At 68.6% G+C, this 190,294-nt stretch carries 176 protein-coding genes and 1 pseudogene; 80 read left to right on the top strand and 97 right to left on the bottom strand.

What is annotated here, in order from left to right; genetic code table 11:
- Positions 1 to 100: 100 nt before the first annotated feature.
- Both AC3ERS_RS29160 and aceA read right to left on the bottom strand, forming a co-directional pair.
- On the bottom strand, positions 101 to 973 hold the full coding sequence (locus AC3ERS_RS29160) for a 3-hydroxybutyryl-CoA dehydrogenase (RefSeq protein WP_431971312.1): 873 nt from the start codon (positions 971 to 973) through the stop codon (positions 101 to 103).
- A gap of 170 nt (positions 974 to 1,143) precedes the next feature.
- Positions 1,144 to 2,433 carry an isocitrate lyase gene (gene aceA, locus AC3ERS_RS29155; protein WP_431971311.1) on the bottom strand — a complete coding sequence of 430 codons (1,290 nt, stop codon included), beginning with the start codon at positions 2,431 to 2,433 and terminating at the stop codon, positions 1,144 to 1,146.
- A 486-nt stretch (positions 2,434 to 2,919) separates the two neighbouring features.
- Between aceA and AC3ERS_RS29150 the strand changes: the two genes are divergently transcribed.
- Together AC3ERS_RS29150 and AC3ERS_RS29145 are read left to right on the top strand one after the other, a co-directional pair.
- The gene (locus tag AC3ERS_RS29150) at positions 2,920 to 4,053 is read left to right on the top strand and encodes an alpha/beta hydrolase (RefSeq protein ID WP_431971310.1); all 1,134 of its coding nucleotides are present in this window, start codon (positions 2,920 to 2,922) and stop codon (positions 4,051 to 4,053) included.
- A gap of 202 nt (positions 4,054 to 4,255) precedes the next feature.
- Complete coding sequence (locus AC3ERS_RS29145; protein WP_431971309.1) at positions 4,256 to 4,465, top strand: hypothetical protein; 210 nt, start codon at positions 4,256 to 4,258, stop codon at positions 4,463 to 4,465.
- Between the two features lie 184 nt (positions 4,466 to 4,649).
- Here the strand turns inward: AC3ERS_RS29145 and AC3ERS_RS29140 are convergent, their stop codons facing one another.
- From AC3ERS_RS29140 to AC3ERS_RS29090, 11 genes are all read right to left on the bottom strand, one after another.
- On the bottom strand, positions 4,650 to 6,092 hold the full coding sequence (locus AC3ERS_RS29140; RefSeq protein WP_431971308.1) for an AAA family ATPase: 1,443 nt from the start codon (positions 6,090 to 6,092) through the stop codon (positions 4,650 to 4,652).
- 509 nt (positions 6,093 to 6,601) lie between these two features.
- A complete protein-coding gene (locus AC3ERS_RS29135) occupies positions 6,602 to 6,967 on the bottom strand; it encodes a hypothetical protein (protein ID WP_431971307.1) in 366 nt (121 codons plus the stop codon).
- Positions 6,968 to 7,426: 459 nt separating this feature from the next.
- Entirely contained in the window at positions 7,427 to 7,915 is a 489-nt protein-coding gene (locus AC3ERS_RS29130; RefSeq protein ID WP_431971306.1) for a hypothetical protein, read from the bottom strand.
- Positions 7,916 to 7,920: 5 nt separating this feature from the next.
- Positions 7,921 to 12,498 (bottom strand): DUF6531 domain-containing protein, encoded by a 4,578-nt coding sequence (locus AC3ERS_RS29125; RefSeq protein WP_431971305.1) that lies wholly within the window; start codon positions 12,496 to 12,498, stop codon positions 7,921 to 7,923.
- Positions 12,495 to 12,821 (bottom strand): type VII secretion target, encoded by a 327-nt coding sequence (locus AC3ERS_RS29120; protein WP_431971304.1) that lies wholly within the window; start codon positions 12,819 to 12,821, stop codon positions 12,495 to 12,497. Before AC3ERS_RS29120 ends, AC3ERS_RS29125 begins: the two co-directional genes overlap by 4 nt.
- 241 nt (positions 12,822 to 13,062) lie before the next feature.
- Positions 13,063 to 13,266, bottom strand: a complete 204-nt coding sequence (locus tag AC3ERS_RS29115; RefSeq protein WP_431971303.1) for a hypothetical protein — start codon at positions 13,264 to 13,266, stop codon at positions 13,063 to 13,065.
- Positions 13,267 to 13,373: 107 nt separating this feature from the next.
- A complete protein-coding gene (gene puuE / locus AC3ERS_RS29110) occupies positions 13,374 to 14,273 on the bottom strand; it encodes an allantoinase PuuE (RefSeq protein ID WP_431971302.1) in 900 nt (299 codons plus the stop codon).
- Positions 14,274 to 14,286: 13 nt separating this feature from the next.
- Positions 14,287 to 15,258 (bottom strand): allantoicase, encoded by a 972-nt coding sequence (gene alc, locus AC3ERS_RS29105; protein ID WP_431971301.1) that lies wholly within the window; start codon positions 15,256 to 15,258, stop codon positions 14,287 to 14,289.
- On the bottom strand, positions 15,255 to 16,508 hold the full coding sequence (locus AC3ERS_RS29100) for a DUF6986 family protein (protein WP_431971300.1): 1,254 nt from the start codon (positions 16,506 to 16,508) through the stop codon (positions 15,255 to 15,257). The genes alc and AC3ERS_RS29100 overlap by 4 nt, the downstream gene beginning before the upstream one ends.
- On the bottom strand, positions 16,505 to 19,321 hold the full coding sequence (locus AC3ERS_RS29095; protein WP_431971299.1) for a molybdopterin-dependent oxidoreductase: 2,817 nt from the start codon (positions 19,319 to 19,321) through the stop codon (positions 16,505 to 16,507). The genes AC3ERS_RS29100 and AC3ERS_RS29095 overlap by 4 nt, the downstream gene beginning before the upstream one ends.
- Positions 19,318 to 20,175 (bottom strand): FAD binding domain-containing protein, encoded by an 858-nt coding sequence (locus tag AC3ERS_RS29090; protein ID WP_431971298.1) that lies wholly within the window; start codon positions 20,173 to 20,175, stop codon positions 19,318 to 19,320. The genes AC3ERS_RS29095 and AC3ERS_RS29090 overlap by 4 nt, the downstream gene beginning before the upstream one ends.
- A 271-nt stretch (positions 20,176 to 20,446) precedes the next feature.
- Between AC3ERS_RS29090 and AC3ERS_RS29085 the strand changes: the two genes are divergently transcribed.
- Both AC3ERS_RS29085 and AC3ERS_RS29080 read left to right on the top strand, forming a co-directional pair.
- On the top strand, positions 20,447 to 23,083 hold the full coding sequence (locus AC3ERS_RS29085; RefSeq protein WP_431971297.1) for a tetratricopeptide repeat protein: 2,637 nt from the start codon (positions 20,447 to 20,449) through the stop codon (positions 23,081 to 23,083).
- Positions 23,084 to 23,412: 329 nt separating this feature from the next.
- On the top strand, positions 23,413 to 23,790 hold the full coding sequence (locus AC3ERS_RS29080) for a hypothetical protein (RefSeq protein ID WP_431971296.1): 378 nt from the start codon (positions 23,413 to 23,415) through the stop codon (positions 23,788 to 23,790).
- 27 nt (positions 23,791 to 23,817) lie between these two features.
- Here the strand turns inward: AC3ERS_RS29080 and AC3ERS_RS29075 are convergent, their stop codons facing one another.
- The 4 genes from AC3ERS_RS29075 to uraD all read right to left on the bottom strand — a co-directional run bounded on the left by AC3ERS_RS29075 (position 23,818) and on the right by uraD (position 26,978).
- Complete coding sequence (locus AC3ERS_RS29075) at positions 23,818 to 25,188, bottom strand: 8-oxoguanine deaminase (protein ID WP_431971295.1); 1,371 nt, start codon at positions 25,186 to 25,188, stop codon at positions 23,818 to 23,820.
- Positions 25,176 to 26,081, bottom strand: a complete 906-nt coding sequence (gene pucL, locus AC3ERS_RS29070) for a factor-independent urate hydroxylase (RefSeq protein ID WP_431971294.1) — start codon at positions 26,079 to 26,081, stop codon at positions 25,176 to 25,178. Before pucL ends, AC3ERS_RS29075 begins: the two co-directional genes overlap by 13 nt.
- A gap of 2 nt (positions 26,082 to 26,083) precedes the next feature.
- Positions 26,084 to 26,401 (bottom strand): hydroxyisourate hydrolase, encoded by a 318-nt coding sequence (gene uraH / locus AC3ERS_RS29065; protein ID WP_431971293.1) that lies wholly within the window; start codon positions 26,399 to 26,401, stop codon positions 26,084 to 26,086.
- Between the two features lie 73 nt (positions 26,402 to 26,474).
- Positions 26,475 to 26,978, bottom strand: coding sequence for a 2-oxo-4-hydroxy-4-carboxy-5-ureidoimidazoline decarboxylase (uraD, locus tag AC3ERS_RS29060; RefSeq protein ID WP_431971292.1), 504 nt, complete (start codon positions 26,976 to 26,978; stop codon positions 26,475 to 26,477).
- A 204-nt stretch (positions 26,979 to 27,182) separates the two neighbouring features.
- Between uraD and AC3ERS_RS29055 the strand changes: the two genes are divergently transcribed.
- Positions 27,183 to 27,794 carry a nucleotidyltransferase family protein gene (locus AC3ERS_RS29055; RefSeq protein ID WP_431971291.1) on the top strand — a complete coding sequence of 204 codons (612 nt, stop codon included), beginning with the start codon at positions 27,183 to 27,185 and terminating at the stop codon, positions 27,792 to 27,794.
- A gap of 15 nt (positions 27,795 to 27,809) precedes the next feature.
- Positions 27,810 to 28,850: an XdhC family protein gene (locus tag AC3ERS_RS29050; RefSeq protein WP_431971290.1), complete on the top strand. Its 1,041-nt coding sequence runs from the start codon at positions 27,810 to 27,812 to the stop codon at positions 28,848 to 28,850.
- Between the two features lie 13 nt (positions 28,851 to 28,863).
- Here the strand turns inward: AC3ERS_RS29050 and AC3ERS_RS29045 are convergent, their stop codons facing one another.
- The 4 genes from AC3ERS_RS29045 to AC3ERS_RS29030 form a co-directional block, all read right to left on the bottom strand.
- Positions 28,864 to 29,958 carry an ABC transporter substrate-binding protein gene (locus AC3ERS_RS29045; protein WP_431971289.1) on the bottom strand — a complete coding sequence of 365 codons (1,095 nt, stop codon included), beginning with the start codon at positions 29,956 to 29,958 and terminating at the stop codon, positions 28,864 to 28,866.
- Positions 29,959 to 30,026: 68 nt separating this feature from the next.
- Positions 30,027 to 30,824 (bottom strand): ABC transporter permease, encoded by a 798-nt coding sequence (locus AC3ERS_RS29040; protein WP_431971288.1) that lies wholly within the window; start codon positions 30,822 to 30,824, stop codon positions 30,027 to 30,029.
- Complete coding sequence (locus AC3ERS_RS29035; protein WP_431971287.1) at positions 30,821 to 31,567, bottom strand: ABC transporter permease; 747 nt, start codon at positions 31,565 to 31,567, stop codon at positions 30,821 to 30,823. Before AC3ERS_RS29035 ends, AC3ERS_RS29040 begins: the two co-directional genes overlap by 4 nt.
- Complete coding sequence (locus tag AC3ERS_RS29030) at positions 31,564 to 32,409, bottom strand: ABC transporter ATP-binding protein (RefSeq protein WP_431971286.1); 846 nt, start codon at positions 32,407 to 32,409, stop codon at positions 31,564 to 31,566. Before AC3ERS_RS29030 ends, AC3ERS_RS29035 begins: the two co-directional genes overlap by 4 nt.
- Positions 32,410 to 32,598: 189 nt before the next feature.
- Here AC3ERS_RS29030 and pnuC point away from each other — a divergent pair, with 189 nt between their 5' ends.
- Positions 32,599 to 33,339 (top strand): nicotinamide riboside transporter PnuC, encoded by a 741-nt coding sequence (gene pnuC, locus AC3ERS_RS29025; RefSeq protein WP_431971285.1) that lies wholly within the window; start codon positions 32,599 to 32,601, stop codon positions 33,337 to 33,339.
- A 39-nt stretch (positions 33,340 to 33,378) separates the two neighbouring features.
- On the opposite strand, the gene AC3ERS_RS29020 is transcribed toward pnuC, so the two are convergent.
- From AC3ERS_RS29020 to AC3ERS_RS28995, 6 genes are all read right to left on the bottom strand, one after another.
- Positions 33,379 to 34,170 (bottom strand): DeoR/GlpR family DNA-binding transcription regulator, encoded by a 792-nt coding sequence (locus AC3ERS_RS29020; RefSeq protein ID WP_431971284.1) that lies wholly within the window; start codon positions 34,168 to 34,170, stop codon positions 33,379 to 33,381.
- A 284-nt stretch (positions 34,171 to 34,454) separates the two neighbouring features.
- Complete coding sequence (locus AC3ERS_RS29015; RefSeq protein WP_431971283.1) at positions 34,455 to 35,108, bottom strand: TetR/AcrR family transcriptional regulator; 654 nt, start codon at positions 35,106 to 35,108, stop codon at positions 34,455 to 34,457.
- Positions 35,109 to 35,353: 245 nt separating this feature from the next.
- The gene (locus AC3ERS_RS29010) at positions 35,354 to 36,292 is read right to left on the bottom strand and encodes an extracellular catalytic domain type 1 short-chain-length polyhydroxyalkanoate depolymerase (RefSeq protein WP_431971282.1); all 939 of its coding nucleotides are present in this window, start codon (positions 36,290 to 36,292) and stop codon (positions 35,354 to 35,356) included.
- A 35-nt stretch (positions 36,293 to 36,327) separates the two neighbouring features.
- Positions 36,328 to 37,227 carry a carbohydrate ABC transporter permease gene (locus AC3ERS_RS29005; RefSeq protein ID WP_431971281.1) on the bottom strand — a complete coding sequence of 300 codons (900 nt, stop codon included), beginning with the start codon at positions 37,225 to 37,227 and terminating at the stop codon, positions 36,328 to 36,330.
- Positions 37,224 to 38,090, bottom strand: a complete 867-nt coding sequence (locus tag AC3ERS_RS29000; protein ID WP_431971280.1) for a carbohydrate ABC transporter permease — start codon at positions 38,088 to 38,090, stop codon at positions 37,224 to 37,226. The genes AC3ERS_RS29005 and AC3ERS_RS29000 overlap by 4 nt, the downstream gene beginning before the upstream one ends.
- 16 nt (positions 38,091 to 38,106) lie before the next feature.
- Positions 38,107 to 39,351: an extracellular solute-binding protein gene (locus tag AC3ERS_RS28995; RefSeq protein WP_431971279.1), complete on the bottom strand. Its 1,245-nt coding sequence runs from the start codon at positions 39,349 to 39,351 to the stop codon at positions 38,107 to 38,109.
- A gap of 126 nt (positions 39,352 to 39,477) precedes the next feature.
- On the opposite strand from AC3ERS_RS28995, the gene AC3ERS_RS28990 reads away from it, so the two are divergent.
- The 5 genes from AC3ERS_RS28990 (at position 39,478) to AC3ERS_RS28970 (ending at position 44,513) form a co-directional block, all read left to right on the top strand.
- The gene (locus tag AC3ERS_RS28990) at positions 39,478 to 40,422 is read left to right on the top strand and encodes an SIS domain-containing protein (RefSeq protein WP_431971278.1); all 945 of its coding nucleotides are present in this window, start codon (positions 39,478 to 39,480) and stop codon (positions 40,420 to 40,422) included.
- 85 nt (positions 40,423 to 40,507) lie between these two features.
- Positions 40,508 to 41,485, top strand: a complete 978-nt coding sequence (locus tag AC3ERS_RS28985) for an ROK family protein (RefSeq protein WP_431971277.1) — start codon at positions 40,508 to 40,510, stop codon at positions 41,483 to 41,485.
- A gap of 73 nt (positions 41,486 to 41,558) precedes the next feature.
- Positions 41,559 to 42,722 carry an N-acetylglucosamine-6-phosphate deacetylase gene (locus AC3ERS_RS28980; protein ID WP_431971276.1) on the top strand — a complete coding sequence of 388 codons (1,164 nt, stop codon included), beginning with the start codon at positions 41,559 to 41,561 and terminating at the stop codon, positions 42,720 to 42,722.
- Positions 42,719 to 43,672: a 1-phosphofructokinase gene (locus AC3ERS_RS28975; RefSeq protein WP_431971275.1), complete on the top strand. Its 954-nt coding sequence runs from the start codon at positions 42,719 to 42,721 to the stop codon at positions 43,670 to 43,672. Before AC3ERS_RS28980 ends, AC3ERS_RS28975 begins: the two co-directional genes overlap by 4 nt.
- 16 nt (positions 43,673 to 43,688) lie before the next feature.
- Positions 43,689 to 44,513, top strand: coding sequence for a class II fructose-bisphosphate aldolase (locus AC3ERS_RS28970; protein WP_431971274.1), 825 nt, complete (start codon positions 43,689 to 43,691; stop codon positions 44,511 to 44,513).
- 14 nt (positions 44,514 to 44,527) lie between these two features.
- Here AC3ERS_RS28970 and AC3ERS_RS28965 read toward each other — a convergent pair whose 3' ends face one another.
- Together AC3ERS_RS28965 and AC3ERS_RS28960 are read right to left on the bottom strand one after the other, a co-directional pair.
- Positions 44,528 to 44,962 (bottom strand): DUF4254 domain-containing protein, encoded by a 435-nt coding sequence (locus tag AC3ERS_RS28965; protein ID WP_488186869.1) that lies wholly within the window; start codon positions 44,960 to 44,962, stop codon positions 44,528 to 44,530.
- A 139-nt stretch (positions 44,963 to 45,101) separates the two neighbouring features.
- Positions 45,102 to 45,392, bottom strand: coding sequence for a hypothetical protein (locus tag AC3ERS_RS28960; RefSeq protein WP_431971272.1), 291 nt, complete (start codon positions 45,390 to 45,392; stop codon positions 45,102 to 45,104).
- Positions 45,393 to 45,582: 190 nt separating this feature from the next.
- Here AC3ERS_RS28960 and AC3ERS_RS28955 point away from each other — a divergent pair, with 190 nt between their 5' ends.
- Both AC3ERS_RS28955 and AC3ERS_RS28950 read left to right on the top strand, forming a co-directional pair.
- Positions 45,583 to 46,443, top strand: coding sequence for a helix-turn-helix domain-containing protein (locus AC3ERS_RS28955; protein ID WP_431971271.1), 861 nt, complete (start codon positions 45,583 to 45,585; stop codon positions 46,441 to 46,443).
- 163 nt (positions 46,444 to 46,606) lie between these two features.
- A complete protein-coding gene (locus tag AC3ERS_RS28950) occupies positions 46,607 to 46,831 on the top strand; it encodes a DUF397 domain-containing protein (protein ID WP_431971270.1) in 225 nt (74 codons plus the stop codon).
- A gap of 241 nt (positions 46,832 to 47,072) precedes the next feature.
- On the opposite strand, the gene AC3ERS_RS28945 is transcribed toward AC3ERS_RS28950, so the two are convergent.
- The 5 genes from AC3ERS_RS28945 to AC3ERS_RS28925 form a co-directional block, all read right to left on the bottom strand.
- On the bottom strand, positions 47,073 to 47,402 hold the full coding sequence (locus tag AC3ERS_RS28945; protein ID WP_431971269.1) for a DUF3349 domain-containing protein: 330 nt from the start codon (positions 47,400 to 47,402) through the stop codon (positions 47,073 to 47,075).
- An 11-nt stretch (positions 47,403 to 47,413) separates the two neighbouring features.
- Positions 47,414 to 47,698, bottom strand: a complete 285-nt coding sequence (locus AC3ERS_RS28940) for a hypothetical protein (protein WP_431971268.1) — start codon at positions 47,696 to 47,698, stop codon at positions 47,414 to 47,416.
- 10 nt (positions 47,699 to 47,708) lie between these two features.
- Positions 47,709 to 49,058, bottom strand: coding sequence for an inorganic phosphate transporter (locus AC3ERS_RS28935; RefSeq protein WP_431971267.1), 1,350 nt, complete (start codon positions 49,056 to 49,058; stop codon positions 47,709 to 47,711).
- 106 nt (positions 49,059 to 49,164) lie between these two features.
- Positions 49,165 to 50,400, bottom strand: coding sequence for a lipase family protein (locus tag AC3ERS_RS28930; protein WP_431971266.1), 1,236 nt, complete (start codon positions 50,398 to 50,400; stop codon positions 49,165 to 49,167).
- A 260-nt stretch (positions 50,401 to 50,660) separates the two neighbouring features.
- Positions 50,661 to 52,235: an ATP-dependent DNA ligase gene (locus AC3ERS_RS28925; protein ID WP_431971265.1), complete on the bottom strand. Its 1,575-nt coding sequence runs from the start codon at positions 52,233 to 52,235 to the stop codon at positions 50,661 to 50,663.
- 92 nt (positions 52,236 to 52,327) lie between these two features.
- Here AC3ERS_RS28925 and ramB point away from each other — a divergent pair, with 92 nt between their 5' ends.
- Positions 52,328 to 53,734, top strand: a complete 1,407-nt coding sequence (ramB, locus tag AC3ERS_RS28920) for an acetate metabolism transcriptional regulator RamB (protein ID WP_431971264.1) — start codon at positions 52,328 to 52,330, stop codon at positions 53,732 to 53,734.
- A gap of 180 nt (positions 53,735 to 53,914) precedes the next feature.
- Complete coding sequence (locus AC3ERS_RS28915) at positions 53,915 to 54,544, top strand: DUF8020 domain-containing protein (protein ID WP_431971263.1); 630 nt, start codon at positions 53,915 to 53,917, stop codon at positions 54,542 to 54,544.
- Between the two features lie 1,406 nt (positions 54,545 to 55,950).
- On the opposite strand, the gene AC3ERS_RS28910 is transcribed toward AC3ERS_RS28915, so the two are convergent.
- The gene (locus AC3ERS_RS28910; RefSeq protein ID WP_431971262.1) at positions 55,951 to 57,777 is read right to left on the bottom strand and encodes an acyl-CoA dehydrogenase; all 1,827 of its coding nucleotides are present in this window, start codon (positions 57,775 to 57,777) and stop codon (positions 55,951 to 55,953) included.
- A gap of 484 nt (positions 57,778 to 58,261) precedes the next feature.
- On the opposite strand from AC3ERS_RS28910, the gene urtA reads away from it, so the two are divergent.
- The 5 genes from urtA to urtE all read left to right on the top strand — a co-directional run bounded on the left by urtA (position 58,262) and on the right by urtE (position 63,184).
- Positions 58,262 to 59,533, top strand: coding sequence for an urea ABC transporter substrate-binding protein (gene urtA, locus AC3ERS_RS28905; protein ID WP_431971261.1), 1,272 nt, complete (start codon positions 58,262 to 58,264; stop codon positions 59,531 to 59,533).
- 76 nt (positions 59,534 to 59,609) lie between these two features.
- Positions 59,610 to 60,494, top strand: a complete 885-nt coding sequence (gene urtB, locus AC3ERS_RS28900) for an urea ABC transporter permease subunit UrtB (RefSeq protein WP_431971260.1) — start codon at positions 59,610 to 59,612, stop codon at positions 60,492 to 60,494.
- Complete coding sequence (urtC, locus tag AC3ERS_RS28895) at positions 60,491 to 61,663, top strand: urea ABC transporter permease subunit UrtC (protein WP_431971259.1); 1,173 nt, start codon at positions 60,491 to 60,493, stop codon at positions 61,661 to 61,663. The genes urtB and urtC overlap by 4 nt, the downstream gene beginning before the upstream one ends.
- Positions 61,660 to 62,499 (top strand): urea ABC transporter ATP-binding protein UrtD, encoded by an 840-nt coding sequence (urtD, locus tag AC3ERS_RS28890; protein WP_431971258.1) that lies wholly within the window; start codon positions 61,660 to 61,662, stop codon positions 62,497 to 62,499. The genes urtC and urtD overlap by 4 nt, the downstream gene beginning before the upstream one ends.
- Positions 62,492 to 63,184: an urea ABC transporter ATP-binding subunit UrtE gene (gene urtE / locus AC3ERS_RS28885; protein WP_431971257.1), complete on the top strand. Its 693-nt coding sequence runs from the start codon at positions 62,492 to 62,494 to the stop codon at positions 63,182 to 63,184. Before urtD ends, urtE begins: the two co-directional genes overlap by 8 nt.
- Positions 63,185 to 63,191: 7 nt before the next feature.
- On the opposite strand, the gene AC3ERS_RS28880 is transcribed toward urtE, so the two are convergent.
- Positions 63,192 to 64,145 carry a nuclease-related domain-containing protein gene (locus tag AC3ERS_RS28880; protein ID WP_431971256.1) on the bottom strand — a complete coding sequence of 318 codons (954 nt, stop codon included), beginning with the start codon at positions 64,143 to 64,145 and terminating at the stop codon, positions 63,192 to 63,194.
- 140 nt (positions 64,146 to 64,285) lie between these two features.
- Between AC3ERS_RS28880 and AC3ERS_RS28875 the strand changes: the two genes are divergently transcribed.
- Both AC3ERS_RS28875 and AC3ERS_RS28870 read left to right on the top strand, forming a co-directional pair.
- On the top strand, positions 64,286 to 64,831 hold the full coding sequence (locus AC3ERS_RS28875; protein ID WP_431971255.1) for a carboxymuconolactone decarboxylase family protein: 546 nt from the start codon (positions 64,286 to 64,288) through the stop codon (positions 64,829 to 64,831).
- 320 nt (positions 64,832 to 65,151) lie between these two features.
- Positions 65,152 to 65,529 carry a VOC family protein gene (locus AC3ERS_RS28870; RefSeq protein ID WP_431971254.1) on the top strand — a complete coding sequence of 126 codons (378 nt, stop codon included), beginning with the start codon at positions 65,152 to 65,154 and terminating at the stop codon, positions 65,527 to 65,529.
- A 61-nt stretch (positions 65,530 to 65,590) separates the two neighbouring features.
- Here the strand turns inward: AC3ERS_RS28870 and AC3ERS_RS28865 are convergent, their stop codons facing one another.
- Positions 65,591 to 66,442, bottom strand: a complete 852-nt coding sequence (locus AC3ERS_RS28865) for an SDR family oxidoreductase (protein WP_431971253.1) — start codon at positions 66,440 to 66,442, stop codon at positions 65,591 to 65,593.
- Positions 66,443 to 66,541: 99 nt separating this feature from the next.
- Here AC3ERS_RS28865 and AC3ERS_RS28860 point away from each other — a divergent pair, with 99 nt between their 5' ends.
- Together AC3ERS_RS28860 and AC3ERS_RS28855 are read left to right on the top strand one after the other, a co-directional pair.
- A complete protein-coding gene (locus tag AC3ERS_RS28860; protein ID WP_431971252.1) occupies positions 66,542 to 66,940 on the top strand; it encodes a winged helix-turn-helix transcriptional regulator in 399 nt (132 codons plus the stop codon).
- Positions 66,941 to 66,987: 47 nt separating this feature from the next.
- Positions 66,988 to 67,404 carry a PPOX class F420-dependent oxidoreductase gene (locus AC3ERS_RS28855; RefSeq protein ID WP_431971251.1) on the top strand — a complete coding sequence of 139 codons (417 nt, stop codon included), beginning with the start codon at positions 66,988 to 66,990 and terminating at the stop codon, positions 67,402 to 67,404.
- A gap of 75 nt (positions 67,405 to 67,479) precedes the next feature.
- Here the strand turns inward: AC3ERS_RS28855 and AC3ERS_RS28850 are convergent, their stop codons facing one another.
- Both AC3ERS_RS28850 and lpdA read right to left on the bottom strand, forming a co-directional pair.
- The gene (locus AC3ERS_RS28850; RefSeq protein ID WP_431971250.1) at positions 67,480 to 68,178 is read right to left on the bottom strand and encodes a polysaccharide deacetylase family protein; all 699 of its coding nucleotides are present in this window, start codon (positions 68,176 to 68,178) and stop codon (positions 67,480 to 67,482) included.
- A 236-nt stretch (positions 68,179 to 68,414) separates the two neighbouring features.
- Positions 68,415 to 69,815 carry a dihydrolipoyl dehydrogenase gene (lpdA, locus tag AC3ERS_RS28845; protein ID WP_431957818.1) on the bottom strand — a complete coding sequence of 467 codons (1,401 nt, stop codon included), beginning with the start codon at positions 69,813 to 69,815 and terminating at the stop codon, positions 68,415 to 68,417.
- Positions 69,816 to 69,969: 154 nt separating this feature from the next.
- On the opposite strand from lpdA, the gene AC3ERS_RS28840 reads away from it, so the two are divergent.
- Together AC3ERS_RS28840 and AC3ERS_RS28835 are read left to right on the top strand one after the other, a co-directional pair.
- Positions 69,970 to 71,019, top strand: coding sequence for an AraC family transcriptional regulator (locus tag AC3ERS_RS28840; protein WP_431971249.1), 1,050 nt, complete (start codon positions 69,970 to 69,972; stop codon positions 71,017 to 71,019).
- Positions 71,020 to 71,308: 289 nt separating this feature from the next.
- A complete protein-coding gene (locus AC3ERS_RS28835; RefSeq protein WP_431971248.1) occupies positions 71,309 to 72,343 on the top strand; it encodes an NADP-dependent oxidoreductase in 1,035 nt (344 codons plus the stop codon).
- Positions 72,344 to 72,399: 56 nt separating this feature from the next.
- On the opposite strand, the gene AC3ERS_RS28830 is transcribed toward AC3ERS_RS28835, so the two are convergent.
- Entirely contained in the window at positions 72,400 to 73,374 is a 975-nt protein-coding gene (locus AC3ERS_RS28830) for a dipeptidase (RefSeq protein WP_431971247.1), read from the bottom strand.
- 208 nt (positions 73,375 to 73,582) lie between these two features.
- Between AC3ERS_RS28830 and AC3ERS_RS28825 the strand changes: the two genes are divergently transcribed.
- Positions 73,583 to 74,128 carry an AMIN-like domain-containing (lipo)protein gene (locus tag AC3ERS_RS28825; protein WP_431971246.1) on the top strand — a complete coding sequence of 182 codons (546 nt, stop codon included), beginning with the start codon at positions 73,583 to 73,585 and terminating at the stop codon, positions 74,126 to 74,128.
- Between the two features lie 118 nt (positions 74,129 to 74,246).
- Positions 74,247 to 76,316, top strand: a complete 2,070-nt coding sequence (locus tag AC3ERS_RS28820) for a prolyl oligopeptidase family serine peptidase (RefSeq protein ID WP_431971245.1) — start codon at positions 74,247 to 74,249, stop codon at positions 76,314 to 76,316.
- A gap of 123 nt (positions 76,317 to 76,439) precedes the next feature.
- Here AC3ERS_RS28820 and AC3ERS_RS28815 read toward each other — a convergent pair whose 3' ends face one another.
- The 7 genes from AC3ERS_RS28815 to AC3ERS_RS28785 form a co-directional block, all read right to left on the bottom strand.
- Positions 76,440 to 77,300: an alpha/beta hydrolase family protein gene (locus AC3ERS_RS28815; RefSeq protein ID WP_431971244.1), complete on the bottom strand. Its 861-nt coding sequence runs from the start codon at positions 77,298 to 77,300 to the stop codon at positions 76,440 to 76,442.
- A gap of 61 nt (positions 77,301 to 77,361) precedes the next feature.
- Positions 77,362 to 77,967 carry a TetR/AcrR family transcriptional regulator gene (locus tag AC3ERS_RS28810; protein ID WP_431971321.1) on the bottom strand — a complete coding sequence of 202 codons (606 nt, stop codon included), beginning with the start codon at positions 77,965 to 77,967 and terminating at the stop codon, positions 77,362 to 77,364.
- A gap of 279 nt (positions 77,968 to 78,246) precedes the next feature.
- Positions 78,247 to 79,041: an HAD-IIA family hydrolase gene (locus AC3ERS_RS28805; RefSeq protein ID WP_431971243.1), complete on the bottom strand. Its 795-nt coding sequence runs from the start codon at positions 79,039 to 79,041 to the stop codon at positions 78,247 to 78,249.
- 187 nt (positions 79,042 to 79,228) lie between these two features.
- Entirely contained in the window at positions 79,229 to 79,381 is a 153-nt protein-coding gene (locus tag AC3ERS_RS28800; protein ID WP_431971242.1) for a hypothetical protein, read from the bottom strand.
- Positions 79,382 to 79,385: 4 nt separating this feature from the next.
- Positions 79,386 to 80,393, bottom strand: coding sequence for a putative FMN-dependent luciferase-like monooxygenase (locus AC3ERS_RS28795; protein ID WP_431971241.1), 1,008 nt, complete (start codon positions 80,391 to 80,393; stop codon positions 79,386 to 79,388).
- The gene (locus AC3ERS_RS28790) at positions 80,390 to 80,554 is read right to left on the bottom strand and encodes a hypothetical protein (protein ID WP_431971240.1); all 165 of its coding nucleotides are present in this window, start codon (positions 80,552 to 80,554) and stop codon (positions 80,390 to 80,392) included. The genes AC3ERS_RS28795 and AC3ERS_RS28790 overlap by 4 nt, the downstream gene beginning before the upstream one ends.
- Positions 80,555 to 80,570: 16 nt before the next feature.
- Complete coding sequence (locus tag AC3ERS_RS28785) at positions 80,571 to 81,029, bottom strand: MarR family winged helix-turn-helix transcriptional regulator (protein ID WP_431971239.1); 459 nt, start codon at positions 81,027 to 81,029, stop codon at positions 80,571 to 80,573.
- Between the two features lie 104 nt (positions 81,030 to 81,133).
- On the opposite strand from AC3ERS_RS28785, the gene AC3ERS_RS28780 reads away from it, so the two are divergent.
- The 3 genes from AC3ERS_RS28780 to AC3ERS_RS28770 all read left to right on the top strand — a co-directional run bounded on the left by AC3ERS_RS28780 (position 81,134) and on the right by AC3ERS_RS28770 (position 83,733).
- Positions 81,134 to 82,111, top strand: coding sequence for an SMP-30/gluconolactonase/LRE family protein (locus AC3ERS_RS28780; protein ID WP_431971238.1), 978 nt, complete (start codon positions 81,134 to 81,136; stop codon positions 82,109 to 82,111).
- An 18-nt stretch (positions 82,112 to 82,129) separates the two neighbouring features.
- Complete coding sequence (locus tag AC3ERS_RS28775; RefSeq protein ID WP_431971237.1) at positions 82,130 to 82,819, top strand: ZIP family metal transporter; 690 nt, start codon at positions 82,130 to 82,132, stop codon at positions 82,817 to 82,819.
- Positions 82,820 to 83,007: 188 nt separating this feature from the next.
- Positions 83,008 to 83,733, top strand: a complete 726-nt coding sequence (locus AC3ERS_RS28770; RefSeq protein ID WP_431971236.1) for a DUF6585 family protein — start codon at positions 83,008 to 83,010, stop codon at positions 83,731 to 83,733.
- Positions 83,734 to 83,845: 112 nt separating this feature from the next.
- Here the strand turns inward: AC3ERS_RS28770 and groL are convergent, their stop codons facing one another.
- Together groL and AC3ERS_RS28760 are read right to left on the bottom strand one after the other, a co-directional pair.
- Positions 83,846 to 85,471 (bottom strand): chaperonin GroEL, encoded by a 1,626-nt coding sequence (groL, locus tag AC3ERS_RS28765; RefSeq protein WP_431971235.1) that lies wholly within the window; start codon positions 85,469 to 85,471, stop codon positions 83,846 to 83,848.
- Between the two features lie 259 nt (positions 85,472 to 85,730).
- The gene (locus tag AC3ERS_RS28760; RefSeq protein WP_431971234.1) at positions 85,731 to 86,033 is read right to left on the bottom strand and encodes a hypothetical protein; all 303 of its coding nucleotides are present in this window, start codon (positions 86,031 to 86,033) and stop codon (positions 85,731 to 85,733) included.
- Between the two features lie 155 nt (positions 86,034 to 86,188).
- Between AC3ERS_RS28760 and AC3ERS_RS28755 the strand changes: the two genes are divergently transcribed.
- Positions 86,189 to 86,863 (top strand): suppressor of fused domain protein, encoded by a 675-nt coding sequence (locus AC3ERS_RS28755; RefSeq protein WP_431971233.1) that lies wholly within the window; start codon positions 86,189 to 86,191, stop codon positions 86,861 to 86,863.
- 46 nt (positions 86,864 to 86,909) lie between these two features.
- Complete coding sequence (locus AC3ERS_RS28750) at positions 86,910 to 88,967, top strand: NAD(+) synthase (RefSeq protein ID WP_431971232.1); 2,058 nt, start codon at positions 86,910 to 86,912, stop codon at positions 88,965 to 88,967.
- Positions 88,968 to 89,154: 187 nt separating this feature from the next.
- Here the strand turns inward: AC3ERS_RS28750 and AC3ERS_RS28745 are convergent, their stop codons facing one another.
- The 6 genes from AC3ERS_RS28745 to AC3ERS_RS28720 form a co-directional block, all read right to left on the bottom strand.
- Positions 89,155 to 89,892 (bottom strand): Clp protease N-terminal domain-containing protein, encoded by a 738-nt coding sequence (locus tag AC3ERS_RS28745; protein WP_431971231.1) that lies wholly within the window; start codon positions 89,890 to 89,892, stop codon positions 89,155 to 89,157.
- 72 nt (positions 89,893 to 89,964) lie between these two features.
- The gene (locus AC3ERS_RS28740) at positions 89,965 to 91,053 is read right to left on the bottom strand and encodes an NAD(P)/FAD-dependent oxidoreductase (protein ID WP_431971230.1); all 1,089 of its coding nucleotides are present in this window, start codon (positions 91,051 to 91,053) and stop codon (positions 89,965 to 89,967) included.
- 96 nt (positions 91,054 to 91,149) lie between these two features.
- The gene (locus tag AC3ERS_RS28735; protein WP_431971229.1) at positions 91,150 to 92,043 is read right to left on the bottom strand and encodes an RNA polymerase sigma-70 factor; all 894 of its coding nucleotides are present in this window, start codon (positions 92,041 to 92,043) and stop codon (positions 91,150 to 91,152) included.
- Between the two features lie 34 nt (positions 92,044 to 92,077).
- On the bottom strand, positions 92,078 to 92,980 hold the full coding sequence (locus AC3ERS_RS28730) for a CDP-alcohol phosphatidyltransferase family protein (protein ID WP_431971320.1): 903 nt from the start codon (positions 92,978 to 92,980) through the stop codon (positions 92,078 to 92,080).
- Positions 92,980 to 93,693, bottom strand: coding sequence for a phosphatidylserine decarboxylase (locus tag AC3ERS_RS28725; protein ID WP_431971228.1), 714 nt, complete (start codon positions 93,691 to 93,693; stop codon positions 92,980 to 92,982). Before AC3ERS_RS28725 ends, AC3ERS_RS28730 begins: the two co-directional genes overlap by 1 nt.
- 100 nt (positions 93,694 to 93,793) lie before the next feature.
- Positions 93,794 to 94,066: a GlsB/YeaQ/YmgE family stress response membrane protein gene (locus AC3ERS_RS28720; protein WP_431971227.1), complete on the bottom strand. Its 273-nt coding sequence runs from the start codon at positions 94,064 to 94,066 to the stop codon at positions 93,794 to 93,796.
- Positions 94,067 to 94,288: 222 nt separating this feature from the next.
- Between AC3ERS_RS28720 and AC3ERS_RS28715 the strand changes: the two genes are divergently transcribed.
- Positions 94,289 to 95,317, top strand: a complete 1,029-nt coding sequence (locus AC3ERS_RS28715) for a beta-ketoacyl-ACP synthase III (protein ID WP_431971226.1) — start codon at positions 94,289 to 94,291, stop codon at positions 95,315 to 95,317.
- Between the two features lie 97 nt (positions 95,318 to 95,414).
- Here AC3ERS_RS28715 and AC3ERS_RS28710 read toward each other — a convergent pair whose 3' ends face one another.
- A complete protein-coding gene (locus AC3ERS_RS28710; protein ID WP_431971225.1) occupies positions 95,415 to 95,870 on the bottom strand; it encodes an SRPBCC family protein in 456 nt (151 codons plus the stop codon).
- 507 nt (positions 95,871 to 96,377) lie between these two features.
- On the opposite strand from AC3ERS_RS28710, the gene AC3ERS_RS28705 reads away from it, so the two are divergent.
- The 12 genes from AC3ERS_RS28705 (at position 96,378) to mnhG (ending at position 110,279) form a co-directional block, all read left to right on the top strand.
- Entirely contained in the window at positions 96,378 to 98,045 is a 1,668-nt protein-coding gene (locus AC3ERS_RS28705) for an NAD(P)/FAD-dependent oxidoreductase (protein WP_431971224.1), read from the top strand.
- Between the two features lie 16 nt (positions 98,046 to 98,061).
- The gene (locus AC3ERS_RS28700) at positions 98,062 to 99,558 is read left to right on the top strand and encodes an ATP-binding protein (protein WP_431971223.1); all 1,497 of its coding nucleotides are present in this window, start codon (positions 98,062 to 98,064) and stop codon (positions 99,556 to 99,558) included.
- Positions 99,555 to 99,908, top strand: coding sequence for a UBP-type zinc finger domain-containing protein (locus AC3ERS_RS28695; protein WP_431971222.1), 354 nt, complete (start codon positions 99,555 to 99,557; stop codon positions 99,906 to 99,908). The genes AC3ERS_RS28700 and AC3ERS_RS28695 overlap by 4 nt, the downstream gene beginning before the upstream one ends.
- Positions 99,909 to 99,974: 66 nt before the next feature.
- Complete coding sequence (locus tag AC3ERS_RS28690; RefSeq protein ID WP_431971221.1) at positions 99,975 to 100,406, top strand: hypothetical protein; 432 nt, start codon at positions 99,975 to 99,977, stop codon at positions 100,404 to 100,406.
- Positions 100,407 to 100,532: 126 nt separating this feature from the next.
- Positions 100,533 to 102,779, top strand: coding sequence for an AAA family ATPase (locus AC3ERS_RS28685; protein WP_431971220.1), 2,247 nt, complete (start codon positions 100,533 to 100,535; stop codon positions 102,777 to 102,779).
- A gap of 74 nt (positions 102,780 to 102,853) precedes the next feature.
- Positions 102,854 to 104,167, top strand: a complete 1,314-nt coding sequence (locus AC3ERS_RS28680; RefSeq protein ID WP_431971219.1) for a hypothetical protein — start codon at positions 102,854 to 102,856, stop codon at positions 104,165 to 104,167.
- Positions 104,168 to 104,277: 110 nt separating this feature from the next.
- Positions 104,278 to 107,106, top strand: a complete 2,829-nt coding sequence (locus tag AC3ERS_RS28675) for a Na+/H+ antiporter subunit A (RefSeq protein ID WP_431971218.1) — start codon at positions 104,278 to 104,280, stop codon at positions 107,104 to 107,106.
- Positions 107,103 to 107,483, top strand: a complete 381-nt coding sequence (locus AC3ERS_RS28670) for a Na(+)/H(+) antiporter subunit C (RefSeq protein WP_431971217.1) — start codon at positions 107,103 to 107,105, stop codon at positions 107,481 to 107,483. Before AC3ERS_RS28675 ends, AC3ERS_RS28670 begins: the two co-directional genes overlap by 4 nt.
- On the top strand, positions 107,480 to 109,081 hold the full coding sequence (locus tag AC3ERS_RS28665) for a Na+/H+ antiporter subunit D (RefSeq protein ID WP_431971216.1): 1,602 nt from the start codon (positions 107,480 to 107,482) through the stop codon (positions 109,079 to 109,081). Before AC3ERS_RS28670 ends, AC3ERS_RS28665 begins: the two co-directional genes overlap by 4 nt.
- Positions 109,082 to 109,112: 31 nt before the next feature.
- Positions 109,113 to 109,685 (top strand): Na+/H+ antiporter subunit E, encoded by a 573-nt coding sequence (locus AC3ERS_RS28660; protein WP_431971215.1) that lies wholly within the window; start codon positions 109,113 to 109,115, stop codon positions 109,683 to 109,685.
- A gap of 4 nt (positions 109,686 to 109,689) precedes the next feature.
- Positions 109,690 to 109,950 (top strand): monovalent cation/H+ antiporter complex subunit F, encoded by a 261-nt coding sequence (locus AC3ERS_RS28655; RefSeq protein ID WP_431971214.1) that lies wholly within the window; start codon positions 109,690 to 109,692, stop codon positions 109,948 to 109,950.
- A complete protein-coding gene (mnhG, locus tag AC3ERS_RS28650) occupies positions 109,947 to 110,279 on the top strand; it encodes a monovalent cation/H(+) antiporter subunit G (protein WP_431971213.1) in 333 nt (110 codons plus the stop codon). Before AC3ERS_RS28655 ends, mnhG begins: the two co-directional genes overlap by 4 nt.
- Positions 110,280 to 110,418: 139 nt before the next feature.
- On the opposite strand, the gene AC3ERS_RS28645 is transcribed toward mnhG, so the two are convergent.
- The 7 genes from AC3ERS_RS28645 to napA form a co-directional block, all read right to left on the bottom strand.
- A complete protein-coding gene (locus AC3ERS_RS28645) occupies positions 110,419 to 110,652 on the bottom strand; it encodes an RpnC/YadD family protein (RefSeq protein WP_431971212.1) in 234 nt (77 codons plus the stop codon).
- A gap of 133 nt (positions 110,653 to 110,785) precedes the next feature.
- The gene (locus tag AC3ERS_RS28640) at positions 110,786 to 111,775 is read right to left on the bottom strand and encodes an Rpn family recombination-promoting nuclease/putative transposase (RefSeq protein ID WP_431971211.1); all 990 of its coding nucleotides are present in this window, start codon (positions 111,773 to 111,775) and stop codon (positions 110,786 to 110,788) included.
- Between the two features lie 124 nt (positions 111,776 to 111,899).
- Positions 111,900 to 113,267, bottom strand: coding sequence for a phosphatase PAP2 family protein (locus tag AC3ERS_RS28635; RefSeq protein WP_431971210.1), 1,368 nt, complete (start codon positions 113,265 to 113,267; stop codon positions 111,900 to 111,902).
- A gap of 70 nt (positions 113,268 to 113,337) precedes the next feature.
- Complete coding sequence (locus tag AC3ERS_RS28630) at positions 113,338 to 114,480, bottom strand: glutamate--cysteine ligase (RefSeq protein ID WP_431971209.1); 1,143 nt, start codon at positions 114,478 to 114,480, stop codon at positions 113,338 to 113,340.
- Between the two features lie 13 nt (positions 114,481 to 114,493).
- Positions 114,494 to 115,183 (bottom strand): superoxide dismutase[Cu-Zn], encoded by a 690-nt coding sequence (gene sodC / locus AC3ERS_RS28625; protein WP_431971208.1) that lies wholly within the window; start codon positions 115,181 to 115,183, stop codon positions 114,494 to 114,496.
- A 126-nt stretch (positions 115,184 to 115,309) separates the two neighbouring features.
- Positions 115,310 to 115,891, bottom strand: coding sequence for a LytR C-terminal domain-containing protein (locus AC3ERS_RS28620; RefSeq protein WP_431971207.1), 582 nt, complete (start codon positions 115,889 to 115,891; stop codon positions 115,310 to 115,312).
- 58 nt (positions 115,892 to 115,949) lie between these two features.
- Positions 115,950 to 116,294 carry a nucleoid-associated protein NapA gene (gene napA, locus AC3ERS_RS28615; protein WP_431971206.1) on the bottom strand — a complete coding sequence of 115 codons (345 nt, stop codon included), beginning with the start codon at positions 116,292 to 116,294 and terminating at the stop codon, positions 115,950 to 115,952.
- Between the two features lie 358 nt (positions 116,295 to 116,652).
- On the opposite strand from napA, the gene AC3ERS_RS28610 reads away from it, so the two are divergent.
- The 3 genes from AC3ERS_RS28610 to AC3ERS_RS28600 are packed head-to-tail and all read left to right on the top strand — an operon-like array spanning position 116,653 to position 119,069.
- Entirely contained in the window at positions 116,653 to 117,243 is a 591-nt protein-coding gene (locus AC3ERS_RS28610; protein ID WP_431971205.1) for a peptide deformylase, read from the top strand.
- On the top strand, positions 117,233 to 118,210 hold the full coding sequence (locus tag AC3ERS_RS28605) for an N-acetylglutamate synthase, CG3035 family (protein WP_431971204.1): 978 nt from the start codon (positions 117,233 to 117,235) through the stop codon (positions 118,208 to 118,210). The genes AC3ERS_RS28610 and AC3ERS_RS28605 overlap by 11 nt, the downstream gene beginning before the upstream one ends.
- A gap of 28 nt (positions 118,211 to 118,238) precedes the next feature.
- Entirely contained in the window at positions 118,239 to 119,069 is an 831-nt protein-coding gene (locus AC3ERS_RS28600; protein ID WP_431971203.1) for an exodeoxyribonuclease III, read from the top strand.
- Positions 119,070 to 119,134: 65 nt separating this feature from the next.
- Here the strand turns inward: AC3ERS_RS28600 and AC3ERS_RS28595 are convergent, their stop codons facing one another.
- The 3 genes from AC3ERS_RS28595 to AC3ERS_RS28585 all read right to left on the bottom strand — a co-directional run bounded on the left by AC3ERS_RS28595 (position 119,135) and on the right by AC3ERS_RS28585 (position 122,502).
- Positions 119,135 to 119,500, bottom strand: a complete 366-nt coding sequence (locus AC3ERS_RS28595) for a hypothetical protein (RefSeq protein WP_431971202.1) — start codon at positions 119,498 to 119,500, stop codon at positions 119,135 to 119,137.
- A gap of 49 nt (positions 119,501 to 119,549) precedes the next feature.
- Positions 119,550 to 120,512, bottom strand: coding sequence for an oxygenase MpaB family protein (locus tag AC3ERS_RS28590; protein WP_431971201.1), 963 nt, complete (start codon positions 120,510 to 120,512; stop codon positions 119,550 to 119,552).
- A gap of 67 nt (positions 120,513 to 120,579) precedes the next feature.
- The gene (locus AC3ERS_RS28585) at positions 120,580 to 122,502 is read right to left on the bottom strand and encodes an acyl-CoA dehydrogenase family protein (protein WP_431971200.1); all 1,923 of its coding nucleotides are present in this window, start codon (positions 122,500 to 122,502) and stop codon (positions 120,580 to 120,582) included.
- Between the two features lie 150 nt (positions 122,503 to 122,652).
- Between AC3ERS_RS28585 and AC3ERS_RS28580 the strand changes: the two genes are divergently transcribed.
- The 4 genes from AC3ERS_RS28580 to AC3ERS_RS28565 all read left to right on the top strand — a co-directional run bounded on the left by AC3ERS_RS28580 (position 122,653) and on the right by AC3ERS_RS28565 (position 128,626).
- Positions 122,653 to 123,279: a TetR/AcrR family transcriptional regulator gene (locus tag AC3ERS_RS28580; RefSeq protein WP_431971199.1), complete on the top strand. Its 627-nt coding sequence runs from the start codon at positions 122,653 to 122,655 to the stop codon at positions 123,277 to 123,279.
- Positions 123,280 to 123,544: 265 nt separating this feature from the next.
- The gene (locus AC3ERS_RS28575; protein WP_431971198.1) at positions 123,545 to 124,741 is read left to right on the top strand and encodes a homogentisate 1,2-dioxygenase; all 1,197 of its coding nucleotides are present in this window, start codon (positions 123,545 to 123,547) and stop codon (positions 124,739 to 124,741) included.
- Between the two features lie 14 nt (positions 124,742 to 124,755).
- Entirely contained in the window at positions 124,756 to 125,955 is a 1,200-nt protein-coding gene (gene fahA, locus AC3ERS_RS28570) for a fumarylacetoacetase (RefSeq protein ID WP_431971197.1), read from the top strand.
- A gap of 382 nt (positions 125,956 to 126,337) precedes the next feature.
- Positions 126,338 to 128,626, top strand: a complete 2,289-nt coding sequence (locus tag AC3ERS_RS28565) for an MMPL family transporter (protein ID WP_431971196.1) — start codon at positions 126,338 to 126,340, stop codon at positions 128,624 to 128,626.
- Between the two features lie 12 nt (positions 128,627 to 128,638).
- Here the strand turns inward: AC3ERS_RS28565 and AC3ERS_RS28560 are convergent, their stop codons facing one another.
- Positions 128,639 to 129,322, bottom strand: a complete 684-nt coding sequence (locus tag AC3ERS_RS28560; RefSeq protein ID WP_431971195.1) for a TetR/AcrR family transcriptional regulator — start codon at positions 129,320 to 129,322, stop codon at positions 128,639 to 128,641.
- Between the two features lie 92 nt (positions 129,323 to 129,414).
- Here AC3ERS_RS28560 and AC3ERS_RS28555 point away from each other — a divergent pair, with 92 nt between their 5' ends.
- The 3 genes from AC3ERS_RS28555 (at position 129,415) to thiC (ending at position 133,261) form a co-directional block, all read left to right on the top strand.
- Complete coding sequence (locus AC3ERS_RS28555; RefSeq protein WP_431971194.1) at positions 129,415 to 130,809, top strand: lipase family protein; 1,395 nt, start codon at positions 129,415 to 129,417, stop codon at positions 130,807 to 130,809.
- A 94-nt stretch (positions 130,810 to 130,903) separates the two neighbouring features.
- Positions 130,904 to 131,377, top strand: coding sequence for a VOC family protein (locus AC3ERS_RS28550; protein ID WP_431971193.1), 474 nt, complete (start codon positions 130,904 to 130,906; stop codon positions 131,375 to 131,377).
- Positions 131,378 to 131,617: 240 nt separating this feature from the next.
- A complete protein-coding gene (gene thiC / locus AC3ERS_RS28545) occupies positions 131,618 to 133,261 on the top strand; it encodes a phosphomethylpyrimidine synthase ThiC (RefSeq protein ID WP_431971192.1) in 1,644 nt (547 codons plus the stop codon).
- A gap of 166 nt (positions 133,262 to 133,427) precedes the next feature.
- Here thiC and AC3ERS_RS28540 read toward each other — a convergent pair whose 3' ends face one another.
- Positions 133,428 to 133,982, bottom strand: a complete 555-nt coding sequence (locus AC3ERS_RS28540) for a TetR family transcriptional regulator (protein ID WP_431971190.1) — start codon at positions 133,980 to 133,982, stop codon at positions 133,428 to 133,430.
- 39 nt (positions 133,983 to 134,021) lie between these two features.
- On the opposite strand from AC3ERS_RS28540, the gene AC3ERS_RS28535 reads away from it, so the two are divergent.
- Both AC3ERS_RS28535 and AC3ERS_RS28530 read left to right on the top strand, forming a co-directional pair.
- Complete coding sequence (locus AC3ERS_RS28535) at positions 134,022 to 135,266, top strand: KasA/KasB family beta-ketoacyl-ACP synthase (RefSeq protein WP_431971189.1); 1,245 nt, start codon at positions 134,022 to 134,024, stop codon at positions 135,264 to 135,266.
- A 296-nt stretch (positions 135,267 to 135,562) separates the two neighbouring features.
- Complete coding sequence (locus AC3ERS_RS28530) at positions 135,563 to 136,357, top strand: thioesterase family protein (RefSeq protein ID WP_431971188.1); 795 nt, start codon at positions 135,563 to 135,565, stop codon at positions 136,355 to 136,357.
- A 1-nt stretch (position 136,358) separates the two neighbouring features.
- Here AC3ERS_RS28530 and AC3ERS_RS28525 read toward each other — a convergent pair whose 3' ends face one another.
- Positions 136,359 to 136,766: a VOC family protein gene (locus AC3ERS_RS28525; RefSeq protein WP_431971187.1), complete on the bottom strand. Its 408-nt coding sequence runs from the start codon at positions 136,764 to 136,766 to the stop codon at positions 136,359 to 136,361.
- A gap of 215 nt (positions 136,767 to 136,981) precedes the next feature.
- Positions 136,982 to 137,629 (bottom strand): TetR/AcrR family transcriptional regulator, encoded by a 648-nt coding sequence (locus AC3ERS_RS28520; protein ID WP_431971186.1) that lies wholly within the window; start codon positions 137,627 to 137,629, stop codon positions 136,982 to 136,984.
- A 90-nt stretch (positions 137,630 to 137,719) separates the two neighbouring features.
- Between AC3ERS_RS28520 and AC3ERS_RS28515 the strand changes: the two genes are divergently transcribed.
- Positions 137,720 to 138,805, top strand: coding sequence for an epoxide hydrolase family protein (locus tag AC3ERS_RS28515; protein ID WP_431971185.1), 1,086 nt, complete (start codon positions 137,720 to 137,722; stop codon positions 138,803 to 138,805).
- A gap of 161 nt (positions 138,806 to 138,966) precedes the next feature.
- A complete protein-coding gene (locus tag AC3ERS_RS28510) occupies positions 138,967 to 139,590 on the top strand; it encodes an NAD(P)-dependent oxidoreductase (protein ID WP_431971184.1) in 624 nt (207 codons plus the stop codon).
- Between the two features lie 208 nt (positions 139,591 to 139,798).
- Here the strand turns inward: AC3ERS_RS28510 and AC3ERS_RS28505 are convergent, their stop codons facing one another.
- The gene (locus AC3ERS_RS28505) at positions 139,799 to 140,947 is read right to left on the bottom strand and encodes a GTP-binding protein (protein WP_431971183.1); all 1,149 of its coding nucleotides are present in this window, start codon (positions 140,945 to 140,947) and stop codon (positions 139,799 to 139,801) included.
- Positions 140,948 to 141,023: 76 nt separating this feature from the next.
- Between AC3ERS_RS28505 and thiD the strand changes: the two genes are divergently transcribed.
- On the top strand, positions 141,024 to 141,869 hold the full coding sequence (gene thiD, locus AC3ERS_RS28500; protein WP_431971182.1) for a bifunctional hydroxymethylpyrimidine kinase/phosphomethylpyrimidine kinase: 846 nt from the start codon (positions 141,024 to 141,026) through the stop codon (positions 141,867 to 141,869).
- Positions 141,870 to 142,041: 172 nt separating this feature from the next.
- Here the strand turns inward: thiD and AC3ERS_RS28495 are convergent, their stop codons facing one another.
- Both AC3ERS_RS28495 and AC3ERS_RS28490 read right to left on the bottom strand, forming a co-directional pair.
- Positions 142,042 to 142,770: a TetR/AcrR family transcriptional regulator gene (locus tag AC3ERS_RS28495; protein ID WP_431971319.1), complete on the bottom strand. Its 729-nt coding sequence runs from the start codon at positions 142,768 to 142,770 to the stop codon at positions 142,042 to 142,044.
- 24 nt (positions 142,771 to 142,794) lie between these two features.
- On the bottom strand, positions 142,795 to 143,130 hold the full coding sequence (locus AC3ERS_RS28490) for a DUF4873 domain-containing protein (protein ID WP_431971181.1): 336 nt from the start codon (positions 143,128 to 143,130) through the stop codon (positions 142,795 to 142,797).
- A 194-nt stretch (positions 143,131 to 143,324) separates the two neighbouring features.
- Here AC3ERS_RS28490 and AC3ERS_RS28485 point away from each other — a divergent pair, with 194 nt between their 5' ends.
- The 8 genes from AC3ERS_RS28485 to AC3ERS_RS28450 all read left to right on the top strand — a co-directional run bounded on the left by AC3ERS_RS28485 (position 143,325) and on the right by AC3ERS_RS28450 (position 153,032).
- Complete coding sequence (locus tag AC3ERS_RS28485; protein ID WP_431971180.1) at positions 143,325 to 144,290, top strand: diiron oxygenase; 966 nt, start codon at positions 143,325 to 143,327, stop codon at positions 144,288 to 144,290.
- Positions 144,287 to 145,276, top strand: a complete 990-nt coding sequence (locus AC3ERS_RS28480) for an AurF N-oxygenase family protein (RefSeq protein ID WP_431971179.1) — start codon at positions 144,287 to 144,289, stop codon at positions 145,274 to 145,276. Before AC3ERS_RS28485 ends, AC3ERS_RS28480 begins: the two co-directional genes overlap by 4 nt.
- Before the next feature lie 18 nt (positions 145,277 to 145,294).
- Complete coding sequence (locus AC3ERS_RS28475) at positions 145,295 to 146,860, top strand: flavin-containing monooxygenase (protein WP_431971178.1); 1,566 nt, start codon at positions 145,295 to 145,297, stop codon at positions 146,858 to 146,860.
- 13 nt (positions 146,861 to 146,873) lie between these two features.
- Positions 146,874 to 147,722, top strand: coding sequence for an SDR family NAD(P)-dependent oxidoreductase (locus AC3ERS_RS28470; RefSeq protein WP_431971177.1), 849 nt, complete (start codon positions 146,874 to 146,876; stop codon positions 147,720 to 147,722).
- Between the two features lie 9 nt (positions 147,723 to 147,731).
- On the top strand, positions 147,732 to 148,775 hold the full coding sequence (locus AC3ERS_RS28465; protein WP_431971176.1) for a 2Fe-2S iron-sulfur cluster-binding protein: 1,044 nt from the start codon (positions 147,732 to 147,734) through the stop codon (positions 148,773 to 148,775).
- 114 nt (positions 148,776 to 148,889) lie between these two features.
- Positions 148,890 to 149,519, top strand: coding sequence for an SAM-dependent methyltransferase (locus AC3ERS_RS28460; protein WP_431971175.1), 630 nt, complete (start codon positions 148,890 to 148,892; stop codon positions 149,517 to 149,519).
- A 175-nt stretch (positions 149,520 to 149,694) separates the two neighbouring features.
- A complete protein-coding gene (locus AC3ERS_RS28455) occupies positions 149,695 to 150,954 on the top strand; it encodes a glycosyltransferase (RefSeq protein WP_431971174.1) in 1,260 nt (419 codons plus the stop codon).
- Positions 150,954 to 153,032: a glycosyltransferase family 39 protein gene (locus tag AC3ERS_RS28450; protein ID WP_431971173.1), complete on the top strand. Its 2,079-nt coding sequence runs from the start codon at positions 150,954 to 150,956 to the stop codon at positions 153,030 to 153,032. Before AC3ERS_RS28455 ends, AC3ERS_RS28450 begins: the two co-directional genes overlap by 1 nt.
- Before the next feature lie 155 nt (positions 153,033 to 153,187).
- Here AC3ERS_RS28450 and AC3ERS_RS28445 read toward each other — a convergent pair whose 3' ends face one another.
- From AC3ERS_RS28445 to AC3ERS_RS28410, 8 genes are all read right to left on the bottom strand, one after another.
- Entirely contained in the window at positions 153,188 to 153,970 is a 783-nt protein-coding gene (locus AC3ERS_RS28445; RefSeq protein WP_431971172.1) for an SDR family oxidoreductase, read from the bottom strand.
- Positions 153,971 to 154,211: 241 nt separating this feature from the next.
- The gene (locus tag AC3ERS_RS28440) at positions 154,212 to 154,826 is read right to left on the bottom strand and encodes a TetR/AcrR family transcriptional regulator (RefSeq protein WP_431971171.1); all 615 of its coding nucleotides are present in this window, start codon (positions 154,824 to 154,826) and stop codon (positions 154,212 to 154,214) included.
- Between the two features lie 4 nt (positions 154,827 to 154,830).
- A complete protein-coding gene (locus AC3ERS_RS28435; protein WP_431971170.1) occupies positions 154,831 to 155,613 on the bottom strand; it encodes an enoyl-CoA hydratase family protein in 783 nt (260 codons plus the stop codon).
- Positions 155,614 to 155,711: 98 nt separating this feature from the next.
- The gene (locus AC3ERS_RS28430; RefSeq protein ID WP_431971169.1) at positions 155,712 to 156,872 is read right to left on the bottom strand and encodes an acyl-CoA dehydrogenase family protein; all 1,161 of its coding nucleotides are present in this window, start codon (positions 156,870 to 156,872) and stop codon (positions 155,712 to 155,714) included.
- Between the two features lie 4 nt (positions 156,873 to 156,876).
- Entirely contained in the window at positions 156,877 to 158,961 is a 2,085-nt protein-coding gene (locus tag AC3ERS_RS28425; RefSeq protein WP_431971168.1) for an ATP-binding protein, read from the bottom strand.
- A 7-nt stretch (positions 158,962 to 158,968) separates the two neighbouring features.
- The gene (locus AC3ERS_RS28420) at positions 158,969 to 160,567 is read right to left on the bottom strand and encodes an acyl-CoA carboxylase subunit beta (RefSeq protein WP_431971167.1); all 1,599 of its coding nucleotides are present in this window, start codon (positions 160,565 to 160,567) and stop codon (positions 158,969 to 158,971) included.
- Positions 160,564 to 161,727: an acyl-CoA dehydrogenase family protein gene (locus AC3ERS_RS28415; RefSeq protein ID WP_431971166.1), complete on the bottom strand. Its 1,164-nt coding sequence runs from the start codon at positions 161,725 to 161,727 to the stop codon at positions 160,564 to 160,566. The genes AC3ERS_RS28420 and AC3ERS_RS28415 overlap by 4 nt, the downstream gene beginning before the upstream one ends.
- A complete protein-coding gene (locus tag AC3ERS_RS28410; protein ID WP_431971165.1) occupies positions 161,724 to 163,439 on the bottom strand; it encodes an acyclic terpene utilization AtuA family protein in 1,716 nt (571 codons plus the stop codon). The genes AC3ERS_RS28415 and AC3ERS_RS28410 overlap by 4 nt, the downstream gene beginning before the upstream one ends.
- A 343-nt stretch (positions 163,440 to 163,782) precedes the next feature.
- Here AC3ERS_RS28410 and AC3ERS_RS28405 point away from each other — a divergent pair, with 343 nt between their 5' ends.
- Entirely contained in the window at positions 163,783 to 163,941 is a 159-nt protein-coding gene (locus tag AC3ERS_RS28405; protein WP_431971164.1) for a hypothetical protein, read from the top strand.
- Between the two features lie 136 nt (positions 163,942 to 164,077).
- Here AC3ERS_RS28405 and AC3ERS_RS28400 read toward each other — a convergent pair whose 3' ends face one another.
- The 6 genes from AC3ERS_RS28400 to thiO all read right to left on the bottom strand — a co-directional run bounded on the left by AC3ERS_RS28400 (position 164,078) and on the right by thiO (position 169,273).
- Positions 164,078 to 164,923, bottom strand: coding sequence for an adenylate/guanylate cyclase domain-containing protein (locus AC3ERS_RS28400; protein ID WP_431971317.1), 846 nt, complete (start codon positions 164,921 to 164,923; stop codon positions 164,078 to 164,080).
- A 307-nt stretch (positions 164,924 to 165,230) separates the two neighbouring features.
- Positions 165,231 to 166,031 (bottom strand): ABC transporter permease, encoded by an 801-nt coding sequence (locus AC3ERS_RS28395; RefSeq protein ID WP_431971163.1) that lies wholly within the window; start codon positions 166,029 to 166,031, stop codon positions 165,231 to 165,233.
- On the bottom strand, positions 166,031 to 167,047 hold the full coding sequence (locus tag AC3ERS_RS28390) for an ABC transporter ATP-binding protein (RefSeq protein ID WP_431971162.1): 1,017 nt from the start codon (positions 167,045 to 167,047) through the stop codon (positions 166,031 to 166,033). The genes AC3ERS_RS28395 and AC3ERS_RS28390 overlap by 1 nt, the downstream gene beginning before the upstream one ends.
- 118 nt (positions 167,048 to 167,165) lie before the next feature.
- Complete coding sequence (gene thiG, locus AC3ERS_RS28385; protein WP_431971161.1) at positions 167,166 to 167,927, bottom strand: thiazole synthase; 762 nt, start codon at positions 167,925 to 167,927, stop codon at positions 167,166 to 167,168.
- A gap of 33 nt (positions 167,928 to 167,960) precedes the next feature.
- A complete protein-coding gene (gene thiS, locus AC3ERS_RS28380; RefSeq protein ID WP_431971160.1) occupies positions 167,961 to 168,179 on the bottom strand; it encodes a sulfur carrier protein ThiS in 219 nt (72 codons plus the stop codon).
- A complete protein-coding gene (gene thiO / locus AC3ERS_RS28375) occupies positions 168,176 to 169,273 on the bottom strand; it encodes a glycine oxidase ThiO (RefSeq protein WP_431971159.1) in 1,098 nt (365 codons plus the stop codon). Before thiO ends, thiS begins: the two co-directional genes overlap by 4 nt.
- Before the next feature lie 121 nt (positions 169,274 to 169,394).
- Here thiO and thiE point away from each other — a divergent pair, with 121 nt between their 5' ends.
- Positions 169,395 to 170,099, top strand: a complete 705-nt coding sequence (gene thiE, locus AC3ERS_RS28370; protein WP_431971158.1) for a thiamine phosphate synthase — start codon at positions 169,395 to 169,397, stop codon at positions 170,097 to 170,099.
- Here the strand turns inward: thiE and AC3ERS_RS28365 are convergent, their stop codons facing one another.
- Positions 170,100 to 170,783: an NUDIX hydrolase gene (locus AC3ERS_RS28365; RefSeq protein WP_431971157.1), complete on the bottom strand. Its 684-nt coding sequence runs from the start codon at positions 170,781 to 170,783 to the stop codon at positions 170,100 to 170,102. It lies immediately after the preceding gene.
- 142 nt (positions 170,784 to 170,925) lie between these two features.
- Here AC3ERS_RS28365 and AC3ERS_RS28360 point away from each other — a divergent pair, with 142 nt between their 5' ends.
- From AC3ERS_RS28360 to AC3ERS_RS28350, 3 genes are read left to right on the top strand one after another with little or no spacing between them, the layout of a single operon-like run.
- Positions 170,926 to 172,302 carry a hypothetical protein gene (locus tag AC3ERS_RS28360; RefSeq protein ID WP_431971156.1) on the top strand — a complete coding sequence of 459 codons (1,377 nt, stop codon included), beginning with the start codon at positions 170,926 to 170,928 and terminating at the stop codon, positions 172,300 to 172,302.
- A 26-nt stretch (positions 172,303 to 172,328) separates the two neighbouring features.
- Positions 172,329 to 173,309: a glutamate ABC transporter substrate-binding protein gene (locus AC3ERS_RS28355; RefSeq protein ID WP_431971316.1), complete on the top strand. Its 981-nt coding sequence runs from the start codon at positions 172,329 to 172,331 to the stop codon at positions 173,307 to 173,309.
- A gap of 6 nt (positions 173,310 to 173,315) precedes the next feature.
- The gene (locus tag AC3ERS_RS28350) at positions 173,316 to 175,883 is read left to right on the top strand and encodes a serine/threonine-protein kinase PknG (protein WP_431971155.1); all 2,568 of its coding nucleotides are present in this window, start codon (positions 173,316 to 173,318) and stop codon (positions 175,881 to 175,883) included.
- Positions 175,884 to 176,122: 239 nt separating this feature from the next.
- On the opposite strand, the gene AC3ERS_RS28345 is transcribed toward AC3ERS_RS28350, so the two are convergent.
- Both AC3ERS_RS28345 and pta read right to left on the bottom strand, forming a co-directional pair.
- Positions 176,123 to 177,331 carry an acetate/propionate family kinase gene (locus AC3ERS_RS28345; RefSeq protein ID WP_431971315.1) on the bottom strand — a complete coding sequence of 403 codons (1,209 nt, stop codon included), beginning with the start codon at positions 177,329 to 177,331 and terminating at the stop codon, positions 176,123 to 176,125.
- Between the two features lie 126 nt (positions 177,332 to 177,457).
- Positions 177,458 to 179,530, bottom strand: a complete 2,073-nt coding sequence (gene pta, locus AC3ERS_RS28340) for a phosphate acetyltransferase (protein WP_431971154.1) — start codon at positions 179,528 to 179,530, stop codon at positions 177,458 to 177,460.
- A 99-nt stretch (positions 179,531 to 179,629) separates the two neighbouring features.
- Here pta and AC3ERS_RS28335 point away from each other — a divergent pair, with 99 nt between their 5' ends.
- Complete coding sequence (locus AC3ERS_RS28335; RefSeq protein WP_431971153.1) at positions 179,630 to 180,136, top strand: nitroreductase/quinone reductase family protein; 507 nt, start codon at positions 179,630 to 179,632, stop codon at positions 180,134 to 180,136.
- 57 nt (positions 180,137 to 180,193) lie between these two features.
- On the opposite strand, the gene AC3ERS_RS28330 is transcribed toward AC3ERS_RS28335, so the two are convergent.
- Positions 180,194 to 180,451: a hypothetical protein gene (locus tag AC3ERS_RS28330; protein WP_431971152.1), complete on the bottom strand. Its 258-nt coding sequence runs from the start codon at positions 180,449 to 180,451 to the stop codon at positions 180,194 to 180,196.
- Positions 180,424 to 181,539, bottom strand: a complete 1,116-nt coding sequence (locus AC3ERS_RS28325) for a hypothetical protein (protein ID WP_431971151.1) — start codon at positions 181,537 to 181,539, stop codon at positions 180,424 to 180,426. Before AC3ERS_RS28325 ends, AC3ERS_RS28330 begins: the two co-directional genes overlap by 28 nt.
- Before the next feature lie 685 nt (positions 181,540 to 182,224).
- On the opposite strand from AC3ERS_RS28325, the gene AC3ERS_RS28320 reads away from it, so the two are divergent.
- The 3 genes from AC3ERS_RS28320 (at position 182,225) to AC3ERS_RS28310 (ending at position 183,844) form a co-directional block, all read left to right on the top strand.
- Positions 182,225 to 182,674, top strand: coding sequence for an RpiB/LacA/LacB family sugar-phosphate isomerase (locus tag AC3ERS_RS28320; RefSeq protein ID WP_431971150.1), 450 nt, complete (start codon positions 182,225 to 182,227; stop codon positions 182,672 to 182,674).
- An 88-nt stretch (positions 182,675 to 182,762) separates the two neighbouring features.
- Positions 182,763 to 183,392 (top strand): type 1 glutamine amidotransferase family protein, encoded by a 630-nt coding sequence (locus tag AC3ERS_RS28315; protein WP_431971314.1) that lies wholly within the window; start codon positions 182,763 to 182,765, stop codon positions 183,390 to 183,392.
- Complete coding sequence (locus AC3ERS_RS28310) at positions 183,389 to 183,844, top strand: MarR family winged helix-turn-helix transcriptional regulator (protein ID WP_431971149.1); 456 nt, start codon at positions 183,389 to 183,391, stop codon at positions 183,842 to 183,844. Before AC3ERS_RS28315 ends, AC3ERS_RS28310 begins: the two co-directional genes overlap by 4 nt.
- 149 nt (positions 183,845 to 183,993) lie before the next feature.
- Here AC3ERS_RS28310 and AC3ERS_RS28305 read toward each other — a convergent pair whose 3' ends face one another.
- Positions 183,994 to 184,749, bottom strand: coding sequence for an HAD-IIA family hydrolase (locus AC3ERS_RS28305; protein WP_431971313.1), 756 nt, complete (start codon positions 184,747 to 184,749; stop codon positions 183,994 to 183,996).
- 294 nt (positions 184,750 to 185,043) lie between these two features.
- Here AC3ERS_RS28305 and fgd point away from each other — a divergent pair, with 294 nt between their 5' ends.
- Positions 185,044 to 186,054: a glucose-6-phosphate dehydrogenase (coenzyme-F420) gene (gene fgd / locus AC3ERS_RS28300; protein ID WP_431971148.1), complete on the top strand. Its 1,011-nt coding sequence runs from the start codon at positions 185,044 to 185,046 to the stop codon at positions 186,052 to 186,054.
- 161 nt (positions 186,055 to 186,215) lie between these two features.
- Here fgd and AC3ERS_RS28295 read toward each other — a convergent pair whose 3' ends face one another.
- The 4 genes and pseudogenes from AC3ERS_RS28295 to AC3ERS_RS28280 form a co-directional block, all read right to left on the bottom strand.
- Complete coding sequence (locus AC3ERS_RS28295) at positions 186,216 to 186,854, bottom strand: class I SAM-dependent methyltransferase (protein ID WP_431971147.1); 639 nt, start codon at positions 186,852 to 186,854, stop codon at positions 186,216 to 186,218.
- Between the two features lie 73 nt (positions 186,855 to 186,927).
- Positions 186,928 to 188,220: a glycosyltransferase 87 family protein gene (locus AC3ERS_RS28290; protein WP_431971146.1), complete on the bottom strand. Its 1,293-nt coding sequence runs from the start codon at positions 188,218 to 188,220 to the stop codon at positions 186,928 to 186,930.
- A 280-nt stretch (positions 188,221 to 188,500) separates the two neighbouring features.
- Entirely contained in the window at positions 188,501 to 189,370 is an 870-nt protein-coding gene (locus AC3ERS_RS28285; RefSeq protein WP_431971145.1) for an amidohydrolase family protein, read from the bottom strand.
- Between the two features lie 509 nt (positions 189,371 to 189,879).
- A pseudogene (locus AC3ERS_RS28280) lies at positions 189,880 to 190,294 on the bottom strand (pyridine nucleotide-disulfide oxidoreductase); the annotation flags it as partial.

Raw genomic sequence — 190,294 nt, 5'->3', positions numbered from 1 at the left:
GGGGCCGCGAACACGCGCGCGCCAGCGCGCCAACAGACACAGCTCGCGTACCCGCTCTGGATCATCGCACTTGCGAACTCAGCGCCAGCGCGCCAAAAACTCAGCGGTTGTTGTACTGGTAAAAGCCCGCGCCGGTCTTCTTGCCGAGCAGCCCCGCCTCGACCATCCGCATCAGCAGCGGCGGCGCGGAGTACAGCGGCTCCTTGAACTCGGCGTACATCGAGTCGGCGATGGACTTGACGGTGTCGAGGCCGACCAGGTCGGTCAGCGCGAGCGGGCCCATCGGGTGGGCGCAGCCGAGCACCATGGCCTTGTCGACGTCGTCCTTGGTCGCGAAACCGGATTCGACCATGCGGATGGCGGACAGCAGGTACGGCACCAGCAGCGCGTTGACGACGAAGCCGGAGCGGTCGGCCGAGCGGACGACCTGCTTGCCGAGCACGTCACCGGCGAAAGCCTCGGCGCGCTCGGAGACCGACGCGCTGGTCTTCAGCGTGGTGACCAGCTCCACGAGCGGCAGCACCGGCACCGGGTTGAAGAAGTGCATGCCGAGGACGCGCTCGGGGTTGGCGGTCGCGACGGCGATCTTCATGATCGGGATGGAGGAGGTGTTGGAGGCGAGCACCGCGCTCGGGTCGGTGACGACCTTGTCGAGCTCGGCGAAGATCGAGGTCTTGACCTCTTCGCTCTCCAGCACGGCCTCGACGACCAGCTGACGGTCGGCGAAGTCGCCGAGGTCGGAGGTGAAGCGCAGGCGCCATGCGGCCTGCTCACGCTCACGCTCGGTGATCTTGCCGCTGCTCACCCCACGGTCCAGCGAGCGCAGGATGCGAGCGCGACCGGCAGCCGCTAGTTCCCGAGTCTGTTCGTAGACGAGCACGTCGACGTGCGCCCTGGCGCACACCTCCGCGATTCCGGCACCCATCTGTCCGGCGCCGATGACGCCGACACGCTGAATCTTCTCGCTGCTCACGTCCCGCTCCTGCTGGTCTGGTGTGGCTGGGATGGCTTGGGTCTGGGATGGCTTGGGTTTTGGTCCAAGGTATAGGGATGCCCTCCCCGCCGGGGCTGTTCGGCGGGGAGGGCGGTACACCCCTACTGGAGTAGAGGGTTGTCGGCCTGCATCACTGCGGGCTGGTCAACTCAGTGGAACTGACCCTCTTCGGTGGAGCCCTTGAGCGCCGCGGTGGAGGTGTTCGGGTCCACGGTGGTGGCGATGGTGTCGAAGTAGCCGGCACCGACCTCACGCTGGTGCTTGATGGCGGTGAAGCCACGCTCGGCGGCAGCCTTGAACTCGCGCTCCTGCAGGTCGACGAAGGCGGTCATGCCCTCGCGAGCGTAGCCGTGGGCCAGGTCGAACATGCCGTAGTTCAGCGAGTGGAAGCCGGCCAGGGTGATGAACTGGAACTTGAAGCCCATCGCGCCGAGCTCCTTCTGGAACTTCGCGATGGTCGCGTCGTCCAGGTGCGCCTTCCAGTTGAAGGACGGCGAGCAGTTGTAGGCCAGCAGCTGGTCCGGGAACTCGCCACGGACGGCCTCGGCGAACTTGCGCGCGACCTCGAGGTCCGGCACACCGGTCTCCATCCAGATGAGGTCGGAGTACGGGGCGTAGGCCTTGGCACGCGCGATGCAGGGCTCGATGCCGTTCTTCACACCGAAGAAGCCCTCGGCGGTACGGGTGCCGTCCAGGAACTCACGGTCGCGCTCGTCCACATCGGAGGTGATGAGGGTGGCGGCCTCGGCGTCGGTGCGGGCGATGACCACGGTCGGCACGCCGGCGACGTCGGCAGCCAGGCGCGCGGAGGTCAGGGTGCGGATGTGCTGCTGGGTGGGGATCAGCACCTTGCCGCCCAGGTGGCCACACTTCTTCTCGGAGGCCAGCTGGTCCTCCCAGTGCGAACCGGCGACACCGGCCGCGATCATGGCCTTCTGCAGCTCGTAGACGTTGAGCGCGCCACCGAAGCCGGCCTCGCCGTCGGCGACGATCGGAGCCAGCCAGTTGGCGACGGAGGTGTCACCCTCGACCTTGGCGATCTCGTCGGCGCGCAGCAGCGCGTTGTTGATGCGGCGCACGACCTGCGGCACCGAGTTGGCCGGGTACAGCGACTGGTCCGGGTAGGTGTGGCCGGACAGGTTCGCGTCACCGGCGACCTGCCAACCCGACAGGTAGATGGCCTTCAGGCCGGCGCGGACCTGCTGGACCGCCTGGTTGCCGGTGAGGGCACCGAGGGAGTTGATGTAGTCCTCGTTGTTCACGAGATCCCACAGGATCTCCGAGCCGCGGCGAGCGAGCGTGTGCTCCTCGACGACGGAACCCTGGAGCTTCACCACCTGGTCCGCGGTGTAGTTACGGGTGATGCCCTTCCAGCGCGGGTTGGTGTCCCAATCCTGCTGGATTTCCGCAGCGGTCTTCGGGGTGCCGGTGGTCGACATCTCTGACTCCACTTCTTCTTTGGTCGGTCGGTGCCGCTCGCCGAGATTCCACTCGGACTGCTGGAGCGACGATTTGCAGGCTTGCTAGGCCCATGGGGTGTACTTCCACACGATGGCACACCACGAAATAGCCGTCTACCTGTTGCTAATGTGAATCTCAGCTAGGTTTCGCCCGGTGAGTGCTAACTTTGCAAAGTTTGCGGGCGAATTGCAAGTAATGAACCTACCCGCAGGTAGCTCTGACGTGGGGTTTTAGCGTAACGCTCGTACTGTTTGTGATCTCCAGCCACCCCCGCGGCAACACGCCGGAGCATTCCGGTCTGTGAGTGGATTCACAGGGTGGGGCGGCCGCCCTCGGTGTGGGCCCGGACACTCTTCGCCGCGAATCGCGCGAGCGGATACGGCAGACTTGAACCGAGAATCAATCTCGATCAAGCGTCCAACTCCAGTCGGAGCATCCACGCGACGCCATCGAACAGGAGCCCCATGCGGAAACTGTGCCTCGCCGCGGCCGTCACGGCCTGCGCGACCGCCCTGCTGTATCCCTCCACCGCGAGCGCTGAGCCCGCCGCGGGCACGGTCGAGTCGGTCGCCCCGCTCGCCGCGGTCGCGACGCCGCCCGACGCGGCGGACGCGGCCCGCCTGCTCTATCGCTCCACGACCGCCGGCGACGCGCCGACCACCGCGAGCGCGGCCGTCTACTTCCCGGCCGGAACGCCACCCGAGGGCGGCTGGCCGGTGATCGCATGGGCGCACGGCACGGTCGGCCTCGGCGACGACTGCGCCTACAGCATCGCCGGCCCCGGCGCCCGCGAACGCGACTGGGCCTACCTGGGCACCTGGCTGAAGCAGGGCTACGCCGTGGTCGCCGCCGACTACGCCGGGCTCGGCACCCCGGGTGAGCACCCCTACCTCAACGGCACCGTCGAGGCGCACAACGTGGTGGACGCGGTGAAGGCCGCGACGCGGCAGTACCCGTCGCTGGCGAAGAAGTGGGTCGTGGTCGGCCAGTCGCAGGGCGGCGGCGCGGCAGTCTTCACCGCGCGCTACGCCACCGAGTTCGGCGGACCCGAACTCGACTACCGCGGCGCCGTCGGCACCGGCGTCCCCGCCTACATCGAGGACATCCTGCTGCCGCTCGGCCCCGGCATGCCGCCGATAGAGCTGGGCCCGCACACCACCGCCTACGTCCTGTACATCCTCAACGGACTGCGCACCACATACCCCGAACTCGACATCGACTCCTACCTGACCGACGCGGGCCGAGACTGGCTCACCCGCGCCCGCACCGCCTGCATCAACCCGTTCGGCGAAGAGCTCGCCGCCGCCGAAGTGGTCCTCGGCGACCTGTTCGCCCGCCCGCTCGCCCAGATCCCCGACCTCCGCGGCGTCCTGACCAGGACCATGGGCCTGCCCCAATCCGGCTACGACCGCCCGCTCTTCCTCGGCCAGGGCCTGCGCGACACCGACGTCATCACCCCCGCCACCCTCGCCTTCGCCGCCACCCTGCAAGCAGGCGGGCAGCCGGTCACCCTGCGCACCTACCAGCAGGATCACAGTGGAGCGGTGAACGCCTCCCTCCCCGACTCCGTCCCCTTCGTGCGAAACCTGTTCTTCTGAACGGGGTCTCGCACTTTGCAATACCCGCCTCGGCGTCGACATGCTGCCGTTGACCGAGGATCTGCGGGCCATCCTGGCCGGTCCCAGCGGCATGGAGGAACTTCGATGCGTCGTGACGTACATTCTTATTGTCGGCGACACCCAGGAAACCGATCTGGATCCACTCATCGATCGACTCGGTCCCCGAGCCAAGGAGGCCAGCATGACCACCGCCGAACGGCTCCGCGCCGAAGGCGAGGCCAGAGGCGAAGCCAAAGGCCGCGCGAACGCGCTGGTCGAGCTGCTGACGATCAAATTCGGAACAATCCCGGCCGGGATCACGGATGCGATCCACACCGCAGACCCGGCCGAAGTGCGCACCTGGACCACCCGCGTCCTCACCGCAACCACACTCGACGACATCTTCGCCTGACCGGCGCCGACCTGTTTCGCGCGCCGATCGGCCGTCAGCACTTCTTCCGCAGCGCCGACCGCAATTCGAGGAAGTACACTTCCACTAAGTACACGCCCGTCACAGGTGATCGGCTGATTCCCGCTCGAGACCGAGCCCCTGGCATCGTGACGCGCAGGATCGAAGTCGACGGGCAGGCGGAAGGCTAAGCGGCGTAAAGCATGTCCGAGTCGACCAGGACCACATCCTCCGCCGCAGCTGTGTCGATCAGCGCGGGCATGAAACCCACACCGCTGTAGCAAGCCAATCGCGTTCGGCTCGTGTCGAACTTGTCCGAGAGCAGGTCCCGGATCCGCCGCAACCGATCCAGATGACCGAGGCCCATCCTGTCGTTCCATTTGGCCTCGCCGATGGACAGCAGCGCTTCGCGACCGTCGGAAAGTTCACCGAAGACCGCGATATCGACTTCGTGCGTGGTCTTTTGCGCGGGTTCGTTGACCATCCCGCTCGCCACCCGGGTGACGTGCCCGCCGAAGAAGTCATCGGGCGCGTAGCCCGCAACCCAGGCGCGGCAGATCTCCTCGAAATGCGGCCCCAGCACGTTACTTTCGAAGCGGTGGCGCCGACGCTCCCACAGTCGCTCCGACCGGCGTCCATGTTCCCACTCCGTCCAGTCAGGGCGCTGGATCGCGTGGTAGAAGGCCACCAGCGGTTCATTGATCTGATAGAGCATGCGGTTCCCACGGAACGCGTCGCGCTCTCGGCGCAACAAGCCGCAGTCTTCGAGCACCGTCAGTGGATGAGTGATGTCGCTGGCTTTGCGTCCCACATACGACGCGATCCCACCGCTGGTCGCGTTGCCCTGCGCGACAGCTGCCAACACCGAGTGGTACAGGCCGGGATCGCGCAATCCGGGTTCCTCGCTGAGCAGATACCGTGCTTCGCGAAAGAGCGGGCTCGAAGGGTTGAGAACTGTTCGCAGCACCCAGTCGTCGAAGTCGTCTAGATTCACGGGTGCGTCCCCTTCGACGAACTCTCGCCGATAAGCCGGAGTTCCGCCGACGATCGCGTGCACCTGGATCGCCAACCGTGGATCACTGATACCCCAGAAGTCGGCGGCGAGCCGATAGTCCAGGGTAGGGACGATCAACTCGAGTCCCGCTCGGCCCCGCAGCGGCGCGCCACCCGCCAGCAGCGAACCCATGAACGACATCGCCGAACCACACAACAGCAGGCGGGCACGCGACCGCAATCGCTCCGGCCTGCGCGGCGCCAACGCCGATTGAATGATCGACGGCAACTCGGGACTGGCCTTCACAAGGTAGGGAAACTCGTCGATGACAACCGGAACCTCGCGGCCTTCCGTCACCGTCAAGAGCGCATCGACAGCCTGGCGCCAGTCATCGAACCGAATGGGCAGACCCGAACCACTGAACTCCGCGACCGCCGCCGCGAAGTACCGCAGTGACTCAGCCTCGGTGGCCTGGTCCGCCGCGAAGTAGAACCCTCCCGTTGCCTCGCAGACCGCCTCCAGCAGGAAGGTCTTCCCCTGCCTGCGCCGCCCCGACACCACTCCCAGCGTGGCATGCGGCTGCCCGCTCGTGACGAACCGCGCCAAGGCCCGCCACTCGCGCTCGCGGTCGAACATGTCGGCTGGCTTCTCGATGCCCAGAACCTCCGCCCCAATTTGAGGAAGTATATTTCCACTAAGTATACATCCTCAAAATCTCCGCAGGTCAGCCGGTGCCCTTGCGCATCGGATGCGGCGCGGTGGTCCAACTCGGGGTCGAGGCCAGGAAGGTGCGCTCGAATCGAGGGTGCGATGCAATCCTTCGCGCACCGGCGGCATAGATCGTGGCGGTACCGCGGCCCGGGTCACAGATGCGGACCGAATACCTCGAGCGACTGCACGTTGCTCATATTCACGTCGCGGTACTGGCGAGCGGCGCTTCGGCGGCGTAGTTGCTCGCAGCGGCGACGTCGAAAATGCCAGTCGGACGGATATTTCCGAAGCTTCGGCTGCTCTGCGCACGATGACGAGACGAGACAGCTGGCGCGCACATCGCATCCGGGACGCCGGAGGCATGGCGAGGCGGGCATCGCGTCTCGCGGCCATATCAGTCACGCCGCACCAATCGGCAGACACCCCAACGCCTCTCACGCCAGCCCGGACTCATCGGACGGCGGTAGATGATCAAACATTCTCATCCAGAGAAGTATTCGGGATTCACTCTCGTCAGCTAGGAACATCTTAGATCCGCCACGCTCGGGATAAACCGTGACCTTGTTAAGAAACTCTTCTGGATATTTCGCCAGCAACTCCACGAGCTGCTCGGTTCGATGCCGCAGGTCGGATCCACTCTCGGTTCGCCGCAGTCGTCTGATATATGTGCAGCATGTCGACTGTTCGAACGGGCCGGTAACAATGGCAAGTCGATCATCCATCGCAGCAAGTATCTCGGTGTCGCAGATCCCCGCGAGGACAGCCATCGCCAGCAGCCGCCTCAGCACACTCTCATCCATAGACCACCAGTAGCGATGATGGAGACCTCAGCGATTGGAGGAATGGGGAACTACCCTCTGGGGCAGAATGCCCTTGTCCCATTCCTTATCGAGTAAATCGAAAGCACTGAACGGATGCTTGCGTTCAATCGTAGCCTGCAGCTCGGTACCGCTCAACGGATCAACAATACTGTTGGTGTCCGATAGAGGCGCTACTTCGGACCAGTGGCATCGACGGCAGCTTCGACACCATATAAGCGAGACTCCGAGCCGTCGGGCGTTGGTGAATTCATAATAGTACCAACGTACGGTGTTATTCTTACAGTTTGGACACCGCCCCGGGTCGGTCCTGTAAACCAGGGGTCCATCGGGAGCAATGCCGACCAATTCGTCCTGCGTATACCTAGTCCATGCCACCAACGTCATGGCCTCATACAGCTAGCATCCTCGGCCCAGCATAGGCGCGAACGAGGACGAGTCCTACCAAAGGGTGATGGACCATACGCAATCAGCAATCAGGATGTCGTCGATATCCTCTGCAGTAACGATTACCTGAGCGCGAGACGAGGGGATCGAATAGTACTTGAAGTCATGGAATTCGGTATCCATCTTTCGAATCGAACTCCCTCGAAGAGCTATCGACTCCTTGAGGTCGCTCAAGGAGATTACGAGCGGAGCCTCGCCTACCAAAGCTGCTATCGAACTCGGTACGTGCGCATTCCAGCGAAGTCTGTGGACCGCAATTATCGCACTGAAACAGGTCCATCCTAGGAGCGGGTCGGATTGGAATCCAAATTCGATCAGTCCGTAGTCGCGACGGAAATTCTTCCTTCGCTTATCCATATCGTCCACATAGCTCGGGTCACCAAACGCGCCATCAATATCTGCAACGGTTGCGCCGTTTCGGAGCCCGAGCAGGGATCCCGTGCACGCAACATCGGCCAGGTACTCAGCGAACCGCGTCGTCATGATAGCTATCCTATCCGCTCCAGCGCCTTGACAAGAAAATGCAATTCAACCGCCCGATTGCTATTGTTTCCCCAATTATGGGAATTCATCTCGGTCATTGCTGCACGAGATTTAGAGATCAGATCCGCTCGGAGATCCGCATTTGAATTGATCTCATCTAACACGCGACGCATTTGAGTATCCGTTGGAAGGCCATGTGACATCCTGATTCCTTCCACACCTACTGTCCCGTCATGGTGGGCAAAGACTCGAACCTCGTTTCGCCCGATGTGTACGTGAGCGCCCTTCGTTGCCCAGTCCGAATCCATCGGAGAGACCCGGACCGGACAATTCGGCACCAGACCCAGCGGGTCAGACCACACCAAGGGGTTGTGTGGATAAGTTTCAGGATTGGGCGCTGGAACCAGCCCGAGCGGGTCGCCGGTGAGATAGCGACCGATCACCGGGTCGTATGCTCGGAAAAAATTGTAATGGAGGCCGGTTTCGGGATCATGGTACTGGCCGGGAAGCCGCAGCGGAGTAGAGGCGATGCCTTGCCAGGTGGTCGCGCCCCAGAGTTCGGTGGTCGCGGAGCCAACGGTCTGCCCGGTAGCCGGGTCTACGAGTTCGGTAGGGGTGCCGACGAGGTCCGTGATAATGGCGAAGAATTCGCGGTCGATAGTGGTTTGGGTGATCGGCCTGTGAGTTTTCGGCTGGTGATTCCAGCGCAGCACGCCCTGTGGGTGCATCTGTTCGATCAGGTGGGTCCGGTCCCATGTGTAGTCGGTGCGCTCGAGGACCGCGCCGTCGTTCATGAGGTGTTGTTTGGAGGTGCGACGGCCGAAGGCGTCGTAGGTGTAGTGCCACCACTGCCGGTCCGGCGTATACACATCGGTCAGCTGGTCGAAAGCGTTGTAGCGGTAGTGCCAGATGTCGGGTTTGCGGGATAGGCGGGTGGTTTCCTTGCGGATGAGGCGGCCGGCTTCGTCGTAGTGGTAGCGGGTGTGGCCGTCGCGGATGAGCAGGTTGTTGCGGTACTCGCGGCGGTTGTCGGTGGGGAAGTCGGTTCTGGTCGCGACAGCGGTGGCGCCGGTCGAATCCGGTGTGGTCGAGATGTTCTCGGGCAGTTGGCTGCTGGTGATGTTGCTGAGGGCGTCGTAGGCGTATCGCTCGGTGGTTCGCCCGTTGGCGGTGACCGTCGTGACGCGGCCGATCGCGTCGAGGGCGTAGTCACGAACGACGCGTACGGTGTCCGGGCGGGTGGTGGTGTGCGTGGCGATGTATCCGTCTGGGCGCCAGGTGTAGTCGTCGCGGCGGAGGAGGCTCGGAGCGTGCGGGATCGAGGGATCGTGGGCGGGCGCGGGGTCCGCGTGCACTTGCTGCTGGGTGACGAAGCCGTGCGATGAGAGTGTCTGGTCGACGGTGATCGCACCGAGACGCCAGCCGGTGCTGCGGCCAGCCGCGTCGTGGGCGAAGGCGATGGAGTGGCCGTCGGTGGTAAGCCCGGTGATGCGGCTGGTGTGGTCGTGCTCCCAGGTGGTTGTCGAGCCGGACGGGTTCGTTCGACCGATGCGACGGCCGTGGTCGTCGTACTGGAAGTGCATCGCCGGGCGGTCGTCGACACGTTGGGAAGCGAGGCGGCCTTCGGCGGTGTAGGTGGATTCGACGGTGTGCGTGCGGTCGTTGCCGACGCCGGATACCGCGGTGAGAGGCCGTCCCACCACATCGTGGGAGTACCGAACCCATTCGCCGGTCTCGGCGTGCACTTCGATCAGCCGCCCGAGGATGTCGTAGCGGTTGCGCCTGGTTACGCCGGTGGCAGCGGTAATCGCCGAGACTCGCCCGGCGGCGTCGAAGTCGTATCGGGTCTGCGCGCCGGTGTAGTCGACTTCGCTGACGATCCGCCCGGCCGGGTCGTAGGTGTAGCGCCACGTGTGGCCGAGTGGGTTCACCACTGCGACCATTCGACGTTCGGTGTCCCACGTGTACCGGGTGACAGTCTGATCAGGCTCCGTGCGCGAGGTCAGTAGGTCGAACGCGCCGTAGGTGAAGCGCGTCTGCCCGCCTGCACGATCGATGTGGGTGCGGAGATTGCCTTCCCCGTCCCATTCCCACGTGGCCGTGTGGCCGTCGGAGTCCGTGCGGCACACGAGCTTTCCCTCGGGCGACCATTGATAGCGGGTGATCGCGTTCAGGGGGTCGATGACGGTGACGGGCCGGCCGAAATGGTCGCGAGTGATCCGCGAGATTCCGCCGTGCGGGTCCACGACGGTGATCGGCAGCCCGGCCGCATTCACTTCGATTGCCGTTCGCGCGTCAGTGGATTCGGTGATCGACGCGACGGCACCGGATCGGTGATGGGTATGCACGGTGCGCACACCCGCGCTGTCGACGATCGCGGCGAGGTTTCCTTGTTCGTCGTATTCGAAGCGCCTGACGGACCCATCGGCGCCGGTGATCGCGACAGGCCGGTTGCGGACCTGGTACTCGACGGTGATCGTCGCCTCGTCCGGGCGAGTGACCGCAGCGAGGTCGCCGTCACCGGTGTACTCGTAACGAGTGATCGCGCCGTCGGCGGCGATCACTCGGACGGGCTTCCGGTCGTCGTTGTAGTCGGTGTGGGTGCGGGCTCCTGCCGGATCGATCGTGTCCCGCAACCGCAGGTCGTCGTCGAATTCGAAGATGGTGACCGCGCCGAGGGAATTCGTGAACGTTGTGCGGCTGCCAGACCCGTCGGGAAGTGTGTCGTAGCCGAACTCGGCCGACATGATGCCGTTGGTACCGTGCTGGCGGATGACGCGTCCGGCACCGTCGTAGACGTTGTGCATCTGGTTGTCGTTGGAGTCCGTCCACGACAGCATCCGATGCTGATCGTCATAGGTGTAGCGGGTAGTAGCGCCGACACCGTTGGTGATCGACACCAACTCGCCCGCTTCGTACGCGAATTCGCGAACACGAGTGGTGATCTCGGTGCCGTAGGCATCGCGACCGAGCACCGAAAGCGCCGTGACTCGCCCGTCGGCGGTGTCCACTCGCACGCGGTAGCCGCCGGAATGGGTGACTTCGGTCGGCGTGCCGTCGATGTCGTAGTGGAAGCGGACCTCGTTGTGGTGGCGGTCGGTGATCGCGGTGATCGGGTAGTCGCCGAGCAGAGTGGGCAGTGCGCTGTGGGTGGGATCGGGCGTGAAGTGCCAGGTGATTTCGCGATCGGGGTCGAAGACCCGGTATCCACCCGATTCGGTGCGGGTCATCGTCCAGCGCGGTGAACGGCCCGAGGGAAGCACGGCGATGTCGGGCGCGGTGTGCGGGTAGGCGAGGAGCATTCCGTCTTCGCCGACGAAGGTCACGCCCTGCTGATCGACCACCACGCGCATGTCCAGGGTCGCCGACCACGATGGGCCGAACCAGCGTCCGAACCGGTAGCTCGACCGATGCCTGCGGCGCAGTTCGAGGTTCAGTACTCCGGGCAACTCCACATCGGTTTCCGGCAGCAGGAATTCACCGGTCGCGGCGTCAACCGGGTCACCGCAGCTGTTGACATCCTCCGGCTTCTGCGTGTCCTTCGGATTGTTGGTCCGTGCTTCGTCCCCCACGCCCTCGTTCGACTTCTTCGGGCTGCTGGGATTGTCGGTCTTGCTCGGCGAATTCGTGCCCGCCGGATTCGTACTGTCGGGCGAATTATTCGGCGAATCAGGCTGTTTCGACGGGGTGTCGGAGGGCTTCGTCTCCGCGCTAGCGGGCTTGGTGTCGGTGTTGGCGGGTTTCGTATCCGTCGATGCCGGTGTCGTGTCGGTGTCGTTGGTCGTCTTCTTCGACGGACGAGCGCCCGTCGGGGTACCGCCGCGCTTCCCCGTGAGTTTCCTGATGATGGAGGCGAACGCGTCTTTCAGCTTGCGTAGCAACGGGGTCAGCTTCGACATGGTGCTGGCGAGCTTGCGGAACAGCTTGGAAATCGTGGTCAACGTCTTGGCGACGTAGACAGTTGCCTGCATTGCCACCACCGGGGTGCCGACGCCGAGCGTGAAGATCGCCTCCGCGGCCCACACGGCCAGCCTTCCGACCGCCTGAGCGACGATGTCGCGCACCATCATGCGCACCGCGGCCACCACACCGCCCGCCATCTGAATGGCCTGCGACGCCGCCTCGGCCGCCTTCGTCGCGGCGGCCAGCGCGTCGGCGGTCTCGGCTGCCCGCGCTCGATAAGCGGTCGCTGTCGCGCCCTGCCACTCGGAGATGTCCTTCTCGACCGCCTGCTTGTGCGCCTCGGCCGCCTCGTTGATCTTCTCCGAAACATTGCTCCAGGTCTTGGCATACGCCTCGATCTGATCCGGATCACCGGCGACCCAGTTCAATGCCTCCTGCAACGGCTCGACATGCTCGATCAGCCACCCGACACCGAAACCAGCCAGCGTGCCCAGCGGATCGACCACCACGGCGGCGACCTCGAGTCCGACGCCGACGACGCCCAGACCCGCCTCTACCCACGAGCCGGACGAAATCGCCTCGTAGGTATCCGAAACCGTCTCGAAAAGCGTGACGCCCGAATACCACTCGGTGGAGTCCTCGGCCTGCGCGATCAGCGGATTCGACTGGCCGTCACTCACTTGGTGGACCCGTTCGGCTCGACCGCCTTCAGGTTGCTCGCATTCGAACTGTCGGTGCTCTCGTAGCCGTCGGCCACCGTCCGCAGCTTCCCCGCGTCCTCACCGACGGCCGTCACGGCGGCCTCCAGCGCCGCGATCCCGTCGGACTCGACCGAATCCACGAACAACGGCGGCAGAAACGCACAGATCTTGCCGAACGCCTCGGTGGGAGCCGACACCGCCTTCGCCGCCTCCAACGCCTGCCCCAGAGGCTCGGCCAGCTTCGCCACATTCGACGCGTGCGTACGGACCCGCTCCGGATCGACGTTCAGGTTTTCGGCCATGAAGCACCACCTCCCCCACCCGGGTCCTCCCCCGGGTCGAAACCTTCTGTGGCACCGCACGAATGCCCACGATGATCATAGCTAGACGTCATCGTCGGCCACGGCGACCAGCAATCGCTGTGCGAGAGTGCCTGTCAGCACTACGAACCGCACCGATGCCGGGCACACAAAAGGAAGCTCCGGACGAAACTCTCGTCGCCCGGAGCCAACTTCGTTGATCACCTGCGCATCCGAGCGCTGACTACCTCGCCACCGCCGACCAGCCGTAGTACGTCACGGATGCACCCGGAGCCACCGTCGCGGTGGGTTCACCTGTGCAGTCGTTGGTCGCGAACACCAGGAATTCGCGCTTGCTGCGGTTCTGGAAGTGGATGTCACGCGGGAAGCCGCTGGCCCAGCACGAGTCCAGGTTGCTCAGCTCCAGCTGGTTGTCGATGATCACCACTTCTCGACCGTCCCCGCCCCCGAACGATCCGGTGGGGATGGCCGAGGCGGTGGAAGCCGCGAGGGACGCCGCTGTGCAGCACCACCCACTCCTCCGTGGCCCGGGGATCAGCTCGCTTCCCGTGGGTGCACAGTCCGCCAATGGTCGGCGATATCGATGCGGCGGGTGATCCACACGCGGTCGTTGGACTGCACGTGGTCGAGGAAGCGCTCGAGGGCGGCGGTGCGGGCGGGGCGGCCGACGAGGCGGCAGTGCAGGCCGATGGAGAGCATCTTCGGACTGCCTTCCGCCCCTTCGCGATACAGCACATCGAAGGCGTCGCGCAGGTGGGCGAAGAACTGCTCGCCGCTGGGGAAGCCTGCCGGGGAGGCGAAGCGCATGTCGTTGGTGTCGAGGGTGTAGGGCACCACCAGGTGATCGCGGCCGCGAACGGTTACCCAGTAGGGCAGGTCGTCGGCGTAGGAATCGGAGTCGTAGACGAAACCGCCGTGCTCGACGACCAATTCGCGAGTGTTCGGTGAATCGCGGCCGGTGTACCAGCCGCGCGGCGCGGCCCCGGTCAGCTCGGTGTGCACGCGCACCGCCTCGGCGAGGTGGGCGCGCTCGGTCTCGATATCGGTGAGCTGGTAGGACTTCCAGCGCAGGCCGTGGCAGGCGATCTCGTGGCCGAGTTCGGTGAATGCCGCCACCGCCTCCGGGTTGCGTTGCATCGCACTGGCCACCGCGAACACCGTCAGCGGAAGTCCGCGGCGCTCGAACACCCGGAGCACCCGCCACAGTCCGGCGCGGGAACCGTACTCGTAGAGCGACTCCATGCTCATGTGGCGATTCGGAAACGCCTCGGCCGGAGTGATTTCCGAGAGGAAGGTCTCCGAATGCGGGTCGCCGTCGAGCACGTTGTTCTCCCCGCCCTCCTCGTAGTTGAGCACGAACTGCACCGCGATACGCGCCGCATCCGGCCAGCGCGGGTCCGGCGGGTTCGGCCCGTATCCGACAAAGTCCCTCATGCACCCAGCTCCCTCATGCACCCAGCTCTCCGTACAACCGCAGCCGCGCGAGACCACCGTCGGGATAGATGTCGAGGCGTACCTCCTCGACCGAGGCCGCCATCGGCGTGATCGGGAATCGGTGCCTGGTGTCGGGCAGCAGTTCGGTGCGGGGCAGCAATTCCACCTCGGTGCCGTCGTTGGTGCGACCGGTGAGCCGCGCCGCGCCGGGGCTGTTGCCGAGAAAGTACGACGTGTCGATCTCGGCGAGCCGGATCAGACCCGGCCCCGCCAGACGGACACGCACCCAGTCGTTTCCGTCGTCGCGGCGACGCGCGGTTTCCCATCCGTCGCCCATGCACCGCGCCGAGCCCGGGTAGAGCAGCTGGTTCGGTGAACTGTAGAAGCGATTGGAGCAGTCCAGCACCAGCGCGCCGTTCTCCAGCGCCGCCAGGTCCAGCGGGCCGAGGCCGACCAGCGCCGGATCGGGCCGGCCTTCGCCGTGCACGCGCAGCCGCGCCACACCGCCGTCCGGATGCATGGTGAGTCGCACGTGGGTCCACCGCTTGTCGCTGTCCACGGGGAACGGATTGCGGGTGTCTCCGGCGACCGGTGCGTGGTCGATCAGAGTCACCCAATCATTCCGGCCCACAAGGGTTTCGGCGGGCGGATAGCCTCCGACCTCGAGCGCCGACAGCGAGACCGCTGGCGGATAGTTGCCCCGAAACCACGCGGTGTCCACCACGACGCCGCGGATCACCCCCGGCACACCGAGCCGCACGATGGCCGAGTCGTCGCCGGGCACGCCACGGTGCCTTCGGGTCTCCCACCCGTCGTAGATCTGGCCTTTGTGCCCGAAGGTGGACGGCCGATACTCGGGGGCGCCGGGATTGATCAAGTTCTCCTTCTCCGCGAAGAACTCGTCGTTGGCCCAGATCACCGCGCCGCCGAGCGGGCGGACCGCCAGATCGGGCAAGAGCGTGAAGTGCCCGTCGGCCTCGTTCATCGCTTCTCCCGCACGCCTGGATCACCGATCCACTCGCGGGCCGCCAGCGCCCGTAGTACCTCGTCGGTCAATTCCGGTGCTGCCGTGGTCAATTCCTCGCCGGACCGTGCGCCACAACGCAGCCCGCGCAGCACGGTGGCGGCCAGCGCCTCGGCGGTGGCGGGTTCGTCCACCACTCCCGAGGCCGCGTCGTGCCGCGCCAGGTAGGCCCGCAGCCGTGGCACCGCGACGTCGATCGCGCCGCGGAAGAACGCGTAGGTCGCCATCCACCGGGTGATCAGGTGTCCCGGGTGCATGTCCCAGCCCTGGTAATAGCCGCGGCGCAGTGCCCGGGTGACGAGCCGATGATGTTCGCGCAGTGCGGCTTCCGGTTCGGCGTCCGGCACGATCTGCGTGGAACCGTCGCACACCCAGACGCCGGTCTGCGCCGCGGCCGCCTGCATGACGGCCTTGGCGTGGTCGGCGGCGGGATGATCCAGCGCCTGGTCGGTGGCGGCCACCCCGCACGCCGCCGTGTAGTCGTAGGTGCCGAAATGCAATCCGGCGCAGCGTTTTCCGGACAGCTTGATCATCTTGGCGACCGGCACGCTGCCGTCGGACCCGACGATCGCCTGCGGGCTTTCGATCTGCAACTCGAAGCGCAACGTCGCGTCGGCGAGCCCCGTGCCACGCTCCAATCCCTCGCAGAGCGCGACGAGCGCCGAAACCTGCTCGGCGGCACGGATCTTCGGCACGGTGAAGACGAACCCTTCGGGCACTCCCCCCGCGGCGTCCAGCACGAGCTCGAGAGTGCGCAGGGCCCTGCGGCGTTCGATCCCCGCCAGTCCTTTGATCCGGATGCCGAATCCCGCTGGACCGTCGCCACCCGCGGCCCAGCCCGCCAGGATCTCGCCCGCCGCGGTGGCGGCGGCGTCCTCCTCCTCGTCCGAACGGAAACCGTAGCCGTCCTCGAAATCGATCCGCAGATCCTGGACCGGTTCGCGCAGCAGCCGCTCCCGTACCGCGGGCAGGGTCGCCGCGGTGTCGAGCTCGGCGAGCGGTTCGCGGTGGGCGTCCAGCAGCTCGACGGCCGCGGCGCCCCACTCCGCCGGTGTGTCCGCGCCCGCCCGGTCGGCGGGCACGTAGACGGTGTGGATCGGTTGCACCCTGCTCCCCGGCCCCGGGTAGCGCGCCCGCAGGTCGGCGTCGACGGCGTCGAGCATGGCCTCGATCCTGGCCCGGACGTTCTCCGGCAGGCGTGTCACGGTCACCGTTCCTCTCCCTCCTGCATGGCGCGCCAAACCCGGTCGGCCGTCATCGGCAGTCGATGCATGCGCACCCCCACGGCGTCGCGGATGGCGTTGGCCATGGCCGGGGCGACCGGGTTGTACGGCGACTCGCTCATCGATTTCGCGCCGAGCGGCCCGAGTTCGTCGGCGGTGTCGGCGAAGTAGACCTCGGTCGAGGGTAGATCGGCGAGCTGCGGAATGTGGTAATGCCGCAACGTCCGGGTGGTCACCACGCCGTGTTCGGAGCGCATGTCCTCGTAGAGCGCGGTACCGATGGCCTGGGCCACCCCACCCTCGACCTGGCCGCGGCACTGCACCGGGTTGAGCACGACGCCCGCGTCGGCGGCCTGGATCGATTGCAGGACGCGGACCCGGCCGGTAGCCCGCTCGACGGCGACCCGGAAGGCCTGCACGTTGAAGCTGACCGAGCGGGGAATGCCGGTGTGCTCGCCATGCGCCGCCAGCTCGCCCGCCGCCGCGAGCTTCATCATGGGGATCAGTCGATCACCGCACCGCACGCCGTCCGGACCGAGGTCGCAGTCGCCCACCGGTGTGTCCGCGAGTTCGGCGGCCCGCGCCAGTAGCAGATCCTTCAGCGCGAGCGCGGCGGCATAGGCGGCCTTGCCCGCGACCACGATGCCGGTCGACCCGAACGCGCCGGTGTCGTGGTCGACGCAGTCGGTGTCCGACTGCCGGATCGCGATGCGCGCCGCATCGGTGTGCAATGCGGCGGCGGCCAGCTGCGCGATTACGGTCGTCGTTCCGTTGCCGAATTCAGTTGTGCCTACCCTGATTTCGTAACAGCCGTCGGAGCGGAGCAGCGCGACGGCCGAGGAGCGGTGGCCGCGCGGCGGAATGGTCGCGATCATCGCCAACGCCATCCCCTCGCCCACCGACCACTCCGGGCCGGGCGCCGCTATCCCGTTGCCACGCACCAGAGCTCGTTGCGCGAGGTCGAGGCACTGATCGAGTCCGTAACTGCCGAACACCAGATCCCCCGGGTCCGGTGCGGCGCCGACGAACGCGTCACCGGGCACGACCACATTGCGCCTGCGGAAATCGAACGGGTCGATGCCGAGCTCTCGGGCCAGTTCGTCGAACGCCGATTCGACGGCGTAGATGATCTGACCGAGCCCGTAACCGCGGAACGCGCCGGAAGGGATGTTGTTGGTGTAGACCGCCGTGGCGTCCACGCGTTTGTTCGCGCACCGGTACACCTCGATCGATTCGCTCACCCCGTGATACATCACGCCCGGGCTGTGATTCCCGTAGGCGCCCGCGTCGGAGAGCACGTCGACGGCCAGGGCGGTGAGCACGCCGTCCGCGTCCGCGCCCGCGGTGACGGCGACCCGCATCGGGTGCCTGGTGGTGGCGCTGGTGAACTCGGCGGAGCGGGTGTACTCGTACTGCACCGGACGTCCCGTGCGCAGCACAGCGAGCGCGATGAGGTCCTCCACCAGCATTTCCTGTTTGGCGCCGAACCCGCCGCCGACTCGGGCGGCGAAGACCCGCACCCGATCGCGTTCCAGCCCGAACACGTGGCACAGCTCGTCGCGGACCAGGAACGGCACTTGCGTGCTGCACCGGACGACGAGCCTGCCTTCGGCGTCCAGCCACCCGATGCCGCCGTGCGTTTCGAGGTGCACGTGTTGCGCGCGGGGGGAATGCCACGTGCCGCGAACCACGCGCGCGGCGGCGGCCAGTCCCGCCTCGATATCCCCTACGCCGCCGTGCAATTCGGCGACCACATTGCGCGCGGGATCGGCGATGCGCGCCGAATCGGGTTTGTCGGCATGCAGTTTCGGCGCGTCCTCGGCCAGTGCGTCCTCCGGATCGAACACGGGGGGCAGCAGCTTGTACGTGACCCGCAGGGCGCGGCAGCCCGCCGAAGCAGTCTCCATACTGTCCGCGACCACGGCGGCCACGCGCTGTCCGACGAAACGCACGGTGCGGTCGAGGACGAACGTGTCGTCCGGGTCGTCGGCGCGCGACTCGTGCCTGGCCGTGGAGAACGGCACCGAGGGCGAGTCGGCGTAGGTCAGCACCGCCCGCACACCCGGAAGCGCCTCGGCGGCAGCGGTATCGATGGAACGGATACGCGCATGCGGGTGCGGGCTCGGGAGAACCGCGATGTGCAGTGGCGCGGTTGGGGGCGCGGTGGGGTCGTCGACGGCGGACAGCACGTCGAGAGTGAACGGCTCACGGCCGGTGACGATCCTGGGTCCTGCGGGCGCACGCACGCGGCCGCCGGATGGAAGCCGCTCGGGCACTACAGTTCCCGCTTGCGTGCCTTCGCCAACACGCGGCTTTTCGGGCGGACCCATCGACGCGGCTGGGCTTATGTCCGTTCGTTCCCCGTCACCTGTCAGCGCATCGCGAATCGCCCGATACCCGGTGCAGCGGCACAGGTTCCCCTTCAACAGTTCCGGAAGGTCGGCCGGGTCCGGCCCCGCTTCGGTTCCGCACTCCAAGCCCGCGCCCGTGACCACCATTCCCGCCGTGCAGAACCCGCACTGGAACGCCGCCTCGTCGAGGATTCGCCGCTGCACTGGATGCATCCGCTCCGTATCACCGAGCCCGGCCGCCGTGGTGATGGACCGGTCCGCGACGCGGTAGGCGGGGACGAGGCAGGAGTGCACCGTCACGCCGTCCAGCCACACCGAGCACGCGCCGCAGTCACCCGCGTCGCACCCCGTCTTCACGGCGAACCATCCGAGCTCGCGCAGCAGGGTGCGCAGACACTGACCGGGGCTCGGTTCGGCGTCGACGATGCGGCCGTCCAGCGCGAATTTCATGGCCGCCCACCGGGTTCGGCGCGGAGCTCGGCGGCCACCTCGGCGGCCAGCAGTCCCGTGACGTGCCTGCGCCAATCCGGCGCACCGTGCGGATCGTCGAACCACAGCGCCGGATCCACCTCGTCCAGCGCTTCGGCCACCGCCCGGTCGTCCGGCACGACCTGGAAGTCGAGCACGACCGGACGGGTGGTCGCCGCGGTGAGCGTCAGCACGCACCGGTCGCCGGGCTCGCGTCGACCCATCACCAGCGCGCCGGAGCGTCCGAGCGGCGCGAGCGCGATCTTCCGAAACGCGGTGCGCGCGAGCAGTGTCCGCTCCGGGACGGCGATCGAACGCAGCACCTCGCCCCGGCGCAGCACCGTCAGGCCGGGACCGATCACGAACTCCCGCAGCGGAATCAGGCGATCGCCACCCCCGGCCGCCCACACCAGTGCGACGCCGTCGAGCGCGACGAGCGCGGCGAGCACCGCACCGGCGGGCAGCGCGAGACACACGTTCCCGCCGACCGTCGCGCTGTGCCAGATCTTGTGCGAGGCCACCAGCGCGCGGCAGGCCTGCGCGAACAGCGCGGTCCCCGGCCATTGCGGCCACCGCGCGTCGCCACCGAGCTCGCGCCCGGGCGCGGCATCGGCGAACTGCGCCAGAGTGCAGGTCGCCGCGATCTCCAGCCCCTCGGTGGTGGTCGTGCACGCGGGCCAGCCCAGCTCGGTGATATCGACGAGCCGCACCAGCTGCGGCTGCGGCTCCGAGAACAGGAAGGTGCCCCCGGCCAGCACCCCCGTCGCCCCGCCGAGGGCGGCCAGGTCGGCCCGCCCCCTCGCCACCGTCACCTCCCGGATCGTGTCCAGGTCCACGTCGCTCACCTCGCTTCACAGCGCCCTGCCGCCACAGTAGGGGCCGCTGGTTGCCGCGGTGTTGCGCGACACCCGCCCCTGATTGCGCGTCGGTTACCTCGATCGTCCTCCGCGGCCCCATCGAAGGCACGCGCGGCGGACAAATCGGCCACCGAGCGGCGGCACCTTCTTGACCTGGTCAAAATGCCGCTGCTACCAAGGAGTTGTCCGGAGCGGCGGTGCGACGAAGCCCCCGTCCGGAGGAACATCCACGGCAGCGGGGAGGTGCTCGGTGGACCGAGCCGTCCGACCGGAACAGCGTCCTGGGGACAAGTACGGCATCGCCGAGCGTCGCAGGATCCGTGCCTTTCTGACCGGTCTCGGACTGACCGAACATCAACTGCTGGAGCCGCTGGCCGGTGAGCTGCGCCAGCGTGGATGCAGGCCGCGCCAGGCTTGGCGGCTGGCGAACGAACTGACCCAGAGTTCGGTCGCCGAGCGGTACAACCAGATCACCGACAACCCGCGGGCCACCATGCGGGCCAGCCGGATCTCGGAGTACGAGGCATGGCCGACGGCGGGATCCTCGGCCAGGCCGACCATCCGCGTGCTGAAGATCCTGTCGACCATCTACGGGACCAGCTGGGAGCAGCTGGTCGATCTCGCCGACCTGGAACTCATGCCCGCCGCCGAGCGCCTCGAATTCCAGGAGGCGATCGCCCGGCGCTCCGACGACCGGAGCCGGACCCCGGTGAGCGCAGGTCTGCCACCCGAAGTGCCGCATTTCACCGGCCGCGTCCTACCGAAGAAGGAACTGCACGAACGTGTGCACCGGCACCTGAACGGCGACGGACCCGCTGTCCACGTCATCGACGGACTGACCGGAATCGGCAAGTCGGCGCTCGCGAGATACGCGGTGGCCGCCTTCGCCAAGCACTATCCGGACGGCACGATCTGGGCCGACCTACACGGGCACACCGTCGGGCGGGACCCGCGCCCGCCCACCGACGTGCTGGAACAGCTGTTGCTCCAGATCGAGGTGCCGCGCGAGCGCATCGTCGACGATCTGACCGGCCGCGCCGCGCAGTGGCGCACCGCCATGCGCCAGCGCCGCATGCTCATCGTCTTCGACAACGTGCTCGACACCGCGCACGTCCGATGGCTGCTGCCGCAGGCCCCCGGCTGTCTGGTCCTGATCACCAGCCGTGGCAAGCTCACCGGTCTGGCCGAGGCCGCGCCGCTGCACTTGGACGTGATGGATTGGCGCGAAGCCGAGGAATTGCTGGTGAAGCTGGGCAATCTGCCGTCCGGGTACGACCGCGGCGCGGTGCGCCAGATCCTGGAGACCTCGGGACGGCTGCCGCTGGCGATCCGGCTGATCGGCGGCCAGATCGCCCACCACGGCGTCGATCTGCTCGCCGAGAGCGCCGCCGAGTTCGCCACCAGGGCTGAGGAGCTCAGGGGCGCACCGGGCGCGGACGCCTTCGGCGAATCGGTGGCCGCCTACATCCTCGATCGGTTCGCTGCCGAGGACGAGTCCCTTCGCGCCGCCTTCGAGACCTCGTACCAGCGATTGCAGACTCCGGCGCAGCGTCGCGCGGTGCGGATGCTCGGCTGGTTCCCCGGCCCCGAGATCACCGCCGAGTCGCTGGCCACGATGGCGAAGACAACACTCGGCGAAGCCAAGACGCTGATCCGTCAGATGTTCGAAGCGGGCTTTCTCGACCCAGCCGAGGGCGGTCCCGGCGGCTCGCGATACCGGATGCACGATGTGACCCGGCTGCTCGCCCGGTTGTACGCCGAGCGCGACGCCGCGCCGGGTGAGCACGCGAGGACCCTCGAACGCCTCATCGCGGCGGGGCTCGCGGTCGCCCGCCGGGCCGGACCACACCGCCCGCACGTCTCGACCAGAAGCGTCAGGCATCCCGCAGTCGAGGCGAACGGCAGCGAGGCAGAGCAGGCGGTGGCTTGGCTGCGCAGGGAACGGGAGATGCTGCTCGGGTGCATCGCCGCGACCGGTTCCACTGTCGCCGCAGCCGAACTCGCGATCCTCCTCGGAGCCGATGTGTTCGGTGAGGGACGCTGGTCGGACGCGCACTGGCTCTATCTCCGCGCGCTGGAGACGGCCACCGTCCTTCCGGATCCGGCCATCGAATGCGACGCGCTGAACGGCCTCGGCCACGTGGCGCGAATGGCATGCGCGTATCGCACCGCGCACGAGCACTTCGAGCGAGCCTTGGTGATCGCGCGCGACCTCGGCGACCCGGAGCGCCTGGCAACGACGATCTGGGGCTACGCCGAGGTGATCCGCCGCACGGGGGACTTCGAGAAGGCCATGCAGCACTACACCGATGCCGCCGCCCTCGCGCTGCGCACCGCCAACGACAAGCTGCGCGGCGATGCTCTGCGGGGCCAGGGCCACATCGCGCGGATGACCGGCGATCACGCCGCGGCGCAGCGGCACTATCAGGAGGCATTGCGTATCGCGCGCCGGATCGGTGACCCCACCGGCGAATGCTGGTCGCTGTGGGGCATCGGCAATATCACGCGGAAGTCCGGCGACTTCGATGCCGCGCGTCGCCGTTTCGTCGATGCGTACCGCATCGCCGCAGACATCGACGATTTCCTCTGCCAGGTCGACACGCTGCGCGGGCTCGGCCACGTCGAGCGCCGCTTCGGCGAATATGCTGCCGCGCAAGACTATTACGCGAAGTCGCGCGACCTCGCGCAACGAATCAGAGACCCGCACGGCGAGGCTGACGCCTTGCAAAGCCTCGGAAACGTCTTCGCCGATATGGGCCGCGATGCCGACGCGCGCGAGAATCTCTGTGCCGCTCTGGCGCTGTACGAACATCTGGGCGTACAGCTGACCGATCGAACACGCGCCGATATCGGGAGATTCGACTGCGGTTCGCAGCTCACCGAATAGGACGGACGCAAAGACCGCACGCGTCGTTCTCGAGACCGGCGCCGCATCCCTGCGCCCAATCGTGCGACAAGCAGCAGCGCGGCATCGATACCGAGGAGACCCACGCATTAGACCGGCGCCGAACGGCGGTCTCACACGCTGGACGGCAGACTCGCGCCGCCGATTGTGATGTTTTCCCCGTATCCCTGCCGTTTCAGCAGGTAACGCGCCCGCGGACGGCGAAGAAATCGGCTCGGGCCGTGGGATCGCGAACGGTGGACCGCGGCTGTCACCCTGATATCACCTCCCGAATGCGGCGAGCGCCGTCCCGGACGAAAGGGGTTCGTGCCATGGCGATTACGGCCTCGGAATGGCTGATGACCAGCGATGTGGCGCAGGAGGTCGCGTTCCGCGTCGACCTGCCGGAGACCGGGCGTGGGCGATGGGTTCTCTCCTACCTGCCGACCCACCGCAGGCTCACCCGCGCGCAAGCGCTCACCGGTCTGGCCCTCGCGGAACAGGTCCTGCTGGACCAGGATTCGGACACGCCGCCGTTCGACACCGAGATCGCCACGCTGCATGCCGCCGAGCTCGGCCTGACCCTGTACGAGGTGATGTGCCTGCTGGCGCTGCGCGCCGGACCGCAAATCGTCGATCGCCCCGGATCGACGGCCGACCAGGAGACCGCGAACACTGTCGCAGAGGGGACGACAGTGTTCGCGGCCTGACCGCGAAACCCGGTGTCCCCCAGCGATTCACCGCGCCCCGGCCACCAGCACCGCTTGCGCTCGCGCCACGTCGCGGCCGACCGATTCCTCGTCCACCGTGCGCACCTCCCCGTCGCGGACCACCTCGCGGCCGTTCACGAGCAAGGCGGCCAGTGGGGGCGGGGAGCCGAGGATCAGGGCGGTGACGGGGTCGTCTATGCCCGCGTGCGCCGGGGTGTCGAGCCGCCACAGTGCCAGGTCGGCGAGCTTTCCCGGTTCGATGGAGCCGATCTCGGCGGCGCGGCCGAGTACCCTGGCGCCGCCCATGGTGGCCAGCTCGAGTGCGGTGCGCACGGTCATCGCGCGCGGGCCACGGGCGGCGCGGGCGTAGAGCAGGGCGTTGCGGGGTTCCTCGATCATCGAGCCTGCCTCGTTGCTCGCGGCGCCGTCGACGCCGAGCCCGACCGTCGCGCCCGCGACGAGCAGGTCGGGGATCCGGGCGATACCGGCGCCGAGGCGTCCGTTGGAGGTCGGGCAGTGCGCGATGCCGGCGCCCGCCTCCGCGATGGTGGCGATCGCGGCGTCGTCGAGGTGGACGGCGTGGGCGTACCAGACGTCAGGGCCGATCCAGCCCAGCCGCTCCAGATACCGCGCGGGCGTGCAGCCGTAGGTGGCGAGGCAGTAGTCCTGCTCGTCGAGGGTTTCGGCGAGATGGGTGTGCAGCCGCACGCCCTCGGCCCTGGCCAGGGCGGCGGACTCGCGCAACAGGTCCGCCGTCACCGAGAACGGGGAGCAGGGCGCCAGCGCGATGCGGACCATGGCGTCGAAGGACGGGTCGTGCCAGCGGGCGATCGCGTCGGCGCTCGCGGCGAGGACGGCGTCCAGCGACTCCACCACGGAGTCGGGCGGCAGACCGCCCGCGCTCACGCCGAGGTCCATCGCGCCGCGGCAGGGATGGAAGCGCAAGCCGACCGTCGCGGCCGCGGCGATCTCCGCGGCGAGCAGATCGCCGCCGCCGCGCGGGAACACGTAGTGGTGGTCGGCGGTCGTGCTGCAACCCGTGCGCGCGAGGGCGGCGAGCGCGCCGGTGGCGGCGATCCGCACCGACTCCTCGTCGATGCCCGCCCAGATCGGGTACAGCGTGGTCAGCCAGTCGAACAGGCTCGCGTCGGCGGCGAGACCCCTGGTGATCCACTGATAGAGGTGGTGGTGGGTGTTGACCAGCCCCGGGGTGAGCAGGCAGCCGCGCCCGTCGATGCGCGGCACGTCCAGGTCGGGCGCCTCACCCGGCCCCACCGCGCCGATTCGATTACCGTGCAGCACGACGTGGCCGCGGGGATACTCGGTGCCCGCCGCGTCGACGGTGACCACCGCGCAGCCGTCGATCACCAGCGTCGGTGCCTGGCTCACTGCTCCCACGCCTGCCCCGCGTCCGGCGCGTCCGCGCGCGCCACCGTGGCCTCGATGAGGCCGTACGGCCGGTCGGCCGCGTAGTACACCTCGCCGCGGTTCTCGATGCCGAATCTGCCGAGGTCGTAGTCGAAGTGGTGCTTGTTGGGCGCGGCCAGTCGGATCTCGGCGAGCACCGGGAACGACTCGAGCGCGGCCTTGCCCATCTCGAACAGCGTCTGCTGCAAGGCTTTCGAATGCTGGGTCGCGAAGACCGCCACCAGCCGGGCGCGGATGCCCGCGTAGATCGCGTCCCAGTCGACCCCTTCGGTGTCGGCGAAGCGCCACCGTGCGACCAGCGAGGTGGCCAGCATCCGGTCGCGGGTCGGCTCGAGCACGGTGAACTCGTCGGTGAGAAAGTCGGCGAACTCCGAACCGGTCGACTTCAGGATCACCAGGTCGCGCACGCCGCCGAGCACCCAGGCGCGCTGGGCGTCTCCCTTGCCCGCGACCGTCACCCGCGCCGTGCGCACCTCGGGCCCCTGCCGCGTCCAGGTGAAGTCGTGCTCCGCGCCGTTCACCGAAACCCGTTGCCAGGCATACTCCTCCACCTCGACGCCCGCGCTGGTGACCGGCTCGATGTCGTCGACGAAATGCCGAGCCAGCGCCAGCGCGTAGTCCTCCACGGGCTGCAAGCCGGGCTTCTTCGCGTAGGCGTACGCGGTCTGCTTCTGGCTGTCGGTGGGCAGCACCTTGGACTGGTCGCCCGCGGTGTAGGCGTCGGCGAAATCCCCGCGCAGCACCGTGGAGACGTTCACGTCGCGGATCTCGTGGCGCGGGCCGTCGCGGTAGATCCGGACGATCCGGTTCTCCGCCTTGCCGTATCGGTTGTCGGACAGCACGATCGGGCCGGACAGGGTCATGCTCAGCTCCCTCGGTAGGTGGAGAAGGCGTACGGCGACAGCAGCAGCGGGACGTGGTAGTGGCGCTCGCGGCCGACCACGAACGCGATGGAGACCTCCGGATAGAACGTCTCGATGTGCTGCCGCCCGAAGTAGGTGCTCGTGTCGAAGACGATCCGGTAGACGCCGGGCGTGAGGTCGGCTCCCAGGCCGTCGATCCGGCCGTCGGCATCGGTCGCGCCCGCACCGACGACCGCGTCACCCGCGAACAGGGTGACCGCCATTTCCGCGGCGGGCGCGCCGCGCACGGCGTCGAGGACGTGTGTGCTGAGTGTGCTCATGCCTCCGCCTCGCTGACGCTCGGCTCCGGCATGCGCACCGCGCGCAGGCACACGATTCGCTCACTGCGTTCGCTCATGCCGACTCTCCGAGCAACCGCCGCAAGCGGATTCGATTGATCTTCGCCAATTCGGTTCGCATCACAGCCCTTTCGGTCGACGGATCGTTGTGCAGCCGGGTGTTGAGCAGGTCGAGTAGTTCCGCGCCGGATCTGCCGGTCGCGCAGACCAGATAGCGGTGGCCGAACCGCTGCTCGTAGGCGCGGTTGCCCTCGGCGAGCGCGGCGCGCACCGCGTCGGTCGACGCTGCCACCCCGGACTGTTCCCGGGCCGAGGCCGCGCTGTCGGTCCGGTCGCCGATGCGCGGATGCCCGGCCAGTGCGCGGTCGATCTCGTCCTCGGGGAGTGCGGCGAGCACGGTGTCGGCGGTCTCGTACAGATCGTCGGCGCTGCGGTACGGCCGTCCGGCGAGCACCCCGCGCGCCAAGGCGGGCGACGCGCAACAGGCGAGCAACACGGCGGTGGCCGCCGCGTCCGACAATGCGTTGAATCCGGTGATGCCGGCCGCCTCGTCCGTCATCGAACCAGCATCGAATACGGCGCGGCTGCGCGCCACCAGAAGGGCGGAGATCACCCTCGGCGTGTCGGACGACGCGCCCGCCGCCGGACAACCACCGTCCGCACCCAACGTGGGAAGCGCACCCCTCGCGGTTCATCGCAAACCACGCTTATCCGGCACTTTCAGGTAACCCCCCGGCAACGCGAGCGGTCTAGCGTGGGACACGTGGCTGCATCGCATCGCGCCGGGAACGCTCCGGCCGCCCGCACGGGTTGTGCGGGCATAGTGCTCGCCGCCGGCGCGGGCACCCGCTACGGCCGCCCCAAGGCGCTCGCCGAGGGCGGCGCTTGGCTGCGCGCCGCGGTGGACGCCCTGCGTGGCGGCGGCTGCGCGCCGGTCATCGTGGTGCTCGGCGCCACCGGACCGGCGCCGGAGACGGTCGGGCTGCCCGCGGGCGCGGTGCCCGTCTGGGCGGCCGACTGGGCGACCGGCATCGGCGCCTCGCTCCGGGCCGGGCTGCGCGCGGCCGCGCGGACCCCGGCGCGGGCCGTCGCGATCATGCCGGTGGACACCCCCGACGTCGGCGCCGCGGTCGTCGCACGGGTACTCGCCGCGGAGCAGAAGGCGCCGAGCGGGCTGGCCCGCGCTGTGTTCCATAACACACCCGGCCACCCCGTTGTGATCGACCACAAGCACTGGACCTCGGTGAGCGCCGAGGCGACAGGAGATTCGGGAGCGCGTACCTATTTGTCCAGTAGGGACGATATGGTGTGCGTCACGTGCGACGATTTGGCTACGGGAAGGGATCATGACTTCCCGGCCTCGACCGCACGCTGATCGGAGCGGAAACTGATGCGCGACATCGTCGACGACCTCATGCGGATATGGCACTCGGGCCGGATGGGTGGCCTGGCCACCGTCGTGCGGACGGTGGGTTCGGGGCGGCTGCCGGTGGGCACCGCGATGCTGGTCGACACCAACGGCGCCGTCTACGGCGCCGGGATGGGCGGCTCGGTGGAGACCGCGATGCACGAGGCGGCGGTGACCGCGGCGCGCACCGGGCGGCGGGCCATGCACCGCCTACCCGTGCCGCCCGGTGAGCCAGGAATGGACGCGGGCGGCATGATCGACGTCTTCGCCGAACCCTTCTCCCGCCATGATTTCCCCGAATTCCCCACTGTCGCATCCGAAATCGCCGCGCATCGGCGGGTTACCGTGTTCACCGTGGTATGGAACTCGGACCCCGATGTGATCGGCCAGCACCTGATCACCGGTCAGCCGCACAACACCGAACTGGTCGCGCTGCCCGAATCGGATGTATTCATCTCGTCCTTCGCCCCGCCGCCGCGACTGATCATCTTCGGCGCCAACTCCTACGCCGCGGCGCTGACCGTGCAGGCCGGGCTGCTCGGCTACCGCGTCACCATCTGCGATTCGCGCCAGGAGTTCGCCACGCCCGAGGCCTTCCCCGGCGCCGAAGTGGTGGTGGACTGGCCGCACCGCTACCTGAACACCCTCTCCGCCGCGGGCGAAATCGATTCCACCACAGGCATTGTGGTACTCGCGCACGACCCGAAGTTCGAAATCCCTTTGCTCACGGTCGCTTTGCGCTTACCGGAGCTCGGCTACCTCGGCGCGACCGGTTCGTACTCGGCGCACACACGGCGCCTGGACGACCTGCGGGCGGGCGGTTTCGACGAAGCGACGCTCTCGCGCATGCACTCACCCGCGGGCTTGGACGTCGGCGCGCACACGGCGGCCGAAACCGCCGTGGCCATCGCCGCCGAACTGCTGGCCGCCCGGTCGGGGCGGTCAGGGCGTCAGCAGTCCGAGAGCGCCGAGGTGATCCACGCGGAACAGGCGTTCAGCGCGCGGGCCACCGTCGGGTTGTGATCGCGGCGAGCGCTCAGCCCTTCAGGCCGGGGTTCTCCGCGTAGACCTCTTTCAGCACCGAGAGGTCGAACAATTGGTCGGCCTTGATGTCGATCTGCGCGGTGCGCAGCGCGGCGATGTTCTGTTCGATCAGCGCGTCGGTCATCGTGAGCAGACCGTTGACCTTGGTGTCAGCGGAGACGACGAGGTCGTTCTGCGCGATGGCTTCCTTGGTCTGTTCGGCCAGATCCAGCTTCTGGTCTTTGCCGTAGATCTCGACGGCGAGCCGCGCCGATTCGGCGGGTGCGGCGACCGCGTCCTTCCAGCCCCTGATCTCCGCCGCGAGGAACGCCTTGAGCTTCTCGCGTTCGTTGTCGATGGTGGACTGCGTCACCGTCAGCGTTTCCGCGACCAGCGGTAGATCGAAGTCCGCGAACAAGAAGTGCGTGTTCTGGAAACCCTTGGCGGCCAGCGTGATCGGTTCGTTCGTCACGTAGCTGACCCAGCCGTCCACCTCGCCGTTGGCCAGCGGCGTCGGGTCGAATTGCGCGGGCACGATGGTCACGTCGCTCGGCTTCATGCCGTTGGCGGTCAGCAGCGCGTTGAAGATCAGCTGATTGGTGTCCTGCACCCCGATCTTTCGGCCCTTCATGTCCTGCGGCGAGTTGATGGGCTTGGCCGCGGAGCTGACGATCGCGAACGGGTTCTTCTGGTAGGTGGTCGCGACGATCTTGGCGGGCAGTCCCTCGAGGATCGCGGGGGCGGTGGTCTGCGGCGCGGAGAGCCCGAGCCACACCTTTCCGGTGTCGAGTCCGGCCTCCACCGAGGTGCTCGCCGCGCCGCCCGCCACCAGATTCACCGAGCCGAACCCGGCCTCCCGGAAATAGCCGCGGGAATCGGCGAAATACTCGCCCGCGAATTCGATGTTCTTGATCCAGGACAGCTGGATCGCGACGGTGCCGTAGCGGGAGCCGTCCGGGGTCGAACCGCCCGAGGAGCTGCCCGCATCGTCGCCGCAGGCGGCCAATGCGCCGGCGCCGCCGAGCGCGGCGCCCGTGAGCGCCGAATAACGGAGAAAGGACCGACGGTTCAGGTTCGCCCCGAACGAAGAGCGTTGCGCGGGTGTCATGGGCCGAATTTAGGTGTAATCGGTTTCGATTTCTTTACTTTCAGGTTCCCAATACCGAATCGCGACGATCACTCGCGGCCCGCGTCGGGACCGAACCGGGCGAGCACCAGGTTCTCGACGACGCCGACGATCGCGTACAGCAGCACCGACACCAGCGTGACGATCACGATGGACGCCCACAGCTCGTTGTAGCGGAACGTCGGGATCGCGCGAATCAGGCTGGCGCCCAGCCCCGTTCCACTGCCGAGCCATTCGCCGATCAGCGCGCCGATGAGCGCGCCGGGCACCGAGATCCGCGCCGCCGCGAACACCGCGGGCAGCGCCGCGGGCACGGCGACCATCCGCAGCGCCGTCCAGCGCGAACCGCCGTACGCCGCAATCAATTCCATGGCCTGCCGCGGTGCGCTGCGCAGTCCGGTCATGATCATCACCAGGGCCGGGAACAGCACCACGATCGCGGCCATCACGGCCACCCCGCCCAGCCCGCGGCCGAACACCAGCACGATGATCGGCGTGAGCGCCACCAGCGGCACCGAACGCAGCAGCATGGCGACCGGCATGAAGGTGTGCTCCACGGTGCGAAACGACACGAACAGGGCGGCCAGCGCCATGGCCGCCGCCATGCCTACCCCGAAGCCGAGCGTCGCGTCGCGCAGCGTGACCTGAAGATTGTCGAGGATGGCCGCGCGCGCTCGCGGCGCTCCGGGCGAGGTGACCAGATAGCGCCACACGTCGCCGGGACTCTTGCCCACCCGGGGACCCACCTGCGGGAAGGCCCACAGGAAGACCCACCAGATCACCAACATGAGCAGCAGCGAGGTGATCAGCGGAAACAGGAAAGCGCCGACGCGGCGCAGCACGATCATCGCGACGCCTCCGCGGTCCACGGCGTGACCAATCTGGCCACCAGCGCCACGATCGCGTAGCCGAGGCCGGCGAGCGCCGCCGCGGCGATCGCCATGCCCCAGGTGCGCGGCACGTTGTACGCGGTCTGCGCGGCGGTCAGCGCGACGCCGATCCCGCTGTCCACACCGCCCAGATACTCCCCGATGATCGCGCCGAGCACGGCCGAGGGCGCGGCGATCTTCAACGCCGCGAACGTATTCGGCAGCGCGGCGATCAACCGGACCTGGTACAGCTGTTGCCAGCGACCGCCGCCGTAGGCGCGCACCAGATCGAGGCTCGCCGGATCGGCCGAGCGCAGACCCGCGACGGTGCCGACCATGGTGGTGAAGAAGCAGTACATCGCGGCGAGGAACACCGTCGGCGTACGTCCGCCGAAGACCACCAGGATGATCGGGCCCAGCGCGAGCAACGGGGTGCAGTACGACAGGATCGCCAGCTGGGTGGCCAGCGATTCGATGGGCGGAATCAGCATCACCAGCACGGCGAGGCCGATGGCGAGGGCGTTGCCCCAGAGGAAACCCTTCAGCGCGCCGATCGCGGTGATCTCGAAGTTCGGGCCGTAGAGCTGCCAGCCGTCGGTGTACATGGTGTGCAGCACCCGCCACGGGCTCGGGATGGTGCCGCCCGCGAGATCGAGCGCCGCCGCGAGCCACCACACTCCGAGCAGTCCGAGGACGCCGAGCAGTCCGCCGAGCCGCTTCACGGCGCATCACCCTCGTCCGGCGCGCGATCGCCGCCGCGTTCGAAGGCGACACCGCCCGTGCCGGTCTTGCCGAACAGCAACTCGGAGAGATAGTCGTGCAGCTTGTGGAACTCGGGGGTGCGCATCATCTCCGGCAGCCGTGGCCGCGGCAGATCGATCTCGACGAGCTCGAGCACCCGGCCCGGTCGCGGGCTCATCACCGCGACGACGTCGGAGAGGAAGACCGCCTCGGCGATGCCGTGGGTGACCATCAGCGTGGTCGCGGGCTTCTCGGTCCAGATGCGCAGCAGTTCCAGGTTCAGCTTCTGCCTCGTCATGTCGTCCAGCGCGCCGAACGGCTCGTCGAGCAGCAGCACGGTCGGCTGCACCACCAGCGCACGTGCGATGGAGACGCGCTGGCGCATGCCACCGGAGAGCTGCGCCGGTTTGGCCTTCTCGAACCCCTGCAACCCGACCAGCTCGATCAGGTCGGCGATCTGGCCCGGCTCCGGTTTCACCCCGGCCACCTGCAACGGCAGCTTGATATTCGACTCCACCGAGCGCCATGGCAGCAGCGCCGAATCCTGGAACGCGATGCCGAACTGGTGGCTGCCGCGCAATTGCGCGGGCGTCTTACCGTCGATCAGCGCGGTGCCCGAGGTCGGTTGCTCCAGCCCGGCCAGTATCCGCAGCACGGTGGACTTGCCGCAGCCGGACGGACCGAGCAGCGAGAGGAACGCGCCCTGTTCGGTATGCAGATCCACCGAATCCAGCGCGTGCACCGTGCGGCGCCCGGCGCGGAAGGCCTTGGTCAGCCCGCTGATCTGGATACCGGTTCCCCCGGCGGCGCGCTCCGAACTCATGGGGTCACGATAGAAGGGCTCGGTTGCACCGACATTGCGATTCGCGCGCCCAGATTGCGCAATCGTTACGCGCCGTGGACTTTTCGCTGGACGCCGCCGCGGGAGGTCCACGCCGTGCATCCTGCGCCGTTTCCGCCGCGACGTCCGCGGATATTTGGCATCACGCCGAGCGGAACCCGCCGTCCATGGATGAGATCGCAGATCCGTGGGGTTGCACACCAGGTGGACCCGCTCAGCACCCTGCTCGACGCCGAACTGCACATCGCGGGCTCGGCGATCCTCTGGCGCGAGATCATCGGCAACGGGTTCGGCCTGGCCGCCGCGGTGGGCGGCATGCGGCGGCGCGTGTGGGCGTGGCCGGTGGGCATCGCGGGCAACGCGCTGCTGTTCACCGTGTTCGTCGGCGGCATCTTCAACACACCGCAGCAGCTGAACATGGCCGGGCAGGCCGGGCGGCAGCTGATGTTCGTCGCGGTCAGCGTGTTCGGCTGGTGGCAGTGGCACCGGCACGCGCGCGTCGACACCGGATTGGAGCACCGCGGCGTGGATCCGCGCTTGGCCACCACCCGCGAACGCCTGCTGCTGGTCGTCGCCATGCTCGTCGGCACGGCGGCCTTCGCGCAGTTGTTCGCCTGGATCGGTTCCTACGGCCCGTGGGCGGAGGCCTGGATCTTCACCGGTTCGGTGCTCGCCACCTACGGCATGGCCCGCGGCCTCGCCGAATTCTGGCTGATCTGGATCGCGGTCGACATCGTCGGCGTCCCGCTCCTGCTGAAGGCGGGCTACTACCCGTCGGCCACGCTGTACCTGATCTACGCGGGCTTCGTCGCCTGGGGTTTCGCCGTCTGGGTCCGCACCATGCGCACCGAATCGGCGACCACCGACACCCCACGGATCGTGGCGGTACCGGGCCCCGGCGCGACCGACTGATCACGCGGGCGCGGAGTCGGCCGCGCTCCCGAGCGGGAACTACACCAGATCCACCCGGACCCCCGCCGCGCGGATGGCCGCGACAGCGGCGGGGTCGGCCTTGGTGTCGGTGACGAGGACGTGCACCTGGTCGATGCCGCAGATGCGGGCCAGGGCCGAGCGTTCGAGTTTGTCGGACGTGGCGACCACCATGACGTAGCCGGAGCGACGCACCATCTCCGTGGTGACCCCGGCCTCGTCGATGTGCCTGCACTGCGCTCCGCCCTCGGCGGAGATCGCGTTCACGCCCAGAATCACGGTGTCCAAACGCAATTCGGCGAGCGCGCGCTCGGCGAGCGGCCCGTGCAGTTCGTAGGATTCCCGGCGCGCCACGCCGCCGAGGCAGATGGTGCGCAGGTGCGGGCGCAGCACCATCTCGCCCGCGATGTTGAGCGCGTTGGTGACGATGGTCAGCTGGTCGTCGCCGGAACTGGCCAGATCGGTGCGGCCTGCCAGCGCCCTCGCCACCGCGGTGGTGGTGGTGCCGCCGTTCATGCCGACCACCGCGGCGGGGTCGACCAGCGCCGCGGCGTGCTCCGCGATGCGCTGTTTGGCCTCGCCGCCGGTCTGCCGGTAGCGGGCGGGCAGGTCGTAGGCGACCGTGGTGGCCACGACCCCGCCGTGCGTCCGAGTGGCCAGCTGCTGTTCGGCGAGCGCGGTGAAATCGCGGCGCACCGTCGCAGGCGACACCTGTAGCCGCTCGGCGGCCTCCTCCACCGAGAGCCGCCCCGATTCGGCGAGCAGCTCGAGCAGTCGGTTCCACCGCTGCGGACGATCCGTCGGTCCGGTCATCTCACACCACCCCGCCCCGGACGACGTGCTGTTTCTCCATGCACGCAAACAATCTGACCACAGCCACGCTGCCAAACCGTAGAGATTCCCCGCGCCTGTTGCCAAAGCGGGGCGCGCGCGGACCAGGCCCTGTGTCGAAGTCCGGCCGGATGCATCCGTGGCTCAGATCGTCGCCTGGCAAGGCGGAGGAGGAGCCGATACCGGGGTTGTATCGGTGACGACGACAACGCGGCCAGGCGGCGATCTGGGCCGCGGAGGCGCCGGATCGGACTTCGACGCAGGGCCTACCCCGCGGCGAGCCCGGAATTGACCACGTAGGCGATCTCCTCGCAGATGTCGTCCAGCGAGATTCGCACGTCGGGCTGGGTGCTCTGCACCAGTTCCTGCGCCAACGAGTTCACCGCACCGAGCACCGCGAGGGCGAACAGATCGAAGCGGCGGGGCTTGGTCTCGCCGCGTTCGACGGCGCGCTCGGCCTCGCCGATCAGCAGCGCCGAGAGCAGCCCGCGCTGTTTTCTGCGCCATTCCTCGACCGCCGGGCTGACTCCCACCACCTCGACGTAGCAGACTCGCGCGGACCGCTGGTCGGCGCAGGTCACCTCGAGGTAGGCGCGGAACCCCGCGGCCACCCTGTTCGCCAACGGCTCGTTTTCGGTGTGCGCCAACATTTCCGAAGCCCGCGCCACGGCCCGCGTGGTGATCCGGTCCACCAGGGCGATCAGCAACGCCTCCCGGCTGCCCACGTCCTCGTAGAAGCTACGGGTGGAGACGTTCGCGACGGTGCACAGGCGCTCGATGGACGTGGTCGCGTACCCCTGGGTGCCGAACAGTTCCAGTGCGGCGTCGATGAGCCGGGTCCGCCGCTGCGCCACGCGCTGTTCCTTGGACAGTCCCGCGTAATTGCGCCCGTCCGTGGATCCGCCGTCGTGCCGTGCCACGGGCTCGATGCTACCCGTCTTCGGTGCGCTATCCCGGCCGCCGGAGGCAGCGGAGACGGGCTCGCGCAGATCATCCGACGATCTCTTCGGCGCATGCGATCCACCGGATGATGAACGCTTGTAGCATTGGGTAGCAACAGATTTCGACATTTCTCGCTCGTTCGGAGCGGGCGGGATCGCTGATCGCAGGGTCGAGCGCGGCGGCTCGTCGGAACGCCGCGCATCGGGCTGTGCAGGCAGCGCGATCAGTGGGCGGCGAAGAACTTCCAGATGGTCTCCGACGCGTCGAACTGGTGGCTGACGGGGCCGACCAGAGCCTCGGGCAGACGCCCCTCGCTCCCTGGCCAGGTGTGCCCGCCGTTGACGATCGTGTAGAGAACGACCTCGGCATTTCCCGGGCACCGCGACGTGTCGATCGTGACGGACGTGCCGTCGTCGGTGCGCGCGGGCAGCTGGCTGCTGACCGGCGGCGGGCAGTTGTTCTTCGCCCGCCACAGCTGCTGAGTGGCCGCCACCGAGAGGACGGGCTGGGTACCCGCGCCGCCGCGATTACCCGACGTGACCCGCACGACCCCGCCTTCGTACGGCACGATCCCGTCCGCTGTCCCGTGCATCTGGAGCACCGGAAGTGGTTGGGCCAGGGTGCAATCGGGCTCGTTCGCGACGGCGAGCGAACCGGCCACCGGCGCGATCGCGGCGAGCTCGGCGCTCAGGCGGCAACCCAGATACTGGGTGAGCATGCCGCCGTTGGACATCCCGGTGGCGTAGACCCGGGCCGGGTCGACGTCGTAGGCGGCGATCAGGTGGTCGATCAGCGCCGCCACGAAGCCGACGTCATCGACACCGGCCGCGCCCGCCCGGGTGTCGGCGCCCCTGCCGTCGTTCCACGACCTGTCGACGCCATCGGGATAGACCGCGAGGAAGCCGTTGGCGTCGGCCACCCGGTTGAAACCGCTCGTCTCCGCCATCTGCGCGGCGCTGCCTCCTCCGCCGTGGAAGACCAGGACCGCCGCGGGACGCCCCTGAGCGGGCGCCGCGGGGCGATGCACGAGGTAGTGGCGTTGGACGCCCGCGTGGTCGAGGGTGAGGTAGGGATCGTCGGGACTCTTCGCGACCGAACGCCCACAGGCGGCGGTCAGGACCAAGGCCGCGCAGACGGCGGCGCAGGCCAACGTTTTCAGCACGGTGTCGATGGTAGGAGCCCGGCACGCGCATCGCCTCACTTCACGCTGCCCGCGGTCAATCCCGAGACCAAGCGCTTCTCGATGAGGGCGAACAGGACGACCACCGGAACGATGCCCACTGTGGAGATCGCGAACACGTACTGCCACGCGGTGTCGTACTGGCCGACGAACTTGGTCAACGCCACCGACAGCGGCTGATTCTCCGGCGTGGTGAGCACGACCAGGCTCGCCGCGAATTCGTTCCAGCAGGCGACGATCGTGAAGATGGTCGCGGTGACGATGCCCGGCCATACCAGCGGCAGACTGACTTTGGTCAGGATCTGCCAGCGGTTCAGCCCGTCCAACTGGGCCGCTTCCTCGATCTCCACCGGGATGGCGGCGAAGAAGCTGTGCAGGATCCACACCGCGAAGGACAGATTGAACGCGGCGTTCACCAGGATCATGGCCAGCCAGGTGTCGTTGACGCCGAGCGCGAAGAACTGCCGGATCAGCCCGGTCACCAGCACCGTCGGCTGCAACATCTGCGTGATCAGCACCAAGCCGAGGAACGCGGCGCGTCCCGGAAAGCGATGCCGCGCCGTGTGATACGCCGCGGGCACCGCGACGACCAGCACGAGAAGCGTGGCGCTGACCGCGATGACGACGGTGCTGACCATGTTGAACGGCAGTGGTGTCTCCGGGGTGTCCCACATCGTCGCGTAGTTGTCCGGATGCCAGGACTGCGGCAGGTAAGTCGGTGGGATGCGCAGGATCTCGGCCTTGCTCTTCAACGAGCCGAGCACCATCACGACGAACGGCGTCAGGAAGATCGCCGCGATCACGACGCCGATCGCCGTCAGGTCCCAGCGACGACGCTTCGCTCGCGCGGGCGCGTCGCTCGATGCGGCGGTGGGCTTTTCGGCAGCGCCCACCCGGATGTCGATCCCGGCGGTCATGCGTCGACCTGCCGTGTCGGTCGCACCAGTCGCACGTAGATCGCGATGATCACCACGATCAGCGCGAAGTTCAGCACGCTCATCGCGGCGGCGGTGTCGACCTGCTGGTTCTGCCGGATCAGCTTGAACGTCAGCGTCGTCGTGGTGTCGGCCGAGAAGCCCGCGATGCTGCCGGTGATCACCTGGAGGATCGGCAGCGAATTGAACACGTTGATGATGTTGATGACCGTGGCGACGGCGATGGCCGGACGCAGCTGCGGCAACGTGAGATAGCGGTACCGCTGCCACGGTCCCGCCCCGTCGACTCGTCCAGCTTCCTCGATCTCGGCCGGAATCGATTGCAGCCCTGCCAGAATCGTGTAGGTGGTGAACGGGATCGAGACGAACACCGCGACCCCGATCGCCACCAGGAACGCGGGCGTCGGCTGCTTGGTGAATCCGTAACCCCGGTCGAGCAGGCCGATGTCGACGAGGAAGCGGTTGGCGATGCCGACATCGGGATCGAGCATGTAGTAGAAGATCGTCGTCGTCATCACCACCGAGGCCGCCCACGGCACCAGGATCGCCAACCGCACGGCGGTGCGGCCGGGAAAGTCCTTGTTCAGGAACTGGGCCAGCGCCGCGGAGAGCACCAGGGTGATCAGCACGACACCGACCACCCAGACCACGGTGTGCGCGATCACCGTGCCGAGTTCGCCGATGTCGAACAGGGCACGGTAGTTCGCCAGTCCGGCGGACCCGCGATCCTGACCGTAGGCGCTGAGGTCCCTGGTGCTGGTCCACAGCATGTAGCCGACGGGGAACGCGACGATCGCCGCGATCAGCAGCAAGGCGGGCCCGAGCCACGGGACCGCCGCGAGCATCGCTCTGCGCCGCACGCTATTTCGCGGCTTCCTGAATGCGGGCGAGCACCTGCGCCGGGTCGGCGCCCTGCGCGATGGTGCCCATCTGCTGCCGGATAGCGCCCTGCGCCGCCGCCCATTTCGGGTTGTTGCTCGGGTAGAACTTGGCCACCGGCAGCGTCGCCGCGAAGGCCTTGGTGACCGGATCCTGCGCGAGTTCGGCTGCGCCGCTCTGGGTGATCGGGATGAAGCCCTCGTGCTTCACGAAATTCGCGTACACGCTCGCGGCGTAGAAGTGGTCGAGGAACTTCTTGATCGTCTCGGTCTTCCTGCCGTCCTTTTCGAAAGCCATGAGATGGTCGGCGACACCCAGGGTCACCGGTTCGCCGGACTTGGTCGGTGAGGACGCGGTGGCGTACTTCAGCGCAGGATTCTTGGCGGCGATCTGGCCGATGGTGGGCGGCAGGCCCTCGATCATGCCGACCTTGCCCTGGATGAACGCGTTGATCACGTCCTTCCGGTCGGTCGCGCCCGGATTCGGCTGTGCCGCACTGGCATCGATGAGCGAGCGCATGGCGCGCACACCCTCCAGGTTGGCCGGGGTGTCGACGGTGATCTCAGCACCCTGCGACCAGTCGCCGCCCGCGCCGAAGGTCCAGATCGAGGTCTCGCCCTGCGCCTCCTCGCTGCCGAGCGGCAGACCGTAGCCGGATACGCCGTCGCCGAGCGCCTGGATCTTCGCCGCGGTCTCGGTGAGCTCTGCCCAAGTCTTGGGCGGTGCGGTCACCCCGGCCCGGGCGAACAGCTCGGTGTTGTAGAAAAGCGTGCGCGTGGAGGCGAACAGCGGCAGCGCGTACTGGGTTCCGTCGAGCGAGGCGTTCTTCGCGAAACCGGGCTGGATGTCGGCGAGCACCTGCGGGGAGACGATTTCTGCTGCCGGATAGAGCATTCCGTCGCCCGCGAAACTGGCGTACGCGTCGATGTTCAGTACGTCGGGGGTGGTGGACTTCGACTGGAGCTTGGTCCGCACCACGTCGTTGATCGAGTTCCAGGACTCCAGCTGGAGATTCACCTTCAGGCCCGGGTTCTGCCGCTCGAAATCGGCGATGATCCCGTCCCACAGCGCTTTGGTTCCGGTGGCGCCGTCGCTGTAGACCGGGGCGAGGAAGTTGATCGTGGTGTCGGAGTCGGCGGAATCGTCGGAGCCGAAGCCGCACGAGGCGACCGCGAGGGCGGCGGCCAGCGCGGCGCCCGTGAGCAGGCGGCGGAGTGGTCGTTTCACGAAGTGAACCTTTCAAATCTGCACCTCCGGCGCCTACCGACCGCCGATGATGAAGCGAAACGTGTCGATTGGTCGAATCTAGCGTGACTGATGATCGAATGTGACTGTTTTGCACGTTACGTTGACATGAACGATCATCCGACCGATGCTGTTCTCGTGCCGATCTCCGCGAACTCAGACCCCGCCACCCACCTGGCCACCGAGGTCGCCACCCAGCCCGACGACTGGGCGCGCGCCGCGAACACCGCCACCGAACACCGCGCCGCGCTACCCCGACCGGGCGAGCGGGTGGCCGTGATCGGCTGCGGTACTTCGCTGTTCATGTCGCGCGCGATCGCCGCGCTGCGCGAGGACGCGGGCCAGGGCCTCACCGACGCCTGGCCTGCCAGCCAAGTGCGCGGCGGCCGCGACTACGACCGCTACCTCGTCATCTGCCGCTCGGGCACCACCACCGAGGTGATCTCGGCGATGCGCGAGATCCCGGCGCACATCCCGCGCACGGTGATCTGCAGCAGCCCGGGCACCCCGGTGCTGGAGTTGGGCGATCCGATCCTCATCGAGGAGGTCGACGAACACTCGGTGGTGCAGACCCGCTTCGCCACCACCACCCTGGCGATCCTGCGCTGGCACCTCGGCGAGGACCTTGGCCGGGCCGTCGAGCAGGCGCGCGCCGTGCTCGCCGAGGATCCCGCGCGGTCGCTGGCCGCCGTGCGCGCCGCCGAGCAGATCACCTTCGTCGGCATGGGATTCGCTGGCGCGCTGGCCGAGGAGGCCGGGCTCAAGCTGCGCGAGTCCTGCCAGTCCTGGGCCGAGTCCTACCTCGCGACGGAGTACCGGCACGGTCCGATCAGCATCGCCGCTCCCGGCCGCGCGGTCTGGGCGCTCGGCCCGCTGGTCCCGGACTTCGCCGCCGATGTCGCCGCCACCGGAGCCCATCTGGAACACCGCGATATCGATCCGATGGCGGAACTGGTCCGGGTGCACCGGCTCTGCGTCCTCCGCGCCGCCGACCTCGGCCTGGATCCCGACCATCCCCGCAGCTTGAATCGGTCAGTCGTCCTGGACCAATGACCGGTATACCGCCGTGTTCGCGCCCCCGCCCCGGTTCCCGGAGTCGCCGACGACAAGATTGCTGACGGTAACTACGCTCCCGAAGATGAACACGCACCGCGTCGGCAGCAGCGCACTCGCGCCGGCTTCGAGCGCGGACTCGTCCCTCGCCTCGGATGCGCTCACCCTGGGCTTGGACGTCGGCGGCACCACCATCAAGGGCGAGATCGCCGACGCCTCCGGCACGGTCCTCGCGGCGGACGCGGTGCCGACCCCGCGCGGCGCGGCGGCGTTCGAGGCGATGGAGGCCCTGGGCGACAGCCTGCTCGACAAGGTGCCCGCGAACCGCCGCGGCAAGCTCGGCCGGGCGGCCGTCCTGCTGCCCGGCATCGTCGACACGGCGCGATCGATCGCCGTCTTCAGCGGGAACGTCGGCTGGCGCGATGTGCACGTCGGCGATCGGTTCACCCGGCGCTGGGGCGTCCCGGTGCTGATCGAACACGATGTGGCCGTGGCGGGCTGGGCCGAATGGCGTTTCGGCGCGGGCCGCGATCACGACGACGTGCTGGTGATCATCCTCGGCACCGGCGTCAGCGGCACGCTCGCCGTCGGCGGGCGCTTGGTGCGCAGCGGGTTCGGCCAAGCGGGCGAATACGGACACATCCCGGTCCGCCGCATCGACGGGTTGACCTGCCCCTGTGGGAATGTCGGCTGTGTGGAGACGCTCGCCTCCGGAGCGGCCATCGCACGCAACTACACCCGGTTGTCCGGACGCCGAGTGAACAGCGCGGCGCGGGTTTTCGCGCGCATACCGGACGACCCGGACGCGGTGCGCGCGGTGGACGACGCTGTCGACGCGCTCGCGGACGGACTGCTCGGCGTCATCCACGCGGCCTGCCCCGAGCTCGTCGTGCTCGGCGGCGGCCTGGCCGGTGCGGGCGCCGCGCTCAGCGAGCCCTTGCAGGCGGCGTTGGCGCAGCGCCTGCGCGTGGTCCCGGCGCCGAAGGTCGTGCTCGGCGAATTCGGCGCGCGCGCCGGACTCGCGGGCGCGACACTCTTTGCCAGGCACGGAGCCCTCCGATGAGCGTGCGGCGGGATCCACAGCGCTCGACGGAGACTCGATTCCCCGGTGCCGGCGCACGGCGAAAGGGGGCGCGATGACGGGTACCTCGACCGAGCTGGAAATCCGCGGCCGGATCGTCTCCGCGTCGTTCGACCTGACCGACGGCGTGGTCACGGTGCACGGCGACCGGATCGTCGCGGTCCGCCCGATGACCGAATGGCTTGCGTTCCACCCGGATTCGGCCCCGCCCAAGTTCTCCGGCCTGATCCTGCCCGGCCTCGTGGACATCCACAACCACGGCGGCTCGGGCCACCGATTCGACACCGTCGACGCGGAGGAGGCGCGGTCGGCCGCCCAGTTCCACCACGCGCACGGTTCGACGACGGTGCTCGCCAGCGTGGTCACCGGACCGGCGGACGACATGGTCGCGCAGATCGCGACGCTGCGCGGGCTCGCCGCCGACGGCACTCTCGGCGGCATCCACGCGGAGGGCCCGTTCCTCGCGGCGGCCCGCTGCGGCGCCCAGGATGCCCGCTACCTGCGCGATCCCGACCCGGCCCTGATCGATCGACTGCTGGCCGCCGCGGACGGCCACCTGCGGGTGTGCACCATCGCGCCGGAGCTGCCCGGGTACGACGCGGTCGCCCGACGGCTCACCGACAACGACGTGGCGATCTCGCTCGGCCACAGCGACACCGATTTCGCCCGCTTCCGTCAGGCGCTCGCGCCCAGCGGCTCCGCCCGTCTGGTGACCCACCTCGCCAACGGCATGCCGCCGCTGCACCATCGCGAACCGGGTCCGGTCGCGGCCGCGCTCATCGCCGCCGCATCGGGCCACGCGGTGGTCGAGCTGATCGGCGACGGTGTGCACGTCGACGCCGGTTTCGGCGCACTGGTTTTCGCGACAGCGCCGCGCCAGGTCGCGCTGATCACCGACGCGATGCAGGCCGCCGGCATGCCGGACGGCGAATATCGGCTGGGACCGCAGGCCGTCCGGGTGGTCGACGGCGTGGCCAGGGTGGCCAACGGGTCGATCGCCGGCGGCACGGCGACTCTGGCGCAATGCCTTTCGTGGGCGGTCCGGGACTGCGGCGTGCCGCTGCCCGACGCGGTGCGCGCCGCGACCGCCGTGCCAGCCGCCGCCGCCGGCCTCACCGGCGTGGGCGACCTCCGGACCGACCAGTACGCCGACCTGCTGGTTGTCGAGGACGACCTGCAGTTGCGCCGGGTGCTCAGACATGGACAGTGGTTGACGTGATCCTCACTGTGACAATGAATCCCGCCTACGACATGACCTATCGCGTGGAGCGCTTCGAACGCGGGCAGGCGCATCGCGTGCGCTCCGTCGAGCAGCGGATCGGCGGCAAGGGCATCAACGTGACGCGGGTGCTGAACCAGCTCGGCAAGTACGCGCGGGCGACCGGGTTCTCCGACCACGCCTTCGCCGCCGCCGCCGAACTGGAGATGCCGGTCGATTTCGTGCACGCGCTGCCGTGGGTCCGGCGGACAGTGGTGATCAGCGAATCCCGCGACGGCACCGCGACGGCGCTGTGGGAGCCCGGCGCCCGCGTCTCCAACCCGCACGCCGCCGAGCAACTCGCCATCCGGGTCTCGGGTCTGCTTCCCGATATCAACGGCCTCGTGATCTCTGGATCGCTGCCGGGCGGGATAGATCCCGGCCTACCCGCCGAACTCGCCCGCTCCGCGGTCGCCGCGGGCGTGCCGACCATCTGCGACGTGGACGGCGAGGCGCTTCGCCTGGCCTGCGCGGTCCCCGGCGTGGTACTGATGCCGAATACCGAAGAGCTGGAACGCATTTCCGGCCGCTCGCCGAGCACGCCGGAGGAGGTGGTTGCGGCCGCCCGCCCGCTGATCGATCGCGGCGTGCGAGCCGTCGTCGCCACCCGCGGCGTGGACGGCATGATCGCGGTCACCGAGGAGGGCGCCTGGTTCGCCACGCTGCCCGAGCCGCTGGCCGGAAACCCCACCGGTGCGGGCGATTCCGCCGCAGCGGCGGTGATCGCGGCGCTGTCGGCCCGCACCGAGCCCGACTGGTCCGCCATCCTCACCGATGCCGTGGCCACCGCGGCGGCGGCCGTGGTCATCCCGGTGGCCGGGGAGATCGACCGCTGTCTGCGCACCCGTCTCGCACCGACCGTCCGGGTCGACAAGCTCGCCGCCCCGGAGTCCGAAGAGACCACGCCATGATCGCGGAGGCCCGCCGATGCCCCTGACTCCCGTACCCGATCTCATCGCGGCCGCGAGACCGGGCGGACTCGGCGCCTTCAACGTCATCACCCTCGAACACGCCGAGGCCATCGCGGGCGCCGCCGAGGCCGCGAAACGCCCCGTGGTCCTTCAACTTTCCGAGAACACCGTCCGCTATCACGGAGCTCTCGCCCCGCTGGCGCTGGCCTGCCTGCGGATCGCCGCGGACAGCTCCGCCCCGGTCGCGGTGCACCTCGACCACGCCACCTCCTTCGACCTGTTGGCCGCCGCGGTCGAGCTCGGCATCCGGTCGATCATGTTCGACGCGTCGACCCTCGACTACGCGGGCAATGTCGCCGCCACCGCCGAAGTCGCACAATGGTGCCGCGACCGCGGGGTGTTCGTCGAGGCCGAACTCGGCGAGGTGGGCGGCAAGGACGGCGCGCACGCGCCCGGCGTCCGCACCGATCCGGACGAGGCGGTCGAGTTCGTCACCGCCACCGGCGTGGACGCGCTGGCGGTCGCGGTCGGTTCCGCACACGCCATGCACGCCCGCGTCGCCGAGCTCGATGTCGAACTCATCGCGAGGCTTTCCGCGAAAGTCCCTGTGCCCCTGGTACTGCACGGTTCCTCCGGCGTGCCCGACGCGGGTCTGCGCGCCGCCGTCGAGCACGGCATGACCAAGGTCAACATCGCGACGCGGCTCAATGTCCTGCTGTCCGAAGCGGTCCGCGCCGTCCTGGACGGCGACGGTGACCTCTCCGATCCGCGCAAATACCTCGCTCCCGGCCGCGCCGCGATAGGCGCGGAGGTCGAGCGTTTCCTGCACCTGCTCGCCTGAAAGCCGCACGGCGCTCATCGGCACGGACCGCCGAGGTAGGGCAGCCTGCGGATGCCCGCCGAGACCTCCAGGGCCAGATCCTGGTAGCCGAGCGCCAATTCGGCCAGACGCTCCCAGTCGTCGTGCACCACCCAATCCGGTTCCGACGCCAGGGAGGCGAAGGCGCGGGCGGAGAACTGGGCGAGACGATCGATCACCATCCCGACGGATTCGGTGTGCATGTGCGCGCCGCCGTGCGCGGGCGGCAGCTCGGTGGCGACCCAGCGGTCGATGCCGAGCACCAGGCGCACCCGGTCCTGATCGATGTCGCCGGTCGAGTCGGATTCGGCGTTCAGCCGCCGCACGTGCAGTCCGCCGAGTGTGAAGGCGGCTTGCAGTACCGGGTGTTCGTCGCTCGGTTCGGCGCGAAAGGCCCTGAGCACTTGCTTTTTCGATGGCAGTGGTTCCACCGCGCATCCCCCTTGTTCGGATCATGGTGCAGGACAATGCTCTTACGAGGGGCGAGACGCCCGAACCGGCCGACAGGGCGGCCGGAAAACATGCACGGACCGGAGCGCGCGGCAGCGAGCCGCGCTGACCGGCCGGAAGTCAGCGGCGAGCGCCGCGATCGCCGAAGAAGCGGCGCGGTAGCGCCTTCTCCCAAGGCCTTTCGTTGACCGCGAGGCCGATGGCCTCCAGCGCGGTGAGTCCCACGTGCGCGGCCAGATCGTCCATCAGCGCGACGGTGTCGGCCGCCTGCATCGCGGCGGCCGCCTGCTCGGTGGTCAGCATCCGGCCGCGCAGGTAGGACACCACCCAGGCGTCGTCGCTGACCCGCCGCGCCTGGTGCGGCGTCCGATCGCCGACCATCCAGAAATTACCCACAACATGCACAGACATCCGACCCCTCGATCCCGCCGGGCGGGACCGGCCGGAGAACACCCGCGATGTGACATGAGACATACTGAGGCTAGGTGAGCATCGCGTTGCGAGTCAAGTTGACCAAAGGACCGGCGTTGTGCGGGCCGGTCAGCGCGGGGAGTACGGTTCTCTGCACGCATCGCTAGAGCTGGAAGGACACCATCCAACGATGGCACCACTCTCGCCGACAGTCGCGCGTCGGGAACTGATGCTCCGCATCGGGCGGAGGCGAAAGCAGAACGATGTCAGCGTGTCCGCGATCGCCAAGGAACTAGGCTTCTCGATCTCCTACTGGTCGAAGGTGGAGAAAGAGCGCGTCCTCGCCGAATCGAAACTCGACGAGCTGATGAAGCTTCTCGATTTCGACGAGGCGGAACGCGAAGAGCTGCACGAGCTTCGCGACGTCGCCAGGCAGCGCGGGTGGTGGACGAACTACTCCGGACTGCTGTCCGACGAGATCAGCAGGTTGTACGGCCTCGAACACGGCGCGGACAGCGTGCGCACCTACGAAAGCATCCTGATTCCAGGGCTTTTGCAGACCGCAGGCTACGCACGCGCGCTCATCGCGAACGATCGCGCGCGGATCCGCCAGGTCGAGGTCGACCGGCTGGTGGAGATCCGGCTGCGCCGCCAGCAACGGCTGAAGGGCGCGGAACCGTTGCGGCTCACCGCGATCGTCAACGAGGCGGCCCTCACTCAGCAGATCGGCGGCCCCGAGGTCATGTCGGACCAGGTGCGCCACCTCGCCGCGCTGATCGAGGAGCACGTCGAGACTCTCGACCTGCGCGTCATCCCGTTCGAGGCGACCGGCGGCGGATTGCTCGGCGGCGCAACGTTCCACCTGCTCGGCTTCGACAAGTCGGTGATCCCCGATGTCGCGTGGACCGAGACGCTGGTCCATCACGCCGTCATCGAGGAGACCGAGCCGGTGCGGCACCTCGACACGTTGTTCGCGAACGCTCTGGCGGAACAAGCACTTTCGCGCGAAGAGTCGCTGTCGACGCTGGAACGCAAGATTTCCGGCACGTAGCATCGCGTTATGAGCGAGCGTAGCGAGCGAATCTTGTGCCAGCGCGCATCGCGCATGTCGAAGCCGAGCGCCAGCGAGGCGAAGGCATGAGCGAGCGTAGCGAGCGAATCTTGTGCCAGCGCGCATCGCGCATGTCGAAGCCGAGCGCCAGCGAGGCGAAGGCATGAGCGAGCGAATCATGTCGTCAGCCGAGACGGGCTGGTTCAAGTCGTCGTATTCCAGCGATTCCGTGGCCTGCGTGCAGGTCAAGTTCGAGCCGGGCCGGGTGCTGATCCGGGACACCAAGTACCGGGGCGCGCCGGACGAGCGGCCGATGCTCGCGTGCTCGCCCGCGGACTGGGCGGCGCTCACCGCGGGCATTCGCGCGGGCGAATTCGACCGCTGCTGAGCCCGGTTCACAGCCGACTCCCAGCCTCCCCACCGCCGCGCTCGAGGGAAGTGGCCGAGGATCGACACCGTCGACGAACGGAAGGCCTCGCGGCACTCCACGCGGGGGCTCCGCTTCCCTTCGCGACATGGTGGCTCACTGCCCTGAGCACCACACCGCCGGACCGGCGGCGTCACTCCCTCGCAGGCGCCGCCGGACCGCACCCCGCGAGTCAGCGTTCGGGAGCGATCCAGGCGTTGGCTCAGTCGCTGTCGGGCAGCGGTTCGGACAGCGGCCAACCGCCCGCCGCGAGATGCGTGGCGACCCGGTCCACGTCGAGCTGATCCGGCTGCTCCTTGGCGATCCTGGCGATCGCGGCCACGATGTCGTCGCGGCCGATCTCGGAGTCGGGATTGCTGCTCGCCAGCTCCTCGGCGATGGCGGCCACCTCGTAGTCGGTGAGGTGGCGGTGCAGCACGGCGAACAGCGCGACGTAATCCGACTGCGGGATGCCCTGCGGGTATCCGGCGCGCAGCCAGCCGATGACGCGGCCCAACACCTTGGGCCGGGAGGTTTGCGTGTGATCGGTCAATGCAGCGCCCTTCAGGACTGTCCGAACAGGTGAATGCCGAACTTGGCGGCGAGGAACGCCTTCGCGGTGTAGAGGATCCCGGTGACGATCGCGACGACGATCAGCGCGAAACAGGAGTAGGCGCCGGCCAGCGCCGGATAGTTCCGGCGGGCGACGCTGCCGTCCCGGCCAACGGTATCGGCCGAGGACCACAGCCGCACCCCGACCGCGAACACGATCGGCAGCCCGGCCCCGAGCACCAGGGACACCGCGACGACCTTCCACAGCGAGTTCAGGTTCGTGACGAGCGTGTGCACTGCTGCTCCTCTAGAGCTGGGCGGATCGGGTGGGCGGATGCGCGGGCGCGGCGGGGCCGCCGTTGCGTGGTTGGACTTCGTGCGGGTGGTCGCTCCTCTGATGGCCGTCGCGCGGTTGGCCGTCGCGTGGGTGGTCGTCGCGCGGTTGATCGTCTCCGCGCGGTTCGTCGACGGGCTTCGCGACGCCGGAAGCGGCCACCGGCATGTCGGACGGCCCTGCCGCGTCGCCGCCCGGCCACTCGTTGACATTGGTGGTGTCGACCGGGTTGCGACGAGACCGCAGCCACATCGCCGTGGCGAGCACGACGAGAATCCCGAACACCACCAGCACGCCGGGCAGGCCGCCGATGAAATGCGCGACGGCCCAGCAGATCGCGCCCGCCAGACCGGCCAGCGGCAGCGTGAGCAGCCACGCGACGACCATCCGTCCCATCACCGACCAGCGCACCTCGGCGCCCTTGCCGAGCCCGCTGCCCAGGATGGAACCGGTGGCCGTCTGGGTGGTCGAGAGCGGGAGCCCGAAGTGGGCGGAGGTGAGGATGATCGCGGCGGAGGAGGACTCGGCGGCCAGGCCCTGCGGCGAATCGATCTCCACCAGCCCCTTGCCGAGGGTGCGGATGATCCGCCAGCCGCCGAGATAGGTGCCCGCGGCGATGGCCACGGCGCACGCCGCCATCACCCACAGCGGCATCTCGTCGTTCTTGGTGAGCGTCCCGTGCGCGACCAACGCCAGGAAGATGACGCCCATCGTCTTCTGCGCGTCGTTGGTGCCGTGCGCGAGGGAGACCAGTGAGGCCGAACCGATCTGTCCCCAGCGGAAGCCCGCCTCGACCTTCTCCTCGTCGGACCGGGCGGTGATCCGGTAGACCGCTCGGGTGCCGACAGCCGACACCAGGGCGGCCACCACCGGGGCGAGCACGGCGGGCAGCACGATCTTGGTGAGCACGCCGTCGGAGCCGGACGCCCAGATCACCCCGCCCCAGCCGAGCGCGGCGATGGTGGCACCGATGAGGCCGCCGAACAGCGCGTGCGAGGAACTCGACGGCAGGCCGAACAGCCAGGTCAGCAGATTCCAGAGAATGCCGCCGACCAAACCGGCCAGGACGATGATCAGCAGATCGTGTCCGCTCACCGCGCCCAACTGCACGATGCCCTTGGCCACCGTGGCCGCCACCTCGACCGAGAGGAACGCGCCGATCAGGTTCAACACCGCCGATACCGCGACGGCGACCCGGGGTCGCAGCGCACCGGTCGCGATGGATGTCGCCATGGCATTGGCGGTGTCGTGGAAGCCGTTGGTGAAATCGAAAGCGAGCGCCGTGACGATCACGATCAGCAGAACCAGTAGTTCGACGGTCACGACTCCAGTGTGAGGCACCGCCGGTCACGATTGCCATGCGGTAACCGCCTGCCGGACAGCCGTCCGGATGCGCTAGCGTGGACGCCCGAGGTGGCGCCCGGCGCGGTCACGGACCCCCGAATCTGGAGCAGCCGCTCGGCGCGGGCCTGCCCGCGAGGCGATCGTCGATCCAGTCGTTGGCGCCCGGAATGCCGCTGCTTCCGACGATCACGTGCTCGCCGAGATAGACCTCGAATCGCACCGACGCCCCCCGCGCGCACCAGTCGTCGTAGAGATTCTGTGCACCCTCCAGCGGCACCCACACCTCGTGCGCACCGTGATACATGAACACCGGAATGCGCGGCGCTGCCGAGCCGAGCCGATTCTCGGTGAGGATGTGCTGGATCATCGGCGTCCCGATCGGATCGGGGACCTTGGCGAGCATCTCGACGGGCATCGGCGCGACCGCGCCGAGCAGCGCCTCGGCGGGATAGCACAGATCCCGAGCGAGCTTGGCCAGCCGCCAGCCGTTGTCGTTGAACAGCCACATCATCTCCGGGTATTCGCGGGCCACGCCCAGCGCCGCGGCGAGGAACACACCGCCCGCGGCGTTGCGTCCGTTCATCGTCTCCAGCAGCATCTCGAAGTCGGCGGGGACGCCGCCGAACACGGCCCCGGCCAGATTCAACTCCGGCGCGTACTCGGGCGCCAGTTCGGCGGCCCAGCCCGAGGCGATCGCGCCGCCGGAGTACCCGGTCACGATGGTCGGCGCCGCGGGGGCGAGGCCGAGCTGCGGCGTGCCGACCGCCGCGCGCACCGCATCGAGCACCGCGTGTCCGGCCATCCGGCCCGCCGCGTAGGCCTGCCGCGGGCCCTGGTGGTCGGGTATCAGCACGGCGTAGTTCTTCGCGAGGGGGATCTGCGCGGCGAGCAGGTCTACGACATGGCCGTTCCGCAACATGTGCGACGGCGCGCAGCTGTGGCCGAGCGAGTCGATGGCCATGTTGTAGGAGATCAGCGGCCGCGGGCCGGGCCCCGTCCAGATCGCGGAGGGCACGAGCAGAGTGGCGATCACCGCCGCCGGCCTGCCTTTCGCGTCGGTGGACCGGATCAGCATCTCGGTGGAGATCACGGGCCTGAGGGCCGGTCCGGTGCCGCCGCGCCGGCTGGCGAGCACGGTGCCTGGCTCGGTGCGCTCGTATCCGGGCGGGGGCAGATAGAACGGATCGTCGATGGAGGTCGGCAGCACCGTCGCCGGATCGCGCGAGGGGCGCAGCAGGTCGGCGAGCACGTCGGCGCGCGCCGAACCCGCGCCGGGCAGTGCACCGGCGTTCAGCGCGCCGCAGAGGCACACGACGATCATGAGCAACGTGGCCCGCAGTGCCGAGCGAGCGCCGTTCGAGGCCGACCGCGTCCACCGTTTCCGTTTCGAATTCGAACCGCGCATCGACGTGGCTCCCATCCGAGGCTGTACCGGACCATTCGGACACCAAGTCTGGCCCACCGGCGCGGCGCCGCACGGGAACCTCGATACGCGCGTCGGACCCGTTCAGATGCTCAGTGCCCGCCGGTGGGCAGGTCGAATCGGCGCGGGCGCGGCGGGCTCAGCCATCCCGCGCACGCTCAGGGCAGCAGCGCGCGGACGGCGTCGATGGTGTCGGCGTCGATGGGCTCCTTGTCCGGGCGATACCGGACGACGCGGGCGAAGCGCAGTGCGACACCGCCGGGATAGCGTGGACTCACCTGGACGCCGTCGAGGGCGATCTCCACCACGAGCTCCGGCCAGAGGTAGACGGTGTGCTCGTCGCGGGAGCGTTCGTGGCGCGGGAATTCGGCGGTCTGCCACTGCAACAGCGCGTCGGTGAGGCCCTTGAAGGTCTTGCCGACCATGACGGGCTCGCCGGTCATCGGATCGCGTGCACCGAGGTGCAGATTCGACAGATAACCGGTCCGGCGGCCGTATCCCCACTCCGCGCCGAGCACGATCAGGTCCATGGTGTGCGTCGGCTTGATCTTCAGCCAGGCGCGGCCACGGCGACCCGCGGCGTACGGCGCGGCCAGCGATTTGACCATCACGCCCTCGTGCCCGGCGGCCAGCGCGCCGTCGAAGTATTCGGCGGCGGACTCCGCGTCGGGGCGGATCAGCGCGGGGATGGTGTGCTCGCGCGCCACGCGCAGCAGCGCGGCGCGCCGTTCCGAGAGCGGGGCGTCGAGCAGGTCCTGCCCGTCCAGGTGCAGGCAGTCGAAGAAGTACGGGTGCAGCAACAGCTCCCTGGTCGAGCTCACCGCGGGAACCAGCGGTCCGGCGGCGGCGCCGGGCGGCAGCTTCGCCTCCCCGCTCGGATCGGCGGTGGCGAAGCGGCTCATGGTCTCCTGGAACGGCCGTGGCCGCCCGGAATCGGTGAGCGCCAATGTCTCCCCGTCCAGCACGACGCTGGTGCACGCCAGCCCCGAGACGAGCCGCACCAATTCGGGCACGCCCGCGGTGATGTCGCGCAGGGTCCTGGTGAAGACGCGCACCTCGTCGCCGTCGCGGTGCACTTGGATTCGCGCGCCGTCGAGCTTGTGCTCGACACTGACCTCGCCCTCGAACTCGGCCATCGCCTCGTCGAGCGCCGCGCCCGGCGAAGCGAGCATCGGCTGGATCGGCCTGCCCACCTCGAGCCGGAACGCGGCGAGCGCCTCCGACCCGCCGGTGAGCGCCGCGGCGGCGGTGACCGGCAGCTGCCCGGAGAGCATGTACGCGCGCCGGACCTGATCGACCGGCACCGCGGCGGCCACCGCGACCGCCTCGGCGACGAGCGCGGTCAGCGCGCCCTGCCGGATCTCCCCGGTGAGCAAGCGCAACAGGAACGTCTGCTCGGCCGCGGTGGCCGCGGCCCACAGCATGGTCAGCAGCTCCTTGCGCCGGTTCGCCGAGCCCTTTCCCGCGACCGTCGCCAGTTCGACGAACACCTTGTCGACCGCCGAAACCGACAGTGTCGCAACCGAGGACGGCGAGCCGCCCAGCCCCGTGAGGGTGCGCCAACCGGTGCCGATGCGGCCCTGGCGCAACTCGCCGGAGACCCACGCCACCACGGGGGCGAGCTCGTCCGGCGCCGCGGCGCCGAGCAGCTCGGCCAGCGCGGCGATTTTCGTTTTCCGGGACCGGGTCGCACGAACGGTCTCCGACGTCTGCACGACTTCCGAGAACAGCACCCAACGACGGTAACCCGAGGCTGTGACATATAGCTCAGCTCCGCTGTTAATTTCCATTGGCAAGGCTGCGAAACACCCCATAAACTGGACATATGGCCAAAACGTACGTCGGCGCACGGCTCCGCCAGCTGCGCACCGAGCGGGGGTTGAGCCAGGTCTCGCTGGCCCAGAAGCTGGAGATCTCGGGCAGCTACCTGAACCAGATCGAACACGATGTGCGCCCGCTCACCGTGCCCGTGCTGCTGAAGATCAGCGAAGTCTTCGGCGTGGACGCGACCTTCTTCTCCTCCGCCGACGACACCCGGCTCATCGCGGAGCTGCAAGAGGTCGTCATGGATCAGGAGCTCGGCATCGAGGCCGACACGCAGGAGATCGCCGACATGGTCTCGGCGCACCCGAGCCTCGCCCGCGCGATGGTCGCCATGCACAACCGCTACCGCAACACCAGCGCCCAGCTCGCGGCCGCCACCGAGGACCGCTTCGCCGACGGCGCGGGCAGCGCCACCATCAGCAAGCCGCACGAGGAAGTGCGCGACTACTTCTACCAGCGGCAGAACTACATCCACGAATTGGACACCGCCGCAGAGGAACTCACCGCCCGCATCCGCTTCCACGGCGGCGACGTGCCGAGCGAGATCGCGCGCAGGCTGCGCTCGCACGACGTGAAGATCACCGAGCGCATCGATCTCGGCGAGGGCGTGCTGCACCGCTACGACACCGAGTCCAGGGTGCTGGAGATCGCTCCACATCTGTCCGGCGGGCAGCGCACCTTCAAGCTCGCCGCCGAACTCGCCTACTTCGAATGCGGCGATCTGCTCGAAAAGCTGGTGGAAGAGGGCAATTTCGCGTCCGAGGACACCCGCAAGCTGGCGATGCTCGGCTTGGCGAATTACTTCGCCGCGGCGACCGTCCTGCCCTACACGCACTTTCACGAGGTGGCCGAGGACTTCCGCTACGACATCGAGCGGCTCTCGGCGTACTTCACCCAGAGCTACGAGACCATCTGCCACCGGCTGTCCACCCTGCAACGGCCCAGGCTGCGCGGCGTTCCGTTCTCGTTCGTCCGTGTCGATCGGGCGGGCAACATGTCGAAGCGCCAGTCCGCCACCGGTTTCCACTTCTCCTCCAGCGGCGGCACCTGTCCGCTGTGGAACGTCTACGAGACCTTCGCCTACCCCGGCAAGATCATGACCCAGATCGCGCAGATGCCCGACGGGCGCAAGTACCTCTGGATCGCCCGCACCGTCGAGCGGCGCGCGACCCGCTACGGCCAGCCGAGCAAGACCTTCGCGATCGGCCTCGGCTGCGAACTGCGCCATGCGGGCCGGGTCGTCTACGCAGACGGCATCGACCTCGACGAGGTACAGGCGACCCCGATCGGCGCGGGCTGCCGCGTCTGCGAGCGCGCCAACTGCCCGCAGCGCGCCTTCCCCCCGCTCGGCAAGGTGCTCGACATCAGCGAGCACCGCAGTTCGGTGTCGCCTTACGTGCTGAAATGAATTCCGCCGCTTTGATCTGAAAGCTTTCATTTCGAAGCGATGTGCGTCGATTACTGCATGTTTGCGCTGTACGCCTTACAAATCCCTGGTGCGCCAAAGAAATTGCGTTTCTGTCGGCGGCCGGTGTTAGTGTCGCCGCCGAGAATGCGATGATGCGTTCCGTACACAAGGGGAATTCTGTTGATTATCAAGAAGTTCGCGGTTACTGCCATGCTCGCGATCGCGGCGACCGGCATCGCGAGCAGCGTCACGTACGCCGCGCCCACGCCGGAGAAAACCAACCAGTCTGGCACCGAAAGCGGTGTGGCGTATCAGATTTCACGATCCGAGGACGGAAAGACCCTGACCGCGCAACTGGATGGCGGCACCTTCGCCCTCACCCAGACCGCGCTCACCGTGAAAGACAAGTCAGGCACGGTCGTCGCGGCCGTCCCGCTGAAGGTGACGATCGACGGCGCCGACAGCGTGGAATTGCGTCCGCAACTGAGCACCGACGGCACGAACCTCACCGCGTCGCCGATCGGTTACTGGAGCAAGACTTCGCCCAAGCAGCGGAATATCGAGGCGGGCATAGGCATCGGCGCGGCGCTCGGCGTCTTCGGCGGACTCTTCCTCGGCGTCGCCCTCACCCTGGTGACCATGGGCCTGCTCGCTCCGATCGCGCTGCCGGTCGGCGTCATCGCGGGCGTGATCGTGGGCGGGGCGATCGGCGCGGGGATCGCCGCCTCCATCCCGGCGTCGGATCGGCCGGATCAGTGGGAGTACACGCCCGAGTGCTGGCAGGGTTACCACCACACCTACTGCTGGTAATCACGCGACTGTGGGTGCTCGATTTGGTGCTTGGCCGAGTTTTGCGGCGGGTGCTTGTAGTCGACAGCTCACAGATCGAAGCGGCACTCGGTGTTCGGATGGGTGCGTAGCTGGGTTTTCGGGCGGCGGGTCCTGTTGGTCGACCGTGGCCAGTGCACACCGTTCCCAGTGGCTTCGCCTACTCAGCGTCTCCATTTGGTGCTTGGGTTTTCGGGCGGCAGCTACGGGTGGTCGACGGTTTCCACGGCTGCCTCTTCAGTGTTGCTGCGCCGACCCAGGTATTCGCCTGGAGCCCTGCTTGGTTTTGTGCGGCTCCGTGCGTGCGGTTGACGGTTCCCAGTGCCCACCCTTCGCAGTGCGTCCGCCTACCCAGGTATTCCTCGAACGGTGCTGGGCACGTCGCCTGCCGTACCCGGCTTACCTCCCGCAGTCAGGTGCGCGAGGCAGGCTTCCGGCCAGGTCGACGGGTTCTGGTTGCGTCCAGAAAGCGGCACCTGAAAGAGAGCCCTCCCCGCGTCAACCCCGCAACCACCATTTCTCTCCCGTCGATAGAGAAATGGTGGTCGATGCGGATCGACGGTAGTCAAATGGTGGCATTCGAAGATCAACTAGCAACCATATGACTCCCGTCGATTTCCACCACCATTCGACTACCGTCGATTCGGCCACCAACCGGTCCTGCACGAACACCTGGGCGCATCAAACCCCGCCCCACCAGCACCACAACCCCCAACAACCCCACCATTGGCCATTCCACACACCGTCTGCACGCCTCGCATAGGCACCGCCTGTGTGAGGCGTACGGAAAGTGTGTGTCGCGGCAATGACGTGCATCCCCAACTCGCACATCCAAAGAACGCAACCACAGCCGGTCGACCACGCCGGAAGCCGAACACCGCGCACCCGACGGCGGGAGGTAAGCCGGGTACGGCTCTCAACGCCACCAGCACCGTTAGAGGCAAACCCGGGTAGCCGAACATAACTCGCAGGCGCGCAACCGGAACCACGTCACCCAACCCACCCCAACACCCCACCGAACGAAACCACCCAACGCCACCTCCCCCAAACGCAACCACAGCCAGCCGACCCGCCCGAAACCGCAACAACACGGCACCCAACAGCGGGAGGTAAACCGGGTACCCCACCCCACGCGCCCAGCACCGATCGAGGAAAACCTGGGCAGCCGAACGTGACTCGCAGGCCCACCACCGGAGCCACGTCCACCAACGCGCCCACAGGACCGACCGGACGCAACCCCCTGTCACAGCGACACCGGGCCACAGCGAAGTCCGACCGCGCCGCCGCCGGAGCGGGCGCTGCCTACCCACACCAGCGAAGGGCTCGAACCGACCGAGTACCGGAACGGCCGGGCACCCACAACTTCGGAGTGCCCGCAACCGCCCGCCTCAGAACGCCGCTTCGTCCATCTCCATGATGTCGTTGTCGATCGCCGCGAGAACATTCCTGGTCGCCGTCAGCTGCGGCAGCACGTTCTTGGCGAAAAAGCTTGCCACCGCGACCTTTCCGGCATAGAACGATCGATCCTTGGCGTCCGCGTCGCCTGCCAGCGCGGCGGCGGCGATCTCGGCCTGGACGAGCAGTCGCCAGCCGATGAGCAGGTCGCCGACGGAGAGCAGGAAGCGCACCGAGCCGAGGCCGACTTTGTACAGCTCGGCGGGTGACTGCTGGGCCGCCATCACGAATCCGGTGAGCGTCGCGGCCATCGCCTGCACATCGGCCTGCGCGGTGCGCAGCAGTCCGCGCTCGGTCTCGAAGCGCCCGCTCGGGGTGTCGAGGAAGGCGCTGATACGGCCGTCCACGTGGGCGAGCGCGGCGCCCTTGTCCCGAATGATCTTGCGGAAGAAGAAGTCCTGCGCCTGGATGGCCGTCGTGCCCTCGTACAACGAGTCGATCTTGGCGTCGCGGATGTACTGCTCGATCGGGTAGTCCTGCAAGTACCCCGAACCACCGAGCGTCTGAAGGGATTCCGTCAGGTACTGGTAGGCCCGTTCCGAGCCGACGCCCTTCACGATGGGCAGCAGCAGATCGTCCACCCGATGCGCCATTTCGGCGTCCGCGCCCGAAACCAGCTGCGCCACATCGGCGTTCTGATGGGCGGCGGTGTAGAGGTACACCGCACGCAGCCCCTCGGCGTACGCCTTCTGCAGCGCCAGCGAGCGGCGCACGTCCGGGTGGTGGGTGATGGCGACGCGCGGCGCCGCCTTGTCCGCCATCTGGGTCAGGTCCGAGCCCTGCACGCGCTGCTTGGCGTAGGCCAGCGCGTTCAGGTATCCGGTCGAGAGGGTGCCGGAGGACTTGACGCCGACCATCATGCGGGCGTTCTCGATCACCTGGAACATCTGGGCGATGCCGTTGTGCACGTCGCCGACCAGCCAGCCCTTGGCCGGGACCGCGCCGCCGAAGGTCAGCTCGCAGGTCGGCGAGGACTTCAGGCCCATCTTGTGTTCGACGCCGGTCACGTAGACGCCGTTGCGGTCACCCAGCTCGAGCGTCTCGTGGTCGAACAGGAACTTCGGCACGTAGAACAGTGACAGCCCCTTGGTGCCGGGCCCCGCGCCTTCCGGACGGGCCAGCACCAGGTGGAAGACGTTGTCGGCCGTAGCGCCGACGTCGCCGCCGGAGATGAAGCGCTTGACGCCCTCGATGTGCCAGGAGCCGTCCTCCTGCGGGATGGCCTTGGTGCGGCCCGCGCCGACATCCGAGCCGGCGTCCGGCTCGGTCAGCACCATGGTGCCCTGCCAGCCCTTCTCGTAGCCGAGGGTGGCCCAGTGCCGCTGCTGCTCGGTGCCGACGTTGTACAGCACCGACGACATCACCGTGCCCATGCTGAAGAAGCTGGCCGACGGATTGGCGCAGGTGATCATCTCGTTGACCGCCCAGACCACCGCGTTGGGAGCGGCCGTGCCGCCCATGCCCTCCGGCATGCCGAGCCTGCCCCAGTCGGCCTCGCGCACCGCGGCGACCGTCTTGCGCAACGGCTCGGGTACGGAGATCTCGAAGGTGGTCGGGTCGTAGACCACGGGCTCACGGTCGGCCGCGACGAAGGAATCCGCGACCGGACCCTCGGCGAGGCGCTTCACCTCGGCGAGGATCTCGCGCACTGTGTCGGAGTCGAGGTCGCCGTAGGCGCCGGTATCGAGGAGTTTGTCGAGTGCGAGCACCTCGAAAAGGTTGAATTCGATGTCACGTACGTTCGCCCTGTAGTGCCCCACCTGGTCCTCCTCGACTCGTGCGCCGTGGTCCGCCCACGCCATGCTCCGGCGCTTCTGACGATGTACAAAACGCAGCCTGCCGCAACGGGAATCGGCTACGCAACCGTAGGGAAAACCGGACCGGACGCAGCCTGGCGAAGTGGCGCCGATGACCTGCGGCGGCCACAGCAAAACCTGCGGCGGCCACAGCAAAGGCGACGCAGCCGCGCACGGATGCGAAGCGAACCCGGGTGTATTACGGTCCGGCTACGGACCTCACGCCGGTTGACCGGATGGTTGCGAAAAGGTTTCACACGGGCGAAACATCGGCAACGGACTCGTCACCGAGAGATATTCCGGCGCAACAACTCCTGTCTACTCTTCGCACCACGAATACGCGTTGTATACACCCCGGTCGACAGCCGTGACCGGGGCAAATGCGGCGTATTCGGCGTGGCGCAGCCAGCGCCGCCACACACCGGACGAAGTGAGAGGGTTCCGCCCGATGTCAGATTCCCCTGCCGCTCATCGGCATCGTTCCCGCCTGATCAGAGCACTGGTCGCCCCGACCGCGGTGGCGCTCGCCGGCCTGTTGCTGACCGCCTGCGGCGCCAAGGACGACGCCGCGACCGGCTCCAACGCAGCATCCTGCGTCGACACCTCGGCGAGCACCATCAAGGTCGGTTCGCTGCACTCGCTGTCGGGGACCATGGCCATCTCCGAGGTCACCGTCGCCAACTCCACCAAGCTGGCCGTCGACCAGATCAACGCCGCAGGCGGCGTGCTGGGCAAGAAGATCGAGCTGGTGCTCGAGGACGGCGCTTCGGACCCGAAGACCTTCGCGGAGAAGGCCGAGAAGCTCATCAGCTCCGACTGTGTCGCCGCGGTATTCGGCGGCTGGACCTCGTCGAGCCGAAAGGCCATGAAGCCCAAGTTCGAAAGCCTCAACTCGCTGCTCTACTACCCGGTCCAGTACGAGGGCCTGGAGGACAGCAAGAACATCTTCTACACTGGCGCCACCACCAACCAGCAGATCGTGCCCGCGCTGGATTACCTGAAGCAGAAGGGCATCAAGTCCCTGTACCTGGTCGGCTCCGACTACGTCTTCCCGCAGACGGCCAACCGCGAGATCAAGGCGTACGCCGCGGCCAACGGCATCGAGATCAAGGGCGAGGACTACACGCCGCTGGGCTCCACGGACTTCTCGACCATCGTGAACAAGGTGCGAAACGCCAAGGCGGGCGCGGTCTTCAACACCCTCAACGGTGACTCGAACGTGGCGTTCTTCCGCGAGTACACCAACGCGGGCCTGAAAGCCGCCGATATGCCGGTGGTTTCGGTGTCCATCGCCGAGGAAGAGGTCGCGGGCATCGGCGCGCAGAACATCGCGGGCCAGCTGACGGCGTGGAACTACTACCAGACGGTCGACACCCCGCAGAACAAGGCGTTCGTCGACGCGTACAAGGCCGCCTTCGGCGCTGACAAGCCCACCTCGGACCCGATGGAAGCCGCCTACGCCTCGGTCTACCTGTGGAAGAACACCGTCGAGAAGGCCAACTCGTTCAAGGTCGAGGACATCCAGGCCGCGGCCGACGGCGTCAGCTTCGAGGCCCCGGAGGGCCTGGTCACCATCGACGGCTCCAACCACCACATCACCAAGACCGCCCGCATCGGCGAGATCCGCGCCGACGGCCTGATCTACACGGTGTGGGACTCCGGCAAGCCGATCCAGCCGGACCCGTACCTGAAGTCCTACGACTGGGCCAAGGGCCTGTGACAACTGTCGTCCGTTCGGTGCGGGGCGGCCGGTTCGCCGGTCGTCCCGCACCGGCCTGATTCCGAGGTGACCACAAATGGACGTGTTGATCGGCCAGCTCTTCACGGGGTTGAGCCTGGGATCGATTCTGCTGCTCGCCGCCCTCGGCCTTTCGCTCACCTTCGGTCAGATGGGCGTGATCAACATGGCCCACGGCGAATTCATCATGGCCGGCTGCTACACCACCTACGTCGTGCAGAAGGTGATCTCCTCGGTCGGGGTCTCGCTGCTGGTGTCGCTGGTGGTCGGGTTCCTGGTCGGCGGCGCGCTGGGGGCGGCGCTGGAGATGGGCCTGATCCGATGGATGTACGACCGCCCGCTGGACACCCTGCTCGTCACCTTCGGCGTCGGCCTGGTGTTGCAGCAGTTCGCGCGTGACCTCTTCGGCGCGCCCGCCAAGAACGTGCTGGCCCCCGAATGGCTCAGTGGCGGGGTCACCATCATGGGCGCGGTCGTGCCCAAGACGCGCATCTTCATCCTGGTCCTCGCGGTGCTCGCGGTGACCGTGCTGGCCGCGGTGCTGAAGGCGACACCCCTCGGCAGGCGCATTCGCGCCGTGGTACAGAACCGCGGCCTGGCCGAAACCAGCGGCGTCTCCAGCCGTTTCACCGATATCAGCACTTTCTTCATCGGCTCCGGCCTGGCCGGCGTCGCGGGCGTCGCACTGACCCTGATCGGCTCGACCAGCCCCACCATCGGCCAGAGCTATCTGATCGACGCGTTCCTCGTGGTGGTGATCGGCGGACTCGGTCAGATCAAGGGCACGGTGATCGCGGCGTTCGCGCTCGGGCTGCTCAACTCCTACATCGAATACGAGACCACCGCGTCCATCGCCAAGGTCATCGTGTTCGTACTGATCGTCATCTTCCTGCAGGTCCGCCCGCAGGGCCTGTTCACCGTCCGGACAAGGAGTTTGGCATGACCACGCTGACCAGACACTGGCGTGAGCGCTCCTCGCTGACCGTGCTCGGCGGTTTCGCACTCGCGGCGATTCTGCTGTTCGCGGTGGCCCCCGCGGTGCTCAGCGACTTCCGGCTGAACCTGCTCGCGAAGTTCCTGTGCTTCGCGATCGTGGCCGCGGGCATCGGCCTGGCGTGGGGCCGCGGCGGCATGCTGACCCTCGGTCAAGGCGTGTTCTTCGGCATCGGCGCGTATCTCATGGCGATGCACCTACAGATGACCGACGCCGCGCGGCTCGGCAACGACGTGCCGGAGTTCATGGAGATCGCGGGTATCCGCGAATTGCCGGGATTCTGGCAACCTTTCGCGTCCGCGCCGGTCGCGATCATCGGCATTCTCGTGCTGCCCGCCGCGGTCGCGGCGCTGCTCGGCTACGGCGTGTTCAAGCGACGGGTCAAGGGCGCCTACTTCGCCATCCTGAGCCAGGCGCTGGCCGCCGCGCTGGCCATCCTGCTCACCGGGCAGCAGGCGCTCGGCGGTTTCACCGGGCTCTCGGATTTCCGCGCCTTCTTCGGTTTCAAGCTCTCCGACCCGGTCAACCGGCAGATGCTGTTCTTCATCGCGGCGGGCACGCTGCTGGTGGTGGTGGCACTGGTCCGCCAGCTGATGCACAGCCGTTACGGCGAATTGCTCGTCGCGGTGCGCGATCAGGAGGAGCGGGTGCGCTTCCTCGGCTACGACCCGGCCAACATCAAGATCGTCGCGTACGTGGTCGCCGCCTTCTTCGCCGGCATCGCGGGCGCGCTGTTCACGCCGATCGTCGGCATCATCTCCCCCGCCGACATCGGCGTGGTGCCCTCCATCGCCTTCCTGATCGGCGTCGCCATCGGCGGGCGCACGACACTGCTCGGTCCGGTGCTCGGCGCGATCGGCGTCGCCTGGGCGCAGACCGCGTTCTCCGAACAGTTCCCGTCCGGTTGGACCTACCTGCAAGGTGTGTTGTTCATCGTCGTCGTCGGATTCGTCCCGGCGGGTCTCGCGGGCGTCTGGCCGATGCTGAAGGGCTTGCTGGAGAGCAGGTTCCGACGCCCGGGCTCGGGCACGCCCGCCACGGTGCGCGCGAGCGCGCCGCCGGACGACGCCGTGCCTGCCGAGGAGAAGATCGCCGAGGAGAAGGTGGAATCCCGATGACGACATCGACGAGTGAACCCAAGCTCGGCGGCAACGCGGGCATGGACAGCGAGTACCTCGAAATCCGCGGTCTCTCGGTGAGTTTCGACGGCTTCAAAGCCGTCACCGACGTGGATCTGACCGTGCTGCAAGGCGATCTGCGCTTCCTGATCGGACCCAACGGCGCGGGCAAGACGACGCTCATCGACGCGATCACCGGCCTCGTCCCCGCGACGGGTTCGGCGCAGAAATCCGGCACCGAACTGCTCGGCAAGAAGGTGCACCAGATCGCCCGCCTCGGCGTCGGGCGCACCTTCCAGACGGCCAGCGTGTTCGAGCAGCTCAGCGTGCTGCAGAACCTGGACATCGCGGCGGGCGCGGGCCGTTCGCCGCTGACACTGTTGCGCAGGCGCAAGTCGGTGCTGCCGAGTATCGAAGAGGCGCTGGAGATCACCGGTCTCGCCGCCCTGCGCGACCAACAGGCGGGCGTGCTCGCGCACGGCCAGAAGCAGTGGCTGGAGATCGGCATGCTGCTGGTGCAGAACGCCGCCGTGCTGCTGCTCGACGAACCGGTCGCGGGCATGAGCGCCGAAGAGCGCGAGGAGACTGGAAACCTGTTGCGCCGCATCGGAGCCGAGCGCGTCGTGGTGGTGGTCGAGCACGACATGGACTTCATGCGCTCGTTCGCCACCTCGGTGACCGTCCTCGCGGGCGGCCGGGTGCTCAGCGAAGGCACCGTCGAGCAGGTGCAAGCCGATCCGCGGGTGCAGGAGGTCTACCTCGGCACCGCAGCGGCCATCGGCACCGAGCTCGAAGACGAAACCACCGTGCAGAACAAGGAGTCCGCCGATGCTTGAACTGGTCGACGTCCACTCCGGCTACGGCCGGACCGAGGTGATTCACGGTGTGTCGGTGACGGTTCCGGACGACAGCGTGGTGGCGATCATGGGCCACAACGGCGCCGGCAAGACCACGCTGTTGCGCACCGCGGTCGGATTGGTCGCCACCAGGTCCGGGCGGATCACCTTCGACGGCGAGGCGATCACCAAACTCTCGCCCTCGCGCCGGGTCAAGCGCGGCATCGCGTACGTGCCGCAGGGCCAGCAGAGTTTTCCACAGCTCACCACCGCGGAGAACCTCCAGGTGGTGGCCGACGGGCGCAAGCGCGGCAAAGCGCTGATCGACGAGTCGCTCGATCTGTTCCCCGCGCTGCGAGAACTGCTGAGCCGCAAGGCCGGTCTGCTCTCCGGCGGTCAGCGGCAGCAGCTGGCCATCGCACGCGCCCTCATCACCGAACCCAAGCTGCTCATTCTCGACGAGCCCACCGAGGGCATCCAGCCGTCGGTGGTGGCCGAGATCGAGCGCACCATCATTGAATTGACGGCGCGGGGCGGGTTGAGCGTGCTGCTGGTCGAGCAGCACATCGGTTTCGCTCTGCAAGCGGCGCAACGGTATTACGTGCTGCAATCCGGCCGGGTCACCTCCACCGGCGACGGCGGAGCGGGCGCGGAGACCGAAGTCCGCTCGGCGATGGCGATCTGAGGGCCGTTCAGCAGTCGGTCTGGAACGGGTAGCAGTCGCGCGGCTGATACGGCGGCGGGGACGGGGCCACCGTAGCGGACGTGGTCTCGGGCCCCGAACCGGTATGCGGCTCGTCGCGCGCCACCGCCGTGGCGACGACGCCGAGCACCACGAGCATGCCGATCACGGCCGCCGCGACGACCGCCCAGGTCGCCGCGTGCTGGGTGCGGGTCGGCGGCCTCGGCGGCGGCGGGGCGGGCGGCGGGGGCGCGACGTCGGCGACGGGCAGGTGCGAATGCACCGCCAACTCGTCGAAACCGTCGGCGATCAGCTCGGCCCGCGAGGGCGCGGTCGCGCCGAGCGCCGTGGCCGCCGAGATTACCCGGTCCGCGCTCCAGCTGCGCGGCCCGGCCGCGAAACCGTCCAGGTAGATACGCAATTCGGTGGCATCAGGCACATTCGCCACGACGACGTCGATACCGGAGCGCAGATTCGTCCGCGCGGGGCGCACCACCACGCCACGGAACGGAATCAGCGCGACCACGCCGCACACGTGGCCCGGATCGATCAGCGCCCGTTCGAGTTTGCTCTTGACCGCGTACACGGCCTGCTCCAGGCGTTCGACCGGGTTCGCGGCGCTCTCGTCGTCGAAATCGGCGGGGTTGTCGCTGATGGTCCACGACTCGTCGTCCGACACGCCGAGAATGCCGCTCTGGCGCCGCCGGAACCCTCTGACCTCGACCACGGTGATCCCGCGCGGCGTGATCACCACCGCATCGATCTGACGAGTTCCGTTGTCTCCCACCTGCGCGTCGACCGCGGCGAACGCGGTCGACGGATTGGCCCGCAGGCAGTCCACGAATTCCTGCTCGGCACCGGAGAGCTGCGCTCCGGGCCTGATCTTCACCAGCATGTGCCTCGACCCCTGATCGACCTGTTCGCACTCGCGGCGCAGCCCGCCCACGGCCCCGACGGTCCGCACCGGTACTGATGATGCCGGTCCGCACCCGCGAAAACCACTGGAAAGCGGAAAGCCCGGGTAGGCTCGACTCTCGGTCCGGCGCTGGGCGACCGGGCCGACCACGATGGCGGGGAGGCCCTCACCGCGCGGAAGGCGGAAGCATGGTTTCGATGTCGCAACCACGAATCGCACCGGGACGTCTCAAGGAACTCGGGCCGGTGAATTGGGCTGTCTGGCAGGTGCTCTCGCGCGCCGCGGGCACCTCCGACGCGCACCTGTTCAGCACGCTGGGCCGCACCAAGGGACTGTTCCGCGGCTGGCTGCACTACTCCGGGCGGCTGATGCCGGGCGGACGGCTGCCGCGACACGAATCCGAGCTGGTCATCATTCGGGTCGCCCACCAGCGCGGCTGCGAGTACGAGATGGACCATCACATCCGGCTCGGCCGCCGCGCGGGCGTCACGCCCGAGATCCTGGAGCGGCTGCGTACCGGGCCCGCCGATCCCTACTGGACGGACAAGCACCGCACGCTGCTCGAGGCGGTCGACCAGCTCGTGGCGACCCGCGACATCGACGACGCCACCTGGGCTCGGCTGGCCGCGTACTACGACGAGCGCAGCCTCATCGAGATCGTGCTGCTGGTCAATCAGTACGAGGGGCTGGCCTCGACCATCACCGCCCTGCGCATCCAGCGCGACGGACTGTGAGCGCGCACCGATTCTCGATCGGTCGCGCCGGAACGGCCAGTCCGTAGGTGTAGTTCACCATCGGCTGAGGCCGAGTTCGGTCGCGACGGCACACACGGTGACTGCGTTCACATCGGCGATGCGGAGGGCGGCTGCCACTACGGCGTCGAGCTCTTGTCGACCGTTGGGCTGCCGCCACGACGGGCGGGACGCGCCACAGCGCTCCGGGGTTCGCGCTGGGTCGCGCGCGTGATCCAGCTCATAGTGCACCCCTCGGGAAATTTACCTACAACGTACAGCGTACTAAGTATAGAGTTGTTTCGCGTCCCCGAGGAGGACCCATGCGTATCACCGCTTCCGCCATCTCGCTCAACGTCGCCGACCCGCAGGCCTCGGCGAAGTTCGTCATCGACCACCTCGGGTTCACCGAGAAGATGTCCGCCGACGGGTTCGTCTCGCTGGAGCGACCGGACGCCGGGATGAACCTCATCTACCTGCGCACCGGGCTGCCGACCTTCAAGCCCACGAGCGCGGCGGGCAGCGCGGGCGACGGGTTGCTCGTGGTGTTCGTGGTCGACGACATCGACGCCGAGTACGCGCGCCTCCGGGGCGAGGGGGCGCCGATCGTGACGCCCATCGAGACCGAGGAGTGGGGCGAGCGGTACTTCCAGATGTCGGACCCGAACGGGATCGTCATCCAGCTCGTGCAGTGGGTATGACGACGAACGCCGGTGCGCGGTCCACGAGCGTGGATCGCGCACCGGCGCAAGAATTCTCAGGTCAGGAGAGGGCGGCGCGGAAGACCTCGACCGCCGGGGTCGACGGACGGCCGAGCAGCTTCTGCAGGTCGCCGGAGTCGACGTCGAGCACGCCGGCGGCGATGCCGGTGTCGGCGTCGGCCAGCGCCTTCGCGTACACGGCGGGCAGGCCGACCTGTTCGAGCACGGCCGCGTAGTCCGCCTCGGCGAGGTTCTCGTACCGCACCGTCTTACCGGCGGCCTCCGAAATGGACTGCGCCAGTTCGGCGTAGGTCAGCCGCTCGTCACCACCGAGCTCGTAGACCCGGCCCTCGTGACCGTCGGTGGTGAGCACGCGCGCGGCGGCGGCCGCGTAGTCCGCGCGGGACGCACCGGCCACCCGGCCCTGCCCCGCCGCGCCGTGCAGCACGCCGGATTCCACCGCGTGCGCGAGACCGCCGAGGTAGTTCTCCCAGTACCAGCTGTTGCGCAGCAGCGTGTACGGCACGGTGGACTCGGCCAATACCGCCTCGGTGCCGCGGTGCTCCTGCGCCAGGATCAGCGGGTTCTCGGTGGCGCCGGGAATGCTCGTGTAGGCGAGCAGCTGTACGCCCGCGCGCTCGGCGGCGCGAATCACGGTGGTGTGCTGCGCGACTCGCTCACCGAACTCGGTGCCGGAGATCAGCAGCAGCCGGTCCACGCCCGCCAGCGCACGGTCCAGCGCGGCGGCGTCACCGTAGTCGGCCCGACGCACGTCGACGCCACGCTCGGCCAGGTCGGCGACCTTCTGCGGATCGCGCACGATCGCGACGACGGGCGCTTCGCCCGCGCGCAGCAGTTCCTCGACGACGAGCCGGCCCAGCTGTCCGCTTGCCCCTGCGATGGCGACGGTCATGACTTCCTCCAGAGTTCTGTACTGATCTGCTCGTACTAACTATTAGTAAGCACTATGCATTCCGCAGACACTTTGGTCAAGGCGGGTACTATCGAGGACATGGACACCCAGCGCATTCCGTCGGCGGACACCGACGACCCCACGCTGGAAGCCGACGTCTTCGCGCGAAACTGCACGTCGCGGCCAGTTTTGCAGAATGTGACCAGCCGCTGGGGCATCCTCGCCATGGTGGCGCTGCGGGAGGGGCCGTACCGATTCAGCGCGCTGCGCAGGCGCGTCGACGGTGTGAGCGAACGCATGCTCTCGCAGACATTGCAGGCCCTGGAGCGCGACGGCATGGTGCATCGCGAGGTGCAGGAGACCATCCCGCCGCGCGTCGAATACACCCTCACCGAACTCGGCGCCGAGGTGGCCGACCAGCTCGACGCGCTCATTCAGGTGGTGGAGACGAACATGCCACGGGTCCACGAGGCCCAGGCCGCCTATCACCGCGATTGATCGCGCCCGCCGGGAACGACCGCGCCCGGCGATCGGTTGCAGGTGACATGGAACTCTCCGAAGCCGTCGATTTCGCTCGCTCCGCTCGCCGTTCCGTGCTGACCACCATCCGCCGCAACGGCAGGCCGCAGCTGTCCAACGTGCTGCACGTCGTCGGAGACGACGACGTCATCCGCATCTCCATCACCGCCGACCGCGCCAAGTACCACAATCTGCGGCGCGACCCCTGGGCCGCGCTGCACGTCACCCGCGACGACTTCTTCGCCTATGCCGTCCTCGAAGGCACCGTCGAACTCACGCCCGTCGCCGCCGAACCCGATGACCCCACCGTCGAGGAACTCGTCGCCTACTACCGCTCGGTCTCCGGCGAACACCCCGACTGGTCCGATTACCGGCGCGCCATGGTCGAAGAACGCCGCGTCCTCGCCCTCTTCACCCCCACCAACGCCTACGGCATGCTCTGATCCACTCGCTCGCACATCGTCACCGGCCGAGCGCATTCGCCCTGCGGCGGCTCGTTCCGCCCGATAGACCCCGGCTCAGCGGGTGAGGAGTTGCGAGACGGGGAGGAAGGTGTAGCCGTCGGCGCGCAGTTCGGCGACTATGCGCGGGATCGCGGCGAGGGAGTCGGGGTTGCTCATGACGTGCAGCAGGACGATGGAGCCGGGGCGGACCTCGGCGACGGTTTCGCGGACGACGTCGTCGGTGCCGGCCACTGTGCCGGAGTCGGGTTCGACGTCCCACATGACGGTGGTGCGGTCGTGGTCGGCGAGATATTCGGGCAGCGACCAGAGTTTCTTGCCGTAGGGCGGGCGGAAGGTGATGGGGCCGAGGTAGCCGGTCTTCGCGATCTCGGCGTCGGTGTCCTCGATCTCGGCGCGCACGGTCCTGTCGGAGACGAACACCATCCGCCGGTGGTTGTAGGTGTGGTTACCGATCTCGTGGCCCGCGGCGGCGATCGCCCTGCCCGCCTCCGGCCGCGCCGCGAGATCCCGCCCGTTCAGGTAGAAGGTGGCGGTAATGCCCGCGTCGGCAAGGACTTTCAGCACTTCGGGCGCGCGGTCGGAAGGTCCGTCGTCGAGCGTCAGCGCGACCACCTTGTCCGCGGTGTCGACCCGATCCACCAGCCGCCCCGCCACCTGATAGGTGCGCGAGTTCATCAGGAAATAAGTGCCGGCCCCCACCAGCACGACGAGCACGAGAGCGAGCGCGAACCCGATCGACCACCGGCGAAGCATCTTCGCTGTATATCAGAAAATCGCGCCGAACCACTGCGCGCCAACCGCATTCGGCCGACCGGAGCGCAACATCCCCGCTCTACCCAACCACCCCCGGGGCGAGTCTTACGAGCCCGTTCGCGGCCCGTCTCGCTTCCGAGCGGTCGAGACGCACGCGACGAAGTCGCAAGTCTTGACCGCTCGGAAAGCGAGACACTAGTGGGCCGCGAACACGCGCGCGCCAGCGCGCCAATGATTCAGAAGTTGATCATGTGGCCCGCGAGGCCGTGGATGGCCTCCTGCAGCGCCTCGCTGAGCGTCGGGTGGGTGTGCACGTTGCGGGCGAGCTCGTTGACCGTGAGGTCCCACTTCTGGGCCAGGGTCAGCTCGGGCAGCAGCTCCGAGACGTCGGGCCCGATCAGGTGGCCGCCGATCAGTTCGCCGTACTTGGCGTCGGAGATCAGCTTCACGAAACCGGTCGCGTCGCCGAGACCGTGCGCCTTGCCGTTGGCGGTGAACGGGAAGGTCGCGACCTTCACGTCGTAGCCCTCGGCGCGCGCCTGCTCCTCGGTGAGACCGAAGCTGGCCACCTGCGGCTGGCAGAAGGTGGCGCGCGGCATCATCCGGTAGTCGCCGAGGGTGAGGGTCTCCGCGCCGCCGATGGTCTCGGACGCGACCACGCCCTGCGCCTCCGCGACGTGCGCGAGCTGCAGCTTGCCGGTGACGTCACCGATGGCGTAGATGTGCGGCACGTTGGTGCGCATGTAGTCGTCGATGGCGATGGCGCCGCGCTCGAGCTGCACGCCGGTGTTCTCCAGGCCGTAGCCCTCCACCCGCGGCGCGAAGCCGACAGCCTGCAGCACCTTGTCGACGGTGACGGTCTCCACCGCGCCGGTCTTGTTGTCCTTGATCGAGACGGTGACCTTGGATCCGTCGTCGTTCATGGACTGCACGGCCGCACCGGTGGTGATGGTGATGCCGAGCTTCTTGTACGCCTTGGTGATCTCCTTGGAGACGTCGGCGTCCTCGTTGGGCAGCGCGCGGTCCAGGAACTCCACGATGCGCACGTCGACGCCGTAGTTCTTCAGGACGTAGCCGAACTCCATGCCGATCGCGCCCGCGCCGACGATGAGGATCGAACCGGGCAGGTCCCTGGTCAGGATCTGCTCTTCGTAGGTGACGACGTTGGCGCTGAGCTGGGTGCCGGGCAGCAGCTTGGTGACGGTGCCCGTCGCGATGATCACGTTGTCGAACGTGACGGTCTCGGTGCCGCCCTTGGACAGCTCCACCGCGAGCGTGTTCGCGTCGACGAAGGTGCCCTTGCCGTCGAACTCGTCGATCTTGTTCTTCTTCATCAGGAAGTGGACGCCCTTGACCCGGCCGTCCGCCACCTTGCGGCTGCGGTCGAACGCCGCGCCGAAGTCGAAGCTCGCCTCACCGGAAATACCGAAGGTCTTGGCTTCTTTGGTGAAAATGTGCGCGAGCTCGGCATTGCGCAGCAACGCCTTCGACGGGATGCAGCCCACGTTCAGGCACACACCGCCCCAGTATTTCTGCTCGACGATCGCTGTTCGCAGGCCGAGTTGAGCGGCACGGATCGCGGCGACATAACCGCCGGGACCAGCGCCGAGAACGACGACATCGTAGTGGGAAGTCACGTCACCGAGCCTAACTCCGCCGTGCGAAGTTCACCCACCGTGCCCCCGCTTCGGTGAGATGACGAACACGCGCGGTCGAATCGGCGCCGGACGGGCGCCGACGAGGCCGCGCCGAGCCGGGCGTGCGCGGCCTCGACCGCACTACTGTTGGCTCGTGACGAACAGCGGATCGAGCGGTGCGGGCCCGGCCCGGCCGCTCGATCCGATCGACGGCACCACCTCGACTCATCTCGTTCGCCTGGTCCGTGATGTCGTCCTGCTATCGAAGCCGGACCCCGCGCGGCTGGCCCGCATTCCCGCGATCGACGACGCCGCGCTGGCCGGTGAACTCAACCGGATTCCGCTGCGCTCGCTGGTCGATCTGTGGGAGCTGCTCGCGCAGAGCAGGCCGGAGCCGGGCACCGGTCTCGCGGTGGCGGCGGCTGCGCCCCTCGGCACCCTGACGACCTGGGACTACCTCGTCACCAACGGACCGACGCTGGCCGACGCACTGCGTTCCGCTCAGCCCTATCACCGGCTGGTGACCGCCGCCGAGGAGGGCTTCGAGCTGGACCATCCCGGCGAACTCACCGTCGGCTACCGCACCTCGGCGGGCGACCCCGCGGTCGCCGCGGTGGTCAACGAGTACGTCCTCGCCTACTACCTGCGGCGCGCCCGCGAGGCGACCGGACGCCCGGTGATCCCTGTCCGCCTCACCTTCAGCCGGTCCGCTCCCGCCGGCCACGGCGCGCTGACCGCCGCCTTCGGCACGGATCGCATCGAGTTCGACGCACCGGCCGACACCATCACCTTCTCCGCGGCCGACGCCGCCGCGCCGCTCCCACGCGCCGACCCGATGCTCGCCGACCTGCTCCGCAGCCACGCCGACCTGGTGCTGGCGGCGGCCAAGCCGGTCCCCGGCCCGCTGGAGTCCTTCCGCCTCGCCCTGAACGCGACCCTCGACGACGGCCAACCATCACTCGCCGCGGTCGCCCGCCGCCTGGCCGTGAGCCCACGCACCTTGCAGCGTCAGCTCGCCGAACACGACACCGGCTGGCGCCACGAGGTCGACCTCGCCCGCTACGAACGCGCGAAATCCCTTCTGGACCAGGGGTTCACCACCGCCACCGTGGCCCAACGTCTCGGCTTCACCGACGACCGCGCCCTCCGCAAAGCCTTCCACCGCTGGACCGGCACACCCCCAACCGCCCGGCGGCACACCTGACGCGCCGCCCCCACACGCCTCGCAGAGCAATCAGCCCTGCAGGCGCGATGGCGTCCTCACACACCTTCGTCCTCACACACCTTGCACACGCCTCACAGAGCGCTCAGCCCCTGCGAGGCGTGTGAAGTCTTTGCGAGGCTGCGGCCAGCGGGGCACATCGTTGAGCAGGGTTGGCGCGTGGGGACCGGGTGGTGGCGCCGCGGGACCTGGGAAGGCCTTGGGGGTGGTCATAACGTCGGAGGCACCGGATCGAATGGTTCGGAATGTTCTCGGAGAAAGCGCGAAACAGATGAGCAATCAACCGATTTCAACCGCGGTGGTGCCGGTGAGCACTCGCGAGATCCAGCTGGCGTCGCGTCCCGATGGTGCGCCGACCGCGGCGAACTTCGCGTTGGTGACCCGCCCGATTCCCGAACTCGCGGACGGCCAGATTCTGGTGCGCAACACCTGGATGTCGGTCGATCCGTACATGCGCGGGCGGATGGACGATCGCCCGTCCTACATCGCTCCGTTCCAGGTCGGCGAGGCCATGGAGGGCTCGGCGGTCGGGGAGGTGATCGCCTCGCGGGCGGCGCGGATCGCCGTGGGCGATCAGGTGACCCACTTCGGGGGCTGGCGCGAGCACGCGGTGCTCGACGCGGAGCTGGCGACGCCGATCGACACGACCGCGGCCGCGCCGCAGCACTTCCTCGGCGCGCTCGGGACCACCGGCCTCACCGCGTACGCGGCGCTGACCGACGTGGCGCCGGTCCGGCCCGGCGACACCGTCTTCGTTTCGGCGGCGGCGGGCGCGGTGGGCAGCGTCGCCGGGCAGATCGCCAAGGCGCTGGGGGCGGGACGCGTCATCGGCTCGGCGGGCGGACCCGCGAAAACGAGCCTGCTGCTGGACGAATTCGGGTTCGACGCCGCCATCGACTACCGCGCGGGCGATCTGGCCGGACAACTCGCGGCGGCCGCCCCGGAGGGTATCGATGTCTACCTGGACAGCGTCGGCGGCGAGCACCTGCGCGTCGCCGTGGCGGCCATGCGACCGAAGGGACGCGTGGCGCTGGTCGGCGCGATCAGCGGCTACAACGGCGCGACCGGCGAGCCGGGCCCGGACCTGTATCTGGCCGCCACCAAGGAGGTTTCGCTGCGCGGCATGCTGGTGACCAGCTACTTCCCGGTCTTCGGCGAGTACATCGCCAAGGCCGCCGCCTGGCTCGCCGACGGCACCCTGCGCACCAGGGAAACCGTCTACGAAGGGCTCGATCAGGCGCCCGCCGCGTTCCTCGGCGTGCTGTCCGGCGTCAACACCGGAAAAATGCTCGTGCGACTGGGGTGAGGGCGAACTCGAGGTCCCGCCGGACACCACCGTCCGCTCCTACCGGCTGAGCCGGGTCAACTCCGCCACACCTGCTCGGCAACCCGACGGAAATTCCCACCGAACACCGCGGCTCGCTCCTCCTCGGTGAACCCGCGCGCGGCGAGTTCCGCGTCCAACCCCGCCCCCACGCCGACGCCGAGCAGGTCCTCCGGCGGAACCCATTGCAGTGGGCCCCATTTGGTGTATGTCTCGGAGAACGCCGTGGGGTTCGCGAGCAGTTCGGCGTTGAAGTCGGCGGCGTCGAAGGAGTAGTCGGAGCCGACGCCGATGTGCTCGATGCCGACCAGGTCCGCGCCGTAGCGGATGTGGTCGGCCATCGCCGCGACGCGCTCGGCTCGCTCGTCGGCCGCATTGCGGCCCAGGAAGATTCCCACTCCGTTGATGCCGATGACGCCGCCGGTCTCGGCGCAGGCCCTGGCTTGTTCGTCGGTGATATTGCGCGGGTGATCCCACAGCGCGGCGAAATTGGCGTGGCTGTAGATCATCGGCACAGCGGTGCATGCGGCGAGGTCGAGCCCCGTGCGCCGGGAACAGTGCGAGCCGTCGACGAACACGCCGACCTCGTTGAGCTTGCGCACCAGGTCCCTGCCGTAGGCGGTGAGGCCGGTGTCCTCGGTGTCCAGGCAACCGCAGCCTGCGGCGTTGGCGTGGTTGTAGGTCGGCAGCAGCGAGCGCACGCCGAGTTCGTGGAACACCTCGACGTTGTCCAAGTCGCCGCCGAGTGGACCGGCGTCCTCGAGATCGAAGGAGAGCGCGATCCGCTCCGGATCGCCGATATCGTCCAGACCGGCGACGAGCCGGAATCGCCCGTCCGCCAGCGCATCCCGGCGGAACTGCCGCACCAGTGCCAGCGCGTCGGCGGTGTTCTGCCGCGAGTATCCGATGTTCACCGACAGGTGGGAGCCGAGCGGATACCTGGCCAGCTCCGTGATGTCCGCGGAGGGCAGCAGCGGCAGACAGCAGTGCTGTTCCCACAGGAAGGGGGGCAAATCGGACTCCTGTCGCTCGGTACGGGATTCCGATCCTAGAAGCAGGGTCGAACGAAACCCGTCCGAGACTCGAGCGTGCGCACGGTGAAGGGCGGTACGCGAGGCGGCGAATTCGAGACTGATCCGCGACCCGACTGCGGCTAACGGATCATCCGATTCGACCGATTTCCAAGATGTTTCAATCCCCCACTGCCCAAGGCGGTGCGACGTGCGTCGCTTCCTCGTGCTGATTTCCGCGCTGGTCGCCGGAATCGGACTCCTGATCATCCCCGGCCCAGCGCTCGCGGCTCCCTCCTCCTGCGGAGTGGACTGGGGTTCGCTGGACAAGTCGAACCCGAGCCACTCGACCGCTCCGATCACGAATGTGCGTTCCGGTCGCCACCAGTGTTTCGACCGGCTCGTCATCGATGTCGCGGGCCCGGTCACCGGCTACCGGGCAGGCTACGTCGGCTCGGTGGCCATGGACGCGTCGGGCGCGCCCGTGCCGCTGCGCGGCGACGCGTTCCTCAGCGTGACGGTGCACGCGCCCGCCTACGACGACGCGGGCAACGGCACCTACCACCCGGACGATCGCGCCGAACTGGCCAGAGTCGGCGGCTATCAAACCCTCCGTCAGGTCGCCTGGGCGGGTTCCTTCGAAGGTCAGACCACCTTCGGCGTCGGCGTGCGCGCGCGGCTGCCGTTTCGGGTGTACACGCTGGACGGACCCGGCGCAGGATCGCGGGTCGTGCTCGACGTCGCACACTTCTGGTAACCGCGCACGCAGGGACGACGTCGCTCAGCAACAATGTTGGCATGAGGGAACGCAGTGAGCGAATCATGTGCCAGCGCGCTTCGCGCATGCCGGAGCCGAGCGCCAGCGAGGCGAAGGCATGAGCGGCGTTGAGCAGAATGTGACGGATCCTTACCTCTGGCTCGAAGAAGTGACCGGCGAGCGACCCCTGGAATGGGCGCGCGCACACAACGAGGTGGTCGGTCAGCGCTTCGCCTCGACCGAGCGGTTCACCGACCTGGAGCACCGCATCCTGGACATGCTCGATACCGACACCAAGATCGCCTATCCGGGCCGTCGCGGGCGCTGGCTGTACAACTTCTGGCGCGACGCCGAGCACCCGCGCGGCCTGTGGCGCCGCACCACGTTCGCCGAGTACGCCAAGGAATCGCCCGACTGGGACGTCCTGATCGACCTGGACGCCTTGGCCGACGCCGAGGACGAGAACTGGGTGTGGGGCGGCGCGGCGGTGCTGCGCCCCGAGCAGTCGCGCGCGCTCATCAGCCTGTCCCGAGGCGGCGCCGATGCCAAGGTCGTTCGCGAATTCGACATCGAGCGAAGAGAATTCATCGCCCCGGCGGACGGCGGCTACTTCCTGCCCGAGGCGAAGTCGGAGATCAGGTGGATCGACGTCGACTCGGTGTACGTCGGCACCGATTTCGGTCCTGGTTCGCTGACCGAATCCGGGTATCCGCGCATCGCCAAGCGCTGGCAGCGGGGCACCGAACTCGCCGAAGCCGAAACGGTTTTCGAGGGCACGGTGGACGACGTCGCCGTGTCGGCGGGCTATGACCGCACCCCCGGCTACGAACGCCACTTCGTCGGCCGCGCCACCGACTTCTTCAACGAAGAGGTGCACCTCATCGAGCCGGACGGGTCGCTACGCCACATCGACGTGCCCAGCGACGCCAGCGAATCCTGGTACAAGGACTGGCTGCTGGTCCGGCTGAAGTCGCCGTGGGAGGTGGGCGGCGTGGCCTATCCGGCCGGCGCCCTGCTCGCCACCGATTTCGAGAGTTTCCTCGCGGGCGCAAGGGAATTCGAGGCGCTCTTCACCCCCGACGCGCACACCTCGCTGCACGGCTACGGCTGGACCGAGAACCACCTGCTGCTCATCACCCTGCAAGACGTGCAGACCAAGCTGCACGTGCTGACCCCGGGGCCGGACGGCTGGACCACCGAGCCGCTGGCCGACACCCCGCCGATGGCGACGACCAGCGTCATGAACCTGGACCCGCTGGAGGGCGGCGACGAGTTCATGCTCACCACGAGCGGATTCACCACGCCCGCCACACTGTTGGCCAGCGCGGTCGGCGGCAGCACCGAGCAGCTCAAGCAGGAACCTGCCTTCTTCGACGCGGACGGCGTGGAGACCGAGCAGTTCTTCGCCCGTTCCGACGACGGAACGATGGTGCCGTACTTCGTGATTCGGCATCGCGACCGCAAGGACGTCCCCGGTCCCACCGTCATGTCGGGCTACGGCGGCTTCGAGGTCTCCCGCACGCCCGCCTACAGCGGCGCCTCCGGCATGGGCTGGCTGGAACGCGGCGGCACCTGGGTGATGACCAACATCCGCGGCGGCGGCGAGTACGGCCCGGAATGGCACACCTCGGTGCAGAAAGCCAACCGCCACAAGGTGTACGAGGATTTCGCGGCCATCGCCAGGGATCTGGTCGATCGCGGCATCACCACGCCCGGACAGCTCGGCGCGGTGGGCGGCAGCAATGGCGGTCTGCTGATGGGCGTGATGCTGACCAGGTACCCGGAGCTGTTCGGCGCCATCGTCTGCCAGGTCCCGCTGCTCGACATGAAGCGCTACCACCTGCTGCTGGCGGGCGCCTCGTGGATGGCGGAGTACGGCGACCCGGACAAGCCGGAGGAGTGGGAGTACATCGGCAAGTACTCGCCGTACCAGAACTCCCGGGCCGACGCCGACTACCCGCCGATCCTGATCACCACCTCCACCCGCGACGACCGCGTGCACCCCGGTCACGCCCGCAAGATGGCGGCGCTGCTCGAGGTGCAGGGCCACACGTTCTGGTACCACGAGAACATCGAGGGCGGGCACGGCGGCGCGGCGGACAACAAGCAGATGGCGTTCCAGGCCGCGCTCATCTACGAGTTCTTCACCCAGATGCTCATCGAGGGCGGCGAACGATCGGCCGACTGAACTACGCGCGGCTCGGCGTCTACCATGGCCGCACGGTAGACGCCGAGGACGGAACCGATTTCGACAGCGGCGTCGACGCCATGCTCTACGGATTCGCGGGCAGGCCGGCTACCCGCCGCGTGATCACCGGTCGCGCAGCCACTTCTCGATGCGGTCGACGGTGGAGTTCGGATCCGGGATCCAGCCGTTGTGTCCCAGCCGTTCCGGCTGATGCCACGCGGTCAGCTCGGCATCGGGCATCTTGCCGATCAGGTGCTCGGCCGACCCGCGCGGGGTGAGCTCGTCGCCCGCGATGGTGACCGACAGCACCGGGAGCTTCAGCCGGGCGATGCGTTCCTCGTAGTCGATATCGGCGCCGACCGGCGCGAACCGGCCGGTGCGCGCCAGCCGCGCCCAATCGGAGATGAGCACCTTCGACTGGGGACCGAAGCCGCCGACGGTGATCCGATCGCCCGGCCAGAAACCGGCGAGGCTGGCGGTCAGCGAGGCCGCCGCGGTGCCGAACAGCATGCCGGGACTGAACAACCCGGGATAGCCCCGGTAGTACGGCGTGCCGGAGGCGACGAGGATCAAACCGCCCAGCCTGCCGCGGATTCGCGCCGCGTACATGACGGCGAGCTGACCGCCCATGCTGTGCCCGAGCAGATACGGCGTGCTGGTCGGGAACCGGTCGCGCACCACCTGGAAGATCGCGGGGAAGTCCACCGACACCAGCTCGTGGTAGCCGTAGGTGCTGGTCGGGCTCGGCCGGGGCCGACTGTCGCCGTTGCCGCGCATTTCGCCGATGGCGGCGTCGAATCCGCGCGCGGCGAGCTGCTCGGCGACCAGTTCGTAGTAGGCGCCGGGTACGCCGAGCCCCGGCACGATCACCACGACCGGACGCGGCGCGTCGGGCGTGACCGCATGCCGGTGCTGACCCACGGCCGGGATCAACCGCACCGGGATGGTGCTGCCGTCCGGCACCTGGATCGGAACTGTCTCCATGCAGCGCACGCTACCGCGCGGCGTCGCGTACCGCCGCGCGGGCAGCCGACCACCCGGTCCGCTACGCGCCGACCGCACCCATGATCACTCGGCTGAGCACGCGGATCACGTCGTCCAGCGGCGGGCGCGGATCCGAACCGCTCCACGAATCCACCACGTAGTTCACAGCGCCGATGATCGCCAGCACCCGCATTTCGTAGTCGCCGGGCGGGATTTCCCCCTGCATGGCCGCGTCCTCGGCGGCGCTGGCCAGCAGCGAGCCCCACACCCGGCGTAGCTCCAGGCGGAACTTCTCCACCTTCGGTCCGGCGCCGACCACCTCGACGAGCGCTACCCGCGCTTTGCGCGGATCCGACCCGATGGACTCGACGTAAGCGCGCACCGCGGCATCGATGAGCTCCAGCGCCGACGCGTCGGTCTTCTTGTCCAACGCGGCCGTCACCGCTTCGCGCGACTCCTTGTCGATTTGCTCGTATAGCTCGAGTAGGAGTGACTCGCGGCCGGTGAACTCCTCGTAGAACTGTCGTGAGGAGAGCCCGGCGTCTTTACAGATGGCGCCCACCGAACTATTGGCGTATCCGTCGCGCGCAAAGACCGTCAGGCCTGATTCCAGAAAACGCGCACGCCGCTGGCGTTGCCGGTCCTCTACGGGTTGCCCGGCATACATTCGTCCCGTATTCGCATCCTGTGACATTGCGCCAGACAATACCGAAGGGCCCGATCCCCTCGTCATGGATCGGGCCCTTCGTCTCAACCTTCGACCGACCGCGCGTTAGCCGAAAGTTGGCAGCCTGGTAGCTAGATCAACCATTCCTCCGATCCGACCATCGTGACTCCCTTGTCACTGGCTGTTTGCCGAAAGGGACGATACCCAGTGATGCGCCGCGCCGGAAGGCTTTTGGAGGAAATTAGTAGAACTTTTTTCGGACGAACCGGTCCCTCTTCTTCACACGGCGTCGCCGCTGGTCGACAACAGTTCCGGCAGCGCGGCGACGGAGTCGATCACATGGTCCGGTGCCGTTATGGCCGCCGCGAGCACACCGGGCCGGAATTTGCCGGTGCGAACCAGCACCCCGGACATGCCGACGGCTTGCCCGGCCAGCACATCGGAATGCAGGTCGTCGCCGACCATCACGATCTCGGCGGGCTCCAGGCCCATGAGTTGCGCGCAGGTGCGAAACCCTGTGGGAGCGGGCTTGCCGACCACCTCGATCTCCGCGTTGCCCGCCGCCGAAAGCCCCGGTAGGTACGCGCCCGCGTCGATCCGCAGTCCGTCGTCGGTGGCCCAGGTGAGGCCGCCCTGCATCGCAACGGCGGGCACGCCGTCCAGCATGAGCTCGGCAACGCGACTGAGCGCGCGGTGCGTGAATTCCGTTCCGGCGCCGCCGATCACCACCACATCGGGATGGTCCTCGACGAGCTCGAGCCCGGCGAGATCCTCGGCGATGTCCCCGTGATTCAACAACCAGACCCGGGCACCCGGATAGCGGCGCCGCAGAAATTCGGCGGTCAACCGGCCCGCCGTGACGATTTCCCCGGTATCGATCTCGAATCCGGCGCTCTGCAATCGTTTGCCGATCTCGGCGCAGGTGCGTGACGTGGTGTTGGTGAGAAATGCTCGGCGCAAACCCCTTTCGCGCAATTCGCGCACGGCGGACGACGCTCCGTCGATCGGCCGCCAGGAAGTAACCAGCACGCCGTCGATGTCGTAGAGCACGCCTCTGATCTCGCCGCCCGACATGAATTCAGCCTACGACCGCATCGGGCGTCCCGCACGCGGACCGGCCGCAGGTCTGCGCTCACCGCCACGCGCCCAGCGCGACGCGGCGTAGCCCGGCGCCGGCACCCGCTCGTCGGTCGGTCTCCCCAGCGAGGATCGACACGCGCGGCGCCGGAATCACTGGGCTGCAACGGGTTCGGACGCCACCTTAGCGCCCCGGCGCCAAGGTGGCGGCGACCATCGCCAGCGCCGGCAGGAACACCTGGGCTCCGTCGACGTCGAAGTACTCATCCAGCAGCAGAATGCCGAGGGCAGCGGCTGCGTGCTCTGCGCCGAGCACCGCATCGACGACATCGGTCACGGGACTACCGTTCGGATGCGCGCCAACCCAGGCACGGCGCGACTTCGGCGGCGATCAGCTCGATCGATCGCAGGCTCGCTCGCTGGTCGGGGTCGACGGGATGGATCTGGACGATGAGGTCGGTGGCATCGGCCACCGCGGTGTCGGCCGCGAGGGCCGCCGCGACCTCGTCGGGGGTGCCGACGTAGGAGTCGCGCAGCACCTCCTCGACGGACTCGGCGAACTCCGGAATGCCCGCGGCGCGCAGATGTTCGAGAAATCGCAGCGCGCCGCGTTCGGCCAGACGTGTCGCCGACTCGTGGTCGTCGGCGACGAACACGCTGCGCGAGGCCCCGATGCGGGGCGCGATGTCCGCGGGCAGCGCGGCCGAGTACGCCTCGATCAGCGCGCGCTGCACCTCGTCGAGCCGTGCATGGGGCGAGGCGCGATCGCGCGGCTGTGTCCGCGAAAGCAGCAGACCCGCGCCCGCCGCGCCCGCGAGTTGCGCTCCTGACACGGAAAATGTTGCGTGCCAAAGGTTCTCACGCAGCGTTTCGGTGCGCGGGTGCAGGCTCCGGCCGGGAACCAGCTCCTCGCCGCGCAGGGCCGAGGTCGCCTTGGCCAGCTTGTCGGCGTACACCCGCTGCCGGTCCTCGCTCGCCACCCCGAAAAGCTCGAAGGAACTCTTGGAACCCCCGCTGCCGAAACCCAATTCGAGGCGGCCGCCGGAGAGAACATCCAGCACGGCGGCGTCCTCCGCGACCCGGATCGGATCTTCCAGCCCGAGCGTCACGATCGCGGTCCCGAGCCTGATGCGGCTCGTCTTCGCCGCCGCGTGCGCGAGAAACACCAGCGGCGAGGGCAATCCGCCCTCCGCGGGGTCCACGTGGTGCTGTGCGACCCAGGCCACGTCGTAGCCGAGGCGCTCGGCCAGCTCGATCTGCTCCAGCGCGTAGCGGTACACCTCGGCGGCGTCGTGGCGGTCCTCGGAACGGACCAGCCGGGTGAACAGGCCGAGACGTTTACTACTCATGCGGTCACCTTTCCCAGGTACGCGTCGCGGACGGCAACATTGTCCAGCAGTTCCTCTGCGCTGCCGCGCAACACGATCTGTCCGCCGCGCAGCACGTCGCCGGTGTGCGCGATGGACAGTGCCGGCTCGGCCTGCTCCCAGGGTGCGGAAGATTCGGACAAGCGTCCTGGTTCGGTACTACTTCCCCGGCGCGTCCTGCGCGCGGGTCGCTTCGTAGGCGTCGGCGCAGCGGGTGAGCAGGTCGCGGAGGGTCTCGCGTTCGGCTGCGGAGAACGACGCGTCGACCGCCCGCTCCACCCGGATCGCGCGCGCGTCGGCGTCTTCCATGGCCGCTTCGCCGCGTTCGGTGAGGCGGGTCTCCAGCACGTTCTTGTGCCACGCGTGCGGGGTCCGTTCGATGAACCCCCGCTCCTGCAAGTTGCCGAGCACGGTGTTCATGGTCGGCGGCGTGACGCCGCAGAGCCGGGCGAGGGCGGCGGCGGAGATCCCCGGGTTCTCGGAGAGGTGCAGCAGCGCGGAGTACTGGGCCACCGTGACGCCCGCGGGCTTCAGCGCGGCGTTCTTCGCCGTGTTCAGCGCCTGCTCCGCGCGCTTCACATACGAGCCGATGCGTTCGGAGGCGGGCATGGACGTCATGCCTGGCATCGTATCCGCTCGTTATTTCATTAGAGTCTTGACGAACATTAGAACTCTAATCTATGTTCGCATTCGATCTACAACGGAAGACGAAAGGCTCGAGCATGCCAACCACACGCCCACTGGCGATCGCAGCTCTCGCGCTGGCAGCCGCGCTCTCCGCGTGCGGCTCCCCCGACGACAGCCCGCGCGTCGCCACCGCCTACGAACTCCCCGGCGATCGCGTCTATCCCGAAGGCATCGCGCTGGATGCGCGCACCGGCGACACCTACGTCGGCTCGTACACCACCGGCGCGATCTACCGCGCCACCCCTGGCGCGGAGAAGGCGGAGGTCTTCCTGCCCGAGGGCGCCGACGGGCGAAAGACCGCCAACGGAATGAAAGTGGACGGGGCAGGCCGACTCTGGGTGACCGACTCGACCACCGGTGTCGCCGTGTACGACACCGGCAACCGCGCGCTGATCGCGCGGTTCGACGTGCCCGGCGCCGACCCGCGCTTCGTCAACGACGTCGTCATCACGCCGGACGGCGCCGCCTACCTCACCGACAGCGTCCGCGCGGTGGTCTACCGGGTCACGCCCGATCAGGTGACCGCGGCCGCCGCGCAGGGCGGACGCGGGGAACTGACACCGCGATTCGAGCTGGCGGGCGTCATCGAGCCGCGCGAGCCAGGAGGATTCAGCCTCAACGGCTTGGTCGCGGACTCCTCCGGCCGCTACCTGCTGGTCGTCGACATGGTCGGCGGCGACCTCTATCGCGTCGACCTCACCGCCGACGCACCGATCCGCAAGGTCGACCTGCGCGGCGGCGACCTGATCAACGCCGACGGCCTCGACCTGCGCGGCGACACCCTGTGGGTGGCGCACAACAGGACCAACACGATCTCGCGCTGGACCCTGAGCGAGGACGGCGCCGCGGCGCGGCCGGCCGCACGGCTCACCGACGAGTCGCTCGGCATCCCAACCACTTTGGTGCGCGACGACGAGCGCACGCTGGTGGTCGCTTCGCAGTTCGACAAGGGCGGACCGATGGGGGCGGGCACTCCGGGCGTCTTCCGCGTCGTCGCGGTGAACGGTATCTGAGCCTTTAGGGTGAGCGGCATGGTGACCGCACTGCTCTACGGTCTAGGCACCGCGGTGCCGTTGCTCGTCGGCGCGGCGATCGGACTGCGCTGGACGCTGCCGAGGGCGCTGCTCGCCTCGCTGATGGCCTTCGGCTCGGGCACCATGATCGCCGCGGTCTCTTCGGAACTGTTCGAACCGGCCTTCCACCAGGCGGGCGTGCTGATCGCCGGTGCGGCGCTGTTCGCGGGCGCCGGGGTCTACGTGGTCGCCAGCCATCTGATCGAGACCAGGCTGGGGCCGGCCGCCATCGGCTGGGCGCTGATGCTCGGCACCATTCTGGACGGCGTGCCGGAGAACACCGCGCTCGGCGTCTCGCTGACCTCGGGCGGCGGGCTGGTGCTGCTGGTCGCGGTGGCCGTCGGCAATGTGCCGGAGGCCATCGGCGGCGCGGCGCTGATGCGTCGCGAACACGGTTTCGAACAGGTCCGCGCGTTCGGACTGTGGGCGGCGACGGGCGCCGTGCTCGTTCTGGTCACCGTGCTGGGAAACAGTCTGTCGGACAATCTCTCCGCCACCCACATCAGTGCCGTGCAGGCATTCGCGGGTGGCGCGACCATTGCCGTGCTGGCGGATTCGCTCATGCCCGAGGCCTATCGCGAGGGCGGCTGGTGGGTCGGAATGGCCACGGCAGCAGGTTTTCTGGTCGCCTTCGTGCTCCAGGGCTGATTCCGCCGCAATAGCGACACGCGTATTTCCGGGGGTTGCGGTAGCGGTATTCGGTCCGGTGACATACGCTTCGCGCGGATGAAAACCGCCTCATGGAGGGACTATTGACCACTCCGAGCACGCCGGAGGACGGTGCAGGCGGAACCGATGTCCGGCGAACAATACCGTTGTCGCAGCTTGTCCACTTGATGGCCGAATACGAAAAGCTCGGCACACACCGCCAGACTTTCCTCCCCGCACCGGTGAGCGACACATTCGTGCGCGGATGCGGCATCGTCGCGGGCGGACTCGCCGCGGTCGGTGTCATCTGCGCGGCGGTGGGCTCGGTCGGGGGCGGAATCGCGGTCGGGGTCGTCGCGCTGCTGCCCGCCACACTGGCCTCGGTGCGCGGGCGACAGAACCGCCAGAACCGCTCGGCCCGGCTGGATCTGTTCGACCGCGGCATGACCGTGTACCGCTCCGGCGAGCAGATCGCCGGGTTCCGCTGGGACACGGCCGAAGTCCGGCAGCAGGTCATCCCGTTCCAGAACACCGCGCACACCGAATACTCGCTGGAGATGAGCGGTCCGGACGGGGCGCACGCGTCCTTCGACGACACCGAATTCGCCGACGCGCGCGAATGGGGCAGGGCGATCCAATCGGCCATCACCGGAACCCAGCTGCCGCGCGCCGTCGCCACCATCGACCGAGGCGACATCATGCAATTCGGCGATATCGGCTTGGACCTGACGGCCCTCATCTTCCGCAATCAGGTCTATCCCTGGGAACGCATCCAGCTCATCGACGCCCGCAGCGGCTTGGTCCGCATCAAGGTCGACGGCACCTGGATCTCCCTCGCCCCCGTCGCCGCCATCCCCAACTTCTACATCTTCAACGAACTGGCCGAACGCCTCCGCCTCCCGGCGACCGCCTGAGACCGGTTACGCCGAGTCGACTCCGTTCTGCCACAGCGTGATACGCGGAAGGCCGGTCCACCCGAGGGGTGGACCGGCCTTCGTGACTAGCGAGAACTCGCCGATCCGGGGATCAGAAGTCCATGCCGCCCATGCCACCGGTCGGGTCGCCGGCGGGAGCGGCGGCCTTCTCCGGCTTGTCGGCGACGACGGCCTCGGTGGTGAGGAACAGGGCCGCGATGGAGGCCGCGTTCTGCAGCGCCGAGCGGGTGACCTTGACCGGGTCGGCGACGCCGGCGGCCAGCAGGTCCTCGTACTCGCCGGAGTCGGCGTTCAGGCCGGAACCCGCGGGCAGGTTCGAGACCTTCTCGGCGACCACGCCGGGCTCGAGGCCGGCGTTGAAGGCGATCTGCTTCAGCGGAGCCGACAGCGCGACGCGCACGATGTTCGCGCCGGTGGCCTCGTCACCGGTCAGGTTCAGCGCGTCCAGCGCCGGAGCCGACTGCAGCAGGGCCACGCCACCACCGGCGACGATGCCCTCTTCGACGGCAGCCTTCGCGTTGCGGACGGCGTCCTCGATGCGGTGCTTGCGCTCCTTGAGCTCGACCTCGGTGGCCGCGCCCGCCTTGATGACCGCGACACCGCCGGCCAGCTTGGCCAGACGCTCCTGCAGCTTCTCACGGTCGTAGTCCGAGTCCGAGTTCTCGATCTCGGTGCGGATCTGCGCAACGCGGCCCTTGATGGCCTCCGCGTCGCCCGCGCCCTCGACGATGGTGGTCTCGTCCTTGCTGATGACGACCTTGCGGGCCTGGCCGAGCAGCTCGATGCCCGCGGTCTCCAGGGAGAGGCCGACCTCTTCGCTGATGACCTCGCCGCCGGTCAGGATGGCGATGTCGGCCAGCTGGGCCTTGCGGCGGTCACCGAAGCCCGGGGCCTTGACGGCGACGGACTTGAAGGTGCCACGGATCTTGTTCACGACCAGGGTCGACAGGGCCTCGCCCTCGACGTCCTCGGCGATGATCAGCAGCGGCTTGCCGGCCTGGATGACCTTCTCCAGCAGCGGCAGCAGGTCCTTGACGGTCGAGATCTTCGAGCCGACCAGCAGCAGGTACGGGTCCTCGAGGACCGCTTCCTGACGCTCCGGGTCGGTGACGAAGTAACCGGAGATGTAGCCCTTGTCGAAGCGCATGCCCTCGGTCAGCTCCAGCTGGAGGCCGAAGGTGTTGCTCTCCTCGACGGTGATGACGCCTTCCTTGCCGACCTTGTCCATGGCCTCGGCGATCAGCTCACCGATGGACGCGTCGCCGGCCGAGATACCGGCGGTGGCAGCGATCTGCTCCTTGGTCTCGACCTCCTTGGCGGTGTCGAGCAGCTTGGCGGTGACGGCCTCGACGGCCTTCTCGATGCCGCGCTTCAGACCCAGCGGGTTCGCGCCGGCCGCGACGTTGCGCAGGCCCTCGCGCACCAGCGCCTGAGCCAGGACGGTGGCGGTGGTGGTGCCGTCGCCCGCGACGTCGTCGGTCTTCTTGGCGACTTCCTTGACCAGCTCGGCGCCGATCTTCTCGTACGGGTCCTCCAGCTCGATCTCCTTGGCGATGGACACACCATCGTTGGTGATCGTGGGAGCGCCCCACTTCTTCTCCAGGACAACGTTGCGACCCTTGGGGCCCAGCGTCACCTTGACCGCGTCGGCGAGGCTGTTCAGACCCCGCTCGAGGCCGCGACGGGCCTCTTCGTCGTACGCAATTGTCTTGGCCATTGCGTTGAGATCCTCCATTAGTAATGGGGCTGACACACAGGACGACCCCTTTCGGATCGCCCCATTTACGCTGGCCAGGTTCGGTGCCCGCGACGGACGACCGAGGGTGTCGATGAAACCCGGTCTCACCGTCCCGACCCTGGCACTCACAGGTCGAGAGTGCCAAAGCCATTTCTAGCACTCGAGGGTGGCGAGTGCAAGGTTCGGGGCGGACCGGGCGCACCTCCGGCGGTGCGCGGTCCCCGGGCGGGCTCGGGTCTCAGTGCCGGTCGTCGATGCGCAGAACCAGCGCGACGAACGCGTCGGTGCGGCGATCCTCCGGCGTCCTCGGTTCCTCGTTGTCCACGGTGACGAGCTCGGCGTCGTGCAGCAGTAGCTCGGCCTCGATGCGCATGATGGCCCGGATGAACGGTGGCGCCACTTCGGGCGGCAGATCGCCGTTCACGATGTATTCGCCGTCCGGCCCGGATTCGGTGGAAACATACGACAGGGCGAGCAACAGGTCCGCGCGATGTTCACCCGCGACTAGGTCGGAATCCGTGTCTGCCGATTCATCCGCCATCGCTATAGCTTAGCGGTCGACGGTGACGACATTCGGCCGAGCAACCGGCGGGCACACTCCGCACCCTCCCTCCCGCAGCGCCCCGGACCCGAATCAGGGGCTCACGGCTGAGTCTGCGGAAATTCGCGTCCGCACGGACCCCCTACAGTGACCAGGTGAGTGTTGGACCCGGCCGGGATGCGATCGAGGAAGTCCTGGCACAGCTGTACGGCGAGCTACAACCAGTGCACTGGACGGTCGGGCACCCCTGGTCATTGGGCGGACCCGACCCGCTGGAGGGTGTCAGCGCGTACCCGCGGACCGATCCGGTCCCGCATTGGCACTACATCGGGTACGGCATGAGCGAGCTCGGCGAGAAGGAATGGGACGACCCGGCGGTCTCCGGGTGGGGGTTCGAGTTCACCTTCCGGCTCGCCGGCGACATCGGCGCGGCGCAGGCGCCGATCTGGCCCGCACACTTCCTGCAGGATCTCGCCAGGTACGTCTTCCAGTCGGGCAAGTGGTTCGAGCCGGGCCACACCATCAAGGCGAACGGGCCCCTCGCCGCCGACCGGCCCGATTCGGCGATCCAGGCCGTCGGCTTCGTCACCGACCCGGAGCTGGGCGCCATCGCCACCCCCAACGGCCGGGTCGCATTCCTCCAGATCGTCGGCCTGACGAAGACCGAGTACCAGGCCGCGCTGGGCGGAAAACTGCTCGCCCTGTTGGACGGCCTCGCGCCGCGGCTGCCGCTGTTCGTCACCGATATCGATCGGGAATCGCTGGTCGCCGCGCCCAAGCCGCAGGCGCAGTGGCCACGTTGGGGCGGCGGATTGCGCGGGCGCGCGTAGATTCCGCGGTGGAACACGATCGCGTTCGATCCCGAAAGGGGACGAGATGGGCGGACTGCCGTTCGATTCGATGTACCGGCACGGGTTCGCCCGGGTCGCGGTCGCGGTGCCGAGGGTGCAGGTCGCCGATCCGGCGTACAACGTCGAGGAGACGCTGCGCCTGGCGCGTCAGGCGGCCGCCGACGGCGCGGTGCTGACAGTGTTTCCCGAGCTCGGCCTCTCCGCCTACACCGCCGACGACCTGTTCCATCAGGACGCGCTGGACGACGCGGTGGACGCGGCGCTGACCGAGCTGGTCGCCCAGAGCGCCGACATCGACACGGTGCTCCTGGTCGGCGCGCCGGTGCGCTCCCAGGGGCGACTGTTCAACTGCGCCATCGCCGTCTGCCGCGGGCAGGTGCTCGGCGCCACGCCCAAGAGCTATCTGCCGAGCTATCGCGAGTTCTACGAGAAGCGCCAATTCGCCGCCGCCAGAGAGAATCTCGTGGGCCACCTCACGATCGCCGGGCAGCGCGCGCCGTTCGGCGCGGATCTGCTGTTCACCGCGACCAACCTGGCGACCTTCACTTTTCACCTCGAGATCTGCGAGGACGGCTGGGTGCCGCTGCCGCCGAGCGGTTACGCGGCGCTGGCCGGAGCGACCGTGCTGGTGAATCTCTCGGCCAGCAACATCGTGATCGGCAAGGCCGACTACCGCAGGGCGCTGTGCACCTCGCATTCGGCGCGATTCCTCGCCGCCTACCTGTATTCCGCGGCGGGACATGGCGAGTCGACGACCGACATGGCCTGGGACGGGCAGGCGCTGGTCTGCGAGAACGGCGATTTGCTCGCCGAGGGGGAACGCTTCGCCGACCACCCGCAGCTGGTAACGGCCGATCTCGACCTGCAACGCTTGGCCGCCGACCGGCTCCGCACCACCAGCTTCGCCGACAACGTGCACGACCATCGCGAGCGGCTGAGCGCCATGCGCCGCATCGAGTTCGACCTGCCGGTGCCGGCTGCTGCGGTGGGTCTGCGCCGCGAAATCCAGCGTTTCCCTTACGTTCCCGCCGATCCGGCCGCGCGCAACGAACGCTGCGCCGAGGTACACCACATCCAGGTGGAGGGCTTGAGCACCCGGCTGCGCGCGACCGGCCTGCGGCGACTGGTGATCGGCGTCTCCGGCGGGCTGGACTCGACCCAGGCGCTGATCGTGGCCGCCAAGACCATGGACCGGCTCGGCCTGCCCCGCGCGAACGTCCTGGCCTACACCATGCCGGGATTCGCCACGAGCACGCGGACCCGCACCGACGCCCACCGGCTGATGGCGGCGCTCGGAGTTACCGCGGCGGAGATCGATATCCGCCCCTCGGCGACGCAGATGTTGCGCGATCTGAATCATCCTGCCGCCGAGGGTGTTCCGCAGTACGACGTCACCTACGAGAACATTCAGGCCGGCGAGCGCACCTCGCATCTGTTCCGGCTGGCCAACCAGCACGGTGCGCTGGTGGTCGGCACCGGCGACCTCAGCGAACTGGCACTCGGCTGGTGCACCTTCGGCGTCGGCGACCACATGGCCCACTACAGCGTGAACGCCTCGGTGCCGAAGACCTTGATCAAATATCTGATCGCCTGGTCCGCCGACATCGGGCAGTTCGGCCCCGAGGCGTCGGAGGTGTTGAAGTCCATTCTGCGGACCGAGATCTCACCGGAGCTCGTGCCGGGCGCCGATGCCGACGGCGACGGGCCGAGTCAGAGTTCCGAGGCCACCGTCGGCCCGTACGAGCTCCAGGACTTCCACCTGTACTACCTGCTGCGCTTCGGCTATCGGCCGAGCCGGGTGGCGTTCCTGGCCAGGCATGCCTGGTCGGACCCGGAACGCGGACCGTGGCCCGACTTGATCCCGGCCGATCAGCGCAACGCCTACGATCTGCCGACCATCAAGCGCTGGCTCGCCGAATTCCTGCGGCGGTTCGTCCAGACCAGCCAGTTCAAGCGGTCGACCCTGCCCAACGCGCCGAAAGTCGGCTCCGGCGGCTCGCTCTCGCCGCGCGGTGACTGGCGCGCGCCGAGCGACGCGTCGGCCGCCGCCTGGCTGGACGAGCTCGAGCGCAACGTGCCATGAGCACGGCGACGCGCGGTCCGCACGATCCGGCGACGCCGCGCACATTCGGCATACGCGTACCGAAAACCGTTAAGCAGCAACACTATCCGACCATCGTTCAGGCGCCGACGCGTCCTGGTGACCGGCCGGAGTACCACGGCGACCAGGGCGGCGGCGAGCGCGACCCGAGCGCCGCGGCGCCCCTTCTTCATGGCTTCTGGGCGGCGATCACCGAAAGCAGTTCCACCAGGTGCGCTTCGGTCTTCGCCTTGTCCATGCCGAGGCCGGTCAGCAGGCCCGCACCGTTCTCCTGTTCGAGCAGGGCGAGCAGGATGTGCTCGGTGCCGATGTAGTTGTGGCCGAGGCGAAGCGCCTCGCGGAAGGTGAGCTCGAGCGCCTTCTTGGCCTCGGGGTCGAAGGGCACCAGAGCGGCGGGGCCGTCCTCGCCGGGCTCGGCGGGCGGCAGGGCGGCGGTCGCGGCAGCGTGCACCTCTTCCAGGCCGAGGCCCGCGGTGAGAATCTCCTTGGCGGCAAGGCCTTCGGGCTCGCTCAGCAGTCCGAGCACCAGGTGGACGGGCCCGATGAGTTTGTTGCCCGCGGTCTGCGCGGCCTGCTGCGAGGCCATCACCACCGCGCGGGCGCGCGGGGTGAACTTGGCGAATCCGGCGTTCGGATCCATCGCCGCGGCCTCGGCCGGGTCGCCCGGGCCCTTGGCCACGAACCGCTTCTGCGCAGCCTGCTTGGTGACGCCCATGCTGGCGCCGATGTCGGTCCATGACGCGCCGGATCGGCGGGCCTGGTCCACGAAGTGGCCGATCAGGTGATCGGCCACTTCGTCGAGGTGCCCCGCGGCGATGACCGCGTCGGAGAGCTGCTCGAGCACGTTGTCCGGCCGAGCCTTCTTGATGGCGGAGATGAGGTCGTCGAGACGAATCGAGGAAGTCATGCGTCAACCATAAGTTGACGCATGAGGATCGTCAACCTTTAGTTGACGATCTTGTTCGGCAGCTCCGCGCCGCTATCGCAGCCCGGCCGCGCCCGCCGCACCGCGCACGATGAGCTCCTTGACCCGCGCCCCGAGCCGCCCGCGCAGCACGGTCCGCGCCGGGGTGTCGTCGGCGTGCAGCAGCTGGACGACGGCGTCGCGGCGACCGAGGCCGATGCACTGGAGGATGTATCGAAAGCGCAGGTCACGCGGGTCGCGCCCGCGCAGCCGGGCCGCCACCACGTCGGCCGCGTACTTTCCGGTGGGCAGCGCCGTCGCGCATGCCATCCGCAGCGACCGTCCGCCCGGACCTGCGATCACCGCGCTGTCGCCCGCGGCGTAGATCTCCGGATGCGAGATCGAGCGCAGGGATTCGTCGGTCAGCACCCGGCCCGCGCCGTCCACCGCGAGACCGGCGCGGGCGGCGAGATCGGGTACGCCGAATCCGGTGGTCCAGACCGTGGTCCCGGCCGCGACGAATTCATCGCCCGCGAGCCGGACACCGTCCTCGGTCACCTCGACCACCTTCACCTCCGCGCGGATCTCGACACCGAGCTTTTCCAGCACCGCCCGGATGTGCGCGGCGGCCGTCGCCGAGAGCCAGGCGCCGGGTTCGTCGGCGCTGAGCAGCACGACGCGCGAATCCGGCTGAGACTCGGCGATTTCGGCGGCCAGCTCGATGCCGGTGGCGCCAGCGCCGACGACGGCGATCGTTCCGTCGGTCGCCGTCCACGCCGAATCCTCCGGTGTGGCAACGGACCTGGCGAATTCCGCGACGCCGGGCACGCCGCCGGGATCGGCGAGACTGCCCAGCGCGTAGATCAGCACGTCGTAGTCGATGGAATCTCCGCCGTCCAGCTCGATCCACTTACCCGCGGTGTCGATGTGCGTCGCTCGCGCCAGGACGAACCGAATACCCTTGCGCTCCAAGATCTCCGCCAAGTCCCAGCGACGCAACCGCTGCCCGGCGACCTGCTGGTGCAACCGCACCCGCTCCACGAACTCGGCGCGGGCGTCGACAACGGTGATCCGCGCGTCCCCCGCCCGTCCGGCCAGCCGCCGCGCCGCGGCCAGACCCGCGTATCCGGCGCCCAGAACGACGATGTGCTGTTTCCCGATCATGATGTGGCTCCTCTCGTTGGCCGATACCCCTCAGACTGGATCGGCCCCCGATCCCTGACAGCCTGCGGCATGAGCCGCGTCACACCGTCCGAGCGACTACGACGACCGGTCGGCCGCGGCGAAATAGGCCAGCTTGTCGGGGTTGACGACGAGGTGCAGTGCGCGCGCCCGATCGCCGTCCAGCTCGATGCCGACTATCAGCATGGGAGTTTCGGTGACCCGGACAACCACCGCGAGGGCGCCGTTGACCTCCTCGACGGCGATCGCCATGCCGGGGACCTCCCAGCGGAACAGGCCCACGAGGTAGCGCGCCACCCGGTCGGCGCCGCGCACCGGCCGCCGCGCGGCGTTGATCCGGCCGCCGCCGTCCGCGACGGCGGTGACGTCGGCCGCGAGCATCCGGCCGAGCGTGTCGACGTCGCCGGAGCGGGCGGCCGCGAGGAAACGCTCGATCAGCGCCCTGGCATGACCGGGTTCGACATCGAAGCGCGCCCGGCCGTCGCGCACGCGCTGACCGGCTCTCCGGTAGGTCTGCTGCGAACTCGCCTCGGTGAGGTCGAGCATGTCGGCGATCTCGCGATGGGCGTAACCGAACGCCTCGCGCAACACGAAGACGGCTCGCTCCACCGGGCTCAGCCGCTCCAGCGCGGTGAGCAGCGCCAGCGAGACGAGCTCGCGTTCCTCGACGGTCTCCAGCGGGCCGAGTTCGCCGTTCGCGGTGGCCACCGGCTCCGGCAGCCACGGGCCGACGTAGGTCTCGCGCCGCGCCCGCGCCGAAACGAGCCAGGTGCGGCAGAGATTCACCACGGCGGTGGTGAGCCAGGCCTCCGCGGACCGGATAGTGGCCCGGTCGGTGCCGTCCCAGCGCAGGTAGGTCTCCTGCACCGCGTCCTCGGCCTCGGCCGCCGAGCCGAGCATGCGGTAGGCGAGCGCGAACAACCGCGGCCGATGCGCCTGGAATTCGCGCAGTCCGTCGGGTTCCACCGTCACGTTCCTCCGCGCTCGCCCGCCGCGTTCGTCCGCCTCAGCGAACTACGTCGTCCGCCTGTTCCTTTCGGCCGCCCGGCCTGCGCAGCCGCAGCCGCGCGCTCGAGCTGCGGATGCCGGACCGGATCGCGGGCCTGCGCCGCTGCGCCTTGCGCTGCGCCCGGCGTTCGGCGGGCTTGTGCTCCCAGGTTTCCGGCCGAGCCGCCACCCAGCGCTGCGAATACCAGGCGAACGGAATGTGTCCCAGGTAGAGCGCGACGAGCACCAGCAGCAGCACGATCGGGTAGGTCACCAGCAGTGCCCCCGCCAACGCGACGAGCACCAGCAGCCCGGCCGCGGCCTGCGGCGCCACCGACACCGACTTCATCGCCAGCGTCGGAATCGTGCTGACGCACAACGCCGCCGCGAACACCGTCCAGGCGGCGACCTCATAGAAGCCGACCCACCAGCCGTCACCGAACTGCACGTACAACCCGATCGGCACGAGCGCGATCAGCGCGCCCGCGGGCGCGGGCACTCCGACGAAATAGTCACGCGACCAATCGGGCCGGGTGTCGTCGTCCATCAGAGTGTTGAACCTGGCCAGACGCAGCACGATGCTCACCGCGAACAACAACGCGATGATCCAGCCCGCGCTGTTCTGGTCGAGCAGCGCGATGTACAGCACCAGCGCGGGCGCGACGCCGAAGGAGATCGCGTCGGAGAGCGAATCGAGCTCCGCGCCCATCTTGGTGGTGGCGTCGAGCATGCGGGCCAGGCGGCCGTCGAGGGTGTCCAGCACCGCGGCGGCGCCGACCATGGCCAGCGCGATGTCGAGCTCGCCGTCCAGCGCGAACTTCACCGCGGACAGGCCGGAGGACAGCGCGAGGATGGTCACGATGCTCGGGAGCAGCCGGACGCTGCGGCGCCTGCGCCGTTGGGTGGGCACAGCCGCTTCCATCATGACAACACGGCCAGGACGGTCTCGCCCCCGATGGTGCGCTGCCCCGGCTGCACCAGCAGCTCGGTGCCCGCGGGGAAGTAGGTGTCGACCCGGGAGCCGAAGCGGATCAAACCGTAGGTGTCGCCAATGGTCAGGACGTCGCCGACCTGCGCGTCGCACACGATGCGCCGGGCGAGCAGGCCCGCGATCTGCACCACGACGAGCTGCTCGCCCGCCGGGGTCTCCAGCACCATGCTGTTGCGCTCGTTCACCGAGCTGGCCTCGGGCAGGTCGGCCGAGCGGAACTGGCCCGCCTGGTGGCTGACCACGCGCACGACGCCGGAGACCGGGGTGCGCTGCACGTGCACGTCGAGCACGGAGAGGAAGATGCTGACGCGGGGCAGCGGCTGGTCGCCGAGCCCGAGTTCCGCGGGCGGCGCGGCCGTGTCGACCAGGGCGATCTCACCGTCGGCGGGGGCGACGACGGCGCCGGCCCGGTTCGGCGGAACCCGCGTCGGATGACGGAAGAAGGTGGCGCAGGCCGCCGCGGCGAGCAGACCCGTCCGGCGCACCCATTTGCGCTTTCCGCCGAGCACCGCGACCGCGAGCGGCGCGGCGACGAAGGGCAGCCCGGCGGGATGCAGCGGGGGTACGGCGGCCCGGACCAGGTCGACGACGTGGCCGACGCCGGTCGTTTCGGGCGTGCCGGGCGGGGTGGGACGGCGTGCCACAGGCTCCTCTTTCGTGCTAGATGCAGTCGGTTTGCGCCCTTCAACGATAGGTCCGGCGCAAGCGTTCACACCTTACGGGAGGAGCCCGTGGTACGTCCGGTCAGCGCATGGCCCTGCGACCGGTGACGAGGCCGACCAGGAACAGCAGAATGATCGCGCCGCCGAGGCAGGTGAAGAAGCTGAACCACAGCCCGCCGCCCTCGACGTCGACGCCGAGCAGCTTGAGCAAGAATCCACCGAGCAGACCGCCGATGACGCCGACGACGATGTTCAGCAGGATGCCCTGTTGGGCGTCCGTTTTCATGATCTTGCTGGCGATCCACCCGGCGAGACCGCCGATGATGATCCAGCCGATGATCCCAAGACCGAGCATGGTGACCTCGCATAAATTAGTTGGGACGCACCCCTAGTGGTGAATGGTGTGCTTCCGCAGACATACCCGGCGATTGTGAGAATAAGCACTCCCCCTGGCAACCCTCGGGTAATATGAGGGAGCCTCATGTCTACGCTCTCGTAGCTAGCTGGCACACCGATGAGGAGTTCGAGGCTCCGCCGGATCCCCGGCAGCAGCGCCGCAGGTAATAGGAGATCCATCATGTCTGCTCGAATCGCCCAGACCACCGGAGCTGAGCACACCGCGATCCTCGGGCTCGGCGTCTATCGCCCGGCTCGTGTGGTCACGAACGACGAAGTAGCGGGACCGATCAACTCCAGCGACGAGTGGATCCAGACCCGGTCGGGCATCAAGACCCGGCGTTTCGCCTCCGAGGACGAGACGATCCAGAGCATGAGCGTGGCCGCCGCGCAGAACGCGCTAGCGGCGGCGGGCGTCGACTACGACGACGTCGACTGTGTCATCGTCGCCACGTCGACGCATCTGCTGCTGACACCCGCCGCCGCCCCGCGCATCGCCACCGAGCTCGGCATGAACGGCGTGGCGGCGTTCGACATCTCCGCGGGCTGTGCGGGGTTCTGTCACGCGCTGGCGCTGGCATCGGACCTCGTGCGGTGCGGCACATCCAAGAACGTGCTGGTGATCGGTGTGGAGAAACTGACCAACACCATCAACATGCGCGACCGCTCCACCGCGTTCCTGTTCGCCGACGGCGCGGGCGCCGTGGTGGTCGGCCCCTCCGAGGAGCCGGGCATCGGCCCGACCGTGTGGGGCTCGGACGGCACCCAGCACCATGCGATCCGTCAGGACAAGGACTGGATGGAGTTCTTCGCCGAGATCGACGAGCAGGGCCTCGACGCGGTCCGGCCGTACATGGCCATGGAGGGCACCGCCGTCTTCCGGTGGGCCGCCCACTCGCTGGAGAAGGTGTGCCGCGACGCGATCGATCGCGCCGGCCTCACCACCGACGACATGCAGGCGATGATCCCGCACCAGGCCAACGGCCGGATCATCGAGATCATGGCGCGCGTGCTCAAGCTGCCGGAGGACTGCGCGCTCGCACGCGACATCGAGGAGACCGGCAACACCTCGGCCGCGTCCATCCCGCTGGCCATGGAGGCGCTGCTACGCAACGGCGAGTCGAAGCCGGGCGACACCGCGCTGCTCATCGCATTCGGCGCTGGTCTCTCCTACGCGTCGCAGGTCGTCACCCTGCCGAACTGGAAGTAGACGCTTCCGCCCGTCCGGCGAGTCGTGCCCTCAACCCCGCTCGGGGCGAGGGCACGACCGCGTTCGGCCGCGGTGGACCTATCCGCCGGAGCGAGGGTCAGGCGCTCGCCTCGGCCACGGCCTTGACCTTGGCGAGCGTCTCGTTCATGCCGCGGACCAGGTTGGCCTCGAAGGCCTGCTCACCGCCGAGCACGGCGTCGATGGCCTTGCGGATCACCCAGGTCACGCCGTTGGACACGTCGCGCCGCTCGACCAGCCGGGTGCCGGTCGCGGTGGGCTCGAGCGTGTAGCTCCACACGGTGTGGTTCTCGTTCATCCGGAACGCGAAAGCCTGATTGGGCTCGAACCGCACGATGCGCGAGGTCGTCGGCCAGCGCTTCCAGCCGTCCTTGTTCCAGTTCACGGTCCAGGTGCCCGCCTTCGGCGTGCCGAGCGGGACCATCCGGACCGTCATCGGACTGAACTCGGGCATGCGCGCGAGATCGGAGACGATCTGCCAGACACGCTCCGGGGATGCGGCGATGTCGACGGTCGCTTCGAGATGGTTGGGCAACACTGCCTCCGGTGATGCGAGGTCCGGACATTCCGGACCCTTGTGTACGACGAGTAACAGACATCCTAAACGGCGGACCCTGGAAGACAACTAAGTCACATTTTGGCCTTTTGGTTGCCTCCGGTCGTAATGGTCCGCGCACAATGACGGATAGACGAAGCACAAGCCACAGCCAGCTTTCCCGTCCAGCGTGAGGTGATCGGCCGTGAATCTTCGCTCGCTTCTTCATCGTCGGCAGGCGGACCGAGTTCCGCTGCTTCCCTATTCAGAACCCGATGACGGGCCTGCGGACCGCGGTGCGATCACGCGTCGGACCGAGAAGGCGCTCGCCCGAGAGGAACGGCTGGAGCGATTGCTCACGCCGAGCGAACTCGAAATGGTGCTCCAGCACCGCGTGTGAGCCAGGTCGCGCACCGCGCGACGGCGTCCCTGCCGGGACGCGGGGGATGACCAGGGGGCGGAAAAACTCCGGCGACACTCCCGACGCCGAGGCGACATAATTTTGTGGTGACTGCACCCGCTGCTCCGAAACCGGCAATCCTGAGCGTCGACGACGATCCGGGCGTCTCCCGGGCTGTAGTGCGCGACCTGCGCCGCCGCTACGGCGCCGACTACCGGATTCTGCGCGCGGAATCCGGCTCGCAGGCGCTCGAGGCCCTGCGCGAGATGAAACTTCGCGGCCAGCCGGTCGCCGTGCTGATCGCCGACTACCGGATGCCCGGCATGGACGGCATCGAATTCCTGGAGCAGGCCATGGACCTGCATCCGTACGCGCGCCGCGTGCTGCTGACCGCCTACGCCGACACCAACGCCGCGATCGACGCGATCAACGTGATCGACCTGGACCACTACCTGCTCAAGCCATGGGACCCGCCGGAGGAGAAGCTCTATCCGGTGCTGGACGGCCTGCTCGACGCCTGGCGCAGCAGCGAGCACCGGCCGGTGACCGAGACCAAGGTGGTCGGCAATCGCTGGTCGCCGCGCTCCTCGCAGGTGCGCGAATTCCTGGCCCGCAACCAGTTGCCCTACCGGTGGTACCTGGCCGACGAACCGGAGGGCGTCCGCCTGCTGGAGGCCGCGGGCGCCGACCCGAACCGATGTCCGGTGGTGATCACGGCCTCCGGTGACGCGCTGGTACAGCCGACCGACAGCGCGCTGGCCGAGAGCGTCGGGCTGAACGTCACACCCACCGGCGATTTCTACGACCTGATCGTGGTCGGCGGCGGTCCCGCCGGGCTCGGCGCCGCGGTGTACGGCGCGTCCGAGGGCCTGCGCACGGTGCTCGTCGAACGCACCGCGACCGGCGGCCAGGCCGGGCAGAGCTCCCGGATCGAGAACTACCTCGGCTTCCCCGACGGGCTGTCCGGCGCGCAACTGGCCGACCGGGCGCGGCGGCAGGCCGCCAAGTTCGGCGCCGAGGTGATCACCACCCGCGAAGTGGTGGGACTCGAGGTCAACGGCTCCGCGCGCACCGTGCGTTTCGCCGACGGCGGAACGCTGTGCGGCCACACCGTGATCATCGCGACCGGCGTCGACTATCGGCGTCATCCAGCGCCCGGCGTCGACGATTTCACCGGTCGCGGTGTGTATTACGGCTCGGCGATGACCGAGGCCTCCGAGTGCGCCGATCACGAGGTCTATATCGTCGGCGGCGCCAACTCGGCCGGGCAGGCGGCGGTCTTCCTCTCCCGCAATGCCCGCACCGTGCACCTGGTGGTGCGCGCGGACTCGCTGGAGAAGTCCATGTCGCACTATCTGATCCAGCAGATCGCACAGATCTCGAACATCAAGGTGCACACCAACACCGAGGTCACGGCCGCCGACGGCAGCGATCATCTGGAGCGGATCGTGTTGCGCGACAAGGTCACGGGCGCGGAAGAGAAGGCGGAGGCCGAGCGGCTGTTCCTCTTCATCGGCGCGGCGCCGCAGACCGACTGGCTCGACGGCATCGTCAAGCGCGACGAAGCCGGGTACGTGCTCGCCGGGCCGGATCTCATGGTCGAAGGCGCCCGGCCATCGGGCTGGGAATTGCCGCGCCCGCCACATCATTTGGAAACAAGCGTGCCCGGCGTGTTCGTCGCGGGCGACGTGCACGCCGAGTCCGCCAAGCGAGTCGCCTCGGCGGTCGGCGAGGGCGCGATGGCGGTCATGCTCGTGCACCGGTATCTGGCGTGAATTCAGGAGGGCTGTCGTGACACTCGAAAATGCCGCTCGCCATTCGCATCTGGTCTGCGATCCGGCGGAACTGCGCACTCTGTTCCTGTTCGAGAAACTCGACGACGACCAGCTGGCCTGGTTGTGCGCCGACGGGCGCATCGAGTACATCGAGCCGGGACTGGTGTTCCGCGAAGGCGATCCGGCCACCTGCTTCTACGTTCTGATGGACGGCGAGGTCCGGCTGACCAAGCTGTCCGGCGGCACCGAGATCGAGCTGAACCGCACCGATCACAAGGGCGCTTACGCGGGCGCGTGGAGCGCGTACCTGGGCGACAAGGCCGACGCGAACTACACCGGTTCGATGTACGTCACCCGCAAGTCCCGGTTCTACGTGCTGGACGCGGGCACCTTCGCGCGCATGATGCACGAGTGGTTCCCGATGGCGGTGCACCTGCTGGAGGGCGCGTTCTTCGGCAGCCGCAACACCACCCAGCGGGTAGCCGAGCGGGAGCGCCTGCTCGCGCTCGGTTCGCTGTCGGCGGGTCTGACGCACGAGCTGAACAATCCGGCCGCCGCGGCGGTGCGCGCCACCTCGGGCCTGCGCGAGCGGGTCGCGGGGATGCGGCACAAGCTGGCCATGATGGCAGACGGGAAGTTCCAGCCGGAAGTGCTCGTCACCCTGGTGCGACTGCAAGAGGAGGCGGCGGCCCAGGTCGCCAAGGCGCCCGAGCTGACCCCGATGGAGGCCGCCGACCGGGAGGACGTGCTCGGCGAGTGGCTCGAGGAGCACGAGATCGGCGACGCCTGGAACCTGGCGCCGAACTTCGTGCAGGCCGGATTCGACGTGGACTGGTTGGAGCGGGTGTGGGGCACCCTGGAGGGCTGCCCGAACAAGGTGTTCGAGGGCGCGATCCGCTGGCTCAACTACACCATCGAGACCGAGTTGCTGATGAACGAGATCGCGGATTCGACCGCCAGGATCTCCACGCTGGTCGGCGCCGCCAAGCAGTACTCGCAGATGGACCGCGCCCCGTTCCAGGTGGTCGACATCCATGAGCTGCTCGACAGCACCCTGGTCATGTTGAACAGGAAGCTCGGCGACGGCGTGCACCTGGTCAAGGAGTACGACCGCACTCTGCCGCCGCTGCCCTGCTACGCCGCCGAGCTCAATCAGGTGTGGACGAACCTGATCGACAACGCGGTGTACGCGATGCGCGGCGAAGGCACCCTCACCGTGCGGACCAGCAAGGAGAACGACTGCGCCGTCGTCGAGATCGGCGATACCGGCCCGGGCATCCCCGACGACGTCCGCCGCCGCGTCTTCGAGCCGTTCTTCACCACCAAGCCGGTCGGCGAAGGCACCGGACTCGGCCTCGACATCTCGTTCCGCATCGTCGTCAACAAGCACAACGGCGACATCCGCGTCGATTCCGAACCCGGCGACACCCGCTTCACGGTCCGCCTCCCATTGCACCGCCCGGAGCAAAATGAAGAAGGCGCACTGGAGACATCGACAGGAGTAACTCGATGACGGAAGCGATCGAAGGCATCAACCCAGCCGTCCCGCCCAGCGGCCCCGGCTGCCTCGAATGCGAAGGCGAGCAGGGCTGGTGGGTCCACCTCCGCCGTTGCGCCGAATGCGGCCACGTCGGCTGCTGCGACACCTCGCCCGCCCAGCACGCCACCAAGCACGCGAAGGACACCGGCCACCCGTTCATCCAGAGCTTCGAGCCCGGTGAGGACTGGTTCTGGGATTTCCGCAGCGAGGAGATGTACGGCGGCGGCCCCGAACTCGCACCTCCGCACAGTCATCCGGCCGATCAGGGCGTGCCGGGCCCGCGCGGGCGCGTGCCCGAGGATTGGCAGGCGCACACTCACTGACCGTCCGGTACGCTGCTGCCGACGCGCCGGAGCCTCCGGCGCTGTGTGGCATCGGGAAAGCACCAAATGAAGCGAATTTCCGTCATCGTCCTGGCCGTGGGCGCGGTGGCACTGGCGGCGACCGGCTGCGGCGGGTCGGACGAGTCCAGCGACGCGAGCGGTCTACGCAAGGGCACCACTGGCGCGAGCGTCAGCGCGACGCACGCGCCGACCACGACCGCTTCGGCGCCGACCACGGCCGGTAGCGCGGCGGCGGCCACCACGCAGGCCGATACGTCCGGTCTCGGCCCGGCCTCGCGCACCACGTGCGGTGAGTTCAAGGGGCTCGACAGCGACGCCGAGAAGCGGGTCATCGAGGAGATCCTCGCCGAGAATCCGGACAGCGAGTTCGCTGGCAGCCCGAATGTCGCGCTCGGCACCGCCAAGCTGGTGTGTCTGTCGCCGAGCAACGCCGACAAGCCGGTGGCCGTGGCGGCCCGGATCATCGCACCCGCGTGAACTAGGCCCATCTCCGTGGTCGCGACGGCCGTGCGGCAGCGCCGCGGACGGCCGTCGTCCGGCTGAACCGACGACTTCACCTGCGGACTCGTCCCACTCGCGCGCGGACGCGGGCAGAATGGCACAGTGGCTGAACTGGCGCTCACCGCTCGACTGAATCCGTCCGCCGCCGACGCGCGACGCGGGGTGGTCCGCCTGCATCCGGAGGCTTTGACGGCGCTCGGCCTGCGTGAATGGGACGGGGTCACGCTAGCCGGGTCGCGCCGTACCTCGGCGGTGATCGGCATCGCGCCCGGGGGCACACCGGCGGGCGTCGCGCTGCTGGACGACGTGACGCTGTCGAACGCGGGCCTGCGCGAGAACGCGACGGTGGTGGTCTCCCCGGCAACCGTGTTCGGCGCCAAGCAGATCTCGGTGAGCGGTTCGGTGCACGCCACCCGCAGCATTCCGGCCGCCACGCTGCGTCAGGCGCTGCTCGGCAAGGTCGTCACGGTGGGTGACGCGGTGTCGCTGCTGCCGCGCGATCTGGGGCCGGACATTCCGTCTTCGGCGGCCAGCCAGGCGCTGTCGCGCACCTTCGGCATCGCGTGGACCACCGAACTGCTGACCGTCACGGCCACCGATCCGGTGCGCGGACCGGTGAGCGTGCAGCCCAACACGGCCGTCGTCTGGGGTGCGGGCGCGGTAGCGGCGCTGGACGCCGCCGACCGCGCGGCGGCGGGTTACCCGGCCCCGGTGCACGGAGCGACCGAAGCGGCCGCGTTGGCGGCCGTCACGAGCACCAATGGCGCGACATTGGTGCGCGGTGCGCCGCCGCGGGTGCCCGTCGAGGAACTCGTCGGCGTGCACACGCAGGCCGCGAAGCTCACCGAATGGCTCAGCCTCGCGCTCGACGAACCCGAGCTGCTCAGAACCCTCGGCGCCACACCGCATCTCGGGGTCCTGATCACCGGGCCCGCCGGCGTCGGCAAGGCCACCCTGGCCCGGTCGGTGACCGCCCCGCGGCGCATCGTCGAATTGGACGGGCCCTCGGTCGGCGCGGCGGAGGGCGGCGCTCGGTTGCGCGAGGTGGCTGCCGCGGTGGCCGACGTGGGCTCCGGTCGGGGCGGCATCCTGCTCATCGCCGATATCGACGCGCTGCTGCCCGCCGACCCCGAGCCGGTGGCGACGCTGATTCTGGACCAGTTGCGCGCGGCGATGGCCGAGACCGCCGTGGCTTTCCTTGCGACGACGGCGCATCCGGCCGGTGTGGACGCGAGGCTGCGCGGGCCGGATCTGTGCGACCGGGAGCTCGCGCTTCCGCTGCCCACCGCGGCGATACGCAAGGCGCTGCTGGAGCAAAGACTGCGCAAGGTACCGACCGGCGATGTGAAACTCGACGAGATCGCCGCACGCACACCGGGTTTCGTGGTGTCCGATCTCGCGGCGCTGTGCCGGGAGGCGGCCCTGCGCGCGGCATCGCGGGTCAGCAAGGAACAGGCCGACGCGCGCCTGACCCAGGAAGACCTGGTCGGCGCTCTGGAGGTGATCCGTCCGCTGTCCCGTTCCGGCATGGAGGAATTGGCCATCGGCAGTCTCGGCTTGGACGATGTCGGCGACATGGTCGAGACCAAGCAGGCGCTCACCGAGGCCGTGCTCTGGCCGCTGCGCCATCCGGATTCCTTCGCCAGGCTCGGCATCGAACCGCCGCGCGGCGTGTTGCTCTACGGCCCGCCCGGCTGCGGCAAGACGTTCCTGGTGCGCGCCTTGGCAGGCTCGGGCCAGCTCAGCGTGCACGTGGTCAAGGGCGCGGAACTGTTGGACAAGTGGGTCGGCGCTTCCGAGCGCGCGGTCCGCGAATTGTTCCAGCGGGCAAGGGATTCCGCACCGTCGCTGATCTTCCTCGACGAGGTGGACGCGCTCGCGCCGCGGCGCGGGCAGAGCACCGATTCCGGTGTCGGCGACCGGGTGGTCGCCGCGCTGCTCACCGAACTCGACGGGGTGGAGCCGCTGCGCGACGTGGTGGTGCTCGGCGCGACGAACCGGCCCGAGCTGATCGATCCCGCGCTACTGCGGCCCGGACGGCTGGAGCGGCTGGTGTTCGTCCCGCCGCCGGACAGCGCGGCGCGGCTGGAGATCCTGCGGACCGCGGGCCGTTCGGTACCGCTGGCCGCCGACGTCGACCTCACCGCGCTGGCCGCCGACCTGGACGGCTACTCGGCCGCCGACTGCGCCGCGCTGCTGCGCGAGGCCGCGCTGGCGGCGATGCGCCGCGACGTGGACGCCGCCGACGTCACCGCTGCGGATCTCGCCGCCGCCCGCGCGGTGGTGCGTCCTTCGCTGGACCCGGAGCAGGTCGAAGCCCTCCGCCGCTACGCGGAAAACCGCAGCTGACCGACGTTCGACATGCAGAAGGCTATCCGTCGGCAATCACCGGTTCGACGCCGCGGCGCGGGTATGTTGCCCAAGTGCGGCGATGGATCGGCGACGGAGTCGACGTGGTCACGGCCTTCCTCGGGGCCGCGGTCGCGGGAATCGCGCTGTTCCTGCCGATCACCTTCAGCTGGACCGCGCAGAGCACCCCGTACCGGATCGCCAGCCTGATCAACAGCGCCCCGCGCGGCGCGACGATCGGCATGGTCGTCGCGGTCACCGTCGCGGTGCTGATCGCCACCTTCGCCAAGCCGCTCACCGGATGGATCGTGGCGTTCGGCGCCGCGCTCGGCCTCTTCGTCAACCACTTCGCCGGCCGCAATGTCTCCTCCGCCGACCTGCTCACCACGCAGAACTACATCGACTCGGTGTGCGGCGGAATCCTGTTGGGCGCATTGGGCATCGCCGCGCTGCGCAAGCCCGCCCCGGCGATCGGCTACGTGCTCGGCACGGCGACCTTCTTCGTCTTCGGCGACCTCGCCGACTTCCTCGACCTGCCCGCTCAGGACCCGTGGTCGGTGCTCGAGACACCGCCGCGCTGGATGATCGGCATCTCGGTGGTGCTGCTGTTCCTCGCCATCGCCCGCCATCGCACCCGGACCGGACGGCAGCGCGATTCGACCGTGCCCATCGATCTGCCGATCGCGCCGATCCTCGCGGCGACCGTGCTCGGCCTGATCGTCCTCGCGGCCACCGAATGGCTGGCGGGCCAGTACAACAACGTCTCCGCCCCGAGCGACAACCGGCTGGAGATCGCGATCGCCGTCGTGGCCACCATCATCGCCGCGCTGATCGCGGCCATGCTGCTGCCCGGCCGCGACGGCATCGGCGTGCTGCTCGCGGTGAGTCTGGTCGCGACCGCCGACGCGCTCGGTTACGCGCCGCGGCCGTGGTGGAGCGTGATCGCGGTGCTCGCGCTCACCGCGCTCGGCCTGTTCGCCGGTCTCCGCGCGCCGTCGCCGTTCTTGGCGCTGCTGGCGCTGCTGGGCGTCACCGTGTTCGCGTTCCTCGACGCGCACGGCGACGACGCCGTGTACTACTCCGTCGCGACGGTGCTGCTCGCGTTGACCGCCGGGTACAGCTGCGGCGCTGCCCAGCCCCGCTACGGCCCCAGCGCCGTGCTCGCCCTCGGCGCGCTCTACCTGCCGAGCATCATCACCGCCATGCCGGTGAAGAACGAGACATGGCCGCCGCGGGACAACATGGCCGACGCCGCAACCCCGGGCCGGGTGGCGCTGATGATCGTGCTCGGCTGCGCGGCCGCCCTGCTCCTGGTGTACCGGCTGCGGCCGCGCAGCTACCGCAAACCCGCGCCCCCTGAGTCGCGGGACAAGGTAGCGGACATATAGCCGACGTGCGCCGACATGGCTGACGCCATAGTGAGCTGCCCCGCGAAAAGCCCTGGCTCCACGTAGGCTGAACCCGCACCACCGCCCGCAACGACCTGACGGAGTGCAGTTTGCTCGTAATCCTGCTCGCGCATGCGCTTGCCGCACTGGCCGCGCCGCTGTGCGTACGGGTGTTGGGCCGCAACGCGTTCGCGGTGCTCGCGCTGCCGCCGCTGGCCGGTTTCGGCTGGGTGATCGCGAATTGGGATAGCACGCAGCAGGTTCGGCTCACCTGGGCGCCCGGCATCGCGATGAACATCGATCTTCGCTTCGATTCGCTCGCGGCCGTCATGGCAGCACTGGTGCTCGGCATCGGCACGCTGATCCTGCTCTACTGCATCCGCTATTTCGAGGACGACGAGCCCAGACTCGGTGTGTTCGCAGCCCAGTTCGTCGGCTTCGCTGGAGCCATGTTCGGTCTGGTCACCAGCGACAACATGCTGCTGCTCTACGTCTTCTGGGAGACGACGACGGTGCTGTCGTTCCTCCTGGTCGGCCACCACGCCGAGCGCGCGACCAGCAGGCGCGCCGCCTTGCAGGCGCTGCTGGTCACCGGGGCGGGCGGGCTGGCCATGCTGGTCGGCATCGTCATCCTGGGGCAGACCAGCGGCACCTACCTGCTGTCGGACCTGCTGGCCATGGAGAGCCCGCCGGACGGCGTCGCGGTATCGGTGGCCGTCGCCCTGCTGCTCGTCGGCGCGCTCAGCAAGTCCGCGATCGTGCCGCTGCACTTCTGGCTTCCGGGCGCGATGGCCGCGCCGACCCCGGTGAGCGCCTATCTGCACGCCGCGGCCATGGTGAAGGCGGGCGTGTACCTGGTGGCGCGGCTCGCGCCGGTTTTCGCGAACAGCCCGCCGTGGCATCCGATGGTGCTCGTCCTCGGCGCGGTGACCATGCTGCTCGCGGGTATTCGCGCGTTGCGCGTGACCGATCTGAAGCTGCTGCTCGCCTTCGGCACCGTGAGCCAGCTGGGTTTCCTGATCGTGCTGCTCGGGCTCGGCACACCGGACGCGGCGCTGGCCGGGACGACGCTGATCGTGGCGCACGCGCTGTTCAAGGCGTGCCTGTTCATGGTGGTCGGGATCGTGGATCACGGTGCGGGAACCCGGGATCTGCGCGAGTTGTCCGGGCTGGGACGGCAGGCTCCTGTGCTGTGCGGCGTGGCCGCGCTCGCGGCGCTGAGCATGGCGGGCATTCCGGTGCTGCTCGGCTTCGTCGGCAAGGAGAGCGCGCTCGCCGCAATCCTGGACGCCGACACCGTTGCCGCGCCCGTACGCACGGCGCTGTGCGCGGCGATCGTGCTCGGTTCCATGCTGACCGTCGGTTACAGCGCCCGCTTCGTCTGGGGCGCGTTCGGCGACAGGCCGCTCGACGAGGAGCCGTCGTGGCACGCGCCGGGATGGCTGTTTCTCGCGCCGCCCGCCACGCTGGCCGTGGCGAGCCTGGCGGCGGGCGTCAGTGCGCGGTGGCTGGACGAGGTTCTGCGCGGGTACCCGGAAACGCTTCCGGGAGAACTCGTTTCGCACCTGGCGCTGTGGCACGGGTTCACCCTGCCGCTGGCTTTGTCGGTCCTGATCATCGCCGCGGGTTCCGCGCTTTTCCTGGTGCGCAACCGATTCGGCGAGACCGCACACCCGCGCCTCGGCAATGCCGACCGCGCCTACGACGCCACGCTGCGCGCGATGGACCGGCTCTCACTGCGGATGACCGGATCGGTGCAGCGCGGTTCGCTGCCACTGACTCAGGCCACCATCCTCGGCACCACGATCATCCTGCCCTCGACCCTGCTCGCGCTGGGCAGCAGGACGGGAATCGAACTGCGCCTGTGGGATTCGCCGCTGCAACTGGCCATCGCCGGCATCATGGCGGCCATGGCGTTCGCGGCCACCGTGCTGCGCAACCGGCTCGCCAGCGTGCTCGTGGTCGGCGTCACCGGCTACGGCTGCGGCGTCGTCTTCGCGCTGCACGGCGCACCGGATCTCGCCCTCACCCAGTTCCTCGTGGAGACGCTGACGCTGGTGGTCTTCGTGCTGGTGCTGCGCGCCTTCCCCGCCGAGATCGAGCCGAGCAGGACCGCCGCGTTCAAGGCCCGCCGCGCCATGCTCGCCACGGCGGTGGGCGCGGCCGTGGCGGTGCTCGCCGCCTTCGCCACGGCCGCGCGCGGCGCGGAACCGATCTGGCGCCGCATCCCGGAGGCCGCCTACCGGTTCGGCGGCGGCAAGAACGCGGTCAACGTCCTGCTCGTCGACATCAGGGCGTGGGACACGCTCGGCGAGATCTCGGTGCTCATCGTCGCCGCCACCGGCGTCGCCTCGATGGTGTTCCGCACCAGGCGTTTCGGCGCCGCGCCGCGCGCCGCCGACGCGCCGAACTACAACCCCGACCTGGTCAGCTGGTTGCCCGCGGGACGGCTGGTGGATCGCCGGGAACGCTCGATGGTCCTGCAGATCACCACCCGCCTGCTCTTTCCGACGATCATGGTGCTCTCGATCTACTTCTTCTTCGCGGGCCACAACGCCCCCGGCGGCGGTTTCGCGGGCGGGCTCACCGCGGGCCTCGCGCTGACCCTGCGCTACCTCGCGGGCGGCCGCTACGAACTCGGCGAGGCGCTGCCGTTGGAGGCGGGCCACGTGCTCGGCGCCGGGCTCACGCTGGCGGCGGGTACCGCGGCCACCTCGCTGCTGCTCGGCGCGCCGCCGCTGTCCTCGGCGATCATCGAAGTGACGCTGCCGCTGTTCGGACACGTCAAGCTGGTCACGTCGCTGTTCTTCGACCTCGGCGTCTACCTGATCGTGGTCGGCCTGGTCCTCGACGTGCTGCGCAGCCTCGGCGCCCGCCTGGACAGCGAACTCGGCGACACCACCGAGCAGGCCCCGGCCCCGCGAGGCGGCAACGGATGAGTGCGAACCTGACCCTGCTCGTCCTCATCGGCGTCCTGACCGCCTGCGGCGTGTACCTGATCCTGGAGCGCGCCATCTCCAAGATGCTGCTCGGCATGATCTTGTTCGGCAACGCGGTGAACCTGCTGATCCTCACCGTCGGCGGCCCGGACGGCGAGCCACCCATCGGCGGCGAGGACGGCGCGCACGAGGGCATGGCCGACCCGCTCGCCCAGGCGATGGTGCTCACCGCGATCGTCATCACGATGGGCCTCGCGGCGTTCGTGCTGTCCCTCGCCTACCGGTCCTACATGCTCACCACCACCGACGACGTGCAGAACGATCCGGGCGACGCGGAGGTGGCCGCCCAGCGCGACCGAGAGGATCCGGAGGATTGACCCTCTCCCCGCATCTGTTACCCGCGCTGGCGCCGCTGCCGGTGCTCGTCCCGCTGCTCGGCGCGGCGGCCACGCTGGTGTTCGGACGCCGGCCGCGCATCCAGCGCACCGTCACCCTGGGGGCGCTCGCCGCGGTCGTGGTCATCACCGGCCTGCTGCTGTACCTGGCCGATCGAGACGGCACCACCGCCGTGCAGGTGGGCGGATGGGAAACCCCCATCGGCATCACGCTGGTGGTGGACCGGCTCTCCGCCGCCATGCTGCTCGTCTCGGCCATCGTGCTGCTCGCCGTCTCGGTCTACGGCGCAGGCCAGAACATCCGCGACGGCGACCAGCGCCAGCCGACCTCCATCTACCGCCCCACGTATCTCGTTCTGACAGCGGGTGTTTCGGCGGCCTTCCTGGCCGGCGACCTGTTCAACCTGTTCGTCGGCTTCGAGATGCTGCTCGCCGCGTCGTTCGTGCTGCTGACCGTCGGCGCGACCACCGAACGCATCCGCGCGGGCGTGGGGTACGTGATGGTGTCGATGCTCTCGTCGCTGATCTTCCTGACCGGCATCGGCCTGGTCTACGCGACCACGGGGACGCTGAACCTAGCGCAGCTCGCTGTCCGACTCGGCGCGGCCCCCGACGGCGTGCGCACGGCGATCTACGCGGTGCTGCTGGTAGCCTTCGGCATCAAGGCGGCGGTGTTCCCGCTCTCGAACTGGCTGCCCGATTCCTACCCGTCCGCGCCCGCGCCGGTGACCGCCGTCTTCGCCGGCTTGCTGACGAAAGTCGGTGTGTACTCGATCATCCGGACGCACACACTGCTGTTCCCCGACGGCGGTTTCGACACCGTCCTGCTGATCTGCGGCCTGCTCACCATGGTGGTCGGCATCCTCGGCGCGATCGCGCAGCACGACATCCGACGGCTGCTCTCGTTCACCCTGGTCAGCCACATCGGGTACATGATCTTCGGTGTCGGGCTCGCCACGACGGCGGGACTGGCGGGCGCGGTTTTCTATGTGGCGCACCACATTCTGGTGCAGACCACCCTTTTCCTCGTCGTCGGCCTGATCGAGCGACAAGCCGGATCCACCTCGCTGCGCAGGCTCGGCGGACTGGCCGCGGCGAGTCCGGTGCTCGGCGTGCTGTTTCTGGTGCCCGCGCTGAATCTCGGTGGCATACCGCCCTTTTCGGGGTTCATCGGGAAGGTCGCGCTGCTCCAGGCCGGCGCGTCCGACGGCAGCGGACTGGCCTGGGTACTGGTCGGGGGCGCGGTGGTCACCAGCCTGCTGACGCTCTACGCGATCGCGCGGGTCTGGGTCAAAGTGTTCTGGCGGCCGCGCACCGAAGCGCCGGAAGGACACCTCGCGGCGGCGAAACCGCCCACCCTGATCGAGGATTCGACCGACGTGCTCTACGACGAACGCACCGATCCCGGCCGTATCCCGCCGCTCATGCTGCTGTCGACCATGGCGCTGGCCGCGGTCGGCCTCGGCCTCACCGTGCTGGCGGGACCGATCCTCGGCATCGCCGACCGCGCCGCGGCCGACCTGCACGATCCCGCGGTGTACGTCGGCGCGGTGCTCGGCGAACCGGAGGCGTACCGATGAGGATTTCGTGGGGTATGCCGGAGGTGCGGGCATGAGCGACGACGATATCCGCGAACCGTTCGACGAGACCGTCTCGCGAGGGATCGGCAAAGACAGCGTGGTCCGCGTCGGAGTGCTGCTCTGGCTGGCCGCGGTCTACATGGCGCTGTGGGGCGATCTGAGCATCGGCAATCTGGTGGGCGGTCTCGTGGTGGGTGCGCTGATCATGGTGGCGCTGCCGCTGCCCCGGATTCCGGTGAGCGGTCGGCTCAACCTGTTCGCCATGGCGGAGGCCGCGGTGGTGAGCGCCTACTACGCGCTCGAATCCAGCCTGCAGATCGCGTGGTTCGCGATCCGGCCCGCACCGCCACCGGTCTCCGGGGTGCTGCGAGTCGGCCTGAGCACGAAGTCGGATCTGGTGCTGGTGCTCACCACCGATCTGCTGAACCTGATCCCCGGCACGATGGTGCTGGAGATCGACCGGAACCGCTGCCTGGTCTACGTGCACGTGCTCGACGTCGGCAGCGACGCGGCGGTGGCGCGGTTCTACCACCAGACCCGTCGCCTGGAGCGACTGCTGATCTCAGCCTTCGAGCGGCCCGTCCCGAAATCCGACCGGAGGTGAACGCATGACTGTCGTCGCTGTGCTCGCGGGCGTCCTGCTCGCGGCCGCCGCCGTCATCACCAGCTACCGCATCCTGGCCGGGCCGAGCACGCTCGACCGGGTCGTCGGTATCGACTCGCTGATGGCCATCGCGGCGTCGGGGCTCGCCGTGTGGGCCGCCTACAGCGGCGACACCACGGTGCTGCCCGCCATCGTCGCGCTGGCGCTGGTCGGCTTCCTCGGCTCGGCCGCCGTCTCCCGCTTCCGCGTCAGGGACGACCGATGACGGCCTGGCAGTGGCTCACGGCCGCGCTGATCCTGAGCGGCGCCGTGCTGGCCTGCACCGCCGCGATCGCCATCGTCCGCTTCCCCGACACCCTCACCCGCATGCACGCCGCGACCAAACCGCAGGTGGTCGGGCTGCTCCTGGTGCTCGCGGGCGCCGCCATCGAACTGCGCGGCAAGGGCAATGTGTGGCTGCTCGCGCTGGTAGGCCTGTTCACACTCCTCACCGCCCCGGTGATCGCGCACCTCATCGGCCGCACCGCCTACCGCGAACAGCGGCACCGCGACGGACTCCTGCGCGTCAACGAACTCGGCGACGAACTCGACTGAGAGGGCACCGGCCGCGCACGCCGAAGGTGTTCTCGACGGTCCACGGGCCGGTCCGCTCCTCGCGGAGGATGGATTCGGCAGGTCGGCCGCACCGTTGAAGGCTGCGGCGATGAACCCTCGCCGCTCACGCCGGTGTTGGTCAGGCGAAGACGTCGTTGAAGGCGTCGGCGGTGAGGACGCGGAGGGCCCAGGTCCGTACCAGCGCCGGGTCCGTGGCACGGATAGTGTCGATGATCTCGGCGGGTAGCGACCCGAACTTCACGGTCAACAGATCGATCAAGGTTTCGACGCGCCCTTCCGCGCGCCCTTCGACGCGCCCTTCGACGCGGCCTTCGGCGTGTCCTTCAGCGCGGAGCCGTTCGGCGGTGGTCATGATGGCCTCCTTGGCTCGGGGACCGAGTCGATCGATGAGCGGTTCCGGCAGTCAGCGGGCGGGTTCGGTACTTACGGCGGATGGATTCGGCAGGTCGGCGGCGACGAACAGTCTCCGCTCGCTCCGGTGTTGGTCAGGCGAGGATGTCTTCGAGGGTGTCGGCGGTGAGGATGCGGCTGGTCCAGGCTCGCACCTGGGTGGCGTCCGCGGCGTGGACGGTCTCTATGACTTCGGCGGGTAGCGACCCGAACTTCACGGTCAACAGATCGATCAAGGTTTCGACGCGCCCTTCCGCGCGTCCTTCCGCGCGTCCTTCGACGTGTCCTTCGGCGCGGAGCCGTTCGGCGGTGGTCATGATGGCCTCCTTGGCTCGGGGACCGAGTCGATCGATGAGTGGTCCGAGGTCGTCTACGTGGGTGTCGCCGACGATGTAAATGTACGTGGCGACGCATCGAAGTTCATCCGTGCCGTGGGGGCCGTCGAGGATTGCACGCAGATCCTCGGTCAATGCCAGCAGGTCGACGCCCAGGCGGGTATTGCCGGGTGCGATCTTGTGCAGGGCCAGCATCACGCGGGTCGCGGGAGTGAGGTCGCGGGCGCGCAGTGCGGGCAGGTCCAGGGCGGCGATGTCGTCGAGCAAGAACCGGAAGCGCGGCAGGTAGGGGCCCAGCGCCTGCTGGGTTGTCGGATCGAGATCGATGAGCTCGGTCAGTTCGGTGGGCGCGTTCCATGGGCGGCCGGTGTGGTTGCTGTGGACCACCAGTGGGACCACTGCTGGCAGGGTGCGGGCGTCGGGGTGTTGTCGCAGGTAGTGGTTCCAGATGTTGACCAAGTAGTCCAGCATGCGCAGTGGCATGAACGCGTCGCTGCGGCTCTGATGCTCGATCAGCAGGTAGATGTAGGCGTCGTGCCCGTTCAGGCGGGTTCGGAACAGTAGATCGCTGTAGCGCGAGCGCAGTTGTTTGGACACGAAGCTGCCCGATTGCAGTTCGAGTTCGTCCCAATCGACCCGAGCGGCAACCGCTTCGGGTAGGACTGTGCGCAGCTCGGAAGCGGCATCGGCAGGTCGGCCGAGGACGTGCCGGAAATACGCATCATGCGGGTTCGACGGGGAAACGGCCACGCCGGAAGCTAACCCGCCACCACGGCGACTCGCGCCAGAACGGTCACAGACCTATTGCGCTATCAGCGAATTCGGACACCCAGTGATCGCCTGGTTCCGCGAGGCTCGACTCTCGCACGAAACATCAGCGCTCGACCCGCTCGATCTCCAGCACCACGACAACCTGCTCCCGCTGCCCCGCGAACCAGGTGGCGTGGAACGCCGCAGCCATGCCGGCGAGCAGCGCCAGCACGATGGTCCCCGCGGGCACCGCGTACTCCGCCATCGGCACCGCCAGGTAGCGGTAGGAGACCAGCAGCACGGCCAGCACCGCCGCTCCGCCCGCGACGAGGCGGATGCGGAACCAACCCCAGCCGCGCTCCGGCTCGCGCAGCGCGGATTCCACAGTCATGCACAACACCGCGCCCGCGACGAGGTCGACGCCGTAGTGGTAGCCGAAGCCGAGAGTGGCGGCCAGCGTCGCGAGCAGCCAGAACGTGCCGCCCCAGCGCAGCCAGCGTGGCGCGCGGGAACCGTCGACGTCGCGGCGGGTGTGCAGGAAGACCGACAGCGCCCACGCGGTGTGCATGGACGGCATGCAGTTGCGCGGAGTCGCGGCGTCGAAGGGCAGCGGGGCGGGATTGCGGTCGATCGGCGGGATCACGCCCGGCCAGTAGTTGCCGACCTGGAGCCCGTTGCCGTCCACCCCGAAGGCGAACATCGGCCCGACCACTGGGAAGAGCACGTAGACGATCGGTCCGACCAGCCCGAGCACCAGGAAGGTGCGAACCAGGTAGTGGCTCGGCCACCGCCCCGAATCGACCACCCGCCGCAACTGCCACACCGCGACCACGATCGCGGCCACCGGCAGCTCGATGTAGACCCAGTGCAGCACGGCGTAGACCACCGGGCCGAGCGTGTCGACGACCCGGCCCATCACCCAGGACGGATCGCCGAGCGCGTGGTCGGCCAGCATCACGTACTCGTCCAGCACCTCCGGGCTGCTCATCACGGTGATGTGCAGCCACACGTCGCCGACCTTGGTGGCCAGGATCAGCAACGCGCCGAGTGCGGCGGCGTGCAGTGCGTTGCGCCGCTCCGTGCCGTTCCAGCGCAGCCAGGCGATCAGGGCCAACGCGGTGAGCACGATCACCGGACCGTTGCCGACCGTCGGCGCGTCACCGGAAAGCAGACGCCCGCCCGCGCACACCAGGTCGATGCCCACCGCCGCACCGAGCGCGACGAGCCTGCGCTGCATGGAGATACCGACCAGCGCCAGGATCAACCCGGCCCACGGCACCGACATCGATTTCGGCGTGCCCACGTAATCACGCCACACGCTCTCCAGTGGACCCTCGAAACCCTGCTGAAAGGCCACGATCTGGAGCACGATCAGCAGCGTGGGCACCGCTGCGACGGCCGCTGCCACCCAGGCCCGGGACGGCGGTATCTTCAACCGCCGCACCGCACTTCCTACGCTGGAACCCGGGTCTTCGACAAGCACGTCGACCATAGTAAACGGGGGATGAACGCCGTCCCCCTGACCAGCTGAACGACAAGCGACCGCTCGCCGCAGCGAAACGCTACTTGTCGAGCTCCTTGACCAGCGCGTCCACCACCGCGATCAGGTCGCCCTGGGTCGCCGCGGCCACCTTGCGCTGGCGCTGATAGGACGCACCACGCTGGGGTATTTCGGCGACATAAGACAATTCGTCGGAGCAGCCGAGCCGTTTGGCCGTCGGTTCCAGCCGGTTCAGCACATCCATCAGGTCGTCGGTGACGAGCCGCTCGGTGTTGTCGGAGTCTGTGATGACGATCGCATCCAGGCCGTAACGCGCGGCCCGCCACTTGTTCTCCTGAACATGCCAGGGCGGCAGCGATCCGAGATGCTCGCCTTCCTCGACCCGGCGGTCCAAATCCACGATCAGGCAGTGGATGAACGCGGCGAGCGCGGCCAATTCGGCCCTGGTGGAGATGCCGTCGCAGATACGCACCTCGATGGTGCCCCATTTGGGCGCGGGCCTGATGTCCCAGTGCATGCCGCCCAGCTGCTCGATGACGCCCGTCTGCATCTGGTCGTGCACGAAATGCTCGAACTGCATCCAGTTCTCGAACTGGAACGGCAGCCCCGCGGTGGGCAGCTGCTGGAACATCAGCGTGCGGTTGCTCGCGTATCCGGTGTCGGAACCGGCCCACATCGGCGAGGAAGCCGAGAGCGCGAGCAGATGCGGGTAGGTGAGCAGCAGCGAGTTCAGGATCGGAAAGACCTTCTCCCGGTGCGAGACTCCCACGTGTACGTGCACGCCCCAGATCATCATCTGGCGGCCCCACCACTGGGTGCGCTCGATCAGCTCGTCGTAGTGCGGCGAGCGGGTCAGCTGCTGCGCCGACCACTGGGCGAAGGGATGGGTGCCCGCGCAGAACAGATCGACGCCGAGCGGGTCGGCGGCGCGGCGCACCGTGTCCATCGTGCCGCTCAGATCGTCCACCGCGGCGCCGACGGTGTCGTGCACGCCGGTGACGATCTCCACGGTGTTGCGCAACAGCTCCTTGGTGACCTGCGGAGTGCCGTCCCAGGCGCGCAGGTCACCGACGGAGTCGAAGACCGCCGCCGCGGTATTGGAGAGGTCGCGCGTCACCTTGTCGACAAGCGCGACCTCCCATTCGATGCCGATGGTCGGCCGGGGCGAACCTGGAAATGGAACTTTCTCGATTGCCCCGCCCATATCGACACCTTGTCTACTGGACTACACCGCAGGCAACGCGGCCGCCCGCGTCGCCGGTCGCCAGTGTGTTGTCGTCCGGGCCTGCCACGCCGTCGGCACGGACGTAACGGTTGGGAATGTTGCCGAAGTTGTCGGCATCGGCGTGGATGATCAACGCGCGGTTCTTCAGATCGTCGAGGGTCACGGTGTCGGTCGTGGTGACCAGCTTGCCCTGGCCGTCCGAGCGGACCTGCAGCGAAGTCAGGTCGCCGCTGGCCGGGTGGGCGTTGGCGCTGCCTACCTGGAGGTGGCCGCCCGCCGAGAGGAAGTCACCGGCCGCGCCACCCGTGGGCGCCACCGAGTTGGCCTCGCACTTGCCGACCTGGTGGAAGTGCAGACCGTGGAAACCCGGCTTCAGGCCGTGCCCCTCGACGGTGATCACGAGGTGGTTGCCGTCCTTGGCGATGTTCGCGGTGGCGACCGAGCCGCCGGAGGCGTCCTTCAGCTCGACCTTGGTGCCGGGCTGGGTGGCCGGGCTGCCGTGCTCGGTCCCGGTCCCCTGGCCCTCTGCCGGGGCGGAGGAACCGGTCCAGACCGGCGGAGTCGTTCCCTTGACGTCACTCGACTCTTGACTGTTCGAGCAGGCAGCGAGGCCGAAGACCGCGACCGCAAGCACCGGGGTCACAGTCCGCCAGGACGGGCGACGAGTTGTGGACGGGGCCATCGGGGAACTCCTTTACGAGTACCGAGTTTACGAGTAAAGCTGGGTGGACACTGTCGTTACCGGACAAGATGATGCCACGACCGCCGTGTCGCGCCACGAAGGGGCCGCGCGCGTCGCACTCTTGTTTCAGTTACCCGTCAAAATGACGATGACACCCGCAGACCCGTCTCCGACTCCCGCCGACTTGGGCTCCGCGGTCGCGCCGAGATCCGCGGCGATCACCATCGCCGCCTCCCGCTCGCCAGCCGTATTCCCGTAGTACACAGTCGTTTTCGCGATGTTGCCACCCGCGTAGTTACCCGACGAGACGTTGGTCCAGCCCTTCGCCGACAAGTCGTTGGCGGTACGGGCGGCCAGACCGGCGACCAGGCTGTTGTTCAGAACGCGCACCGGCACGGCCCGATCGACCGTCCCCGCGGGCGCGCCCGCGGTCGTCGTCGGGGCGGCCGACGTGGTCGACGCCACGGTCGTCGTCGGGGCGCCCGTGGCCGACGCCACCGTGGTCGGCGCGGCCGTCGTCGCGGGCGCGGCCGAGGTGACCTGCTGGGCCGCGGTGGCCGACGACGACTCCTCGCCGTTCGTGGCGTCGGAATCGGAACTCGACAACGACATCGCGCCGAGACCTGCGAAAACGATGGCCAGCGCGATCAACACCATCGCCAGCGCGCGCAACGGCGGCCCGCCGGAGGTGGGATTGGTTTGACTCACGCTGTCGACCCTAGTCGCTCATCGGGCGCCGCTGCCTGCATCACGACCCGAAGACGTGTCATACCTGGAAACCGAGACGCCGTGCGGCTCTGGCCTTCTGCCTGCTCGCGCGAAGCCTGCGCAGCCGCTTCACCAGCATCGGATCGACGGCCAGCGCTTCCTGCCGGTCGACCACGGCGTTGAGCACCTGGTAGTACCGGGTCGGTGACATACCGAACAGTTCACGGATGGCCTCTTCCTTGGCGCCCGCGTACTTCCACCACTGCCGCTCGAAGGCCAGGATCTCGTGTTCGCGGCGGCTGAGGCCGCTGCCGTCGCCCTGCTCGGCCGAGGCCGCAGCGCCCGCCGTCGTCTCTTCGCTCGCGGAAGGGCTGTCCTGGATCCGAGCCGCTGCGCCGTCCATCTCGCTCCCTCGCCGAGTTACCACCAGACGAAAAATGGTGCTTGTACGTCGCGGATCATTCAACCACGCGCCAACAGGGATGCTCTCCCTTCGTCCCGGCGTGTTGACGACCCCCAGGTAGGCCTACCTCCGGCCGTGCGCAGGTAGGCGTACCTCCGCCTTCGCTCCGGCCATGCGCACGGCTATCGACGGACTGCGTCCGGCAGCGCAAGTTGGCGTACCTCCGCCTTCGCTCCGGCCATGCGCAGCGCAATCCACGGGCTCCGTCCGGCAGCGCAAGGTGGCGTACCTCCTGCCTTCGCCCATGCAGGGCTATCGACGGACTCCGCGTTCGGCCGCGCAGGTAGGCTTCTTTCCCATGGCAATCCTCCCCATCGTGATCGTCGGTGACCCCGTGCTGCACAACCCGACCGAGCCGGTCACCAAATCACCGGAGGACTTGGCCCCGCTGATCTCGGACATGTACGAGACCCTGGACGCCGCCAACGGCGTCGGGCTCGCCGCCAACCAGGTCGGGGTGCCGCTACGCCTGTTCGTCTACGACTGCCCCGACGTCGGCGCCGACGGCACGGCCGTCCGGCGCCGCGGGGCGGTGATCAACCCCGTGCTGGAGACCTCCGAGATTCCGGAGACCATGCCGAACCCCGACGACGACGAAGAGGGCTGCCTGTCGGTGCCCGGCGAACAGTTCCCGACCGGCCGGGCCGACTGGGCGCGGGTCACCGGCACCGACGAGCACGGCGAGCCGGTGTCGATCGAGGGCAACGGCTTCTTCGCCCGCATGCTGCAGCACGAGGTGGGCCACCTCGACGGCTTCCTCTACGTGGACGTGCTGATCGGCCGCAACGCCCGCGCCGCGAAGAAGGCGATCAAGCGAAGTGGTTGGGGCACACCGGGTCTCAGCTGGGTACCGGGTACCGTTCCCGACCCCTTCGGGCATGACGACTGAGCCCGCCCCGGCGCAGATTCCGCTCGGCCGCCGGGTGGTGATGCGCTACGAACTGCCCGCCGGATATCCCCAACCGCTGACCGACGTGATCGGCGAACTGGTTTCGCTGGATCCGCCGACGGTGCGCGGCGCCGACGGTCGAGTGATCTCGGTGTCGCCCGACCGAGTGGTCGCGCTGAAAGCCATCGGGCCGAGGCCGATTCGGACCAGGGAGATCAGGGCGCTGGAGGCGGCCGCGGCGGACGCGTGGCCGGGAATCGAGACCGCCTGGCTCGACGGCTGGCTGCTGCGCGCCGGGCACGGCTACACCAATCGCGCCAATGCCGCTGTGCCGCTGGGAGAATCCGGACGACCCGCCGAACTCTCCAGCGACACCCTGCACCGCATCGGCGAGTGGTACACCGCGCACGGTCTGCCGCTGCAACTGCTGCTGCCCGATCGGCTCGCACCGGTGCCGCCCGGCTGGCGCACCTGGAACGAAACCCTCGTGCTCGGCATCGACATCACCAATTTCGTACTGCCGCAAGGCCCGCCGATGGTGCGGATCGCGCAGCGTCCCGACGAGGCGTGGCTCAGGCTCCATCGCTATCGCGGCGAAGACCCTGCGGCGCAGCATGTTCCGGAGCCGTCGACCGAGGTGCTGACCGCCGTGCACGAGGGCGAGCTCGGTTTCGCCTCGCTCGGACTGCCGAGCCCCATCGCCATAGGACGGGGCGCGTGCACCACCGCGCCGGACGGGCGCCGCTGGATCGGGCTCACCTGCGTCGCGGTGGCCGCCGAACATCGCAGGCACGGCCTGGCCACGCTCGTGTGCGCCGAACTGATCCGCTGGGGGCACGAGCGCGGGGCCACTCACGCCTACGTCCAGGTGTCGGCCGACAACGCGAGCGCGCTCGAGCTCTATCGCGGCCTCGGTTTCCTGGACCACCACGGCTATCGCTACGCCGCTCCGCACGGCGGAGAATAGACCCCGACCGCAGAAGGAAGGCATTTTCGTGCGTCTGGCGACCTGGAACGTCAATTCGATCCGCTCCCGTCTCGACCGGGTGGCGGCCTGGCTGGACCGCCAGGACATCGACGTGCTCGCCATGCAGGAAACCAAGTGCCGCGACGACCAGTTCCCGTTCGAACGCTTCGAGGAGCTCGGCTACGAGGTGGCCCATCTGGGCATCAACCAGTGGAACGGCGTCGCGATCGCGTCCAGGATCGGCCTGGAGGACGTCGAGCTCGGCTTTACCGACCAGCCCGGTTTCGACAAGGACGCGGGCGAATCCCTCATCAGCACACCGGTCGTCGAATCGCGCGCGCTCGGCGCGACCTGCGGTGGCGTGCGGGTCTGGAGCCTGTATGTGCCGAACGGCCGCGCCCTCACCGATCCGCATTACGCCTACAAACTCGAATGGCTGGAGACGCTGCGCGACAACGCCGCCGCCTGGCTGACCGAGGACCCGCAGGCCAAGATAGCGCTGGTCGGCGACTGGAACATCGCGCCGACCGACGACGACGTGTGGTCGCCCGCGTTCTTCGAGGGCAAGACGCACACCTCCCAGCCCGAGCGCGACGCGTTCACCGCCGTCGTGGACACCGGCTTCGCCGACGTCATGCGGCCCTTCGCCCCTGGTCCCGGCGTCTACACCTACTGGGACTACACCCAGCTGCGCTTCCCGCGCAAAGAAGGCATGCGCATCGATTTCATCCTCGCCTCCCCCGCCCTCGCCGCCGCCACCACGGACGCGAGCGTCGACCGCGAGGAACGAAAAGGCAAGGGCGCCAGCGATCATGCCCCGGTCATCGCCGAATTCGACATTCCCGTAGAGCGCCGCTGACGGCGGCGGCCGCACGCCGATCCGTGGATCGACGCGCGGCCGCCGAGTTGTTCAGCCCGTTGCGATCAGGGCAGCACCTGCGGCACCACGTCCGGCGCGACAGCGCCCACGATAGCGCCGATGACCGCACCGCCGATGGCGCCGGTGATCGCGCCGAGCGGCACCGAGAGGAGCGCGCCGACGCCGAAGGCGAGGATGCCGGGCAGGCCCGTGATGGCGCCGACCACCGCGCCGACGCCCGCACCCGCGGCGGCGCCGTTCTGGATCGGGTCGGAGTTCTGCGCCGCGGGGTTGGTGGCGATCGGCTCGGCGGCGGCCGCGAAACGCGACGCCCGACCCCCATGGCAAATGATCTCCCCCAGGCGAATCGAACGTCTACAAACGTGATTCGAACGCCACAAGTCGTACCGGACCGCCACCGCCGAGATCAAGTGTCGTGTCTGCCATCACATTTCGTGAGCGAGCGGGCAGGGTCCTGCCTCAGCCCGCCGACGCCTTGCCGCGCGCGGCGCGACCGTAGCGTGCGCGGGCCTGTTGCGGGGTGACCGTGACCGGGTGCTGCGGCACCCCGGCGGCGAGGTGTTCGCGGTAGAGGCGCGCGGTCATCGGGCCGAGGAAGCTGCCGAGCACGGCGAGCTTCGCCCGCTCGTTGCCGAGCACCTTGATCGCGGCGCGCATCGGCAGCCGGTAGGCCGCGTCGACGAGGGCGGGTTGATCGAAACCGCCGGTCGACCGCATCCAGCCGGGCAGCGTGGCGATCGCGGCCGGTGCGACCAGCCGGCTGCCCGCCCATAGCTTGAAGCCGCGGTCGCGCGGGGTGTGCAGCAGGTAGTGCATGCCGCGGTGCGCGCGTTCGGAAGTGCACAGCGTCGGCCGGACCGCGGCGAAGTACTCGCGGACCTCCGCGCGCGAGGAAGGCACGTCGGCGGGCTTGCAGGTCTGCAACTCCGCGGCGATCACGCATTCGGCCCAGTAGCGCCGCTCCTCCTCCGGAGTGAGCGGGCCAGGTCCGTAGACCTCGTAGCACTTGAGCACCGAATGCCAGCCGGTGACGTGGATCCACAACTGCGACGCGGGATTGTTTGCGCTGTAACGCTTTCCGGTGATCGGCTCGATGCCCGTCGCCTGCGCGTGCACCGCCATCAGGTGCTCGGACGCCTCGATGGCCATCCGGCTGTCGGCGACGGCCGCGATGAGGAAGTAGGCGAAGGTGTGGTCGAGCCTGCCGGTCGGATCCTTGTAGATGCCCTCGACATCGGCGACCGCCGCGGTCAGCGCCGGATCGAAGTGCTCGAGGACCACCGAGCGCTGGAAGCCGATGACCGCGGTCGGCGCGGTCCACACCTTCCAGGTCGGCGAATCGGGTCCGAAGAATCCGTAGTCGACCTCCCGGATGGTCCGGGCAGGCGCGCCGAATTGCGGACGCGTTGCGGTAGCGGTCATCGTCTGCTCCCTTGCATGCGATGTTCCGGGCTTGCCGGAGATTCCTTCATGACGGTGGTGATCGGGCCTACGGGTTCATGACGTAGCCGCCCGCGTGCGCGCGAGCCTCGGCGAGCACCTTGTCGAAACGGGCGGCATCGGTCGCCGGGCGGCGCACCAGATCCAGCGCCCTCGCCTGCTGCGCCTTGGTCGCGTTCGGCTTGCTGTGCAGAGCGAGCGCGTTCTTGGCGAACTCCCGCACGAAGACGTCGAAGAGCTGGTCGAGCACGGCGGCGTCGGTCCCCTCGATCGCGGCCTGTTCGAGAATCAGCTGCGCGTACGGGATCGCCGTGAACAGCTCACCGATCGCGAACAGGAAGTCCACGTCGCGCTGCTGCTCGGCGGTAGGCGCGGCGGCGGCGAGCAGCGTCTGGAAAGCGAGCGCCTGCTCCAGGAAAATCGCCACGTTCGGCACGTGCGCGTACTTCTCGAACACCGGGCGCCAGTCGGCGAACCGGATGCGGCCCAGACCAGCGCTCGGACCCTGCCGGAACAGGAATTCGTCGTCGGCGGCGTCGCGGCGGATCGGCACCTCGGGGTACCACGCGGCCGCCAGTTCCGCGCGCAGCTTGGGCACCGCCGCGCCCGCTCGCGGGGCGAGCCTGCGGCTCGACCAGCTCAGCGCCGAGGACACCGCCCGCACCGCGCCCTTGGGCGCGGCAGCTGCGCCGGGCAGAACGCGCAGTGCGGCAAGACCGGCATCGGACGGATGGAACATGTAGTTGGCCAGGAACTTCAGCGACAGTGCCATGTTCACGTGCACCGTGCCCTCCAGGCGCGGCAGCCCGAACAGGCCGAGCATGGCCATCGGGAAGTACATGTCGTTCTCGAAGCCGCGGGCGGCGATCACGTCGGCCAGATCCTCGATGATGCGCTGCCCCTGCCGTGTCACGGTCATCTTCTCGATCGCGTTGAACAGCAGGTAGCGCCGGTCTTCCTGGGACGCGGAGCGCAGGTAGTCGATGGCGCGCTCGCTGTAGAGCTTCATGCCGATCAGCCGCGCGTAGGAGTCGGTCAGCAGCGAGCGCACTTGCGGAAACTCGGTCACCCTGTGCCCGAACAGGATTCGGTTCTCCGCGTGCGTGATCGACTCGTAGAAGGCGTGTTCGCAGGCGCCGACGGCGCCGAAGCCGAGGTTGAACTTGCCCACGTTGACGGTGTTCATCGCGGCGTGGAAGGCAGCCTCGCCCCGGTGCAGGATGTCCTCCTCGGCCACCGGATAGTTCTCCAGATCGAAAGCGGCCACGTACATCTGACTGTCGACCACATTGCGGCGCAGCTTGTAGTTCTTGTGCTTGCTGTCCGCGACGAAGAAGAGATACCCCTCGTAATCCTCCTGCGCCGGTTTGGCATTCAGCGCCTGCGCGCTGTCGATGATCGGCTTGTCCGAGCGACGGCCGAACACCGAGACCATGCCAGCCAGGTTTCCGTTGCCGATGTAGTGCTTACCGCCGTTCGCGGTGAAACCGCCGCCACGCTTGGGCTTCAGCACCATGTCGGTGGAGTACACGTCGGCGCCGTGCTCCTTCTCCGACAGGCCGAACGCGAAGATGCTGCCGGAGTCGAGCAGCGCCGCGGCGCGCTGCTTGGCGGCCTTGTTGTCGCTCTGCCAGATCGGGCCGAGCCCCAGGATGGTTACCTGCCAGACGTACCAGTAGGACATGCCGTAGAAGCCGAGGATCTTGCTCATCATCGCGATCCGGCCGGTATCCCAGCGCTTGTTCGGATCGCCGTTGGCCTCGGCCGCCGGGGTGAGGAAGGTCGCGAAGACCCGCTCGCGCTTGACGAAGTCGAGGAAGTCGGAATACCAGACGCGGTCGCGGTCGTCCCGCTTCAGCGCCGCCTTGCCGCGCGCCTCGAACCACTCGACGGTCGCGCGCAGCAGTCGCCGAGTCTCGGCATCGAACTCGGCGAACTCGCAGGTCTTCGGGTTGAACAGGGTTTCGGTCATCGGTGGCTCCTCGGCCGTGCGGACGGCGCCCGGCATCCGACCGGGCCACTTCATTCACGAATGTAGCATTATTATTCATCAGTGAAGGAAACCCGGCAAGGGCCGCCCGACCTGGGAGAACCGGAGGAGGTCGCTGCTATGTTGGTGCCCATGGGTACCGAGCAAGCCGTACGACCGCGTCAGCGGGCGCGGCACCTCGGACCGCAACGCCGCCGCCCGCAGGTGCTCGACACGGCGCTGGCCATCGCCGTCGAGCACGGCGTCGCGTCGGTGACCATCGCCGCCGTCGCCGAGCGGATGAACGTCACCAGGCCGGTGATCTACGCCTGCTTCGCCGACCGCGTCGAACTCATCCAGGAACTGATCCGCCGCGAAGAGGGCCACCTCATCGAGGGGTTGCTCGAGGCCACCCCGCGCCGCGCGGTCGACGCGGGCGAGACCGTCTTCGTGGAGGGCTTCCAGACGCTGCTGGAGATCGCCGCAGCCCGGCCGGACTCGTGGCGGCTGCTCTACGGCAATCCCGATCCCGCCGTGGCGGATTCGTTCGGCCGCGGCCGCAAGCTCGCGGTCGAGCGGTGCACCGAACTGCTGCGTCCCACGCTGCGCGCGTGGGGCACCGAGGACGCCGAACGGAAGCTGCCGATCCTGGTGGAACAGTGGGTCTCGGCCGGCGAGGGCGCGGTGCGTTCGCTGCTGGCCGACGAGGGCGACTGGACGCCGCAGACGCTCGGCGCGTTCGTCGGCGCGGCGGTCTATCGCGCGCTGCGCCAGGCCTGACTCGCCGTTCGAACGAAATCCGCCGATACCGCAGTGAGGCACGCCCGATTGCCGCCGGATGCGGTCCGCCCGAAGCCCACGCGGTCAGAGTCGGTCCGACATTTCTCCTGCAATCTCGATCGACCGTCGGCGAGATACCGACGAACAGGCCGATAAGTCGGCAGATTTGCTTCCGTACGGGGCGCGTTTCCCGATCGCCGCAGGCGTCGGCTCACTACGATGGAGATCGACTGATCCGACCAGCGATCTGGCGGGAGGTGCGAGCATGGCGTTCTATCGGCAGGTCGGTGCGGTGCCGCCGAAGCGGCACACCCAGCACCGCGACGAGCACGGCAGGCTCTACTACGAGGAGCTGATGGGCGAGGAAGGCTTCTCCGGCGATTCCGCTTTGCTCTATCACCGCGGCCTACCGCCCGCCATCGTCGACGCCACGGTCTGGGAGCTGCCGGACCAGACGACGACGCCGAACCACCCACTGCGCCACCGGCATCTGCGCCTGCACGATCTGTTTCCCGGCGACGTCGCGGCCGAAACCGATCCGGTGACCGGCAGGCGGCTGCTGCTCGGCAACGCCGACGTGCGGATCTCCTACGTCGCGGCCAAAGGCGCCTCGCCCTTGTACCGCAACGCGATCGGCGACGAACTGGTGTACGTGGAGGCGGGCGAGGCCACCGTCGAGACCGTCTTCGGCACGCTGCCCGTCCGCCAGGGCGACCAGGTCCTCATCCCGCGCGCCACCACCCACCGCTGGTTGCCCGCCGGTCCGGAACCGCTGCGCGCGTATGCGATCGAGGCCGCGAGCCACATCACGCCGCCCAAGCGCTACCTGTCGAAATTCGGTCAGCTGCTGGAGAATTCACCGTACTGCGAGCGAGACCTGCACGGCCCGGCCGGTCCGCTGCTCGAATCCGATACCGACGTCGAGGTACTGGTGAAGCATCGGGCGAGCGGCCGCGTGGTCGGCACTCGCATGATCTACGCGACGCACCCGTTCGACGTGGTCGGCTGGGACGGGTGCCTCTACCCGCTCACGTTCAACATCGCCGACTTCGAGCCGATCACCGGGCGCGTGCACCAGCCGCCGCCCGTGCACCAGGCGTTCGAGGGGATCAATTTCGTGGTGTGCAATTTCGTGCCGCGTAAGGTCGACTACCACCCGCTGTCGATCCCGGTGCCGTACTACCACTCCAACGTCGACTCCGACGAGATCATGTTCTACTGCGGCGGAAATTACGAGGCGCGCAAGGGTTCCGGAATCACGCAAGGCTCGGTGTCGGTGCATCCCGGCGGCTACGCGCACGGACCGCAGCCCGGCGCCTACGAGCGCAGCATCGGCATCGAATTCTTCGACGAACTGGCCGTCATGGTGGACACCTTCCGCCCGCTCGAACTCGGCGAGGGCGCGCTGGCCTGCGAGGATCCCGCCTACGCGTGGACGTGGTCCGGCCGGGGTCCGCAGTGAGGACGCGCCTCGAAGTGCCGGACGATTCGCTGTTCGGCTCGGACAACCTGCCTTACGGGGTGTTCGCGCCGCGCGGCGGCGGACATCGGGTCGGTGTGCGATTCGGCGAACATGTCGTCGATCTCGCTCTGGCGCTGGATGATTCGGCCTTCGCCGCAGCGGACCTGAATCCCTTCCTGGCGCAGGGGCCCGCACGTTGGCGCGAGGTGCGCGAGCGGGTGCGCGAACTGGTCGACTCCGAGATCCCCGCCGAGGCCGTGCATTCCCTCGCGAACGTGTCGACGGCGCTGCCGATCCGCGTCGGCGACTACGTCGACTTCTACGCGAGCATCGACCACGCCTCCAACCTCGGACGCCTCTTCCGCCCGGATGCCGAACCGCTGCTGCCGAATTGGCGGCACCTGCCCGTCGGCTACCACGGCAGGGCCGGAACCGTGGTGGTCTCCGGCACCGATGTCGTCCGCCCGCACGGCCAGCGCAGAACCGATTCGGGCGCACCGGATTTCGGACCTGCACGACGGCTGGACATCGAAGCCGAACTCGGCTTCGTCCTCGGCGTCGGTTCCGAACTCGGCAGGCCGATCGACATCACCGAAGCCGAGAACCACCTGTTCGGCGTGGCACTGGTCAACGACTGGTCCGCCCGCGACATTCAAGCCTGGGAGTACCAGCCACTCGGACCGTTCCTCGGCAAATCGTTCGCGACCTCACTGTCGGCCTGGGTGACGCCGCTGGCGGCCCTCGACTCGGCGCGGATAGCGCTACCGGAACAGTCCCCACCACCGCTGCCCTACCTCACCGCCGATCAGCCGTGGGGGCTGGACATCGACCTGACCGTGCGCTGGAACGGCCACACCGTCGCCCACCCGCCGTACGGACGCATGTACTGGTCACCCGCGCAGATGCTCGCGCATTTGACCGCCAACGGCGCGGCGACTCGCACCGGCGATCTGTTCGCCTCGGGCACCATTTCCGGCCCGGAGGCCGGGCAACGCGGGTCGTTCATCGAATTGTCTTGGGGAGGAAAGGAACCCGTTGAGGTGGGAGAGGAGTTGCGGACGTTTCTGGAGGACGGTGACGAGGTGGTGATCACGGCGTCGGCTCCTGCGGCGGGGGGTGCCCGCATCGGGCTTGGTGAGGTGCGCGGGCGGATTCTGCCTGCGCGCGATCGGTCCCTCGCGGGATTGCACGAGGCATCGAGTCCCGCCTCATAGTTCGAGTCGAGTCTTGTGTGGCGCTTGCTTGTGGATTGCGGTCGCAGTATTCGTAGTTCGCAGCGAGTGCGCCCGCCCAGCGGATGGGTAGCAGCTTGGCTGGGTTTCGAGTCGCGCGCGCGTTTGGTCGACTGTGCGCGTCGCTCACCGTTCGCAGCGGATCCGCCTACCCAGGTCTTCGCTTGCCGGGCTGGGTCTTTGTGCGGGCTCGCGCCCGCCCACCATCGACCTCGCGTCGGGAAATAGCCCAGCAGCACAGAACGTGACGCCACGCACTTTTAGCCCAAGACGTGGCCAGCATCACCACCCCCGCCGATTCAGTTGGATCGACCCACCGGTTTACCGTTCGGGTGAATCACCCATCGGACGGGAGCCCGCGGCAATGTTGACCACCCTCGCACGGTTCGCCGTCGCGCGCCCGCGCGTCGTTCTCGGCCTCGCGCTGCTGCTCATGCTGCTGTGCGGCCTGTTCGGGGCGACCGCGCAGTCGCACATGAAGTCCGGCGGGTTCGTCACTCGGGACCTGGAGTCGGTCGAGGCCGCCGACTTCATCGCCGACCATTTCACCGGCGGGGACCCGAACTACATCCTGCTCATCACCGCCGAGGACGGGGTCGACAGCGCGGCGGCGAAGGCGGCAGCGCAGCGAGCGACCGACCAGCTGCGCACTTATCCCGAGGTCAGCGGCATCCAGTCGTACTGGTCGGCGCGGCCGGACCTGGCGCAGGCGCTGCGCGGCAGGGACGGGCACAGCGGGATCGTCGTGGCCAGTATCGAGGGCGACGACGGTGAGCTCAGCGAGCGCGCCGCGAAGATCAGCGAGACGGTGCAGACCAGCGGCGATGGCGTCACCGTTCGCGCGGGCGGGCTGGCCGCCGTTTTCGCGGACATGAACTCCCAGATCAGCGAGGACCTGATCGTCGCGGAGGCCATCGCGGTGCCGCTGACCGGGCTCTTGCTGATCCTGGTGTTCGGCAGTGTGGTCGCCGCCGCGCTGCCGATCGCGATCGGCCTGTTCGCCATCGCCGCCGCGCTCGGCATTCTTCGGGCGCTGACGGCGGTCACCGACGTCTCGATGTACGCGCTGAACATGACCACCGCGCTCGGTCTCGCACTGGCCATCGACTACAGCCTGTTCATCGTCAGCCGATACCGGGAGGAGCTGGCCCGCGGCCTGGATTCCGGCGCGGCCGTGGTGCGCTCGATCCAGACCGCAGGCCGCACCGTGGTGTATTCGGCTCTTGTGGTCGCGCTTTCGCTGGCGGCGCTCGCCGTGTTCCCGCAGTACTTCTTCAAGTCGTTCGCCTATGCGGGGATGGCGGTGGTCGCGGCGGCGGCAGGCGCCGCGGTCATCGTGCTGCCCGCGATTCTGGTGCTGGTCGGCGAGCGGGTGAACGCGCTGGACCTGCGGGTCCCGCTGCGCCGCATGCTCGGTCGGCCCGGCCCCGCGGAGCAGGCGCCGGAGCGCAGCCTGTGGTACCGGTGGGTCGTCGGCGTGATGAAGCGCGCCGCTCCGGTCGCGGTGATCACGACCATCGCGCTGCTGCTGCTCGGATCACCTTTCCTGTCCGCGCATTTCGGCTACCCGGATGATCGCGCGCTGACGCAGTCCGCGCCGAGCCGCCAGGTCGGCGACGCGCTGCGCAGCGACTTCTCCGCCGATCTCGGCGCGAGCGCCTACGCGGTGCTGCCCGGATTCCACGGCGGCCAGGCCGAGCTCGGGGCATACGCCGCGGCGCTGTCCAAGGTGGCCGACGTGCCTGCGGTGCTGTCGAGCGAAGGCGTCTACGTCAACGGACTGCGCGCGGCCGCAGCACCGCCCGGAATGTCCGGCGCGGAGGGCGCTTTCCTGTCCATTGGGACCCGCCTCGATCCGTACTCGACGGACGGCAAGGATCAGCTCGCCCAGTTCCGGGCGATCCCCGCGCCCGGCGACGTGCTCTTCGGCGGCGCCGCCGCGCTGAACCAGGATTCGGTCTCCGCGATCGCGGACCGGCTCCCGCTCGCCGCCGCGCTCATCGCCGTCACCACCTTGATCCTGCTGTTCCTCTTCACCGGCAGTCTGCTGCTTCCGGTGAAAGCCCTTCTGCTCAACATTCTTTCGCTGGCCGCGACCTTCGGCGCGATGGTGTGGATATTCCAGGACGGGCACCTGTCCGGCCCGCTCGGCTTCACCCCGACCGGCAAGCTCGACCTCGCGATGCCGATCCTGATGTTCAGCCTCGCGTTCGGCGCGTCGATGGACTACGAGGTGTTCCTGCTCTCCCGAATCAGGGAGGAGTGGCTGGCGGGCGAGAAGACCGCGGCGGGCAACACCCACGCCGTCGCCATGGGCGTGGCCAGGACCGGCCGGATCTTCACCGCCGCCGCATTGTTGATGAGCATCGTCTTTCTCGCGCTCGCCAGTTCCGGTGTCGCGGCCATGAAACTGTTCGGCATCGGGTGCGCGCTCGCGGTGCTCAGCGATGCCACGGTGATCCGCGCGCTGCTCGCACCCGCGCTGATGCGGGTGATGGGTACCGCCAACTGGTGGGCGCCGAAACCCCTTGCGGCGCTGCACAGGCGCTTCGGTCTGTCCGAGGAATCAGAGGTTCCGACGCCGCGAGACACGGGCGTCACCCCGGCGACCGGGGCCGAAGCCGATCCGGTACCCGCCGCGGTTCGCGAATAGCACCGCAGGGGATTACGACTGCATGCCGCGTCCGAGGTAGACCACGCCGACGAATTCGGTCAGGTCGTCGATCAACGTCTGCACATCGTCGCGCGCGCCCCCGTCGTCGTGATGGTGCAGCCAATCGGCGACCAGCTCGAACATGCCGCCGATGGTGGCCAGAGCGAGGGCCAGCCGCCTGCGCTGAGCCCGCTCGTCCGCCGCGGGACCCGCCGACCACTCACCGTCCAGGAACGCCGCCGCCCAACGCCGGTTGCCGCGGCGCTGCTTCTCCACCGCCGGTGAAATACCGCCCGCCTCACCGAAAGTCACCTTCGCCAGGCGCGGGTCGTCGGCGATCGCGTGCACGAACGCGCCGATGACCGCCGCGGCGCGCTGCGACCAGTCGCGTCCCGCCACCTCCGCCGCCACCTCGGCCACGCGTTGCTGGATCTGCGCCGTGATCAGCTCGAGTAGTGCGACGTAGCAGGCTTCCTTGCTGTCGAAGTGATCGTAGAACCCCTTCGTGCCGACGTAGGCGCGCTGACAGATCTGTTCTATCGAAGTACCCGAAAAGCTCTGTTCGGCAAACAGTTCGGTCGCGGCCTCCAGCAGTTGACTGCGACGCTGCGCGCTGCGCTGCTCGGCGTCGAGGCCGCGAATCCGGCGCCGGGCCGGAGCCGGGCCGGGCCGCGCGGCGGGTGTGCTGCGGGTCATCTCACGACGATAGCCGGAGTGGTTTCAGAAAGAAGTCTTGTTGGCAATCGGAACCCGTGCTGTAATCGCTGTACCGATGAGGAGGGACCGAGATGTCGGTGATCGAAGGCGATTCGGCCGGAAGGCGCCCCACGTTCGTGCGCGCCGTCGTCGCCGCGGTGATCGTTACCGTTGGCGTCGCGCTGGCGGTCGGTGGGTCGCTCTCCGTCGCGGTGGCTATGCCACTGCCGCAACATGATTCGTTCTACGAGCCGCCGCAGGACTTCGCGAGCGCCGAGCCCGGGACCGTCCTCCGCTCCCGCGAGGTGCGACTCGCCGTGCTCACGCTGCTGCCGTTGAACGTGCGTTCCTGGCAGTTGCTGTATCGCACGACCGACCTGTTCGACGAACCCGCCGTCGCGGTCACGACCGTGGTACTTCCGGCGGGCGCGGACCCGACCCGCTCGCGCCCGCTGGTGTCGCTCCAGTTCTACTACGACAGCGCAAGCCCTTCCTGCGCACCGTCGTACGTATTGCGGCAGGGTGCGGGACTGCCCGGCGTCGAGGGCATCCATTCCAACAGCGAGCTGATCGCGCTGGCCGCACTGATCAGCCAGGGCTGGGCCGTGTCGATTCCGGACTACGAAGGCCCGTCCGGTCATCTCGCGGTCGCCAAGGAACCCGGGTACATGACGCTCGACGGGATCAGGGCCGCACAACGATTCGAGCCGATTGGCCTGGACGGTGCGAATACGCCGGTGGCCCTTTGGGGTTACTCCGGCGGCGGAATGGCCACCGGGTGGGCCGCCGAGATGCAGCCGAGCTACGCCCCGGAGCTGAACCTGAAGGGCGCGGCGCTGGGTGCGCCCGTCTCGGATGTCGAATCGTTGCTGCACGTCAACGGATCCATGTTCGCCAGTCTGATCGGCATCGGAATCGCCTCGCTGTCCAACGCCTATCCGAGCTTCCACGAGGTGACCTACCGGCATCTCACGCCCGAGGGCCGTGCGCTGCTCGACCGCACCAACGCGCAGTGCCTACCGCGCAACGCGCTCACCCAGATGTTCGTCGATTACCAACGGCTGCTGACGATTCCGATTGCCGACTACCTGGCGCTGCCGGAGATCCGCGAGGTGTTCGATGCGACGGTGCTGGGTGGCAACACCCCGACCACACCGATCCACCTGTACCAAGGCGTCTTCGACGAAGCGGTGCCGGTGTGGACCAACGACTCTCTCGCCCAACGGTATTGCGCGAACGGCGCCTCCGTCGTCTACAAACGCGACCACCTCAGCGAGCATCTGACGCTGCCGTCGCTCGGCATGGCCGACACCTTCGACTGGCTGAAGGAGAGGCTGGCGCCGAACGCGCCGGACCAGGTCGGCTGCCGGACCGACAATGTGGTCTCCATGCTCGCCGACGTCGACGCGCTGCTGAGTCAGCTCGAGATCAATCTGAACGCCGGCTTCGGCGCACTCGGGTTCCCGATCGGTCCCAGCGAACGCTGATCCAGGCCGCACATTTCCTTCTGGATGGTGCGATGAATTCGGCCGGACTGGGAAGTCTGCACAGGCGAGGAACGACCCACGTCAGGAGATGGCCATGCAGAAGATCGTCACGAACCTCTGGTACGACACCCAGGCCGAGGAGGCGGCGAAGTTCTACTGTTCGCTCTTCCCGGACTCCAAGATCACCGACATCCAGTACTACGGCGAGGCGGGGCCGCGCGAGGCCGGACTCGCCATGGTCGTCGACTTCGAACTGAACGGTCAGAAGTTCACCGCCATCAACGGCGGCGGCGAGTACCACTACACGCACGCCATGTCGCTGCTGGTCAACTGCGAAAGCCAGGTCGAGGTCGACCGCCTGTGGCTCGCGCTGCTCGCCGACGGCGGCCAGGAGATCGAGTGTGGCTGGCTCAACGACAGGTACGGCATCCCGTGGCAGATCTGGCCGGTGCAGGCCAACGAGCTGATGAAGGGCGATCCCGCCGCCGTCGCGCGCGCCACCAAGGCCATGTTGGGCATGAAGAAGATCGACGTGCAGGCCATGCGGGACGCCTACGAGGCGGTCTGACCACCGCATTTCACCTCCCCGAATCCCCGCGCGGTGAGGCGCTGGGCTACGTGGACGCGCGCGGGTTCGGGTCATCGCCGGGCGTGTCCGCGCGGCGGGCGGGTATGGTCGACCGGGAAATTTCACATCGCCAACGGGGGCTCGCACCAGCGGGCTGAGAGGACGGCTAGCCCAAGAGGGCGGTAAGGGCCGTCGACCGTATGAACCTGACCGGGTAATGCCGGCGTAGGGAGGAGAAGCATGGCCACCGCCAACGGCGCCGCCGCGCCCGTCGACACCGTGACCACCGGCCCCATCGAGGGCAGCGTCAAGCACTACCAGGAAGTCGACGACCTGCGCATTCCGGTGCGTCGGATCAATCTCACCAACGGTGACACCTTCGACGTCTACGACACCTCGGGCCCGTACACCGACGACAACGCGGCCATCGACCTCGAGGCCGGGCTGCCCAAGCTGCGCGACACCTGGGCCAAGCCGCAGGTGGACGGCCCGCCCACCCAGCTGGCGTGGGCGCGGCAGGGAATCGTCACCCCGGAGATGCGGTTCATCGCCGGACGCGAGGGCGTCGAGCCCGAGCTGGTGCGCGAGGAGGTCGCGGCCGGGCGCGCGGTGATCCCGGCCAACCACAAGCACCCGGAGCTGGAGCCGACGATCATCGGCAAGAAGTTCCTGGTGAAGATCAACGCCAATATCGGCAACTCCGCGGTGTCCTCCTCCATCGCCGAGGAGGTGGAGAAGATGGTGTGGGCCACCCGCTGGGGCGCGGACACCATCATGGACCTGTCCACCGGCAAGAACATCCACGAGACCCGCGAGTGGATCCTGCGCAACTCCCCGGTCCCGGTCGGCACCGTGCCGATCTACCAGGCGCTGGAGAAGGTGAACGGCGATCCGACCCAGCTCACCTGGGAGATCTACCGCGACACTGTCATCGAACAGTGCGAGCAGGGCGTGGACTACATGACCGTGCACGCGGGCGTGCTGCTGCGCTACATCCCGTTGACCGCCAAGCGGGTCACCGGCATCGTCTCGCGCGGCGGCTCCATCATGGCCGCGTGGTGTCTTGCCCACCATCGCGAGTCGTTCCTGTACACCCACTTCGAGGAACTCTGCGAGATCCTGGCGAAGTACGACGTGACCTTCTCCCTCGGCGACGGCCTGCGTCCCGGCTCCATCGCGGATGCCAACGACGAGGCCCAGTTCGCCGAGCTGCGCACCCTGGGCGAGCTGACGAAGATCGCGAAATCCCATGGCGTGCAGGTGATGATCGAAGGCCCCGGACACGTGCCGATGCACAAGATCGTGGAGAACGTGCGGCTCGAGGAGGAGCTGTGCGAGGAGGCGCCGTTCTACACCCTCGGCCCGCTGGCCACCGACATCGCGCCCGCCTACGACCACATCACCTCGGCCATCGGCGCCGCGATCATCGCCCAGGCGGGCACGGCCATGCTCTGCTACGTCACACCCAAGGAACACCTCGGCCTGCCCAACCGCGACGACGTCAAGGTCGGCGTGATCACCTACAAGATCGCCGCGCACGCCGCCGACCTCGCCAAGGGTCACCCGCACGCTCAGCAGCGCGACAACGAATTGTCCAAGGCCCGTTTCGAATTCCGCTGGCGCGACCAGTTCGCCCTCTCGCTCGACCCCGACACCGCACGGGAGTACCACGACGAGACCCTGCCTGCGGAACCCGCCAAGACCGCCCACTTCTGCTCCATGTGCGGCCCGAAGTTCTGCTCCATGCGCATCTCCGCCGACGTGCGCGAATACGCGGAGAAGAACAACCTCACCGACGTGGAGGCCATCGAAGCAGGCATGGCGGAGAAATCCGCCGAGTTCGCCGACCACGGGAAACAGGTTTACCTGCCGGTGGTTTCGTAGTTCCTTCTCGGTTGCGCCCGTCCCGACCTCGCCGGTCTGGGCGGGCGTTTGCCGTTGTGGGCGCGACCCTGCGCCAGTCCAACGTCACACGCTTGCCGTTCGCCCTACATAGGCGGTGCCTATGCGAGGGGTGCACGCGCTGTGTGGGAACGCCGGAACAGCGAACCTAGCGCACGGTGCTCTCGATCAGACGGTGCGCGGCCTTGTCGGTCCGGCTGACGTCTCCCGTGATGATGCGATCTTGAAGTATGCCGCGTAAGCCTGAAACCAGGAGAGTCGCAATAACTTCCGCGTCATCTACGTTGAACCTGCGCAACCCGTCGGCGAGCGCGGCGACGAAGGTGCCGATGGCGTCGGTGGCATAGTCGGCGTAGGGGCCGTTGGAGGCGCAGGCCGCGCCGAGCACTTGGAGCATCACCTTGACGCTGGTCGCGCCGGCGCCGGTGGTGTTGGCGCGCCAGAAATCCCACAGGCGGGCGCGCAGGGCGGGGGCGTCGGCGATGTCGGCGAACAGGGCTCTGATGTTCGGGCGCTGGGTGGCCAGGGCTTGGACCAGCAGTTCTTCCTTGGTGTCGAAGTAGTAGATGAGCATGCGCGAGCTGGTGCCGAGTTCGGCGGCGAGCGGGCGCAGCGAGAGTTCGGCGAGGCCGTGCGCGGCGATGTAGTCGACGACGCCGGAGAGGAGTTCGGCGCGTTTGGCGTGGTCGAGTGGGCGGGCCATGAGTTGACTGTAGCGAGTGCTACAGGTATTCATGACATCGTGACTGTAACACTCGCTTCAGAAACTGCGGACTCCGTCGTCGTCACCGCCTACGCGGCCACCACTTCGCTCGCCGACGACATGGATACGACCTGGTCGGAGCTGTTGCGAGGACAGACGGGCATCGGCGTGCTCGACGACGATTTCGTCGCCGAGTACGACCTGCCGGTCCGCATCGGAGGCAAGCTGAAGGCGCATCCGTCCGCGCAGCTGAGCAGGATCGAGCAGCGCAGGCACTCCTACGTCGAGCAGTTGGCCTTGGTCCTCGGCAGGCGGGTCTGGCAGGCCGCGGGCGCACCGGAGGTCGAGGGTGAGCGGCTGGCGGTGGCCATCGGCACCGGCCTCGGCGGCGGCGACGCACTGATCGATGCCGTCGACGCCATGCGCGCGGGCGGCTACCGAAAGGTGTCTCCGATGTCGGTGCCGATGGTGATGCCGAACGGTCCCGCCGCCACGGTCGGTCTCGAAATCGGCGCCAAGGCAGGCATTTTCGCGCCCGTATCGGCGTGCTCCTCGGGCTCGGAGGCCGTCGCGCACGCGTGGCGGCTGATCCGTTCCGGCGAGGCCGACGTGGTGGTCACCGGCGGCGTCGAGGGGCACATCCACGCCGTGCCGATCGCGAGCTTCGCGATGATGCGCGCCATGAGCACCCGCAACGAGGAACCCGAACGCGCCTCGCGCCCCTTCGACCGGGATCGCGACGGGTTCATCTTCGGCGAAGCGGGCGCGCTCATGGTGCTGGAGTCCGAGCGGCACGCCAGGGCGCGCGGCGCCGAGATCCACGCGCGGGTGCTAGGCGCGGGCATCACCTCCGACGCCTTCCACATCGTCGCCTCCGACCCGGAGGGCATCGGCGCGGCCCGCGCCATGCGCAAGGCCATCGAGACGGCCGGACTGAACGCTTCCGACATCGCCCACGTCAACGCGCACGCCACCTCGACACCGATCGGCGACGCCTCGGAAGCCAACGCCATCGCCGCCGTCACCCCGCACGCCTCGGTCTACGCACCGAAATCCGCGCTCGGGCATTCCATCGGCGCGGTCGGCGCGCTCGAATCCATCCTGACGATGCTCACGCTGCGCGACCAGGTCGTCCCGCCCACCCTCAACCTCGACAACCAGGCTCCCGACATCGATCTCGACATCGTCGCGGGCGCGCCCCGACGGCAGCGGATCGACTACGCGGTGAACAACTCCTTCGGCTTCGGCGGCCACAACGTCGCGCTGACCTTCGGCCGCGCCTGACCCCCCTGCCCAGGACAGAACTCGCCCCACCCGCGCCCACAGAGCTGCCGGCTCTGTGCGGCACGCACGGGATGTGGCACGGGCCGCGACTCGAGCGTCGCGCCGCCGAGCGCGGTATACGGCAGACCAGACCACTCGGCCTGCGTGGCAGAATCGTTAACCGGACGAACTATTCGATGACCGGCAGCGGCGCCGGTCCGAGGGACGGACGACAACGTGAGCGAGCGTCAGCGAGCGAACCATCGACACAGTGTGCTGTCACGCACGACGCAGCCGAGCGTCAGCGAGGCGGAGTCGTGAGTGACGCCTTCTACCTCCCGGATCCGGACGACCCGCAGCGGTTTCTCTCCACCGAACTCACGCGCGGGCCGTGGTCACCCGACGCGCAGCACGCGGGCCCGCCGTCGGCGCTGCTCGGCCACGTCATCGAGCGGTGCGAGCCGCGCGAGGGATTCCAGATCGGGCGGGTCGCGGTGGAGATCCTGGGACCCGTGCCGCTGGAGCCGCTGATCGCCGAGGCCCGCGTCACCCGGCCGGGGCGCAGTGTGGAGTTGCTGGAGGCGACGCTGTCCACCGAGCGCGGTCCGGTGATGAAGGCCAATGCGTGGCGATTCAAGCTGGCCGAACCCGAACTGTCGCTGCCCGAGAAGATCCAGCCGACGGGCGTGCGTCCCGGTCCGGAGCACGCGCCCGCTCCCGCTCCCTTCCCCGCCGCGCACGAGGTCGGCTTCCACACCGCCATCGAATACCGTTTCGTCACCGGCGCTTTCGAAGAACCCGGGCCCGCGATCTGCTGGATCCGGCTGAAGTATCCGATCGTCGCAGGCACCGATCCGAGTCCGCTGGAGAGGACGCTGGCCGCCGCCGATTCGGGCAACGGCGTGAGCTCGGTGCTCGACTGGTCGCGCTACTTGTTCATCAACACCGATCTCACCGTCACCCTGCACCGCCAGCCGGTGGGCGAATGGGTCTGCCTCGACGCGGTCACCTATCCCCAGCCGCACGGCATCGGCCTGGCCGAGTCGGCGCTGTTCGACGAGAAGGGCCCGCTCGGGCGCAGCACCCAGACGCTCTACCTCGGCACTCGGTGAGTTAGGCCCGAGTCGAGATCTGCTGGATTGCCCAGCCGTTGCCGTCGGGGTCCGCGAAGAAGACGAACCCGACGTTGTCGAGTGGGTCCGGCATTGTCGTCGGGCTCTCACCGAGCACCTGGATCTCGCCGACCTCCACACCGCGCTCGACCAATTCGGCGCGCGCCTTGTGGAGGTCGGGGACAACCAGCTGCAAGCCCTGCAACGAACCGGGCGTCATCGAGGGCACCGCACCTTTGCCGATCACGATCGAGCAGCCGGAACCCGGCGGGGTCAGCTGCACGATGCGGATGTCGTCGCCGATCTCGGTGTCGTGGTCGACGGTGAAGCCCAACTGCCACGCGTAGAAGTCCTTGGCCCGGTCGATGTCCGAGACCGGAACCACGACCACCTCGAGCGTCCAATTCATGGCGAACCCCTTTGCGTCCGACGAATGCGTCGTTCCTACCAGCCCGCCGGGCGCCGCGCCGCATTCCGACACGCGGCCGCCATCGCTTGCTGAGCGAGCGTCGATCGATTGCTCTGGTGCGGCAATGTTCTGTCAACCACCGTAGGCATGCCACGGACGGTGGTGTGCCTGGCACTCGTGCCGCAGCTGCCACAGACGGAGTCGCGGGCGCGCATTCAAACGCGCGGCTGCCAGCGCCAAGCGAATTCACCCGGCTCCGGCGGCGGCCCCGGCAGGTCACCCTCCGCCTCGAGACCCGCGACGAGCAGCGCCAGCGTCCGCCTGCGCAGCTCGGCGGTGCGTTCCGCGTCCGGCATGGCGATCGCCGAGCAAGCCTCCAGGATCAGCCCCAGGTCCTGCGGATTCACTTCCGCCCGTAGCCGCCCGGAGGCGTGCGCGCGACGGATCAATTCGGCGTTGACCTCGCCCGAGTGCAGCACGTCGGGCCACATCGCGTCGTCGGGTGTGAAGGTGCCCGCCAGGCGCACGGTCAACGAGTGCACGTCGGCGTCGACCACCCGCTCCAGGAACCCGACCAGCCCGCGCCAGCCGTCCGAATCCTCCAGTGCCGCATCCGCTTCCGCGTTGTAGCGGCGCAGCCCTTCGTGGCAGAGGGTGCGCAGCAGCACTTCCTTGCTCGGATAGCGGCGGTACAGCGCGCTGATGCCGACGCCCGCGCGCTCGGCGACGGCGGCGATCGGGGCGTTGGCGTCGGCGAGGAACACGGCTCGCGCCGCGTCCAGAATCAGCCCGTCGTTGCGGGCGGCCTGCGCCTTGCGGCCGGGCAGGCCCTTGCGAGCTGGGACTTCTTGCGTCTTCGGCATGACTTCAGCCTAGCACTTGAAACGGAATGATCCGTTCTGTTACTGTTTGAACAGAACGAAGCATTCCGTTTCAAAAACGAGGAGCATCCGATGGTCGCCATCACCCCCTTCCGCATCGACATCCCGCAGGCCGAGCTCGACGATCTCCAGTCGAGGCTGGCCCGCACCCGGTGGGCCGATCAGATCCCCGGCTCCGGCGATGCCTATGGCGTGAGCGTCGATCGCGTCCGTCACCTGGTCGACTACTGGCGCACCGGCTTCGACTGGCGCGCGATCGAGGCGAAGCTCAACGCCCACCCTCAGTTCACCACCGAGATCGACGGCCAGACCGTGCACTTCCTGCACGTGAAATCGTCTCGGGACAACGCCTTCCCGCTGATCCTCAGCCACGGCTGGCCGGGCACCTTCGTCGAGTTCCTCGACATCATAGAGCCGCTCTCCGCCGCGGGCTTCGACCTGGTGATCCCGTCCGTCCCGGGGTACGGATTCTCCGGCCCGACAAAGGAATCCGGCTGGGACAACGCCCGGATCGCCAAGGCGTGGGCGGAGCTGATGAGCAGGCTCGGGTACTCCCGCTACGGCGCGGTCGGCAACGACGGCGGTGCGCAGATCTCCGCGGAGGTCGGCCGGATCGATCCCGAACACGTTGCGGGCGTGCATGTCTCGCAGGTGTACTCGTTCCCGTCCGGCGATCCGGCCGAGCTGACCGATCTGACCGAGGAGGAGCAGCAGTCGCTGGCGACGCTGGAGTGGTTCGCGCAGAACAAGATGAGCTTCAACATCCTCCAGGCGCAGCAGCCCCAGACCTTGGCGCACGCGATCACGGATTCGCCGACCGGGCTCGTCGGCTGGAACGCCCAGCTGCTCGGCCCCGAGCTGGACGACGAATTCGTGCTCACCAACATCGCGATCCACTGGTTCACCGGCACCGCGGGCACGGCGATCCGGCAGTACTTCGAGAACGCCAAGGCGCAGCATCCGTCCGAGCCGACCACCGTGCCGTTGGGGCTCTGCGGCTCCACCGGCGATTTCCACGGCATCCGCCGCTTCGCCGAGCGCGACCACAAGGCCATCGCGTCCTGGCGGACCCACGAGGTGGCGACCCACTACCTGCACCACTCGGCGCCCGAGTTGATCGCGGGTGAGATCAGCTCGTTCTTCGCGACGTACCGGTAACCCCGCACCCCGAAACGGTGCACATCCGTCCCGGATGTGCACCGGGGGCGTGTGGACGTTCGCTTATGTCATCGAGAGTCACGGCCATGGTTCGTCTCGCTTCGCGTTGATGTACTGGATTCACCAACGGCACACCAGCTTTCACCGCAAGGGAGAACACCATGAAAATCGCAGTCTTCGGAGCCACCGGCAGCGTCGGCCGCCTGGTCGTCGAGCAGGCGCTCGAGCAGGGCCACGAGGTCACCGCCTTCACCCGCAACGCGGCGGGCGTCACCCAGCGACACCCGCGCCTGCGCGTGGTGGAGGGCGACGTCTTCGACACGCACCAGGCCGAGCGGGCGGTCGCCGGTCAGGACGCGGTGCTGATCGCGCTCGGCGACGGCCGCAAGGGCCTGGTGCGCTACGCCGGAACCAAGTCGGTCGTGGAGGCGATGCACCGGACCGGGGTGAAGCGGCTGATCTGCCAGAGCACCCTCGGCGTCGGCGACAGCCGCGACAACCTCAACTTCCTGTGGAAGCACGTGTTCTTCGGCATGCTGCTGCGCCGCGCCTACAACGACCACGTCGAGCAGGAGGCGTACGTGCGGGCCAGCGACCTGGACTGGACCATCGTGCGGCCGAGCGCGTTCACCGACGGCCCGCGCACCGGCAGCTACCGCCGCGCTTTCCCGGGCTCCGAGCGCGGCCTCACGCTCAAGATCGCACGGGCCGACATCGCCGAATTCCTGCTCGAACAGCTCACCGATTCGACTTATCTGCGCCGGACGCCAGGCATCTCGCACTGATGCCGCGCATCGAAAGCGATCGACGGCAGTTCCCACACAGGCCACACGCCCCTCACAGCGCCAATGCTTATGTGGGGCGTGTGAAACCTGTGTGCGATCACCTGCCGCGACCCACGCCCCCTCAATCGCGCGTGGGTCGCGGCAGGTTCGGTTCCCGAGCGGCGCCGGGAAAGCGGACGCGGCACTTCAGCGGCGCGGCCACCACGATTCAGGCGTGCTCGTGCAGCTCGCCCCACGCCGGGAACGGGTCGTCGAAATCTGCCCAGACCTCCGGTCCCGCAGTGAATTCGGCGTCGGTGAGCAATGCGGCGTCCAAGAGTGCGCGCACCCGGTCGCCGTCCAGCTTCACGCCGATGAAGACGATCTCCTGTCCCGCGGGCACTTCCAGCGAGGACCACCACGCGGCGGGCTCGAAGGTCAGGTTCGGTCCGGCCTGCGACCAGATCGCCGCCAGACTCGCCCTGCTGGCGATCCAGCAGAATCCCTTGCTGCGCAGAATAGCTCGCAGCTGGTCGAGAGCCGATGCCAATCGACCCGGATGGAACGGACGTTCGGCGGTGTAGGTGATGCTGCGGATGCCGTACTCGTCCGTCTCCGGAACATGGCCGCCCGCAAGCTCTTCCGCCCAACCTGCCGTCTCGGACGCGACCACCGGGTTGTACCGTCCGGTGCCGAGCACCTCGCCCAGCTCGACCACGCCGCGCTCGATGCGCAGCACGCGAGCGCGCGGATTCAGCCGTCGCACCGTGGCTTCCACCGTCCCCGCGGCGTTCGCGCTCACCAGGTCGGTCTTGTTGATCAACAGCACGTCGGCGAATTCCACCTGGTCGACCAGCAGATCGGCGATACTGCGCTCGTCACCCTCGCCCGCCTCCAGATTCCGTTCCGCCAGCGCCTGGCCGCGGACCAGCTCGCCGAGGAAGGTCGAGGCGTCCACGACCGTCACCATGGTGTCCAGCCTCGCGATGTCGCCGAGTGTGAAGCCGTCCTCGAATTCCCAGTCGAAGGTCGCCGCCACCGGCATCGGCTCGGAGATCCCCGTCGATTCGATGACCAGCTGATCGAAGCGCCCCTCCCTGGCCAGCCTGCCCACCGCCTCGATGAGGTCCTCGCGCAGCGTGCAGCAGATGCAGCCGTTGGTGAGCTCGACCAGCTTCTCCTCGGTGCGGTCCAGGTGCCCCTGGCCCGCCACCAGGGCCGCGTCGATGTTCACCTCGCTCATGTCGTTGACGATGACCGCGACCCGGCGGCCCTCGCGGTTGGCCAGGATGTGGTTGAGCAGCGTCGTCTTGCCCGCCCCGAGGAAACCGGACAGCACGGTGACGGGCAGCAGATCGGAGCGCGTGGAAGTGGTCACGGATTAATGGTAATGGTTTTCATTTGCTTCGTAGCGGGCGGGTGGGCACCGCCCACCAGGCGTTAGGGTCGGGACTGTGAAACTGCTGCCCCTTCCCGCCGACGGACAGACTCCGGTCCGCGTCCTCACCATCGCAGGCACCGACTCCGGCGGCGGCGCCGGGATCCAGGCCGACTCGCGCACGATGGCGATGTGCGGGGTGCACGCGTGCGTCGCGGTCGCGGCGGTGACGGTGCAGAACTCGGTGGGCGTGAGCGGCTTCCACGAAATTCCGCCGCAGATCGTCGCCGACCAGGTGCGTTCGGTGGTCGGCGATATCGGCGTCGGCGCGGCCAAGACGGGCATGCTCGCCTCGACGGCCATCATCGAGGCGGTCGCCGAGGTCTGCCGCGAAGTGGGCATCGGCCGCGACGGCACGATTCCGCTGGTGGTCGATCCGGTGGCGGCGTCCATGCACGGCGACCCGCTGCTGCACATGGAGGCACTGGATGCGTTGCGCCACACGCTGATTCCGCTCGCCACGGTCGTGACGCCGAACCTCGACGAGGTCCGGCTGCTCACCGGAATCACGGTCACCGACCAGGCCGAGGCGCGACGCGCGGCCGAGGCGCTGCACGCGCTCGGCGCGCGCTGGGCGATCGTGAAGGGCGGACACCTTCGCTCCTCCGAGACGAGCACCGACCTGCTCTTCGACGGCGAGAACTTCCACGAGTTCACCGCGCCGCGCCTCACCACCGGTAACGACCACGGCGGCGGCGACACCCTCGCGGCGGCCATCGCCTGCGCCCTCGCGCACGGCTATCCGGTGCCGGAGGCGGTCGAGTTCGCCAAGGAATGGACCCGCCGATGCCTGGCCGCCTCCTACGATCTCGGCGCGGGCCACGGCCCGGTCTCGCCGCTGTGGCGGCTGCGTCACTCCTGACGTCCACGCCTCGTTCGTCCAGCAGTCCGGCCGCGAAAACTTGTCGGTGGGCGGGTCCATACTGAGGTTGTCGCGAACACGGCCGGCCTCAACGGCGCGGCTCGGCCAGGAACAACGGCGTTCACAGTGGACGCGGCAAGGCCCCTGTGCCGTCCGCGGCGGCACTCCGGGGTCAGGACGATTCGGCCGAAAAGGCCCGGTGCAGGGGTAGATCGGCGTCGATGACGATGCCGTTGAGACGGGCGTTGGCCTCGGCGAGCGCCGAGACGATCTCGGCGATGTAGGCGACGAACTTCTCGATCGGCATCGTGTTGGCCTGGAGTCGATTCGCGCCGAGCCACCAGTCGGTGGCCGAGGCGACCGCACCGAATATCGAATAGTTGACGAGCTCGACACTCGCCACGTCGATCGACTCGTCCTCGACCAGACCGGCGAACAGCTCGGCGGCCCGGCGCGCCGACTGCCTGGCCGATTGCAACGCCCGCTCGGACTCGTCGGCCTGCTGGGTGAAGTGACTGTGCAGCATGAAACGGAAGACGTTCGGGTGCTCGGTGACCACCAGGGCGTACTCCGCCGCGCCGCGGCGCACCAGTTCGCGAGCCGAGTCGTCGGTGAGGTCGATGCTCGAGATGATGCGCTCCCACAGCATGTCGCGCACCCGGTCGACGATGGCGTTGTAGAGGTCGGTCTTGTCCTCGAAGTGCCGGTACAGCTTGGGCTTCGCGGCGCCCGCTTCCTTGGCGATATCGCCCATGCTGACGTCGGGGCCGAACTTGTCCAGCGCACGGAACGCCGCGTCGACGAACTCGTCACGCACCTTCACCCGATGCGCACGCCACCGCTCGGTGCGGGCGTCGACCCGCTTGGGCCGCGCCTTGTCGATTTCCCGGCGGCTGTGCATCACGGCTCCGACCGTACCAATTCCTTACTCGACCTCGGGCAACTCGGTCGGAACCGGAAAAGGCGGGGTGCTCTTGCCCGTGATACGAAAGCGCCGCCACGGATCGGGATCGCCGACATAGCCCTCGCGGGCGCTGTGTTCGGTGCGGATGGTGACCCTGGTGCGCGGCTCGTCACCGAGCGCGGCGGAGAGGTCGTCGTTCGGGCGAATCCGGCCGAACCACCGGTAGATGCCGTCGATCGGTTCCCGATAGCCGCGTAGTTCGACCTGCACCGGGATCTCGCGGCCGTGCACGACGAGGGTCGCCGCGCCCAGGTAATCGGATCCCGCGTGCGGACTGTCGGCGAAGGCGTTGTTCATCCCGGCTCCTGCGTTCGCTCGTAAGGCCCCACTCGACCTCGACCGTTGACATCGAGTGAGACGTAGGACACACTCGTCAATGTACACGGAACTAGCGGTACTGGGTACTAGGAGTTCCGCATTCGCGGGAACCTCGTTCCTCCGCCGTTCCGGCACAGCGGATTGAAACCCAGCACAGAGAGCTGGTGGGGACAATGACGTCCAGCCACGACTACGGCTTCCGGCCCGCCACCACGCCGTCCGGTGCGGCCGTGCGGCGGCGCCGTCATATCGGCGATCGGCAGACCACCGCGCGGCGGCTGCTGTTCGCGGGCGCCGCCGCGGCCGCCTACGATCCCGATCTCGACATCGACTGGGACGCGGCGCCCGATCCCGCGAAGCATTGGCTTCCGCCGGAACGTGTTTCGCTGTACGGCAGCAGGCTCTGGGAGCGGCTGACCCCCGAGCAGCGGCGCGAACTCGGCAAGCACGAGCTGGTCAGCATGCTCGGCATCGGCATCTACGCGCAGTCGATGCTGTCCATGCTGATGTTCCGCGACGTCATCGAAAGCCGCGATCCCGTCGACGATCACACGCGATTCACGCTCGCGGCGATTCACGACGAGAGCCGCAACTCCACCATGTACAGCAGGCTGATCAACGCGACCGGCCTGCCGCCCTACCGGCTGCCCGCGCCGCTGCGCGCGCTGACCAAGCTCACGCTGTGGATCCCGGACGGTCCCACCGCGCTCGGCTTCCGCCTGCTCGTCGAGGAGATGGCGGCTCAGCTGCTGCGCGAGCTCACCGCCGATCCGGACATCCAGCCCCACCTGCGCCAGCTGGCCGTGCTGCACGCCGCCTCCAGCGCGCGCCACATCGAGGCGACGCGCGCGGAGTTGTTGCGCGCCATCGACTCTCGCGGCCCGATTCGCGCTGCATTGCATCGTTGGATGCTCAGCGCCGTGGTCGCCGTCGCCTACGCGACGCTCGTGCACCCGGCGGTGTATCGCGCCGTCGGCATCCATCCGCTCGCCGGCGCCGCGGCCGCGGTCACCACCGGCGCCTATCGACGCAACGCACGCGCCGCGACGGCGACCGTGCGCGATTTCCTCCGCGAAACGCACCGGCCCCAGGGCATGTCGGACGTTCGCTCGATCACGAACGGGAGAGCGGTGCGATGACCACCGAAGCCGAACCCATCGTCACCACCGCGGGCGCCTCGACGGTACGTCGCAAGACCGTCGGCGACCGGCAGAAGACAGCCCAGCGCCTGCTGCGCTCCTCCGCCGAGCGCGCCTACGACGGCGAGGTCGACATCGATTGGGACGCGCCGATCGAGCCGGGCAAGCACTGGATGCCGGAACACCGGCAGTCGCTGTACGGCACCGCGCTGTGGGAACGACTCACCCCGGAGCAGCGCACCGAACTCGGACTGCACGAGCTGGTCAGCGTGCTCAGCTTCGGCATCTTCGCGGAGGCGGGGCTGAGCACGATGCTCTTGCGCACCGTGCTGGAGAGCGAGCAGCTGGTGGACGATCACACCCGCTACGCGCTCGCCGAGATCGGCGAGGAGACGAGGCATTCCACGATGTTCAGCCGCCTGGTGAATCTCACCGGACTGCGGCCGTATCTGCTGCCGAAGACCGGGCGCAAGCTCGGCCGCCTCGCCGCCTTCATCCCGCTCGGCCCTTCTGCTTACGCGGGCACCCTGTTGATCGAGGAGATCTTGGACCGGTTGCAGCGTGAGGCCATGAACGATCCGGACCTGCAACCCCATGTGCGCCAGCTGATGAAGATCCACGTGCTGGAGGAGGCGCGCCACATCACCTACGCCCGTGAGGAATTGGTGCGCGCCATCGAGGCGCGCGGCAAGGTGTCCAACGCCTTCCACCGCGTGGTCTTCGCGGTGATGGTGCTCGGCGTGTATCCCGTGCTGATCAATCCGCGCGTGTACCGGTCGGTGGGCATCGATCCGCTACGCGGCTTCCTCGCCGCGTTCACCTCACCGAACTTCCAGGTGAACGCGACCTTCGCGGGCGAGCCGCTGCTGCGTTTCGCCCACGAGGTGGGCATGCTCGACGGCGCGGTGACGCGGCGGCTCTACCGCATGTCGCGCAGTGTGCCGCAGGACATTCTCGACGACCTCGACCGCCGCGCGGCGGCATGACCCGAGGGAAGTGATGCTATGTCGGCGCGGCATTCGGCTCCGGTGCGCACCGGGGTACTGATCATCGGCAGTGGATTCTCCGGCCTCGGCATGGGGATCGCGCTGGACAAGGCGGGACTCGGCGACTACCTGATCGTGGAGAAGGCCGACGACATCGGCGGCACCTGGCGAGACAACACGTATCCGGGCTGCGCCTGCGATGTGCCGACCCACCTGTACTCGTATTCCTTCGAGCCACGCTCGAATTGGCGACGGCTGTTCTCCGAGCAGCCGGAGATCTTCGACTATCTCCAGGAAGTCGCGGACAAGTATCGGTTGCGCCACCGTATCCGATTCGGCGAGCACATGGTTCGCGGGTACTGGGCCGAGGACGAACGGCGCTGGCACGCGTTCGGCGCCGACGGCCAGGAGTACGTCGCGCGTTTCATCGTCTCGGCCATCGGAGCGCTGCACATTCCGAGCATCCCGCAGTTCCCGGGCAGTTCCGAATTCGGGGGCGCCGCCTTCCATTCGGCGCAGTGGGACCACGGGGCCGACCTGCGCGGCAAGCGGGTGGCGGTGATCGGGACCGGGGCGAGCGCGATCCAGTTCGTGCCGGAGATCGTGGACGAAGTGGGCGCGCTGACGGTGTTCCAGCGCACCGCACCGTGGGTGCTGCCGCGCGCCGACGTCGTCTTCTCCGATCGGTTCCGCACCGCGCTGCGACGGGTGCCCGGACTGCGCTTCGCGCTGCGCAACGGCATCTACTGGGGCGCGGAGGTCGCCGCCTACGCGATGACCCGCAGGCCCGACCTGCTGAAGACGCTGGAATGGTTCGGCAAGCGGCACATCGCGCGCCAGATCGCCGATCCCGCGCTGCGCGCCGCGGTGACGCCCGACTACCGCGCGGGCTGCAAGCGATTGCTCGGCTCGGACACCTATTATCCGGCGCTGGCCGATCCCAAGACGACGGTGGTCACCGACCGCATCGACCACTTCACCGCCGGGGGCATCGTCACCGCGGACGGCGTCGAGCACCCGGCCGACGTGATCGTCTACGGCACCGGATTCCATGTCATCGATTCGTTCACCACCCTGTCCATCACCGGCCGCGACGGCGTCGACCTGGCCGCGCGCTGGACCGTGGAGGGCGTGCAGGCACACCGCGGGATCACCGTGGCGGACATGCCGAATGCCTTCTTCCTGCTCGGCCCGAACACGGGGCTCGGCCACAACTCGGTCATCTTCATGATCGAGTCGCAGATCCACTACGTGCTGGACGCGATCCTGCAGGTGCGAGCGCGCGGCGCGGCGGCGCTGGTGCCCCGGCGGACGGCGCAGGACCACTTCAACGCCGAACTCCAGCGGAAGCTGGGCCGCTCGGTGTGGAACACCGGCGGCTGCCGCAGCTGGTATCTGGACGAGCACGGCAACAACCGAACGCTGTGGTCCGGCTTCACCTGGCAGTACTGGCTACAGACCAGGCGGCTGCGGCCGGACGAGTACGAGTTCATCGGACCCGCGCCGAGCGTCCCGGCGCGACCGACCGTCGTGCTGGAAAACCGTCCCGCCCAAACCTTCCCGACCACGATCACCGGTAGCTGAAGGGGGATATCTCATGCGCCACTTCGACAACAAGGTCGCCGTCATCACCGGCGCGGGCTCCGGCATCGGCCGGGCGCTCGCGCTGGAGCTGGCCCGCCACGGCAGCCGCCTCGCGCTGTCCGATATCGACACCGGCGCGGTCGCCGACACCGCGGGTCGCTGCGAAAAGCTCGGCGCCACCGCGATTCCCTATCAGCTCGACGTCGCGCAGCGGACCGCGGTCTACGCGCACGCCGAGGACGTCCGCACCGAGTTCGGCGGCGTCGACCTGGTGGTGAACAACGCCGGGGTGGCGCTCAGCGCCGACGTCCTCGACATGGACTGGGACGATTTCGACTGGGTGATGAACATCGACTTCTGGGGCGTCGCGCACGGCACGAAGGCCTTCCTGCCCGATGTGATCGCCTCCGGCGACGGACACATCGTCAACATCTCCTCGGTCTTCGGTCTGATGGGAATACCGTCCCAAAGCGCGTACAACGCCGCCAAATTCGCGGTGCGCGGCTTCACCGAGGCGTTGCGGCAGGAAATGCGCATCGCCGGATATCCGGTCGGGGTGACCTGCGTTCATCCCGGCGGCGTGTCGACCGAGATCGCGGTGAACGCGCGCGGCATACCGGACAACGTCGATCGGGAGACGGTGCGCCGCGGCTTCGAGCTGATCACCATGACCAGCCCGGAAACGGCCGCGAAGATCATCCTGCGCGGCGTGCGCAAGAACAAGGCGCGCGTGCTCATCGGGCCGGACGCCCGCGGCTTCGACCTGATCCCGCGGCTGCTCGGGCCGCACTACGAGGATCTCGGCGTGCCGCTGTACCGGCTGGGCAAGCGGGCCGCGAGCCGGTTCGGCATCGAGCTGTAGGCGGGACCGATGACGCGGGCCAATTCCCATGTGCACACCCTGGAAGTGGTGGAGGTGATCGAGGAGACGGATGCGGCGGTTTCGCTGGTGTTCGAGATTCCCGACGCGCTCGTCTCTCGATTCCGTTACCACCCGGGGCAATTCCTCACCCTCGAGGTGCCGAGCGACCGCACCGGATCGGTGGCCCGCTGCTATTCGCTGTCCAGCTCACCGCACTCGGACGACGACGCGATCGTCACGGTGAAGCGCACGCCCGGCGGCTACGCCTCGAATTGGCTGTGCGACAACGTGTCCGTGGGCATGCGGCTGCGGGTGCTCGCGCCGTCCGGGGTGTTCGTGCCGAAATCGCTGGACGCCGATCTGCTGCTGCTGGCGGCGGGCAGCGGCATCACCCCGATCATGTCCATCGCGAAGTCGGCGCTGATCGCAGGTTCGGGCACGGTGCTGCTGATCTACGCGAACGACGACGCGGGCGCGGTGATCTTCGGCGCGGAACTGGAGGACATCGCGGTCGAATTCCCGGATCGGTTCACGGTGGTGCACTGGCTGGTCGACGAGCGCGGCGTGCCGACGACGCCCGCGCTGCGTGACCTGCTGCTCCCCTACCCACGCTACGACGCGTTCCTCTGCGGCCCAGCGCCTTTCATGGCAGCGTGCACCGCTGCGCTGCGCGCGATCGGCATGCCGGAGTCGCACATCCACCACGAGAAGTTCCAGTCGTTGACCGGCGATCCGTTCGCCGACATCGAACTGCCCGGCGCGCCCACCGAATCCGGCGCGGCAACCGCCACCGTCACACTCGACGGACGCACGCTGGAACTGCCGTGGCCGCGCACCCGCACGCTGCTCGAGGTGCTGCTGGCCAACGGCTACGACGCGCCGTTCTCCTGCCGAGCGGGCGAGTGCAGTGCGTGCGCGTGCACGGTCCGCGCGGGCGAGGTGCGGATGCTGCGCAACGAGACGCTGGTCGACGCCGATCTCGCACTCGGCCTGACCCTCGCGTGCCAGTCCGTGCCTGTCTCCGACCGCGTCCACATCGACTTCGATCAGTAGTCGATTGCCGAAACGGCAAAGAATCTGGCACGGCTTCTCGACCTGCGTGCACCATGCTCTTGCGGGTTCCCCCGCGGTCCATCACCGGCATACGCAGGTCAGGAGAGGCGTTCGATGACCGAAACCACCGCTCAGGAGTACTGGGAAGACTTCTACCGTGAGCGCGAGCAGATGTGGACCGGGAAACCGAATGTGTTGCTGGTCCGCGAAGCCGCCGATCTCGCGCCTGGCGCCGCGCTCGACCTGGGCTGCGGCGAGGGCGGCGACGCCATCTGGCTGGCCGAGCGTGGCTGGCGGGTGCTGGCGGCCGATGTGTCGGCCACCGCGTTGGAACGGGCGGCCGAGCGCGCTGCCGCGGCGGGCGTCGGGGACCGAATCACTTGGGAGCGGCACGATCTCGCGCATTCCTTCCCCGAGGGCTCGTTCGATCTGGTGTCGGCCCAGTTCCTGCATTCGCCGGTCGCCGCGGACGGCGAACGCGACAAGATCTTGCGGCTCGCCGCCGAGGCCGTCGCGCCCGGCGGTGTGCTGATCGTCGTGGCGCACGCGGGCTGGCCGACCTGGATGACCGAGCCGCCGTTCTTCGAATTCCCGACCATCCCCGGCACGCTCGCCGCCCTCGATCCGAAGCCAGGGGAATGGCGGGTCGAGACCGAGGAGGTCGTCGGTCGCGAATGGCCCGGTCCCGAGGGGCAGGACGGCCGCAGGGAGGACACGGTGCTGCGTATCCGCCGCCTGCGCTAGGCGTACATCCGGCCACGCGCAGGGCTGAGGATGGACTGCGGCAGTGGGCGTACCTCCGCCTTCGCTTCCGCCATGCCGCGGCGCTGGGGACGTCCGGCGCGTGGACGTTAACGTACCCAGCAACCTCACAGCCCGGTCCCAGCGTCACGGCAGCTACACCGCCGACGGTGGGAGCATGACCGAAACCGTGGCCGTCGCCAGCGCGGCGCAGCAGAATCGAGCCACGGGCCGACCGCCCGTGCTCGACGTGGTGATTCCCGTCTACAACGAGGAGACCGACCTGGGCATCTGCGTGCAGCGACTGCACGCGTACCTGGGCGGCGGCTTCCCCTTCCCGGCGCGTATCACCATCGCCGACAACGCGAGCACCGACGCGACTCTCCAGGTCGCCCTGCTGCTCGCGGCCGAATACGACGACGTGCGCGTGGTGCACCTGGACGCCAAGGGCCGCGGCCGGGCGCTGCGCGCCGTGTGGGAGCACTCCGACGCGCAGGTCGTCGCCTATTTGGACGTCGACATGTCCACCGACCTCGACGCACTGCTGCCCCTGGTGGCTCCGCTGGTCTCCGGCCACTCCGACCTGGCCATCGGCACCCGCCTGACCGCGGGCTCGCGGGTGGTGCGCGGACCGAAGCGCGAGTTCATCTCCCGCAGCTACAACCTGATCCTGAAGGCCGCGCTGCGCACCGGGTTCTCCGACGCGCAGTGCGGTTTCAAGGCGACGCGCACCGATGTCGCTCGGCGGCTGCTGCCGCTGGTGCAGGACGGCGAATGGTTCTTCGACACCGAACTGCTGGTGCTCGCCGAACGCGCGGGTCTGCGCATCCACGAGGTGCCGGTGGACTGGATCGACGATCCCGACAGCCGCGTCGACATCGTCGACACCGCGCGCAAAGATCTTCAAGGCATCTGGCGGCTCGGCCGGGCCATGGCCACCGGCGCGCTGCCGCTGGACGACGTGCGGCGGGCCATCGGGCGGGAACCGCTGGTACCAGGCGTGCCGCTGGGCATGGTGGGTCAGGTGGTACGGTTCGCGCTCATCGGCGTCGCCTCGACGGTCGGGTACCTGCTGCTCTACTTGTTGTGGCAACCGCTGACCGGGCCGCAGGCGGCGAATTTCCTCGCGCTACTGGTGACGGCCGTCGGCAACACCGCGGCCAACCGCGCCTTCACCTTCGGTATGCGCGGCACGAACGGCGTTGTCGCACACCAATTCCAGGGACTGCTGCTCTTCGGGTTCGGCCTGCTGGTCACGAGCGGTTCGCTGTTCGCGCTGCATCGCTGGGCGCCGGACGCGCCCGTGCACTGGGAACTGCTGGTGCTGGTGGTCGCCAATCTCGTGGCGACCCTGGCGCGGTTCGTCGGATTGCGCTGGGTCTTCCGGCACGCGGGCGGCCGGCAGTACCGGACGACCGTGGTGGACGAGGGCCGCTGATGAGCACCGCGACGCTGACCCCGCCGAAATCCATTTCGCTTCAGCAGAACTCGAGGCTGCCGAAGCGCAATCGCTGGGAGTACCCGGCGCTCGCCGCGCTGCTCATCGGAACCGGCGTGGCCTACCTCTACAACCTCGGCGTGAACGGCTGGGCGAACGCCTTCTATTCGGCCGCCGTACAAGCGGGTTCGCAGTCGTGGATCGCCTTCTTCTTCGGCTCCTCCGATGCGGGGAACTCGATCACCGTCGACAAACCGCCCGCCTCGCTGTGGCTGATGGAACTCGCGGTGCGCCTGTTCGGCCTGAGCAGCTGGAGCATTCTGGTGCCGCAGGTGCTGCTCGGCGTCGGCACGGTGGCATTGCTGTGGGCGACGGTGCGCCGTTCGTTCGGGCCCGCCGCGGGCCTGCTCTCCGGGCTCGTCCTCGCTGTGACTCCCGTTGCCGCGCTGATGTTCCGGTTCAACAACCCCGACGCGCTGCTGGTGTTCCTGATGGTCGCCGCGGCCTGGGCCATGCTGCGCGCGGTGGCGGACGGACGCTGGCGCTGGCTCGTGCTCGCAGGCGCTTTCATCGGTTTCGGATTCCTGGCCAAACAGTTGCAGGTGCTGCTCGTGGTGCCCGCGCTGGCGCTGACCTATCTGATCGCGGGTCCGCCCGCGCTGGGCAAGCGGATCGCGCAGCTGTGCGCGGCGGGCGCCGCGATGGTGGTGGCGGCGGGCTGGTGGCTGCTGGCGGTGGAGCTCTGGCCCGCGTCCTCGCGGCCGTGGATCGGTGGCTCCCAGAACAATTCGATCCTGGAGCTGACGCTCGGCTACAACGGACTCGGCCGCCTCAACGGCAACGAGACCGGCAGCGTCGGCCCCAGCGCGGAAGGCGGCCGGGGCATGATGTGGGGAGACACCGGCATCACCCGGCTGTTCGAACCCGCGCAGGGCGGGCAGATCGCCTGGCTGATCCCCGCGGCTCTGGTAGCGCTGATCGCCGGGATCGTTCTGTGCGGCAGAGGTCCTCGAATCGACGGCAGACGAGCCGCGCTGGTGCTGTGGGGCGGATGGCTGCTGGTGACCGGCCTGGTCTTCAGCTTCATGGCGGGGATCTTCCACCAGTACTACACCGTCGCGCTGGCGCCCGCGATCGCGGCGTTGACCGGATCCGGTGCGGTCCTGCTCTGGCGCGAACGGGACCGGGTCCTGGCTCGGGTGGCGCTGGCCCTCGCTACCGGCGTGACGACCGCGACCGCCTGGATATTGCTCTCGCGCAGTGTCGACTTCGTGCCGTGGCTGCGGTGGGCCGTACTGGCGGTGGGTGTCGCCGCGACGGTGGCGCTGCTGTTTCCCTTGGGGCGCAAGCGTTCCCTCGCGGCCGCGTTGACCGTCGCGTTCGTCGGCCTGGCCGGTCCGGTCGCGTACACCGCGCACACGTTGGCCACACCGCATTCCGGTCCGATCCCGTCGGCGGGTCCGAGTGTCGGCTTCGGCTTCGGCGGTCGCCCCGGCGGACCGGGCGACGGTGGCGGTATGCGTGGTGGACCGATGATGCCAGGGCGCAACGGAAGCGACGGGGCACTGCGCGGCGCGCCAGGAGCGCCCGGCATGACTCCGGGGGGCGGCGCCCCCGCGATTCCGGGCGGTACGGCCACAGGTCCGAACGGCACGGCGCCGTCGCAGTCGGGTGACGGAACTATGGGCGGCCCAGCCGGTTTCGGCGGTCCGGGCGGCGGGTTCATGAGCGCAAGCATGCCCGGCGATCGACTGATCGCGTTGCTCGAAGACGACGGCGACGCCTACACCTGGGTGGCGGCGACGGTCAGCTCCAATCAGTCGGCGGGCTATCAGCTCGCCACCGAGCTGCCCGTGATGCCGATAGGCGGCTTCAACGGCACCGATCCGTCGCCGACGCTGGCCCAGTTCCAGCAGTACGTGGCCGAGGGCAAGATTCACTACTTCCTCGGCGGCGAGGACAACCGCCCGAACGGCGGCGAGTCGTCGGAGGGCGCGAAGATCACCGCATGGGTGCGGGGCAACTTCACCGCCCAAGAGGTGGACGGCGTCACCGTCTACGACCTGACGGCACGCTGAAAAACCGCTGCGCACAGGCTCTTTCGAGATCCGGTGCGCAGCGGCGTTGGGCAATGCGCGGCGTCATCGAACAGCACGCGGCGTCATCGAATACTGCGCAGCAGCTCGCACACCGCACAGCGGTGTCGAACATTCAGCGCGGCGGCGTCGAGCATTCAGTTGGCGGCCGAGTACGTCGCTTCGACCCACTCCGCGAACGTCGGACCCGCCAGGGTGGCGTGCGGACCGGCCAGCAGTGTGCCGTCCTCGAACCGCTCGCGGTCGGGGTTGGCCGGGTCGCTCATCTCCTGCACCCGGACCGCGTCACCGCGCCGGGCGGCGAGCAGCGCGGCCGCGCCCGCCATGGTCTCCGGCTGGGGTCCGGCGATCTCAGGGAACGGTCCGTCGGTGGTCTCCGGGGCCGGGTTCACGGCCAACTCGACGAGTTTCTCGGCGACGGCGCGGGCGGCCACCAGCTGGGTGCGCATGTTCGGCAGGTAGGCGACCTCACCCTGGGTGCCCCACTGCATCATCACCTCGACCAGCTCGTGGAACTGCGCGGCCCGCAGGATCTGCACCGGCAGCGGGCCTTTCGCCAGCTCCTGCTCGTGCGCCAGCTTCGCGGCGTTGTAGCCCGCGACCGTGCTGTCGATGCCGATGATGGACACCACGACCAACCGCTCGACCCCTGCCTCGCTGCCCGCCTCGTGCAGGTTGCGCGCGGCGGCGGTGAAGAACGCGGTGGCGACGTCCTTGTCGGCGGAGGGCGTACTCGAGGCGTCGATCACCACGTCCACCCCGGCCAGCGCCTCGACGAGGCCCGCGCCGGTCTCGATGTCCACGCCGTTGGCGCGGGAGAAGGCCACCACCTCGTGTCCCTGCTCGTTCAGCACGTCGACGACGTGACGGCCAAGACGTCCGGTGGCTCCGGCGACGGCGATCTTCTTGCTGGCGTTCATGTCCTGCTCCTTGTGTTCCGCTGCGGCGGTGTTCCGCGTTCACAGGGAGGACGACACGGGGCCGACGAGTGTGACATCGCGCAGAACATGCAGGTCAGGAGCTACTCAGCGCGGAGCAGCACTATTCGGGAGCCGCACTGCGTAAGAACCGCACAACCCGAGAGCCGCACAACGCGGAAGCCGCGCCATGCGAGAGCCGCACAGCGCAGGAGCATGGTTCAGCAGCCGCGCAGTGCAGACCTCAGCGTGGCGTGGTGAGGGCAGAATGCAGTGTCGCCGACCACTGCTGGACGATCTCCTTGCGACGGGCCGAGTCGTCGGTGAGGACGTCGGCGAGACCGAGCCCGCGAGCCAGGTCGAGGGTCGCCTGCACCAAGTGGTGCGCGACGGGATCGGAGTCGTCGACGCCGAGCGCCTCGACGGCCCTGCGGTGCGCGACGCGACCGAACTTCGCCTCCAAGGGCACGATGCGCTCGCGGAGCACCGGATCGGCGGCGGCGTGCGTCCACACCTGCAACGCCGCCTTGAACAGCGGCGAGGTGTAGGACTCGACCAGTCCGGCCACGACGGCCTCCGTCCGGCCCACGCCCTCGGCCACCCCCGCGATCGTCCGCGCCTCCGTCTTGGCCTGGTCCATGCGGGTGTCGAACATGTACTCCAGCGCGCCGGTGATCAGATCCTCCCTGGTCGGGAAGTGGTGCTGGGCGGCACCGCGCGACACCCCCGCCCGTTCGGCGACCACCGCGACCGTGGCGGCGGCCCAGCCCATCTCGGCCAGGCAGTCGATGGTCGCCTCTAGCAGCCGCTGCCGTGTCGCTCGGCTGCGGTCCTGCTTGGGTTCGTGGGGTGTCGCCATGGCGCTATTCTGCCCAGCTCGGTGCGCGCCGCTGCAGGAAGGCCAGCATCCCCTCGTGCACCTCGGGGGTGCCGAAGAAGCTCGCCGAACGCCGCGCGAGTTCTTCGGCGGAGGCGTCGAACCCGGCCAGGATGTCCGCGTTGACCAGGCGCTTGGCCTCGGCCAGGCCCTGCGGGGAACCCTTGCGCAGCTCACCGATCAGCCGTGCGACCTCGGCCGCCGGGTCGTCTGCGGTAATCGTGACCAGCCCGATCTCGGTGGCCGCCTCGGCGCCGAACTTCTCGCCGGTCAGGTAGTAGCGGCTCGCCGCGCGCGGGGTCAGCCGCGGCAGCAGGGTGAGCGAGATCATGAAAGGCGCGAGGCCGATTCGCACCTCGGTGAGCGCGAAGGAGCTGCCGGGCCCGGCCACCACCAGATCGCAGGCCGCGACGATGCCCATGCCGCCCGCGCGCACGTTACCGTCGATCTGCGCGATCACCGGCTTCGGGATCTCCACGAGCCTGCGCAACACGTCGATCATCACGCGGGTGCGCTGGTCGGCGGCCACCGCGGGGTCGGCGTCGCTGGCCTCGCTGAGGTCGGCGCCCGCGCAGAAGGTGTTGCCGGTGTGCGCGAGCACGATGCCGCGCACCGCGGGATCGGCGGCCGCGTCGTCCAGGCCGCGGAGCAGGTCGGCGACCAGGCGCGAGGACAGCGCGTTGCGGTTGTGCGGCGAGTCGAAGGTGAGGACCGCGAAGCCGTCGCGGATCTCGTAGCGAACGAGCGGCGCGGTGGAAGTGTCGGTCATCGGGTCTCCTGTGATTCGTCGATCGGGGGATCCCGCTCCGTCTTTCGGATCGTCGCGAAACCGCGCTCGAGGTTCCGGACGGAGCGGGATCGACTGCGTCAGTAGGACTTCGGCAGACCCAGCGAGAACTGGGCGACGAAGTTGAGCACCATCTCACGGCTGACCGGGGCGATACGGCCGATACGGGATGCCGCGAGCATGGCCGCGAGTCCGTAGTCCGCGGTGAGACCCGCGCCGCCGTGCGTCTGGATCGCCTGGTCCAGCGCCTTGATGCTGGCCTCGGCCGCCGCGTACTTGGCCATGTTCGCGGCCTCGGCGGCGCCCATCTCCTCGCCGGCGTCGTAGAGCGTGGCGGCCTTCTGCATCATCAGCTTGGCCATCTCCAGCTCGATCTTCACCTGCGCCAGCGGATGCGAAATGCCCTGGTGCGCACCGATCGGCGTCTTCCAGACGGTGCGCTCCTTGGCGTATTCCACCGCGCGATCGATGGCGTAGCGGCCGAGGCCGACGGCCATCGCGGCGCCCATGATGCGCTCCGGGTTCAGACCGGCGAACAGCTGCATCAGCGCCGCGTCCTCCTTGCCGACCAGGGCGCTGGACGGCAGGCGGACGTCGTCGAGGAACAGGTTGAACTGGTGGTCCGGCTCGATGATGTCCATCTCCTGCGCCGTCTTGGTGAAGCCGGGAGCGTCGGTCGGGACGATGAACAGGGCGGGCTTGAGCTTGCCGGTCTTGTGGTCCTCGGTGCGCGAGACGATCAGCACCGCCTCGGCCTGGTCCACGCCGGAGATGAAGATCTTGCGGCCGTTGAGGATCCAGTCGTCACCGTCGCGGCGGGCCGTGGTGGTGATCTGGTGCGAGTTCGATCCGGCGTCCGGCTCGGTGATGCCGAAGACCATCTTGCCCGAGCCGTCGGCGAGCTTGGGCAGCCAGTGCTGCTTCTGCTCGTCGGTGCCGTACTTGGTGATGATGGTGCCGCAGATGGCGGGCGAGACCACCATGAGCAGCAGGCCCGCGCCCTGCGCCGACAGCTCCTCCATCACCAGCGCCAGCTCGTACATGCCGGCGCCACCGCCGCCGTACTCCTCGGGCAGGTTCACCCCGAGGAAGCCGAGTTTGCCCGCCTCGTCCCACAATTCGGTGAGCGGCTCGCTCTTGCGCGCCTTGGGCAACACGTAGTCGCGGTAGCTGTACTTCGCGGCGAGCGCGGCCACCGCGGCCCGCAGCTGCTTGCGCTCGTCGGATTCGATGAAACTCATGGGGTTACTGCTCCTGGTTCTCGTTGACCGCGTCGTCGGGATCCACGACGGCAAGGACTGCGCCGATGTCGACCTGCTGGCCGACGGTGACATTGAGTGCGCTCAGCACACCGGAGGTGGGCGCGGCGATGGTGTGTTCCATCTTCATCGCTTCCAGCCACAGGATCGGCTGCCCGGCGTCCACCCGGCTGCCTGCCTCCGCGCCGAGCCGGATCACGCTGCCCGGCATGGGTGCTAGCAGCGAACCGGTGGCCACCTGGTCGGCCGGATCGCTGAAGCGCGGCAGCCTCCGTGCGCTCACCGGTCCGAGCGGTGAGTCGACGCAGACCAGATCGCCGTAGCGCGCGACGGTGAACACCCGCCGCACCGGTCCGTGTTCGCCGGGCACGCTCAGCACCACGCGCTCCGGGTTCAGCTCCACCAGCTCGACACCCTCATGGCCGTCCACCGTCACGCCGGAGCGGGTGAACCGGTAGCCGACCTCGTGCACGCCGCTGATGCGGCTCTCGTAGGACTTGCGCTGCGACTGCGAGGGCAGGTTGCGCCAGCCGCTCGGCAGCCCGCCGCTGGTCCGCGCCGCCGCACGGTTGGCCGCGGCGTCCGCGAGCGCGGCCGCGACGATGGACAGCGCCTCGTCGGCCTCGGACACCAAAGGCGCTGCGAGCGTAGACAATCCGTGCGTCTCGAAGAACGCCGTGTCGGTGTCGCCCGCCAGGAAGGCGGGGTGCCGCAGCACCCGCACCAGCAGGTCGCGGTTGGTCACCAGACCGTGAATGCGGGCCCGCTGCAAGGCCGAGGCCAGCAGTCGCGCCGCCTCGGTCCTCGTCTCCGCGTAGGAGATGACCTTCGACAGCATCGGGTCGTAGTGCACGCCGACGACCGAACCGTCGACGACGCCGGTGTCCAGGCGCACGCCCGCACGGTCGAGCAGATCGAATTCCGCCGTGACCGAGGGGATGTCGAGCCGGTGCACGGTGCCGCTCTGCGGCTGCCAGTCGTGCGCGGGGTCCTCGGCGTAGAGCCGGACCTCGATCGAATGCCCGCGCATGGCGGGTGGTTCCGCGGGCAGCCTGCCGCCCGCGGCCACCTCCAGTTGCAGGCGTACGAGATCCAGTCCCGTGGTGCACTCGGTGACCGGATGTTCCACCTGGAGACGGGTGTTCATCTCCAGGAAGAAGAAATCGCCCTGCTCGTCGGCCAGGAACTCGACGGTGCCCGCGCCGGTGTAGTCGATCGCGCCAGCGGCCAGCCGGGCCGCCTCGAACAGCCGCTCACGCATGCTCTGCCCATTGGCCATGCCCGCGGACCCTCCGTGGCCACGCTCCGCTACCGCCTCCGGGCCTGAAGCGCGCATGGCGTCGATGCGCTCCACCAGCGGCGAAGGCGCCTCTTCGACGACCTTCTGGTGGCGACGCTGAATGGAGCACTCGCGCTCGCCGACCGACCAGATCGTGCCGTGCGTATCGGCCATCACCTGGACCTCGATGTGCCTGCCGGTCTCCAGGTACCGCTCGCAGAACACGGTCGGATCGCCGAACGCGGACTCGGCCTCGCGCCGGGCCGCCGCGATCTGCGGTTCCAGGTCGGCGAGATCGCGCACCACCCGCATGCCGCGCCCACCGCCACCGGCGGACGCCTTGATCAGCACCGGCAGGTGCGCCTCGGTGACCTCGGTGGGATCCAGCTCGGCGAGGACCGGCACGCCCGCGGCGTCCATCATCTTCTTGGACGCGACCTTCGAGCCCATCTGCTCGATGGCCTCGATCGGCGGTCCGATCCACACCAGACCGGCCGCCTGCACCGCACGCGCGAATTCCGCGTTCTCCGAAAGGAATCCGTAGCCGGGGTGGATGGCATCGGCGCCCGCGCAGAGCGCGGCCGCCACGATCAGCTCGCCGCGCAGGTAGGTCTCGCCGGGCGTATTGCCGGGGAGCCGGACCGCGGCGTCGGCCTCGCCGACGTGCGGGGCCGCGGCGTCCGCGTCGGAGTACACGGCGACGGTCCCGAGGCCCATACGCCGACAGGTGGCGAAGACGCGACGGGCGATCTCCCCGCGGTTGGCGACCAGAACGGTCGAAATTGAATTCACGGCTGCCTCACATCCGGAAGACGCCGAAGCCCTCGGCGCCCTTGATCGGGGCATTGTGGATGGCCGAGAGCGCCATACCCAATACCGTGCGGGTGTCGCGGGGGTCGATGACGCCGTCGTCGTAGAGCCTGCCCGACATGAACATCGGCAGCGACTCGGCCTCGATCTGCGCCTCGATCATGGCGCGCATGCCCGCGTCGGCCTCCTCGTCGAACGGCATGCCCTTCGCCTCGGCGGCAGCACGGCCCACGATCGAGATGACACCGGCCAGCTGCGCTCCGCCCATGACCGCGGATTTCGCACTGGGCCAGGCGAAGACGAAGCGCGGATCGTACGCGCGACCGCACATCCCGTAGTGCCCGGCGCCGTAGGAGGCGCCCATCAGCAGCGAGATATGCGGCACCTTGGAGTTGGAGACCGCGTTGATCATCATCGCGCCGTGCTTGATGATGCCCTTCTGCTCGAACTCCTTGCCGACCATGTAGCCGGTGGTGTTGTGCAGGAACAACAGTGGCGTATCCGACTGGTTGGCCAGCTGGATGAACTGCGCCGCCTTCTGCGCCTCCTCGGAGAAAAGCACACCGCGCGCGTTGGCGAGGATACCGACCGGATAGCCGTGCAGCTCGGCCCAACCGGTGACCAGGCTGCTGCCGTACAGCGGCTTGAACTCGTCGAAATCGGAGCCGTCCACGACGCGCGCGATCACCTCGCGCGGATCGAACGGGATCTTCAGATCGGAAGGAACGATGCCGAGCAGCTCCTCCTGATCGAGCAGCGGCTCGATCACTTCCGCGCGCGGCGCGGGACCCTGCTTCTTCCAGTTCAGGCGTTTGACGATGGAGCGGCCGATGCGAATCGCGTCCTGCTCGTCGGCGGCCAGGTAGTCGGCCAGACCCGATGTCCTGGCGTGCATTTCGGCGCCGCCGAGGGATTCGTCGTCGGACTCCTCACCGGTGGCCATCTTCACCAGCGGCGGGCCGCCGAGGAACACCTTGGAGCGCTCCTTGATCATCACCGTGTAGTCGGACATGCCAGGGATGTAGGCGCCGCCCGCCGTGGAGTTGCCGAACACCAGCGCGATGGTCGGGACGCCCATCGCGGAGAGCTTCGTCAGATCGCGGAACATCCGGCCGCCGGGGACGAAAACCTCTTTCTGCGTGGGCAAGTCGGCGCCGCCCGACTCGACGAGGCCGATCACCGGCAGCCGGTTCTCCATGGCGATGTCGTTCATGCGCAGGTTCTTGCGCAGCGTCCACGGGTTCGAGGTGCCGCCGCGCACCGTGGGATCCGGCGCGACGATCATGCATTCGACGCCTTCGACGATGCCGATGCCCGCGATCACGCTGCCGCCCACATGGAAATCGCTACCCCACGCGGCAAGCGGGCACAGCTCGAGAAACGGCGAGTCCTCGTCGATGAGCAGTTCGATGCGTTCGCGCGCGGTCAGCTTGCCGCGCTTGCGGTGCCGCGCCATCTTGTCCGGACCACCGCCCGCGACATTCTTGGCGAACTCGGCGCCGATCTCGGTGAGCTTGGCGTTCATCGCCTCGGCGGCGGCGCTGTACTCCGCCGAACCGCTGTCGAGCGTGCTGCGCAAGATCGTCATGACTGGTACCCCAATCGTTTGGCGGCGAGTGCGGTCAGGATCTCGGTGGTACCACCGCCGATGCCGAGGATGCGGATGTCGCGGTACTGGCGCTCCACCTCGGATTCGCTCATGTAGCCGAGCCCGCCGAAGAGCTGGACGGCCTGGTTGGCCACCCACTCGCCCGCCTCGACGGCGGTGTTCTTCGCGAAGCACACCTCGGCGATCAGGTCCGTCTCGCCATTGGCGCTGCGCTGCACCACATCTCGGGTGTAGACGCGGGCGACGTCGATGCGCCGCGCCATCTCGGTCACCGTGTTCTGCACGGCCTGCCTGCTGATCAGCGGACGGCCGAAAGTCTCACGGTTGCGCACCCATTCGAGCGTCAGCTCGAGGCAGCGCTGCGCCTGCGAATACGCCTGCACCGCGAGGCCGACCCGCTCGCTGACGAACGCGCCCGCGATCTGATAGAAGCCGGAATTCTCCTGGCCCACCAGGTTTTCCACCGGCACGCGCACGTCGACGTAGGACAGTTCCGCGGTGTCGGAGGCGCGCCAGCCCATCTTGTCCAGCTTGCGGCTGACGGTGAAACCGGGCGTGCCCTTCTCCACGACCAGCAGCGAGATGCCGCCCGAGCCGGGGCCCCCGGTGCGCACCGCGGTGACCACGAAGTCGGCGCGGCAGCCGGAGGTGATGTAGGTCTTCGCGCCGTTGACGATGTAGTGGTCGCCGTCGCGGCGCGCGGTGGTGGTGAGGTGGCCGACGTCGGAGCCGCCGCCCGGTTCGGTGATGGCCAGCGAACCGATCTTCTCGCCGGCCAGGGTCGGACGGGCGAAGCGCTCGATCAAGTCCTCGTTGCCGGAGGCGATGATGTGCGGCACCGAGATGCCGCAGGTGAACAGCGAGGCGAACAGCCCGCCGGAGGCGCCCGCCTGGTGCATCTCCTCGCAGACGATCATGGCGTCCACGCCGTCGCCGCCGGAACCGCCCGCCGACTCGGGGAACTGCGCGCCGAGCAGACCCAGCGCGCCCGCCTTCTTGTGCAGCTCGCGGGGTATCTCGCCCGCGCGCTCCCAGTCCTCGAGGTACGGCAGGATCTCGCGCTCCACGAAACCGCGCACGGTGGAGCGCAATTCGCGCCGCTCCGGCGTGTTCCACGGACTGACTACGGCACTGGTCATGAGAGCAGCTCCACGGGGATATCGAGGTGACGGGACCGCAGCCATTCGCCGAGCCCCTTGGCCTGCGGATCGAAGCGGGCCTGGTAGGCCACGCCCTTGCCGAGCAGGCCGGAGATGATGAAGTTCACGGCGCGCAGGTTCGGCAGCACATGCCTGGTGACCGACAGCGACGCGGCCTCGGGCAGCAGTTCCTTGATGCGGTCCACGGTGAGCGTGTGCACCAGCCAACGCCACTGTTCGTCGGTTCGCACCCAGACGCCGATGTTCGCGTCACCGCCCTTGTCACCGCTGCGCGCCAGCGCGACCGTGCCGAGCGGGGCGCGGCGAGTCTCGCTCGCGGCCAACGGCTCCGGCAGCTCGGGTTCCGAAACACTCTCCAGTGCAGTTGTTTCCGTCGCGGCCGCGACCTCGACGCGGCTGCCGTCCGGCAGCACCGCGGCGTGCGGCACCTCGCCCGCGTCGACGAAGCCGGGCGTGAACACGCCGTACGGCGAGCCGTTGCCGGGCAGGGTGGTGAAGGTGCATCCCGGGTAGCTGGCCAGGGCCAGTTCCACCGCGACGTTGGAGAAGGCGCGGCCGACCTTGTTCGGGTCCTGGTCGCGGACCACGCAGCGCAGCAGCGCGCTGGCCTGCTCCTCGGTGTCGGCGTCCGGCCGGTCGAGCCGGGCCAGCGTCCACTCCAGCTCGGCCGGGCGCACCGGCAGCCAGGATTCCAGCTGGCGTTGCGCCAGCGCGGCTTTCGCCGCGATGTCCAGGCCGGTCAACACGAATTCCATCTCGTTGCGGAAGCCGCCGAGGGTGTTCAGCGACACCTTGAGCTGCGGCGGCGGCGCCTCGCCCGTGACGCCGCTGATCAGCACCCGGTCCCGGCCCTCCTGGCTCAGCCGGATGCTGTCGAGCCGCGTCGTGACGTCCGGGCCCGCGTAGCGCGCGCCCTGGATCTCGTACATCAGCTGCGCCTCGACCGTGTCGACGGTGACCGCGCCGCCGGTGCCCTCGTGCTTGGTGATCACGCTGCTGCCGTCGCGGCGGATCTCGGCGATCGGGAAGCCCGGCCTGCCGAGATCGGCGAGTTCGGTGAAGAAGGCGTAGTTGCCGCCGGTGGCCTGGGTGCTGCACTCGATGACGTGGCCAGCGACCACCGCGCCCGCGAGCGCGTCGTAATCGGTTCGGCCCCAGCCGAAGTGCGCGGCGGCCGGGCCGACGATCACCGAGGCGTCGGTGACCCGGCCGGTGACCACGATGTCGGCGCCCGCGTTCAGGCATTCGACGATGCCCCACCCGCCGAGGTAGGCGTTGGCCGTGAGCGGGCTGCCGAGGCCGAGTTCGCTTGCGCGCGAGAGCAGATCGTCGCCCTCGACGTGCGCGACCTTGGCGTCCAGCCCGAGATCGGCGGCCACCTTGCGCAGCTTCTCGGCCAGCCCGGCCGGGTTCAGGCCGCCCGCGTTGGCGACGATCTGCACATTCCGTTCCAGAGCGAGCCCGAGGCAGTCCTCGATCTGCTTGACGAAGGTCTTGGCGTAGCCGAGGCTCGGGTCCTTCATCCGGTCCCTGCCCAGGATCAACATGGTCAGCTCGGCAAGATAGTCGCCGGTGAGCACGTCGAGCTGCCCGCCCTCGAGCATCTCGCGCATGGCGCTGAGCCGATCGCCGTAGAACCCGGAACAGTTGCCGATGCGGATGACATCCGGATCGGCGGCCAATCTACTCATCAGCCGGAGGCCTCCCTTGCGGTGGAGTTCACGTTCCGGAGTTCAGCATCACATCCGATCGAGAAAAAATCAAGCGTGCGTGCTTGTTAATTGTTCAAGCAGGTCACACCCATGAGCGTGCAGCCCGAACGTGCCAACAACGCACTCCCAGGGCGAGTCTTACGAGCCCGTTCGCGGCCCGTCTCGCTTCCGAGCGGTCGAGATGCATGCGACGCAGTCGCGAGTCTCGACCGCTCGGAAGCGAGACACCAGGGGCCGCGAACACGCGCGCGCCAGCGCGCCAAAAACACAGCCCGCATACCCGCCCTCGGCCACTGCACCTGCGACCCACCAGAATGGCCCCATGTCCACCGACGTCACCGTGATCCTGCTGCTCGCCCTCGCCGGCTTCCTGATCGGCGGCGCGTACTCCACGTGGAAGACCTCCCGCCCCCTCTCCATCTCCCTGGCGGTCTGTGCGGTACTCGCCGCGGCAGGCGCGATCGCCTGGGGCTTCCTCTAGTCTCGGCCGCCAGCCGCCTCATCCGCATCTGAGCGACACCTCACGTCCGGACGGTTGTCGCGAAACTGCGGGCCCCGCCCGCACCGACCGTCCCGCCTGCGAATTCGGCCGGAACGGGCCACACGCGGCGACTGGGCTAGTTCTTCGACAACCGGAAGATGCGGAGGTCTTCCGGGACGCCGCTGAGGGGGGCCGCGAAGAAGCTGCGTCGGTAGGGCTTGACGGTCAAGCCGAGTTCGGTGAGGGTTTCGGGCTCCAGTGATTGGAGGGTGGCCTCGGAGAGCATGGTGTTGCCGTTGCCGCCCGCCTCCATGACGCGCGCGGCGATGGTGACGTCGACGCCGAGCCAGTCGCCGCCGATCTCGCGCGGCGAGCCGGTGTGCAGGCCCATCCGCATGCGCGGGCGGTAGCCGCGCAGGTCGATCTGGCTCAGATTGCGCTTGGCCTGCACGGCGGCGCGCACGGCGCGATCGGCGGAGGGGAACACCGCCATGACGCCATCGCCCATCCGCTTCACCACCCGGCCGCCACGGTCGGCGATGGGCGGTTCGATGGCCTTGGCCACCTCGCGCAGCAGTTCGAGGGTCGCCTCGTCGCCCGCCGTCAGCGACCAGCTGGAGAAGGCCACCAGGTCGGTGAACATGACGGTGATCTCTTCACCGCCCTTTCCACGGCCGACACGCTCCAGCATGGCCTGCCAGACCTGCAACGCGCCGAAACCGATCTCGCGGGCCGCGCTCGGATTGTCGCCGACGAGTTTGTCGGCGGCCCTGGCGACCGCGCGGGCGCCGCCAGGCCCGCTCACGGACAGCGGATCGCCGAAGGACGGATCACCCGGAAGTTGTTCGCGCGCCTTGCGCAGCACGTCGATCAGATCCGGACGCTGATTGGCCGCGTTCATCAACGCCGCGATCTGCTTCTTGCGAAGAGCCCGCCCCGAACGACGGGCGCCGTTGGCCTCGTCGGCGGGCGACAACGGAATCACGACCTCGGGTTCGGCGCCGCCATCGTCCTCCGGTCGCGACCCTGGTCTGGGACCGCCGGACGGTGTATCGCTCACGCCCCGAGCGTATCTCAGCCGAAGGAGCGTCGGCCGGTTACCAATGATCGCCGAAAAACAACCACCGGCCCGGCGGTGAAGGGGGATTGCTTCACGCACCGGGCCGGTGACCCGCACAGCCCGCCGGGCAGTGGCGGACAGTGCTACCGGGGTCGCGAACCTCCCGACAAGGTCGCGTCCCCGGGCCCGAGTAGCGAGGGAGGGCAACTCGGGCAGCTCTTCGATTTTCTCAGGCGTCGCGCTTGTTCACCACGACCAGCGCCGCGCCGAACACCAGGGCGACGAAGGCCGCGAAGTAGAGCAACGCGGGCCAGGCGCCCCAGTGCCACGGCAGCGCGGTGTCCTCGAGGCCGAGGAAGCGGTTGGCGTTCTGGAAGGGCAGGAACACCTGGATGTTGCGGCCGTACTTGCCGAAGGCGCCGATGATCGGCTCGATCAGCACCGGCCACACGATCAGCAGCGACAGCGCGCCCGCCGACTGGCGGATCAGGGCGCCGACGCCCACCGAGAGGAAGACGACCAGCGCGGCGAAGATCGGGACCGCGTAGAAGACCTTCAGGTCGCCGTCGGTCAGGCTGAGCTTGCTGCCGACATCGCTGTCGGTCAGCCCCTCGAGTATGAGGAAGCTGAGGAAGGTCAGGATCCCCGACAGCACCGCGGCGCCGACCGCGATCATGCTCGCCTTGGTGGCCAGCACCACGGAACGGTGCGGCACCGCGAGGAAGGTGGCCTTGATGGTGCCGAAGCGATATTCGCTGGTCACCGCCAACGCGGCCAGGATCATGATCAGGATGTAGCCGAAGCCGGGGATGAACGAGACGCCGGTGATGCCGAGGCCCGCCATCACGTTCTCCGCGTACGGCGGATCCGGCGTGATCGACGGGTCTTCCCGGTAAGCGTTCATCGACACGTTCAGCAGCAGGCTGAACAGGGCCGTGATGCCGAGGGCGAAGACCACCGTGAGAGCGGCGCACCACCAGGGCGACCTGGTCGAGGTGAGTTTGATCCGTTCCGCTGCCAACACGCCCATCAGAGCGCACCTCCCATCGCTGTGTAGGACGCGGCGTCCGCGGGTCCCTTCGTGGTTACGCCAGCTGCCGCCTCCGGGCCCGTCGCTCCCGCCGGGTCGAAACCCTCACCGTGGTACTGCACCGAACCGCCCGTCATCCGCATGAACGCCTCCTCCAGCGAGGCCCGCTGCGGCGAGAGCTCGAACAGCGTGATGTCGTTCGCGCCCGCGAGCTTGCCGACCGCGTCGCTCGGTACGCCGGCGACCAGCAGCGCAGGTCCGTCCTGGCCCGCACCGTCCTCGCGCACGGTCATGCCGTTGGAGGTGAGCAGGCTGCGCAGCTGGTCCAGCTGCGGGCTGCGCACCCGCACCGACTGCTCGGAGGCTCGCTCGATGAATTCTTGCGTCGTGGTGTCGGCGATCAGCTGACCGCGACCGATCACCACCAGGTGCTCGGCGGTCTGCGCCATCTCCGAGAGCAGGTGACTCGACACGAGCACCGTGCGGCCCTCGGCTGCCAATCGCTGCATGAACCGGCGGATCCACAGGATGCCCTCCGGGTCGAGACCGTTCACCGGCTCGTCGAACAGCAGCACCTCGGGATCGCCGAGCAGGGCGCCCGCCAGGCCGAGCCGCTGCGACATGCCGAGCGAGAAGCCGCCCGCGTTCTTGCCCGCGACCTCGGAGAGGCCCACGAGCCGCAGCACCTCGTCCACCCGCGACTTGGCGATGCCGTTGGACGCGGCGAGCCATTGCAGGTGCGAGCGCGCCGAACGGTTCGGATGTACCCACTTGGCGTCCAGCAGCGCGCCGACGGTGCGCAGCGGATGGCCCAGCTCGTGGTACTGCTTGCCCTTGATTAGCGCGGTACCCGCGGTCGGCGTGTCCAGGCCAAGGATCATCCGCATCGTGGTGGACTTACCGGCGCCGTTCGGTCCCAGGAAGCCCGTCACCTGGCCGGGTCGCACGGTGAAGGACAGATCCTGAACCGCGGCGGTCTGGCCGTAATGTTTGGTCAGGCCCCTCAGTTCGATCATGGTGTCCAGCATTCCGCAAAACCGCGCGTCGCGCGTCACTACAAAGTTGTCGATTCAGTCATCCTTGCGGATGAGTTGCCCCTGAGGCCCCTGGTTCGTTGCCCCTGAGTACCCCGGTTCAGAGCTCCGGGGAGGACGCCTGGGCCCAGAAGCGCTTGGGGATGCGGCCCGCCTGCCTCGCGAGATGGCCCGCGCGGACGGCGTCGGCCATTGCCGCGGCCATCAGTTCGGGGCGCTTGGCGCGAGTGACTGCGGTCGCGAGCAGCACCGCGGAGCAGCCGAGCTCCATGGCGAGGGCGGCGTCGCTCGCGGTGCCGATGCCCGCGTCCAGGATCACCGGGACGCCGGCGGCGGCCACGATCATCTCGATGTTGTGCGGGTTGCCGATACCGAGCCCGGTGCCGATCGGGGCGCCGAGCGGCATGACCGCGGCACATCCCGCGTCCTCCAGGCGCCGCGCGAGCACCGGGTCGTCGGAGGTGTAGGGCAGCACGACGAAGCCTGCGTCAACCAATTGTTCGGCGGCGCTGAGCAATTCGATCGGATCGGGCAGCAGGGTGCGTTCGTCGGCGATCACCTCGAGCTTCACCCAGTTGGTGTCGAGCGCCTCGGCGGCCAGCTGCGCGGTGAGCACGGCCTCGGCGGCGGTGCGGCAACCCGCGGTATTGGGCAGCGGCATGATGTCGAGACGCTTCAGCAGGTCGAGCACGCCGGTGCCGCCCGCGGCGTCCACCCTGCGCATGGCGACCGTGGTGAGCTCGGTGCCGGAGGCGACCAGCGCCTCCTCCAGCACGGTGAGGCTCTCCGCGCCGCCGGTGCCCATGATCAGCCGGGACCCGAATTCGCGGTCGGCGATCCGTAGCGGGGTCTGCGTACTCACATTGCCTCCGTAGCACTGTCGAACGGCGCCGGCTCAACCACCTTGGACCGCCGTGAGCACCTCGATGTTCCAACCGCGACCGACCTGCTCGTCCCAGCGCGACTTCGGGAACACCGCACCGTCGACGGCCAGCGCCACCCCCTGACAGGGCAGCTCCAAGCGGGCCAAAAGCTCACGGACGGTGAGCGGTTCGGCGAATTCGTGATCCTGCCCGTTCACTGTGACGCCGATGGGAACGGATGTCGCGGTCATCGAACTCCTCCTGCGGTGGATAGGGACGGCGCTCCCGGCGTCGTCGAAAAGCGTTGCGGGTCAGCGGCTTGCGCCTCGGCAAGCACCGTGCCGTCGAGCAGGGCGAGCACCGCGTCGACGGTCAGCGGGACGGTGAGCATGCCGTTGCGGCCGTGCCCGGTGGCGGCGATCACCCGGTCGGCGAGCCTGCCGATCAGCGGCAGGTTGTCGGGGCTGCCCGGCCGCGAACCCGCCGCGGCCTCGGCCAGTTCGTATTCGCCGATGCCGGGCAGCACGGCCTCGGCGTCGGCGATCAGGTCGCGGACACCGGCCACGGTCACCGCCGTGTCGAAGCCGGCCTCGTATTGCGTTGCGCCGACGACGATTCCGTCCCGGCGTGGCACCAGATACACCGGTCTGCCGTGCACCCTGGCGCGGATCACCCGTCGCGGCGCGGGCGCGGCGCCCGGCCGGTGCCGCAGCCGCAGGATCTCCCCCTTGACGGGCCGCACCGGCAGTCCCGGCCACAGCCGCGCCGAGGCCGCGCCCGCGGCGAGCACGATCTGGTCGTGGGCGAGCGCGTCGAGGTCGGTGATCTCCTCGGCGCGCAGCTCGACGCCCGCCGCGGCCACGGCGTGCCGCAGGCCGTCGAGCAGACGCCGGTTGTCGATGGCGGGTTCGGCGGAGGCCAGCAAACCGGCGCGCACGGTGCGCGCGAGCGCCGGTTCCAGTGCGCGCACGCCCGCGCGATCCAGCACGCGCAGCTCGTGACCGTGTCCACCCACCCAGTCCGCGACGGTGCGCAGGTCGGCGGCGTCCGCGCCGTCCAGCGCGACGGTCAGGGTCTCGTCGGCGACGAAGACCTGTGCGCCCGAGACGGATTCCAGCCTGGCCGCGAACTCCGGCCAGCGGGCCAGCGCGGCGGCGCCGAATTCGAGTACGCGATCCTCGCCGGGCCAGCCTTCCGAGAGCGGAGCCAGCATCCCGCCGGCCACCCACGAGGCGCCCGATCCGACGGCGGGATCGAACAGCGTGACCTGCCATCCCGCCTCGGCGGCCCGCCACGCCGCCGACAGCCCGATGGCGCCGCCACCGACGACGGCGAGAGTCCGCATGCTGTCCACCTACCTCATCCGTGCGGGGGGGTACTCGCGCACCGTCTCAGCGCGCCGCGGCCGCCGTGCTCGTCCCGCCTTCTGTTCGCATCCCCACGGTAGCGCGGCTACCGTCGAAGGCGTGCAACCCTCCCTCCCGAACCGAACGCTGCCGCCACGGGAGCGCCTGGCTACCGCGCGGCTCTATCTGTGCACCGACGCCCGGCGCGAGAAGGGCGATCTGGCCAAGTTCGCCGAAGCCGCGCTCGCGGGCGGGGTCGACATCATCCAGCTCAGAGACAAAGGGTCGCCGGGCGAGGCCGAATTCGGGCCGATGGAGGCCAAGGCCGAACTCGGCGCGCTCGCCGAGCTCAAGGCCGCCGCCCGCAGGCACGGCGCGCTGCTCGCGGTGAACGACCGCGCCGACATCGCGCTCGCCGCGGGCGCCGACGTGCTGCACCTGGGCCAGGGCGACCTGCCGCCCTGGTACGCGCGCCGCATCCTCGGGCCGGACGTGGTGATCGGCCGCTCGACGCACAACCGCGCCCAGGCCGGGCTCGCCGCCATCGACGAGCACATCGATTACTTCTGCACCGGCCCGGTGTGGTCGACCCCGACCAAGCCGGGCCGCCAGGCCGCGGGCATCGATCTGATTCGCTCGACCGCCGACGCGCATCCGACCCGGCCCTGGTTCGCCATCGGCGGGATCGATCAGCGGCGACTGCCCGAGCTACTGGAGGCGGGCGCCGAGCGGATCGTGGTGGTCCGCGCCATCACCGAGGCCCGCGACCCGGAGGCCGCCGCCCGCGAACTCAAGTCCGCGCTGCTGGCCAACGCGAGGCCGTAGTCAGGACAGCACCTGTCCCCTGGTCAGCGAAAGCGCCGTGACCGGGGGCGGCAGCTCCTCGGCAACCGGTTCCTCGACGGGCGCGTCGACGATTCGTGCGACGCCGCCCGGTCCTTCCGGATCCGAGTGCAGCCAGATGAATCCCTGGTCGGCGAGGTCGACGGTGCGCGGAAGGGCCGCGGCGACGGCCTGCGAATCGTCGAGTTCGGTGAGACAGGCCCGGGCCGGGACGGCGCGCAGCGCGGGCCAGGCGACGGCGAAACCGGGGTGCAGCGGCCGCGCCTCGACCTCTTCCTCCGGCACCCAGGCCAGCTCGGTGCTCTCCCGATTGGCGCTGGTCGGCAAAGTCATCACCGCGTCGGCGATCACCGTGGTGTAGGTCCAGCCGCTCAGCGCGGACGCCGTTACGCGTTCCGCGCGCACGTGGACGTCCGCGGGATGGATGCCCGCCTCCTCCCAAGCCTCGCGCACCGCCGCGTGCACCGGCGTCTCGTGGCTGTCGCGCGCACCGCCGGGCAGCGCCCAGGTCCCGCCCTGATGACTCCACGGGGCGCGATGCTGGAGCAGCACCGCCGAGCCGCCCGCCGCGAGCGGCGCGCGTAGCAACAATCCGGCAGCACCGAACTTGCCCCAGTGCTTCAGTCCGTCCGGACCTCGCGACCACCCGTCGCCGTCACCGCGCATCGCTAACCATCCTCATCCAGCCGCGGTCGTGTGCGCATCCCGAGCACCCCATCAGGGGGTGTTTCACACGCCACGGCACCGGTAGGACCACAATAAACTGCGACGCAGGCGCACAGGTGGGGCGCGGACCCGGAGGTGGACAATGGCTCGGACCGAGCAGCTTGCGGCCCCGCGGCCGCCGTCGGTCGCCGCCGAGCACCCGCGCAAACACCTCGGCGGCGTGTCCGCCGCGGCCGTCCGCGAGCACCTCGATCCCGCCAATCTGCGATCCTTCGCGCACTCGTCGCCGGGTCGGCTGATAGCCCTCGGATTGCTGCTCATCGGCCTGTGCCTGACCGCGGGCGCGGTGACCGCGTCGACGGTGGGCGATCGCCAAGAGGCACTGCACATTCTGCTCGACGACACCGAGCCTGACGCGCACTCCGCGCACCGCCTCTACACGTCGCTGTCCATCGCCGACGCCGCCGCGAGCACCGCCTTCATCGCGGGCGGTGTGGAGCCGGAGGCGGTGCGCGACAGATATTCCCAGGCGGTCGGCGAGGCGGCGGCCGAGCTGGTCATCCAGTCCGGGCATACCGCGGGGTACGCCGACACCGGCGCCGACGTGCGCCTGCGGACCGGCATCGCGACCGGCCTGCCGATCTACTCCGGCTTGGTCGAAACCGCTCGCACCAACAACCGCAGCGGTTACCCCGTCGGCGCGGCGTATCTGAGCGAAGCGTCGAACCAGATGCAGACCAGCCTGCTGCCGATGGCCGAGGAACTCCAGGAGCACCGTTCGGACGCGGTGGACGCCGCCCAGCGCGCCCATGTCCGCCCGCCGTGGACGGCTATCGGATTGCTGATTCTCACGCTGGTCGTGCTGGTATGGGCACAGACGCAACTGGCGAGGCGGTGGCGCCGCACCTTCAATGTCGGTCTGCTACTGGCCTCCGGTGCGATGCTGATCCTCTTGGCGTGGACCGTGATCGCCGGATCGCTGTCGGCCGCCGCGATGATCAGCGGCCGCGACGACGCGGCCGTGCCCGCCTCCCGGCTGATCGAAGGTCGCATCCTTGTCCAGCAGGCCAGGGCCGCGGAGACGCTGAAGCTGGTGCGCCGGGAAGTGACCGGCGACTACGACCGCACCTTCGACGCCGACGTCGCCCGTCTCGACGAGCTGCTCGCCGGCTACCCGGGTTCCGCGCCCGCCGCCGACGAGGTCGCGAATGCCCGTGCCGCACTGGAGCGTTGGCGTACTTCGCATCAGCGGATGAACGACGCGCTCGCGCACGGCGATTACCACGGCGCGGCGGCGGTGGCCACCGGTCCTGGCGCCGCCCAGTCCACCGCGCACGTCGACGCGCTCGACAGCTCGCTCGACAGCGGCATCACCGAGACGCGAAACACCTTGCGCTGGGAGATCTCCCGGGCGATTCGCGTGCTCGACCTCCTCGCCACCGGCGCCATGGTGCTCGGCATCGTCGCCGCCGCCTATGTCGGCATCGGCCTGTGGCCTCGACTACGGGAGTATCGATGAGCGCATCATCGACCACGACGGCCCCGATGCGTACGGCGCGCGGCCTGCTGGCCGCCGCACTCGCCGCCACCGCCTTCCTCGGCGGCTGCGCGTCGTCCACCGACACCGTGGGCACCACCAAATCCGGCTCTTACACCGAGCCGCCGCTGCCCGCGAAAGCCATTCCAGTAGAGACCGATACGCCGCTGCCGCACACCGCCGAGCCGCAGTGCGGCGACCCCACCGCCAGCCTGCGGCCCACGGGTTCCGGCCCGGCCGCGAGCGGCCCGACCATCGACGCCATCCGGGCCCGCGGCCGGTTGCTGGTCGGCCTCGACGCCGGAAGCAACCTGTTCAGCTTCCGCGATCCGGTCAGCGGCACCCTCGTCGGCTTCGACGTCGACATCGCCCGCGAGATCGCACGCGACCTACTCGGCAACCCGGATCTGATCGAATACCGCATCCTCGGCTCGGCCGACCGGGAGCGCGCCCTGCAGGACCACACCGTGGACGTGGTCGCCAAGACCATGACCATCACCTGCGAACGGCGCACGAAGGTCGCGTTCTCCACCGTCTACCTGCGCGCCGACCATCGGGTGCTGGCCATGAAGAACTCCGGCATCACCGGCATCACCGATCTGGCGGGCAAGCGAGTGTGCGTGGTGCTCGGCACCACCTCGCTGGACCGCATCCGGCGCGAACAGCCCGCCGCCAGCCTGCTGACCGTGCCGACCTGGGCCGACTGCCTCGTAGTGCTGCAACAACGGCAAGTCGACGCGGTGAGCACCGACGACGCGATCCTGGTCGGCCTGGCCGCCCAGGACCCGTATACCGAGGTGGTCGGCGGCAGCCTCAGCGTCGAACCGTACGGCATCGGCATCGCCAAGGAAGCCGACGATCTGGTGCGTTTCGTCAACGGCACCCTGGAGCGGTTGCGCACCGACGGCACTTGGGTGCGGATCCACGAGCGGTGGCTCGCCACACTCGACCCGACGCCCACTCCACCCGCTCCCACGTATCAGGACTGAGGAGCGATGACCACGCGATACCTCCCCTTCCCGCGACCGGACGACGACCAGCCGATGGGTTCCGGGCCTTCTGGCTCGGAACCCGAGAACGCCGAAGCGCCGCCGACGATCCGCTCGTCCGACACGCCCGTGCCGGGCCGTGGCCGAACAGCCAGCGGCACAGCGCATTCCGAGGACGAAGGACCGGCCACCCAGCTGAGTCCCTCGTCCTCGCACACCGACGACGACGGGCCCACCGGGCCGGTACGGGACCACCGGACGGCGTCCGGGGATACCGCGGCACGCGCAGCCGCGACCGCCGCGGCGCGACCTCAGGACCGAACCGTCGAACCGACCGGCACCATGGCGTTCGCCGAACCGCCGGGCACGATGGCCGCCGAAGTCAGCGACGAGACCCCCCGCTCCGAGCCGGATTCCGCTGGGGCATCGCGCACTTCGGGCCGCAGCGTGCGCACCGCGCGGTCCCGGCCCTCGGTGCGCAGGCTCGGCGGCGGCTTGGTGTCGATCCCGACGGTCCCGCCCACGGACCCGATGGCGGCGGTGCTCACGAATCCGGTGGTCTCCGAGGGCAGGCGCTTCTGCTGGCGCTGCGGCAATCCCGTCGGCCGAGCGACCGCGGTGCGCCCGGCGACGACGGCAGGCGCCTGCGAGACCTGCGACGCGCCTTACGATTTCCGTCCTTCGCTGCACCCCGGCGATATGGTCTCCGGCCAGTACGAGGTCCAGGGCTGCCTGGCGCACGGCGGACTCGGCTGGATCTACCTCGCGATCGACCGCAACGTCAGCGACCGATGGGTGGTGCTGAAGGGCTTGCTGCACGCGGGCGACGCCGAAGCGCAGGCGGTCGCGGTGGCCGAGCGTCAATTCCTCGCCGAGGTCGCCCATCCCAGCATCGTCAAGATCCACAACTTCGTCGAGCACCCGGGCCAGGACGGCTCCCCGATCGGCTATATCGTGATGGAGTACGTCGGCGGGCGTTCACTGCGCGCGGTGCTCGACAGCTACGAGCGGCCGACGCGGATGCCGGTCGCCGAGGCGATCGCCTACGTGCTGGAGATCCTGCCCGCGCTGGATTACCTGCATTCGATCGGCTTGGCCTACAACGATCTCAAGCCCGACAACATCATGATCACCGAGGACCAGGTCAAACTGATCGACCTCGGCGCGGTCACCACCATCGAGGCATACGGAAACCTATACGGCACCAAGGGATTCCAGGCCCCGGAGATCGCCAGGACCGGTCCGACGGTGGCCTCCGACATCTGCACCGTCGGGCGGACGCTCGCCGTGCTCACCCTGAACCTGCCGATGGAGCACGGCCGCTACCTGGACGGCATTCCCGATCCGGCACAACAACCCGTGCTGGAACGCTACGAGTTCTTCCACCGCCTGCTGCTCACCGCGACCGATCCGGACCCTGCGCGCCGGTTCGGCTCGGCCCGCGCGATGGCCGCCCAGCTGTCGGGCGTCTTGCGGGAGATCCTCGCGCTGGACACCGGCGCCGAGCATCCACAGTTGTCCACAGTGTTCAGTCCACAGCGCTCCAGCTTCGGCACCGAGGAACTGATCAGCCAGACCGACGCCTACGCCGACGGCATCGGCCGCAGCAGCCTGCTGCGCTCCGCGGACATCGCGGCGGCGCTGCCGATTCCGCTGATGGACGCCGCCGACCCGTCCGCTCCCCTGCTCGCCGTCGCCGTGCACACGGAGCCACGGCAGGCGCTCGAGGCGCTGCACGAGGCTCGCGAACGCGCCGCCGCCGACCCCGAGAACGCCCCGGAGACTTTGGATCTGGAACTCTCCCTCGCCGAGGCGAGGCTGCGGCTCGACATGCACGAGTCGGCCGCGGTGCTGTACCTGCTGTCCCGAATACCGGCGCACGACTGGCGGATCGACTGGTACACCGGGCTCGCCGAGCTGCGAGAGCAGAACTACGAGCGGGCGTTCGCGGCCTTCGAGGCGGTGCTGCACGTGCTGCCCGGCGAGATCGCACCCAAGCTCGCCCTCGCCGCGACTGCGGAACTGATTCTGCAGCACTGGGATTCGGAGGACCCGGAGCAGTGGCGGGCCTACGCGGAGAAGTTCTACGGCACCGTCTGGCGCACCGACCAGGCGGTGGTGAGCGCGGCATTCGGGCTGGCCAGGCAGCTCGCGGCGGCGGGAGGGGTCGAGGCCGCGGTGGACGCGCTCGACGAGGTCCCCAGCTTCTCACGGTGTTACGCCGCGGCGCGGATGACCGCAGTGCTCTTGCAGCTCACGGCGTCCCCGGTGGCCGAGCTCGACGAGTCGACGCTGCACGTGGCGGCCTCGCGCGTGCAGACGCTGCCCGCCGGTGAGAGCCGCGCGCTCCAGATGCGCGTGCTGGTCCTCGGCGCCGCACTGACCTGGCTGCAAGCGGGCAACACCCCGAAACGCCCCGATGCCGAGCTGTTCGGCGCGACGTTCACCGAACGGGATCTGCGCGACGGCACCGAATCGGGGCTGCGCGCCCTCGCTCGCCACGCGCCCGGGCGCAAACATCGCTATGCCCTGGTGGATCTCGCCAACAGCATCCGCGCCCAAACCTGGTTCTGACCCGAGAAACCCGGCCGCTGCGGCGGAACAGCGGCCGGGCCGGATCCGGGCGCGGGAGCAGTCGGCGGCCGGGAGGTCCCGCGGGGCGCGCCGGTCCGGGGGCAGCCGGAGCGGCTGTGGGAGGCGAGGGCATCGCTCCCTACGGCTCGCGGGGCTCCTCGGATACCTGGACCCCGATCCGCTGTCCATGCTGGCGGGGCGACCATGAGGAATCCGTGAGGTTTTCTAGAGCTGTTGTCCTACCGCTCCGAAACCACCTGCCTGGCGGCGCGGGCTATGGCGAGTTCCTCGTTGGTCGGGACCACCAGGACCGCGACCGGGGCGTCCGGCGGGGAGATGAGCCGGGCGGAGCGGTTGGCGGCGGTGTTGCGCGCCGGGTCGACCTCGATGCCGAAACCGGACAGACCGGCCAGCGCGTCGGCGCGGACCTGGGGGCTGTTCTCGCCGACTCCCGCGGTGAACGTGATGGCGTCGACGCCGCCCAACTCGATCAGATACGCGCCGAGGTAGCGGCGCAGCCGGTGGATGTAGACGTCGTAGGCCAGCCGGGCCGCGGCGTCGCCCGCGTCGATCAACCGTTGCAGTTCACGGAAGTCGTTGACACCGGACAGGCCCTTGATGCCGGAGTTGCGGTTGAGAAGTTCCTCGATCCGATCGATGTCGAAGTGCGCCGAGCGCACCAGGTGACCGATGATGCCAGGGTCGATGTCGCCGCCCCGGGTACCCATCACCAGCCCCTCCAGCGGCGTCAGACCCATGCTGGTGTCGATCGGCTTGCCGCCGCGGATCGCCGACGCGGACGCACCGTTGCCGAGGTGGAACACGATCTGGCGCAAGGTTTCCGGGTCGCGATCGAGCACCTGGGCGACCTGGCCCGACACGTATTCGTGCGAGGTGCCGTGAAAGCCGTACCTGCGGATGCCGTGCGCGGCGGCGACTTTCGCATCGATCGCGTATGTCCTGGCCGCCTCGGGCAGACCGTGGAAGAACGCGGTATCGAACACCGCGACCTGCGGCACACCGGGCAGCAGCTCCCTGGTGCTCTCGATTCCGGTGACATTGGCCGGATTGTGCAGCGGGGCGAGGGCGGACAGCTTCGAGATCTCCTCGACCACCGCGTCGGTGATCAGCGTCGGCTCGTAGAACACTTCCCCGCCGTGCACCACCCGGTGCCCGACGGCCCGCACGCCCGCGCCGCTCAGGTCGTAACCGGTTTCCGCGAACAGGTCGAACACCACCTGCAACCCGGCCTTGTGATCGGCGATCGCCTCGGTGCGCTCGATAGTGCGGCCCCCTGCGCGATGCTCGACGGCGCCCTCCCGCTCCCCGATCCGTTCCACCAGACCGGAGGCCGCCACGGCGCCCGTCTCCGGGTCGAGCAGCTGGTACTTGATGGACGACGAGCCGGAATTGATCACCAGCACAAGGTCATCGGCCGCGTTGCTCATCATGCCTCCTGCGTCTCCTTGCGACCTCGCACCGTCCCGGCGCGCGGCCCCTACCCGCGGCAACCCTGCTCACCGCACGTTTGTTCCTGGTGGGCGAGTGCCCAGTCTCCACGCGAGTACGCAGCCTCACTGCCCTTGCGCCTGGATGGCGGTGATCGCCACGGTATTGACGATGTCGGCGACCAGCGCGCCGCGCGAGAGATCGTTGACCGGCTTGCGCAGGCCCTGCAGCACCGGGCCGATCGCGATGGCGCCCGCGCTGCGCTGCACCGCCTTGTAGGTGTTGTTGCCAGTGTTGAGATCCGGGAACACGAACACCGTGGCTCGCCCGGCCACCTCGGAGTCGGGCAGCTTCGTATCGGCTACCGTCGGCTCGATCGCCGCGTCGTACTGAATCGGGCCCTCCACCAACAGTTCCGGGGCGCGCTCGCGGACCAGCTTGGTCGCCACCCGCACTTTGTCCACGTCGGCTCCGCTGCCGGATTCGCCCGTGGAGTAGGACAGCATGGCGATCTTCGGGTCGATGCCGAACCGCGCGGCCGTCTGCGCGGAGGAGATCGCGATATCGGCCAGCTGTTCGGAGCTCGGGTCGGGGACGACAGCGCAGTCGCCGTAGGCGAGCACCCGATCGGCCAGACACATGAGGAACACACTGGAGACGGTGGAGACGCCCGGCACCGTCTTGATGATCTCGAAGGAGGGCCGGATGGTGTGCGCCGTGGTGTGCGCCGCACCGGAGACCATGCCGTCGGCGATGCCCTTGTGGACCATCATGGTGCCGAAATAGGAGATGTCGGAGACGGTTTCGCGGGCCCGCTCCAGCGTCATGCCCTTGTGCTTGCGCAGTTCGGTGTACTCGGCGGCGAACTCGTCCAGGTAGCCGGAGGTGCGCGGGTCGAGCACCTCGGCCTCGGAGATGTCGACGCCGAGTTCGGCGGCGCGGGCCCGGATGGCGGACTCGTCGCCCAGGACGACCAGATCGGCGATCTTGCGCTGCAACACGCGCCCCGCCGCGCGCAGGATGCGGTCGTCGTCGCCCTCGGGCAGCACGATCCGCTTGCGATCGGCCCTGGCCTGCTCGATCAGCTGGTACTCGAACATCTGCGGGGTGACCACGGAGCTGCGCGGAACGCTGACGCGCCGCAACAACTCCGGCGCGTCCACGTGCTGTTCCATCAGGGCGAGCGCGGTGTTCACCTTGCGCGGGTTGCCCGCCGACATCCGGCCCCTGGTGCGGTACGCGGCGCTGGCCGTGTCGTAGGTGCCCAAGCTCGTGGTGAGGATCGGCAGCTTCTGTTTCAGGCCCGCCATCAGGCGCGCGACCGCGGGATGCGGCAGCATGCCGCCGTTCATGATGATGCCGGACAGCGACGGAAAGCCTTCGGCCTCATGGGCGTTCACGACGCTCAGCAGCACGTCGGAGCGGTCGCCCGGCGCGATCACCACGACGCCGTCGACGAGGCGTTCGAGGATGTGCTCGGCGGTCATGCCGCCGACCATGACCTTCAGCGCCTCGCGCTGCAGCAATTCATGGTCGCCGCTGTACATTTCGCCGTCGACCGCCTCGCACAGCTCGGCCATGGTCGGCGCGATCAGCAACGGCACCTCCGGCAGCGACCAGGACGGAACATCGAAATCACTCAGGACGGAACAGATTTCGTTCAGATCGTCCGGATCACAACGGTTCGCGACGATCGCCACCAGCGCCGCGTGCTCCTGGTGCAGCTCGCTCGCGCACAGCTCGACCAGCTGCCTGACCTCGGCCGGAGTGCGATCGGAACCGCGCACCACGAGCAGCACCGGCGCGCCGAGATTCACCGCGATCCTCGCGTTGAAACGCAGCTCGCTCGGGCTGGCCACGTCGGTGTAGTCGCTGCCGATCACCACCACCGCGTCGCAGACCTTGGCCACGTCGTGGAAACGCATCACGATCTCGCTGATGGCGGCGTCCGGATCGCTGTGCACCTGTTCGTAGGTGACGCCGACGGCCTGGGCGTAGTCGATGTCGGCGGTGCTGTGCTCGAGCAGCAGCTCCAGGATGTAGTCGGGCTCGGTGGTCGAGCGGGTGATCGGACGGAACACCCCGACCCTCGCGGTGGTGGCGCACAGCATCTGCAGCACGCCGAGCGCGACCGTCGACTTGCCGGTGTCGCCCTCCGGCGAGGCGATGTAGACGGTGGACGGAGCGGATTCGACCATGATCCCGAGCTTAGTGAGCCGCCACGCCGAGGCCCGGCCAACCGATGGCAAATATTCGGGAAATCACGTTCGGCCGCGACCTCGCCTATATTCCGGCGTATGACGACGCAGTTCCCGGACCGGCAGTGGGGTTCGCGCACCAGCATCCTGTCCCGCGTGGCGAACCGTTTCGCGGCGACCGAACCGGGGTCCTGGGTGATTCGCAAGATCACCCCGCTGGACCGCCGGGTGCTGGAGCGCACCGACGCCAAGTACACGATTCTGGGACCGATCGGCGCGCCGGTCATCCTGCTGACCACCACGGGTCGCAAATCGGGTCAGCCGCGCACCCAGCCGCTGCTGTACGTGCACGACGGCGACACCCTGTACGTCATCGGCAGCAACTTCGGCCAAGCGCACCACCCGGCCTGGACCACCAACCTGCTCGCCGACCCGAACGCGACGGTCGCCATCGCGGGCGAACGCATCCGCGTCACCGCGACCTCGGTCGAGGGCGAGGCCAAGGAGCCGATCTTCCAGCGGTTCGTGGAAGTGACCGGCGCGTACGCCGCCTACCGCGACCGGACCACCCGCGATCTGCGCATCTTCGCGCTGACTCGCGCCTGAGTCGGTCGGGCGGCGAGGTCCCGCTCGTCCCTGCCGGAGTCGACCTGTCTCGCCGGATCAGCCCATCGCACTATTGGCCGTGAGCTGCTCGGTCCGGCAGGCGGTCGGCTCGGAACCGGAGCGCACACCGCCCACTCGGTCCACCGCCCACGGGCGATCCGGTGCGAGCTGCCCGGCGTGGACCGGGTCCGACGACGCGGTGAGATCGCGCATGACCACCGGTGAGGGTTTGAAGTACCGGCGCAAGTCCTCGGGTTTGCGGTGCCGGGATTTCGATCGGCCACCGATCAATCGCGCGAGGGGTCGGGTTGCCATGGGACATAGGGTCGGCCATCGGCTTCCGCTGCCTGCTCGGCGGAATGTAGCTGGAACGGAGTGATGCCGCCGCCGTCCCACGGGCCGACCGATCCGGCGGCGACCGCGGCAGACGACTTGGGCGTCAGGTCGATCTCGTTGCGCACCACGGTGATCGGGCGGTCCGCGAGGGTGAACCAGTCCAGGTCGAGGAAATCGTGGCTGCCCTTGGTGAGGGCGCCGCGGCGCATGGCGTCGGCGAGGCGGGTGGCCATGCCCGCGGTCCGCAGGTGGCCCTCGTTGGCCTCGAACAGGCCGGCGCCGGCGTGGAGGTAGCCGGTTTCGAAGAGGGAGACCACCATGGCGAGCAGGCTGAAAGCGCGCGGGTCGTCGTTGGCGCGCGCCATGAAAGCGAAGACCTCGATCTCGTTTTCCAAGGTGGTGCCGTATCCGGCGAGCACATGCACCCAATCGTGCTGGGCCAGCAGTGGCGGCGCCGAACCGGGCAGACCCGGGGTGACGAAGCCGCGATCGCGGTAGAAGTCCGCGACGCCGCGGCCGAGGGTCCCTACCGGCAGATCACGCAGCGACGCCCAGCGTGCGGCCAGCGCCGGATCGTCGCCGACCTGACCCCAGGAACTGTCCAGGCTCTCGGTGTGCAGCGCGGTGAGCCTGCGCGGGTCGAGGCCGCCGAGGTATCCGTTGCGTGCGAAATCGACCGCGGCGAGATCGATGGCGCCTTCGGCGTACTTGTGCGCCACCGCGATCATGTCGTCGTCGACGTCCAATGCGTCGGCGAACTCCCGCAACCGGGTCGCGACCACCGGCGGCAGCGGCCGCACCACCAGCGCAGACAGCAGCATGGTCTGCACGATCCGTGCACGGAAGATCCGGTTGCGCCGAGCCAATCGGACCGCGAATTCCGGTGCGGTGATGGGCTCTACTGTCGCCAACTCGACCGGGTGACCGGTCATTGACAGGAACAGCGCGGGAATCAGCAACTGCTGCAACGGTGTCAGACCGTCCTCCCCCTGCGCGGCCGTGACCACACCGCGCGCGAGGAGCTGCACCTCGTCGAGGTCTGGCGGGGTCAGCAGTACATCGTCCATCCGGTTCACCCTCCGGCCTCTCGAGCATCGGTAGTCGCGGCTCATTATCGATGCGAATCGGCTTCAGCGCGTAGTGGTTTCGCCGTCGGCGTACGCGGCGCCGCCTCGAGAGCCTGCGCCGCCGCCCACCGGCCACGAACGCAGAGCAGAGCCGGGAGGCTCGCGCCATGCTGCCCCGGGCGGATGTCCCGGGGCAGCGGTGTCAGCGTTTCTTCGCCTGTTACTGCCGGGGAATCCGGGTGGCCATGAGGCCGGCGAAGATGGTCAGCAGCACCTGAACTGCAGTCGGCCAGTCGACCAGAAAGCCGACGGGGACCGCCAGGATGACCGCCGCGTACAACTCCCAGAAGGGAACCTGCCCCGAGGGTGTCGGCTGTGGGCGGTGATCTTCGATTCCGGCCGCTGCCTGCTGCGATCAGGTGCGGTCCATCGACCTTCGGATAGCCGGAGCCGAAGGTGCGTCGTTATGAAACTGTTACAGAGCTTCCGCGGTTGCCCAGGCGTCCAAACCCAGTTCAAAGCAGGTGTCCAGGCGACAACAGCGTGCACACCTCAGCGCGTAGGTTATCAATTCGTTACCTATCGAGGCAGCCTTGGCCGGTCCTCGCCAACACTTCGACACCAGTAAGAGGACGACGATCCGTTACCCGCTCCCCGAAGCCACGTCGCGCCCTATCGTGGTGACATGCGAATCTCGGTGGCGGCGGACGAGCGCGTTGGCGTGGCAAAGGAACTGGTCGACGAGCTGGGGAGGCGCGGGTTCGACGGGGTGCTCACGCACGGCGCGCTGTCGGAGAGCGAGCGGGACGACTGGGCGTGGGCCAGCGAGGCCGCGGCGCGCGATGTCGCCGAGGGCCGCGCCGACCAGGCGATCGTCTGCTGCTGGACCGGGACCGGCGCGTCCATCGCGGCCAACAAGGTGGCGGGCGTCCGTGCCGCGCTGTGTGGTGACGCGACGACCGCCGCGGGTGCGCGCAAGTGGAACGACGCGAATGTGCTTGCGCTGAGCCTGCGTTCGACCTCGGCGGCCGAGCTCACCGAGATTCTCGACGCCTGGTTCGCGGGCGAGCCCAGCACGGACGCGGCCGACCGGGCCAATATCGCGCACCTGACCAAGATCGAGCGGGGGCACTGAGCTCGGCTCACGGACCACGCACGACTCCCATCGCATACCCGATCTATTGACAGTATCCTGTCAAATATGACAGGATACTGTCATGCCGATGAAGACAGTGCACACCGCGATCTACGACACCCTCGCCGACTGGGAGGTGGGAGCCGCCACCGCGCACATCAACAATCCGGCCTGGCAGGTCGCGCCCGGCACCTTCGAGGTCAAGACCGTCGGGCTCACCCGCGACCCGATCACCACCAAGGGCGGCATGCGGATCACGCCCGATCTGACGCTGGCCGAGCTGTCCCCCGCCGAGAGCGCGATGCTGATCCTGCCGGGCGCCGACACCTGGATGACCGGCGAACTCACACCTTTCGCTCGCATGGCGCGCGAATTCCTCGACGTGGGCGTACCGGTCGCGGCCATCTGCGGCGCGACCTTCGGACTCGCGAACGAGGGCCTGCTGGACGACAAGGCGCACACCAGCAACGTGGCCGAGTTCCTGGCCTACAGCGGTTACGCGGGCGCGGACCGCTACGTCGAGCAGCCCGCGGTGACCGACGGCAATGTCGTCACGGCCTCGGCGACCGCGCCGTTCGAGTTCGCTCGCGAGGTACTCGGACTGCTGGGCGTCTACGAACCGCACATCCTCGACGCCTGGTACCGGCTCTTCGCGCACAGCGATCCTGCGGCGTACGCGGTGCTCGACGCCTATGACAGGGCGGCGTCGCAGGCATGACCGAGACACCGGAGCAGGAGCTGTTCAGCATCGCCGCGATCACCTCGTTCCGGCTCAACGGCCAGTTCCTCGCCATCGCCGAGGAACTGGCCAAGCCCGCCGGGCTGACCGCGGCGTGGTGGCAGGTGCTCGGCGCGGTGCTTCGCGAGCCGCTGCCGGTGGCGGGCATCGCGCGCGCCATGGGCATCACCCGGCAGAGCGTGCAGCGCATCGCGGACCTGCTGGTGGACAAAGGACTCGCCGAATACCGCTCGAATCCAGCGCACCGCCGCGCGAAGCTGGTGGCCGTCACCGACGAAGGCCATGCGGCCGTCCGGCGCATCAATCCCCGGCACGCGGTGATCGCCGACCGGCTCGCCGCCGAACTCGGCGCGGACGACTTCGCCCGCGTCGTCGAGGCGCTGACCCGGCTGTCCGCGGCGGTCGACGCAATCACCGAGCGCGAAGACTAGCGGTCGCCGGACTCTCGCCGCCGACCGGCCCGCCGCCGAACTCGGCGCGCAGGAGCTCGCATGCACCACCGAATCACTGGCGCGCCTGCCAGCGGCGGACACCGCGCTCACCGAACGCGGATCAGCGGTGAGCGCACGCGAAAATCGGCTCAATCGAACGGCTTGTCGGTGCGCCCGACCAGATCCGCGACCGAGTCGATGACCCGCGTCGGCCGGTACGGGTAGTGCTCGACGGACGCGCGGGTCGAAATGCCGGTGGTCACCAAAATGGTGCGCATGCCCGCCTCCAGTCCGGAGATCACGTCGGTGTCCATGCGGTCGCCGATCATCACGGTGGACTGCGAGTGCGCGCCGATGCGCCGCAGCGCCGAACGCATCATGAGCGGGTTGGGCTTGCCGACGTAGTACGGTTCGCGCCCGGTCGCGCGAGTGATCAACGCGGCGACCGAGCCGGTGGCGGGCAGGACGCCCTCGCGCGACGGGCCGGTGGCGTCCGGATTGGTGGCGATGAAACGGGCGCCGCGTTCCACCAGCCGGATGGCGGTGGTGATGGCTTCGAAGGAGTAGGTGCGGGTCTCGCCGAGCACGACATAGTCGGGGTCGCTGTCGGTGAGCACGTACCCGATCTCGTGCAACGCGGTGGTGAGCCCGGATTCGCCCACCACGTAAGCGGTTCCGTTGGGGCGCTGATCGTTGAGGAAGGTGGCGGTGGCCAGTGCGGAGGTCCAGATGGCCTCCTCGGGGATGTCGAGCCCCGTCTGACGCAGCCGCGCTTGCAGATCGCGCGGTGTACGGATCGAGTTGTTGGTGAGCACGAGGAACGGCGTTTCCTTGGCGCGCAGTTCGGCGAGGAACTCGTCGGCGCCCGGCACCAGGTGCTCCTCGCTCACCAGCACCCCGTCCATATCGGTCAGGTAGGACAGGATCGGCTCATCATCTGCGGTCACCAGACAATTGTCGGTTATCGAGGCACGTGAGCGCATCGGACCGGGCACAGATGCGGCCGGTCACACACTCCGACTCCGCCCTGACTATGGTCGAAGCAGGCCGTGCGAGAACCCGATCGCGCGTGCCCGTCCGTCCGATGCGGCGGAGCGATCTCGCTCGGCCCACGGGATGCGGCACCGATCGGCTCGTCCGAACGACCGACGGGATGCGGAAGGCCGCACCCGCACAGCGAAGCGACAGGAGTGGCGCACATGGGTGAGTTGAGGCTCGGATACAAGGCGTCGGCGGAACAGTTCGGACCGCGTGAACTGGTGGAGATCGCGGTGCTCGCGGAGGAGCACGGCCTGGACAGCGCCACGGTGAGCGACCACTTCCAGCCCTGGCGGCACAAGGGCGGGCACGCACCGTTCTCGCTGGCCTGGATGGCCGCGGTCGGCGAGCGCACCAAGCGCATCCAGCTCGGCACCTCGGTCCTCACGCCGACCTTCCGGTACAACCCCGCGGTGATCGCGCAGGCCTTCGCCACCATGGGCTGCCTATACCCGAACCGCGTCATGCTCGGCGTCGGCACCGGCGAGGCGCTCAACGAGATCGCCACCGGCTACACCGGCGAATGGCCGGAATTCAAGGAACGTTTCGGCCGGTTGCGCGAATCGGTTGACCTGATGCGCGCGCTGTGGACCGGCGATCGCGTCGATTTCGACGGCCAGTACTACCGGACGGTCGGCGCGTCCATCTACGACGTGCCCGAGGGCGGCATCCCGATCTACATCGCCGCGGGCGGCCCGCTGGTCGCGCGTTACGCGGGCCGCGCGGGTGACGGCTTCATCTGCACCTCCGGCAAGGGCATGGACCTCTACACCGAGAAGCTGATGCCCGCCGTCGCCGAGGGCGCCGCCAAGGCGGACCGCAGCGTCGACGACATCGACAGGATGATCGAGATCAAGATCTCCTACGACACCGATCCCGAACTGGCGCAGGAGAACACGCGCTTCTGGGCGCCGCTGTCGCTGACCGCCGAGCAGAAGCACAGCATCACCGACCCGATCGAGATGGAAGCCGCCGCCGACGCCTTGCCCATCGAGCAGATCGCCAAGCGCTGGATCGTCGCCAGCGACCCCGACGAGGCGGTCGCCCAGATCCAGCCCTACCTCGACGCGGGCCTCAACCACCTGGTCTTCCACGCCCCCGGCCACGACCAGCGCCGCTTCCTCGACCTCTTCCAGCGCGACCTGGCCCCCCGCCTTCGCAAGCTCGGCTGAGCCTCACAGAACTTCTACACGCTTCGCAGGGGCTGCGGCCTCTGCGAAGCGCGTGAAGACTCTGGCTTCCCGGCATGGCGTAGGCGCGACGGAGCCCAGTTCGCGATGCGGATTCGCCGCGACGAACTCCAGCAGCGACGTCGTGCCGATCCGGGCGAGATCTAGTGTTTTTCGCAGACCAACAGGTGGAATTCCATGCGGCCGTTGCGGATACGTCGGTCTTCCTGGACCGCCAAACCAGCGGCTTCCAGTCGTTCGGCGATCTCGGCGATAGGGCGCAACCGAAAGCGGTTCTCGGTGAACGGCATTCGGGCCATGTCGGCGGGATCGCCGATGCCGAGCACCACCCGGCCCGAGGGCCGCAGCACCCGCGCGAGCTCGGCGAACGCCGGGGCTAAGTCGTCGATGAAATAGACGGTGTTGGTGCTGATCGCCGCGTCCAGTGATGCCGTGGCCAAGGGCATTTCGTGCATGGCCGCGGTGTGGAGCACGAGCCTGCCCGCGGCGATTTCGGCGCGGTACCGCTTGCTCGCCTCATCGAGCATGGTCGGTGCGATCTCCACGCCGTGCACAGCGCCCGTCTCGCCGACCGTGGCCAGCAACTCGTGGAGGCCGATGCCGCCGCCGAAGCCGATATCGGCCACCGTCGCGCCCGCACCCGCTTCCGTGGCCGCGACGGCGGCGGCCACGGTGGCGTAGTTGCCGCGGTTGAGAATTCGGCCGACCACGCGTCCTGCTACCCCGTCCGGCCGCCCCAACTGCGAGGCGACCGAGTCCCACAAACGATCTGCGATCCGCATGCCGACCATCATCGCGACCACCGGCGCGGAACGGAACGCCGACGCGCGACCCGGCGCGAATCGGTGCTGTCGTTCACCGGTCGGCGGACGAGCAGTCGAAGTTCTTGCCGCCCGGTCTCGTTGGTTCATCTCGATCGCTCTGCGCCGCGGACCGGGCCAGGCGGCGGACCATGAACGCGACCGCGCCGAGCGTCACCAGATACGCGATGACGTACGCGTTCATCAGCAGCGGCGCGACGGGCCAGGACGGCGGCAGCAGGAAAACGCCGACGCTCACCCAGGTTTCGCTCCAGTGGTAGGTCCAGCCGCCGATCGACAGGTACAGCACAGCGGCGGCAATCCACCAGCGCGGGTTCACCTGCGCCCGGTGCACCAGGTAGACGAGCAGCGGTACGAACCACACCCAGTGGTGCCCCCACGAGAACGGCGAGACCGCACAAGCGGTCAGTCCGGCGAGGGTGACCGAAAGGAGCCGCTCCCCGTGCCGATGCAGGGCCGTGGCGGCGACGATGCCCGCGGCCAGCACGGGCAACGCCAAGAGCAGCCACAGCCACAGCGGCGCGGGGCCGTGCGTCAGGTGGGCGAGGACGCCACGCAGGGATTGGTTGGCGGGGTGAGTGTCCGGGGCGATGCGCTCGGACTGGAAGAAGGTCGTCGTCCAGTACCTGCTGGAATCGGCGGGCAGCACGAACCAGGTCAGCACGACGGAGGCGAGGAAGGTCAGCGCTGCCGTGCCCGCCGCGCGCCACTGCCGCGACGCGAGCAATTGGACGACGAAATAGAGCGGCACGAGTTTGATGCCCGCCGCGACGCCGACGCCGATGCCGCGGAGTCTGCTGCGATCCGCGCGCGAGAAATCCCAGAGCACCAGCAGCATGAGGACGAGATTGATCTGACCGTAGAACAGCGTGGTGCGAACCGGTTCGATGAAGGTGCAGGTGAGCGTGAGCAGGGCGCTGCCCGCCGCCAGCCGCCCGGTGAACCGGTAGCCGAGCAGCCGCCAGCTCAGCATGATGCAACTGAACAGCACGGCGAGGTTGAGCGTCAGCCAGAGCGGGCTGAGGAATTGCCAGGGTATGAGATTGGTCGGCAGGAAGACGATCGCCGAGAACGGGGTGTAGGTGTAGAGCAGCCCGCGGAGAGTCGGCTCGGTGTAGAGGGGCTGATCGTGCAGGACGCGCCAGGCGCCGTCCCGATAGACGTGCACGTCGAGCCCGCCGACCAGGATGCCCGCCTTGTCGAGCCAGGGATCGACGGTGGTGAAGATCAATGTCACCGCGACGATCGCGCAGCCGAGCAGAAGGAGCAGCGTCGCGTTGGTCGGCGAGGCGACGAGCCGGGCGGACGGCGCGACCTGTCTATTCACACAGGCCGATTCGCGCACGGCGCCCGGTCTTCGCGCCGCTCGCGACGAGGGAAAACGCCTGTGCACAGCCTTGTTCGAGCCGTGGCGATGCAACTGATCGATGCCTGCGTCGTGACGGTCCTCCGTGTCTACGGAGCCTTCGCAGCGACGTTCGTTACCGAGCCTCATCAACTTCGACCATAACCGCCGCCGTCCGGACGGTGGCGGCCGCGTCGGCGGACATCACCTGCGCGGCAGCGGATTCGGACTCCGAACCGCGCCGATCAGCCGCAGCACAAGCTCATTCGATCACGGGAAACGGAATCGTATCCGCCGGTTGGATTCTCGGCAGTTCGTCGCGGCGCAGCGGGAGGGTCGGCTGCTCCGTGCGGTGCAGTGGCAGCGTCGGAGCTGGGTCGTACGTCGGACGCTCCCTGGCCGGGAGGCGGTAGAAGGCGCGGGCGTTGTCCTCCAGGACCGCATACATGTCGACGCCGACCACGTCGCAGATCAGATCGACGTCCGCGTCACGGAACGGCCGTCCGGCCCTGGTGCCGGGCAGGTCGGTGCCGAACATCAGCGCCTGCGGGTTCACGGCGTGGATGCGGCGCAGCGTGTTGGCGACATTCATCTCGACCCGCCCGAAACCGGTCGCCTTCACGCGGGCGCCACGGTCGACGAGGTCGAGCAGGTACGGCAGGCCCTCGTCGGACATCCCGAGGTGGTCGACCGAGAGGGCGGGCAGCTTGGAGATCACCGGCTGCAGCGACGCCAGCATCTGGCCGTCCATGTACAGCTCGACGTGCCAGCCGGCGAGCTCGTGGGCGCGCAGCGCCTGCAATGTCATCTGGGTGATGTCGGCGGCGGCGCGCTTGAGGTTGAAGCGCAGCGCCCGCACGCCGACGCGATCGAGTTCGAGGATCTCCTCGTCGGAGGCATCCAGGTCGAGTCTGGTCACCCCGACCCATCCCTCGCCGAGCTCGGCCAGCGCCGCTTTCAGATAGGCCTGATCGGTCCCCTGGAACGACGCGCTGACCACGGCCCCGCCGCCGATGTCGAAGCGGGACATGCGCTTTCGATAGTCGGCGATGGTGTACGGGTCGGGCAGGTAGCCCTCGTTCTCGATCAGCGGAAACCGCGGATCGATGATGTGGACATGGGCATCGAACACTTGTACAGAATGCCAGGGACAGGTGAACCTTTCCACGGGGAGGTTCGACAGGTGAACCTTTCCACAGGGAGGTTCGACAGGTGAACCTTTCCACAGGGAGGTTCTCCGGATGAGTACCTGCAACGGAAAGACAGGGGCTGCTCGTGCGCCGTCTACGCACATGAGCACCTGCCCCGGCAGGTGCTCATGTGCGGCAGGTGCCCATGTGCCGCCCGGCAGGTGCCCATGTGCCGCAGGTGCCCATGTGCCGCCCGGCAGGTGCCCATGTGCCGCCCGGCAGGTGCCCATGTGCCGCAGGTGCTCATGTGCCGCAGGTGCTCATGTGCCGCAGGTGCCCATGTGCCGCAGGTGCTCATGTGCCGCAGGTGCCCATGTGCCGCAGGTGCTCATGTGCGGCAGGTGCCCATGTGCCGCAGGTGCTCATGTGCGTAGAGGGCACACAAGCAACCTGGTCTTATCCGTTGGCAGGTGCTCATGTGGAGAACCACACCATGAGCAGGTACACCTGCTCACACCTTGTGCGGCTCGCTGGCGCGGAGCATGTCCTCGCGCTCGACGACCTTGACGCGCTCGCGGCCCTCGGGCTCGCCCAGTGCGCGCTCGTGGGCGTCGAGGCGGTACCAACCCGCCCAGGTGGTGAACGGGATGCCCTTGCCCTCGAGGAACTCGAGGACGGCCTGCGGGTCCGGGTTCTCCGCCGGAGCGAAGCCGGGGGCGTCGTCGAGCAGGCAGGCGATGGTCTCGTTGGCGTCGCCCTTGGTGTGGCCGATCAGGCCGACCGGGCCGCGCTTGATCCAGCCGGTGACGTAAGTGGCGGGCAGGTAGCGCGCCGGGCCGTCGGCGTTCTCGTCGGCGATCACGCGGCCCGCCTCGTTGGGCACGGTGCCCGCCTGATCGTCGAACGGCAGCTGGTTGATGTTCTGC

The organism is Nocardia sp. bgisy134, from assembly GCF_057708325.1.
Note: the sequence above shows the minus strand (reverse complement) of the source record. Positions and strands in the feature narration are given on the sequence as shown.

Coding starts and splice junctions, on each gene's coding strand:
- AC3ERS_RS28775 (WP_431971237.1), top strand. CDS start 82,130: ATGGTGACCGCACTGCTCTACGGTCTAGGCACCGCGGTGCCGTTGCTC.
- AC3ERS_RS28850 (WP_431971250.1), bottom strand. CDS start 68,178: ATGCTTCGCCGGTGGTCGATCGGGTTCGCGCTCGCTCTCGTGCTCGTC.
- urtC (WP_431971259.1), top strand. CDS start 60,491: ATGACCACGCTGACCAGACACTGGCGTGAGCGCTCCTCGCTGACCGTG.
- AC3ERS_RS28410 (WP_431971165.1), bottom strand. CDS start 163,439: ATGAGTAGATTGGCCGCCGATCCGGATGTCATCCGCATCGGCAACTGT.
- AC3ERS_RS28980 (WP_431971276.1), top strand. CDS start 41,559: ATGACGGGTACCTCGACCGAGCTGGAAATCCGCGGCCGGATCGTCTCC.
- AC3ERS_RS28730 (WP_431971320.1), bottom strand. CDS start 92,980: ATGGAAGCGGCTGTGCCCACCCAACGGCGCAGGCGCCGCAGCGTCCGG.
- AC3ERS_RS28565 (WP_431971196.1), top strand. CDS start 126,338: ATGTTGACCACCCTCGCACGGTTCGCCGTCGCGCGCCCGCGCGTCGTT.
- AC3ERS_RS28295 (WP_431971147.1), bottom strand. CDS start 186,854: ATGCGGATCGCAGATCGTTTGTGGGACTCGGTCGCCTCGCAGTTGGGG.
- sodC (WP_431971208.1), bottom strand. CDS start 115,183: ATGGCCCCGTCCACAACTCGTCGCCCGTCCTGGCGGACTGTGACCCCG.
- AC3ERS_RS28785 (WP_431971239.1), bottom strand. CDS start 81,029: ATGACGTCCATGCCCGCCTCCGAACGCATCGGCTCGTATGTGAAGCGC.
- puuE (WP_431971302.1), bottom strand. CDS start 14,273: ATGAGGGACTTTGTCGGATACGGGCCGAACCCGCCGGACCCGCGCTGG.
- uraD (WP_431971292.1), bottom strand. CDS start 26,978: ATGACGGACGAGGCGGCCGGCATCACCGGATTCAACGCATTGTCGGAC.
- AC3ERS_RS28605 (WP_431971204.1), top strand. CDS start 117,233: ATGACGACTGAGCCCGCCCCGGCGCAGATTCCGCTCGGCCGCCGGGTG.
- ramB (WP_431971264.1), top strand. CDS start 52,328: ATGGCCAAAACGTACGTCGGCGCACGGCTCCGCCAGCTGCGCACCGAG.
- AC3ERS_RS29135 (WP_431971307.1), bottom strand. CDS start 6,967: ATGGATGAGAGTGTGCTGAGGCGGCTGCTGGCGATGGCTGTCCTCGCG.
- AC3ERS_RS29030 (WP_431971286.1), bottom strand. CDS start 32,409: ATGAGTTCGGAGCGCGCCGCCGGGGGAACCGGTATCCAGATCAGCGGG.
- AC3ERS_RS28610 (WP_431971205.1), top strand. CDS start 116,653: ATGGCAATCCTCCCCATCGTGATCGTCGGTGACCCCGTGCTGCACAAC.
- AC3ERS_RS28335 (WP_431971153.1), top strand. CDS start 179,630: ATGACGACGCAGTTCCCGGACCGGCAGTGGGGTTCGCGCACCAGCATC.
- AC3ERS_RS28745 (WP_431971231.1), bottom strand. CDS start 89,892: ATGACTTCCTCGATTCGTCTCGACGACCTCATCTCCGCCATCAAGAAG.
- thiC (WP_431971192.1), top strand. CDS start 131,618: ATGGCCACCGCCAACGGCGCCGCCGCGCCCGTCGACACCGTGACCACC.
- napA (WP_431971206.1), bottom strand. CDS start 116,294: ATGGACGGCGCAGCGGCTCGGATCCAGGACAGCCCTTCCGCGAGCGAA.
- urtB (WP_431971260.1), top strand. CDS start 59,610: ATGGACGTGTTGATCGGCCAGCTCTTCACGGGGTTGAGCCTGGGATCG.
- AC3ERS_RS28930 (WP_431971266.1), bottom strand. CDS start 50,400: ATGATCGTCGTGTGCCTCTGCGGCGCGCTGAACGCCGGTGCACTGCCC.
- AC3ERS_RS28460 (WP_431971175.1), top strand. CDS start 148,890: ATGACCGAAACCACCGCTCAGGAGTACTGGGAAGACTTCTACCGTGAG.
- pnuC (WP_431971285.1), top strand. CDS start 32,599: ATGAGATCGCAGATCCGTGGGGTTGCACACCAGGTGGACCCGCTCAGC.
- AC3ERS_RS28390 (WP_431971162.1), bottom strand. CDS start 167,047: ATGATCGAACTGAGGGGCCTGACCAAACATTACGGCCAGACCGCCGCG.
- AC3ERS_RS28810 (WP_431971321.1), bottom strand. CDS start 77,967: ATGTATGCCGGGCAACCCGTAGAGGACCGGCAACGCCAGCGGCGTGCG.
- AC3ERS_RS28870 (WP_431971254.1), top strand. CDS start 65,152: ATGCGTATCACCGCTTCCGCCATCTCGCTCAACGTCGCCGACCCGCAG.
- pucL (WP_431971294.1), bottom strand. CDS start 26,081: ATGACCCTGTCCGGCCCGATCGTGCTGTCCGACAACCGATACGGCAAG.
- AC3ERS_RS28770 (WP_431971236.1), top strand. CDS start 83,008: ATGGCCGAATACGAAAAGCTCGGCACACACCGCCAGACTTTCCTCCCC.
- AC3ERS_RS28330 (WP_431971152.1), bottom strand. CDS start 180,451: ATGGCAACCCGACCCCTCGCGCGATTGATCGGTGGCCGATCGAAATCC.
- uraH (WP_431971293.1), bottom strand. CDS start 26,401: ATGAGCACACTCAGCACACACGTCCTCGACGCCGTGCGCGGCGCGCCC.
- groL (WP_431971235.1), bottom strand. CDS start 85,471: ATGGCCAAGACAATTGCGTACGACGAAGAGGCCCGTCGCGGCCTCGAG.
- urtA (WP_431971261.1), top strand. CDS start 58,262: ATGTCAGATTCCCCTGCCGCTCATCGGCATCGTTCCCGCCTGATCAGA.
- AC3ERS_RS28670 (WP_431971217.1), top strand. CDS start 107,103: ATGAGTGCGAACCTGACCCTGCTCGTCCTCATCGGCGTCCTGACCGCC.
- AC3ERS_RS28360 (WP_431971156.1), top strand. CDS start 170,926: ATGGCTCGGACCGAGCAGCTTGCGGCCCCGCGGCCGCCGTCGGTCGCC.
- AC3ERS_RS28575 (WP_431971198.1), top strand. CDS start 123,545: ATGGCGTTCTATCGGCAGGTCGGTGCGGTGCCGCCGAAGCGGCACACC.
- AC3ERS_RS28760 (WP_431971234.1), bottom strand. CDS start 86,033: ATGGCGGATGAATCGGCAGACACGGATTCCGACCTAGTCGCGGGTGAA.
- thiS (WP_431971160.1), bottom strand. CDS start 168,179: ATGACCGCGACATCCGTTCCCATCGGCGTCACAGTGAACGGGCAGGAT.
- AC3ERS_RS29095 (WP_431971299.1), bottom strand. CDS start 19,321: ATGAAATTCGCGCTGGACGGCCGCATCGTCGACGCCGAACCGAGCCCC.
- AC3ERS_RS28815 (WP_431971244.1), bottom strand. CDS start 77,300: ATGGAGACAGTTCCGATCCAGGTGCCGGACGGCAGCACCATCCCGGTG.
- urtD (WP_431971258.1), top strand. CDS start 61,660: ATGACGACATCGACGAGTGAACCCAAGCTCGGCGGCAACGCGGGCATG.
- AC3ERS_RS28835 (WP_431971248.1), top strand. CDS start 71,309: ATGAGCAATCAACCGATTTCAACCGCGGTGGTGCCGGTGAGCACTCGC.
- AC3ERS_RS28490 (WP_431971181.1), bottom strand. CDS start 143,130: ATGAACAACGCCTTCGCCGACAGTCCGCACGCGGGATCCGATTACCTG.
- AC3ERS_RS28475 (WP_431971178.1), top strand. CDS start 145,295: ATGTCGGCGCGGCATTCGGCTCCGGTGCGCACCGGGGTACTGATCATC.
- AC3ERS_RS28985 (WP_431971277.1), top strand. CDS start 40,508: ATGAACACGCACCGCGTCGGCAGCAGCGCACTCGCGCCGGCTTCGAGC.
- AC3ERS_RS28585 (WP_431971200.1), bottom strand. CDS start 122,502: ATGACCGAAACCCTGTTCAACCCGAAGACCTGCGAGTTCGCCGAGTTC.
- AC3ERS_RS28435 (WP_431971170.1), bottom strand. CDS start 155,613: ATGACCGACACTTCCACCGCGCCGCTCGTTCGCTACGAGATCCGCGAC.
- AC3ERS_RS28440 (WP_431971171.1), bottom strand. CDS start 154,826: ATGGCGACACCCCACGAACCCAAGCAGGACCGCAGCCGAGCGACACGG.
- AC3ERS_RS28960 (WP_431971272.1), bottom strand. CDS start 45,392: ATGTCTGTGCATGTTGTGGGTAATTTCTGGATGGTCGGCGATCGGACG.
- AC3ERS_RS28540 (WP_431971190.1), bottom strand. CDS start 133,982: ATGGCCCGCCCACTCGACCACGCCAAACGCGCCGAACTCCTCTCCGGC.
- AC3ERS_RS28465 (WP_431971176.1), top strand. CDS start 147,732: ATGACGCGGGCCAATTCCCATGTGCACACCCTGGAAGTGGTGGAGGTG.
- AC3ERS_RS28520 (WP_431971186.1), bottom strand. CDS start 137,629: ATGCCGAAGACGCAAGAAGTCCCAGCTCGCAAGGGCCTGCCCGGCCGC.
- AC3ERS_RS28470 (WP_431971177.1), top strand. CDS start 146,874: ATGCGCCACTTCGACAACAAGGTCGCCGTCATCACCGGCGCGGGCTCC.
- AC3ERS_RS28305 (WP_431971313.1), bottom strand. CDS start 184,749: ATGGACGGGGTGCTGGTGAGCGAGGAGCACCTGGTGCCGGGCGCCGAC.
- AC3ERS_RS28480 (WP_431971179.1), top strand. CDS start 144,287: ATGACCACCGAAGCCGAACCCATCGTCACCACCGCGGGCGCCTCGACG.
- AC3ERS_RS28430 (WP_431971169.1), bottom strand. CDS start 156,872: ATGAGTTTCATCGAATCCGACGAGCGCAAGCAGCTGCGGGCCGCGGTG.
- AC3ERS_RS29130 (WP_431971306.1), bottom strand. CDS start 7,915: ATGACGACGCGGTTCGCTGAGTACCTGGCCGATGTTGCGTGCACGGGA.
- AC3ERS_RS28795 (WP_431971241.1), bottom strand. CDS start 80,393: ATGAGTAGTAAACGTCTCGGCCTGTTCACCCGGCTGGTCCGTTCCGAG.
- AC3ERS_RS28715 (WP_431971226.1), top strand. CDS start 94,289: ATGTCTGCTCGAATCGCCCAGACCACCGGAGCTGAGCACACCGCGATC.
- AC3ERS_RS28635 (WP_431971210.1), bottom strand. CDS start 113,267: ATGGTCGACGTGCTTGTCGAAGACCCGGGTTCCAGCGTAGGAAGTGCG.
- AC3ERS_RS28720 (WP_431971227.1), bottom strand. CDS start 94,066: ATGCTCGGTCTTGGGATCATCGGCTGGATCATCATCGGCGGTCTCGCC.
- AC3ERS_RS28820 (WP_431971245.1), top strand. CDS start 74,247: ATGAGCGGCGTTGAGCAGAATGTGACGGATCCTTACCTCTGGCTCGAA.
- aceA (WP_431971311.1), bottom strand. CDS start 2,433: ATGTCGACCACCGGCACCCCGAAGACCGCTGCGGAAATCCAGCAGGAT.
- thiO (WP_431971159.1), bottom strand. CDS start 169,273: ATGCGGACTCTCGCCGTCGTCGGTGGCGGCGCCATCGGGCTGTCGGCG.
- AC3ERS_RS29020 (WP_431971284.1), bottom strand. CDS start 34,170: ATGACCGGACCGACGGATCGTCCGCAGCGGTGGAACCGACTGCTCGAG.
- AC3ERS_RS29050 (WP_431971290.1), top strand. CDS start 27,810: ATGCGCGACATCGTCGACGACCTCATGCGGATATGGCACTCGGGCCGG.
- AC3ERS_RS28405 (WP_431971164.1), top strand. CDS start 163,783: ATGTCCACCGACGTCACCGTGATCCTGCTGCTCGCCCTCGCCGGCTTC.
- AC3ERS_RS28350 (WP_431971155.1), top strand. CDS start 173,316: ATGACCACGCGATACCTCCCCTTCCCGCGACCGGACGACGACCAGCCG.
- AC3ERS_RS28690 (WP_431971221.1), top strand. CDS start 99,975: ATGAAGCGAATTTCCGTCATCGTCCTGGCCGTGGGCGCGGTGGCACTG.
- AC3ERS_RS28590 (WP_431971201.1), bottom strand. CDS start 120,512: ATGACCGCTACCGCAACGCGTCCGCAATTCGGCGCGCCTGCCCGGACC.
- AC3ERS_RS28660 (WP_431971215.1), top strand. CDS start 109,113: ATGAGCGACGACGATATCCGCGAACCGTTCGACGAGACCGTCTCGCGA.
- AC3ERS_RS29000 (WP_431971280.1), bottom strand. CDS start 38,090: ATGCTCGCGGCGGTCCCGTGGCTCGGGCCCGCCTTGCTGCTGATCGCG.
- AC3ERS_RS28750 (WP_431971232.1), top strand. CDS start 86,910: ATGGGCGGACTGCCGTTCGATTCGATGTACCGGCACGGGTTCGCCCGG.
- AC3ERS_RS28805 (WP_431971243.1), bottom strand. CDS start 79,041: ATGTCGGGCGGCGAGATCAGAGGCGTGCTCTACGACATCGACGGCGTG.
- AC3ERS_RS28395 (WP_431971163.1), bottom strand. CDS start 166,031: ATGGGCGTGTTGGCAGCGGAACGGATCAAACTCACCTCGACCAGGTCG.
- AC3ERS_RS28445 (WP_431971172.1), bottom strand. CDS start 153,970: ATGAACGCCAGCAAGAAGATCGCCGTCGCCGGAGCCACCGGACGTCTT.
- AC3ERS_RS28550 (WP_431971193.1), top strand. CDS start 130,904: ATGCAGAAGATCGTCACGAACCTCTGGTACGACACCCAGGCCGAGGAG.
- AC3ERS_RS28310 (WP_431971149.1), top strand. CDS start 183,389: ATGACCGAGACACCGGAGCAGGAGCTGTTCAGCATCGCCGCGATCACC.
- AC3ERS_RS28855 (WP_431971251.1), top strand. CDS start 66,988: ATGGAACTCTCCGAAGCCGTCGATTTCGCTCGCTCCGCTCGCCGTTCC.
- AC3ERS_RS28325 (WP_431971151.1), bottom strand. CDS start 181,539: ATGGACGATGTACTGCTGACCCCGCCAGACCTCGACGAGGTGCAGCTC.
- AC3ERS_RS29150 (WP_431971310.1), top strand. CDS start 2,920: ATGCGGAAACTGTGCCTCGCCGCGGCCGTCACGGCCTGCGCGACCGCC.
- AC3ERS_RS28630 (WP_431971209.1), bottom strand. CDS start 114,480: ATGGGCGGGGCAATCGAGAAAGTTCCATTTCCAGGTTCGCCCCGGCCG.
- AC3ERS_RS29005 (WP_431971281.1), bottom strand. CDS start 37,227: ATGACCGCCGGGATCGACATCCGGGTGGGCGCTGCCGAAAAGCCCACC.
- AC3ERS_RS29140 (WP_431971308.1), bottom strand. CDS start 6,092: ATGTTCGACCGCGAGCGCGAGTGGCGGGCCTTGGCGCGGTTCGTCACG.
- AC3ERS_RS29080 (WP_431971296.1), top strand. CDS start 23,413: ATGGCGATTACGGCCTCGGAATGGCTGATGACCAGCGATGTGGCGCAG.
- AC3ERS_RS29120 (WP_431971304.1), bottom strand. CDS start 12,821: ATGGCCGAAAACCTGAACGTCGATCCGGAGCGGGTCCGTACGCACGCG.
- AC3ERS_RS28780 (WP_431971238.1), top strand. CDS start 81,134: ATGCCAACCACACGCCCACTGGCGATCGCAGCTCTCGCGCTGGCAGCC.
- AC3ERS_RS28555 (WP_431971194.1), top strand. CDS start 129,415: ATGTCGGTGATCGAAGGCGATTCGGCCGGAAGGCGCCCCACGTTCGTG.
- AC3ERS_RS28990 (WP_431971278.1), top strand. CDS start 39,478: ATGAACGATCATCCGACCGATGCTGTTCTCGTGCCGATCTCCGCGAAC.
- AC3ERS_RS28695 (WP_431971222.1), top strand. CDS start 99,555: ATGACGGAAGCGATCGAAGGCATCAACCCAGCCGTCCCGCCCAGCGGC.
- AC3ERS_RS28495 (WP_431971319.1), bottom strand. CDS start 142,770: ATGCACAGCCGCCGGGAAATCGACAAGGCGCGGCCCAAGCGGGTCGAC.
- AC3ERS_RS28875 (WP_431971255.1), top strand. CDS start 64,286: ATGGTTTCGATGTCGCAACCACGAATCGCACCGGGACGTCTCAAGGAA.
- AC3ERS_RS28355 (WP_431971316.1), top strand. CDS start 172,329: ATGCGTACGGCGCGCGGCCTGCTGGCCGCCGCACTCGCCGCCACCGCC.
- AC3ERS_RS28860 (WP_431971252.1), top strand. CDS start 66,542: ATGGACACCCAGCGCATTCCGTCGGCGGACACCGACGACCCCACGCTG.
- AC3ERS_RS28580 (WP_431971199.1), top strand. CDS start 122,653: ATGGGTACCGAGCAAGCCGTACGACCGCGTCAGCGGGCGCGGCACCTC.
- alc (WP_431971301.1), bottom strand. CDS start 15,258: ATGAACGAGGCCGACGGGCACTTCACGCTCTTGCCCGATCTGGCGGTC.
- AC3ERS_RS28450 (WP_431971173.1), top strand. CDS start 150,954: ATGAGCACCGCGACGCTGACCCCGCCGAAATCCATTTCGCTTCAGCAG.
- AC3ERS_RS29040 (WP_431971288.1), bottom strand. CDS start 30,824: ATGATCGTGCTGCGCCGCGTCGGCGCTTTCCTGTTTCCGCTGATCACC.
- AC3ERS_RS28955 (WP_431971271.1), top strand. CDS start 45,583: ATGGCACCACTCTCGCCGACAGTCGCGCGTCGGGAACTGATGCTCCGC.
- AC3ERS_RS28560 (WP_431971195.1), bottom strand. CDS start 129,322: ATGACCCGCAGCACACCCGCCGCGCGGCCCGGCCCGGCTCCGGCCCGG.
- pta (WP_431971154.1), bottom strand. CDS start 179,530: ATGGTCGAATCCGCTCCGTCCACCGTCTACATCGCCTCGCCGGAGGGC.
- AC3ERS_RS28655 (WP_431971214.1), top strand. CDS start 109,690: ATGACTGTCGTCGCTGTGCTCGCGGGCGTCCTGCTCGCGGCCGCCGCC.
- AC3ERS_RS28415 (WP_431971166.1), bottom strand. CDS start 161,727: ATGACCAGTGCCGTAGTCAGTCCGTGGAACACGCCGGAGCGGCGCGAA.
- AC3ERS_RS28510 (WP_431971184.1), top strand. CDS start 138,967: ATGAAAATCGCAGTCTTCGGAGCCACCGGCAGCGTCGGCCGCCTGGTC.
- AC3ERS_RS28740 (WP_431971230.1), bottom strand. CDS start 91,053: ATGATCGGGAAACAGCACATCGTCGTTCTGGGCGCCGGATACGCGGGT.
- AC3ERS_RS28485 (WP_431971180.1), top strand. CDS start 143,325: ATGACGTCCAGCCACGACTACGGCTTCCGGCCCGCCACCACGCCGTCC.
- AC3ERS_RS28315 (WP_431971314.1), top strand. CDS start 182,763: ATGAAGACAGTGCACACCGCGATCTACGACACCCTCGCCGACTGGGAG.
- AC3ERS_RS28865 (WP_431971253.1), bottom strand. CDS start 66,442: ATGACCGTCGCCATCGCAGGGGCAAGCGGACAGCTGGGCCGGCTCGTC.
- AC3ERS_RS28345 (WP_431971315.1), bottom strand. CDS start 177,331: ATGAGCAACGCGGCCGATGACCTTGTGCTGGTGATCAATTCCGGCTCG.
- mnhG (WP_431971213.1), top strand. CDS start 109,947: ATGACGGCCTGGCAGTGGCTCACGGCCGCGCTGATCCTGAGCGGCGCC.
- AC3ERS_RS29045 (WP_431971289.1), bottom strand. CDS start 29,958: ATGACACCCGCGCAACGCTCTTCGTTCGGGGCGAACCTGAACCGTCGG.
- AC3ERS_RS28455 (WP_431971174.1), top strand. CDS start 149,695: ATGACCGAAACCGTGGCCGTCGCCAGCGCGGCGCAGCAGAATCGAGCC.
- AC3ERS_RS28515 (WP_431971185.1), top strand. CDS start 137,720: ATGGTCGCCATCACCCCCTTCCGCATCGACATCCCGCAGGCCGAGCTC.
- fgd (WP_431971148.1), top strand. CDS start 185,044: ATGGGTGAGTTGAGGCTCGGATACAAGGCGTCGGCGGAACAGTTCGGA.
- AC3ERS_RS28365 (WP_431971157.1), bottom strand. CDS start 170,783: ATGCGCGGTGACGGCGACGGGTGGTCGCGAGGTCCGGACGGACTGAAG.
- AC3ERS_RS28420 (WP_431971167.1), bottom strand. CDS start 160,567: ATGACGATCTTGCGCAGCACGCTCGACAGCGGTTCGGCGGAGTACAGC.
- AC3ERS_RS28525 (WP_431971187.1), bottom strand. CDS start 136,766: ATGAATTGGACGCTCGAGGTGGTCGTGGTTCCGGTCTCGGACATCGAC.
- urtE (WP_431971257.1), top strand. CDS start 62,492: ATGCTTGAACTGGTCGACGTCCACTCCGGCTACGGCCGGACCGAGGTG.
- AC3ERS_RS28645 (WP_431971212.1), bottom strand. CDS start 110,652: ATGACCACCGCCGAACGGCTCCGCGCTGAAGGACACGCCGAAGGCCGC.
- AC3ERS_RS29145 (WP_431971309.1), top strand. CDS start 4,256: ATGACCACCGCCGAACGGCTCCGCGCCGAAGGCGAGGCCAGAGGCGAA.
- AC3ERS_RS28970 (WP_431971274.1), top strand. CDS start 43,689: ATGCCCCTGACTCCCGTACCCGATCTCATCGCGGCCGCGAGACCGGGC.
- AC3ERS_RS28320 (WP_431971150.1), top strand. CDS start 182,225: ATGCGAATCTCGGTGGCGGCGGACGAGCGCGTTGGCGTGGCAAAGGAA.
- AC3ERS_RS28950 (WP_431971270.1), top strand. CDS start 46,607: ATGAGCGAGCGAATCATGTCGTCAGCCGAGACGGGCTGGTTCAAGTCG.